Here is a 230,185-nt window from a genome sequence, read left to right as displayed (position 1 = left end):
ACGTTCTCGCCCTTGTCGTCGAGCATCGCGCGGACACGGCCGTACGCGTCACCGGCGACCATCGTGTCGCCGACGCGCAGCGTGCCTCGCTGGACCAGGACGGTCGCGACGGCACCGCGGCCGCGGTCGAGGTGAGCCTCGATCGCAATACCCTGCGCGTCCTGCTCCGGGTTGGCCCGCAGGTCGAGCGAGGCGTCCGCGGTGAGAATCACGGCCTCGAGCAGGGAGTCGATGTGCAGACCCTGCTTGGCGGAGATGTCGACGAACATCGTGTCGCCGCCGTACTCCTCGGCGACCAGACCGAACTCGGTGAGCTGACCGCGCACCTTGACCGGGTCGGCACCTTCGACGTCGATCTTGTTGACCGCGACCACGATCGGCACACCGGCCGCCTTGGCGTGGTTCAGCGCCTCGATCGTCTGCGGCATCACACCGTCGTTCGCCGCGACCACGAGGATCGCGATGTCGGTGGACTTCGCACCACGGGCACGCATGGCGGTGAACGCCTCGTGACCGGGGGTGTCGATGAAGGTGATCTTGCGCTCTTCACCGTTGACCTCGGTACCGACCTGGTACGCACCGATGTGCTGCGTAATACCGCCGGCCTCGCCCGCAACCACATTCGTCTTGCGGATCGCGTCCAGAAGCCGGGTCTTACCGTGGTCGACGTGACCCATGACGGTCACGACCGGCGGACGGGACACGAGGAACTCCTCGCCGCCCTCGTCCTCGCCGAACTCGATGTCGAAGGACTCGAGCAGCTCGCGGTCCTCCTCCTCGGGGCTGACGATCTCGAGGACGAAGTTCATCTCGTCCGCGAGCATCTTCAGCGTCTCGTCGGAGACGGACTGCGTGGCAGTGACCATCTCGCCGAGGTTCATCATCACGCCGACGAGCGACGCCGGGTTGGCGTTGATCTTCTCCGCGAAGTCGGTGAGCGAGGCACCGCGCGACAGACGGACGGACTGTCCGTTGCCACGAGGCAGCATCACACCGCCGACCGACGGGGCCTGCATGGCCTCGTACTCCTGGCGCCTCTGCCGCTTCGACTTACGGCCACGACGCGCCGGGCCGCCGGGACGACCGAAGGCGCCCTGCGTGCCACCACGGCCGCCGGGACCACCCGGACGTCCGCCGAAGCCGGGACGGCCACCGCCGCCACCGAAGCCGCCGCCGCCACCGGGGCCACCGCCACCGGGACGACCGGCGAAACCGCCGCCGCCACCGGGACGACCGCCACCGCCACCGCCACCGGGACGACCGGCGAAACCGCCGCCGCCACCGGGACGACCGGCACCGGCACCGGCGGGACGACCGCCACCGCCGCCACCGGGACCGCGACCGCCGCCACCGGGACCGCCACCAGGACGGGGACCGGCAGCAGGACGCTGCGGCATCATGCCGGGGTTCGGACGGTTACCGGCAGGGGCACCGCCGGGACGCGGAGCGCCGCCCTGCGGGCGGGGCATACCGCCCGGGCTCGGACGGGCGCCGCCCTGGCCCTGCGGACGGGGAGCGCCGCCGGGACCGCCCTGCGGACGCGGGGCGCCGGGAGCGGCACCGCCGTGGCCACCGGGACGCGGAGCGCCACCCGGACGGGGCGTCTGCGGACGCGCCATACCGGTGGAGCCACCGGACGTGAAGGGGTTGTTGCCCGGACGGGGGCCCGCCGGACGATTGCCGCCGGGGCGCGGGGCGCCCTGACCGGCGGGACGCGCCGGACGCTCGCCACCACGGCCACCGTCACGGCCGCCGTCACGCTGACCGCCGGCCGGAGCCGGACGGGCGGGACGCGGGCCGGGAGTGGCACCCGCGGGACGCGAGGGGGCCTGCGGCGCTGCGGGCTGGGCCGGAGCCGGGGCCGAGAACTCGGCCGCGGGCACCGGAGCCGCCGGAGCGGGCTTGGCCGGTGCGGGCTTGGGACCCGGACGCGGGCCCGGAGAAGCCGGGGCCGCGGAGGGGGTGCTGCTCACAGGAGCCTCGGCCACGGCCGGCTTGGGAGCCGGGACGCCGGGCTTGGGAGCAGCGGGACGGGCCGACGACGCCGGGGAGGGCGCGCCGGGCTTGGCAGGCGCGGCCTTGCGGGGCGCGCCGGGCTTGGCAGCGGACTTGCCGGCGTTGCCGCCGGGCCCCTGCAGTGCGTCAGTCAACTTGCGTACAACCGGCGCCTCGATCGTCGAGGACGCCGAACGGACGAATTCACCGAGTTCTTGGAGCTTGGCCATGACGACCTTGCTCTCGACGCCGAACTCCTTGGCGAGTTCGTATACCCGGACCTTAGCCACTTCGCTCCTTTTAGGTCCGGGTTACCGCCGGACCGTCGCTACTTCATGGGCGTACTCATCGCGTACTCATCGAGTGCTCATCGCAATCTCGACCTACTTCCAACTCGCGAGGTACCTGACCGCACGGGGTTCCGTGCCGTACTTCTTCTTACGGTGCTGCCTGCTCGACGTACCGGCGTACATCCCCGGTATCGAGCGGTCCCTTGACCCTGAAGGCCCGGGGGAACGCCCGGCGGCGGACCGCCAGGTCGAGACAGACCAAGGCGGGGTGTACATACGCACCCCGGCCGGGCAGCGTACCGCGATCATCGGGGACGCAAGCGTCTCCGGTCATCACGATGCGCAGCAGATCGCTCTTGGCCGCTCGCTCCCGGCATCCCACACAGGTTCTCTCAGGGCATACGCAGGCATGCGTCCGGCCAGACACGTTTAAGTCTACCTCCCCGTGGCGACCTCACCCCTTTGGGGCAAGAATCGAACGGTTGTTGTCTTGATCCAGGTGGCATCCCGCCGTCAGCGCGACGGGATCCCGCCCGCCCCGGGGATCCGGGGGTGTCGCGCGTCAGGACACGGCATTCCTCAGTCCCGGTGGGCGGAGTCCCGGTCGGAGTCCCGCTCGGAACCCTGGTCGTCGCTCTGCTCCGTGTCGGGGCGGATGTCGATGCGCCAGCCGGTGAGACGGGCGGCCAGACGGGCGTTCTGCCCTTCCTTGCCGATCGCCAGCGACAGCTGGTAGTCGGGGACGGTCACCCGTGCGGAGCGCGCGCCCAGGTCGACAACCTCGACCTTGCTGACGCGGGCCGGTGAGAGGGCGTTGGCCACCATCTCGGCCGGGTCGTCCGACCAGTCCACGATGTCGATCTTCTCGCCGAGCAGCTCGGCCATGACATTGCGCACACGGGCACCCATCGGGCCGATGCACGCCCCCTTGGCGTTCAGGCCCGAGCGGGTCGAGCGGACGGCGATCTTGGTGCGGTGGCCGGCCTCGCGGGCGATCGCCGCGATCTCGACCGAGCCGTCCGCGATCTCCGGGACCTCGAGCGCGAAGAGCTTCTTCACGAGGTTCGGGTGGGTGCGGGACAGGGTCACGGACGGGCCGCGCACGCCCTTGGCGACCCGGACGACGTACGTACGCAGCCGCAGACCGTGGGTGTACTCCTCGCCCGGTACCTGCTCCTGCACCGGCAGGATCGCCTCGAGCTTGTCGTCCAGCCTGACCAGGACGTTCTTCGGGTCCTTGCCCTGCTGCACCATACCGGCGACGACATCACCCTCACGGCGGGCGTACTCACCGAAGGTGACATCGTTCTCCGCGTCCCGCAGCCGCTGCTGAATGACCTGGCGGGCGGTGGTCGCGGCGATACGGCCGAAGTCGGAGGGAGTGTCGTCGAACTCCTTGGCCTCCTGCCCCTCTTCGAGGTCTGCCGCGTCTTCCTTCGCCCATACCGTCACATGGCCGGTGTCCCGGCTGAGCACGACGCGCGCGTGGCGGCGGCTGCCCTCGGTGCGGTGGTACGCGATGAGGAGGGCCGACTCGATCGCCTCGACCAGCAGGTCGAAGGGGATCTCCTTCTCTTGTGCCAAGCCCTTCAGGAGCTTTACGTCGATGTCCACGGCTACGCCTCCTCTTCCTTCTTGTCCTTGCGGTTGAACTCGATCTCCACCCGTGCCTTGGCGATTTCCGCGAAGGTGACACGGCGGGCGGTGGGCTTGCGCCCCTTCACGCCCGGCACTTCGAGGTCGAGTCCCTCGTCGTCCACGGTGAGGATGCGGGCCACCAGCTCGTCAGCCGTTCCGGCGTCGTGCAACTGGAACTTCACCAGTCGGCCGACGGCGCGTACGTAGTGGCGGTGCTTGGTCAGGGGGCGGTCGGCGCCCGGCGAGCTCACTTCGAGGACGTACTCGCCCTCGCCCATCGCGTCCGTCTCGTCCAGCTTCTCGGAGACCGCGCGGCTCAGCTCGGCACAGGCGTCCAGCTCCACGCCCTCGTCGGAGTCCACGATGATCCTCAGCATGCGGCGCCTGCCCGCCCGGGACACCTCGATCTCTTCCAGATCCAGCTCCGCGGCGCTGACGAGCGGTTCCAGCAGCCCTCGCAGCCTCTCGCTCTGGGTGGTGCTCATCCGGGTGACTCCTCGGCCGCGTGTGCTGTTGTGGGATCGTCGCGTGTCAGATCAAAGGGTATCCGGTCCCGGGGGGTGTTGCCGTCCACCTGCGCCTGACCCGCAGGTACGCTCGCCTGCGGCGATGATCACAGCAAGGCCCGAGGGAGAGACGCGTGGGGCGCACGGGGACAACACGGAGGCGTGCGCTCATCGTGACGGGGGCGGCGGCGGCCGGACTGTTGACGGGCTGTTCGACGGATGAACCCAAGGGACGAAGTACCGCGGGTTCGGCTCGCGATCCGGCGCGCGCGGAGGCGGCACTCAGGCGCAGGCTCGCCGCCACGAGCGGTGCGCTGCGTGACCAGTACGACGCCGTCATCACGCAACATCCGGCGCTGACCGGCCAGTTGACCGTTCTGCGGGCGGAGGTCGCCGAGCATGCGGCGGCGCTCGGCGGAACGACGCGGGTGGCACCACCGCTGCCGGTCCCGGCCGATGCCAAGGCCGCGGTCAAGGCGCTGGCCACTGCTGAGCGCCGTACCTCCGACGCGCACACCGCCGCCCTTGTCGACGCGGAGCCCGAGCTGGCCCGGCTGCTCGCCTCGGTCGCGGCGGCCGGCGCCGCGCATGCGTACCTGCTGACGAAGGGTGGCGCGTGATGAGCACGCCGGACACGCTGAAGGCCGTACAGGCCGCGCTCGCCGCGGAGCATGCGGCGGTGTACGGGTACGGGGTCGTCGGCGGCCGGATCGGCGACGACCGGGAGGCCGAGGCCAAGGCCGCGTACGCCGCGCACCGGGCCCGGCGGGACGCGCTGGTGCGCACCGTGCGCGACCTGGGCGGGGCGCCGGCCGCGGCAGCCCCGGCGTACGCGCTGCCCTTCCTTGTGCCGGACGCGGCTGCCGCGGTGCGCCTCGCCGCGGTGCTCGAGGACCGGGTCGCGGGCGTCTATTCCGATCTCGTACGGGCCTCGGAAGGGCCGCTGCGCCGGGAGGCCGCGGGCGCACTGAGCGAGGCGGCCGTCCGTGCGGTGCGCTGGCGCGGCAGCGGCGTAGCCTTTCCAGGGCTCGCCGAGCGGAGTGGGCGTCGAGCGCGCTGAAGCGGAAAGGGAACAACGGACGTATGGCTTTCGAACCACCGCAGCGGCTCGTCAAGGCACTTGGTGAGACTTACGGGGACACGGCCGCGGAGGACTGGCTCGGGCAGCTGCCCAAGACGGTCCAGGAGTCGGTGGACCGGTGGGAGCTGGACGTCGAGCGGGTGATGGCGCCGGGCGGCAGGAGCAGTCTGGTCGTCCTCGTACGACAGCCCGACGGTACGGCCGCCGCGCTGAAGGCCGCCCCGTCCTTCACCACCCCGGCGCTGGAGCGGGCGGCGCTGGAGCGCTGGGACGGCTGGGGCGCGGTCCGGCTGCTCGCGTCGTCCGAGGACGCGCTGCTGCTGGAGCGGCTGCATCCGGAGATGTCCCTGCGGTCGCTGCCGGAGGCGAAAGCACTGCTGGAGGCGGCGGGGACGGTGCGGCGGCTGTGGGTCGAACCGCCGGCGGACCACGGCTTCGAGACTGTGGCGGAGCGGACGGCGCGGCAGGCGGAGGCGGTGCGCGCGTTCGCGGATCCGGCGGCAACTTCACTGGTCGCCGCGGCGCTTGCCGCGCGCGACGAGCTGACCGCCCTGTCGCCCGAACTCCTGCTGCTGCACGGCAACTTCCGCCAGGGCAAGGTCCTCGCGGCCGACCGCACGCCATGGCTCGCGGTCGGGCCGGAGCCGCTGGTGGGTGAACGCGCCTACGACCTGGCGCGCCTGGTCCGCGACCGGGTCGAGGACCTGATCGCGGCATCAGCCGGTGCGTCTGCGGCCCGCCGGCGGGTGAACAAGCTCGCGGACTCGCTGGAGGTGGACCGGGAACGTCTGCGCGGCTGGACGCTGTTCCGGGCGGTGGAGTCGGGCACACGGGCGATTGCGGCGGGGCGGCGCCGGGAGGGCGAACTGGCGCTGGAGTTCGCGGGCTGGCTGTAGCCGACGGTTCCGGAGGACGGGGCGCGGGGCGCCTGCGGGGCGCTTTCCCCTACCCGCCCCTTCCCGAAACTGGGGGCGGTGCCCCCAGGCCCCCGGGGGGGAGGGACAGGTGGGTGCTGACGCCCGCACACCCTGGGGCGCCAGCTCCGCGGCGCCGAGACTCAGGCCACCCCAGGACACCCGGCCTCGGGGCGTACGAGGGCAGGGCCCCAGGGAGGTCGACTTCGCGGCACCGGCTGACGCCCCCACACTCCGGGGGACGCCGGCTCCGCGGCGTAGAGACTCAGGACGGTCCTCGCAGCGTGGGAGCTCAGGCCACCCAAGAAAACCGGCCTCGCGGCGTCGGGCCCAAACCCTCGCCCAAGAAACGCGCGGCCACGCGGTGTGGGGCCGGCGCGCCTCCACGCGCCCGGCCTCGCGCCACAGAGGCTCAAACCACCCCAGGCCCCAGGCCCCCGGCCTCGCGGCGCAGAGGCTTCAGACCGCCCCAGGACCCCCGGCCTCGCGCCGAGGACGCTCAGGCCACCCCACGAGGCCCGGCCTCGGGCCGCAAGACGCGCACACAGGGTCAGGCACTGAGGCGCGTGATCGCCTCGGCCACCGTCAGTTCTTCGCGCTCGCCCGTGCGGCGGTCCTTCAGTTCCACCACGCCCTCGGCCGAGCGACGGCCCGCCACCAGGATCTTCGGGACGCCGATCAGTTCCGCGTCCGTGAACTTCACGCCCGGCGAGACTCCGGGGCGCTCGTCGACCAGTACGCGCAGACCCACCGCGGCCAGCTTCTCCGCGACCTCGAGCGCCAGCTCCGTCTGGAGTGCCTTGCCCGCCGCCACCACGTGGACGTCCGCCGGGGCGATCTCGCGCGGCCAGCACAAGCCCTTGTCGTCGGCCGTCTGCTCGGCCAGGGCCGCCACCGCGCGGGAGACGCCGATGCCGTACGAGCCCATCGTCACCCGGACCGGCTTGCCGTTCTGGCCCAGGACGTCGAGCTGGAAGGCGTCCGCGAACTTGCGGCCCAGCTGGAAGATGTGGCCGATCTCGATCGCGCGGTCGAGCCTCAGGCCCGCGCCGCACTTCGGGCAGGGGTCGCCGTCCTCGACCACGACCACGTCGAGGTAGTCGTCCACCTCGAAGTCACGGCCGCAGACGACGTTCTTCGCGTGCGTGTCCGGCTTGTTCGCGCCGGTCACCCAGGCCGTGCCGGGCGCGATGCGCGGGTCGGCGATGTAACGGACCTTGGCGAGGCCCTGCGGGCCGACATAGCCGCGTACGAGATCGGGGCGCTCCACGAAGTCCTCCGCGGTGACCAGCTCGACCTCCGCCGGGGCCAGGTGCTCGCCGAGCTTGCCGAGGTCCACCTCGCGGTCGCCGGGGACACCGACCGCGACGATCTCGCCGTCCACCTTGACCAGCAGGTTCTTCAGGGTCGCCGAGGCCGGGACGCCCAGGTGTGCGGCGAGGGTCTCGATGGTGGGGGTGTCGGGGGTGTCCAGTTCCTCGACGGGCCCGTGGGAGGTGGCCTCCGCCGCGGTCGCGGTGAAGGTCACGGCCTCCGTGTTGGCCGCGTAGTCGCAGGCCGGACAGTCCACGAAGGTGTCCTCGCCGGCCGGGGCCGGGGCCAGGAACTCCTCGGACGCCGAGCCACCCATCGCGCCCGAGACCGCCGAGACGATGCGGTGGTCGAGGCCGAGCCGCTCGAAGATCCGGATGTAGGCGTCGCGGTGCAGCCGGTACGACTCGACGAGACCCTCGTCGGTGGTGTCGAAGGAGTACGAGTCCTTCATCTGGAACTCGCGGCCGCGCAGCACACCCGCGCGCGGACGGGCCTCGTCGCGGTACTTCGTCTGGATCTGGTAGAGGATCACCGGCAGGTCCTTGTAGGACGAGCACTGGTCCTTGACGACCTGGGTGAAGATCTCTTCGTGTGTGGGGCCGAGGAGGTAGTCGGCGCCCTTGCGGTCCTTGAGGCGGAAGAGCAGGTCGCCGTACTCCTCGTACCGCCCGCTCGCGTCGTACGACTCCTTGGGCAGCAGCGCGGGCAGCAGCACTTCCTGGCCGCCGATGGCGTCCATCTCCTCGCGGACCACGCGGGTGATGTTCTCCAGGACCTTCTTGCCGAGCGGCAGCCAGCTCCAGATGCCGGCGGACGTACGGCGCACATAGCCGGCGCGCACGAGCAGCTTGTGGTTGAGCGTCTCCGCGTCCGCCGGGTCGTCGCGCAGTGTCTTGACCATCAGACGGGACATGCGCTGGACCTGGGCCATGGTGAACTCCTGCTCGGAACGTGTGATGAGCAGGAGGTTAGCCGGGGGGCACCGGCAGGCGGAAATCAGTTCCCGCGCAGCAGCGGCAGCGGGGCGCCCATGACGGCGTACGGACTGGGTGCGCTGGGGAAGACGACCTGCCGCGCGAGGTCCTGGTAGCCAAGCGCTCGGTACAGGCCACGGGCCGGGCTCTCGGTGTCGATCGCGGAGAGGATCGAGCGCGGCTGGTCGACGCAGTCGGTGATCGTGGTGATCAGCGAGCGGCCGATGCCCCGGCCCTGGAAGCCGGGGTGGACATGGAGTTCGGTGATCACAAAGGAGTTGTCGAGCCAGCCGTCGGAGCCGTTGCCGCGCAGATACGGCTCGACGACGGTGGACCACCAGTGCGTGCGGTCGTTGGGCATGCCGTAGACGAATCCCACAAGGCGGCCCGACTCCGTCAGCGCACCGAGTGCACGGGCCCCCGGGTGCAGGAGATGCCGGTAGACGATATGACGGCGCACCTCGATCTCGTCGTCGGTGAGTCCGAAGGCGAGGGCCTGCACCGCGAGGGCCTCATCGACCCGTGCGGCGAGATCGACCGGCCCGACCGCAACGCTGGGCGTCCGGGGTCCGCCTCCTGAAAGTGCTGCCATGCGCGAAACCCTACTTCCCACTGCGGGCGGTCAGAACAGCACGCTCATGAAGGCGCCGACCTCGCGGAAGCCGACCCGCCGGTACGCCGCCCTGGCTGCGGTGTTGTAGTCGTTCACGTACAGGCTGACGACCGGTGCGACATCCTGCAGGGCATAGCGCAGCACGGCCGCCATGCCCGTCTCGGACAGCCCGCGGCCGCGGAACTCCGGTGCGACCCAGACGCCTTGGATCTGGCAGGCCTCGCTGGTGGCCGCGCCGATCTCGGCCTTGAAGACGACCTTGCCGTCGTCGATACGGGCGAACGACCTTCCCGCGCCGACGAGTTCGGCCACCCGTGCCTGGTAGAGCAGGCCACCGTCACCGGCCATCGGCGAGACGCCGACCTCCTCGGTGAACATCGCCACGCAGGCCGGCATGATCACGTCTATCTCGTCCTTGCGGATGCGGCGGACGTAAGGATCCGGCTCGATGCCGCCGGGGGGCTGCTCGGTGACCATGAGGGGCTGCTGGGCGCGCACGTCCCTGGCCGGGCCCCAGCTCGGCTCGAGCAGCCGCCACAGCTCGGCGGTGGACTCGGCCGGGCCGACGATGGAGGAGCAGCGGCGGCCTGTCCTGCGGGCCCGCTCGGCGAAGGCGCGTACGGCTTCGGGGGTGGCACAGATGGGCACGAGATTGGCGCCGGAATAGCACAGCGAGCGCAGCCGCCCGTCCGCGTACCAGCCCCACATCTCGCCGCCGAGGCGCCAGGGGTCGAGCCCGGCGACCTGGACGCGGGACGTGACGAAGGCATTCGTCACGGGCTCGCTCTCGAGGATCGCGAGCGCTGCGCCGAGGTCGCTGGGTTCGAGGACCCGGGTGGTGGTCTGCGTCAACACGAGGGGGCCTCACCATACGGTCTGCTGGTCTCCGCACTGTACCTGGCAGGTCTGCGGGGTGCCGAGCCCAGCACAAGGCCCCGCGACACGCCAGGGGACGTGCACGGGGCCGGTACGGAAATGTCAGCTGACGGAGATCTCGGGCTCGCCGGACGCGATGCCGTCCTTCTCCATCTGCTCGGCGATCTTCATCGCCTCTTCGATGAGGGTCTCGACGATCTTCGACTCGGGGACGGTCTTGATGACCTCGCCCTTCACGAAGATCTGGCCCTTGCCGTTTCCTGAGGCGACGCCGAGGTCGGCCTCGCGGGCCTCGCCGGGGCCGTTGACGACGCAGCCCATGACGGCGACGCGCAGCGGCACCTCCATGCCCTCGAGACCCGCCGTGACCTGGTCGGCGAGCTTGTAGACGTCGACCTGCGCGCGGCCGCAGGAGGGGCAGGAAACGATCTCCAGACGGCGCTGCCGCAGATTCAGCGACTCCAGGATCTGGATGCCGACCTTGACCTCTTCGGCGGGCGGGGCGGAGAGCGAGACCCGGATGGTGTCGCCGATGCCCTCGCTGAGCAGCGCGCCGAAGGCGACGGCCGACTTGATGGTGCCCTGGAAGGCGGGGCCGGCTTCGGTGACGCCGAGGTGCAGGGGGTAGTCGCACTGGGCGGCGAGCTGCCGGTAGGCGCCCACCATCACGACCGGGTCGTTGTGCTTGACCGAGATCTTGATGTCGCGGAAGCCGTGCTCCTCGAAGAGGGACGCCTCCCACAGCGCGGACTCGACGAGCGCCTCAGGCGTCGCCTTGCCGTACTTGGCGAGGAGCCGGGCATCGAGCGATCCGGCATTGACACCGATACGGATCGGGGTGCCGGTCTCGCCGGCCGCGCGGGCGATCTCCTTGACCTTGTCGTCGAACTGCTTGATGTTGCCCGGATTGACCCGGACCGCCGCGCAGCCGGCGTCGATCGCGGCGAAGACGTATTTCGGCTGGAAGTGGATGTCCGCGATCACCGGGATCTGCGACTTGCGCGCGATGGTGGCCAGCGCGTCCGCGTCGTCCTGGGTGGGACAGGCGACCCGTACGATCTGGCAGCCGGACGCGGTCAGTTCGGCGATCTGCTGCAGCGTCGCGCCGATGTCGGAGGTGCGCGTGGTCGTCATCGACTGCACCGATACGGGAGCGTCCCCGCCGACGGCCACGGTGCCGACCTGGATCTTGCGGCTGACCCTCCGGTCGGCGAGCTTGGTCGGAACGGACGGCATTCCGAGCGAAATTGCAGTCATCTGCTGTGCAACCCCAAGGTGTGGATCGAGGTCCCGAGATCGGCGGGCTCCAGACTCCGAGATTACGGCACTGAGGTTCGGCCCAGCACATCGCCGCCCGGAGTCCACTCAAAGGTGAGCGGCCGGACACAAAGGGTGTCCGGCCGCCACGAAAGGGACTCGCTCAGCTGATCTTGACCGGATTCACGATGTCGGCCACCAGCACGAGCAGCGTGAAGCAGATGAAGATTCCCGCCACGACATAGGCGACCGGCATCAGCTTGGCCACGTCGAACGGACCCGGGTCCGGACGGCGGAACACCTTCGCGATATTGCGGCGTACGGACTCCCATACCGCCCCTGCGATATGCCCGCCGTCCAGCGGCAGCAGCGGCAGCATGTTGAACAGGAACAGCGAGAGGTTGAACGTCGCGAGCAGCATCAGGAAGGTCGCGATGATGCTCTGCGTCGGGACGTCCAGGTTCAGCACCTCACCGCTGATACGCGCCGCGCCGACGACACCCACCGGGGAGTCGGCCTTGCGCTCGCCGTCACTGAAGGCCGCGTTCCACAGGTCGGGGATCTTGGACGGCAGCGCGACGATCGAATCGACGCTGTTCTCGATCATGTCGCCCATGCGGTTCACGGAATCGGTGAAGGAGAGCGGCACGATCTCGGTCTGCGCGGCGAAGCCCAGATATCCGGCGGGGACGAATTTGCCGGGGACGGCCGCTCCGTCCGCGTCCTTCTTGACCACCAGGTTCCGGGCGAGGGTGGCCTTGAGTACCTGCTCCTTGCCGTCACGCTCGACGGTGATGGTGGCGGGGCCGATCGTCTCGCGGATGTGGTTCGACAGCTCGGACCAGTCGGTGACGGGCTCCGAGTTGAAGGCGACGATCTTGTCGCCCTCCCTCAGACCCGCGGCCTGGGCGGGCGAGACCGGGTCGCCCTTCTGGCACTTGTCGCGCTCTTCGCTCTGCGAGATGACGCACTTCTGGACCCCGGCGACCTGGGTGGTCTGGGTGGCGAAGCCGAAGGACATCGACACCCCGAGGAAGATCGCGACGGCGAGGACCAGGTTCATGAACGGTCCCGCGAACATCACGATGACGCGCTTCCACGGCTTGCGCGTGTAGAAGAGCCGGTTCTCGTCGCCGGGCTTCAGCTCCTCGAAGGCAGCCGAGCGGGCGTCCTCGATCATCCCGCGCCAGGGCGAGGTGGACCGGGCCGCGATCCGGCCGTCCTCCCCCGGCGGGAACATCCCGATCATGCGGATGTAGCCACCCATCGGGATGGCCTTGATTCCGTACTCCGTCTCGCCCTTGTGCCGGGACCAGATGGTGGGGCCGAAGCCGACCATGTACTGGGGCACGCGGATGCCGAAGAGCTTGGCCGTCGACAAATGGCCCAGCTCGTGCCAGGCGATCGAGACCAGCAGTCCCACAGCAAAGAGAGCTATGCCGAGGACCGTCAACAGAATCGTCATGCGCGAGCCTCCGCTGTCGCCTTAACCGCCAGTTCCCGGGCCCTCGCCCGGGCCCAGGTCTCCGCTTCCAGGACGTCTGCCACCGTAAGTGAGGTTCCCGAGGCGGGAACGCCGTGTTCGGCGACGACTCCGGTGACCGTATCCATGATTCCGTTGAACGGCAGCCGCCCGGCGAGGAATGCGTCCACGCACTCCTCATTCGCGGCATTGAACACCGCCGGGGCCGTTCCGCCCAGCTCCCCCACCTGCCGGGCGAGTCCCACCGAGGGGAAGGCCTCGGTGTCGAGCGGGAAGAACTCCCAGCTCGAGGCCCTGGACCAGTCAAAGGCGGGGGCGGCGTCGGGCACCCGCTCGGGCCAGCCGATGCCGAGGGCGATCGGGCCTCGCATATCGGGCGGGGTCGCCTGGGCGATGGTCGAGCCGTCCGTGAACTCCACCATGGAGTGAACGTAGGACTGAGGATGTACGACGACCTCGATGCGGTCGAAGGGGATGTCGTAGAGGAGATGCGCCTCGATGACCTCCAGCCCCTTGTTGACGAGTGTGGCGCTGTTCACCGTGATCACCGGGCCCATGGCCCACGTGGGGTGGGCGAGAGCGTCCTGGGGAGCGACATGTGCCAGCTCGGCACGCGTACGGCCACGGAACGGCCCGCCGGAGGCCGTCACCACCAGCTTGCGTACGTCGGCCCTCGTCCCCGCGGCCAGCGCCTGGAAGAGGGCGGCGTGCTCGGAGTCGACCGGAATGATCTGGCCGGGCTTGGCGAGGGCCTTGACCAGCGGCCCGCCGACGATGAGCGACTCCTTGTTGGCGAGGGCGAGCGTCCGGCCGGCCTCGAGGGCGGCGAGGGTGGGCGCGAGTCCGATGGATCCGGTGATGCCGTTGAGCACGGTGTGGCAGGCGGAGGCGGCGAGCTCGGTGGCGGCACCGGGTCCTGCCAGGACCTCGGGCAGGGGCGCGGATCCGTACTGCTCCGCGAGTGCCTCGCGAAGCGCCGGCACCGTGTCCTCGCGGGCCACCGCGACCGTGTCGACGCCCAACTGCCGTGCCTGCTCGGCGAGGAGTGCGACGCGGCCGCCGGCGGCGGAGAGAGCGGTGACACGGAAGCGGTCGGGGTTGCGCAGTACCAGGTCGATGGCCTGCGTGCCGATGGACCCGGTGGAGCCGAGGACGACGATGTCCCGGCGGCCTTCGGTCGCGTCGAAGACGAGGTGCGGGTCGGCGAGGGGGGATGGGCTGTCGCTCATCCCCCCATTGTGGCCGCTACCCCTGTCCGGCCGGACAGTGCGTCCCTAGGTTCCGGTGCTCGAGCCCGCCCGGAACTTCTCCCACTGGGCCTTCATGACCTCTTCGGGCACTCCTCCGACGTCCTTGGTGCCGATGATCTCGGCGCGGAAGGAGAGCGTGGTGGAGCCCGAGCGGACGACGGTCAGGTACTCGTAGAGCTTCAGCTTCCCCTTCACATCGAGGATGGTGAAGCGGAACGCCGTCGCCTCGTCCCCGAAGGCGGGCGCCTTGGCGGGCTCCACCTTCAGGTACTTCGCCCTGGCGATGGCGCGCTCTTCGGTGAACCCGCCGGCGCACCGGGTCCCCGCGGTGCCGAGGGCCTTCATGACGGCGGCGGCCTCACCGTTCGCGTACGAGCGCAGTTGTACGGCGACGCCGAGCCCGGCCATCTCGTCGGGGATGTCGACCTGGCGGTTGACCTCGGCGGCGGGGTCGTGGCTGGTGGAGCCCTCGGCGAGGCTGACAAGGGGCTGGCAGATGACGGGATCGGCGGTGTAGTCCTCGCCGAGCGGCGCGCCGAGGGTGAACTCGGAGGCCGTGTAGGTGCCGACCTTCTCACCTTCGGTGAAGGAGACGGCCTTGAGCCGGGCCTCGGTGAGGGCCTTCGGGGCGGAGGCGGGCGGCCTGTCGTCCGTCTTGGTCCCCCCGCCGCCCTTGCCGTCCTTGTCGTCACTGCTGCCGCACGCGGCGACGGCGCTGAGCGCCACCGCCATCAGGAGGGCAGCCGCCCGCCGGCGAACGCCTTGATTCCCCGCCCCGAACATCCCTGCCCCGATTCCGTGTTGACCGTGATCGAAGGTCGATTGTCGGGCACGGGGACCGGTGCGGTCGAGAAGGTTCCGGAAGTGCCCCCGACCGTGCCGGCGACGAAGCACTCCGCGGGGCAGGCGAATGACCGGTCCGGACCGAGTGACGAGCAGGTCCGGGTCACGGTGGGGCGGGGCCGCCTGCCGAGGAGGGCGTGCCCTCCTCGGCACGGCGCGTACGGAGAGCACGTCCGCGGCGGTCATCACGCCGCGGACGTCACTCCGGGGCGTCCGCCGGACACCCCGGAGTCTCTCAGCGGATCGGGCGGTGGACGTTGTCCCGTTCGGCCGGGCCGGGGGTCGCGTCCGCGATCCAGGGGCCGTCTCCGCTCGGGTCGATGATGCCCTGTTCCAGCCACGTGTACGTACCGGACAGGACGCCCTCCACCACCTTGCGGTCGAGGTCGTCGGTGTTGGACCACAGACGAGTGAAGAGTTCCTCGACGCGGATGCGGGACTGCCGGCAGAAGGCGTCGGCCAGCTGGTACGCCTCGCGGCCGTACCCCTCGGACGTACGCAACAGCTCAGCGCGTACACACGCCGCGCTCATCGCGAACAGCTCCGCGCCGATGTCGACGATCCTGCCGAGGAAGCCCTGCTTGGTCTCCATCCGGCCCTGCCAGCGGGACATGGCGTAGAAGGTGGAGCGGGCCAGCTTGCGGGCCGAGCGTTCGACGTAGCGCAGGTGCCCGGAGAGGTCCGGATAGCCGGACGGGTGGAACTCGCCGTACGTGCCCGGGAGTTGGCCCCGCCCCGTGACCAGCTTCGGGAGCCAGCGGGCGTAGAACCCGGCGGCATTCGCGCCCGCCTTCGCCTTTGCGGACAGCGGTTTGTCGGGGTCGATGATGTCCCCGGCCACGGCGAGATGGGCGTCGACGGCCTCACGGGCGATCAGCAGATGCATGATCTCCGTCGAACCCTCGAAGATGCGGTTGATACGCAGGTCACGCAGGATCTGCTCGGCGGGGACCGCCCGTTCGCCGCGGGCCGCCAGCGATTCCGCGGTCTCGTAGCCTCGTCCGCCGCGGATCTGGACCAGTTCGTCGGCCATCAGCCAGGCCATCTCCGAGCCGTACAGCTTGGCCAGCGCAGCCTCGATACGGATGTCGTTGCGGTCCTCGTCGGCCATCTGGGAGGAGAGATCGAGCACCGCTTCCAGGGCGAAGGTGGTCGCCGCGATGAAGGAGATCTTGGCGCCGACGGCCTCGTGCCTGGCGACCGGCTTGCCCCACTGCTCGCGGGCCGCCGACCACTCGCGGGCGATTTTCAGACACCACTTGCCGGCGCCGACGCACATCGCGGGCAGCGAGAGGCGACCGGTGTTGAGGGTGGTGAGGGCGATCTTGAGGCCGGCGCCCTCGGGGCCGATGCGGTTTGCGGCGGGGACGCGCACCTGGTGGAAGCGGGTGACGCCGTTCTCGAGGCCGCGCAGGCCCATGAAGGCGTTGCGGTGCTCGACCGTGATGCCCTCGCTCGCGGCCTCGACGACGAACGCGGTGATGCCGCCCTTGTGGCCGTCCGACTTGGGGACGCGGGCCATGACCACGAGGAGATCGGCGACGACTCCGTTCGTCGTCCAGAGCTTGACGCCGTCGAGGACGTACGAGTCGCCGTCCGGGACGGCCATGGTGGCCAGGCGGGCCGGGTCGGACCCGACGTCCGGCTCGGTGAGCAGGAAGGCGGAGATGTCGGTACGGGCGAGGCGCGGCAGGAAGACGTCCTTCTGCTCCTGCGTGCCGAAAAGTTTCAGCGGCTGCGGTACGCCGATCGACTGATGCGCGGAGAGCAGCGCGCCGATCGCCGGGTTCGCCGAGCCGACCAGCGCCAGCGCCTTGTTGTAGTACACCTGGGTGAGGCCGAGGCCGCCGTACTTCGTGTCGATCTTCATGCCGAGCGCGCCGAGCTCCTTGAGCCCGTTGATCACCTCGTCCGGGATCCGCGCCTCCCGTTCGATACGGGCGCCGTCGATCTGCGTCTCGCAGAAGTCGCGCAGCTTCGCCAGGAATTCCTCGCCACGCTGGGCGTCCTCCTCGGCGGGCAGCGGATGCGGGTGGATGAGGTCGAGACGGAAGCGGCCCAGGAACAGTTCCTTGGCGAAGCTGGGCCTGCGCCAGTCCTGCTCGCGCGCGGCCTCGGCGACCTGTCGTGCTTCGCGCTCACTGACCTTCGGAGCTTGGGTCTTGTCGAGTGGTGCGGACATGAGGCTCACCTCGCCGCGAGTCGGGGATTTCCGGGGGCATGGGCCGGGGCGCACATCGCCGTACCGACCGGTGCTACCCGTCCGTAGTACCCGATTCCCGCCCTCTCCACCAGTGCGCGCACAGCGTCGTCGCCCTAACACAGAAAAACGGCCGGAGCCCCCGCACAGTGGGCTCCGGCCGTTGTCCTCGGCGTACTGCAGGCGCTACAGGGCCAGACCGGTGAGGACCAGGACCCGCTCGTACGTGTAGTCGTCCATCGCGTACCGCACGCCCTCGCGGCCGACGCCGGACTGCTTGGCACCGCCGTACGGCATCTGGTCCGCGCGGTACGAGGGCACATCGCCGATGATCACGCCGCCGACCTCGAGGGCACGGTGGGCGCGGAAGGCGGTCTGCACATCGTGCGTGAACACGCCTGCCTGCAGACCGTACTTGGAGTCGTTGACGGCGGCGAAGGCCTCCGCCTCTCCGTCGACCTTCTTCACCGTGAGGACCGGTCCGAAGACCTCCTCGCAGGCGAGGGTGGTGTCCGCCGGGACGTCGGCGAGAACGGTGGGCGCGTACGAGGCACCGTCGCGCTTGCCGCCCGCGAGCAGCTTGGCGCCCGCCTGTACGGCCTCCTCGACCCACGATTCGACGCGCTTGGCCGCGTCCTCGCTGACCAGCGGGCCGACGTCGGTGGCGGAGTCGGACGGGTCGCCGGTGACCTGGGTCCCGACGGCCGCGACGATCTTCGGCAGCAGGCGGTCGTACACCGTGGCATCGGCGATCACGCGCTGCACGGAGATGCAGGACTGGCCGCCCTGGTAGTTGGAGAAGGTGGCGATACGGGTCGCCGCCCAGTCCAGATCCTGCTCGGATCCGAAGTCGCCGAGGACCACGGCCGCGCCGTTGCCGCCCAGCTCCAGGGTGCAGTGCTTGCGCGGCACCGAGTCCATGATCGCGTAACCGACCTTGTCGGATCCGGTGAAGGAGATGACCGGCAGGCGCTCGTCCTGGACGAGGGCGGGCATCCGGTCGTTCGGGACCGGGAGCACGGACCAGGAGCCCGCGGGGAGCTCGGTCTCGGCCAGCAGCTCACCGAGGATCAGGCCGGACAGCGGCGTCGCCGGTGCGGGCTTGAGGATGATCGGCGCACCGACCGCGATCGCCGGGGCGATCTTGTGGGCGCAGAGGTTCAGCGGGAAGTTGAACGGCGCGATGCCGAGGACTGCGCCCTTGGGGAAGCGGCGGGTCAGCGCGAGCCGGCCGACGCCGCCGGCGTCGGTGTCGAGGCGCTGTGCCTCGCCGCCGTTGAAGCGGCGGGCCTCTTCGGCGGCGAAGCGGAAGACGGAGACGGCGCGGCCGACCTCGCCGCGGGCCCACTTGACGGGCTTGCCGTTCTCGGCGGAAATCAGCTGGGCGATCTCCTCGGTGCGGTCGACGAGCCGGCGCGACACATGGTCGAGGGCTGCGGCGCGTACGTGTGCCGGGGTCGCGGCGAACTCGTCGCGCACGGCGTGCGCGGCGGCGACGGCTTCCTCGATCTGGGCATCGGTCGGGACGGCGACCTGACCGACGAGGCGTCCGTCCCAGGGGGAGGTGACATCGAAGGTGGCCTCGCCGGTGGCCTGGCGGCCGGCGAGCCAGAAGGCGTGGGTGGAGGTCATGTCCCGGCCCTTCCGAGGTAGTGGGGTGTCTGCGCCCCACGGTAGGGGTGGGAGGACGGTCTGGCGTTTGTCCGGGGTGGAGTGGTGGACGCGGCGGGTCCGCCCATTTGGCGTGCGTGGCACGGGGCCTGTCCCCCACCCCGCCCGTCCCGCCGCCGGGGCTCCGCCCCGGGGGCCCGGGTCCGGACGGGGCCCCTCGAACGCCGGCGAGCCGAATTCGGCCGGGTTGTCTCAGCGGCGACGTTCCGTCGACACGATCAGGCAGACCCCCGCCACCACCACCACGCCGCCGACGGCGATCGGCCAGCTCAGCTGTTCGTTCAGGATCAGCGCGCCGAGGAGGACGGCGACGACCGGGTTGACGTAAGCGTAGGTCGCGACCAGGGACAGCGGCGCGGAGTGCAGCAGCCAGGCGTACGCCGTGAACGCGACCAGCGAGCCGAAGACGACGAGATAGCCGAGGGCGGTCCAGGAGCGGGCGGAGACCTCGCCGAGCGCGAAGCCGTGCTGCTCGCCCCGGCCGAGGCCCACCAGCAGACAGCCGATGCCGCCCGCGACCATCTCGTACGCGCTGGCCGCGAAGGGGTTCTTCGGCATCGGGATCTTCGAGGAGGAGAAGGAGCCCACGGACCACATGACGGTCGCCACGATCACGGTGAGGACGCCCCACAGGCGTACGTCGCCGCTGAGGCCGGGCAGCGTCAGCACGGCGAGGCCCGCGAGGCCGAGCAGGACGCCCAGGTACGCGCCGAGGCCGGGCCGCTCACCGAAGGCCCTGCGCAGCACGACCACCCAGGCGGGCACGACGGCGATCAGCAGAGCCGCGAGACCCGAGGGCACCGAGGTCTCGGCCAGCACGACGAGGCCGTTGCCGCCGAGCAGGAGCAGCAGACCGACCATGGCGGCCGAGGCGAGCTGGACGCGGGTGACCTTGAGCGCCGAGGTCCCCTGTCGCCAGGCCACGAGCCCGGCGAGGATCAGGCCCGCCACGATGAAGCGGGCCCCGGCGGAGAGAAAGGGCGGCATGGTCTCCACGACGATGCGGATGCCGAGATAGGTGGAGCCCCAGACGACGTACACGATGGCGAGCGCGCCCCAGACCGCTCCGGATATCCGGCGTTCGGGCGGGGACGCCGGGGCGGTGGGGACGACGGAGGCGCCGGCCTCGGGAGTGCTGGAGTTGATGGCCACGAGGCAGGACCTTAGGCACTCCAGCCGTTAATCACCAATAAATTTGCCCGACTTCGGGCACAGAAACGGAAAATCCCCGGGCTGGCTCCGCTACTCCGACGAGGCGGCCGTTGTCGTCTTCAGCGCCAGCCACAGCTCCATCCGGACGTCCGGATCGTCGAGCGAGCGGCCCAGGATCTCCTCGACCCTGCGCATCCGGTAACGGAGCGTATGGCGGTGTACGCCGAGGTCCGCGGCGGCGGCGTCCCACTGGCCGTGCCGCGAGAGCCAGGCGCGCAGCGAGGCGACGAGGTCTCCGCGGCCGGTCGCATCGTGTTCGTAGAGCGCGCGCAGCATCCCGTCCGCGAAGGCGCGTACGGCATCGTCGGCCAGCAGCGGGAGGATCGAGCCTGCCGCCAGCTCCTCCTGCTCGACCAGGGCGCGGCCGCGCCGCCGGGCGACCGAGAGCGCCTGCTCGGCCTGTTTGTAGGCGCCCGCCGCCGCTATGGGGCCGGTCGGCGCCGAGAGCCCGACGACGACCTCGGCGTCCTCGGCCTCCTTCTCGGCGTATGCGGAGGTGCAGGCTGCGACGACCGCGCCGCCGTCCGCGGCCAGCACCACCAGCCGGTGGTCGACGTCCGGTACGACGAGCAGCGCCTCGCCGGCCCGCGCCGCCGCCGACTCCAACGACTCGGCGAACGCCTGGAGCGGATGCTCGGCCGCGGGGTCGGGCTCTCCGGCAGGTTCGGCGATCAGCAGCCGGAACGGCGCGTCGAGCAGGCCGCCGTACAGATCGCCGGCGACCGCACGGGCGTGATCCTGCTGGCCGGAGAGCAGCATCCGCAGCACGGCCGCGCCGAGCCGCTGTTCCGCCGCCTGGAGCGCGCGTGAGCGCTCCGTGGAGAGGGTCAGCAGGGCGACGGCGGAATGCACGGCATACCGCTCGGCCGTGCCCAGCGGAGCGCCCGTACCGACGGCCAGCGCGCCGCGCACCCGTCGTCCGGTGCCGAGCGACTGCAGCTCCACGCGATCCTCCGTGTCGCCGACGACGGCGCTCGCGGGCGCGGACCGCTCGCGCAGCCGCTTCACGTCGCCGGTGAGCCTGGCGGCCCGGCGCGCGGACCATTCGGGCGCGGCGGCGACCACCGCGCCGGAGGCGTCGTACAGCGCCGCCCAGCCGTCGATGTGCGCGGCGAGACGGGCGACGACCGCGTCGGGGCCCTCGGCGAGTGCGGCGCGCGTCAGCTCCCGCTGCACCTCGAAACCGGCCGTCACCGCCCGGTACTGGTCGGCCGCGATCGCCGCGGAGACCGCCTTGCTGATCGCGAGGAAAGGGGTGCGGCGGGGTACGGCGAGGAGCGGGAACCCCTCCTCCTTCGCCGCCTCGACGAGCGCCTCCGGGATGTCGTCGTAGTACACGCCGACCGCGAAACCGAGTCCGACGACGCCCGCGCCCACCAGCCTGCGCACATAGCGGCGCATCGCCTCACGGTCCTCGGCGTCCAGCGTCATCGCCGTGACGAGCAGCAGCTCGCCGCCCTCCATGTACGGCACGGGGTCGGCGAGCTCACTGACGTGCGCCCAGCGCACGGGCGTCTCGAGCCGGTCCTCCCCGGCACGCACGGTGAGTTTGAGCGCCGAGTGCTGGACGAGCGAGGCGAGCGTGGGCGGCATGGGGACCGTAGGCCCTTCGAGCAGAGGTGCAGAGGCAGAAGCGCGGAGGATTTCGCCGTCCCGTATGAACGTCGTACACCGATTCTGCCAGGAAGTAGCAGTTCTGGGTTCCGGTCAGGTCCGCAGATCCACCAGCAGGGGCGGCGCGTGTTCGCCCCGTACGGTCGTCAGGGAGAGCACCGCGTGCCCGGCGGGCACGGCGTGCGCGAGATCGGACGCCGACCAGCGGGCGCGCTCGACCTCCCGCACCGTGATCGCCTCGGCGGTCGCCGCCTTGCCGGTGACCAGGCGGCGCATCATGTGCAGCGCCTTGGTGAAGGGCTCGTCGGAGATGATCTGCCGGTTGGTGACGTCCCGGGTCTGCACCCATTCCGTGCCCCAGGTCTCGGCGAACCGGCCGCCGTCCCAGGGAGCGAGGCCGGCGAACGCCATCCGGCAGCCCACCGCGCCGAGCAGCGGGCCGCGGAGCGTCTCCGGCACGTCCTCCAGGGTGCGCAGCGTCAGCACCACCCCGGCGTTGGCGGAGCGCAGCCGCTGGAGCGAGCGCACCGAGTCGGCGGTCACGGTGTACGTCGCGTCGTCCAGCACCAGACAGGCGAACAGCGACCGGTCCGAGCGGCTGAGCGCGGCCTCGGTGAACTGGGCGAGGACCAGGCGCGCGACGATCCGTGAGGCCTCGGCGTGGCCGCGCTCGGGCAGGTCGACACGGACCCGCAGCGGGTGCTCGATGGCGCGCAGCGAGAACTGCCGGCCGCCGCCGTCCGTACGGAAGAAGTGCGCGAAGGCGGGCCGGTCCAGGAAGGCGATCCGCTCGGCCAGCAGTACGCCGATGTCGTCGGCGCGGGCCGACTGCCGCTCGCGGGCGTCCAGTTCACGCAGCTGGGCGGCGGCACCGGGGTCGGTCGCGGCCTCCAGGGCGGTGCGCAGCGCGCCGACGGCGGCGGGTGCGCCGCCGAGCAGTTCGCGCAGCTCAGGTACGGCGGGGAAGTGGCCGTGGACGCACTGGTACGGGCCGATGAGCTGGGCCAGCGCGGTGGCGGCGCGCCTGCTGTCGCCACCGGGGAGGGTGGCGGCGAGATCGCCGACGAGCGCCTCGGCGAGCATCCTTGCCGCCTCGTCCGGCTCGTCGGCGCCGCCGTAGAGGTCGAGGTCGTGAGTGGAGTCGGGGCGGCCGACGGCGATGACGAGGTCGAAGGAATCGTCCGGGGCGACACCGGTGCCGTGGGCCGTGACCGCGACGACGGCGGCGCGGTTGGCCAGCGCGAGAAGGCACATCGACTCGACGACGGGTCGCACCAGGCGCACGCTCTTGCCGGATCCGGACGGCCCGACGGCGAGCAGTGAGGTGCCGAGCAGAGCGGGCTCCAGAGCGACGCCGGTGGTGCGGCGCGCGTACGGGTTGCGGTCGTCGTCGACGGCGGTGCCGATCTTGACCTGCGCGGTGGCCAGATCGTGGGTGGCGGTGCGGAGCGGCAGGTCGCGTACGCCTGAGGGGTGGGCGCAGGCGGCCGCGCCGTGTTCGCGCACCGCGTCGGTGAAAGCGGCGAGCCGTTCGGGCCTGGCGTGCACGCCCTGCCAGGCGCGCCGGATTCTGGCGTAGTCGACATCGCCCAGCGCACCGGCGCGGGTGGCTTCGGCGAGGCTCTTGGCCGCATCGGCGAGGCCCGCGGAGCGCAGGTCGGGCCAGTCGGCCGGGTCGGCCTCGGGCCTGGGTGGCGGGGGGGTGACGGGCTTGTCGGCGCGGCGCACGTACCGGTTCCAGATCTCCGGTACATGGCCGATCCTGGCGAAGAAAACCAGCAGGCCGCCGCCGACGATCGCGTAGTAGACGTAGCTGGCGGTGGCCCAGGTGGGCGGGTCGGAGCGCCAGGAGTCCGGGGTCATGACGAGGAGGGGCCAGATCCAGTAGCGGCCGAGGTAGCCGTTCCACAGGAGCGACCACAGCAGCCAGCCGCTGAGCAGCGCGATGACGGCGCCGGCGAAGAGACGGCGGGCGGGCACGAGCTCGGGCTCCTCGTCGGGGCGAGCGCGGTGGCCGAGGCGCCAGATGCCGGGGTCGGCGGCCGGGCGGGTGGTGCGCAGCCAGTCGACGACGGCGGGGCGGGTGGTGGGAGCGTGACCGGGCAGCGCGGGGATCCCGGGCGCCGCGGCGGGCGGCACGGACGGTGGCGGCCCGGCGGGACGTGGCACCGGACCGGACCGTGCGCCACGTGCGTCGAAAGTGCCATCGGAATCCATGAACTGCTGCCCCCTGACCAGCCAGGCCCGCTCTGTGCACCGGCCAATCTAGTGCCCTGCACAAGGGAGTTCACCGATCCGGGTGGTGTCGCGGTGGCGGGACCCGGCGGGTACGGGTGATCGAGCCCGGGGTGTCCTTGTCCGTACGGGACAACCGCTCGTCGTCAACACTCCCGAACGGAGCATGCCCGGCCCCCTTCCTCGCACCTAGCCTGCGGAGAAAGAGAAGTTGCGTCCGGAACACCCCCAGGAGCCCCTCATGACCGCAATCCCGCAGGAGCGCCGCGTCGTCACCGCCATCCCCGGCCCGAAGTCGATCGAGCTGCAGGCCCGCCGCGCCGCCGCGGTCGCCGGTGGTGTGGGGTCCGTGCTGCCCGTCTTCACCGCCCGCGCCGGCGGCGGTGTCATCGAGGACGTGGACGGGAACCGCCTCATCGACTTCGGTTCCGGCATCGCCGTGACCTCCGTCGGCGCCTCCGCCGAAGCCGTCGTACGCCGCGCCTCCGCGCAGCTCGCCGACTTCACCCACACCTGTTTCATGGTCACGCCCTACGAGGGTTACGTCGCGGTCGCCGAGGCTCTGGCCGAGCTGACGCCGGGTGACCACGCGAAGAAGTCGGCGCTGTTCAACTCGGGCGCCGAGGCCGTCGAGAACGCCGTCAAGATCGCGCGTGCCTACACCAAGCGCCAGGCGGTCGTGGTGTTCGACCACGGCTACCACGGCCGCACCAACCTCACGATGGCGCTGACCTCCAAGAACATGCCGTACAAGCAGGGCTTCGGTCCCTTCGCGCCCGAGGTGTACCGCGTCCCCGTCGCGTACGGCTACCGCTGGCCCACCGGTGCGGAGAACGCCGGTGCCGAGGCGTCCGCGCAGGCCATCGACATGATCAACAAGCAGATCGGCGCGGAGAACGTCGCCGCGATCATCATCGAGCCGGTCCTCGGTGAGGGTGGCTTCATCGAGCCGGCCAAGGGCTTCCTGCCCGCCATCTCGCAGTTCGCCAAGGACAACGGGATCGTGTTCGTGGCGGACGAGATCCAGTCCGGCTTCTGCCGGACCGGCCAGTGGTTCGCCTGTGAGGACGAGGGCATCGTCCCGGACCTGATCACCACCGCCAAGGGCATCGCGGGCGGTCTGCCGCTCGCCGCCGTGACGGGCCGCGCCGAGATCATGGACGCCCCGCACGCGGGCGGCCTCGGCGGGACGTACGGCGGTAACCCGGTGGCCTGCGCCGGTGCGCTCGGTGCCATCGAGACGATGAAGGAGCTCGACCTCAACGGCAAGGCCAAGCGCATCGAGGAGGTCATGAAGGTCCGCCTCACCGCGATGGCCGAGAAGTACGACATCATCGGCGACATCCGCGGCCGCGGCGCGATGATCGCGATCGAGCTGGTCAAGGACCGCGCCTCCAAGGAGCCGAACCCGGCCGTGACCGCGGCGCTCGCCAAGGCCTGCCACGCCGAGGGTCTGCTGGTGCTCACCTGCGGTACGTACGGCAATGTGCTGCGCTTCCTGCCGCCGCTGGTGATCGGCGAGGACCTGCTCAACGAGGGTCTGGACATCATCGAGCAGGCCTTCGCGGGCGTCTGACCGAGGGAACGGTCGGGGCCTTGTGAAGACTCTGTGGGGGGCCGATGGCGGGATGGGGATCCGCCTGTCGGTCCCCCGGCCCCTGCCGTACGGTTTTTGCAGATGAGAGAAACACCCCGCTCGCAGGGGACTGCGGGCGACTTCAGGGCGGAGCCTCCCCAGCCTCGCCCTGGTCGTGCCATCGCGCACACCACTGGAGCTTCCGGCTCCGGAACTCCTCACCGATCGGGTGGCCGCCCGTCCCAGACCCCCCGGGGCGCGCGGCAAACCGGTCCAGTCGGCCGCCTCGGAACCACCCCCCCTGTTCCGAGGCGGCCGACTTCTCCTTTTGCGGCCCCGCCGGTTCTGCTGGCGTTGTGTGCCGTTCTCTTCGCCGTGATCACCTGGCAGGTGGCTGCCGATGGTCCGCTGCGGTCCCTCGATGAGCGGGTGGAACTGCGGATCGTCGGCCATGTGCCCGGCGCTCTGACCGATCCGCTCGCCGACCTGGGCGAGGTGGGGGTCGCGCTCCCTGTTCTGGCCGCCGCCGTCGCGTACGCCCTGTGGCGCGGCCGGCGCCTGGCGGTGCTGTACACCGTCCTTGCCATGGTCATGGTCCCCGTGCTCGTCTCGCCGCTGAAGGCGGTGATCGACCGTCGGGGTCCGCTCACCGAGGCGGGCGGCTTCTACCCGTCCGGCCATACGGCGACCGCAATGGTGGCCTACTGCGGCGCCGCGCTGCTCCTCACCCCGTATCTGAAGCGCCGATGGGCGATGCCCGCCGCCCTGGTGCTCACACTGGCGACGGGCATCGGACTTGTCCTGCGCGGCTACCACTGGCCGCTGGACGTCGTCGGCAGCTGGTGCCTCTGCGGGATGCTGCTGCTCCCGTTCAGCCTCCGAAATACGCGTCGAAGTTCTTCGAGAACTCCCACTGGTTGAAGCGGTCCCAGTTGATCGACCAGGTCATCAGGCCGCGCAGCGCCGGCCAGGTGCCGTGGGTCTGGTACGAGCCGCAGTTGGTCTTCTTGGTGAGGCAGTCCAGCGCCTTGTTCACCTCGGCGGGCGCGGTGTGGCCGTTGCCCGCCTGGGTGGAGGCGGGCAGGCCGATGGCCACCTGGTCCGGGCGCAGGGCGGGGAAGACCCTGGTGGCGTTGCCGGCGACCGGGAAGCCGGTCAGCAGCATGTCGGTCATGGCGATGTGGAAGTCCGCGCCGCCCATGGAGTGGTACTGGTTGTCCAGGCCCATGATCGAGCCCGAGTTGTAGTCCTGGACATGCAGCAGGGTGAGGTCGTCGCGCAGAGCGTGGATGACCGGGAGGTACGCGCCGGCGCGCGGGTCTTGGCCGCCCCAGGGGCCCGAGCCGTAGTACTGGTAGCCGAGCTGCACGAAGAATGTCTCCGGGGCCATCGTGAGGACGAACTTCGAGCCGTACTTGGCCTTCAGGGTCTTGACCGCCGAGATCAGATTGACGATCACGGGCGAGGTCGGCGAGCGGAAGTCCGTGTCGCCGGTGTTCAGGGAGAGGGAGTGGCCCTCGAAGTCGATGTCCAGGCCGTCGAGCCCGTACTCGTCGATGATCTTCGAGACGGAGGAGACGAAGGTGTCACGGGCGGCCGTGGTGGAGAGCTGTACCTGGCCGTTCTGGCCGCCGATCGAGATCAGGACCTTCTTGCCCGCGGCCTGCTTGGCCTTGACGGCCGCCTTGAAGTCGGCGGCGGACTCGACGTTCGGGCACTCGGCGGCCGGGCAGAGGCTGAAGCGGATATCGCCCGAGGTGACCGAAGTCGGCTCGCCGAACGCCAGGTTGATGACATCCCAGGAGTCGGGCACATCGGCCATGCGGGTATAGCCGGAGCCGTTGGCGAAGCTGGCGTGCAGATAGCCGACAAGGGCATGGGCGGGGAGTTCGCCGCCACTGCCGCCGCCACCCGCCGTGGTGGTCGCGGTGACCGCCGACGACTTCGCGGACTCGCCGGCCTCGTTGGCCGCGGAGACCTGGAAGGTGTACGCGGTGGAGGGGGCGAGACCGGTGACGGTGGCCGAGGTCCCGCTGACATCAAGGACCTTGGCGCCGTCGCGGTAGACGTTGTACGAGGTGGCCCGCGAGGATGCGGACCAGGTCAGCGGCACGGAGGTGGAGCCGGGGGCGCCGGCGGACAGGCCGGTGGGGTCGGCCGGTATCTGTACCGGGTCGCCGCCCGGACCGAGCAGCGAGAGATCGTCGGCGTAGTAGGCGGCGGTGCCGTACCAGCCGTGGGTGTAGATCGTGACCGAGGTGGTCGACCCGCCCGTCCGGAACGTGGTCGTCAGCCGCTGCCAGCCGGGCGCCGAGGAGGTCCAGGTGGAGACGTCGGTGGTGCCGGTGCCGGATGCGCCGAGGTAGACGTAACTGCCCTGGACCCAGCCGCTGAGCGTGTAGTCGGAGTTCGGCTTGACGGTGACCGTCTGGCTGCACTTGGCGTTGTCATTGCCCGCGGGGGTGGCCTTGAGCGCGGAACTTCCGCTGTGGGCCGGTGAGTTGACGACCACACCGCTGCCCGCCGTACAGCTCCAGCCGGTGAGGCCGGTCTCGAAGCCGCCGTTGCGGGCGAGTTCGGCATCGGCCGCTCCGGCGGAGGTTGCCGTGGCGACGAGTCCGCCGAGGACGAGGACGGCCGCCGAAAGGGCAGCCATGAGTCTGGTGCGGTCCACAACTGCCTCCGGGCATGGGGGAAATAGAGGGGGAGCGCGCCACAATTTGGTCCAGACCAATGCAGTTGTCAAGACCTCTGGCGACGCTCCGGCCCCTCACCCACCGCCCTCACACGCGATCCCGGTGGCCGTTACGCGCGACCCCGGCCCGCGACCCCGGCCCGTGGCGCACAGCGCATCGCGCATGGCCAATTCGGCTCCGGAGGCGAAGGCGAAGGATCGCCCGCCGCTCGTCCCGGGCCTAGCTGTCGAAGCCGAGGCCGAGCTTGTCCATCACCCGAAGCCACATATTGCGGCGGCCCCCATTGGCATCCGCCCTGGCCAGCGCCCATTTGGTGAGTCCGATACCGGCCCAGGCGACGGGCTCGGGCGGGAACGGCAGCGGCTTGCTGCGCACCATCTGCAGCTGGGTGCGCTCGGTCCGCTCGCCGGAGAGGAGGTCGAGCATGACATCCCCGCCGAAGCGGGTGGCGCCGACGCCGAGTCCCGTGTACCCGGCGGCATAGGCGACTTTGCCCCCGTGCGCCGTGCCGAAGAATGCGGAGAAACGTGAGCAGGTGTCGATCGCGCCGCCCCAGGCATGGCTGAAGCGCAGCCCCTCCAGTTGCGGGAAGCAGCGGAAGAAGTGTTCGGCGAGCTTGAGATAGGTCTCCGGCCGGTGGTCCATCTCGGCGCTGACCCTGCCGCCGTACGGATAGATCGCGTCGTAGCCGCCCCACAGGATGCGGTGGTCGGCGGTGATCCGGAAGTAGTGGAACTGGTTCGCGCTGTCGCCGAGTCCCTGCCGCCGCTTCCAGCCGATCGCGTCGAGCTGTTCCGCGCTGAGCGGTTCGGTCATCAACGCGTAGTCGTAGACCGGGACGGTGTACGGGCGCACCCGCTTGACCAGCGACGGGAAGACGTTCGTGCCGAGGGCGACACGGCGGGCGAAGACCCGGCCGTACGGGGTGCGGACCGCCATGCCGGCGCCGGACGCGGTGAGGTCCAGGCCGCGGGTGTTCTCGTAGACACGCACGCCGAGGTCCATGCAGGCCTGCTTCAGGCCCCAGGCGAGCTTCGCGGGGTGCAGCATGGCGACGCCGCGCCGGTCCCAGAGCCCGCCGAGGAAGGTCGGGGAGTTCACCTCGGCGCGCAGCGCGCCCTGGTCGAGGAGTTCGAGGCCGGTGAAGCCCAGCCCGGCCGCCTGCTCGTACATCTCGTGGAGCTCTTCGAGCTGGTGCGGCTCGGTCGCGACGTCGATCTCGCCGGTGCGCTCGAAGTCGCAGTCGATGCCGTAGTCGGCAACCGCGGCCTCGATGGCGTCGAGATTGCGGTTGCCGAGCTCCTCGAGCCTGGCCAGTTCACCGGGCCAGCGGGCGAGTCCGTTGCCGAGGCCGTGGGTGAGGGAAGCGGCGCAGAAGCCGCCGTTGCGGCCCGAGGCGGCCCAGCCCACCTCGCGCCCTTCGATCAGTACGACATCCCGCCCGGGGTCGCGCTCCTTGGCCAGCAGCGCGGTCCACAGTCCGCTGTAGCCGCCGCCGACGACGAGGAGGTCGCAGCGCTCGTCGCCGGTGAGGGCGGGCAGTGCTCCCGGCTTTGCGGGGTGGTCCAGCCAGAACGGGACGGGCTGGGCGTCGGAGAGTGATGAGGCAAAGGTCATGGCAGCTGGGGCCATGGTTTCCACTCCTTCAGGGGCTACTTGGGCAGTGCGCTGTTCTTCCGCCGGCCGCTGATGAACTGGCCGGTGACCACGATCAGTACGGCGATGACGAACATGGCCGTGCCGATGACGTTGATCTGGACCGGGGTACCGCGCTGGGCCGAGCCCCACACGAACATGGGGAAGGTCACGGTGTTGCCCGAGTTGAAGTTGGTGATGATGAAGTCGTCGAACGAGAGAGCGAACGCGAGCATCGCACCGGCGGCGATACCGGGAGCGGCGATCGGCAGCGTGACGCGTACGAATGTCTGCACAGGTCCGGCGTAGAGGTCGCGGGCCGCCTCTTCGAGCCGTGGGTCCATCGACAGCACACGCGCCTTGACCGCCACCACCACAAAACTCAGGCAGAACATGGTGTGCGCAATGAGGATGGTCCAGAAGCCCAGCTCCGCGCCCAGGTTGAGGAAGAGCGTGAGCAGTGAGGCGGCCATGACCACCTCGGGCATCGCCATCGGAAGGAAGATCAGTGAGTTGATCGCGCCACGCGCCCTGAAGCGGTAGCGGACCAGCGCGAAGGCGATCATCGAGCCGAGGACGGTGGAGCCGATCGTCGCCCAGAGGGCGATCTGGAGGGAGAGCGAGAGCGAGCCGCACATGTCGGCGACGCCGCACGGGTCCTTCCAGGCGTCGGTGGAGAACTCCTGCCAGGCGTAGTTGAACCGGCCGGCCGGCTTGTTGAACGAGAACACCATCACGACGATGTTCGGAAGGATCATGTACGCGAGCGTGAGCAGTCCCGCGATGACCACGAGGTGGTGTCGTATCCAGCGCATCAGACGAGATCCTCCGTCCCGGCCCGGCGGATGTAGACGGTGACCATGATCAGCACGACCGCCATGAGAATGAAGGACAGCGCGGCCGCGGTCGGATAGTCGAGCACCCTCAGGAACTGCGACTGGATGACGTTGCCGACCATCTTGGTGTCCGTGGAGCCGAGCAGTTCGGCGTTGACGTAGTCGCCGCTGGCCGGGATGAAGGTCAGCAGCGTTCCGGAGACGACGCCCGGCATGGACAGCGGGAAGGTCACCTTGCGGAAGGTGGTGGACCCCTTCGCGTACAGGTCCCCGGCCGCCTCGTGGAGACGCGGGTCGATCCGCTCCAGCGAGGTGTACAGCGGGAGGATCATGAACGGCAGGAAGTTGTAGGTGAGACCGCAGACCACCGCGAGCGGGGTGGCGAGCAGCCGGTTCCCCTCGGTCATTCCGAGCCAGCTGGTGACGTCGAGGAAGCCGACGCTGTCCAGGACGTTCACCACCGGTCCGCCGTCCGCGAGGATCGTCTTCCAGGCGAGCGTACGGATCAGGAAACTGGTGAAGAACGGCGCGATGACCAGGACCAGCAGCAGATTGCGCCAGCGGCCCGCCTTGAACGCGATCAGATACGCGAGCGGGTAGCCGAGCAGCAGACACAGGATCGTGGCCGTGCCGGCGTACAGCACCGAGCGCAGGAACTGCGGGTAGTACTCGGTGAGCGCGTCCCAGTAGGTCTGGAAGTGCCAGGTGACCTTGAAGCCCTCTTCCAGCGAGCCCGTCTGTACGGAGGTCGAGGCCTGGTAGACCATCGGCAGCGCGAAGAAGACGACCAGCCACAGAATGCCGGGCAGCAGCAGCCAGTAGGGGATCAGCTTCCGGCGCGCGGGCTGTTTGTGGACGACCGGCTCGGAGGCGGGCGCGGCGGGCGGTGCCTCGGTGACGGTCATGGCGTCTCCTCCACCGTCTCCACACCGGCGTCGATGTCCTGGGCCGCGTCGAGACCGAAGGTGTGCTCGGGGTTCCAGTGCAGGACGACCTCGGCACCGGGGACCAGACGCGGGTCCCGCTCGATGTTCTGTACGTACACCTCGAGCTCCGGACAGACCGGGCTGTCGATGACGAACTGCGTGGAAACGCCGATGAAGCTCGAGTCGGCGATCTTCCCGGTGAACCGGTTGCGGCCGTCGGCTATCGTGCCCGTGTCGTCCGCGTGCGCCAGCGAGATCTTCTCCGGGCGCACGCCGACCAGCAGCTTTCCGCCGGTCCGGGGCTGGGTGGCACAGCGTTCGGAGGGCAGCCGCAGCTTGGCGCCCACGGCCGTGACGACGACTTCGCCGCCGCTGTTCTGGGCGACCTCGGCCTCGATGAGGTTGGAGGTGCCCAGGAAGTTGGCGACAAAGGTGGTCTGCGGGTTCTCGTAGAGCTCGGCAGGTGCGCCGAGCTGTTCGACCCGTCCGCCGTTCATCACCGCGACGGTGTCGGCCATGGTCATGGCCTCTTCCTGGTCGTGGGTGACATGGACGAACGTGATGCCGACCTCGGTCTGGATGCGCTTGAGCTCCAGCTGCATCTGGCGGCGCAGCTTGAGGTCGAGGGCGCCGAGCGGCTCGTCGAGGAGCAGCACCTGCGGGTGGTTGATGAGCGCGCGGGCGACGGCAACGCGCTGTTGCTGGCCACCGGAGAGCTGGTGCGGCTTGCGCTTGGCGAAGTCGCCCAGCTCAACGAGGTCGAGCATGTCGCCGACCTGCTTCTTCACCGACTTGACGCCGCGGCGGCGCAGCCCGAAGGCGACGTTCTCGTAGATGTCGAGGTGCGGGAAGAGCGCGTACGACTGGAAGACGGTGTTGACCGGGCGCTTGTACGGCGGCAGGTCGGTGACGTCCTTGCCGCCGAGGAAGACGCTCCCGGTGCTCGGGTCCTCCAGTCCGGCGATCATCCGCAGGGTGGTGGTCTTCCCGCAGCCGGAGGCGCCGAGCAGGGCGAAGAAGGAGCCCTGCGGGACGGTCAGGTCCAGCGGGTGGACGGCCGTGAAGGAGCCATAGGTCTTGCTGATCCCGGAGAGGCGGACGTCGCCGCCTTCTGTCTTTTCAGTCATGGGTCGCGGTCCCGGTGTGTCGAAGGGAACAGGGGAGGTCAGGCGCCGATGAGCTTGGCGAACTTCTCTTCGTACGCCGTCTCTTCCTTGGAGGAGAGCGAACGGAAGGAGTGGGACTTGGCCGCCATGGCCGCGTCCGGGATGATCAGCGGATTCTTGGCCAGCTCCGGGTCGATCTTCGCGAGCTCCGGGCCGACACCGGCGACCGGGGTCACATAGTTGATGTACGCGGCGAGCTGGGCCGCGACAGGCAGTTCGTAGTAGTAGTCGATCAGCCGGGTGGCGTTCTTCTGGTGCCGGGCATGCGCCGGGACCAGCAGATTGTCGGTGGCCGTCATATAGCCGGCGGCCGGAATCGCGAACTTGATGTCCGGGTTGTCGACCTGGAGCTGGATCAGGTCACCGGCCCAGGCGACACAGGCGGCGATGTCGCCCTTGTCGAGGTCCGAGGTGTAGTCGTTACCGGTGAAGCGGCGGATCTGCTTCTTGTCGACGCCCTTCTGGAGCCGGTTGATGGCGGCGTCGTAGTCGGCGTCGTTGACCTTGGCGGGGTCCTTGCCCATGTCGAGCAGGGTGAGGCCGACCGTGTCCCGCATCTCGGTGAGGAAGCTGACCCGGCCCTTGAGGGTGGGGTCGTCCAGCAGCTGGGTGACGGAGTCGACCTTGCGGCCGCCGGTCGCCTTGACGTTGTAGGCGATGACAGCCGGAATTCCGGTCCAGGGGTAGGAGTAGGCGCGCCCCGGGTCCCAGTCCGGGCTGCGGAACTGGGGCGAGAGGTTGGCGTACGCGTGCGGGAGGAGCGACGCGTCGAGCTTCTGCACCCAGCCGAGCCGGATCATCCGGGCGGCAAGCCAGTCGGTCACATTGATCAGGTCGCGGCCGGTGTCCTGCCCCGCGGCGAGCTGGGGCTGGATCTTGCCGAAGAACTCGACGTTGTCGTTGATGTCCTCGGTGTACTTGACCTTGATCCCGGTGCGCTTGGTGAACTGCGCCAGGGTGGGACGGCTCTTCTCGTCCTCGCTGATGTCGATGTACTCGGTCCAGTTGGAGAAGTTGATCAGCTTCTCCTGGTCCGAGTGGTCGTCCGAGGTTGCGGCTCCGGGCTCCCGCTTGGCGGGCGGGATTCCACAGCCGCTCAATATGCCGGCGCCGCCGACCGCAAGCGCGCCGACGCCCGACGCGCGCAACAGCGAGCGACGGGAGAGTGCGCCTCGCCCGTTCGCCAGGCTGCGCCGCATGGCGGCCAGTTGGGCCGCGGAGAGGCGGTCGGGCTCGTTGTGCTCCATGCGCTGTGCCCTTTCGGGATGGTGGCCGCTCGTCGGACGGCCGTGCGGCGGTGCCGCAAACGGATGGTGAGCTATCGGTCCCCGAAGATCGTGCGGTGCCAGTCCTTCCTGACCACCGCCGTGTTGTCGTACATCACATGCTTGACCTGCGTGTACTCCTCGAAGGAATACGCCGACATGTCCTTTCCGAAGCCGGAGGCCTTGTAGCCGCCGTGCGGCATCTCGCTGATGATCGGGATGTGGTCGTTGACCCAGACGCAGCCCGCCTTGATCTCGCGGGTGGCGCGGTTCGCGCGGAAGACGTCGCGGCTCCAGGCGGAGGCGGCGAGGCCGTAGGGGGTGTCGTTGGCCAGCGCGATGCCTTCGTCGTCGGAGTCGAAGGGCAGCACGACCAGGACCGGGCCGAAGATCTCGGACTGGACGATCTCGCTGTCCTGGGCGGCGCCCGCGACGAGCGTGGGGCGGTAGTACGCGCCGCTCTTCAGTTCGCCCTGGGGCGCTTCGCCGCCGGTGACGACGGTGGCGTACGAGCGCGCCCGGTCGACGAAGCCGGCGACCCGGTCGCGCTGGAGGTGCGAGACGAGCGGGCCGAGGTCGGTCGACGGGTCGAAGGGGTCGCCGAGGCGGACGGTCGCCATCAGATCGGCGACTCCGGCGACGAAGGCGTCGTACAGGGGCCGCTGGACGTAGGCGCGGGTGGCGGCCGTGCAGTCCTGGCCGGAGTTGATGAGCGAGCCGGCGACCGCTCCGTTGACCGCGGCCTCGAGGTCGGCGTCGTCGAATACGACGAAGGGAGCCTTGCCGCCCAGTTCGAGGTGGAGGCGCTTGACGGTGGCGGTGGCGATCTCGGCGACCCGCCTGCCGACCGGGGTGGAGCCGGTGAAGGAGGTCATGACGACGTCCGGGTGGCCCACCAGATGTTCGCCCGCTTCCCGTCCCGCGCCGTTGACGACATTGACGACGCCGTCGGGAATCCCGGCCTCCTTCGCCGCCTCGGCGAACATCAGGGAGGTGAGCGGGGTGATCTCGGCGGGCTTCAGCACAATGGTGTTGCCCGCCGCGATGGCCGGCAGGACCTTCCAGGCGGCCATCTGGAGCGGGTAGTTCCAGGGCGCGATGGAGCCGACGACGCCGATCGCTTCGCGGCGTACGTACGAGGTGTGGTCACCGCTGTACTCGCCCGCGGACTGCCCTTGGAGATGGCGGGCGGCGCCGGCGAAGAAGGCGGTGTTGTCGATGGTGCCTGGCACGTCGAACTCGGTGCTGAGCCTGATGGGCTTGCCGCACTGCAGCGACTCGGCGTGCGCGAAATCGTCCGCCTGGCCGGCGAGCACGGACGCGAAGCGGTGCAGGGCGTCGGAGCGCTCGCCCGGGGTGGCGCCGGCCCAGGCGGGGAAGGCCGCTCCGGCGGCGGCCACGGCCGCGTCGACATCGGCGGCCCCTGCCAGCTCGTAGCTGTGGACCGGCTCTCCGGTCGCCGGGTTCACGATGTCCTGCGTATGTCCTGAGGTGCCGGGCCGCAGCCGCCCGCCGATGAACTGTGCGCCGTCCGCGTAGCGGTCCTGCACCTGGAAGCGGTCGTCCATAAAACTCACTCCGTCGTTCCAGCTTCAGTTGACTGCCGATCCTGGCAGAGGGCGACCTACCCAACAAGGGATTCCGTTGTTGCCTTTTGGTTACGCGACGGAATCGGTCGACCATGTGTCGCGTCGACCCTCATATCCCCGTACGGAGTGTCAGTGGTGGCTGCCAGACTCGCGTGCATGGGGACGGATGAGCTGATCAAGCAGATCAGCGACGGGAACAGAATCAAGTATCTGCAGTTCTGGGGGCATGCGCCGCGCCGCGACGGAAGCGTCGGCGCGAGCTGCCTCAGCCAGTGGTGGCCGTCACTCTTCGTGGTCGAAGGCGTTCGGTACGCCACCGCCGAGCACTGGATGATGGCGTCCAAGGCACGGCTCTTCGGCGACGCGGACGCGGAGCAGCGGGCGCTGGAGGCGCGCACGCCTGCGGAGGCGAAGAAGGCCGGACGGCTGGTGCGCGGTTTCGACGACGCGATATGGGAGCGCGAGCGGTTCGCCATTGTGCGCTCGGGCAGTGTGCACAAGTTCGGTCAGGACGCCGAGCTGCGCGACTTTCTGCTGGCCACAGGCGACCGGGTACTCGTCGAGGCCAGCCCGGTTGACCAGGTCTGGGGCATCGGGCTGGCCGCGGACGACGAGCGGGCGCAGGATCCGGCGCGCTGGCGCGGGCTCAATCTGCTGGGGTTCGCGCTGATGGAGGCGCGCGAGGAGTTGCGGGCGGGCGCGGCCGCGGCTAGCGCCTGACGCCGTCGATCGCCGGCAGTGCGTTGTCGGTCACCAGGGAGTTGGAGTAGTCGTCGTAGACGTCTTCATTCTCCCGGTCGTTCTTGATGGCCTCGGTGAGCCCCCAGGCCAGCAGACCGATGACGATGAGGCCGATGACGATGCCGATGGAGCCGAGGATGATGCCGGCCAGGGCCATGCCGGCGTTGGTGGCTTCGCCGCGTTGGGCCCGCTTCCTGCCGAGGATGCCGAAGATCAGGGCGAGCACGCCCAGCACCACCCCGACCACGCCGTAGAGGCAGAACAGACAGACGGAGAGGATGCCGAGCACCATCGCGGTGATGCCCATGCCGTTCGCCGGGCCGCTCTGCCAGGCGTTCTGGCCGTAGGCCTGGTATCCGGGATAGCCGGGGTAGCCGCCGTACGGATCACCGACACCCGCGGTGGGCTGCGGGATGCTCGGGGCGGCGGGGTAGCCGTAGGGGCCGGCGGCAGGCTGGGCCGGTCCGCCCGGTGCTATCGGGGGCGGCGGCACGGCGCCGGCCTCGGCAGCGGGTGTGACGCCGGGCATCGAGGTGACCGTCGGCTGGTTGTGCAGCGGCGGCGCCGACGGATTCGCGGTGGCGGCGGGCTTTTCCAGCGGTACCGGGTTCTGTGCCGGGCTGCTCTGCGGCGGAGCCCACGGGTCGCGGTCGCGCGGCTCGGGCGCACCGGGCGGCTGGGCCTGGTTGTCAGACATGTTCTCCCCCATCGTGATTCGCCGTCATGCTACGGCCTTCGCACAGTCCTCGAACGGGCGGCCTACGATGATCCCTGACCCGAGCGGCCCATTGCACACGGAGGACCCCGATGACCGATCTGCACCCCTTCATCGCGGGGCTTCCCAAGGCGGAACTGCACGTTCACCATGTCGGCTCGGCCTCACCGCGCATCGTCGCCGAGCTGGCGGCCCGCCACCCGGACTCCCAAGTCCCCACCGATCCCGAGGCACTCGCCGACTACTTCACCTTCACCGACTTCGCGCACTTCATCGAGGTCTATCTCTCGGTGGTGGATCTGATCCGCACCCCTGAGGACGTACGGCTGCTCACCTTCGAGGTCGCCCGGGACATGGCCCGGCAGAACATCCGTTACGCCGAGCTGACCATCACGCCGTTCAGTTCGACCCGTCGCGGCATCGACGAGAAGGCCTTCATGGTGGCGATCGAGGACGCCCGCAAGGCTGCCGAGGCCGAGCTCGGTGTCGTACTGCGCTGGTGTTTCGACATTCCCGGCGAGGCCGGACTCGAGGCCGCGGAGGAGACGGCCCGCCTCGCGGTGGATCTGCGCCCCGAGGGCCTGGTCTCCTTCGGTCTGGGCGGCCCCGAGATCGGCGTGGAACGGCCGCAGTTCAAGCCGTACTTCGACCGGGCCATCGCCGCCGGCCTGCACTCCGTGCCGCACGCCGGTGAGACGACCGGCCCGCAGACCATCTGGGACGCGCTGAACGAGCTGGGCGCCGAGCGCATCGGCCACGGCACCAGCGCCACGCAGGATCCGGCGCTGCTGGCGTACCTCGCCGAGCACCGGATTCCGCTGGAGGTCTGCCCCACCTCGAACATCGCCACCCGCGCCGTCGCCGACCTCGACCAGCACCCGATCAAGGAGATGGTCGCGGCCGGTGTGCTGGTGACGATCAACAGCGACGACCCGCCGATGTTCGGCTGTGACCTCAACAGCGAATACGGGGTCGCCGCACGGCTGCTGGAGCTGGACGAGCGCGGCCTCGCCGGCCTCGCCAAGAACGCCGTGGAGGCGTCCTTCCTCGACGAAGCCGGCAAGGCCCGGATCCTCGCGGAGATCGACTCGTACACCGCCGCCTGGCTCGCCCGCTGACCGGCACCGACAATGGCCCCATGCGCGCTGTCAGTGTGGTGGGCCATCGCGGTGATCCCTACCGCGTCCGTGAGAACACCCTGCCCTCGCTCCGCTCGGCCATCGGGCGGGGCGCGGACGCGGTGGAGATCGATGCACGTCTCACCCGTGACGGCGTGCCCGTGCTGCTGCACGACGACTCGCTGAATCGCCTGTGGGGGCGCGACCGGCAACTTGCGGATCTCACGGCGAAGGAACTGCGCGAGCTGACCGACGGCGGAGTACCGACCCTGCGCGAGGCGCTGCTCGCGGTCGGCGACGACCACCGCGTGATGATCGACCTGCCCGGGGCCTCGGAGGAGTCGGTACGGACGGTGGTCTCCACCGTCCACGAATGCGAGGCGGACGAGCGGGTGTACTACTGCGCGGGCCCCACCACCATGCTCGCGGTCCGCGCCGCAGATCCGTCGGCCGAGATCGCGATGACCTGGACGACGCTGGCCCCGCCGCGCCCGGCGCTGCTCGACACCGTGAGACCGCGCTGGCTCAACTACCGTTTCGGCCTGATCGGCGAGGAGTTGACGGACCGTCTCCACCGGGACGGGATGCTGGTCTCCGCCTGGACGGCCGACACCCGCCGCACGATGCGCCGCCTCGTCCGGTACGGCGTGGACTCGATCACCACCAATCGCGTGGACGCGCTGCACCGCGTACTCTCCCCACGGCTCAACTCACCCGCCGGTAAAGGACCTTGATCCGTCCGGCATGATGGACCCCCCCGCAGCCGGCCGAGGAGCGACACGTGACCGACAGGATCCGCACCGACGTAGCGCACAATGCCAGAGTCTGGAACCACTGGCTGGGCGGCAAGGACAACTACGCGGTCGACCGCGCGGTGGGCGACCAGGTCACCGGGATGTACCCGAGCATCGGCGAGGTGGCACGCGCGGACCGCGCGTTCCTCGGCCGCTCCGTGCGCTACCTGGCCGGCGAGGCGGGCATACGGCAGTTCCTGGACATCGGCACCGGCCTGCCCACGGTCGAGAACACCCATGAGGTGGCGCAGCAGATCGCCCCCGACGCGCGGATCGTCTACGTCGACAACGATCCGATCGTGCTGGCGCACGCGCGCGCTCTGCTCACCAGTTCCCCGGAGGGCGCGACCGAGTACATCGACGCGGACGCCCACCACCCGGACCGGATCCTCCGCGCCGTCGAGCCGATGCTGGATCTGGGACAGCCGGTGGCAGTGATGATGCTGGGCATCCTGAACTTCGTACTGGACACCGGCAAGGCCCGGTCGATCGTGCGGCAGCTGATGGACGCCGTACCGTCCGGCAGCCATCTGGTGCTCACCCATCCGACGCTGGAGCTGGGCGGCGAGGGCAATGCCGCGGCGATGCGGTTCTGGAACGAGAACGCCACGCCGCCGATCACGGCCCGCAGCCGCGCGGAGTTCGCCTCGTTCCTCGACGGTCTGGAGGTCCTTGAGCCGGGCATCGTGTCGTGCGCCCGCTGGCGCCACGATCCGGGGACCGAGGACGAGACGCCTCAGGTGGCGCAGTTCGGCGCGGTGGGCCGCAAGCCGTAGAACCGGAGCATGAAGACGGCCAACCATGGGCGTACGCCGCAAGAGGGCTCTTCGCTCGCCCATATCCGCAGCGCACGCCCGGATTTACGCGCCTTTTACCGGCCCCCGGTGACTCTGCGGGCGATCGCGTGCGAGACGATCGTGGCGCCCGCGGCCAGCGCCAGACCGGCCGCCGCGTCGCGCGCCCGCGCGGGCCGGAGCACACCCGCGCGCCGCAGCCGGCCACGCGCCCAGAGCGTGAACGGCACCACGATCAGCGGCGAGGTCGCCGAGCCCGGGGTGTAGCCGCGTACCGCGGCGGCCTGGGCGAGATGGACAAGGCCGTGCAGCCCGAAACCGTTCAGGGCTCCCTGATAGAAGGCGGACCGGCCATGGGAGCGCCGGCCCGAGACGGCGGCAGAGGCGACAATCGCGCCCATCACCCCGACGGCGACGGCGAATTCGCGCTCGTCGACGGTCTCCATGGCACGCCATATACGCTCGGGAACGCCCGGGAAGCGTTTGCGCAGTACGGGCGCGTTCTCACGTATCCAGCGCGGACCGGCCGCCAGCTCTTCGGCGTCGTGCAGCAGCCAGGCGGCGAACAGACCGTACGTCACCGCGGAGTTCACGTGATCATCGCTCATGATCGCGAGTCTGCTACAGCCCGACGATCGCATTCCACTGCTTCGCGAAGAGCGGGCGCTCCTCGGAAGTAATGTCGCGCGCGATCGCGAGGCGCTTGCGCATCGCGTCGTCCGGAAAGATCAGAGAGTCCTCTGCGAGCGCGGCTGTCTCCTCGTCCTTCGACGAGGCCAGTACGTCGCGGGCGGCCGGCACCGGGCAGACGTAGTTGACCCAGGCCGCGAGCTCCGCGGCGACCTCCGGCTCGTAGTAGTGGTCGACGAGCGCCTCGGCGTTGCGCTTGTGCCGGGCGAGGTTGGGGATCATCAGACTTTCCGCCCACAGCTCCGCGCCCTCCTCCGGCACCACGAACTCGATGTCCGGGTTGTCCGCCTGGAGCTGGATGACATCGCCGGAGTACGCCTGACAGGCCAGTACGTCCCCGGTGGAGAGGTCCTTGATGTAGTCGTTGCCGGTGAAGCGCCTGATGTGTTTCCGCTTCACGAGCTTCTCCACCTGCTCACAGATCTCGTGGAAGTCGTCCGCGCTCCAGCGGGTGATGTCGACGCCGTTGCCCTGCATCAGCAGGGCGAAGGATTCGTCGAGCCCGGAGAGGAGCGTGACCCGGCCACTCAGATCGTCCGTCCACAGATCACTGGTGTGCCTGATCTCGCGGCCGAGCTTCTTGCGGTTGTACGCGATGCCGGTGATCCCCGACTGCCAGGGGACGCTGTGCAGCCTGCCCTGGTCGAAGGCCGGCGAACGCAGCTGCGGATCAAGGTACTTGGCGACATTGGGCTGCTTCTTCCGGTCCATCTCCTGCACCCAGCCGAGCCGTACGAACCGGGCCGCCATCCAGTCGCTGACGACGATCAGGTCGCGGCCGGTCTCCTGGTGGTTCATCAGCGCGGGGCTGACCTTGCCGAAGAACTCGTCGTTGTCGTTGATCTCCTCGGTGTAGCGGACCGAGATCCCGGTGCGCTCGGTGAAGGAGTCCAGGGTGGGCCGCTTGGAGGTGTCCTCGTCGTCGGTGTCGATGTAGAGCGGCCAGTTGGCGAAGTCGACGCTTCCGTCCCGCTGCGAGACATCGCGCCCGGCACGGTCCCCGGGCTGTACGTACGCCGCGGGCACCCCGCAGCCGGTGAGTGCGGCGCCGGCGGCGAGGCCGAGCAGCAGGGACCGCCTTGACATGGGGTTCATCCGGATCGCGGGCACGTTCGCAGGATGCCGGGCGGTGTGCGGCCGCGGCAATGGACGCTGCGTCGATCCGTACGAGCCCTGCCCGACACCCTGTCGATCTTGGACATGTGTCTATACTTACTGGACACCTGTACATAAAACTAGACCCGCGAAGTCACGAAGTCACGAAGTCACGAAGTCACGAAGTCACGGGAAGAGTCGCTCATGAACACAACCGCCCATGTCCTGGTCGGCCTGGTGGCCGCGCTCCACGCATACATCCTGGTTCTGGAGATGTTCCTGTGGCAGCGCAAGCCGGGCCGCGAACTCTCCGGATTCGACGCGGAGATGGCCCGCGCGACCGCCCCGCTCGCCGCGAACCAGGGCCTGTACAACGGCTTCCTCGCCGCCGGCCTGGTCTGGGGCCTGACAGCCGCGGACCCAACGGGATACCGGGTACAGGTCTTCTTCCTGAGCTGCGTGGTCATCGCCGGTGTCTACGGCGGCATCACCGCGAACCGCCGCATCCTGGTGGCGCAGGCACTCCCGGGCGCCCTCGCACTGGCCGCAGTCCTGGTGGCCGGATGAGCGCGGCGACCGGCGATCCGCGGGCGGAGCGCACCCGCGCCAGGCTGCGTGCGGCACTGCTCGAAGAGTGCGCCGAGCGCCCGCTCGAAGAGGTCAGCGTCGCGGCGCTGGTGCGCAGGGCGGGTCTGGGCCGGGCCACGTTCTATCTGCACTACACGGATCTGCAGGCGCTCGCGGTCGACGCGTGCGCGGAGGTCGTACGGGAGGCGGTGGAGGCCCTCCACGCCTGGCGCGGCACTCCGGACCCAGCCGCTCCGCCACCCGCGCTGACGGCTTTCTTCACCGGCCTCACGCCACACGCACCGCTCTACCGGACCCTGCTGCGCGAGGGCGGCAGCGGCCCACTGGGCGATCTGCTCCACCGTGAACTGCGCGAACGCAGCCGCAGAGAAAGGGAGTTGGCCGGCGCACCTGCGCCCGACCTGATCGCCTCCGCGGTGGCGGCCACCTTCGCGGGTGTCCTGGCTGACTGGCTCCACGGCCTGATCGACGCGACTCCCGAGGTCATGACGGCCCAGGTCTGGCGCCTGCTGCTGGCACTGCACCGCACACCGACGGCATAAGAAGGCAGCACGGGACGGCATGAGTACGGGGCGCGGGAAGTGTCCCGCGCCCCGTACTCATTGCGCCGCGGCGCTGGAGCTGCCGCCGCGCAGCAGCAGATGTCAGCCGTCGAGCGACGTCATCACGTGCTTGATGCGCGTGTAGTCGTCGAAGCCGTAGGCCGACAGGTCCTTGCCGTAGCCCGACTTCTTGAAGCCGCCGTGCGGCATCTCCGCGACCAGCGGGATGTGGGTGTTGATCCACACACAGCCGAAGTCCATCGCCTTGGACATCCGCATCGCCCGGGCATGGTCCTTGGTCCACACCGAAGAGGCCAGCGCGAACTCCACGCCGTTCGCCCACTCCAGCGCCTGCGCCTCGTCCGTGAAGGACTGGACGGTGATGACCGGGCCGAAGACCTCGTTCTGGATGATCTCGTCGTCCTGCTTCAGGCCGGAGACGACGGTCGCGGCGTAGAAGTAGCCCTTGTCGCCGACCCGGTGACCGCCCGCCTCGACCTTGGCGTGCGCCGGCAGCCGGTCGATGAAGCCGGACACCTGCGCCAGCTGGTTGGCATTGTTGAGCGGGCCGTACAGCACATCGGTGTCGTCCGCCGCGCCCGTCTTGGTGTCGGCGGCGGCCTTCGCCAGCGCCGACACGAACTCGTCGTGGATCGACTCGTGCACCAGGACACGCGTCGCGGCCGTGCAGTCCTGACCGGCGTTGAAGTAGCCCGCCACCGCGATGTCCTCGACGGCCTTGGGGATGTCGGTGTCCTCGAAGACGACGACCGGCGCCTTGCCGCCCAGCTCCAGGTGAACGCGCTTGACGTCCTTGGCCGCGGACGCGGCGACCTGCATGCCCGCCCGTACGGAACCGGTGATGGAGGCCATCGCCGGGGTCGGGTGCTCGACCATGGCGCGTCCGGTCTCCCGGTCGCCGCAGATGACGTTGAAGACGCCCTTGGGCACGATCGAGCCGATGATCTCGGCGATCAGCACGGTCGACGCGGGCGTCGTGTCGGACGGCTTGATGACGACGGCGTTGCCCGCCGCCAGTGCCGGCGCGAACTTCCAGACGGCCATCATCATCGGGTAGTTCCACGGCGCGACCTGCGCGCAGACGCCGACCGGCTCACGCCGGACGATGGAGGTGAAGCCCTCCATGTACTCGCCGGCCGAGCGACCCTCGAGCATCCGCGCCGCGCCCGCGAAGAAGCGGATCTGGTCCACCATGGGCGGGATCTCTTCGGTACGGGTCAGCTCCAGCGGCTTGCCCGTGTTCTCCGACTCGGCCGCGATCAGGTCCTCGGCCCGCTCCTCGAAGGCATCCGCGATCTTCAGCAGTACCTTCTGGCGCTCGGCCGGGGTGGTGTCGCGCCAGGCGGGGAAGGCGGCCGCGGCAGCGTCCATGGCGGCATCGACATCGGCCTGCCCGGAGAGCGGAGACGTTGCGTACACGTCACCCGTGGCCGGGTTGATGACCTCGATCGTCCGCCCGTCGGCAGCGTCCCGGAACTCCCCGTTGATGTAGTTGCGCAGACGACGCAGCTCGGTGGTCACTGTTGCCACCCCTCCTGTCAGATGTCCGATGGGTGAGACCACCAACCCTAGTCGTTCAGCCGACGCTTTCGACAGACCCGACCCTCCCCAACTTCGGATTCAGTTAGATTCGGACGCTTGAACAACGAATTTCATCGCCGAGGGCTTGCCAGACAGACGGACGCGGTGCCAAAGTGAGCCCGTGGCCAGTCGTAGCGCAGAGTCCAGGAACGGGAACGGATCGTCCCCGACGATCGACGCCGTCTCCCTCGCGATCATCGAGCAACTCCAGGAGGACGGGCGCCGCCCGTATGCCGCTATAGGGAAGGCCGTCGGCCTCTCCGAAGCGGCCGTGCGTCAGCGCGTCCAGAAGCTGCTCGACCAGGGCGTGATGCAGATCGTCGCCGTCACCGACCCGCTCACCGTGGGTCTGCGACGGCAGGCGATGGTCGGCATCACGGTCGAGGGCGACGTCGACCCGATCGCGGACGCGCTGACCGCCATGGCCGAATGCGAGTACGTGGTCATGACCGCGGGCTCCTTCGACCTGATGGTGGAGATCGTCTGCGAGGACGACGACCACCTGCTCGAAGTGATCAACAAGCGGATCCGCGCGCTCCCCGGCGTGCGCTCCACCGAGAGCTTCGTCTATCTCAAGCTGAAGAAGCAGACCTATATGTGGGGAACCCGATAGCCGTGAGCAAGGACCTCTCCAAGACCGCCTACGACCACTTGTGGATGCACTTCACCCGCATGTCGTCGTACGAGAACGCACCCGTGCCCACCATCGTGCGTGGCGAGGGCACCTACATCTACGACGACAAGGGCAAGCGCTACCTCGACGGCCTCTCCGGTCTCTTCGTGGTCAACGCCGGCCACGGCCGGCACGAGCTCGCCGAGGCCGCGTACAAGCAGGCTCAAGAGCTCGCCTTCTTCCCCGTGTGGTCGTACGCCCATCCCAAGGCGGTCGAGCTGGCCGAGCGGCTGGCACAGCACGCCCCCGGCGACCTCAACAAGGTCTTCTTCACCACCGGTGGCGGCGAGGCGGTCGAGACCGCCTGGAAGCTCGCCAAGCAGTACTTCAAGCTGCAGGGCAAGCACACCAAGTACAAGGTCATCTCGCGCGCGGTCGCCTACCACGGCACCCCGCAGGGCGCCCTCTCCATCACCGGCCTGCCGGCCCTCAAGGCCCCCTTCGAGCCGCTGGTTCCCGGCGCGCGCAAGGTGCCGAACACCAACATCTACCGTGCGCCGATCCACGGCGACGACCCCGAGGCCTTCGGCCGCTGGGCCGCCGACCAGATCGAGCAGCAGATTCTGTTCGAGGGCCCCGAGACCGTCGCGGCGGTCTTCCTCGAGCCGGTCCAGAACGCCGGCGGCTGCTTCCCGCCGCCGCCCGGGTACTTCCAGCGCGTCCGCGAGATCTGCGACGAGTACGACGTGCTGCTCGTGTCGGACGAGGTCATCTGCGCCTTCGGCCGTCTCGGCACGATGTTCGCCTGCGACAAGTTCGGCTACGTACCGGACATGATCACCTGCGCCAAGGGCATGACCTCGGGCTACTCCCCGATCGGCGCGTGCATCATCTCCGACCGCCTCGCCGAGCCTTTCTACAAGGGCGACAACACCTTCCTGCACGGCTACACCTTCGGCGGCCACCCGGTCTCCGCGGCGGTGGGCCTGGCGAACCTCGACATCTTCGAGAAGGAAGGCCTCAACCAGCACGTCCTCGACAACGAGGGCGCGTTCCTCTCCACGCTGCAGAAGCTGCACGACCTGCCGATCGTCGGCGACGTCCGCGGCAACGGCTTCTTCTACGGAATCGAGCTGGTGAAGGACAAGGTCACCAAGGAGACCTTCACCGACGAGGAGACCGAGCGGGTGCTCTACGGCTTCCTCTCGAAGGCGCTCTACGACAACGGCCTGTACTGCCGCGCCGACGACCGTGGCGACCCGGTCGTCCAGCTGGCGCCGCCGCTGATCTCCAACCAGCAGACGTTCGACGAGATCGAGGGCATTCTGCGCAGCGTCCTCACGGAGGCCTGGACGAAGCTCTAGCCTCACCGGCCCCCTCACCGGCCTCGTACGGCCCGGGGCACCCGACTCCCACTCGGCCGCCAATCATTCGGCCGTCCGAGTGAGATGGGGTGCGCCCGGGCCGCGTGCTTCCCGACACCCCGGTTCTGAATCCTTAGCGTGCCGAGTGACCGATCGGCCCTGTCTTCGTTCCCCCGTACGGGGGAAGGGAAATCTGATCAGAACCGAGGTGTACGTCATGGTGGCCCCGCCGGACAACGATGTGCTCTGGGCGCGTTCCCTGCGCCACTCCCACAGGAGCTCCCCCGCGCTCGTCGGCGTCTCGCTGGGCGTACGGGACGGCGAGATCCTCGCCGTGTGCGGCCCGCGCGGCAGCGGCAAGACCACGCTGCTGCGCTGTCTGTCCGGCCAGCTCGTCCCGCAACAGGGCGAGGTGTGGTTCAACAGCTCCCCCGTGCACACGATGAGCCCGCTCCAGCGCGAACGGCTGCGGCGCGACCGATTCGGCTGGATCGACCCCGAGGCCACGCTCGTCCCGGAGCTGAACGCCTGGGAGAACGCCGCGCTGCCGTTGCTGCTCCGCGGCTCCTCGCGCCGTGGCGCGAAGACCACCGCCATGGAGTGGCTGGACCGGCTCGACATCGGTGCGTGCGCCCGTCTGCGGCCGCATGCGCTGCTCCAGGCGCAGCGCCAGCGGGTCGCCGTCGCGCGGGCGCTGGTCGCCACGCCGTCGGTGATCTTCGCGGACGAGCCGACGGCGACGCTGCACCGCGCGGACCGGGCGCAGGTGCTGCGTACGTTGACGGCCGCGGCCCGCTCCCACCGGATCACCGTCGTACTGGCCACACACGACGAGGAGTTGGCGATGCTCGCGGACCGTTCGCTCACGCTCGTCGACGGCCGGCGCGTGAACTCGCTCGCGACCGCCGACGCGGAAGGCAGAGCCGAGTGCTCGCTTTCCGTCTAGCCCGCGGCACGCACCCGCTGGTCCTGCTGCGCCGGCTGATGGTGGCAGCGGCATCGGCGGGCGTGGGCTTCCTGCTGCTGTGCACGCTGTCATACGCGCTGGCCCACCCCACGGACTCCGGCTCAGGACTGCGCCTGCTCTGGTGCCTGATCCCACTGGCCGCGACGGTGCACTTCGCGGTGGCGGTGGCCCGTACGGACCCGAGCACGCGCCCGCGGGCCGGCCTCTCCGCGGTCGGTCTAGGTCCCGCCCGCCTCGGTGTACTGGCGGCGGTCTCCACCGCCGTCGCCGGAACGCTCGGCAGCGCCGTCGCCCTGCTGCTCTTCCTCCATCTGCGGGGCGATCTGACGGGCCTTCCGTTCGACGGCGCGGGGGCCGAGCCGCTCGCCGCGGGCCGGCCGCTGCCGCTGGCGGCCGCGCTGACGTTGCTCGCACTGGTGCCGCTGGCGTCCACGGCGGCCGCGGCGGTGGCGCTGCGGCCGCGGCGTGTCAAGCCGGGTGCCGAGCCCGAGGCGCCGGACGCCCCGTCCCCCGCGCCGACAGGTCTGCCGTGGGGCGTCGCGCTGATCGCGGCGGGCCTGGCCGTCGAGACGTACGCGAGCCGCGGCACGCCCCGCTCGCCGCTCCCTCTCCCGGGCCAGTTCGACGGCAGCTCGTCGGGCGTTCTCGTCGGCTGGGCGCTCACCGCGCTGGGCCTCGCCCTGGCGGGCCCGGGCATCACCCGCTTCTGCGGCCGCGTCCTCCAGTCCGTCCGCCCCGGTGCGACCCGTCTGCTGGCCGGCCGCGTCCTGATGGAGGAGTCCGGCCGCATCGGCCGCCCGCTGGGCGTGGTGTGCGCGGTGGCGTCGGCAGCGATCGCGGCCTCGGCCCTCCAGGACACGGGCCCGCACCCCTTCGGGCCGCTGACCGGCCTGGGCGCGGTCCTGGTGATGACGTGCACGACGGCGACGCTGATCACCGCGGCCCTGGAGGCCAAACAGGCTCGCGCCGACACGACGAAGTCACTCCGCCGCCTCGGCACTCCCACGGCAACCCTCCGCAACGCGACGGCCATCCGCGCGGCAACCCTGCTGGCGGTCTTCGCCCCACTGACGTGGGGGGTCGCGGCCCTGGCGGTGCTTCCTTTCTCGGCCTGAGGACGACGGGGCCGGCCTCGGCTTCTTCGCACTGCGGGGCGTACGGGGGCGGGGAGCCTCGCGTGTCGAAGCGGGAGCGGGGGCGGGGTGGGGGAACACCTGCCCGGCCCACCCCCGCCCCCACGGGCCCCCGGCCACAGCGCCTATCGTGTCCGCATGGCCACTGGAGACCGGCACCACAGCGACCGGGAGATCGAGTCCCTCGACGAGTTCGACGACGTCGTCACCCGCGGCTCCCTCGTCGGACACCGCGTCCAGTCCGTCGACCTCACCGACCGCACTTCGGCCCTGCTCTCCACCGCCACGACCGGCGCCATGTTCCTGGGCTGCCCCATGCGGCCCGACGCCGCCGCCAAGGTCCGTGCCGACGGCGCGCTCGTCTTCCCGCCCCTCCCGGACCTGCCCTTCGACCCGTACCGCGGGCTCCTCTACTCCCCCGGCGAACTCTTCGAAGGCCTCACCACCGGCGGTTACGCCGCCACCCCGGACGCACGTGCCTACGCCTGGTTCCAGGAGACGAAGGCCGACGGCGACATCTTCGCCTCGATGCTTCGCTCCATCCACGACGACGCGATCTCCGACGCCCTGGACGAACTCCTCGTCGACGCCCGCGTCGTGGGCATGATGGGCGGCCACGCGATGGCCCGCGGCACGGACGCCTACGCCGGTGCCGCCCGCCTCGGTCAGGCCCTGGCCCGTGCCGGGTTCACCGTCGCGACCGGCGGCGGCCCCGGTGCCATGGAGGCCGCGAACCTCGGTGCGTACGCCGCTGCGCACCCCGACGAGATGCTCGCCGAGGCGCTCGAACTCCTCGCCAAGGCCCCCTCGTTCACGCCGTCGATCTCCGACTGGGCCGCCGCCGCCTTCGAGGTGCGCGACCGCTGGCCCGGAGGCGGCGACTCGGTCGGCATCCCCACCTGGTTCTACGGCCACGAGCCGCCGAATGCCTTCGCCGAACACATCGCCAAGTACTTCGCCAACGCGACCCGCGAAGACGGCCTCCTCGCCCGCTCCAACGCGGGCGTGATCTTCCTGCCCGGCGCCGCCGGCACGGTCCAGGAGATCTTCGACAACGCGACCCCGAACTACTACGAGTCCCGCGGCGAACCCACCCCGATGGTCCTCGTCGACCGCGCGCACTGGACGGAGCGGCTGCCCACCTGGCCGCTGCTCCAGTCCCTCGCGGCGGGCCGCTCGATGGAGTCCCGTATCGCGCTTGTCGACTCCGTCGACGAGGCTCCGGCGGCGTTGAAGCTGCTGACCAGCGGCGAGTAGACCGCAAGAAGCAACTTCAGAGGCCGAAGACACGTCTGGTAATCCAGCCGGAGTTGGACTGACCCCACGTGAACGGAGCCCCTGGTGCTGATCGGCCTACTGACCGCTGTCGCGGCCTCGATCTGTTACGGCACGGGGTCGGTGCTTCAAGCCGTGGGCTCCCGCAAGTCCGCCCGGCGCGAGGCGGCCGAGGCCGGAGTCACCCAGCACGGCGGACCGAGCCTCTCCTCGACCGCCAAGGCCGCGATGACCTGGGAGTTCATCGTCGGCACCATCCTGGACTTCGTCGGGTTCGGCCTCGGCGCACTCGCCGCGCGCCTGCTTCCGCTCTTCCTCTCCCAGACCGTCATCAGCGCCAATCTGGTGATCACGGCGGTGCTGAGCGTCAGACTGCTGGGCATCCGGCTGGCCCGCGCCGAGTGGACGTCCATCGCCGTTGTCTGCTCCGCCCTGGTGCTGCTGGCCACGGCCGCGGGTCCGGAGGGAAGCGGCCACACCCCGATCGCCACCCACTGGTGGCTGCTGGCGATCTCGTTGCTGCTGATGGCCGGCGGCACCGTTGTCGTACGTCTTCTGGGCGCGCGCGCCGCGATCCTCGCGGGCCTGCTCTCGGGCCTCGGCTTCGGCGCGCTCGGCGTCGGCGTACGGGTACTGAACGGCGTCGACCCCTTCGACCTGGGCGCCCTGCTCTCGGACCCGGCGCTGTACGCGATTCTCGTGGCGGGTATCGGCGGCATGTATCTGCACACCGTCGCGCTGCAGATCGGTTCGGTGAACGGCGCCACGGCCGCGCTGGTCGTCGGCGAGACCGTACTGCCGGGCATGATCGGCGTGCTGTGGCTGGGCGACTCCTCACTTGCCGGCTTCGCCTGGATGGCGATCCTCGGCTTCGTACTGGCGGTGGCGGGCGCGGTCGCGGTGGCCTGGTTCGGCGCGCCGGAGGCGCACGGCACGAAGCCGGGGGAGGAATCGGATCCGGGGTCGCCGGAGCCACGTCCTGAGGAGCTCGCCCCTGCCCGCTAGGGGGCCGTCCATTACCCGGCGCGTATCGCGTGTACGAGGACAGCCCCGCGATCGCCGCGGCCTGCGCGAGCGACCAGGACAGCGGTCAGGACAACCGTCGGGGCAGAGCCGGTCCGGGCAGCCGGTCCGGGGCGCAGTCAGGGCGGCGGCGACCGAATCAGCCGGCCGGGGCCAGCACCACCACATCCTCGGCGGCGAAGACGACGCCCACCGTCGCACCCTCCTCCGGGGCATCCCGCAGGGAGCACTCCGCCTCCAGCGGCGGCCCCTCGTCGGGTCGCAGCTGTACGGCGACGTGGTTGCCCCGGAACGTACGCGCCTGCACCGTGCAGCGCAGCCCCTCCGCCGGCGGGACCAGTCGGACACCCGCCGGTCGCACCAGCACCTGCCGGGCGCCCTGCGGCGCGTCCTCCGGCACCGGCACCTTGCCCCACACCGTGTCCGCGGCCGCGCCGCTCACCGTCGCCGCCACGACGTTGTCGAAGCCGAGGAAGCGCGCGACGAACTCGGACGCGGGCCGCTGCCAGACGTCGAGCGGCGTGCCCGCCTGGGCGATCCTGCCGTCCCGCATGACGACGACACGGTCGGCGAGCGCGAATGCCTCGCCCTGGTCATGAGTGACGGCGAGCACCGTCGTACCCAAGCGCCCGAACAGTCCCCGCAGTTCGACGACCAGCCGTTCCCGCAGCCCCCGGTCCAGCTGCCCCAGCGGCTCGTCCAGCATCAGCAGCCGGGGCTGCGGCGCCAGCGCCCTGGCCAGCGCCACCCGCTGCTGCTCGCCGCCGGACAGCGAGGCGACGGCCCGCCGCTGCGCCGCCGGCAGCCCGACCAGCTCCAGCAACTCGCCGACGCGGCGGGCCTGTTCGTTCCGTCCTGTGCCGTGCATCCGCAGCCCGAAGGCGACATTGCCGCCGACGTCGCGCTGCGGGAAGAGCTGATGATCCTGGAACATCAGGCCCACCCCGCGTCGGTGCACCGGAACGCCGGCCTGGTCCGCACCTGACAGCAACACCCGTCCGCCGTCGGCTGCTTGCAGCCCGGCGACGATCCGCAGCAGAGTGGATTTCCCACTGCCGCTCGGCCCCAGCACACAGACGATCTCGTGCTCGGCGACCTCGAGATCCACCGCGTCGAGCGCCGCGCGTGCCCCGAACCGTACGGTCACGTCCTCCAGCCGCAGCAAAGCCATCAGAACTCCCCGGACGATCGGTCGGTACGGATTCGTTCGAGTACCAGCAGCGCCACCGCGCACACCACCATCAAGATGGTGCTCAGCGCCATCGCCTGCCCGTAGTTGAGCTCGCCGGGCCGGCCGAGAAGTCGCGCCACGGCCACCGGCAGCGTCGGATTGTCGGGCCGTGCGATGAAGACCGTCGCACCGAACTCGCCGAGCGAGATGGCGAAGGCGAATCCGGCGGCGATGAGCAGCGCCCGCCGCACCAGCGGCAAATCGACCTCCCGCCACACCCGCAGCGGCGATGCGCCCAGCACCGCCGCCGCCTCGCGCAGCCGCCCGTCCACCGCTCGCAGGACCGGCAGCATCATCCGCACGACGAAGGGGACGCCGACCAGCGCCTGGGCGAGCGGCACCAGAATCCAGGATGCCCGCAGATCCAGCGGCGGCTTGTCGAGGGTGATGAGGAAGCCGAAGCCGACGGTCACGGCGGAGACGCCGAGCGGCAGCATGAGCAGCGCGTCGAAGCCGCGCAGCAGCCGGCCGGCCTTCCGGGTCAGCGCCGCCGCCGCGAGACCGCCGACGGCCAGCGCGATGACGGTCGCGACCAGCGCGTACCGCAAGGAGTTCCACACCGCGTCGATCGGCGGTACGAGGAAGGTTCCGCCGCTCGCGTCCAGCGCGGTCAGCGCCCGGTAGTAGTCGAAGCCGTAGCCGCCGGGCCCGTCGAGGGAACGTTCGACCAGCACTCCGAGCGGCGCCAGGACCAGCAGCAGAATCGTGGCCAGCACCCCGCCGAGCAGCGCCCACTGCCCGGCGCCGCGCGGCCGCCGCGCGGTCTGTGCCGGGTCCACCAGTTTCAGCGCGGTCTCCCGCCGTCGCACCGTCCACGCGTGTACGGCGAGCACCGCGCCCACCGCGGCGAACTGCACCAGCGTCAGCACGGCCGCGGTGGAGAGATCCAGCAGCTGAGCCGTTTGTCGATAAATCTCGACCTCGACTGTGGAGAACGTCGGTCCGCCGAGGATCTGTACAACGCCGAAGGAGGTGAAGGTGAAGAGGAAGACCATGAGCGCGGCGGCGGCCACGGCGGGCCCGAGGGCCGGCAGCGTCACCCTCCGCCAGGCCGCGAACCGCCCGGCGCCCAGCACCCGGGCGGCCTCCTCCTGGCGCGGGTCGAGCTGCGACCACAGACCACCCACGGTCCGTACGACCACCGCGTAGTTGAAGAAGACGTGCGCGAGCAGAATCGCCCACACCGTGGTGTCCAGCCGCACGCCCCACAGCTCGTCGAGCAGCCCGCCGCGCCCGAGCAACGCCAGGAAGGCCGTCCCGACAACGACGGTCGGCAGCACGAACGGGACGGTGACCACCGCCCGCAGCAGCCGCTTTGCGGGAAAGTCGAAACGGGCGAAGACATACGCGCCCGGCAGGGCTATCAGCAGTGTGAGCACCGTGGAGGCGAGCGCCTGCCAAGTGGTGAACCACAGCACCCGCAGAATGTCGGGGCGACTCAGCACCTCACCGATTCGCCCGAACTGCCAGACCCCGTCGATCTCGAGGCCCCGGCCGACGATGGCGACGACCGGATAGGCGAAGAAGACCGCGAAGAACACGACGGGCCCGGCCATCAGCCCCAGCCGCGCCGCATTCCCGCGGACCGACTTCGTTACTTCAGTACGAGCGAGGACCATGACCGGACCCACTGCTCACGATTCTTGGCAATCGTGTCGGGAGCGACGGTCTCGGGCTTGTCGGCCACCGCGCCGAACTTGGTGAACACCTCGGGCAGCTTCGCGCCCTTGACAACGGGGTTGACGAACATGTTCAGCGGCATGTCCTCCTGGAACTTCTTGGAGACCAGGAAGTCCAGCAGCGCCTTGCCGCCCGCCTCGTTCTTCGCGCCCTTGAGGAGACCCGCGAACTCGGTCTGGCGGAAGCAGGTTCCGGTCGCGACCCCGGTGGGTGCCTCGGCCGGCTGCGGCTCGGAGAAGAGCACCTCGGCCGGCGGGCTGGAGGCGTACGAGACGACGAGCGGTCGGTCGGCCTTGGCCTTCTTGCCGCCGGCGGAGCCGGAGAACTCCTCGTTGTACGCCTGCTCCCAGCCGTCGACGACCTTGACGCCGTTCTCCTTGAGCTTCTTCCAGTAGTCCTGCCAGCCGTCCTCGCCGTACTTGCCGACCGAGCCGAGGAGGAAGCCGAGGCCGGGCGAGGAGGTCGCGACGTTCTCCGTCACCAGGAGGTTCTTGTACGCGGGCTTGGCCAGGTCGTCGAACGACTGCGGCGGCGCCAGCTTCTTGTCGGCGAAGTACTTCTTGTCGTAGTTGACGCAGATGTCGCCGGTGTCGACGGGTGTGACCCGGTGCTTGTCCTTGTCCAGCTGCACCTCGTCGGTCACCTGGCTCAGGCCCTTTGCCTCGTACGGCGTGAACAGACCGTTGTCGAGAGCGCGCGAGAGCAGGGTGTTGTCGACGCCGAAGAAGACATCGCCCTGCGGGGAGCCCTTGGTGAGGATCTCCTTGTTGAGCGCCGCGCCCGCGTCACCGCTCTTGAGCACCTTGACCGTGTAACCGGTCTCCTTGGTGAACGCCTTCAGCACGGAGGGGGAGGCGGCGAACGAGTCGTGGCTGACGAGCGTCACGGTCTTCGGCTTCGAAGCGCCGTCCGAGGTCGAGGAGTCCTTGGACTCGCCGCCGCAGGCCGCGAGAGTCGTGACGCCCAGCGCCGCGGCCAGCGCGGTGACCGTGATCTTCTTGGTGGTGCTCACTGAAATTCCTCCTGGGGTTGACCAGGAAGAGACGCGGCCCTGCCCGGCTCCCTCGAAAGGAATCCGGGCAGGGCGCAACAGCTTGTGAGTAATGACCGAACTTCCTACCCAGAATGACCTGGGCAAGGTTCAGAGGGTCTGCGACCACTGGGCTCGATGTACCAAGCCCGCGTCGCACTCTCAGCGCTGTGGCGCTCCCCTGTCGGAATATGTAGATGTTTCAAGCCAGGTTACACGGACGCTAACGCTCCGAAGCGGCCAGCTGCCCACACGCTCCGTCGATCTCCTGACCACGGGTGTCGCGGACGGTGACCGGCACCCCGTGCGCCGCGATGGCCTCCACGAAGGCCTTCTCGTCCTCGGGCCGCGAGGCCGTCCACTTCGATCCCGGCGTCGGGTTGAGCGGGATCAGATTCACGTGGACCCGCTTGCCCTTGAGCAGTCGGCCCAGCAGATCACCCCGCCACGCCTGGTCGTTGATATCGCGGATGAGCGCGTACTCGATGGAGATCCGGCGGCCCGACTTCTCCGCGTACTCCCAGGCGGCGTCCAGCACCTCCCGGACCTTCCAGCGCGTATTGACCGGGACCAGGGTGTCGCGCAGCTCGTCGTCCGGCGCGTGCAGCGAGACGGCGAGACGGCACTTGAAGCCCTCGTCGGCGAAGCGATGCATCGCGGGTACCAGGCCGACGGTGGAGACGGTGATCCCGCGCTGCGAGAGACCGAGGCCGTCCGGCTCGGGGTCGGTGAGGCGGCGGACGGAGCCGACGACCCGCTTGTAGTTGGCGAGCGGCTCTCCCATCCCCATGAAGACGATGTTGGAAAGCCGTGCCGGTCCGCCGGGCACCTCGCCGTCGCGCAGGGCGCGCATGCCGTCGACGATCTGGTGCACGATCTCGGCGGTCGACAGATTCCGGTCGAGACCGGCTTGACCGGTCGCGCAGAAGGGGCAGTTCATCCCGCAGCCGGCCTGCGACGAGATGCACATCGTCACCCGGTCCGGGTAGCGCATCAGCACGGACTCGACGAGCGTGCCGTCGTGCAGCCTCCACAGGGTCTTGCGGGTGGTGTCGTCGTCGCACGAGATATGCCGCACGACGGACATCAGGTCGGGCAGCAGCTCCGAGGCGAGCTTCTCGCGCGCGGCGGCGGGGATGTCGGTCCACTCGGCCGGGTCGTGGGCGTACCGCGCGAAGTAGTGCTGCGAGAGCTGCCTGGCGCGGAACGGCTTCTCGCCGATCGCGGCGACGGCGTCCTTGCGCTCGGCGGGCGTGAGGTCGGCGAGATGCCGCGGGGGCTTCTTGGCTCCGCGGGGCGCGACGAAAGTAAGTTCTCCGGGCTTGGGCATGGTCCTATCAGTGTCGCAGACCGAATCTCGTGACCTGCGGCCGTTGACGCCCGGGGTGGGCACTGACGGTCGTTGCCGGTCACTGCCGGGCACCCTCGGACGGCCCACAGACGGCCCAGCCCGGGGCGCGTTCTGGCTGGCCAGCAAGCCAAAGGGAAGCGCGAGCGATACCGCTGGAGCCGCCGACGCGGGATGGCGAACCTCTCCCCCGCTGCGGCCTCCCTGCCGAACCGGAGCTCCGGGGGCCTAGACTCGAACACGTGTCCGAAGAAGTGCCTCGCCTGGAGCGCCTGCGCAGCGTCCGCCAGTGGCTCGCATGGCAGCTGCGCCGCACTGACGAATCCATCGCGGAGCTGGAGCACCAGGAGGCAGCCGCCGCCCGTACGGCACGCACACTGCCGCCGCCCGAGCCGGAGTGGAAGCTGTCGATGCTGCGAGCAGGCGACAAACCCACCCCGGACGCGGTACACACCAGCGACTGCCGCATGGCCGGCAACCCCACGAAGCAGCTGACCCGCGAGCAGGCACTCCGCGCGCTTACAGACGGCATCACGGCGTGCCCGTACTGCCGGCCTGACACCGACCTCGGAGTGCTGTGAACGGGAAACCGTCGCAGGCTGAGGGCACGGGCACAGCACCGATCGTCGTGCACCGGGCGCGCGTCCGTCAGTGTCGCAGAGATACGAAGAGGGGCCCGCCGCCCTGTGGACAACGAACCCCTCAACAACGCCTCACATACGAACGCGCAGGTCAGCCGCTTCCTACAAAGATCACCATGAGCAGCCAGACGACCGGGGCCGTCGGCAGCAGCGAGTCCAGTCGGTCCATGATGCCGCCGTGGCCCGGCAGCAGCGTGCCCATGTCCTTGATGCCCAGGTCTCGCTTGATCATCGACTCGCCCAGGTCACCGAGCGTGGCGCTGGCCGCGACCGCGAAGCCCAGCAGCAACCCCTGCCACCAGGCGCCGTCGTCGATCACGAACTCCATGAGCAGCGCGCCCGCCGCCATGGCGAAGGCCACCGCGCCGAGCAGGCCTTCGCGGGTCTTCCCTGGGCTGATGCGCGGCGCGAGCTTGTGCTTGCCGAAGCGCCAGCCGACGGCGTACGCCCCCGTGTCGCTGACCACCGTCAGCACCAGGAAGGTGAGCACCCGCTGCGGCCCGTCGTCCGCGGCGAGCATCATCGCGACGAACGTCGCCAGGAAGGGCACGTAGAACGCGGCGAAGACGCCTGCCGTGACGTCTTTCAGATAGCCCTCGGGCGGCTCGGTCATCCGCCAGACCAGCACCGCGAGTGCCGTGAGGGCCATGGCGACCCATGCGCCCTCCGCGCCGCGCACATAGCCGGCCACGATCATGGCCGCGCCGCCGACCCCGAGGGGCACCAGCGGTGCCTTGATCTGCTTGCGCTCCTCGAGCCGCGACGTCAGTTCCCACAGTCCGACCACGACGGCGACCGCTATCACGCCGACGAACACAGCCTTGACGATGAAGAGTGACGCGACGATCACCGCGCCGAGCCCGACGCCTACTCCTATGGCCGCCCGTAGATCACGGCCGGCCCGCTTCTTCTGCGGCGGCTCGGGGGCCGCCGGCGGCGGGGTGGGCATGGGCTCCTGCGGAATCTCATCACGGGACGGGGAGCCACTCCGCCGAGCAGCCCCGAGGTCGCGGTCATTGCGGTCGTCGCCGTCTTCGGCGTCTCTACCTGCGTCGGGAAAGTCCGGCACGATGGGCATGGGCCGAGTCTGCTGTGCGTCATGCTCATCGTATGCAGGACCCGCCGGGGCAGGCCCCTGGTCGGGCGGCCCCCAGTAACCGGCTCTCGGCGGGGCCCCCCAGGAAGAGTCGTTCATCAGACCTCGAGCAGCTCGGCTTCCTTGTGCTTGAGCAGCTCGTCCACCTGCGCCACGTACTTCGCGGTGGTGTCGTCGAGCTCCTTCTCCGCGCGGCGGCCCTCGTCCTCGCCGACCTCGCCGTCCTTGATCAGCTTGTCGATCGTCTCCTTTGCCTTGCGGCGGACGGAGCGGATCGAGATCTTGGAGTCCTCGGCCTTGGTCTTGGCGACCTTGATGTACTCCTTGCGGCGGTCCTGCGTGAGCTCCGGGAACACCACCCGGATGATATTGCCGTCGTTGCTCGGGTTGACGCCGAGGTCGGAGTCGCGGATCGCCTGCTCGATATTGCGCAGCGCGGTCTTGTCGAACGGGGTCACCACGGCCATCCGCGCCTCGGGAACCGAGAACGACGCCAGCTGGTTGATCGGGGTCAGCGCACCGTAGTAGTCCGCCACGATCTTGTTGAACATCGCCGGGTGCGCACGTCCGGTGCGGATCGCGGCGAAGTCATCCTTGGCGACCAGGACGGCCTTCTCCATCTTCTCCTCGGCCTCGAGGAGGGTCTCTTCGATCACCACTTGCTCCTGCGTGTCTTGAGTAGGCCCGGCGTGCAACAGGGCCGGCGGAACCTGCGTCGCGTTCCCCTGCACGGTGTCCGACCGGCAGGGCTTTGTCCATCCCTCGAGGGACTCCCCCGAGTCAGGCGCGGGTGCCCTGGTCGCTCACGAGTGTGCCGATCTTCTCACCCTTGACGGCGCGAGCGATATTGCCTTCGGTGAGCAGTTCGAAGACGAGGATCGGGAGGTTGTTGTCGCGGCAGAGTGTGATGGCGGTGGCGTCGGCGACCTTGAGGTTGCGGGAGAGCACCTCGCCGTACTCCAGCGCGTCGAACTTCACCGCGTCGGGGTTGGTCTTGGGGTCCGAGTCGTAGACCCCGTCGACGCCGTTCTTGCCCATCAGCAGGGCCTCGGCGTCGATCTCCAGGGCTCGCTGGGCGGCAGTGGTGTCGGTGGAGAAGTACGGCATGCCCATACCGGCGCCGAAGATGACGACGCGGCCCTTCTCCAGGTGGCGCACGGCGCGCAGCGGGATGTAGGGCTCCGCGACCTGGCCCATGGTGATGGCGGTCTGGACGCGCGAGTCGATGCCCTCCTTCTCCAGGAAGTCCTGGAGAGCGAGGCAGTTCATCACCGTACCGAGCATGCCCATGTAGTCGGAACGGGCCCGGTCCATGCCCCGCTGCTGGAGCTCGGCCCCACGGAAGAAGTTACCGCCGCCGATGACGACCGCGATCTCCGCGCCGTCACGGACGACCGCCGCGATCTCGCGCGCCATGGCGTGTACGACGTCGGGGTCGACGCCGAGCGCTCCGCCGCCGGCAAATGCCTCACCGGACAGCTTCAGCATGAAGCGTCCGATCTTCTTGCCGTACAGGTCGTCGCTCTTGTCGTCGGCAGCCTGGTTGGCGTCCGAGCCCTTGTTCATGGAGATCTCCTCGTGCACATACGAAGAAGGCCATTGCCGGTGGGTGCTGGTGTCCCTGTCGGCAATGGCCTCCTCGTCAGATCTGCGGTCGTCCGGCGCCTACGCGGCCGATGACTGCGTGGGAAACCCTAGCGGGCTCCCGGGTCGATCGCGTACGGCTCAGGCGCCGACGCGGATGCGCGAGAAGCGCTTCAGCGTGACACCGGCCTCGTCCAGAACCTTCTGGACGGACTTCTTGTTGTCCTTGGCGAACGGCTGGTCGAGGAGGGTGACCTCCTTGAAGAAACCGTTGACGCGACCCTCGACGATCTTCGGAAGGGCGGCCTCGGGCTTGCCCTCCTCGCGCGAGGTGGCCTCGGCGACGCGGCGCTCGTTCTCGACGACGTCGGCCGGAACCTCGTCGCGGGTGAGGTACTTCGGCGCGAAGGCGGCGATGTGCTGCGCGACGTCCTTGGCGATCTCGGCGTTTTCCTTGTCCAGCTCGACCAGGACGCCGACCTGCGGCGGGAGGTCGGGCATGGTGCGGTGCATGTACACACCCACGTAGCCGCCGGAGAACTGCGCGAAGCGGTCGAGGACGATCTTCTCGCCAAGGTTGGCGTTGGCCTCGTCGACGTACGCCTGGACGGTCTTGCCGGCCTCGATCTCGGAGGCGAGCAGCGCCTCGAGGTCGCCCGGGGAGGTCTGCGCCACGTGCTCGGCGAGCGTGTTGGCGACGGCCTGGAACTTGTCACCCTTGGCGACGAAGTCCGTCTCGCACTTCAGCTCGAGCAGAACGCCGGAGGTCTTGTCCTCGGAGATGAGGGAGACGACGGCGCCGTTCTCGGCGTTGCGGCCCTCGCGCTTGGCGACGCCCTTCTGGCCCTTGACGCGGAGAAGCTCGACGGCCTTGTCGACGTTGCCGTCGGCCTCGTCCAGGGCCTTCTTGCAGTCCATCATGCCGGCGCCGGTGAGCTCGCGGAGCTTCTTGACGTCAGCGGCGGTGTAGTTCGCCATGTCCTTGAATCTCTCTCGAAAGTCGAAAGTCGAAGATCTACGGGTGAGCGGCGGGGGCCGGTGCGTGTGGCACCGTCCCCCGCCGTCAACTACCGAACCTGTGAGGTCAGGCCTGCTCGGCGTCCGCGGCCGGGGCCTCGGCGGCAGGGGCCTCAGCAGCAGCCTCGGCCTCGGCGGCGGCCGGAGCCTCAGCAGCGGCCTCGGCGGCAGGGGCCTCAGCAGCGGCCTCGGCCTCGGCAGCCGCCGGAGCCTCGGCAGCCTCGTCGGAGTCCGCCTTCTTCTCGCCCTCGAGAAGGTCGCGCTCCCACTCGGCGAGGGGCTCGCCGGCGGCCTTCTCGCCCGGCTTGGAGTCACCGGTGGCGACGCCGGAACGGGCGATGAGGCCCTCAGCGACGGCGTCGGCGATCACGCGGGTGAGCAGGGTGACGGAGCGGATCGCGTCGTCGTTGCCCGGGATCTTGTAGTCGACCTCGTCGGGGTCGCAGTTGGTGTCGAGGATCGCGACGACCGGAATCTTGAGCTTGCGCGCCTCACCGACGGCGATGTGCTCCTTCTTGGTGTCCACGATCCAGACGGCGCTGGGCACCTTGGACATCTCGCGGATACCACCGAGGGTCTTCTCCAGCTTGGCCTTCTCGCGGGAGAGGACCAGGAGCTCCTTCTTGGTGAGGCCGGACGCGGCCACATCCTCGAAGTCGATCTGCTCGAGCTCCTTCAGACGCTGAAGGCGCTTGTAGACGGTGGAGAAGTTGGTGAGCATGCCGCCCAGCCAACGCTGGTTGACGTACGGCATACCAACGCGCGTCGCCTGCTCGGCGATGGCCTCCTGGGCCTGCTTCTTGGTGCCGACGAACATGATGGAGCCGCCGTGGGCGACGGTCTCCTTGACGAACTCGTAGGCGCGGTCGATGTACGACAGCGACTGGAGCAGGTCGATGATGTAGATGCCGTTGCGCTCCGTGAAGATGAATCGCTTCATCTTCGGGTTCCAACGACGGGTCTGGTGACCGAAGTGGACGCCGCTTTCCAGCAGCTCCCGCATCGTGACGACGGCCATGGCCGTATCTCCTTGGATTCTCGGTTATGTCCTGACGCCCCGACGCGCCGTGCCACAAGGGACCGAGGAGCGCGGCCACCGACCTGAAGAAGGTGTGGTGGCGGGGCGTGCGAAGTCGACCCGGTGACCCGGATCGCCATGAGAAGTGTACGGGACCCGCGCGGTGCCGGGTGACGGCGCTGTCCACAACCCGTCAGTACTCCACAGATTCGGACCATGATCAGCGCGGTGGCGGTGTTCCGCGGGACGGTCTGTGCCATGTACCGCGTCAAGGACCGCGTCATGGACCACTTCATTCACCGCCTCATGGACCGCCTCATCCACCGCCTCATGAATCGCAGACCGCTCGTCGCGGTGCTCGCCTCGGCCCTGCTCATCGCGGGCGCGGGCGCGGCCCCGGCCGCCGACCGCGACCGCGGCTGGCCGGTGGGACCGCCTCGCCCCTCGGTCGTACGGAGCTGGGAGCCGCCGGCATCCGCGTACGGGCCGGGGCACCGCGGAGTTGATCTGGCCGCTCCGCCGGGCACCCCGGTACGGGCCGCGGCACCAGGCCGGGTCTCGTTCGCGGGCCTGGTCGCGGGCCGCGGAGTGCTCTCCATCGTCCTCACCGGTACGGGTGGGCCGCCGCTGCGCACGACGTACGAGCCGGTCCGTCCGCTCCTGCCGGAAGGCACGGCGGTGAGCGCCGGACAGGTGGTCGCCACGGTCGCCGCGGGACCTTCGCACTGTGCCGCGGGCTGTCTGCACTGGGGTCTGCTGCGCGGCACGGAGTATCTGGATCCGCTGTCGCTGCTGCCGCCCTGGCTACTGCGCCGCGGCCCGTCCCGGCTGCTCCCGGTCTTCGGCATCCCGGCGGTGGAAGCGGCCCCGCCGGCAGCGCTTGCCGCGCCTGCGGTCGTGGGGACTCCTGCGGTCGCGGGGGCTGGGGTCGCGGGGACCGGGCTCGCGCTCCATGAGGTGCTGCTCCTGCTCACCGCCGCCGTGTCACATCGGGGGCTGTGGAGTGGGCGCCCGCACGGGGTCAGCCCCGTACGCCCCGCAGCGCCATGGACACCGCCGCGTCGGCGATCTCCGCCGGGTCCTCCGCCGAGCCGAGCTCGATACGGCGGACCGCGGCGTCCACGACGCCCTGCAGCAGCATCGCCGCCAGCCGGGGCCGGTCTTGGCCCAGCTCTCCCAGCGCCTCGACGATCATGGCGATCAGCCCGCCGTGCGCGGCACGGATCTTCTCCCGTGCCCCGGCGTCCAGTTCGCCGGCGGAGATCGCGACGACAGCCCGGTGGCGGCGGTCCCCGACGAGCTCCAGCTGCTGGCGTACATACGCCTCGACCTTGCCCGCGGCCGTGTCCGCCCGCTCCATCGCGGCCTCGACCTCCGCCGCCCAGACGGGGAAGTCGACCGCGCAGAGCTCTTCGACGACCGCGGCGCGCGAGCGGAAGTACTCGTAGACGGAGGACCTGGCCAAGCCCGTGCGCTCGGCGAGGGCGGGGAAGGTCAATGCCTCCGTACCGCCTTCGGACAGAAGGGAGCGCGCGGCATCCAGCAGGGCGCCTCGCTGCATCGTCCGGTGCTCGGCCACGGAGGCCGCTCGAATCCTGGGCACGTCTCCACTCTACGGATGTCCGGGGACGCGGCAGGAGGATTCGGCGTCAGCGCCCGACGTCGGCCAGCTTCGCGCGGAGTTGCAGAACCGACTTTGTGTGGATCTGGCTGACCCTGCTCTCCGTGACGCCGAGGACATTGCCGATCTCGGCGAGGGTGAGGCCCTCGTAGTAGTAGAGAGTGACGACGGTCTTTTCGCGCTCCGGCAGGGTGTTGATGGCGCGGGCGAGCAGCCGCCGCAGTTCCCGGTCCTCGGCCACCTCCACCGGGTTGTCGGCGGCGGTGTCCTCAAGGGTGTCCATCAGGCTGAGCCGGTCGCCGCCTTCACCGCCGACATGCAGCAGCTCCTCCAGCGCGACCACGTTCGCCAGCGACAACTGGCTGAAAACCGCATGCAGTTCCTCGACGGCGATGCCCATCTCGGTGGCGACCTCACACTCGGAGGGCGTACGCCTCAGCTGCGCCTCGAGCGTGGCATAAGCGCGCTCCACGGCCCGGGCCTTCTGCCGGACGGAGCGCGGGATCCAGTCCAGGGCACGGAGTTCGTCGATCATCGCGCCGCGGATGCGGGTGATCGCGTACGTCTCGAACTTGATCGACCGGTCGATATCGAACTTCTCGATGGCGTCGATGAGTCCGAATACTCCGGAGGAGACGAAGTCCGCTTGTTCAACATTGGACGGCAGCCCCACGCTCACCCGGCCCGCGACGTACTTCACCAGTGGCGAGTAGTGCAGGATCAACTGCTCCCGCAGCCGCTCGTCACCCGTGGCCTTGTACGACCGCCACAGCTCCTCGAGCGACGAGGGAGCGGGGGGCCGCACGGTGCCTCGGGCAGCGGGTGGCACTGCCGCGCGGTCAGACCCGGAGGTGTGCTGGGGCATGCGTTGCCTTGAGCCGTTCTGCTGTGATGGGGAGGGACGAGCGTCTGGGCCGGAATTCTGGTGAGCGTAGCGTGACTGCGGTGTCGCGGTGGGCGAAGGACGGGGGAACGAACCTGTGCGGGTATCTGCCGTCGGCCACACCTTCGAACCGGGGCCGACACCGCGCGCGTCGGTCCCTCAGGTGCCATCGACGGGGCTCCAAAGGTCATCGGCAACACCTTTTCACCCGAATGCTCCAGGTCAAGTACCGCCTCGCCGCGCGTTCGAGCCGCGGATCGCGCTCTGCGTCAACTGCCAGCTGTCGCCGTGCCGTTCGACAAAACCCAGTGAGTGCAGTTCGTACAGCCTGCCGAGCGCCTCGTCCACCGTCGTCCCCGCACCACGGGCCACCTGCGCTCCGGCGACCGCGCCACGGGCAGGCAGCGCTTCAAGAACCCGTGCACTCAGGGGATCCAGAAGATCCCTGGGAAGCACGGGTCCCCGGCGGTCGGGAGCGAGGTCTCCGATGTCGCCCACCAGCTCCGCCACTTCGGCGGCATCGGTGACCAGCACGCCCTCGCCGCGCAGCAGCGCATGCACGCCGGCCGAGAGCCCGCTGGTGGCGGGTCCCGGGACCCCCATCGTGAAGCGGCCCAGCTTCTGCGCGCTTCGCGCGGTGGCCAGCGAACCGCTGCGGTACTCGGCCTCGACGACGACGGTGCCCCTGGTGAGCGCGGCGATCACCCGGTTCCGGAGGATGAACCTGCTGGGTGTGGGGTGATCGCCCGGCGCCAACTCCCCAATGACCAGACCCTGTTCCGCGATGCGCCCGATCAACTCGGCATGGCCGCGCGGATAGACGACATCGACCCCGCAGGCGAGCACGGCGACGGTGGCCCCGCCCGCGGCCAGTGCGCCGCGGTGCGCCGAGCCGTCGATCCCGAAGGCAGCACCCGACACCACGACCCAGCCGCGCTCGGCGAGCCCGGCGCCGAGGCATGCCGCCATGTGCGCGCCGTACGGCGTGCAGGCCCTGGCCCCGACGACAGCGACCGAGCGCAGCGCCCATTTCCGCAGGTCGGACCGGCCTCGCACCCAGAGCCCGATGGGTCTGGCGTCGCCGAGGTCGTCGAGCTGGGTGGGCCACTCCCGGTCGCCGGGACAGACGAAGCGGCCACCGACCGCGGCGACCGCCGCCAGATCACGGTCGGGCTCGACCCCCGTCGCCCGTATCCGGTAGCCCGCCAGCCGCCGTGCCGAAGCTCCGGTCAGTGCCGGTTCCCGGTGTTCCGGCGAGGTGAGCCTGGCCATGAGCTCCCCGGCCCCCAGCTCGCGCAGCCACCGGCCGCCGTGCTCGTCGCCCGGCTCGATCACCCGGGTCAGCGCTGCTCGCGCCATCCGCTCCTCGTCCCCCGCTCCCGAGCCCGGCATCACCGCACTCCCCCGTCGGCCGCCATGGGTACGCCTCGCGAGATGCCCGTACGCAGCTCCAGGGCCAGGTCCACGTCGCACGCCTGCGGCCGGTCCCGCCCGGCGAGGTCCGCGATCGTCCACGCCACCCGGAGCACCCTGTCCAGGCCACGGGCCGTGAGCAGGCCGCGCTCCATGTCCCGCTCGGCCGCGGCCAGCGCCCCGGACGCGACCGGCCAGCGCGTACGCAGCTCATGGCCCGGTACCTCGCAGTTGACGCTCCACGGGGTGCCCTGCAATCGGGCCGCGGCACGCTCCCTCGCGGCCCGTACCCGTGCCGCGACGGCTGCCGTCGGCTCGCCTCGGCCGCCTTGGCCCAGCAGGTCGACGCGGTCGACCGGCTCGACTCCGACGCGCAGATCGACGCGGTCGAGCAGCGGTCCGGACAGCCGCGCCTGGTAGCGGCGGATCGCCGACGGTGGGCATTCGCATCCGGCGCCGTGCAGGCTGTGCCGTCCGCAGGGGCATGGATTGGCCGCGAGGACCATCAGGAACCTGGCGGGCAGCCGCACCACTCCCGCGCTCCGTGCCACCACCACATGCCCGGATTCGAGCGGCTGCCGAAGGGCGTCCAGCGCCTTGCCCGAAAATTCGGGAGTCTCGTCAAGGAACAGCACGCCCCGGTGCGCCAGCGACACCGCGCCGGGCCGCGGCAGTCCGTTACCGCCACCGACGAGCGACTGCATCGTCGCCGAATGGTGCGGCGCGCAGTAGGGCGGCGTACGTACCAGGGGCTCGCCCGGAGGCAGAATGCCCGCCACCGAGTGCACCGCGGTGACTTCCAGGGATTCCCGCCGGGTCAGCGGTGGCAGCACCCCGGGCAGCCGCTCCGCCAGCATGGTCTTGCCGGCGCCCGGAGGTCCGTGCAGCAGCAGATGGTGACCGCCCGCCGCGGCCACCTCCAACGCCGTGCGTGCCTTGCGCTGCCCGGCGACATCGGCCAGGTCGGGGCCGTCAACCGACTCCATCGCCAGCCCGGTTCCCACCCCCGCGCCAGGTACCATCAGCCCGGCCAGCATGGCGTCCGGACTGCCTTCCGGAGCGGGCTCCTCATCCGGCACCGGCTCATTGGTCAGTACGGCGATGAGCTGCCGCAGGCTCCGTACACCGAGCACGGACACCCCCGGCACCAGTGAGGCCTCCCCCGCGGTCTGCTCCGGGACGACCACCTGCCGGTAGCCGGCCTCGGCCGCGGCGAGGACGGCCGGCAGCACTCCACGCACCGGCCGCACACGACCGTCCAGGCCCAGCTCCCCGATCAGCAGCAGATCGGCGATGTCCTTGGGGTCGATGCGCTCCGCCGCCCCCAGTACGGCGCACGCCACGGCGAGATCAAAACCGCTGCCGCTCTTGGGCACGGATGCCGGGCTGAGCCCGACCGTGAGCTTCTTCTGCGGCCACTCCGCACCGGAGTTCACGATCGCCGCCCTGACCCGGTCCCGGCTCTCCACCAGGCTCTTGTCCGGCAGTCCCACCAGCGTGAACGCAGCCACGCCCGGCTCCAGGTCCGCCTGGACCTCGACCACCACACCCTCGACTCCGACCAGCGCCACGGAACACGCCCGCGCGAACCCCATCTCAGGCCACTCCCCGCGCATGCTCGACGAGCGGCGCACCGCGCCTGGGCAGCACCACTCCCACGAGATCGATACGCACGCCATCGGGCGGCGGCCCGCCGTGCCGCTCCAGCCAGCACTCGGCCAGCCGTCTCAGCCGCTCCGCCTTCCTCGGCGTGACCGCGGCCATCGGATGCTCGAAAGCGCCCACCCTGCGGGTCTTGACCTCGCAGACAACCACCACATCGCCGTCCCTGGCGACGATATCGATCTCACCGGCACGCCCGCAGCGCCAGTTCCGCGCCAGCACCGTCATGCCGGCGTCTGCCAGCAGCCTCGCCGCCAGCTCCTCGCCGTACCGCCCCAGTGCCCCCGTCGCGTTCATATCGGCACCACCTCCGGCACCGACTGTGACGCGTCAGATCCTCACGAGTGAATCTTGGTGGACAACCCGCCCGTTGTGGATAACCCCGTCACCCGGATCAGCCGCCCGGGGATCAGCCGCCCGGGGATCAGCTGCCCGGAAGTTCGAGATCGCTCTTGTTGAGCTCCTCGATATTCACGTCCTTGAACGTGAGCACCCGCACCTGCTTGACGAACCTGGCCGGTCGGTACATGTCCCAGACCCAGGCATCCGCCATCGAGACTTCGAAGAAGACCTCACCCTGTACCGAGTGCACCTGCATCTCGTAGTCATTGGTGAGGTAGAAGCGACGCTCGGTCTCGATCACATATTTGAACAGCCCGACGACATCTCGGTACTCCCGGTAGAGCTTCAGCTCCATCTCGGTCTCGTACTTCTCGAGATCCTCGGCGCTCATGGCATGTTCCCCTTCAGCCTTGCGTCCCCCCATTGTGCGCCCGCCCCCTGCGCCCCTAGACGATTTCGGGGGCCAGGACCACCGGCACGCTCGGAGGACCCTCGTCGAGCAGCGTGCGCAGCAGCTCGGCGAGCTTGGTCGGATACACCGTCTCACGCGCCGCCGACAGTTCGGCGGAGGTCCACCACCTCAGCCCCGCGATACTGCGCCGCTCAAGCTCCGTCAGCCCTGCCGGGGCGGTCGCCGTCTGCGCCGTACGCGCCAGGAAGTACCACTCGTCCTGGTCCCAGCGGCGTCCGTCGAACGGAAACGAGCAGGTCCGGCGCCACAGCACCGGCCCCAGCTGCACCTCTGTGCCCCCGGTCTCCTCAGCCAGCTCGCGCAGCGCGGCCTCCTCCCGGGTCTCGTCGCCCTCCAGGCCGCCGCCCGGGGTGAACCACCAGCTGTCGGCAGGGTCCCCGGGCTCGAATCCGTGCATCAGCAGAATGCGGTCCTGCGGGTCGAGCAGAACGACCCGTGCGACCTTCCGCGGCTCATCCGACACCGGCAGTCGCTTTCCCCCGCCCGCTGCCCCCGGCGCCCGAGGCCCCCCGCCGCGGCTTCGACAGCCGCCGGGTGACCGGACCGTACGCCGCCCCGCCCACGATCAGCAGGGCGCCGATCGCCACCGAACCGACCACCAGCTTCACCGGTCCCAGCTGCGAGACCCCGCCCGGCAGCGCGGCGAAACCCTGGGGCCGCTCCAGCAGGCCGCCGTCCAGCGGCCAGGCAATGGCGTCCAGTCGGGCCGTGACGGCCGAGCGCGGTACCGACCCGTGTCCGGGGTCCTGGAGGTGTACGCGCGAGTCCAGCGAGCCCATACGCTCGTCGCCGAGCAGGAACAGCTGCCCCTTGGGCACCGTCGCCGTGAAGCTGTTCGAGGCCGGACCCTTGGCGTGCAAATACGGTTCTTCGATTACCTTGCCGTTGACGGTCAGCCGGCCACCGTCGCCGCAGCAGGCGATCGCATCGCCACCCACGCCGACGACACGCTTCACCATCGGCATATCGCCCCACTGCTTGTCGCGGAAGACCACGATGTCCCCGCGCCGCACCTGGTCGCCGTCTATCCGCTGCGCCAGGACGCGGTCGCCCGGCGCGACGGTCGGGGACATCGAGTCGGTCGGCACGGTGTACGGCTGGTACACCACGGCTCCCCAGATGAATCCTCCGAGGAAGAGCACACAGCCGACGGCCACGGCCAGGCCCGACAGCGCATTGCCGAGCCGGCCGCGGCCGTCTTCCGTACGTCCTGAACTGCTCATCCCAGCGCTCCCCTACTTCGGAGATTCGGCCCCCGAGAATCCATCGAGTCGATCCTCGGAGATCGGCGATCTGGGACGGCACCCTACCCGGCGGTACGCCCGCCGGTCAGCCTCCCCCTGCGCCGGATCACGATCGGCAGCGCGCCCGCGAGGCCCATCGCCGCGGGAGCCGCGGGCAGCACGGCCGCAGCCGCGTTGATTCCGGACTGGTCGAAGGTGTCCGGCACCGACAGCACGGCCCAGCGGTTGACCGGCCAGGCGACCACGACAGCGCGCCCGACGACCTTGTCGACCGGGACGAAGCCGCCGTTCGCATCCTCCATGTGGTACCGGGAGTCCTGGGAGTTCTGGCGGTGGTCGCCCATCACCCAGATCCGGTCCTTCGGCACCTTGAACGGGCCGAAGGGCTGGTCGTTACAGGGGGTGTCACCGGGAAAGATGTACGGCTCGTCCAGCGCCTTCCCGTTGACCTTGACCGGGCCGCCCTTCTTGCACTCCACCGTGTCGCCGGCGACCGCGATCGTCCGCTTGATCAGGTCCTTCTCCTCGGCCGACGGCATCAGGCCGATGAAGCTCAGGAACTTCTGCACGGGGTTCGGGGTGGGGGTGGGCTCACCGTCCAGCCAGCCGCCCGGATCGTGGAAGACCACGACCTCGCCGCGCTCGGGCTCCGAGCCGAACCACGGGGTGAGCTTGTCCACGAGTACCCGGTCGCCCCGCTGCAGCGTGTTCTGCATCGAGTCCGAGGGGATCGAGAACGCCTGCACCAGGAATGTCTTGATCAGGAGCGCGAGAAGCAGCGCGATACCGATCAGGAGCGGCAGTTCCTTCCAGAAGGATCGCTGCTTCTTCTGTCCCGTACCACTGCCGTCGGAAGGTCCGCTCTCGACCCTCTCGGCGCCATCCAGACCGCTCGCCCCGGCCGTCCCTTGCGTCCCAGCCGAATCGTCCGTCCCGGCCGGGGGTGACTCGCCGAGTTTCCCGGGCCTGTCCTCGGGCTCGTCGTGTCCGGATCGTGCGCCGACCGCCACGTCCCCCACATCCACTCCTCACTCCGTGCGAACCGCCTGCCCCGAAGACGGAACAGGCCCACCACTCCCATAACGAGCGGGAGTTCCGCAGGGCTCGGGAGCGGGATCATTCCGTTCAGATCCCGAGGGGACACACTATTCGACCCATGGAGTGCCGAAGTCGCCCCGGCGCGCGCGTTCGGCACGGATGCGTACGTTTCCGGTTCTTCCAGCTTCCGCCAGTGGCCGATGGGCCAGCCGATGACGACCGCGCGGCCGACGACCTCGTCCTCCGAAACCGTGCCGTGGTCCCTCTCGTCGAGGTGGAAGCGCGAGTCGGCCGAATTGGACCGGTGGTCACCCATCACGAAGATCCGCCCGGCCGGAACCTTGACCTCGAACCTGATCGTCGAGGGAACGTTTCCGGGGTTCAGATACGGCTCGATGAGCGGTACGCCGTTGACGGTGATCCGACCGTCCTTGTCGCAGCACTTCACGGTGTCGCCGCCGACCGCGACCACCCGCTTGATCAGGTCCTGCTCGTCGTCCGACGGCAGCAGCCCGATGAAGGTCAGCCCCTGCTTGGCCTGTTTGACGCCGATCGGGTCGTCCTTCTGCTGCTCGTTCGGCGGCAGCCAGCCGCCGGGGTCCTTGAAGACGACGACATCGCCGCGCTGCGGCCTGGAGCCGAACCACGGGGTGAGCTTGTCCACCAGCACGCGGTCCTGGATCCGGATCGTCTGCTCCATCGAGCCCGACGGGATCACGAAGGCCTGCACCAGGAATGTCTTCAGGACCAGGGCGATCATCAGCGCCACCGTGATCAGGAGAGGTATCTCCTTCACGGCCGACCGGCGGCGCTTGCGCTTGACCTTCTGTGCCAGCCTGCGCCGGTCCGCACGGCCCGGCAGCGTCCTGGCGCCGTCCGTGGGCCGTGTCCCCGTGGGCAGCCGGGTGTCCGCCCGGTGGCTCGCACTACGCCCGCGCTTACCCATGTGCTCCGCCCGGCATTCGACCCGGATCGGGTACGCCGGAGAAGGTGTCGGTCGGCTCCAGCGAGGTCCAGCGGCCCACGGGCCAGCCGATCCAGTCCGCCCGCCCGATCACCTTGTCGACGGGCACCATGCCACCGCCGGGCTCGCCGAGATGGTCGCGGGAGTCGCGGGAGTTGCTCCGGTGGTCTCCCATGACCCACAGAGTGCCCTCGGGCACGACGATGTCGAAGGGCACCTCCGAAGGCACGTCGTCGGGGTGCAGATATCTCTCGTCGACCGGTACGCCGTTCACCTCGACCCTGCCCCCTTTGTCGCAGCAGACCACACGGTCACCGCCGACACCCACCACGCGCTTCACGAAGTCGGTCTCGGACGGCTCGGCCAGCCCCAGCGCCGCGAACGCCCCGCGCGTCAGCCTGCTGACCGGATTTTCCTGCACGCCCTCTTGTACGAACGATCCCGTGCCGTCGAAGACGACGACGTCCCCCCGCTCGGGCTCGGAACCGAAACGGTACGCCAGCTTGTTCACCAGCACCCGGTCACCGACCTGCAGGGTGGACTCCATGGAACGGCTCGGGATCTGGAAGGGCTGCAGCACGAAATGACTGAACAGCAGCACGAGCACCGTGCACGCGACACCGAGCAGCCCCGCCGTACGCCAGGACAGCCCGGAGAGACGTTTGTGCAACCGTGCCAAGGGCCGACGGGAACGCCGATCGGAGAGGCGTGTCGAACGCGCGAAGCGCGACCCCTCTCCCTCTTCCCCGGCTTCGGGGACGGAAGAGCGGTCGCGCTCCGTGTGCTTCGCTTCGGTGTCCATCGGCCCAGAGCCTATCCGGCCGCCCTGTGACGCGGTTGCTCCAAAGCTGAGCGCGAGGTGTGAGCCGGGGCTCAGTTGTCGCGCTTCTCCTTGATCTTGGCAGCCTTGCCGCGCAGGTCGCGCAGGTAGTAGAGCTTGGCGCGACGGACGTCACCGCGGGTGACGAGCTCGATCTTCTCGAAGATCGGGCTGTGCACCGGGAAGGTGCGCTCGACGCCGACGGAGAAGGAGACCTTGCGGACCGTGAAGGTCTCGCTGACGCCCGAGCCCTGGCGGCGGATCACAACACCCTTGAACTGCTGGATACGCGAGCGGTTGCCCTCGATGACGCGCACGTGGACGTTCACGGTGTCGCCGGGACGGAAGGCGGGGACGTCGCTGCGCAGCGAAGCGGCGTTGACGTTGTCGAGCAGGTGAGCCATGTTGGTCTGCTTCCTCGCCGATGCCACAGGTCATCAGCGGAATGATCGAGATGAGAGTCGGGGTGCTGTTCGCGTCGGGCGGGCGTCGTTCCCCCTGTGGCAGGGGCGCCGACCGGACGTACAGCAGCGGCCTATTCTTCCACGGCCTCGGGCCTGCGCCAAAATCCACCGCCGGGCTCCGGCGACCAGCCCAGGATGGAGAGGATCTCCCGGTCCTTCTTGTCGAAGGCGGCCGGGTCGCAACGCTCAATCAGGTCGGGCCTGTTGAGGGCTGTCCGGCGGAACGCCTCGTCCCGCCGCCACCGGGCGATTCTGCCGTGGTGCCCGCTGACCAGCACGTCCGGAATCGCGCGACCGCGCCACTCGGGCGGCTTGGTGTAGACGGGCCCCTCCAGCAGATTGGCCATCGCGCCGGGTGCGAAGGAGTCGTCCCGGTGCGACTCGGCGTTGCCGAGGACACCGGGCAGCAGCCGGGCCACTGCCTCCGTGATCACCAGTACGGCCGCCTCGCCGCCGGCCAGGACGTAGTCGCCGATGGACACCTCATGGACCGGCATCCGGGTCGCGTACTCGTCGATGACCCGGCGGTCGATGCCTTCGTAGCGGGCGGGGGTGAAAATCAGCCATGGCCGCTCGGCGAGCTCGACGGCGAGCTCCTGGGTGAAGGGACGGCCGCTGGGGGTGGGGACGACGAGGACGGGGCCGTGCGCGCCGGCCTCGTAACCGCTCGCCAGCGCGTCGTCGAGGGAGTCGCCCCAGGGCTCGGTCTTCATGACCATGCCGGGGCCGCCGCCGTAGGGGGTGTCGTCGACGGTGTTGTGCCGGTCGTACGTCCACTCCCGCAGATCGTGCACATGGACATCGAGTTGCCCACGCGCGCGTGCCTTGCCCACCAGCGACAGGTTCAGCGGTTCCAGGTACTCGGGGAAGATCGTGACGACGTCGAGCCGCATCAGGCGTCGTCCTTGGACGCGTCCCTCGACGAAGCGACCTCGGCCTCGCTCTCGTCGATGAGCCCCGGCGGCGGGCTGATGACGGCGCGCTGCTTCTCGAGGTCGATCTCGGTCACGATCGCCTCGACGAAGGGGATCATCAGCTCACTGCCGTCCGGCCGTTCGACGATGAACAGGTCCTGCGAGGGCAGATGGGTGATCTCGGTGATCCGGCCGATCCCGGTGCCGTCGGCGAGGACCACGTCAAGGTCCATCAGCTGGTGGTCGTAGAACTCCTCGGGGTCCTCCGGGACCTCCTGAGGGTTAACCTCGGCGATGAGCAGGGTGTTGCGCAGGGCTTCGGCGGCATTGCGGTCCCGTACTCCCTCGAAGCGCAACAGCAGCCTGCCGCTGTGCACCCGGCCGGTCTCGATTGTCAGCGGTCCGGCGGAGGCCGGGTCGGTGGCCAGGACGGCTCCGGGCCCGAGCCGCAGCTCCGGCTCGTCCGTACGCACCTCGACGGTGACCTCGCCCTTGATCCCGTGGGCGCGGCCGATCCGCGCGACTACCAGCTGCACTGCACTCCTTCGCGGCTGAACCGCCGCCGCTCTCGCGGCCCGGGTTCCCACCGTCGTGGTTCCTCGATTGATGATTGCGGTCGTGGACTCATGGTCGCAAACAGCCACGGGCCGGGAAGGACCGAAGGCCCTCCCCGGCCCGTGCCGGTGTTGCGTATGTCAGCGAACCTGGTCCACGTCGACAAGGTCGACACGGATGCCACGGCCGCCGATGGCGCCCACGACGGTGCGCAGGGCGCGTGCGGTGCGGCCGTTACGGCCGATCACCTTACCGAGATCGTCGGGGTGTACCCGGACCTCGAGCACGCGACCACGGCGCAGATCGCGCGAGGCCACTTGCACATCGTCCGGGTTGTCGACGATGCCCTTCACGAGGTGCTCGAGAGCCTCCTCGAGCATGCTCAGGCCTCGGTCGACTCGGTGGACGCAGCCTCGGCCGCGTCTGCCTTCTTGTCAGCCTTCTTCGCCTTCGGGGTGATCGCCTCACCCTTCGGCTCGTCGCCCTCGAGGGCCTTGCTGAAGGCCTCGAACGCGGCGCGCTTGTTCTTCGGCTCCGCGACCAGCAGCGGCGCCGGGGCCGGCAGGCCCTTGTGCTTCTGCCAGTCACCGGTGAGCTTCAGGATCGCGAGGACCGGCTCGGTCGGCTGGGCGCCGACGGACAGCCAGTACTGGGCACGCTCCGAGTTGACCTCGATGCGCGAGGGGTTCTGCACCGGGTGGTACAGGCCGATCTCCTCGATGGCCCGGCCGTCACGGCGGGTACGGGAGTCGGCGACGACGATGCGGTAGTGAGGCGAACGGATCTTGCCCAGACGCTTCAGCTTGATCTTGACTGCCACTGGAGTGGTGTCTCCTGGTCTTGACGTGATTGGGCACAACGAGATGCCACGTGGGGTTGCGGTACTCGGGGTGCCCGATGGACGCGTCAGCCGGAGGCGAGAGGGTTCCTGTGCGGCTGTCGAGTACAGCTAGCCATTGTGCCACACACCTGCGGCGCACTCTCGCCCGGCCTGCGTCGCCCCGCCCCCGTCGGCGGCGCGATAACGGCGGGCGGACGCGGTCAGCTCGCCGCGCCCACTACCTCCGGGATCCGGAAGGGCTTCCCACAGCCGCCGCAGACGATCGGCGCCTGGGCGAGAACCGAGGGTACGACCCGGACATTGCGGCCGCAGTCGCAGACGGCCTTGACGCGCACCCCGCCGCCCGAGGAGCCGTGGCGGGCGGCAGGCCCGCGGAAACTGCGCTTGGTGTCGGCGGCCGTGGCCACCGTGTGCGCCTTGAGGGCGCGCTGAAGTCTCTCGATGGTGGGGCGGTACCGCCGCTTCGCCTCGGGATTGAGTACGACCAGCGAGAAGCCGCTGCTGGGATGCGGCTCATCCACATGGTCCAGGCCCATCTCCTCGGCGATCGCCAGGAATCGGCGGTTGTGGTAGCGGCCGGCGCGGGAGGTGTCGCGGACACCTCTGGCGGCGGCGATGCCGTGGACTGCCTCGTGAAGCAGTCGCTCGAAGGAGAGCTCGGCGCCGCAGGCGGACGAGGACTCTCCGATCAGGGACTCGGGCGCGGCAAGATCCGGCAGCTCGGGGTGGTGCCGCTGAATATCGGCCCACGCCTGTGCCAGCTCTGCGGCGAGAACAGGTGGTGTCGTGCTCACGTCGTGATAACGAGCCGAAGCGCTCGCGGGTTCCATTCCGGGGCATCCCAAATATTTTGCACGTACCCGTCAGTTGCCGTTGATGCGTCCTGACGAGGGCGGGTGCGCTGATCTGCGGAGAAGCTTCGCAGCTCACACCAAGGTGGTACGTAGCGGCGCGTACGCCCCAGCGCGTAGACGAAGTCCGCGCGCCGGGGCGTCAGTTGCTTGGCGAGGCGCGTGGGCGTCAGTAGGCGCGGGCCACGATCGCGACAGTACCCGGGGCGTCGTCGGCATCCGGAACCGACCCGTCCTCGGCGACCAGACACCGTACGGACACCGCCTGCTCGGCCAGCTCGGCCTCGCCCTCCTGGCCCAGCGTCGACCACGGGATACGGGCCCAGCCGCCGGCGACCGCGGCCTCGGCGGCCTCTTCGATCGTCGTCACATCAGTCGTACGGGACTCACGGCGGTCGCGCGATTCCTTCAGCAACTGCGCCTGGCCCTCCTCGAGAACCCGGGGCAGCAGCCCGGCCAGTTCCTCGATCCGCACCGGCTCCTTGCCGCCCGCAATGCGACGGGCCAGCATCGCGGTGCCCGCCTGAAGATCACGCGGGCCGATCTCGATCCGCACCGGAACGCCCTTGAGCTCCCAGTCGACCGCGCGGCGACCGAAGGGGGTGTCGGTGCGGTCGTCGACCTGGACGCGCAGACCCGCGGCCTTCAGCAGGCCGCCGATCTCGCGGACCTTGGCGACCGCTTCCTCACCCTTGATGGCCATGACGACGACCTGGACGGCCGCCAGACGCGGCGGGACGCGCAATCCGTTGTCGTCGCCGTGCGACATGATCAGGCCGCCGACCATGCGGGTGGAAGTGCCCCAGGAGGTCTGCCAGGCCAGCTCCTGCTTGCCGTCCTTCGACAGATACGTGGTGTTGAACGCCGTGGAGAAGTTGGTGCCGAGCTCATGGCTCGTACCCAGCTGCAGGGCCTTGCCGTCGCCCATCATGCCTTCGAGCGTGAGGGTGTTGATGGCTCCGGCGAAGCGCTCCTTGGGCGTCTTGCGGCCGAGCACCACATCGATGCCGAGGACGTTGACCATGAAGTCCGCGTACACCTTCTTGTGGATGTAGGCGGCGTAGTCGCGGGCGTCCTCGTAGGTGGCGTGGGCGGTGTGGCCCTCCTGCCAGAGGAATTCCGTCGTACGAAGGAAGACGCGCGGACGCATTTCCCAACGCACCACATTGGCCCACTGGTTGATCAGCAGCGGCAGATCGCGGTAGCTCTGGATCCACTTCGAGAAGTAGTCGTTGATGATCGTCTCGGAGGTGGGGCGTACGACGACGGGCTCGTCGAGCTCCTTTCCGCCACCGTGCGTGACGACCGCGAGCTCGGGCGCGAAGCCCTCGACATGCTCGGCTTCCCTTGTCAGGTAAGACTGGGGGATGAAGAGCGGGAAGTAGGCGTTCTGGGCACCCGCGTCCTTGATGCGGGCGTCCATCTCCTGCTGCATCCGCTCCCACAGGCCGTATCCGTACGGCCGGATGACCATGGTGCCGCGCACCGGGCCGTTGTCCGCCAGTTCGGCCTTGTTGATCAGGTCCTGGTACCAGCGCGGGAAATCTTCCGCCTGGGGCGTGAGAACGGGTGCCTTTGCCATGGCGCGCATCGTACGGCGACACGCGTGCGAGACGTGAATCGGCCGGTTCCCGGGGGCGCACGCGCGGGGCACACAACCATTGCCATACGCCCCCTGGACTTGAGGGCGCATGCGCAGTTCTCTGGCATACGAGGGGAGCGCAGGCGTACGCACACGGGGGGCTGTCCTTCAGGGCTCGGCTGACCTCTTGGCGGATTGGGGCGCTTCGATGACACCAACGCTCGTTCAGCACCGACCCCACGCGGCATCGGCGTCTCCGACTCCGGCGGAGGCGTGTGCGCGTGCTCGGGACTGGGCCGAGATCCAGGAACGGATGCTCGTGCCGCTCTACGAGGCGGTGTACGAGCGCCTGGAGGTCGGCTCCTGGACGCGGCTGCTCGGCCTCGGCTGCGGCTCAGGCCTCGCCCTCCTGATCGCCGCGTCGCGCGGTGCGAGCGTGACGGGGGTCGACAAGGATCGCGAGCGGCTCGCGCTGGCACGGGAACGGATGGCTCCGGAGACCAGAGAGGCCCGGGAAGGTGTCGGCCATGCGGGGGACGCCGAGCTGCTGGACGACCTCGCGTCGGCCGCGGCCGACGTGGGCAGGCCGCCGTACAACATGATCACCGCGTTTCAGCCGATCGGCTGTGCGGCGGGCGATTCCGAGGGGCTCGGGCCGGCGCTGGAGGCGGCGGTCGAGCGGTCGGAGCACGGCAGCGCGGTCGTACTCACCGGCTGGGGCCCGCCGGAGCGCTGCGCCACGTCGGGGGTGCTGCGAGTGGCCGGCCGGCTGACCGACCGGCTGCGGTCGGCCGGCGGCTGGCGTCCGGCGCTGCGGGACGACCTGGAGGACGTGGCGTCGCGGGCGCGCCTGAAGCCGGATGGCTCGGGGCGGGTGGCCTGCCCGTTCGGCTATGCGGACATGGAGAGCGCGGTGCGGGGACTGCTGTCGACCGGGCTGTACGCGGCGGCGGTACGGGCGACGGACCAGGCGCAGGTGGAGAAGGAGATGGCGGAGGCGCTGCATCCGTACCGGCGGTGGGACGGGACGGTCTGGATGCCGAATGTGTTCCGGTATCTGATCGCGCGTACGCCCTGAGGTCGAGGTGGGTGCGCTGGGGCCTTTCCCCGCCTGCCCCCTCCCACAGCCGGGGCAAGCCCCGGAGGCGGCGGCTTCGCACGCCACCCGTCCACCGCGCGTGGCAGGGAACCGGCCCGGGTCCGCCGGAGGCTTTATGTCTCCTTGCCGGGGGGTGGGATTGCCGCCGCGCGGTACGCCTCGTCCTCGTCCAGGGTTTCGGCCTCCAGGAGCGCCTGTGCCAGTGCGTCCAGTTTGCCGCGGTGTTCGCGGAGTTGACGGCACGCGCTCTCGTAGCACTCGTCCACTATCCGGCGCATCTCGTGGTCCACCACGTCCAGCGTCGCGGGTGCCGCGGCGAGCCCGTACGGCTGCTGGACGTCGGGCGGGATCGCGGTGAGTCTGCCCACCCGCTCGCTCATTCCCCAGCGGCCGACCATGCCCCGGGCCAGCCGGGTGACCTGCTCCAGGTCGCTCTCCGAGCCCGTCGTGATCACGTCGAAGACCACGTGCTCGGCCGCCATGCCGCCCAGCGCACCCACAATGCGGCCGCGCAGGTACTCCTCGGTGTACGCGTATCTGTCCGCGTCGGAGGTGGACAGCGCGACGCCCAGGGCCCGGCCGCGCGGCACGATGGTGACCTTGCGTACGGGGTCCGCGCCCGGCTGGAGCATGCCCAGCAACGCGTGCCCGCTCTCGTGGTAGGCGGTACGTCTGCGCTCCTCCGCCGGCATGACCAGCGGCCGTTCCGTCCCGAGCTGGACCTTCTCCAGGGCGGTCCAGAGGTCGGCCTGGGTGACCTCCGGCTGCTTGCGTCTGACCGCGATGAGCGCCGCTTCGTTCACCATGCTGGCCAGATCCGCGCCCGTCATCCCTGGTGTCGCACCCGCGATCCGGCCCAGGTCCACGTCCTTGGCCCGTGGCATCCTCCGGGTGTGGATCTTCAGGATGGCGGCGCGACCGGCCCGGTCGGGCGGCGAGACCTGGACGATCCGGTCGAAGCGGCCGGGCCGGGTCAGCGCGGGGTCGAGGACGTCTGCGCGGTTGGTGGCGGCGAGTACGACCACGCCCTCCGAGCCGCTGAGGCCGTCCATCTCGGTGAGGATCTGGTTGAGCGTCTGCTCGCGCTCGTCGTGGCCGCCGAGACCCGCGCCCGTGCCATGCGCTCGCCCGATCGTGTCGATCTCGTCGATGAAGACGATCGCGGGGGCCACCTTGCCCGCCTCGGCGAAGAGTTCGCGGACCCGGCTCGCGCCGACGCCGACGATCATCTCGATGAACTCCGAGGCGGACGCAGAGAAGAACGGCACCCCGGCCTCGCCCGCCACCGCCCGCGCGAGCAGCGTCTTCCCGGTCCCGGGCGGCCCTGCAAGCAGCACCCCGCCCGGCATCCTCGCGCCCATCCTCCGGTACACCTGCGGGTTCTTGAGGAAGTCGACGATGCCACTGAGCTCGCCCTTGACCTCATCGATCCCGGCGACGTCGTCGAAGGCCGTGCGCTTTCCCGGCTCGACCTCGACCGGCTCGGGCGGAGCGCTGCGCCCGAACGCGCCGCCGCCCGCCGGCGCGCCCAACCGCCGGGCGGCGAGCACCCACAGCAGGATCAGCAGCGCCATCGGCACGAGTGAGAGCAGCAGATTGGCCAGGAAGCTGCGCTGCACGATGACCGGCTCCGCCGTCACGGTGACGTTGTGCTTGCTCAGCTCGTCCCAGAGGTTGTCGTCGGCGAAGGCCGGCCGCTGGGTTCTGAACTCCGAGTACTCGCCCTTGCCGTCGCCGAGCGGCGACTTCTTCCTGAGCTGCCCCTGGATCGAGTCGCCCTTGGCGTAGATCTTCGAGACGTTCCCGGCCGCGACCTGCTTGGTGAACTCCGTGTACGAGATGGCCGGCTCGCCGCCCCTGCCGAAGAAGGACAGCAGCACGTTGGCGATCAGATAGACGGCGAGCGCGGCGAGAATCAGTCCGCCCCAGCCGCCGGGCATCTTCTTCCCGGGCGGAGGGGACAGTGGCGCCCCCTCGGAGCGCCACGGCTTGTCCGGGCTCCGACGCGGCGGCACGGCGTTGCTCATATCCGGACGTTAAGCCAGAAAAGCGGTGTGGGCACCCGCTCTGGCGAGTGCCCACACCGACGTACCGACCAAAGGAAATCTCAGCCCATGAACTTCTTGAACTCGTCCGGCAGCTCGAAGTCATTGCCCGGCTCGCCGGCCGGAAGCCCGAGCGCCCCACCCTGCGCCGCCTGCTCGCGGCGCGCCGCTGCCGCCTGCTCCTCGGCCTTGCGCTTCATGGGGTTACCGCTCTTGCGCTTGCCCTTGGCCTGCTTGATCTGCTTCTTCTGACGACCGGGACCGCCACCCATGCCCGGCATCCCGGGCATACCCGGCATTCCGCCACCCTGGGCCATCTTCGACATCATCTTGCGGGCCTCGAAGAAGCGCTCCACCAGGCCCTTCACGGCGCTGACCTCGACACCGGAACCCTTGGCGACACGGGCCCGGCGCGAACCGTTGATGATCGTCGGGTCATGGCGCTCGGCCGGGGTCATCGACTTGATGATCGCGGAGATACGGTCCACGTCCCGGTCGTCGATGTTGTTGATCTGGTCCTTGATCTGACCCATGCCGGGCAGCATCCCGAGCAGCTTGGAGATGGAGCCCATCTTCCTGACCTGCTCCATCTGCGCCAGGAAGTCGTCGAGCGTGAAGTCCTTGCCCTTGCTGCTCGCCAGCTTGGAGGCCATTTTGGCGGCCTCTTCCTGGCTGAAGGTCTGCTCGGCCTTCTCGATCAGGCTGAGCATGTCGCCCATGCCGAGGATGCGGGACGCCATGCGGTCCGGGTGGAACGCGTCGAAGTCGTCCAGCTTCTCGCCGTTGGAGGCGAACATGACCTGGCGGCCGGTGACATGCGCGACGGAGAGCGCGGCACCACCGCGGGCGTCACCGTCGAGCTTGGACAGCACCACGCCGTCGAAGCCGACGCCGTCGCGGAAGGCCTCCGCGGTGTTGACCGCGTCCTGACCGATCATCGCGTCGACGACGAAGAGAACCTCGTCGGGGCTGACGGCGTCGCGGATGTCCGCGGCCTGCTGCATCAGCTCCTGGTCGATACCGAGGCGGCCCGCGGTGTCGACGATGACCACGTCGTACTGCTTGGCCTTGGCGTGCTCGATGGAGTCCTTGGCGACCTTGACCGGGTCGCCGACGCCGTTGCCGGGCTCCGGCGCGTACACCGAAACGCCCGCTCGCTCGGCGACGACGGCGAGCTGGTTGACGGCATTGGGACGCTGCAGGTCACAGGCGACGAGGAGCGGCGAGTGCCCCTGGCCCTTGAGCCAGAGACCCAGCTTTCCGGCCAGCGTCGTCTTACCCGCACCCTGCAGACCCGCGAGCATGATCACGGTCGGCGGCTGCTTGGCGAAACGGAGGCGGCGGGTCTCGCCACCGAGGATGCCGATGAGCTCCTCGTTGACGATCTTGATGACCTGCTGGGCGGGGTTCAGCGCCTGCGAGACCTCGGAGCCGGCGGCACGCTCCTTGACCTGCTTGATGAAGGCCCGGACGACGGGCAGCGCCACGTCCGCTTCGAGCAGCGCGATACGGATCTCGCGCGCCGTGGCGTCGATGTCCGCCTCGGACAGGCGGCCCTTGCCCCGGAGATTCTTGAATGTCGCGGCAAGGCGGTCGGAGAGGGTGTCGAACACGGTGGTCGCGGATCCTCGGGTCGGGAGCGGGCGGACAGTGTCCCCCAGGGTATCCGGCCGCGCGCGGTGAGGTCTGCTCCGTGGCCGGTCTCACCTCAGGCGCGCAGCATCGCCTCGAGCGCACGGGCGGTCTCGGAGGCCTGTTCCGGGGGCAGCGGCGCCCCTTCCAGGCCCGTTACATAGAAGGCGTCGACGGCGTTCGCGCCCAGTGTGGAGACATGGGCGCTGCGGACGCGTACCGCCGCCTCGTCCAGCGCGCGGCCGATCCGGTGCAGCAGTCCGGGTGCGTCCTGGGCACGGACCTCGATCACCGTCGCGAGCCGGGAGCCCGCGGCGGCCACGGTCACCCGCGGCGGCGGGGCCTTGACCCCGCGCCGGCGCGGGTACGCGGCCTCGCGTTCGGCGAGTCTTGCCGGAATGTCCAGCGTCCCGTCCAGCGCCCGTACGAGATCGGCACGGAGCCGGGCGGCCTGCGGCAGCGAGCCGTACTCGGCCGCCACCCGCCAGCTCAGCAGCAGTACTCCGGAGAGCTCGCCGAGTTCGGTGGGCAGGTCGATGGAGCGCAGATCGGCGGCGCGGACCGTCAGCCGGTGCAGAGCGAGCACACCGGCCGCGGCGGGCAGCACACCCGGCTGGTCGGGCAGGGCGATCAGCAGTTCCACGCCGACGGCTTCGGGCTGGTCCGGGTCCTGGGGCTGCTCGGGGCGCTCGGTCTGAGCATGCAGCGCGAGCACCGGCTCACCGGTGCGCAGCGCCTCGATGGCGAGCCGTTCCTGCTCGGCGCTGGGCGCGGCGGGCTCCGGCTCGGGCGGGGCGTCGCCGGCCAGAACCGCGGCGACCCGTGTCACCAGGTCCGCGACCAGCGAACCGCGCCAGGACGACCAGGCCGCGGGTCCGGTGGCGAGGGCATCGGCCTCGGTGAGGGCGTGCAGCAGCTCGAGGGTGGCCGCCGAGCCCACGACGGAGGCGACCGAGGCGACGGTCGCCGGGTCGTCCAGATCGCGCCGGGTCGCCGTTTCGATGAGCAGCAGGTGGTGGCGTACGAGCGTGGCGATGACGGCCACGTCGGCACGGTCGAATCCGATCCGGGCCGCGAGGTCCTTGGCGATGGTCTCGCCGGCCACCGAGTGGTCGCCGGGCCAGCCCTTCCCGATGTCGTGCAGCAGGGCCGCGACCAGCAGCAGGTCGGGACGGCCGACGCGGCGGGTGAGGGACGAGGCCTTGACCGCCGCCTCGACGAGGTGGCGGTCAACGGTCCAGGTGTGCACGGGGTTGCGCTGCGGCCGGCACCGTACGCGCTCCCAGTCGGGAAGCAGCTGGGTGATCAGGCCCTCGGCCTCCAGCGCCTCCCAGACCGCGACCGTCGACTCCCCCGCGCCGAGCAGGGTGACGAGCTCCTCGCGGGCCTCGGCGGGCCACGGCACCGGCAGTGGCCGCGCGGTGGCGGCGAGCCGGCGTACGGCGTGCAGGGAGATCGGCAGCCCGGACTGGGCAGCGGCGGCAGCGGCCCGCAGCGGGAGCACCGCGTCGCGTTCCGGGCGTGCGGCGCGGGCAAGCACCACCTCGCCGTCCTGTTCGACGACACCCTCGGCGAGCGGGCTGCGCTCGGGCTGCGGACCGCGCCCGCCGCTCAGCATCGCCCGCAGCCGCGGCCGCAGGGACCGTGCCCTGAGCACCCGGTTCACTTCCCGCCAGGTGACATCCGCGGCGTACGAGATGGTGCGCGCCGCCTCGTAGACCTGCCGCAGCAGTGCGTCGGCGTCCAGCAGACCGAGCTCGGTGGCCACCTGGTCCTGCTCCTGGAGCGCGAGCCGGTCGGTGGCCCGGCCGGTGGCCAGATGCAGCGCGTCCCGCGCGTCCAGCAGCCGCCTGCGGGCCTCGGCGAGGCCCTCGCGCGGCGCGTCGGCGAGCCAGGAAGCGGCGACGGCGCGCAGCGCGGTGGCGTCCCGCAGCCCGCCCCGCGCCTCCTTGAGGTCGGGTTCGAGGAGGAACTGCAGCTCGCCCTGGCGCTCGGCCCGTTCACGGCACAGTTCGTCCAGCTCGGGCAGCCGCTTGGGCGCCTGGTTGCGCCAGTCGGCCAGTACGGCGGTACGCAGCCCGGTCACCAGCCCCAGATCGCCCACGACCGGCCGCGCGTCCAGCAGCCCGAGCTGGACCTTGAGGTCCTCGCCCGCCGTCTTGCGGGCCTCGGCCGGAGTGCGTACGGAGTGGTCGAGGGCCAGCCCCAGATCCCACACCGGGTACCAGATCCGGTCGGCGAGAGTGGCGATCGCGCCTGCGTCCGCGCTCCCGTCGTGCAGCAGGAGCAGATCGAGGTCGCTGCGCGGCGACAGTTCGCCGCGCCCGTAGCCGCCGACGGCGACGAGTGCCGCGCCCCGTACCCCGGCCTCCAGAGCGGCGGTGGTGAACAGCGCGGACAGCCAGTCGTCGGTCAGCTTGGCCAGGGCGGCACGGCGCGGCGGCCCGGACCGCTCCTTCTCACTGAGAAGGCGCAGCCGGGCCGCCGCATAGCCGCTGGGTCCCGAGTCTTCCGCTTCGGTGGTCACTTCGAGGCTCGTCACCCAGCAGCTCCTGTTTCTGTCGAGCGGTTACAGTGCGTCAGGTCCGCGTTCGCCGGTCCGCACCCGTACCGCCGTGTCGACCGGCACGCTCCACACCTTGCCGTCACCGATCTTGCCGGTGCGGGCCGCCTTGACGACGACGTCGATGAGCTGTTCGGCCTCGTCGTCCTCGACCAGCACCTCGATGCGGATCTTCGGGACCAGGTCGACGGTGTACTCCGCGCCGCGGTAGACCTCGGTGTGGCCGCGCTGGCGGCCGTATCCGCTGGCCTCCGTGACCGTGAGCCCCTGGACGCCGAAGGCCTGCAGGGCCTCCTTGATCTCGTCCAGCCGGTGTGGCTTCACGACTGCGGTGATGAGCTTCATGCGTCCACCTTCTTGGTCGGTCCTGCGGCTGCCACGGCATCACTCGGCGTGGGTACGGCCTTGCGGGAGCCTGCACCGCCGCCCGCGCCGCTGAAGTCGTACGCCGTCTCGGCGTGCTCATCCTGGTCGATACCGGAGACCTCTACGTCCTCGTCGACCCGCATGCCGATCGTCTTGTCGAGGAGGAAGGCGAGGATCGCCGAGACAACCAGAGAGTAGGCCAGTACCGCGAAGACACCGACGGCCTGCTTGCCGAGTTGGTCGAAGCCGCCGCCGTAGAGGAGGCCCTTGGCGTCGGACTGGACGCCACCGGTGGCGAAGAGACCGACGAGCAGCGAGCCGGCGACACCGCCGACGAGGTGGACGCCGACGACATCGAGGGAGTCGTCGTAGCCGAACTTGAACTTCAGACCGACGGCCATGGCGCAGAGCACACCGGCGATGGCGCCGATCCCGATCGCGCCGAGCGGCGAGCAGGAGCCACCGGACGGGGTGATGGCGACCAGGCCGGCGACGGCGCCGGAGGCGGCACCCAGCGTGGTGAAGGCGCCGTGGCGGATCTTCTCGTACGCCAGCCAGGCGAGCATCGCGGCGGCGGTGGCGACCTGGGTGTTGACGAACATCACCGCGCCGACGCCGTCGTCGTTGCCGAGCCACGAGCCGGCGTTGAAGCCGAACCAGCCGAACCACAGGAGCCCGGCACCGAGCATCACCAGCGGCAGGCTGTGCGGCCGCATCGGGTCCTTCTTGAAGCCGACGCGCTTGCCGATGACGAGGATCACACCGAGGGCCGCGGCACCCGCGTTGATGTGGACGGCCGTACCGCCGGCGAAGTCGATGACGCCGAGTTCGAAGAGCCAGCCGCCGGCGCCCCATACCCAGTGCGCGACCGGGAAGTAGACGACGGTGACCCACAGCGCCACGAACAGCGCCCAGGCGGTGAACTTCACGCGGTCCGCGAGCGCACCACTTATCAGTGCGGGCGTGATGATCGCGAACATCAGCTGGAAGACGGCGAAGACATACACCGGGATGGTGTAGCCGTCCCACAGCTGGGTGATCCCGATGCCGCTCAGTCCGACATAGTCCGAGGTCCAGCCGATGAAGCCGCCCTTGTCCGTGCCGAAGGCGGCGCTGAAGCCGTACAGCACCCACAGGATCGTGACGATGCCGAGGCTGATGAAGCTCATCATCAGCATGTTGAGGGTGCTCTTGACCCGGACCATGCCTCCGTAGAAGAAGGCCAGGCCCGGAGTCATGATCATCACCAGGGCGGAGCAGATGAGCATAAAGCCGGTGTTGGCGGCGGACAGCGTCGGAGTGTCTGCTGCAAGCGTCGAGATGCCTGGAGGCATCGGCGTCTCCTCGTCGTTGGTGCGGCCGCGTGCGGGCGAAGCCTGTGCGGATACGGGCGGGCCGGTTATGCGCCCTGAGGTTGGCGCAGCGCCGTTTCCGCCAATGCCGCTCGATGTTTCGCCGCAGTGACGAAGGGGTCCCCCGTGTTACGCCCTCATGAACAGGCGGATCGGGTGAACGGGCCCGGAGTATCCTCTGCGCACATCACGACCGGCCGCGACGATCACCCGGCTGACCTGGCACGGGGGAGCCGAGTCGGGCTGTTGGGGTGACCGTCGCGGCCGGGGCCTGGTGAGCGCCTCCCCCTCAGACCGCTTCCGCGGTTTCGGGGAGCCGGGCTGTGAGCTCGTCGGTGAAGTGCGCCACTTCGGCTACGTCTCCGAAGTCCCTGGCCGCCGTGTCGACGGTCTTGCGCAACCGGGTGTTGGCCCGCTCGGAGCGGACCTTCCTGGCGACGGTGAGCGCCCGTCCGGCCAGGACCATGGACTGCTCGGGCTCCCTCTTCAGCAGATGGACCGTGGCCATGCCGATCAGGTTGAGTGCGTACGACCGCTGGTGCTCCTCGTCCTTGCCGAAGAGATCGACGGCGCGCTCCATCACCGGCTCGGCGAGCGAGGCGTACGTGGGGCTTCGGCCTGCCACATAGGCGAGGTCGCGGTACGAGTGGGCGTTCTCGCCGTTGAGCTCGGCCTCGGAGAAGAAGCGGATCCAGTCGGGCTCGGGCTCGCCGTCGAGACCGACGTCGGCGAAGGTGTCCTCGGCCATCCGGACGGCTCGCTTGCACTTGCTGGGCTGGCCCATATTGGCGTAGGCGCGGGCCTCCATCGCATACAGCATCGCCTGGGTGCGCGGGGTCGCGCAGTCGCGGCTGCCGTACTGCGCGAGATGGATGAGTTCCAGGGCGTCCTCGGGCCGGCCGAGGTGGATCATCTGGCGGCTCATGGAGGACAGGATGTACGAGCCGAGCGGCTTGTCGGCCGCTTCCTTGGCGGCGTGCAGGGCCAGTACGAAGTACTTCTGCGCGGTGGGCTGCAGGCCGACGTCGTAACTCATCCAGCCGGCCAGCTCCGCGAGCTCGGCGGCGCATTTGAACAGCCGCTGGGCCGTTTCCCCGGGCTGCGGCTCCTGCAGCAGATCGGTGACCTCGTGGAGTTGGCCCACGACCGCCTTGCGGCGCAGTCCGCCGCCGCACTGCGCGTCCCACTGGCGGAACATCGCGGTGGTGCACTCCAGCAGGTCGAGCTCGGGCTTGGAGAGCCGGGAGGCCCTGCGCATGGCGCCCGGCGCCGGCTGTCCCGGCTCGCCGACCGGCGACGGCACCAGCCAGCGCTGCATCGGCTCGACGAGGGCGGGGCCAGCGGCCAGTGCGAGCGAGGTCCCGAGGAAGCCGCGCCGCGCCAGCATCAGGTCGCTGCGCGAGAACTCGCTGAGCAGCGCGACGGTCTGCGGCCCCGCCCAGGGCAGATCCACTCCGGACACCGAGGGCGACTGGTGCGCCGAGCGCAGTCCGAGGTCCTCGATGGCGACGACGCTGCCGAAACGCTCGGAGAACAGCTCGGAGAGGATGCGCGGGATCGGCTCACGCGGCTGCTCGCCGTCGAGCCAGCGGCGCACGCGTGAGGTGTCCGTGCTGATGTGGTGCGCGCCCATCTGGCGTGCCCGGCGGTTCACTTGGCGTGCCAGCTCACCCTTCGACCAACCACTGCGCACGAACCACGAACTCAACTGCTCGTTCGGGCGCTTGTCGGTATTCGTACCGCCTGCGCCGGTGCCGCCCACGGGAACGCCCCCATCCACCACTGACTGCTCTGTTACTCGAACCCCTACCAGAATGCCGTGAGTTGAGACTGTCTGTACGGAGGTTGCGCCCCATCGAACAGGAAACCGGGTTGCCTCCGGCATACCCACGGGTGCACGGAACTTCAGGGTTCGAGTACTGAAAGTAGTCCCACGATCACCCCTCCAGCGAGGGCGATTCCAGAAACGCCACCATTCGCCACCCCTTCGAATGAACTCGCTTACTGCCGGGCGCGATTCACTTGACATACGACGATCAGGAGGCAGCGGAGCGGTGCACGCACAGGCGCGCGACACGGCCCGCACCACCCCTCGCGCAACCGCACGCCGCCGGAGCTTCACCGACTGCGACGCAGTGTTACGGGGAGACTTCAGGTCGTAACCACCGGCGATGACGACCCGTTGGAGGGGGCATGGGCTTCACGATCGGCGGCAGCCGGGGGACCAGGGAGATCAGGCCCGGCTCACGTCGCCGCGGCCGCACGACCGAGTGCACCGTGGTGGCCGAGTACACGGGGCTGTGGGGCTGGGCGGTGGTCCCCGGCGCGCGAGCCGCGTCCGGCCGGTGCTCCTGCGACGCCCCGGACTGTACGTCCCCGGGCGCCCACCCCCTCGGCTTCGCCGACGAGGTCCCCGCCGGCGCCACCCTGGACGAGGTCACCGAGGCGTGGGCGGAAGTGCCGGGCGCGTCCCTGCTGCTGCCCGTCGGCCGCACCTTCGACATCCTCGACGTCGCCGCCCCGGCCGGCCGCCGCGCACTGCTGCGCCTGGAGCGGATGGGGCTCCCGCTCGGCCCGGTCTCGGCGACGCCGGACGGCCGCTGCCAGTTCTTCGTCGCCACCGGCGCGGCGGCCGAGCTGCCGGAGCTGCTCTACCGGATGGGCTGGGACGACGCGGACCTGGACCTGCACTGCCTGGGCCCGGGCGACCACATCACGGCTCCGCCGTCCGACCAGGCGGGCCTGGGGCCCGTGAGCTGGCTCCGCCACCCGTCCCTGGACACGGCGGCGGCACCGCCGGAGGCGCGCCTGCTGCTGGGCACGCTGGCGTACGTCTGCCACCGCACCTTTCCCTGACGCGGGGTCCCCGAATCCCTTACTCCCCCCACGCCCAGCGGGCGTGGGGGGAGTGCCCTGTCGCCGGACGGCCCGAATCGCAGGCACGCCGGCGTTCGAGGCGCGGGGTCCGGGGCGGAGCACCGGCTGAGGGAAGGGACCCACCCGGCGACAGCTACTCGCCGATCAGCGCGTCGACGAACGCCTCCGGCTCGAACGGCGCCAGATCGTCCGGCCCCTCGCCCAGGCCCACCAGCTTCACCGGTACGCCCAGTTCGCGCTGGACCGCGATGACGATGCCGCCCTTGGCCGTACCGTCCAGCTTGGTCAGCACGATGCCGGTGATGTCCACGACCTCCGCGAACACCCGCGCCTGCACCAGTCCGTTCTGACCGGTCGTGGCGTCCAGGACCAGCAGGATCTCGTCCAGCGGGCCGTGCTTCTCGACCACGCGCTTGACCTTGCCGAGCTCGTCCATCAGGCCCGTCTTGGTGTGCAGCCGGCCCGCCGTGTCGATGAGTACGACGTCAGCGCCCTCGGCGATGCCCTCCTTGACCGCGTCGAACGCGATCGAGGCCGGGTCACCGCCCTCGGGGCCGCGCACCGTGCGCGCGCCGACCCGTTCGCCCCAGGTCTGGAGCTGGTCCGCGGCCGCCGCACGGAACGTGTCCGCCGCGCCGAGCACCACGGAGCGGCCGTCCGCGACCAGGACCCGCGCGAGCTTGCCGGTCGTCGTGGTCTTTCCGGTGCCGTTGACGCCGACGACCATGACGACGCCCGGGGTGTCCAGACCGCTCTCGGTCTTCACCGCGCGGTCGAAGTCGGTGCCGAGGAGGTGCAGCAGCTCCTCGCGCAGCAGGGAGCGCAGCTCCTGGGGGGTCCGCGTGCCGAGCACCCGTACGCGCTCGCGCAGCCGCTCGACCAGCTCCTGGGTCGGCGCGACGCCGACATCCGCGGTGAGCAGGGTGTCCTCGATCTCCTCCCAGGTCTCCTCGTCGAGGTTGTCGCGCGACAGGAGCGTGAGCAGCCCCTTGCCGAGGGAGTTCTGGGAGCGGGCGAGGCGGGCGCGCAGGCGGACCAGCCGGCCTGCGGTCGGTTCGGGGATCTCGATCTCGGGGACGGGGGGCGCCGCGACGACCGGATCCTCGACGGCGGCCGGGGTACCGACCGCCTCGGCGGTGTCGGGGAGGTCGACCTCCTCGATCGTGCGGCGCGGTTCCTCGACCGTCGGTGCGGCGTCCTCGCCGACCTGAGGCTCGGCGGGCGGGGCAGTGATGGTCGGCGTACTCGGCGGTGCCGAGGGCGGCAGCTGCTTCTTCTTGCGGCTGCTGACCACGAGCCCGCTGATCGCGCCGACCGCGACCAGGGCGATGACTACAGCAAGGATGACGATTTCCATAACCCACCCAGTATCGACCACGACCGCTCACGCAGAACTGCCTCGGAGGATCACACAAGGGCAAGGGACTCCATTTGGACCTTTTGGGGGTACGTACGATGCTGGTGGTTCTGGCTTTACCCAGCCGACCCTCCTCCCGGAGACCCGGAAACCCCGGAGCCCGCCACTCCCGTACGGAGCTTTTTCATGCCGCACGCCTCCGAATCCGAAGGCGCGATGGAGACCCGTGGCCTCGAACCCGTCCCCGACGACGAGCGCACCGGCCACGTCCGCGAACTCTTCCCCACCTGGGTCGCGGCCAACATCAGCGTGCTGTTGCTCACGATGGGCGCGGGGATGATCGTCTTCAACGGCCTGAACTTCTGGCAGGTGCTGGTCGTCGCGACCGCGGCGCCCGTCCTCTCGTACGGAATCGTGGGCCTGATCTCCATCGCGGGCAAGCGCGGCGGCTCCCCCGGCATGGCCCTGTCCCGGGCGGTCTTCGGCCAGCGCGGAAACCTCTTTCCCGGCTCGCTCATCTGGGTCGCCCGCTGGGGCTGGGAGACGATCAACGCGGTCACCGGCGCCTACGCCGTACTGACCGTGCTGGATCTGCTCTTCGGCATCAAGCGCAACATCGCGCTGGTCGTCGTCACTCTGCTGCTCTTCGTCGCCTGCACCTTCCTCGTCTCAGGCCTCGGCATCAACGCCCTGCGTGTCTGCAGTACATGGTCCACGTATCTCTTCGGCGCGTTCAGCGTCCTGGTGCTGGTCCACCTGATCGCCAACACCCAATGGTCCGCGGTCTTCGACAAGCCGGCCGGGTCGACGGCGATGATGGTCGCGGGCATCGGGACCATCGCGGCGGGTGGTATCAGCTGGGTCCCCTCGGGCCCCGACTTCACCCGCTATCTCCCCCGCACCGCCTCCGGCAGGGCGATGGTCGGCTCAACGGTGGGCGGAGCCGGGATCGTCGTGCTGCCGATGGTGCTGATGGGCGCGGTGATGGCGGTCTCCACACCGGACCTGGCCGGCACGAGCGACCCGGTCGCGTTCATCGGCGAGATCCTGCCGCTGTGGATCGCCGTTCCGTATCTGATGATCGCGCTGATCGGCATGCTGCTGATCAACTCCATGTCGATGTACTCCGCCGGCTTCACCGCGCAGACCCTGGGCATCAAGGTCCCGCGTGCCTGGGCGGTCAGCATCAACGCCGTCATCAGCCTGGTCTTCGGCTTCCTGCTGATGGTCGTGGCAACCAGCTTCATCGGTTCGTTCGTCTCCTTCCTGACGCTGCTGGCCGTGGCGTTCTCGGCGTGGATCGGCGTCTTCGGCGTGGACATGCTGCGCCGGAGCACGTACGACGGCGAGGCGCTGATGGACACCACGCGCACCAGCGCCTACTGGTACCGGGGTGGCTTCGCCTGGCAGGCGATGGTGTCGTGGGCCGTAGCGCTGCTGACCGGCCTGCTGTTCACCAGGGTCGACTGGTTCGCCGGTCCGCTCGCCTCGTCATGGATCGGGAAGAACGGGCTGGGCTGGGCGGCCACGATCGTCGTCGCGGCGGTGCTGTACGCGGTGCTGCCGCGGACGAGGGAGCAGGTTCGGGCCACGCCGGCCGCGGAACCGAAGCCCGCACCCCTGTCCATCTGACACTCAGTCAGCTAACGTCCCTCTGCGCTGCCCGTTCAGCCCCGCCCACCTGCATTCCGGCCGGGGGTCCGGGGGTTGTCACCCGGGAAGACACAGGACACCCGGCGGAGGGGACCGTTCCCATGGCCTTCACAGTGGCCCGCTTCAATCTCGTCGATCCCGACGCGACGCCCGAAACTCTCGCGGCCCGCTATCGGGCCGCGCTCGAGATGGCCGCATACGCCGACGACCGCGGCATCGACAGCATCCAGACCGAGGAGCACCACGGCGCCGCCAACAACTGGCTGCCCTCCCCCTTCGTCTTCGCCGGCTCGGTCCTCGGCTCCACACGCCGTATCGCGGTCACCGTCTCCGCGATCATCGGCCCGCTCTACGACCCGCTTCGGCTGGCCGAGGACATCGCCGTACTCGATCTGATCGGCGGGGGCCGGCTGGTGACGGTCGCCGGCATCGGCTACCGGCCCGCGGAGTACGAGCAGTTGGGCGTCGAGTGGAGCCGGCGCGGCAAGCTCCAGGACGAGCTCCTCGAGACGCTGCTGAAGGCATGGACCGGCGAGCCCTTCGAGTACCGCGGCCGCACGGTCCGGGTCACTCCGCGCCCGTACACACAGCCGCATCCGCTGCTGCTGGTGGGCGGCTCCTCACAGGCCGCGGCCCGTCGCGCCGCCCGGTTCGGACTGCCCTTCTTCCCGAGCGCGCATCTGCCTGAGCTGGAGGCGTACTACCACGAGCGGCGCACGGAGTACGGGACGGAGGGCTGGACGATGATGCCGGCGGCGAAGACCCAGCTGCTGCACATTGCGCAGGACCCGGACCGCACCTGGGCCGAGTACGGCGAGCATTTCCTGCACGAGGCCCGGATGTACGCCTCCTGGCAGTCCAAGGACATCCGTTCGGCGGTGCGGTCGCGGGCCACCACGGTCGAAGAGCTGCGGCGCGAGGGTGTGTACCGGATCGTCACGCCGGACGAGTGCGCGAAGACCGGCGGGGAGAGTCTGGTGCTGCATCCGCTGTGCGGCGGGATGCCGCTGGACGAGGGCTGGCGCAGCCTGCACCTCTTCGCGGAGAGCGTCCTCCCTCGGCTCAAGGGCTGAGCCGAGGGCCGTCACCGCCCGTCAACCGTGACCTCGAGGCCGTCCGGCGCGGCGAATCGGTACTGCCCCGGCTCATGTGATGAGCCGGGGCAGTTCCGTGGTGAGGAGCGGGGCAGCGGGGATTAGCCCATCTCCTCCAACGCCTTGCCCTTGGTCTCCTTGACGAACAGAAGTACGAAGGGGATCGAGAGCGCGGCGAAGAATGTGTAGATGATGTATGTGCCGGAGAGGTTCCAGTCCGCCAGGCTCGGGAAGCTCACGGTGATGACCCAGTTGGCGATCCACTGCGCGGAGGCGGCGACGCCGAGCGCGGCGGCACGGATTCTGTTCGGGAACATCTCGCCGAGGAGGACCCAGACCACGACGCCCCAGGAGAGGGCGAAGAAGAGCACGAAGACATGCGCGGAGACCAGGGCCACGGCGCCCTGGGTGCTGGGCAGCTTGCCGTCGACGAGGTCGGCGGAGAAGGCCCAGGCCTCGAAGGCCAGGGCGATCGCCATGCCGGCCGAGCCGACGAGGGCGAGCGGACGCCGGCCGACCCGGTCGACCAGGATCATCGCGATCACGGTGCCGATGATGTTGATGATCGACGTGGTGAACGAGTAGAAGAACGAGCTGGCCGGGTCGATACCGACCGACTGCCACAGCGCCGCGGAGTAGTAGAAGACGACGTTGATGCCGACGAACTGCTGGAAGAGGGAGAGTCCGATGCCCACCCAGACGATGGGCAGGAAGTTGAAGCGGCCGCCCAGCAGGTCCTTGAAGGTCGACTTGTGCTCGCGGCGCATCGCGAGTTCGATCTCGGCGACGCGGGCGTCCAGGTCGATCTTGTGGCCCTCGACCTCGCCGAGGACCTCCTTCGCCTTGTCGATCTTTCCGACGGAGATCAGGAAGCGGGGCGACTCGGGGATCGCGAAGGAGAGCAGTCCGTAGAGCACCGCCGGGACGACCATGACGCCGAGCATCCACTGCCAGGCCTCGATACCGAGCATCTCGCCGCGCTGCTTGCCGTCGGCGAGCTGCAGGATGGCGTAGTTCACCAGCTGGGAGATGGCGATGCCGATGACGATCGCGGCCTGCTGGAAGGAGCCGAGCCGGCCGCGGTAGGCGGCCGGTGACACCTCGGCGATATAGGCCGGGCCGATGACCGAGGCCATGCCGATGGCGAAGCCGCCGATGATGCGCCAGAAGGCAAGGTCCCAAAGGGCGAACGGGAGAGCGGAGCCGATGGCACTGACGGTGAAGAGCACGGCCGCGATCTGCATACAGCGGATACGGCCGATACGGTCGGCGATCCGGCCGGCGGTCGCGGCGCCGACGGCGCAGCCGATCAGTGCGATGGCGATGACCTGGGCGAGCGTTCCCGAGCCGATGTCGTAGCGGTCCCGGATGGCTTCGACGGCGCCGTTGATCACCGAGCTGTCGTAGCCGAAGAGGAAGCCGCCCATCGCGGCGGCGGCCGTGATGAAGACGACATGCCCGATATGTTCGGGGTGGGCCTGCCGGCCTCGCGATGCCGGCGGTGGCTGCTCAGTGCTGGTCACGTGTACTCCTGGGTCCGGCAGCGTCGCCGGGCGTGGGGGGCGAGCCCTTCAAGTGGCGCACAACTTCCCGCCGCTCACCACTTGAAGGTAAAAGCAACGCTGCAGAGACTATTCGTTCATGTTTCGAAGTCAATACTTCTTGCTTAGCAACCCCGAGCAGCAATGTGAGGGAGTTGTGTTCAAGAGTTGAAGAGTCGTCAGCGAAGGCGCTGGCTGATGACCTTGGAGACGCCGTCGCCCTGCATGGAGACGCCGTACAGCGCGTCCGCGACCTCCATCGTCCGCTTCTGGTGCGTGATCACGATCAGCTGCGAGGACTCCTGGAGCTCCTGCATGATCCGAATCAGGCGCTGAAGGTTGGTGTCGTCGAGCGCCGCCTCGACCTCGTCCATCACATAGAACGGACTCGGCCGGGCCTTGAAGATCGACACCAGCAGCGCGACGGCCGTCAGTGACCGCTCACCGCCCGACAGCAGCGACAGCCGCTTGACCTTCTTGCCAGGGGGTCTGGCCTCGACGTCCACGCCCGTGGTGAGCATGTTGTCGGGATCGGTCAGGATCAACCGGCCCTCTCCGCCGGGAAAGAGCCGCGAGAAGACACCCTCGAACTCGCGGGCGGTGTCCCGGTACGCCTCCGTGAAGACCTGCTCGACGCGCTCGTCGACCTCCTTGATCACCTGCAACAGGTCGGCCCTGGTCTTCTTCAGGTCTTCAAGCTGCTCGGAGAGGAACTTGTGCCGCTCCTCCAGCGCCGAGAACTCCTCCAGGGCGAGCGGATTCACCTTTCCGAGTTGCTGGTACGCCCGTTCGGCGGACTTGAGACGCTTCTCCTGCTCTCCGCGTACGAACGGTCTCGGCTGGTTGCGCGGGTGCTCCGGGTCATCAGGCAGTTCCTCTCCCTCGGCGGGCAGGGACGGCGGCACCAGCTGGTCGGGGCCGTACTCGGCGAGCAGCCCGGCCGGTTCCACACCCAGTTCCTCCAGGGCCTTTGTCTCCAGCTGCTCGATCCGCAGCCGCTTCTCGGCCCCGAGTACCTCGCCTCGGTGAACTGAATCAGTGAGTTTGTCGAGTTCGCCCTTGAGGTCGCGTCCCTGATTGCGGGCGGCGCTCAGATCCTGCTCGCGCTCGGCCTTGGCCGCCTCGGCGGCGACCCGCTCCGCCTCGGCCCGCACCAGCGACACCTCGACATGCGCGAGGAGCTGGCGGGCCCCGCTCGCCACCGCGGCGGCGACCTCCGCCTCGTGCCGCAGCCGGGCGCGCCGCTGTTCGGCGCGTGCCCGTGCCTCGCGCTCGGCGCGCGCTCCCCGGTCCAGCGAGTCGGCACGCCCCGCGAGCCCCTTCACGCGCTCCTCGTGCGTACGGACCTGGAGGCGGGCCTCCATCTCGGTCTGGCGTGCGTTGGCGCCGTCGGCGGCGAGCCGGTCCCGAACATGGGTATCCGGCTCCTCCTCCGCCGGCGCCTCCTCGGCGACGAGCAGCCGCTCGGCCAGCTCCTCGGCCTCCTCTCGCGCCCGCTCCAGCGCCTCCTGGGCCCTGGCGGCGGCCGCGGTCGTCCGCTCGGCCTCGCCCGCAGCACCACGCGCCTGTCCGGACAGCCGCCCCAGCTGCCCGGACACCGCGGACTTCTCACGGTCGGCGGCCCTGCGGCGCTCTCCCAGTTCCTCGACGAGGCCCGCACATTCACTGCGTCGTCCAACGGCCTGCTGCTGAGCCGCCGACAGCTCCTCGCACCGTACGGCCAGTTCCTCCAGCTCGGCCGCGGCCTCGTCGACGGAGGCCTGCACCTCGAGCAGACTCGGGGCCCCGGCGGAACCGCCCTGCGCGAAGTGCGCGCCGAGGACGTCTCCTTCCGCGGTCACGGCGGTGAGCTCGGGCCGCGAGTAGACCAGGTCCTCGGCATCCTCCAGCGTCCCGACCACGACCATGCCGTGCAGCAGCCGGCGCACGGCTGGCATCAGTTCCATGGGCCCCCGCACCAGGTCGGCGGCGTACGGAGGACCGTCGGAGCGCTGCGTCTGCTGTACGGAATCGGGCGCGCCGCCTAGCAGTATGGCGGCGCGCCCGGCGTCGGTCTTACGCAGCAGCCGCAGAGCCTCGGCGGCGGTCGCGGGGTTGGACACGGCGATGGCGTCCGCAGCCGCGCCGAGCGCCGCTGCGACCGGAACCTCGAAGCCCGGGGTCACGCCGAGCAGTTCCGCGGCCGGCCCGAGCAGCCCCGCGAGGCGGTCCTTCGCGTCGAGCAGCGCCCCCGTGCCGTCCTTGCGGCGCAGCCCCAGGGCGAGCGCCTCCCGGCGGGCGGCGACGGCGGCGCGCTTGCGCTCAGCGCCGGTGAGCTCCTCACGCGCCGCGCTCAGCGCCGCCTCAGCATCGGCCAGCTCACGCTTGGCCGCGTCGTGCCGCTCCCCCAGCTCGGCATCGCCGGCGTCAAGACCGTCGACCTCGGCCTTGAGCTGCTCGTACTCCTCCTGAGCCGCCACGGCCCGCTCCTGGGCCTCGTCGCGCGCCGCGGCCAGCCGGTCGATCTCGGCCTGGGCGGAGGCCGCCCGCGAACGGGCCGCGTTGACCTGGCCGTTGAGCCGGGCCAGCCCCTCGCGCCGGTCGGCGATCGCCCGCGCGACGTCCTTGAGCCGGCGCTCCTCGACCGTCAGCTCCCGCTCCAGCTCGGCGCGGTGCGCGACGGTGTCCTCCAGCGCGTGCTCCGCCGCCTCCAGCGCGGCCTCCAGCTCCGCCTCCTGCTCACGGATCCGGGCGGCCTCGCGCTCCATGTCCTCGGGGTCGCGGCCGCGCCGCTCCTCCGCCGGGGCCGCGGTCGCGCTCTTCACCCGTGCGTCGGCCAGTGAGATCGTGCCCCGCACCCGCTCGGCCAGCTGGGAGAGTTCGTACCAGCTCTGCTGGGCCCGCTGCAGCCGCGGCGCCAGCCGCCGTACCTCGTCCTCGAGTTCCGCCTCACGCGTCAGCGCGGCCCTGAGCTCCGCCTCGGCACTGTCCTTGCGTTCCTTGAGCGCGGCCTCGTCGGCGATCTCGCCGCGCAGCGCCTCACGGAGCCGTACGAGATCGTCCGCAAGCAGCCGCAGCCGGGCATCGCGCAGATCGGCCTGGATGACGGCGGCCCGCCTGGCCACCGCGGCCTGCCGTCCCAGCGGCTTGAGCTGGCGGCGCAGTTCGTCGGTCAGATCCTGTACGCGGGCGAGGTTGGCCTGCATCGAGTCCAGCTTCCGCAGCGCCTTCTCCTTGCGCTTGCGGTGCTTGAGCACACCGGCGGCCTCCTCGATGAAGGCCCGTCGCCCCATCGGATCCGCATGCAGTACGGAGTCGAGCTGTCCCTGTCCGACGATGACGTGCATCTCGCGGCCGATGCCGGAGTCGGAGAGGAGTTCCTGGATATCGAGAAGCCGGCACGTGTCGCCATTCAGCTGGTATTCACTGCCGCCGTTGCGGAACATGATCCGCGTGATGGTGACTTCGGCGTAGTCGATGGGGAGCGCGCCGTCGGAGTTGTCGATGGTGAGGGAGACCTCGGCGCGGCCGAGCGGAGGCCGCCCGGTCGTGCCGGCGAAGATGACGTCCTCCATCTTGCCGCCGCGCAGCGACTTGGCCCCCTGCTCTCCCATGACCCAGGACAGCGCGTCCACCACATTGGACTTGCCGGAGCCGTTGGGGCCCACGACGCAGGTGATGCCCGGCTCGAAGCGCAGCGTCGTGGCGGAGGCGAAGGATTTGAACCCGCGCAGGGTCATGGCCTTGAGGTGCACGCCGCCGGACTCTACCTTTCGCTTCGCTCGGACCGCCGGAGCTGGTCGACTCCGGCCTGCCACGTGGGATTTTTCGACCGCGGGTGGGGGGTGTCCCCCCGGGAAGACAGAGCGCTCCCGGTTTCACCTATGAAGGTGCAGGGCACATCAGACGGTAAGGGAAGGACTCTAAGGGGCGAGGCAGGGCGGGAAAAGAAAGAAGGGACGCCGAAGCGTCCCTTGCATATCTTGCGCGATGAACTCCAGCAGAAAGCCCCTGCTCAGGTGAGCGCGGGCTCCGGCTGGTGCACGTCGATGTCGATGCCGTTGAGCAGCGACTCTTCAGGGTGCTGAGCAACGGCAGCGTTGAGCGCGTCATTCTCGGACTGGATCCGTACAAGCTCGGATTCGAGGTCCTGGACGCGCTGCTGCAGCCGTCGCATCTCGGCGAGGAGTCGCGGGTCGGAACCGCCGACGTAACCGAGAAGCGCCTTTGCCATGATGGATGGTCCTCCACACTGAGTGACCGACCGAATGCGGTGTGGGTCGTGAGGGATTCGCACCCGCGGTGCTCGACAGTGATTGTTACTTGCTATCGCTGCGGTTTGTACTGCCAAACAGCTAAGGTGCGCGGGGCTTCCAGAGTCTCACCAAAAAGTTTGACGGTCAACACGATCACGCCCCGTATCAACGGGCAAACCCGGGGCTCACGGCCGCGAATGAAGCGGCGGAGCCACTCTGCGGGGCCCTGGGGGCGTAGAGATCATCCTTACTGCCGCAGCCTGGCACGACAAGCCGTTCTTGGCAACCACCAGGCCATTTCCACCCCGGGCAGGTGCCGTCGGCATACGCGGCGATCTTCGCGGTGATGAATTACGGGGTGATCGTCACCTGATCGCGAAGTCCTCGTATCCACCGCGGGGCGTGTCCCAGATCTCGGTGACTCCGTCGACCTGGCCGGGTGTGTCGTCGGAGCGAAGCCATTCCAGCAAACGGTGGCAATTATCACGTGGCCCCTCTGCCACAACCTGCACCCTGCCATCGTCAAGATTGAGCGCGAAGCCCGTGAGGCCGCCGATCTCCAATGCATTTGCCCTGGTGAACCAGCGGAAGCCCACTCCCTGTACCCGGCCGCGTACCCAGGCGGTGAGCCGCGCAACATCGTTCATGGGTGCACCGTAACTGGACAATACATTTCGGATCACTTCACCCCCTCGCCACATGGGCTACAGTCCCCTCGCAATGAGCCTCACTCGTATGGGTGAGTCATGTTGACGATTGACTGTCGAGTACCAGGAAGGCACAGCAGATGGGACGCCATCGACGCTCCGCCGACGCACCCGTCGCAAATGACTATGCGGACGGTTCGGCAGGCCGGCACCGGGGTGGTGCACGCCGGAAGAAGCGGGGCCTTGTCCCCGTACGCACCGGGCTGCTCGGCGCCTCCGCAGCCATGGCCGTAGGGGCCGTGGCCGTCACGACCGGCCTGCTCCCGGGCGGCGACAAGTTCAACGTCGGCCACGGCAACGACTCCGCCAAGCAGGTACGCACCGAGGACTCCGCGAAGCTCCAGACACAGGGCGACGCGAGCGCGGAACCGACGCACGGGGCCTCGGCCCCCGTGCGCCAGGGCGCCCAGCGCCCGCAGGCGCCGTCGAAGGCTCCCTCGCCGAAGACTCCCCCGCCCGCGCCGGCCAAGCCGGCGGCGACGCCTTCGAAGAAGGCGAAGGTCCCTGAGGCGCGCAAGGAGTCGAAGAGCGACGCCCCGGCCCGCAAGGCGACGCGTGCGCCCAGCCGGCCGGCCGCGCCGGCCAAGCCCGCCGTGCCCGCCGTGCCCTCGGACGCGAAGGCCGCCGAGGCCGAGGTGCTCAGCCTGGTCAACGCAGAGCGCGCGAAGGTGGGGTGCAGCCCCGTGCAGGCCAGCGAATCACTTGCGGCGCTGGCCGGGGACTTCAGCGACGACATGGCCACGCGTGGCTTCTTCGGTCACACCGACCCTGACGGGGCGACGCCCTGGGACCGTGCCGCGCAGGTGGGCGTGCAGGGGCTCGGCGGCGAGAACATCGCTCGCGGTCAGGCCGACCCGGCCGCTGTGATGACCTCCTGGATGAACAGCGACGGTCACCGCGCGAACATCCTGAACTGCGACTACAAGACGATGGGCGTCGGTGTGCACCTGGGCGCCGGCGGCCCCTGGTGGACGCAGGACTTCGGCTTCTAGCCGGTCGTACGTACGCGAGAAGGCCCCCGTCACCTCGGTGACGGGGGCCTTCCTCATGGTCAGGCGGCGACGGCCGCCCGGCCCGCGATGAAGGTGCGGGCGGTCTCCGCCACCCGGCGGCCGAGGTGCTCCGCGGTCGCGATGTCGGCCTTGTGCACACCCTCCGGGCCCTCGTCGGAGTTGGTCTGGGCGGCGGCGCCGGAGAAGAAGCCCAGACGGTTGAGGTCGTGCTCGGAGCCCTCGGTGGAGTTCCAGCCGGGCTTGAGCCCGAGGTTCACCCAGTGCATACCGTGCTGGGCGGCGAGCGTCGCGAAGAACTGCAGGGTGTGCAGCTTGTCGCCGCTCTTGGAGCCGGAGTTGGAGAAGCCGGCCGCCAGCTTGTCCTTCCAGGCGTCGGTGAACCAGCGCCGGGAGGTGTCCTCCGCGAACCGGTGGAAGGCACCGGACGCGGTCCCCATATAGGTGGGCGACCCGAAGACGATGGCGTCGGAGCCGTCGAGCAGCTCCCACTGGGCCTCGTCGATCTCGTCGACCTTGATCAGGTGAACAGTGGCGCCGGCGGCGGCCGCTCCTTCGCGGACGGCCGCCGCGATGACGGCGGTGTGGCCGTACCCGGAGTGGTAGGCGATCGAGACAACAGGCGTGGTCACGGTAAGGGACTCCTCGAAAGCGGGGTGCTCGTCGGTGGTGCCACCAGAGAAGCACTAACTTCTGGTTAGCGCAACCCATGAGTTAGCGCTGCATCGGAGTATGGTGGCGAAATGGAGACCAGTGCGCAGGAAGAGAGGACCGGAGTCTGTCCGGACGGCGACCTCGCCTTTGACGTGTTTTCCCGCCTGTGCCCGTCGCGCGACACCCTCGAGGACGTCACCGGCCGCTGGGGCGGCCTCACGCTGGGAGCGCTCCACGAAGGCACCTTCCGCTTCAACGAGCTGCGGCGGCGGATCGACGGCGTGAGCGAGAAGATGCTGTCCCAGACCCTGCAAGCGCTGGAGCGCGACGGGCTCGTACGACGGGACGCGCAGCCGACCAATCCGCCACGGGTCGACTACGAACTCACCCCGCTGGGACGCCAGATCGCGGAGCGGCTGCTCACACTCATCCGCTTCGTGGAGGGGCGGATGCCCGAGGTCCTGGCGGCGCGCGAGACTTACGACGAGGTGCGCGGCGGCCGCTGACAGCGCGGGCAGAAGTAGCTGGACCGGTTCATCCAGGGGCGGCGGCGTATCGGCGTGCCACAGCGACGGCACGGCTCGCCCTCGCGCCCGTAGGCGTCCAACGACCGGTCGAAATAGCCTGATTCACCGTTCACGTTCACATACAGGCTGTCAAAGCTGGTGCCCCCGACGGCGAGGGCGGCGACCATCACCCCCCGTACATGGCCGAGGAGTTCGACCGAGCGCGGGCGTGTGAGGGTCGCGGTGGGGCGCTCGTAGTGGAGCTTCGCTCGCCAGAGTGCCTCGTCCGCGTAGATGTTGCCGACACCGCTGATCAGGGACTGGTCGAGCAGCGCGCGCTTGACGGTGGTACGGCGCAGACGCAGCGCGGTGTGGAAAGCCGCGTCGTCGAAGGCCGGGTCGATCGGATCGCGTGCGATGTGCGCGATGACGTCGGGCAGTCCCTCAGGGGTGTTGTCGTGCAACGAAAGCCCGCCGAAGGTGCGCTGGTCGACAAAGCGCAGCTCGGTGCCGAGGGTGTCGGCGAAGCGGATGCGGATGCGGAGATGCTTCTCGTCCGGCGCGGTTTCCGGCTGTACGAGGAGCTGGCCGCTCATGCCGAGGTGACCGAGGATCGAGGCGTCCGTGTCCGCCAGCGGCAGCCAGAGGTACTTACCGCGGCGGCGGGCCACGCCGACGCTGTGCCCCTTGAGCCGGGCCGCGAAGTCCTCGCCGCCGGCGATATGCCGGCGGACCGCACGCGGGTGCAGCACCTGCACCTCGGCGATGGTGCGCCCGCTGACCCAGCGCTGGAGTCCGCGACGTACGACTTCGACCTCGGGCAGCTCGGGCACGGGGCTCCTTCAGAACTTTCGCGGTGACGCCCGCAGCGTACCGCTCCGCCCACCGCCGAAATCCGTGAGGCCCCTCGCTCCCTGGGAGCGAGGGGCCTCACGGCGGAAAGCGGAAGCGTGGACTCAGGCCGAGGCCCGGTCCGCGGACTCCGTGGACGAAGAGGTGTCGGCGGCCTCTTCGCCTGCCACCTCGGTCGCCGCATCAGCCGCGCCCTCAGCGGAGGCCGCCACCTCGGCGGCGGCCTTCTCGGCAGCCACGCGCTCGTCCGCGGCGGCACTGATCTCCCGCCACGCGGACTCCGCCGCCTGCTGCTCCGCTTCCTTCTTGCTGCGGCCGGTGCCGGTGCCGTACGAGACACCACCGACGCGGGCGGCAGCAGTGAAGGTCTTCTCGTGGTCCGGGCCGGTCTCGGTGACGAGATACTCCGGGACTCCGAGCCCCTCGGCAGCGGTGAGCTCCTGGAGACTGGTCTTCCAGTCCAGGCCGGCGCCGAGGTTCGAGGACTTCTCGATCAGCGGGTCGAAGAGCCGGTGCACCAGCTCCGAGGCCGCGTCGAGGCCCTGGTCGAGATAGACAGCGCCGATCACCGCTTCAAGGGTGTCGGCGAGGATGGACGCCTTGTCCCTGCCGCCCGTGCCTTCTTCACCCCGGCCGAGCCGGATGAAGAGGCCGAGTTCGAGGCCACGGCCGACCTCCGCCAGCGCACGCGAATTGACCACCGCGGCCCGCAACTTGGCCAGCTGGCCTTCGGGCAGGTCGGGGTGGGTGCGGTACAGCGTGTCGGTGACCACCAGGCCGAGCACCGAATCCCCGAGGAATTCGAGCCGCTCGTTGGTGGGCAGACCGCCGTTCTCGTACGCGTACGAACGGTGGGTCAGCGCACGCACCAGAAGGGCGGACTCGAGGTGGTACCCGAGCCGCCCTTCCAGAAGCGTGTGGGACGAGGCTGCGTTGACGTTGTCTGCCTGCTTCTTGGCGTTGGACAACTCAGACATCGTGCCTCTCACCAGCCGCTCAGACCTCGAGGACCTGGCGCTTGTTGTAGGTGCCGCAGCTCGGGCACGCGATGTGCTGCTGCTTCGGCTCCTGGCAACGCTCACACGAAACCAAGGTGGGGACCGCAGCCTTCCACTGCGACCGGCGGTGGCGCGTGTTGCTGCGCGACATCTTCCGCTTCGGAACAGCCACGGCTACTTCTCCTGCTTCTCGTCGACGCCCGCTTCGGCGCCGCCCATGTTGTCCTTCTCGCCGTCCTTGACGGTTTCGACGAGTCCCTGCAACGCCGCCCAACGATTGTCGACGGCGTCATGATGATGGCCCGGGTTCTCGTCCAGCCTGATCCCGCATTCGGGACACAGGCCGGCACAGGTCTCCCGGCACACCGGCTGCATCGGCAGTGCGAGCACCACCGCATCACGCAGCACGGACTCGAGGTCGAACAGGCCGTCCTCGAGAAAGAGCCTGTCCTCGTCCTCGGCGTCGTCGACGGGTTCCGCGATGCGGCCCCGGTCGTCGGCGTCGGGGTACGTGAACAGCTCCTGGAAGTCCGTCGCAACCTCTTGGTGCAACGGCTCCAGACACCTTACGCACTCCCCCTCGACCGGTGCACGGGAGGTGCCTGTGACAAGCACACCCTCCATGACCGACTCGAGGCGGAGATCGAGCTCGATCGGTGCGCCCAAGGGCACGCCGATGACCCCTTCGATACCGAAGTCCTTGGGGGTCGCGACCGTGCGGGTCAGCCGCTGAAGCGCACCAGGACGCCGCCCCAGCTCGCGTGTGTCGAACACGAGGGGGTTGCGGTGGTCAAGATGCGCGTTCAGGGCTCTTCCTGCTTTCGGATCGTGGGGAGGGGCTGTCCCGATTCGGAGTGGAAGCGGACAGCCGGGATCGCGAAGCTACGCGCGACCGAAGAGCCAGGATACTGGACAGGCCGCCGTAGACCCAATCCGGTCGTCGGCGGCCTGAAACTCAGCGGCCCTGCTCGTACCGGCGCAGCTGCTCGAGGTCGATCATGCTCGTGTCGAAGAGGCTGGTCTCGTCGAGAGCGGCCCCCTGCTGCTGCGCCTGCTGGGGCTGTTGCTGGGGCTGGACCTGCTGCTGATAGGCGTACGGGTCCTGCTGTGCGTACTGCTGCTGGTCGTAGCTCTGCTGCTGGTACGCGGCGTACGGATCCTGCTGATAGGCCGCGTACGCCTCCTGCGGCTGCTGCGGCTGGTAGGCGTACGGGTCCTGCTGAGCCGGGATCTGGGGCTGCGGCTCGGCCTGCGGCTGGTACAGGGGCTGCGGCTCGGCCTGCGGCTGGTACAGGGGCTGGGGCTGGACCTGTTGCGGGACATGCGGCTGCGGCTCGGCCAGCTCCGCGAGACCGGCCAGATAGTCGGTGTCGCTGGCGTGCTGCTGCGTGCCCGCCGCGTCCTGGGCGGCCATGTGCTCGCCGAGCGCGTCACTGGTGGTCCGGCCGTGCAGCTTCTGCCGGCCGCGGCCGACCGCGTCGAGGGTCTTGGAGAGCACGGCCTCGAAGGCGCCGAGCTTGGCGTCGACGTACTCGTCCGCGCGCTGGATCAGGGTCTGCGGGTCCGCGCTGTACTCGGGGGCGTCCTCGTCGGCGTACCCCTGCTCGTCCAGCCCCGGTCCACGGCCGAGCAGCTTCTCGCGGCCGCGGTCGACGGACCCGATGGTCTTGGTGAGGACGACCTCGAAGTTGGCGAGCTTGGAGTCGACGTAGTCGTCGGCCTCGGCGCGGATCTCCTCGGCGTCACGGCGGGCCTCGGCGAGGATCCGGTCGGCCTCGTCCTGGGACTGGCGGGCGACCTGGGTGTCCGAGATCAGCGAGCCGCGTTCGGCGTGGGCGGTCTCGATGATCCGCTCCGCCTCCTGGCGGGCCTGCTCGACCAGCTGCTCACGGCCGCCGATCAGCTCCTGGGCCTGGGCCAGCGAGCCCGGCAGGGCCTGGCGGACCTCTTCGAGCATGGCGAGCAGGTCAGCGCGGTTGACCACGCAGGAGGCCGACATGGGCATGGACCGGGCGTTGCCGACCGCCTCGACGATCTCGTCGAGCTTCTTCTGGACGTCCACCGTGTGTTCGCCACTCTCTACAGCTGATGGGAGACGGACGTGGACGACTGTACGGGCAGTCGGTACCCGTACGACACCGGGTGACGGGCTGTCAGCTCGCCACCCGGTTCGTCACTCGGCGCGTCACCGAGTCGTCACCGATTCCTCACTGAGTTCGTGACCTCTCGGCGAGGCGCTTGGTGAGCGCCTGGTGCACCACCGGAGGCAGCAGGTGGGAGACGTCGCCGCCCCAGGCGGCGACCTCCTTGACCAGACTGGAGGAGAGGAAGCTGTAGGTGGGGTTGGTCGGGACGAACAACGTCTCCACACCCGAGAGGCCATTGTTCATCTGGGCCATCTGCAGCTCGTAGTCGAAGTCGCTGACGGCGCGCAGACCCTTGACGATGGCCGGGATGTCGCGCTGCTTGCAGAAGTCGACGAGGAGGCCGTGGTGGGACTCCACCTCGACGTTTCCGTACTCGCTGGTCACCTGGCGGATCATCTCGATCCGCTCCTCGACCGTGAACAGTCCCTGCTTGGACTGATTGATCATCACCGCGACGTATACGACGTCGTACAGCTTGGAGGCGCGGGCAATGATGTCGAGGTGTCCATTGGTGATGGGGTCGAATGACCCCGGACAGACTGCGCGGCGCAACTGAAGTCCCTCGCTCTCCGGTCCGATCATCGTGCGTCTTCGCACGTAGAGGCGGCGCGACCGTACCAAAGCGTGCCTTCGCCGTAACGACGGGCCCGCAGTGGCTCGAAACCCTGCGGCCAAACGAACTCGCCGCCCCTGGTGCTCCGCTCCACGGTGACGAGCGCATCGTCCGCGAGCCAGCCCTGAGTGCGGAGTGTGAGCAGAATCTCGCGAAGATCGTCGTCGGTGACGGCGTACGGAGGGTCGAGGAAAACCACGTCATAGGGGACTTCGGGGGCAAGCCCCGTCACGATTTGTTCCGCTTTGCCGGTACGGACCTCGGCCCCGGGCAGTCCGAGGGCGCGGACGTTCTCGCGGACGGTGCGGACCGCGCGGGAATCGGCCTCGACGAGGAGTGCGTGGGACGCGCCGCGGGAGAGCGCCTCCAGGCCGACGGCGCCCGAGCCGGCGTACAGATCGGCGACGCGGATGCCACTGAGCGTGCCGAGGAGCGACTCCCAGCTGGAGAAGAGCCCCTCACGAGCGCGGTCGGAGGTGGGGCGGGTGCCGTTGCCGGGCGGGACGGCGAGGCGGCGTCCGCCGGCCGCGCCGGCGATCACGCGGGTCATCTCAGTCCTTCTGGTGAGCTCGATGAGGGATCTCTTCCCGCCAGTCTCTCAGCCCTTGTCGAGGTACTGCTCGCGCTCCGTGTCGAGCAGTACGTCCAGGGCCGTACGCAGCTCGGGCAGCCGCTCCAGCTCCGGGTCCTCGCTGACGATCGCGACGGCCTCCTCGCGGGCAGCGGCGATCACCTCCTCGTCCTCGATGACCGTGAGCATCCGCAGCGAGGAGCGCACGCCGGACTGTGCCTGGCCGAGCACATCGCCCTCGCGGCGCTGTTCGAGGTCGATACGGGAGAGCTCGAAGCCGTCGAGCGTGGCGGCGACCGCAGCCAGCCGGGACCGGGCGGGACTCGCCTCGGGCATCTCGCTGACCAGCAGACAGAGTCCGGGGGCCGAGCCACGGCCCACCCGGCCGCGCAGCTGGTGCAGCTGGGAGACACCGAACCGGTCCGCGTCCATGATCACCATGGCGGTGGCGTTGGGGACGTTGACACCGACCTCGATGACGGTGGTGGCGACCAGGACGTCCACATCACCCGCGGCGAAGCGGCGCATGACGTCGTCCTTGTCGTCGGGCTGCATCCGGCCGTGCAGCACTTCGACGCGCAGACCGCTCAAGGGGCCCTTGGCGAGCTGTTCGGCGATCTCGATCACGGCCAGAGGCGGGCGCTTCTCGGCGTCGTCCTCGGCGGACTTCTTCTTCGGCTCGTCCTCGCCGTCGCCGATACGGGGACAGACGACATACGCCTGATGTCCGTTCTCCACCTCCTCGCGCACGCGCTCCCACGCGCGCGCGAGGAAATGCGGTTTGTCCTGGGCGGGGACCACATGGGTGGCGATCGGCGACCGGCCGGCCGGCAGCTGGTCCAGAACGGAGGTCTCCAGATCGCCGAAGACGGTCATCGCGACCGTACGGGGAATGGGTGTGGCGGTCATGACCAGCAGATGCGGCGGCTGTTTGCCCTTCGAGCGCAGGGCGTCACGCTGTTCCACGCCGAAGCGGTGCTGCTCGTCGACGACGACCAGCCCCAGATCGTGGAACTGCACCTTGTCCTCGATCAGCGCGTGCGTACCGATGACGATCCCGGCCTCGCCCGTCACCAGATCGAGCAGCGCCTGCCGGCGCGCGGCCGCCCCCATGGAGCCGGTCAGCAGCACCACTTTGGTGGCGTGCTCGGCGCCGCCGAGCATCCCGCCCTCAGCGAGCTCGCCCATCATCTCGGTGACCGAGCGGTGGTGCTGCTGGGCGAGGACCTCGGTGGGCGCGAGCATCGCGGACTGGCCGCCCGCGTCGACGACGGTGAGCATCGCCCGCAGCGCGACGATGGTCTTGCCCGAACCGACCTCGCCCTGGAGCAGGCGGTGCATGGGGTGCTCGGTCGCCAGGTCGTCGAAGATCTCCTTGGTGACCTTCTGCTGGCCTTCTGTGAAGGTGAAGGGCAGCTTCCCGTCGAAGGCGTCGAGCAGAGCGCCCGGCCTGGGTTTCCGTGCCACCGCGGGCAGTTGGGTGTCGGCGTGCCGCCGCCGGGCGAGCGCCACCTGAAGGACGAATGCCTCGTCCCATTTGAGCCGGTCCCTGGCCTCGGCGATGTCCGCCTTCGTCCGCGGCCGGTGGATCTTGCGCAGGGCATCGGGGAGCGCGGCGAATCCACGGCCTTCACGCAGCGAGGGCGGCAGCGGGTCGGCGGCCTCCGCGGCGCGCGGCAGGACCGCGTCCACCGCCTTGGCGATCTTCCAGGACTCCAGCTGCTTGCAGGCCGGATAGATCGGGATCAGCTGGTTCGCGAAGGCGTCCACCGCGTCCTCGGCACTGGCGGCGGCGCCCAGCGGCTCGTACGCGGGATGGGCGAGCTGAAGCTTGCGGTTGAACATCGACACCTTGCCGGCGAACATCGCGCGGCTGCCCGGCAGCAGGTCCTTGTGCGGCTTGTGAACGCCCTTGCCGAAGAAGACCAGCTGCAGCCGACCGCTGCCGTCGGTGATGGTGACTTCGAGCCGTCGGCCGCGGCCCTGGTTGAACGTGAGCACTCGGGCGTCCGCGACCTGGGCGACGACCGTGACGTGCTCGTCCAGAGGCAGCTCGGAGAGGGGCGTGAGCTCGCCCCGCTCGGCGTAGCGCCGCGGGTAGTGGTGGAGCAGATCACCGACGGTGTGCAGGTCGAGGTGCTCGGCCATCACCTTCGCGGTGGCGGCACCGAGCGTCTTCTTCAGGGGTTCGTCGAGCGCGGACACGCGGTCCATTGCACACCAAACCACTGACAGCCGTCGGACACCTGTGGATAACCCCTGGTCACAGCCGTGGCTACTCCACACCGATCAACAGTGGCGCCGACTGGCGACCGCCGCGGTAGACCACCGTGTCGACCGCCAGGTGACCGTCCCGTACGTACGTCTCCAGCCGGTCCGCCATGGCCTCCGGTACGTCCTCGCCCAGCACCAGCGTCACCATCTCGCCGCCCGCCGCCAGCATGCGGTCCAGCACCGTCTCCGCCGTGACCGCCAGGTCCGTGCCGATCACCGCCACGTCGCCGTCGACCAGACCCAGCACGTCGCCGGCCTGGCAGACGCCGGCCGTCGTCCACGACTGCCGTTCCGCGACGGCCAGTTCGGCGTAGCGGGTCGCGCCCGCCGCCGCGGTCATCGCGACCACGTCCTCGTCGAAGCGCCGGTCCGGCTCGTGGACGGCGAGCGCCGCGATGCCCTGGACCGCGGCACGGGTCGGGATGAGAGCGACCCGCACGCCTTCCGTACGGGCCTGCTCGGCGGCCGCGGCAGCCGTGTGCCGCAGCTCCGCGGAGTTCGGCAGCAGGACCACCTCGCGCGCATGGGCGCGCCGGATCGCCTCGACCAGCTCGCCGCTGGCCAGGGGTTCACCGGGGCGGGCGAGAACCGTGGTCGCTCCGGCCTCGGAGCACAGGCCCGCCAGTCCCTCCCCGGGAACGACCACGACGACGGCCCGCTGCACCTGTTCACGCAGCACCGCCGCCGCGGTGTCGAAGTGGGTGATACGGATCCGGTACGGCCGCCCCGCCTCGACGCCCGCCTCCACCGCCGCGCCCGCGTCGTCGACGTGCACATGGACGTTCCACAGGCCGTCGCCGCCGACGACGACGAGCGAGTCGCCGAGCCTGTCGAGCCGGGCCCGCAGCCGGGCCACGGCCGCGTCGTCCGCCTCCAGCAGATAGATGACCTCGAAGGCCGGGCCCCCGGCAGCACACGGCTCCCCTGTCCCGGCCGCCGGCTCCGGCCGCACATGCGCCAGCGCCGGGAGCACCGGGGCCTCGCCCGACACGGCCTCGACCAGCGCCCCGAGCACGGCGAGCAGCCCCCGTCCGCCCGCGTCGACAACGCCAGCCCGCCCCAGTACCTCGAGCTGGTCCGGCGTACGGTCCAGCGCGGCCAGCGCCCCCGCGTACGCCGCGCGCACGGCATCGTCCGGGGCGGCCTCCGCCGCGTCCGCCGCCGCCCCGGCCACGCTCAGGATCGTGCCCTCGACCGGATGCGCGACCGCCGCACGCGCCAGCACGGCCGCCCGCCGCAGCGCGGCCGCCGGATGGTCACCTTCACCGATCCGCTCGGCCATGCCCCGCAGCAGCTGCGCCAGGATCGTCCCCGAGTTCCCGCGTGCCCCGATCAGCGCACCGTGGGCCATCGCCCGCAGCACATCGGCCGACGCGGGCAGGGAGGACTTGGTCTCGTGAGCGGCGAAGACGGCCTCCACGGCCTGGGCCGCGGACTCCACGGTCAGGTACAGATTGGTGCCGGTGTCCCCGTCCGCGACCGGGTAGACATTGATCGCGTCGATCTCCTCGCGCTCCCGGCCCAGGGCCTCCAGCGCCAGTGAGCACCAGGCGCGCACCGCTGCGGCTTCGAGGGTCTGCGGCACCTGGTGATCCTCCTTGAGCGGCCGGAGTGGGCCGTGGGCTGCGGGTTGAACCGCAGGGTAGACCCCGGTCGGGGCCAAGGGCCGGGGCGGGGGCGGGAGAAGCCATGGTAGTTTCGTATCTCGGACGCAGTCGTTGTATGCTGCTCCGGTTGCCCGATGAAAGTCGGGCCATTCCCCCGGCAAAGCCACCAATCAGATCACTGATCCGGCGCGCCGGAATTCACTGTAAGTGCATCTGAAGTCTTTGGAGTGACCCGTGGCTGCCAACTGCGACGTCTGCGGCAAGGGGCCGGGCTTCGGCAACAACATTTCGCACTCGCACCGCCGTACGTCCCGTCGCTGGAACCCGAACATCCAGCGCGTGCGTGCCGTGGTCGGTCGGACGCCGAAGCGGCTCAACGTCTGCACCTCGTGCATCAAGGCCGGCAAGGTCTCGCGCTAATTGGTTGCGCCCCGCCCAGCGGGGATGTTCCCGCCGACGTTTCGTCGTAGCGCAGCCCCTGCGGTTGCCTTGAAAGCCGGTCCACCTCGGTGGACCGGCTTTTTGCCGTACCCGGACAGTCACCGGAAGCAGCCGCAGTAGCAGTCACCCGCCGACAGCGTCACCGAAGCGTTCGGCGAAAGCGCCAGGCGTGATCCACCGGACCGATGCCCGCGCCCAGCGGGAAGCCCGCCGCGATCGCCCCCGTGACGTACTCCTTGGCCGCCCGGACGGCCTCCGGAACGTCCATCCCTCTCGCCAGCCCCGACGCGACCGCGGACGCCAGCGTGCAGCCCGTCCCGTGGGTATGCCTGTTGTCGTACCTGGGCGCGCGCAGCCAGTGTTCCTCGGTGCCGTCCGTCAGCAGGTCCACTGCCTGGTTCCCACCCGCCCGCCCGGAGTCCCCCGCGAGATGCCCGCCCTTGATCAGCGCCCAGCGTGGCCCGAAGCCGAGCACGGCGTCCGCGGCCCGGCGCATCCCGCTCTCGTCCTCGACCACCACGCCCGTCAGCTGGGTCACCTCGTCGAGGTTGGGCGTGGCCACCGTGGCGGTCGGCAGCAGCTTTGTGCGTACGGAGTCGAGCGCGGATGCCGCCAGCAACGAATCCCCGTGCTTGGAGATGCCCACCGGGTCGACGACCACCGGCGCGTCCGTGCCCGCCAGCAGCTCCGCGACCGCCTCGACCAACGGCGCGGACGCCAGCATTCCGGTCTTCACGGCCTGTACGCCGATGTCGTCGACGACGCTGCGGTACTGAGCTCGTACCGCCTCGACAGGCAGCTCCCACGCGCCCTGCACGCCCAGCGAGTTCTGCGCGGTGACCGCGGTGAGCACGCTCATCCCGTGTACGCCGAGCGCCAGCATGGTCTTCAGATCGGCCTGAATACCGGCACCGCCGCCGGAGTCGGATCCGGCGACGGTGAGGACGCGGGGGGCCGGGAAAGGAAAAGAGAGGGACTGCATACCGCCGAATCTACTTGCTGTCCTCGATGTCCCCGAAGTGGTCCCAGCCGCCCTTGCTGGTCCACGGAGCTCCGTCGACGGTCACCTGAGGCAGCGCCGAGGGGTTGAGCACCTCGCCGATCACCTTCCAGCGGGCCGGCAGCTTCGCGTCCGCGGGGAAGGTCGCGACGATCGCATGGTCCTCTCCCCCGGTCAACACCCACTGCAGCGGATCGACGCCGACCGCCTGGCCGATGTCGTTCATCTGGCTGGGGATGTCGATGAGACCGGACCGCAGGTCGATACGGACCTTGCTGGCGTCCGCGATGTGCCCGAGGTCGGCGACGAGTCCGTCGCTGACATCGGTCATGGCGGTGGCGCCGAGGCCGGCCGCCGCCGGGCCCGCGTGGTACGGCGGCTCGGGCCGCCGGTGCGCCTCGACGAAGGCGCGCGGCGAGCGGAAGCCGCGCGAGAGCACCGCGTGCCCGGCCGCCGACCACCCCAACCAGCCGGTGTACGCGACGACATCGCCGGGCTGGGCGCCGGCCCGGGTGACCGGCTCGTGATTGCGCAGATCGCCGAGAGCGGTGATCGCGAGGGTGATGAGGTCGCCTCGTACGACATCGCCGCCGACCACCGCCGCTCCCGCGACCTGACACTCGTCCCGGATGCCGTCCATCAGCTCGGTGGCCCAGGTGACCGGGAGTTCGGCCGGGACGACCAGGCCGAGCAGCAGCGCGGTCGGGACCGCGCCCATCGCGGCGATGTCGGCCAGGTTCTGGGCGGCGGCCTTGCGGCCCACGTCGTACGCCGTCGACCAGTCGCGGCGGAAGTGCCGCCCCTCGAGCAGGATGTCCGTGCTCGCCACAACCCTGCGGTCGGGTGCGGCCACGACCGCGGCGTCGTCGCCGGGTCCCAGCCGTACCGCGGGGGTGGAGGTGAGCCGGGAGGTGAGCTCCCTGATGAGCCCGAACTCCCCCAACTCGCCCACAGTGCCCTTCACCGAGTCTCACCTCTCCGTCGTTCTGCCGGAACGCCCGGCAGTGCTGCTTGCTTGCGGTCGCGAGCCTTCTTCGCGGTGGGTACCGTCAAGAGATACGCCAACTTCTGCTTTCCGTACGCCACGCTGCGGGCATCGCCCGGCGCGCGGGTCTCCCCGCAGCCGCGACGACGCGATACCGTGGCGTCTCTTCTCTCCCCACATGATCCTCGTGGCCGCCCTGGAGGTTCCGTGGTACAGGCGTACATCCTCATTCAGACCGAGGTGGGCAAGGCGTCGACCGTCGCCGAGACCATCGGCAAGATTCCGGGAGTGATTCAGGCCGAGGACGTAACCGGTCCCTATGACGTGATCGTGCGCGCACAGGCCGAGACGGTCGATGATCTCGGTCGCATGGTGGTCGCCAAGGTCCAGCAAGTGGACGGCATCACCCGCACCCTGACCTGCCCGGTCGTGCACCTGTAGCCCCCGTCTACGCTTGGCCGGTGACTTCATATCGCCGCCGGCCCTTCTGCCTGTCCGCAGCCGCCATTGCGCTGTTGGCTGCGGCGGGCTGCTCCTCCACGGACGCAGAGGCGTCGATCACGGTTCCCAGCCCCCCGCCGGCGGAAGCCTCCTTGTGCCGTGCGCTGCACGAGGAGCTGCCCGAGTCCGTCGCCGGACAGGACCGCAACGACCCCGGACCGGCTTCCGAACTCACCGCCGGCTGGGGCGATGCCGCGATCGTACTGCGCTGCGGCGTCCCCCGGCCGGAGAAGATGAGCGACCCCCAGTCGAAGGGGGTGGACGTGAACGGGGTCAACTGGCTGCTGGAACAGCGCGAGGCCGGCCCCCGGTTCACCACCACCTACCGCAAGACCTATGTCGAGATCACGCTGGGGAAGCAGTACGCCCATGACATCGGGCCGCTCACGGATCTGGCCGGGCCCGTCAAGAAGACGGTCCCGGCCAGGCTTTGACCTCTAGCGCAGGCCGGTCGGGCGGCGCAGCGCCGCCTGGATCAGCCTGTCCACCAGCTCCGAGTAGCTGATGCCGCTCTCCTGCCACATCCGCGGGTACATCGAGATGGGAGTGAAGCCCGGCATGGTGTTGATCTCGTTGATCACGAACTCGCCGTTCTCCTGCAGGAAGAAGTCGGCGCGGACCAGTCCCTCGCACGACGCGGCGTCGAAGGCCTCGACCGCGAGCCGCTGCACCTCGGCGGTCTGCTCCGGGGTCAGCGGCGCGGGCACGAGACCCGCCGCCGAGTCGATGTACTTGGCCTCGAAGTCGTAGAACTCGTGCGCCGTGACCGGCGGGATCTCGGCCGGCACACTGGCGCGCGGACCGTCCTCGAAGTCGAGCACTCCGCACTCGATCTCGCGGCCGCGCAGCAGCGACTCCACCAGGATCTTGGGGTCGTGGCGCTGCGCCTCGGCGATCGCGTCGTCAAGGCCGGAGAGGTCGTCGACCTTGGTGATGCCGATCGAGGAACCGGCGCGCGCGGGCTTCACGAAGAGCGGCCAGCCGTGCTCACCGGCGAAGTCGACGATCTTCTTGCGGGCGGCGGACGGGTCCTGCTCCCACTCGCGGGGGCGGATGACCTCGAACGGGCCGACCGGCAGCCCGAAGGAGATGAACACCCGCTTCATGTACTCCTTGTCCTGGCCGACGGCCGAGGCGAGGACACCGGAGCCGACGTACGGGACGCCGGAGAGCTCCAGCAGGCCCTGGAGGGTGCCGTCCTCGCCGTACGGGCCGTGCAGCATCGGGAAGACGACGTCGACCTCGCCGAGCACCTTGGGCACGGAGCCGGGTTCGCTGTAGACGACCTCGCGGTTGGCCGGATCGACGGAGAGGACCACACCACCGTCGGCGGACTCGGCCAGCTGCTCGACGCTGGGCGTCCTGCGGTCGGTGATGGCCATCCGGTCCGGTTCGTCGGCGGTGAGCGCCCACCGGCCGTCCGTCGTGATGCCGATCGGCAGTACGTCGTATTTCGTACGGTCGATGGACCGCAGCACGGCACCGGCGGTGACCACGGAGATTCCGTGTTCGGAGCTGCGACCGCCGAAGACGACGGCTACGCGCGGCTTGCGGAGCTGCTGCTCAGGGCTCTGGGGGAGGTTCTCGCTGCTCATATCGCGATGAGACTACCCGCTTGGTGGGGGGTGAGGGGATTCCCCCCACGGGGCACAGAGGGCCACGTCAGCGGCGCTCCGGCTTGGCACTGCGTGACATCAGCTCCTTGAGCGCGACCACCGGCGGCTTGCCGTCGTGGACGATGCCGACGACCGTCTCGGTGATCGGCATGTCGACACCGTGCCGGCGCGCCAGATCGAGCACCGACTCACAGGACTTGACGCCTTCAGCGGTCTGCTTGGTGACCGCGATGGTCTCCTGGAGGGTCATACCGCGCCCGAGGTTGGTGCCGAAGGTGTGGTTGCGGGAGAGCGGCGACGAGCAGGTGGCGACCAGGTCGCCGAGTCCGGCGAGGCCGGAGAAGGTCATCGGGTCGGCGCCCATCACGAGGCCCAGGCGGGTGGTCTCGGCGAGGCCGCGGGTGATGAGCGAGCCCTTGGCGTTGTCGCCGAGGCCCATGCCGTCGGCAATGCCGACGGCGAGACCGATGACGTTCTTGACGGCGCCGCCGAGTTCGCAGCCGACGACGTCGGTGTTGGTGTAGGGGCGGAAGTACGGGGTGTGGCAGGCGGACTGGAGACGCTGGGCGACGGCCTCGTCGCGGCAGGCGACCACGGCCGCGGCGGGCCGGCGCTGGGCGATCTCCTTGGCGAGGTTGGGGCCTGTGACCACGGCGACCCGGTCCGCGGAGACCTTGGCGACCTCCTCGATGACCTCGCTCATCCGCTTGGCGGTGCCGAGTTCGACGCCCTTCATGAGAGAGACGAGCACGGTGTCGGGGGCCAGCAGGGACGCCCAGCCGGCGAGGTTGCCGCGCAGGGTCTGCGAGGGGACGGTGAGGACCGTGAAGTCGGCTCCGGCCGCGGCCTCGGCGGGGTCGGTGGTGGCCCGTACCGACTCCGGAAGCTCAATTCCCGGCAGATACTCGGGGTTGGTGCGGGTGTTGTTGACGGCGTCGGCGACTTCGGGACGGCGGGCCCAGAGGGTCACCTCGCAGCCCGCGTCGGCGAGGACCATGGCGAACGCCGTGCCCCACGAGCCGGTTCCGAATACTGCTGCCCTGGTGGCTGCGCGCGTCACTTGGTGCCCTCCTCGGCGGCCTTGCGGCGCTCCTGCGCGCGGATTTCGCGCAGATCGTACGGCTTCTCGGGTGCCTGCTCGCCGCGCAGCTCCTCCAGCAGGTCGGTGATGGCGGACATGATGACCTCGGTCGCCGCCTTCAGCACCTCCGGCGTCGGCTCTCTGTCGTAGTAGGCAGTGAGGTCGACCGGCGGCCCCGCCTTCACCTGGAGAGTCTTGCGGGGAAAGAAGCTGACCTTGTTCCCCTTGGCGTACGGCGGCATCGCCAAGTTGGCGCCCCACTGGGCGACGGGCACAACCGGCGCCTTGGTCAGGAGTGCCGCGCGCGCCACTCCGGTCTTCCCGGTCATCGGCCACTGTCCGGGATCGCGGGTGAGAGTGCCCTCGGGGTAGAAGGCGACGCATTCACCGCGCTCCACGGCTTCCACGGCGGCGCGGAAGGCGCCGAAGGCGTTGGAGGACTCGCGGTAGACGGGAATCTGGCCCGTACCTCGCAGCAGGATCCCCACACCGGGCGCTTTGAAGAGCGCGGCCTTGGCCAGGAATCGGGGCACACGTCCGGTGTTGTACTGGAAGTGGCCGTACGAGAACATGTCGAGATACGAGTTGTGATTGATGGCGGTGATAAATCCGCCGTCAGCCGGAATGTGTTCCATTCCCCGCCAGTCCCGCTTGAACAGAACCAACAGCGGCGGTTTAGCGATGACCGCCGCCAGGCGGTACCAGAAGCCGATTGTACGGCGGGACACTCGGACACCTTCCTCTATCACCGGGCATGCTGCCTGGCTGCTGGGGGTCAAGTGTCGCCCCAGGCCCCTGGTCTGTCGAGAACACCGTACGCCCCGGCCACAGGCCCAGCCCTCCGTGCCTTCACGCGCTCAGGCGACAATGGGCACCCGATGCGCACGGAACGGAGAGCTCGCCACGAACACCGACCCGACGGCCCCCTGGTCCCTGGTCGTCCCGCTCAAGCCCCTCGTACTGGCCAAGAGCAGGCTCGCGGAGGCGGCGGACGACATTCTGCGGCCGCATCTGGCACTCGCCTTCGCTCAGGACACCGTGGCCGCGGCGCTCGCGTGTCCGGAGGTGCGGGATGTGGCGGTCGTCACGGACGATCCGGCGGCCGCCGCGGAGCTGGCCGCACTGGGTGCGCGGATCGTTCCGGACACTCCCGCGGCGGGACTCAACGCGGCACTGACGCACGGGGCGGAGGCGGTAAGGGCGGTGCGGCCCGCCGCAGCGGTCGGCGCGCTCAACGCCGATCTGCCCGCATTGCGGCCCACGGAATTGGCGCGGGTGCTTGCGAGAGCTTCGGCATTTCCCCGGGCATTTCTGACGGATACGGCCGGAATCGGCACGACATTTCTCTCTGCAGCGCCCGGCGTGGAATTGCGTCCTGCTTTCGGCGGTCGCTCGCGGCGCCGGCACAGGGCTTCGGGGGCTGCGGAAATCCTGCTCGACGGGGTCGATTCGGTACGACAGGACGTGGACACCGGGGACGACCTGGAGGCCGCGCTCGTGCTCGGCGTGGGGCCGCGCACCGCGGAGCGCTGGCAGTCCGGCGCCCACGCCATGGACGGCTGAGGCGACGGATAGGCTGGCACGCATGCAGGCGACCTCGTACACATACGACTCCGAAACCCGCAGCGGGAGCGTGCTGCTCGACGACGGCACGCCGGTGGAGTTCGATGCCGCGGCCTTCGACGCGGGCGGGCTGCGTCTGCTCCGGCCGGGCCAGCGGGTCCGGATCGAGACCGAGGGCGCGGGCACGTCCCTCCGCATCACGCTGGTGACACTGCAGACGCTCTGAACCACCGCGAACCTGCGCAAACGCCGCGGGCCGGGCTCCCCTGGGGGAGTCCGGCCCGGCGCGTGAGTGGCCCTGTGACCTTTTGCCGCTTACTTCTTCCTGGCGGTGGTCTTCTTGGCGGTCGTCTTGCGCGACGTCGCCCTCTTGGCGGGCGCCTTCTTGGCCGTGGCCTTCTTGGCGGGGGCGGTCTTCTTCGCCGTCGCCTTCTTGGCCGCGGTCTTCTTGGCCGGAGCCGCCTTCTTCGCGGTGGCCTTCTTGGCCGTGGTCTTCTTCGCCGTGGCCTTCTTGGCGGTGGTCTTCTTCGCCGCCGCCGTGGTCTTCCTGACGGTCGCCTTCTTCGCCGCGACCTTCTTCGCCGCGACCTTCTTGGCGGCGGCCTTCTTCACTGTCGTACGGGTGGAAGCACCGCCCGAGAGGCTGCCCTTGGGAGCCTTCTTGACGGCGACCTCGCCACCCCTGGGCAGCTTCTTCGAGCCGCTCACCAGATCCTTGAAGCCCTGTCCCGCACGGAAGCGCGGAACGGAGGTCTTCTTGACCCGTACGCGCTCACCCGTCTGCGGGTTGCGGGCGTAGCGGGCCGGACGGTCGACCTTCTCGAACGAGCCGAAGCCGGTGACCGAAACCCGGTCTCCGCCGACAACTGCGCGGACGATCGCGTCAAGCACCGCGTCGACAGCCTCGGCGGCCTGCTGACGGCCTCCGACCTTGTCGGCAATCGCTTCTACGAGCTGCGCCTTGTTCACGTCTTCCCCTTCGGAGACATTGCCGGAACGAATGCGTCCAGGCTTTTTCGCACGTTAGGCAGATATATACCGCAAATCAAACACGAAACGGGCTAATCACCCTAGTGCCGCAACGAAGTCGGCCGTCGCGGAACTTTGGGTGTCAGTCGCCTTCAGGGAATCGGCCCTCGTCGAGGTCCTTCATCAAGCGGTCCAGACGCCTTGCCGCATCCGGGAGATCGTGCTTCGCCGCGGCCGTGACGACCAGCAGCTTCCGGGACAGCGCCATCCTTACGCCCTCCGGGACTTGCAGTTCACGCACCCTTGTGTGCGCTTCCTTCAATCGGGCGGCGACTGCCTCGTAGAGCTCGAGTTGGCTGTCGCGTTCCATGCACCGATTGTGCCATCTGGGGCGAGTTGTCGCCCGACAGGGTCTCAACGAGCGACTGCGCCCCCCACCGGACGGTGGGGGGCGCAGTAGGGGAAAACCGCTGCTCAGACGTCAATTGTTCGGGGTTTGAAGGCCGGTCGGGAGGCCTCGTAAGCCACGATGTCTGCTTCGTTCTGAAGGGTGAGGCTGATGTCGTCGAGACCGTTCAGCAGCCTCCACCGGGCGTTCTCGTCAAGCTCGAAGTCGGCCGTGATACCCGTGGCGAGAACCTGGCGCTTCTCCAAGTCGACGGTGATTTCGGCAGTGGGGTCGGCCTCGGTCAGCTCCCAGAGCGCGTCCACGACCCTCTGCTCGAGAACCACCGTCAGCAGGCCGTTCTTGAGCGAGTTGCCGCGGAAGATATCGGCGAACCGGGAGGAGATGACGGTCTTGAAGCCGTAGTTCTGCAGGGCCCAGACGGCGTGCTCACGGGAGGAGCCGGTGCCGAAGTCGGGGCCGGCCACCAGGACCGTGGCACCCTTGCGCTCGGGCTGGTTGAGGATGAAGGACGAGTCCTTGCGCCAGGCCTCGAAAAGGCCGTCCTCGAAGCCGTCGCGGGTGACCTTCTTGAGCCAGTGGGCCGGGATGATCTGGTCGGTGTCGACGTTGCTGCGGCGCAGCGGTACGGCCCGGCCGGTGTGTGCGGTGAAAGCTTCCATGGTTATCGGGCTCCAGCGGGCGTACGGGCGTCGGCGTCGGACAGATCGGCGGGCGAGGCCAGATGGCCCAGTACCGCTGTGGCCGCGGCGACCTGGGGCGAGACCAGATGGGTGCGTCCGCCCTTGCCCTGCCTGCCCTCGAAGTTGCGGTTGGAGGTGGACGCGGAGCGCTCGCCGGGGGCCAGTTGGTCGGGGTTCATACCCAGGCACATCGAGCAGCCCGCGTGCCGCCATTCGGCGCCCGCGGCGGTGAAGACCTTGTCCAGGCCCTCCTCGACGGCCTGCAGCGCGACCCGTACGGAGCCGGGGACCACCAGCATCCGTACGCCGTCGGCGACTTTGCGGCCCTCGATGATCGAGGCCACGTTGCGCAGGTCCTCGATACGGCCGTTGGTGCAGGAGCCTACGAAGACGGTGTCGACCTTGATGTCACGCAGCGGCTGGCCGGCGGTCAACCCCATGTATTCCAGGGCCTTTTCGGCGGCGTGCCGCTCCGAAGCATCCTCGTACGAAGCCGGGTCGGGGACGTTCGACGACAGGGGCGCACCCTGGCCGGGGTTGGTGCCCCAGGTGACGAACGGCGCCAGCTCGGCGGCGTCGATGAACACCTCGGCGTCGAAAACGGCGTCGTCGTCGGTGCGCAGGGTCTCCCAGTACGCGACGGCGGCATCCCACTCCGCGCCCTCGGGGGCGTGGTCGCGGCCCTGCAGATAGTCGAAAGTTGTCCGGTCCGGGGCGATCATTCCGGCCCTGGCGCCCGCCTCGATCGACATATTGCAGATGGTCATCCGGGCCTCCATCGAGAGCTTCTCGATGGCGGAGCCGCGGTATTCCAGGATGTAGCCCTGGCCGCCGCCGGTACCGATCTTCGCGATGATCGCCAGGATCAGGTCCTTGGCGGTGACGCTGTCCGGCAGTTCGCCCTCGACCGTGATGGCCATGGTCTTGGGGCGGTCCAGCGTCAGTGTCTGGGTGGCCAGCACATGCTCCACCTGGGAGGTGCCGATACCGAATGCCAGCGCGCCGAAAGCACCGTGGGTGGAGGTGTGCGAGTCGCCGCAGACCACGGTGGTACCGGGCTGGGTCAGGCCCAGCTGGGGGCCCACCACGTGGACAACGCCCTGCTCGACGTCGCCCAGCGGGTGCAGACGCACGCCGAAGTCGGCACAGTTCTTACGGAGCGTTTCCAACTGGGCACGCGAGACCGGGTCCGCGATGGGCTTGTCGATGTCCAGCGTCGGGGTGTTGTGGTCCTCGGTCGCGATGGTGAGGTCGAGGCGCCGGACCTGGCGGGCGTTCTGCCGGAGCCCGTCGAAGGCCTGGGGGCTGGTCACCTCGTGCAGCAGATGCAGATCGATGAAGAGCAGGTCGGGCTCGCCCTCCGCGCGCCGGACGACATGGTCGTCCCAGACCTTCTCCGCGAGTGTCCTACCCATCGCTTTCCCTCCGGCCGACCGTTCCGCCGACACAACTAGAGATCTTGTGCGGAGCCCGTTGGTCCGCGGGCCGCAACTACAGCGTCGCAAGTTCCCGGGAAAATTGAACTTGCGTTTCACAGTGTGAGACGCGAATATCGTTGCATGGACAACTCTAGCGGCGTCGGCGTTCTCGACAAGGCAGCTCTGGTATTGAGCGCCCTGGAGTCCGGTCCGGCCACCCTCGCCGGGCTGGTCGCGGCGACAGGACTCGCACGACCCACGGCACATCGCCTTGCCGTGGCACTGGAACACCACCGGATGGTGGCGAGGGACATGCAGGGCCGGTTCATTCTCGGCCCACGGCTGGCGGAGCTCGCCGCCGCGGCGGGCGAGGACCGGCTGCTGGCCACGGCCGGCCCCGTCCTCACGCATCTGCGCGATGTGACGGGCGAGAGCGCGCAGCTCTACCGCCGGCAGGGAGACATGCGGATCTGTGTGGCGGCGGCCGAGCGGCTGTCCGGACTGCGGGACACCGTGCCGGTCGGCTCCACGCTGACCATGAAGGCCGGCTCCTCGGCGCAGATCCTGATGGCCTGGGAGGAGCCGGAGCGTCTGCACCGCGGACTGCAGGGCGCGCGTTTCACCGCGACGGCGCTGTCCGGCGTACGGCGCCGGGGCTGGGCCCAGTCGATCGGCGAGCGCGAGCCGGGCGTCGCGTCGGTCTCCGCGCCCGTACGCGGCCCCTCCAACCGCGTGGTCGCCGCCGTCTCGGTCTCCGGACCGATCGAGCGCCTGACCCGCCACCCGGGCCGCATGCACGCCCAGGCGGTCATCGACGCCGCGGCGCGCCTGAGTGAAGCGCTGCGCCGGACCAGCTGAAGCGTCACACGCCCTTCGGGCGTCGCCTCAGTCGCCGGAGGTGCCGGCCTCTCCGGCCTCGCCGGCGACTGAGGCGCCGGGGGGGAGCAGCCTCAGGCCTCGCCGGCCATTGAGGTGCAGGCGGGCCCGGGCTCGCCGCCCTCACTCCTGGGGTGAGCCCCTGCAGGCCCGCGTGCGGACGCAGGCCCCCTCAAGGCTCCACGCGCACGTCCAGAGCCTGAGACACCGTCCGCAGCAGCCACAGCGCGGCGTCCGCGGACGGTTCCGGTCCCGGTGGGCGAAGCCCGCGAAGCGGCCCGGAGGGGCTGCTTCCGCCCCCCGTGGCCGGCACCTCCCGCACCACCGCGCCCGGCACCTCCCCGACCCGTACCTCCGCACAGGTCGCACCCCGCGCCACCGGCCACGTCAGCGCCTCGTTCGCCGGCGGGCCCGGCCGGCGCCACCCGCTCCCCCGTCAGACCCGCCGCCCCGGCCCGCAGCCGCGCGAAGCGCCGTACCGCCGCCGGGCCCGCCGGCAGTTCCAGGAGCCCCGGCCGGCACCGGCTCCCCCGCGCCTCGCCGGCGAGGCTGGAGAAGCCAGCCCCTCGGCGAACGGCACTGCCGTCGCCGGGAATTCCTCGTCGTCGTGGTACGGACAGGCATGGTGCACAAAGCAACTGCGCCCGCCGTCAGTTGACACGATGGGCTCCCAGCCGAAGGCCGGGTGTCTCGTCCCAGCCGACCAGCGCGATCACATTCCGCAGATGCGGGGCGAGGCCGGTCAGCTCCACATGGTGGCCCTCATCTCGCGTCCTGGCGAAGGCAATCAGCATGCGAAGTCCACCGAGATCGAGGAACTCCAGCCCGGACAGCTCGAGTTGGAGATCGCCGTCGGTCGAGGCGATCGCTTCGAGGGCGGTACGCAGATGGCGGTGACTGCGGACATCGATCACACCCTGGATGCTCAGACCCGGCGGCCGGAGGATGCGGGTGATGCGTAACTCCGCGGTGCGTACGAGGGGTTCCGCGCCGGAAGCATCCATACGCGGAGTATCGCGCCGCCGCCGCCACAGGAGGAAGGCAGCGGAAGGCAACAGACGCGAAGAGGCCCTCCGCTCTACGCGGAGGGCCTCTTCGATGCGTACCCCCGACCGGATTCGAACCGGCGCTACCGCCTTGAGAGGGCGGCGTGCTAGGCCGCTACACAACGGGGGCTAGCTGTTGCAGGTCGATCACTCGACCGCGCTGGGCTACCAGGACTCGAACCTAGAACAACGGAACCAGAAACCGTCGTGTTGCCAATTACACCATAGCCCATGGTTTAGACCAGTACCCCCGACCGGATTCGAACCGGCGCTACCGCCTTGAGAGGGCGGCGTGCTAGGCCGCTACACAACGGGGGCTCTAGCGATCCCACCCGGCAGAGCCGGGTGATGTCACCGCACGATCATCGGGTGCAACCCTGATGATCAACGGGATGGATCTGTACCCCCGACCGGATTCGAACCGGCGCTACTGCCTTGAGAGGGCAGCGTGCTAGGCCGCTACACAACGGGGGCTTGTTACAGACGAGATCTGCGCTGGGCTACCAGGACTCGAACCTAGACTAACGGAACCAGAAACCGTCGTGCTGCCAATTACACCATAGCCCACCAAAACTCAACCCCCATGAGGGGGTTTGTTTGGTTCGCGCTTCCCGGCCGAACCTCTCGGCCCTCCCGGGCGGCGCAGGAAGAACATTACCCGAAGGTGTCCGGCGCTCCAAAACGGGTATCGCCGCGCAGCAGGCCAGGGAGCTGGTCGAGACCGGTAATACGAGTGAGCTCGGGGCGCCCGCCGAGGCCCGTGCGGTCGAGCCAGATGCCGGTGAGCCCCGCGGCGACGGCGCCGTGAGCGTCGATATCGGGATGATCCCCTACATACGCCACCTCGTGCGGCTTGAGGCCGATCGCGTCACAGGCGGCGTGGAAGGCACCGGCGGCGGGCTTGGAGATCCCGAGTTCGACGGCGCACACAACAGCCTCGAACCGGTCCCTCACACCGAGAACGCGCAGCTTGCGGTCCTGGTTGTGGATGCTGGAATTCGACAGGACGGCGTGGCGGTACGCGCCGGCGAGCATGTCCAGAACGGGCACGGTGTCGGGGAAGAGCGACCAGGCGGCCTCGTAGTGGGCGACATGCCCTTCGAACCAGGCGTCCGCGTCCGCGTCGCTCAGCTCCGTACGGAGAAAGGACCGGACGCGGTCGCGGCGCTGCCCCTGGAAGTCGGTCTCACCGTCGGCGAACCGGGCCCACTGCAGCTCGGTGATCTCGCGCCACGAGTCGAGGGCCTGCCCCACGGAGTCGTATCCGTCGGGCAGGCCCTCGGCCTTCAGATGCCTTCGCATGCCGACGCGGTCGGCACTGGCGTAGTCGAAGATCGTGTCGTCAACGTCCCAGAGAACCGCGCGGATCGGCATGACACGAGCTTAGGCGGCGAGCTTCGCCAGTGCCGCGTCAATGCGGGACAGGGTCTTCTCCCTGCCCAGGATCTCCAGGGACTCGAAGAGCGGCAGGCCCACCGTGCGGCCGGTGACCGCGACGCGGACCGGGGCCTGGGCCTTGCCCAGCTTCAGGCCGTGCTCCTCGCCCGCCGCCAGCACCGCGTTCTTCAGGGACTCCGCGCTGGACCAGTCCGCGGACTCCAGCTTCTCGCGGGCCGTACGGAGCAGGGCGTCGGAGCCCTCCTTCATCGCCTTCGCCCAGGACGCCTCGTCCTCGACCGGCGCGTCCCGGAAGAGGAAGTCGACGTTGGCCGTGATGTCCGACAGGACGGTCACCCGGGTCTGGGCGTACGGGGCGATCTTCTCCCAGGCCTCCTGGTCGAACTGCTCCGGCGCCCAGTTCGCGTGCGGGGCCCGCAGCCAGGGGCCGCACGCCTCGGTGAAGGCCTTCACATCCAGCCGGCGGATGTGGTCGGCGTTGATCGCCTCCGCCTTCTTCAGGTCGAAGCGGGCCGGGTTGGCGTTGACGTCCGCGATGTCGAACTTCTCGACCAGCTCGGCGACCGAGAAGATGTCCTCGTCGGCGGAGAAGGACCAGCCGAGCAGCGAGAGGTAGTTGATCAGGCCCTCGGGCAGGAAGCCGCGCTCGCGGTACAGGTTCAGGGATGCCTGCGGGTCGCGCTTGGAGAGCTTCTTGTTGCCCTCGCCCATCACGTACGGCAGGTGCCCGAAGGCCGGGATCTCCTTGGCGAAGCCCAGCTCGATCAGCGCCTTGTAGAGCGCGATCTGGCGCGGAGTGGAGGACAGCAGGTCCTCGCCGCGCAGCACGTGGGTGATCTCCATCAGCGCATCGTCGACCGGGTTGACCAGCGTGTAGAGCGGGGCGCCGTTGGCACGGACGATGCCGTAGTCCGGAACGTTGTCCGGAGTGAAGGTGAGCTCGCCGCGGACCAGGTCCGTGAAGGTGATCGGCTCGTCGGGCATCCGGAAGCGGACGATGGAGGTGCGGCCCTCGGCCTCGTACGCCGCCTTCTGCTCGGCGGTCAGGTCGCGGCACTTGCCGTCGTAACCGGAGGGCTTGCCGGCCGCGCGGGCGGCGTCGCGGCGGGCCTCGAGCTCAAGGGCCGTGCAGTAGCAGTGGTACGCGTAACCGCCGGCAAGGAGCTTCTCGGCGACGTCCTGGTAGATGTCCATCCGCTGCGACTGGCGGTACGGCGGGTGCGGGCCGCCGATCTCGGGGCCCTCGTCCCAGTCCAGACCGAGCCAGCGCATCGAGTCGAGCAGCTGGTTGTACGACTCCTCGGAGTCGCGGGCCGCGTCGGTGTCCTCGATGCGGAAGACCATGGTGCCGCCGTGGTGCCGGGCGAACGCCCAGTTGAACAGGGCTGTGCGGACCAGACCCACATGGGGGTTGCCGGTCGGGGAGGGACAGAAACGTACGCGGACGGGTCCGTTAGCCACGCTTGATCACCTTGTTGGTGAGAGTGCCGATGCCTTGAATGGTGACGGCGACCTCGTCGCCGACGTTGAGCGGGCCGACCCCTGCCGGGGTGCCCGTGAGGACGACGTCGCCGGGGAGCAGCGTCATCGCCTCGGAGATGTTGACGATCAGATCCTCGATGGAGTGGATCATCTGGCTCGTACGGCCGAGCTGGCGCTGCTCCCCGTTGACCGTGCACTGGATCGCCAGGTCGCTCGGGTCGAGGTCGGTCTCCACCCAGGGGCCGAGCGGGCAGGCGCTGTCGAAGCCCTTGGCCCTGGCCCACTGCTTCTCGCGCCGCTGGACGTCGCGCGCGGTGACGTCATTGGCGCACGTGTAGCCGAGGATCACGTCCTTGACGCGTTCGCGCGGGACTTCGCGGCACATCCGGCCGATGACCACGGCCAGTTCGGCCTCGTGGTGCAGTTCCTGCGAGAAGGAGGGGTACGCGATCGGGTCGCCGGAACCGATCACCGAGGTGGACGGCTTGAAGAAGGCGAACGGCGAGTCGGGGACCTCGTTGCCGAGCTCCGCCGCGTGCTCCGCGTAGTTGCGGCCGAAGGCCACGACCTTGCTGGGGAGCACGGGCGGCAGCAGCCGGACCCTGTCCTTTGACTGCGGAGTCAGCGGGACCTTCGTACCGGAGAGCTCGAAGTCGGCGAACGGGATGCCCTTGATGATGTCGAGGACGAGGTCACCTTGGTTGATGGTTCCTTCGCCCTCGACCGCGCCGAAGGCGACATTGCCGTCGATGGAGAACCTGGCGATGCGCACGGGATGCGGGTGCCCCTCTGCTGATTGCGCTGGCTGGAGTCTGACGCTCCAGGCTAACGCGGGTGCGGGCACCGCCTCGCGTATTACTGGGCGGGGGCGTCCATCAGGATCGTGCGGCGCGGGTTGGCCGTCTGCGTGGGAAGATCCAGCGTGTGCTCCGGCTGCTCCGGCGTCTGCAGTGCGTCGGCGTCCTCGAGGTGCGCCAGCGTGGTACGCCGGGGGTTGGCTATGTTGCGGAACATCATCGTCTTCATCTGTTGTTTCAGACCTTGTCCGGGTGCGGGGCGCCTCGGTGAGCGCCGGTTGACGGAATGCCCATCCCTGTAAAGCGCCAGGCTAAACATCCAGTTCCCCGTGAAAGCCCCGAAGACTCAGCGATCTACGTGTGAGTTTGCTCACGAATTGACGGGCAATTCGGTCATTCCAGACGGTCAATCACTTTCAAGGAAACGGACATTGCACCATTGAAGCAATCATTCCGCTCCTGATCATGGCGACTGGGACACCCTCGACCCCCAGTGACTCGTAAGGAAAAGTCCGTTTCCTCCGCGAACTCCTTCTACGTCTTGTGACGTAACGCTTACACCGTGTCACGCAGGTCACAGCCCGGTACGCGGCCCTTGTTGGAGATCCCGCTCTGTGCTGGAATTCCACGCACCGCCGCGGTTTCAGGCCGGCGCGCAAAGGGCGCAACGCAGCGCCGAGTGGCGGCGGAGAAGGGGGAGCAGCGCCGGTCACTGACGACCACCACTGGGGCGCGTTCTTCGCCCCACGACGCCGACACCGTCCCGCCGTTCACCCGGAGGGACGCCTGGTCCAGAGGTTGCGACGCTAGTGCAGGGACGTTTCAAGAGGGATGGCAGCGCTGCGGCGGAACAGGAGCCGCGTGGCGGGACCGACCGCGGTTCCTCGCCCCAGCACACCCAAAACCAGGGATCGGCAGCGCCCGGCGACAGCGGTGGCCGTGCCGCGCGTCCCGGCGTGGCCGCACCGGGCGGCGACGGGCCCAAGCCCCCGCTGAAATCCAAGGGCCCCACGGACACCGGTTCGCGAATAGCTCTGCGCAACTGGCGCATCAGCACGCGTCTGGTGTCCCTGCTCACCCTGCCGGTCGTCGCAGCGACCACTCTGGGCGGACTCCGTATCAACGAGTCCATGGACGATATGAAGCAGCTGGAGCACATGCAGCTGCTCACGGACATGACCAAGCAGGCGACCGCGCTGGCGGAGAAGCTCCAGGCGGAGCGGGACCTGTCGGCGGGCCCGCTGGCCAACGGCGCGAGCGTCGCCGACTTCAAGGTCTCGGAACCGCGAGCGGCGACCGACCGGGCCAGGAACTCCTTCCTCGAGACCACCCGGGACATCCCCAACACGGACAACGACGAGGCGCTGGAGAGCATCCGCGCCAACGCGAACCAGATAGCCGTCCAGGTCCACGGGCTCACCAAGATCCGCGAGACCGCCTACTCGGCGAACGCCCCGCACTCCCAGACCGTCGAGGCCTACAGCCGGCTGATCCAGTCGCTGCTGAGCCTCTCCCAGGACATGGCCCAGGCCACCAGCAACCCGGAGATGATCAAGAGGACGCGTGCCCTGGCGGCCTTCTCCTCCGCCAAGGAGTACGCCTCCATCCAGCGCGCGATCATCGCCGCGGCTCTCCCGGGCGGTGACGACGCGAAGGCGCCGGGCCTGAGCGAGCCCGACCGGCTCTACGGCCAGGCCAACCTGGAGAACGGCAATACGGAGCTCAAGGCCTTCAGGGCGATCTACGAGTCCACCGGCGGCAACGCCGATGAACTGACCGACCCGCTGGAGAACGGCAACCCCACGATCAAGGCGTCCGAGCTCTACGCCAAGCGCGTGCTCGACACCAAGGGCGGTCTGGCCACCCAGCCCAAGCGCTCCCACCTGGACTGGACCGACGACTACTCGGTCCGCATCAGGGCGATGAGCACCATCGAGGCCACGCTGCTCGGCCAGATGGAGGCCAAGGCGCGCGAGCTGCGCCAGGAGTCGCAGCGCGACGCGATCATCAACGGTGCGCTCATCCTCGTCGTCCTCGGCGTCTCACTCGTCGGCGCCTTCGTCGTGGCCCGCTCCATGATCCGCTCACTGCGCAGGCTCCAGGACACCGCAACCAAGGTCGCCCAGGACCGGCTGCCCGAGCTGGTCAAGCAGCTCTCCGAGGCCGACCCGCAGGACGTCGACACCTCGGTGGAATCCGTCGGTGTGCACTCCAGGGACGAGATCGGCCAGGTGGCCGCGGCCTTCGACGACGTGCACCGCGAGGCGGTCCGTCTCGCCGCCGAGCAGGCGCTGCTGCGAGGCAACGTCAACGCGATGTTCACCAACCTCTCGCGCCGCAGCCAGGGTCTTATCCAGCGTCAGCTCTCGCTCATCTCCGAGCTGGAGTCCCGCGAGGCCGACCCGGACCAGCTCTCCTCGCTCTTCAAGCTGGACCACCTCGCGACCCGTATGCGCCGGAACGGCGAAAACCTCCTCGTCCTCGCGGGCGAGGAGCCGGGCCGCCGGTGGACCCGGCCGGTTCCGCTGGTCGACGTGCTCCGTGCCGCCGCCTCCGAGGTGGAGCAGTACGAGCGCATCGAACTCGCCTCGGTCCCCACGACCGAGGTCGCGGGACGTGTCGTCAACGACCTTGTGCACCTCCTCGCCGAGCTGCTCGAGAACGCGACCTCCTTCTCCTCGCCGCAGACCAAGGTCCGCGTCACCGGTCACGCGCTGCCCGACGGGCGTGTACTCGTCGAGATCCACGACACCGGTATCGGCCTCTCCCCCGAGGACCTCGCGGCGATCAACGAGCGACTCGCCTCGCCGCCCACCGTGGACGTCTCGGTGTCGCGACGGATGGGTCTGTTCGTGGTCGGCCGGCTGTCCCTGCGGCACGGCATCCGTATCCAGCTGCGTCCCTCCGACTCCGGCGGTACGACCGCGCTGGTCATGCTGCCCGTCGATGTCGCCCACGGCGGCAAGAAGGCGCCGAACATGCCCGGTGCGGGCGGCCAGGCTTCCGGCGCCGCGGGACTCGGCGGCCGTCCGGCCGGCGGTTCCGGTGCGAACGGCGGCGGCAGCCGTCCCGGTCTCGGCGGTGCTCCGGCCGGCGGTGCTCCGGCCGGCGGCCGGCTCGGCACCGGTGCGCCGCGCGGCCAGGTCGGTGCGGGCGGGACTCCGCGTGCCGCGCTGCCGCCCCGCCAGGGCAACGGCCCGCAGGGCGGTCAGAGCCAGGGTCAGGGCGGCGGTCTCGCCGGCGCCTTCGGCTCGGGCGGGGGCCGCGCTGCGCAGAACCCTCCGGTGCGCAACGAGACACGCCAGAACGGCTTCCAGCAGGGTACTCCGGGCGCGGGCGACCGCGGCCGTCAGCTGCCGCCCTCCGGCGGCCCGCGCGCCGAACTGCCCGGTGGCAGCCCCTCGCACCGCCGGGAAGAACCGCAGCGGCCGCAGCGGCCGCAGACCACCAGCTGGGGCAACGAGCAGCAGGCCGCCCCGCAGCAGCGTCCGTCCGTGGACGCGCCGCGCGGCCACGAGGACAACGAATCCACCCGCGGTGCCGGCTCCACGGCCGAGTTCCCGCGGCCCGACTTCAACGGGCCGCCGCCGCGCGGCGGTGACCGGGGCGCAGGCTCCGGTGCCGGTTCCACCGGGCAGTTCGTACGTCCCGATGTGTTCGGTGCCCAGGACTCCTCGTCCACGGGCCAGTACGCCCGTCCGGACATGGGCGCCCCGCAGCCGCCGGCTCCCTCCCCCGCCCCGCGTCGGCGCGGCGGACGGGACACCGCCGACTACGGAACACCGCGTCCGGCGCACAACGCACTGCCGCCGCAGCCCCAGCCGGAGGCACTGCCGCCGGCCGGTCCCGGCGACGGCCGTACGCCGCTCTACGACACCCTCGAGACGAACTGGTTCCACGGCCCGCAGAGCGGTCAGCCCGCCGAGCAGCCGCAGGCTCCGGCCGTCCCGCCGCAGCCGACGGAGCGACCCGTTCCGCCGATGCCGCAGCGCACCCCGGCGCCGACCCCGGTGACCCCGGGCAACGCGCCCAACACGAGTGGTGCCGCCTGGCGCACCTCACCCAATGACGAGTTGGTACGCCAGGCCGAGCGGGTCAGAAAGCCCGCGGCGGGCGGCGTCACCACCTCCGGTCTGCCCCGTCGGGTCCCGCGCGCCAACCTGGTGCCCGGGACCGCGCAGGAGCAGAGCCACCAGGCCGGTCCGCAGGTTTCGCGTGCTCCCGATGACGTACGCGGCCGGCTGACCAATCTCCGACGGGGCATTCAGCAGGGTCGCCAGCAGAACAGCTCGGCGACCGGCAGCTTCAACCTCGGCCCCACTCACCAGCAGGAGCGTTAGTTGAGTCCGATGAGCCAGGCGGCGCAGAATCTGAACTGGTTGATCACCAACTTCGTGGACAACACCCCTGGGGTGTCTCACACGGTGGTGGTCTCCGCCGACGGTCTTCTGCTGGCAATGTCCGAAGGATTCCCCCGCGACCGCGCCGACCAGCTGGCGGCCGTGGCGTCGGGACTCACCTCGCTGACCGCGGGGGCGTCCCGGATCTTCGAAGGCGGTCCGGTCAGCCAGACCGTCGTCGAGATGGAGCGCGGTTTCCTCTTCCTCATGTCCGTCTCCGACGGTTCCTCACTGGCCGTACTCGCACACCCCGATTGCGACATCGGCCTCGTCGGTTACGAGATGGCGCTTCTGGTCGACCGGGCCGGCAGCGTCCTCACTCCGGACCTGCGCGCCGAGCTTCAGGGAAGTCTCTTGCACTGAACCGCCTCCCCCCACAGGTATTCAGGTACGCGCCACCGCACCGCCACTGTCAGGTCGCCCACCGGCCCCCCACCGGCCCAGTCAGACGGCACGCAGACCACTTGCTGTCACGCCCGGAGGATTCATGACCCCGCCACCCGCCTCTCACGATCCGTACGGCGCCTCAGTCGACGCGTCGTACGGATTTGAGGGCGACCAGCCGTTGGTGCGCCCGTACGCCATGACCGGGGGCCGGACCCGGCCGCGCTACCAGCTCGCCATCGAGGCGCTGGTCAGCACCACGGCCGACCCGGCGCACCTCGCCGGGCTGCTCCCCGAGCACCAGCGGATCTGCCACCTGTGCCGTGAGGTCAAGTCGGTGGCCGAGGTCTCGGCGCTGCTGTCGATGCCACTCGGTGTCGCGCGGATCCTCGTGGCCGACCTGGCGGAGGCCGGCATGGTGGCGATCCATCAGCCGGGCAACGGAGAGGCCGGCGGCACGCCGGACGTGACACTGCTCGAAAGGGTGCTCAGTGGACTTCGCAAGCTCTAGCGGCGGTGCGGCCCGCTCAACCACCAGCGCGAAGATCGTGGTGGCGGGCGGCTTCGGCGTGGGCAAGACCACGTTCGTCGGCGCCGTCTCGGAGATCAACCCGCTGCGTACCGAAGCCGTCATGACGTCCGCGTCCGCGGGCATCGACGACCTGACCCACACCGGGGGCAAGACCACCACCACGGTGGCCATGGACTTCGGCCGTATCACCCTGGACCAGGACCTGATCCTGTATCTGTTCGGCACGCCCGGACAGGACCGCTTCTGGTTCATGTGGGACGACCTGGTCCGCGGCGCCATCGGCGCGGTGGTCCTGGTGGACACCCGCCGCCTCGCCGACTGCTTCCCCGCCGTCGACTACTTCGAGAACAGCGGTCTGCCGTTCGTCGTCGCCCTCAACGGCTTCGAGGGACACCAGCCGTACAACCCCGAAGAGGTCCGTGAGGCGCTGCAGATCGGCCCGGACACTCCGATCATCACCACCGACGCCCGCCACCGCGCGGACGCCAAGAGCGCGCTCATCACCCTGGTCGAGCACGCCCTGATGGCCCGGCTCAAGTAGACGGCGACATACGGCAGTTGTCGTAGTTGTGCAGGGGTGGGCGGTGTCCTTTGACACCGTCCGCCCTTGTGTTCATAACATTTCGAGAGAGAATTAACGGGCCTCGGACACCCGCCGCGTACGACTGGTACCGCTGTGCTCACATTGACCCCGTCATTTGGCGGGGATTGTTCTTTATGCCCGGTTTATCTGAGGCGTACGCCACACGGAATGGCTGATTCCATCTGTTTGGAACGGACCCGCTCCACGTGCTGGAATTCGGCGAACTCCCGAGTAGTAGAGCTCTGAACGAAACACACGGCACAGCGTAGGTGCCGACGCCGAGAGGTTGTTGGTCGAGTGAGGCGAAGCATGACGAGCTCCGCAGAGCAGCAGGCGCGGGGCAACTTCACCCCGCCGCCGCGCATAGCGGCGTCGCCTGCGGTTGAGCCCGGTCCGCCGGCCCCGGCCGCCGGCAGCTCAAGCCGGCTGTCCCCGCGCAACTGGCGAGTGCCCACCCGCCTGAACGCGATCCTCCTCATCCCCGTGCTCGTCGGGCTGGTGATGGGTGGATTCCAGGTCAAATCCTCCATCGACACCTGGAGCGAGGCGCAGGACGCCGAGAAGACGGCGCTGATCGTGCGCGCCGCCTCGGAGTACGGTCAGGCCCTGCTCAACGAGCGTGACCTCACGGCGGGGCCGCTCCTGAAGGCCACCACCGAGCAGCAGCGGCAGAGCGACGACGTCACCAGGGCGTACGGCACCACCGACGCCGCGAAGAGGAAGTTCGACCAGGCCGTTTCGGGCATGCCCGAGAAGCAGGGCCTGGAGCGCCGTCTGAGCCTCTTCCGCGCCGAGGAGCCGACGCTCGCCATCCTCCGCAAGGGCGCGTACACCAAGTCCCTGGACCCGGTCACCACCGAAGAGGGCTACGTCAAGGTCCAGCACTCGCTGATGGAGTTCTCCAACGAGCTCGGCCTCGGCACCGGCAACATCACCAGCTACGGCCGTACGGTCTACGCCATCCAGCTCGCCAAGGCCGCCGAGTCGCTGCAGCGTTCCATCGGCATGCATCTGCTGGTCCGCCCCAGCGAGGACGAGACCACGTTCGCCAAGCAGACCGTGGCCTTCAACTCGTACAACTACCTCGAGCAGATCGCCCTCGGCGAGTACGTGTCCGGCGGTACGCAGGCCGACACGGACAAGCTGAAGCAGATCATGGCGGGCAAGGCCGCCGACGGTGAGAAGAAGCTGCAGGCCCTCGGCCTCAACCCGCCGAAGGGCAAGAAGGACGGCTCGGTCTTCACCGGCATGGCCGAGCTGATCGGCCAGGGTCAGAGCCCCAGGCAGCTCAAGAAGAACAGCATCACGCCCGAGACGTGGATGGGCGCGGCCACCGCCAAGTTCGACGGCTACACCGAGATCGAGACCGGTCTCGTCGACAAGGCCGTGACCGAGGCCGCCCAGATCTCCGACGACGCCAAGCGCGACGCCATCCTCAACGGCGCCATCGTCGTGATCGCCCTGCTCACCGCGTTCATCCTGGCCGGCCTGATGGCCCGCCAGATGAGCCGCTCGATGCGTCAGCTGCGTACCGCCGCCTTCAACATCGCCGAGCAGCGTCTGCCGATGCTGGTCGACCAGCTCTCGCGTACGGAGCCGGGCCGCGTCGACACCCGTGTGCAGCCGATCCCGATCGACACCCAGGACGAGATCGGCGAAGTCGCCCGCGCCTTCGACCAGGTCCACCGCGAGGCCGTCCGGCTCGCCGCCGAGCAGGCCATGCTCCGTGGCAACGTCAACGCGATCTTCACCAACCTCTCGCGCCGTAACCAGTCGCTGATCGAGGGCCAGCTGACCCTGATCACCGACCTGGAGAACAACGAGGCCGACCCGGACCAGCTGGAGAACCTCTTCAAGCTGGACCACCTGGCGACCCGTATGCGCCGCAACGGCGAGAACCTCCTGGTCCTCGCCGGCGAGGAGCCGGGCCGCCGCTGGAACCAGCCGGTGCCACTGGTCGACGTGCTCCGCGCCGCCTCCTCGGAGGTGGAGTCCTACGAGCGCATCGAGCTGACGGGCGTCCCGGAGACGGACATCCACGGCCAGGCCGTGACCGACCTTGTGCACCTGCTGGCCGAGCTGCTGGAGAACGCCACGACGTTCTCCTCGCCGCAGACCAAGGTCCGCGTGACGGCCACCCGGCTGCCCGACGGCCGAGTCATGATCGAGATCCACGACAAGGGCATCGGCCTGACCGCCGAGGACTTCGCCGACATCAACCACAAGCTGGCCAACCCGCCGACGGTGGACGCCGCTGTCTCGCAGCGCATGGGCCTGTTCGTGGTCGGCCGCCTCGCCGACCGGCACGGTGTCCGGGTCCAGCTGCGCCCCTCGGGCGAGCAGGCCGGCACCACCTCGCTGGTCATGCTTCCCGACGCCATCACCCACGGTGGCGGTGGCGAGGCGCTGCCCGAGGACGACTTCACGGTCTCGCAGATCATTCCGGAGCAGCATTCGTTCGAGCCCGCCCCGGTCCAGGCCGCGCCGATGCGCACCGCCGCGGAACTCGGCTTCGACGACTCCCGGTACGAGGATGCCTCGGAGGCCTCCGGCCAGCTCGACCCGGTGGGCCGCTCGCTGATGCGTGAGGAGCGCCGTGCCGCGCTGGAGGCGCAGGCACAGGGCGGCGAGCAGCCGCTCTACCGCGACGAGGTGGACTACTCGCAGGGGCAGCAGCAGTACGCCCCCGAGTACGGCCAGGACTACTCGCAGGAGTACGTCCAGCAGCAGCCGCAGGCGTACGACGGCTACCAGCAGCCCAACGGTTACCCCGAGCCCCAGGAGCACCACGAGTCGGCATATGCGGAAGCCAATTACCAGGCTCCGCAGACTCCGGAGTCTCAGTACGACGACCAGTTCGACACCCAGTCCCACCAGGAAGAGTGGTCGAATCAGGTTACGTACCAGGGTGGGTTCGAGCCGGAGTACCGGAGCGAACCGGAATCTGCACCCGGCGCTCCCACGAACGCCCCCGAGCGCGTAGGCTTCGACCGTCCCGGACCCTCTCCGAGCAGCAGCCAGGCGACAACCAACGCCGGTCTGCCGCGACGCGGCGGTACCCAGCAGCCGCAGCCCCAGCAGCAGTGGCAGCAGCCCGCCGAGCAGGCCCAACAGGCTCCGCAGAGCGCTCAGGCCGAGGCGAACGGCAGCGGCAACGGTGCCGGCCCCGAGGACTGGCGCTCGACCAACGACGAGCGCTGGCACCGGGCGGAGAAACTCCGCGATCCGAAGGCGGGCGGGGTCACCCCCTCCGGTCTTCCGCGGCGGGTACCCAAGGCGAACCTCGTCGAGGGCACGGCTGAGCAGACCCCGCAGGGCGGACCTCAGGTCTCCCGCGCCCCGGAGGACGTGCGCGGCAGGTTGAGCAACCTGCGGCGCGGTGTCCAGCAGGGACGCAACGCGGGGACGGACACGAACGGATCGGGCTTCGGCCCGGGCAGTAGTACCTACAACCAGGAGCGTTAGTGTGAGCCCGATGAGCCAGGCGGCGCAGAATCTGAACTGGTTGATCACCAACTTCGTGGACAACACCCCTGGGGTGTCCCACACCGTGGTGGTCTCCGCCGACGGACTCCTGCTGGCGATGTCCGAAGGTTTCCCCCGTGACCGCGCCGATCAGCTGGCGGCCGTAGCCTCCGGGCTGACCTCGCTGACCGCAGGGGCGTCCCGGATTTTCGAAGGCGGCGCGGTCAACCAGACGGTGGTGGAGATGGAACGGGGCTTCCTCTTCATCATGTCCGTCTCCGACGGTTCCTCGCTGGCCGTACTCGCACACCCCGAGGCCGATATCGGTCTGGTGGGTTACGAGATGGCTCTGCTCGTGGACCGGGCGGGCAGTGTGCTCACCCCGGACCTGCGTGCAGAGCTCCAGGGAAGTCTTCTCAACTAACAAGCAGACAGTGCGTTTCACGCCACCGCACCATAGGGTGCGGTGGCGCGGCTCCACAGGGACATGGACCGGCGACCGGCAGTCGGAGGAGGAAACGTGGCAACACCCCCAGGCGGACGCCCTTATGACGGTGCTCACCAGACGCCGGGTGATCACTCTCAGAACCGCTTCAACTTTCCCTCCACGCCGAGCAGACAGGGTGCCCAACAGCCTTACCAGCAGCCGCAGCAGCAGCCGTACGACCCGTCGTACGACCAGCCGCAGCAGCCGCGCATCCAGCCGGTGCAGCCGCGACGGGCGCCGGAGCCCGCTCCCGCGGCGCACAACCCGCTGGTGCGCCCCTACGCCATGACCGGCGGCCGGACCCGGCCGCGCTACCAGCTCGCCATCGAGGCGCTGGTCAGCACCACGGCGGAGCCCGCCCGGCTGCAAGGGCAGTTGCCCGAGCACCAGCGGATCTGCCGACTGTGCTTCGAGATCAAGTCGGTCGCCGAGATCTCGGCACTTCTCACCATCCCCCTCGGCGTTGCCCGGATCCTCGTCGCCGACCTGGCGGAGGCCGGACTTGTTGCCATTCACCAGCCCGGCGGCGACGAGTCCGCCGGCGGCCAGCCAGCCGTGACACTGCTCGAAAGGGTGCTCAGTGGACTTCGCAAGCTCTAGCGGCGGTGCAGCCCGCTCAACCACCAGCGCGAAGATCGTGGTGGCGGGCGGCTTCGGCGTGGGCAAGACCACGTTCGTCGGCGCCGTCTCGGAGATCAACCCGCTGCGTACCGAAGCCGTCATGACGTCTGCCTCCGCGGGCATCGACGACCTGACCCACACCGGGGACAAGACCACCACCACGGTGGCCATGGACTTCGGCCGTATCACCCTGGACCAGGACCTGATCCTGTACCTGTTCGGCACGCCCGGACAGGACCGCTTCTGGTTCATGTGGGACGACCTGGTCCGCGGCGCCATCGGCGCGGTGGTCCTGGTGGACACCCGCCGCCTCGCCGACTGCTTCCCCGCCGTCGACTACTTCGAGAACAGCGGCCTGCCGTTCGTCATCGCCCTCAACGGCTTCGACGGACACCAGCCGTACAACCCCGAAGAGGTCCGTGAGGCGCTGCAGATCGGCCCGGACACTCCGATCATCACCACCGACGCCCGCCACCGCGCGGACGCCAAGAGCGCGCTCATCACCCTGGTCGAGCACGCCCTGATGGCCCGCCTGCGGTAGCCGGTACCGCGGTCGCGGTCGCCTGTCCGGTCCCCGAGAAAGCCCTCGCCCTCCTGATGGAGAGCGAGGGCTTTCTCGTACGGTTCTTCGGCCCGGATCCCGACCCACCGGGGTCGGGGGTCGGGGTCGGGATCCGGGGCAGAGCCCCGGGAGACGCAAGAGAGGGCCACGCACTCCCGAAGGAATGCGGGGCCCTCTCAAGCTGCGTCAGGCCGTGGGCGTCAGCCCTGCCAGCTGTGAGCCGTGCGGAAGCCGGACTGGCGCTCCAGGCGGCGCCAGCCGGCCGTGGTGCGGCCGCGGCGGGTCGGGACAGCGTCGGGCTGGGCCGCCGCGCGGGCGAGCAGCACCGCGGTGATCGCGGCCAGCTCCTCGGGGGCGGCGTGCCCCTTCTCGACGCGCAGCAGGGAGGAGGACGCGGAGGACTCAGCAGAAGTGCTCATAGCTGTTCGGGCTCCAGACTCTTCGCAGGGTTACTGCGGGGGGTTGCCGTGCTTGCGGGACGGCAGGTCGGCGTGTTTGGTGCGGAGCATGGCGAGGGATGCGATCAGCACCTCGCGCGTCTCGGACGGGTCGATGACGTCGTCGACCAGGCCGCGCTCCGCGGCGTAGTACGGGTGCATCAGCTCGGCCTTGTACTCCTTGACCATGCGCACCCGCATGGCCTCGGGGTCCTCGGCGTCGGCGATCTGCCTGCGGAAGATGACATTGGCGGCACCTTCGGCGCCCATCACCGCGATCTCGTTGGTCGGCCAGGCGTAGGTGAGGTCGGCTCCGATGGACTGGGAGTCCATGACGATGTAGGCACCGCCGTACGCCTTGCGCAGGATCAGCGAGATCCTCGGCACCGTCGCGTTGCAGTACGCGTACAGCAGCTTCGCGCCGTGCCGGATGATTCCACCGTGCTCCTGGTCGACCCCGGGCAGGAAGCCGGGGACGTCCAGCAGGGTGATGATCGGGATATTGAAAGCATCGCACATCTGCACGAAGCGGGCGGCCTTCTCCGAGGCCTCGATGTCCAGGACACCGGCCAGGGACTGCGGCTGGTTGGCCACGATGCCGACCACCTGGCCGTTGAGACGGGCCAGGGCACAGATGATGTTGCGGGCCCAGCGTTCGTGGATCTCGAGGTAGTCGCCGTCGTCGACGAGCTCCTCGATCACCTTGTGCATGTCGTAGGGGCGGTTTCCGTCCGCCGGGACCAGGTCCAGCAGGACGTCGGACCGGCGGTCGGCGGGGTCCTCGGCGTGGGCGGTGGGCGGGTTCTCGCGGTTGTTGGAGGGGAGCATCGCCAGCAGGTAGCGGACCTCGGCGATGCAGGTCTCCTCGTCGTCGTACGCGAAGTGCGCGACGCCGGAGGTCTCGGCGTGCACGTCCGCGCCGCCGAGCCCGTTCTGGGTGATCTCCTCGCCGGTCACGGCCTTGACGACGTCGGGGCCGGTGATGAACATCTGTGAGGTCTCACGGACCATGAACACGAAGTCCGTCAGGGCGGGGCTGTAGGCCGCGCCGCCCGCGCACGGGCCGAGCATCACGCTGATCTGCGGGATGACACCGGAGGCGCGGGTGTTGCGCTGGAAGATGCCGCCGTAGCCGGCCAGCGCCGAGACGCCCTCCTGGATACGGGCGCCAGCGCCGTCGTTCAGCGACACCAGCGGCGCGCCCGCCGAGATCGCCATGTCCATGATCTTGTGGATCTTCGTGGCGTGAGCCTCGCCCAGCGCCCCGCCGAAGATCCGGAAGTCGTGCGCGTAGACAAACACCGTCCGGCCCTCCACCGTGCCCCACCCGGTGATGACACCGTCGGTGTACGGCTTCTTCGCCTCCAGGCCGAAACCACTCGCCCGGTGCCGGCGCAGCTGCTCGACCTCCCTGAACGAACCCTCGTCCAGCAACAACGCGATCCGCTCACGAGCGGTCAGCTTGCCCTTGGCATGCTGCGCCTGGGTCGCACGCTCACTCGGCCCGCGCCGGGCCTGCTCGCGGAGATCGTGCAGCTCCGCCACACGCCCACGCGCGTCGCTGGGCTCGCTGGAGGTCTCGTCCAAAACGGTCATGCATCGACCCTACGGATCCGACCAAGAAAACCCTGCCGTCGACTCCGCACAGTCTCCGGAGCCATCTCCTGTTGGGCTTGAACAGAACCATTCCGTGCTGTAGCCCAACTACCAGCTCAGGACCCCCAAGCTTTGTGGAGGTTCAACAAGCCGTTCATCTGAGAGCCACCTCACAGTGCTGACTGGCTCCAGCGGTGCCACCGGCGACTCGCAGCCGCAGCGACCGGCCGGTGGCGAGCACCTCGACAGACGCGTCCTTGCTGGTCACCTTACGCACCGGATGGTGCCAGGTGATCTCCACGGGCTCTCCGGTACGCGGCGGCTCGCTGATGTGGAGGGTCGCGGTGCGACGATTACTCCGTACGAGGGCACTCGCCTGGGCCGTTGAGGTGAGCGGGCCCACCGTACCGGGCTGCCAGAAGTTCGCGGCGGTCAGTCCCAGACACCGGACGGACACGGCCTGGCAGGCCCTGGTGTTGGCGAGGACTTCCAGCCAGTGCTCGTCCCGGGCGCGGACCGCGAGGGTGCGGCGGCTCGCTCCGGGCATCAGCAGATACACGTACGACGCATCCGCCGGGTCGGTGCCGTGGTCGAGCCAGAGGGTCTGGTAGCGGCGGGTGACCCGCTCGGTGGAGCTGGTGGTGTTGATGTCGCTCCAGGCGCCGGTCCGGTCCTCGCGCAGGGTGCGCAGCGGCTCCGTACCGTCCGGGAAGATCCAGCCGCCGTGGCCTTCGAGGTGCGCCCAGCCGCGCCCGGCCGTGAAGTCGTTCGTCCCCCCGGCGCCGAGGTTGCGATTGTCGACGACCGTCTCGACGGGCACGCCGTCGGTGCTCGAAATGCCCGCGCCGAGGCAGACGACCGCGTCGGCGACGCAGAACCAGGACTTACGGGCCTGCAGGGTGGAGCCGAGGCCGAGCAGATGCTGGCCGACAGCCGCGAACTCGCCGTCGCTCGCGCCGCCCACCCAGGTCGCGGCGGGCTTGGGCTCGCCCCATTCGCCGCCCGCCAGGTCGGCAAGTCGCTTGGTCGACACAGTCGTCCCGGGCAGCCGGTAGGGGTCGACGGTGGGCCAGAACCAGTCCGTGTACTGATCGGACCTGCCTCCTTGGCCCTCGCCCGGCCACCAGTAGAGCATTCCGGCGCCGGTGTGCCAGCCGCGCGGATTCTCGCCGTTGCCGCACTCGTAGTACGCGATCCGCTGCGAGGCCATGGAGATGTTCGCGGCCCAGCCGGGCCGGCGGTGCACGGCCCGGTCCATCGAGGCGAAGAGCTGGTGGCCGACCGGCTCGGGCGCGGCGGGCACGGGTGCGGCGGCGACCGCGTGGAGCCTGGAGAGGTCGGCGACACCGAACTGCCGGCCGGTGAGGATCGGCGTGGTGGTGTCCCGTTCGATCCAGCCCTTGATCCGGGCGTGCCAGCGGTCCCGCTCGGCGGCGGAGGCCCCGCCCGCGAGGAGCGCGATGGCGGCGATCAGCCCCTGCCCGTGGAAGTGGTCGCTGCGCATGATCTTGCGCTCGTCGCTCCTGAGGTAACCCCGGCTGATGGCACGGCCGTTGACGCTGTCCATCATCAGCCCGTTGTAGATCAGCGGCGCGTACGCGTGCTCGACACTGTCCAGGATGATCTGCCGGTTCGGGTCGGTGACATCCCAGGCAGAGCCCGCGAGCAGCGCGAAGAGGCGGCCGAGTCCGTCGAGCATGACCTGTCCGTACGTCCCGGAGTAGGCGACCCAGGTGTGCTGGACGAACGAGCCGTCGGCGTAGAGCCCGTCGCCCTTGGTGACGTACGGGAAGACGGGCGCGAGGGCGTCGCGGGCCGGCGTGATCCTCCCGGAGTCCCTGCCGAGGACGCCGCGCAGGATGACGGAGCGGCAGAGGTCGACGCGGTTGGCGCCGGTGGATGTGCCGCTGTAGTCGCCGAGCACGGCGTCGGGGATGAAGTGGTCGACGGCGGCGAAGGCCTGCGCCCGCCGGGTCTCGGTGAGTCTGTCGTGAAGGACGGCGACGATGTCCATGAGGAGGCGGGGGCTGCCTATCTGCCACTCCCACCAGTTGCCGTAGCGGGTGGTGGAGGGGTTGTAGATCTTGGCGGCGAGATGGTCGAGCCCGCGGATGATGTCGGCGAGGAGCCCGGCGTCGCCGGTGAGACCGGTGCCCTGCTGTGCGTAGGCCTGGGTCATGGTCCACAGGCGGCTGTAGCTCTGGGTGATGCCGGAGGGCGGGTCGAAGCGGTAGCCGGGCCACAGCGAGGTGTCGGTGGGCGCCATGGAGGCGCGGAACCCGGCGGCAAGCCCTCCCGTCTCGGCGAGGCGGGAGGCGTACGGCTCGGCGGTCGGGTCGTAGCCGGTGCCGAGGCTGATCTCCAGCCAGCGCAGCCGCAGGGTCTCGTACTCGTCGTCGGCCGTCGCACGTCCCGGGGAGAGGAGGCCAAGAGCGCTTGCTACGGCGGTGGTGAGAAACCATCGGCGGGACCATGCGGACGGCAGCGGCACGGGAGCCTCCGGAACGGAAGTGACGTAGACCGGTTGCGCGTTGGTCTAGCACGCACTTCTTCCTGCTTTCAATGGGCATGACGCGAACATGCGGAAAGCGCTTGCCGCCGGGTCCCCGATGAGCGTCCCGCACGCCGCCTGCTCGGCGGCCGGACCGAGGTCGGTCACGGTGAAGCCGTCGAGGACGAAGTCCGCACCGTCCGGGGCGTCGTCGCGCTTGCGCAGACCGGTCCAGGTGTCGCCACAGCCCGCCGTGACGGTCTCGGTGAAGTGGCCGGTGGTACTCCCCGGGCCACCGCCGGGAGGTGCCCCCTGCTGTCCGATCGGCGTGCGGCGGGTCTCGACGGAGGCCGGGACCCCGTCCGCACCGATCCGGTCGTAGCCGGTGACCCACTCGTACGCGGCCGCGTGACTCGACTGGTAGTCGTACTCCACCCGGTAGCTGTGCCCGTTCTCCATCGGCACGGTCCAGGGCGCGGTGCGGTAGACGAGACCGGCGTTCTCCTCGTGGGACTTGAGGGACTCTTCGCCGCTCAGCACATCGTCGACGAGCTTTCCGTTCCAGCCCGCCTGGGTGTACGGGGCGTGCTTCTGCGCGATGTGGGTGCGCGGGTCGGTGACCCCGCCCGCGTCGCCCTTGAGGAAGGGGCCCCAGCCCTGGTCGACGGCCTCGAAATCCTCGTACACGACCGTGGCCGGTCTGACCGCCGGAGCGTTCCTGACCACACGTACGTCGTCGACGCCGACGGTGGCCGTACTGCCGCCCGCCGCTTCGATCGTGAGTGTGGCGGTGGATCCGCGCGGCGCGGTGAAGTTCACCTTGGCGCGCTGGAAGTAGGTGCCGTGCCGGTCGGAGGCGGCGACCTGGTCCTTCGCGGTCGAGCGTTCGACCACGACGGACGCGCCACCGGCGGACAGGGTCGTACGGCGTACCTTGCCCGGCTGGACCTCGATCCAGGCCGACGCGGTGTAGCGGGCGCCCGGCGTGAGTCCGGTCAGCCGCTGGGAGACGGAGGCCGTGCCGCTGCCGCTCAGCAGGCCGCTGTTGCGGCCCTGGCCGTCGGTGTGGCGGGCGACCGTACCCCGCTTGGTCCAGGCGGCCGTCCGGGCGTCGTTGAAACCGGGGTCGGCGACCGGGCCGCCCTGGCCCCACAGCGGATCCCGCGGGGCGGGCGCGCGGCCCGGGTAGAGGACGTACGGCTGTCCGGCAGCCGCGGCCAGCGTGATCCGGCCGTCCACGGGCCGTACGGTGCCGGTCTTCACGCGCCCGTTGTCGGTCAGCTTGTACACGGTGTACGACGACGCGCCGGTCACGGTCCAACTACTGCTGCCACCGGCCTTGTTGTAGTGGTACAGCTTCTTGCCGCCGTCCCACGGCAGCAGATAGCGGTCGCCGTCCAGGACTTTGCGGCCGTGGTCGTAGAACGTGCGGCGGCCGTCCTCGACAGTGCCGCGCACGCCGCCCGTGAAGACCAGGTCATTGCCGTTCCAGCGGGTGATCTGCTCCTGCTGGAGGTACTTGGCCGGCAGATCGCGCTGCCAGACATTGCCGTAGAAGGCGTTCCAATCGGTCTCGCCGGTCCAGCCCTCGAAGTCCTCGAGGGCCGTCTGGCCCAGGACCGGATGGTTGTTCCAGACGTCCTTCTCACCGTTGCGGATGAACCGGATGATCCGCGAGTTGAGGCCCTTGTTGGTGGCCCCGCCGTAGTCCAGGTCATTGGCCCAGTGCGACCAGAGCGAGGCCCGCTCGAACTTGTCGGCCCACTCGGTGCCGACCGTCCAGCCCTGCGCCTGCACGGCCTGCATCGTCCTGTCGGCGATCCAGCCGTGCGTGTAGTAGACGTCGATGTAGAGGAAGGAGAGATTGCGGTCGGTCTCGTCCCTCAATTGCCGGAATCGGCGCGCCAGATCACCGCTGTTGATGTCACGGCGCTGGTCGATGTAGTAGCTCTGGTTCAGCCAGTTCCAGCCGGGCCTGGTCTTGTCGACGAGGTTCTCGGTGAAGTGGTGCGCCTCGGGGTACGACTCGGTGGCGTTCACATGCACGCCGAAGGACGCGCCCCACTTCTTTCCTCCCCTCAGCAGTGTATTGAGGTCCGTGAGGCCGCCGGCGCGCTTGTTGTAGTTGCCGCCGTAGTCCGGGTGCGCCGAGTCGTGGCCCTCGGAGCCGTACCCCTTGAGCACCGCCAGCTGCCCCAGCCCGTCCGTGGCGAGCGAGATCCGTTTGACGTCGTCGAGGGTCCGCAGGAAGGGGTGCGTGGCCTGGCTGGCGAAGTTGAACGGGATATGCGTGATCACTCGGTCGGGCGTCTGTCCGCTGCCCGGCGCCTTGACCCCGATCATGCGGAAGGCGACCGCGCCGTCCTGCCAGTCGACCTTGTTGTCGCCGTTGGCATCGGGTGTGACGACGACCTTCGCCCAGGGGAGGTTCCCGCCGCTCTCCGGGCGCGCAGCGCCACTCCCCCGGTAGGTCCACTGTCCGGACCAGACGCCGACGCGGGTGCTGCCGTCCGCGGCCTTGCGGGCCTGGTGCCAGAAGCGGGCGTCGTCGCCGCCGGTGGCACCGCTCGGCTTGTCGTAGCTGGAGTTGGACTCGACGGCCGCGGCCAGCGCTCCCGTGTTGACCAGCGCGTACGAGGCTCCGACCGGTGCGGTGTCCGCCGCCGTCCCGGCCGTCACCCTGTCGAAGACGTCGGCGGTCTTCGTCGAGTCCGGGTCGAGCCGGGTGAAGGCGGTCTCGGCGCCGGTGTCCGAGCTGCCGACCGAGACCAGGTCATGGCCGGGGATGTCGATGGTGCCGACACGGAAGGCCTCGGTGTCACGGACCGCGGTGACCTCGAAGGCAGTGGCCCGGCCGGAGACGGAGAGCGTCGCGTCGATCTCGACACCGGGCAGGTCGGCGAAGGTGAGGGTGTACGCGGCGCTCGACGCCGTGACGGTGGGCTCGCCCTTCGACCGCACTCCGTACGCCTTGCCGTTGAGGGTGACCGCGGTCACCGGGGCCGTACTCCCGAGAAGCCCGGCCCCACTGGCACGGTCGGTGTACGAGAGAACCCTCGGGAAGTCCTCGGCGACGGCGACCGAGAGCTGGGCGGAGCCTATGACGACGGGAGCTTCGCGCTCGGCTGCGGCAGTCGCCGCAGCGGGGACGGCGGCGGCCGGGACTGCGGGCCCGGCCAGGGCGAACACGGCGGATGAGACGGCGACGAACGCGCACGCCGCACGGAGTCTTCGTGGCATGGGGACTGCGTAGTCCTTCGCTCTCACCACCGTCAACGACGTCGTGCGCCGAGGCCGCCAGTAGTCCAACAACCCCGGTGCGTTAGTCCAAGTCGCCTACGGAGCCATCAACTTGTGAATCAACCAAGATCGTGAGAGCGCTCTCAGTCACAACTATTGACGCCCGCCCCAGCCGTGGCAAGAGTGGTGGACACCCCCCACGATCCCAGGAGTTCATGCCGTGATATCCCGCAGAACGTTCCTTTCCGGCACCGCAGCTGCCGCGACAGCACTCACCTACCCCGCCTGGGGAAGCGCTCTCAGCACGCACGCCAAGGCCGCCGCCCCCACCTGCGAACTGGCCCTGGAGAACAAGTCGTTGCCCGGCACGGTCAACGCGTACGTCACCGGCCATGAGCAGGGCACCGGACGCTGGGTGCTGCTCCGTCCGGGCGGCGGCGTCTACTACCCCGAGTCCCCGTCCGCGCCGCAGACCCCGCTTCCCGTCGACTGTGCCATCCCGCTGCGCCCGGCCGGCGCGGGCCCGGTGGTGCTGACGCTGCCGCAGATGTTCGGCGCCCGCGTCTACTTCGTACGCGACAACAAGCTCAACTTCTTCGTCAACCCCGGCCCCGCCTTGGTCGAGCCGGCCTTCGCGACCCCCGCCGACGCCAACTACGGCCGCACCTGGTCCTTCGCGGAGTTCACCTTCAACCCGTCGCAGCTGTACGCGAACATCAGCTATGTCGACCTGGTGACCGCACTCCCGATCGGTCTCACACTGACCGGCGACGCCACCCACAGGGTCGCGGCTCTCCCGAACGGCGCGCTGCAGAAGATCGCCGACGGACTTGTCGCCCAGGCGGGCCGTGACGGCCAGCCCTGGGACAAGCTGGTCATCCGCGGCTCCGGCGGCCAGGTGCTGCGGGTGATCTCACCGCAGAATCTGATGGCCCCGTACTTCGACCGCCCCGCGGAGATGCCCTTCCGGAACGTCTTCGACAACTACATCAATCAGGTCTGGCAGAAATACCGCTCCACCGATCTGCGGATCGACCTGCAGGGCGGGCGGGGCATCCGCACCGGGCGCGTCAACGGCGACGTCATGACCTTCGCCGGCGGCCACACCTTCGCCAGGCCGACCTCGAAGGACATCTTCACCTGCAACCACGGCCCGTTCGCCAACAACCCCGGCGACCCGGACGACAAGAAGGGCCTGCTCGCCAGGTTCGCCGCCGGCTTCAACCGGACGACCCTGCTGACCCACCCCGACCAGCCGAACGGCGCGACCTCGGCCGACTACTACCGGGCCCCGGCCACCAACCACTGGTCACGCGTGCTGCACGCCAACACCCCGATCGGCTACGCCTTCCCGTACGACGACGTCCGCCCCGACGGCCAGCCGGATGTCTCCGGTGCGGCGTACGACGGCAACCCGCGGCGCTTCACGCTGACCGTCGGGTCCTGACACGCACGGGTGTCCGGCCGGCATGGGGGAAACGGCCGGACACCCGCCCGCACCGGCTCAGCAGCCGCCGCAGTTGTAATAGATGACGTCCCAGTGGCTGCCCTCGTCCGCGTAGACGTTCCCGGAGCCGGACTTCCACTGCGGGGCGCCGTCACCGGGACGCGCGCCGATGTAGCTGAAGGTGTTCTTGATGTAGTTGGTGACGCATGTGGACTTGGCGTAGTCGAGCTTGTAGCCGTTCCAGTGCGAGTACGTGCCACCCGCGTGCCCGGTCTCGGTGCCGCCGGTGATGTTGAGCGCACAGCCGGTGGCGCTCTTGAGGGTCTGCGCCCCCTTGGCGGTGTCGAGGTTGAGCTGCTCGAACGACGTACAGGTCGGATTGTTGCGGTCGGAGCAGCCGCCCGACGAGGACCAGGTGATCCCGGACGAGCGGAACATCGAGGTCGCCGTGGCATGACTGATCTTGGTGGCGGCGCTCGCGTCGGTAGCGCCGCTGATGACACCGAATCCGGGCGCGAAGAGCGCACCTGAGACGAGCGCGAGCGTGCTCAGAGCAGAGCGGACTTTCATGGCGGGGGATCCCTCCTGCTGGTGACCGTTGAGGACCGTGTTTTCCGGTGGGACGGCTGTGCAGGTGGCGCAGGGAAATGGTGCCCGAGTTCTACGCGCGTCCGCCAGAGGGCGTCCGCGTCCTTTGAATGAACCCCTTGAGAGGATGCCAAAGATGTTGAACTTTGAACGGAATGGGTTTACAGTCAGTTCTGTTGAACCTTAAACAACACGCCACCACGTCCCCCAAGGAGTGCGTCATGGGTCTCTTCAACCGCAAGACCGACACCACCACCGCGACCGCCACCGCGACCGCCACCGCGACCGCCACGGTGGACCCGGCCCTCGCCGCCCTGACCGGCGAGTACAGCATCGACCCCGCCCACAGCAGCATCGGCTTCACGGTGCGCCACGCCATGGTCACCAATGTCCGCGGCTCATTCGGCGACTTCTCCGGCAGCCTGCAGCTGAACGGCACCGACCCCCACCACTCCACCGCCGAGATCGACGTCAAGATCACCAGCATCGACACCGGGATCGCCGACCGTGACGGCCACCTGCGCAGCGGCGACTTCTTCGATGCCGATAAGTACCCGCTGATGACGTTCCGATCGACGCACGCGGAGCAGCTCGGCGGCGACTCGTACCGCATCACCGGTGACCTGACGATCAAGGACGTCACGCGCCCGCTCGCCATCGACCTGGAGTTCAACGGCTCCGCCACCGATGTGTACGGCAATGAGCGCGTCGGCTTCGAGGGCAGCGCCGAGATCCTCCGCTCCGACTGGGGCCTGACCTGGAACGCGGCGCTGGAGACCGGTGGCGTGATGGTCAGCGACAAGGTCAGGCTGAGCTTCGACATCTCCGCGATCAAGGCCGCGCCGCAGGCCTGATCCCGTAGGCCCGACCGGCCTGCCCCACGAGCGCGCCCGCCCCGCCGTCACCACGGCCGGGCGGGCGCTCGGTCATGTCCGCTACGCCTCAGACGCCGTTGGTGTACAGAAGCCGATTGGGCGAGCCTTGGCTGACGTTGACGAGAACGTCCTTGGTGGCCCCGTCCTCGAGCCAGATGGCTACTTCCTGCGGGAGCGCCGTCGGGTGCTGCGCCGCGTAGAGCGCTGCGACACCGGCGACATGAGGAGAGGCCATGGACGTGCCGCTCTTGGTCGAACTGCCGCCGAAGAACCTCGCCGAGACGATGCTGACACCGGGCGCGTAGAGCGACAGGCACTCGCCGAAGTTGGAGAAGTCGGCCTCTTCGTCATTGCGGTCGGTCGCACCGACGGTCACCACACGGTCCGCGGACGCGGGTGAGGCGTCACAGGCGTCCGCCGAATCGTTGCCGGCGGCGACGACCGGAAGGACGCCGCTGTCCGACAGGGCGGTGATGGCGTTGTTCACCGCGACCGACTTCTCGCCGCCGAGGGAGGCATTGAGGACGGCCGGATGCTTGGCGTTGGCCGCCACCCAGTCCAGTCCTGCGATCACAGCCGACCAGCTGCCCATGCCCAGGCAGTTGAGGACCCGGACGCCGACGAGGGAGGCCTGGCGTGCCACGCCGTACGTCTTGCCCGCTACCGTGCCCGCGACATGGGTCCCGTGGCCATGGCAGTCGCGCCCCTTCCACCCGTCCCCGACGGCGTCGTAGCCGAATACGGCGCGCCCGCCGAACTCGGTGTGGGTGTAGTCGATGCCGGTGTCGAGGATGTACGCGGTGGCACCCTGTCCGCCGGTTTTCACGGTGAAACTCTTGTCGAGCGGCAGGTTGTGCTGATCGATACGGTCCAGCCCCCAGGACGCGGCCGGAGCCAACGATGCCGGTGCCAACGAGGCCCGTGCCAACGAGTCCGCTGCCCGGGTGTCGCCGTCCCCGGATTCCAGCACCGAGACCGTGGCATCCTCCTCGACAGCCATGACCCCGGGGGTCGCCCGCACCCACTCGAGCTGCTGCGGGCTGAGCGCGGCGGCGAATCCCCGCATCGCCGACTTGTAGGTGAAGGTCGGCGTCACGCCGACCTGCCCCATCACCGACTCCGTGTCGACGGCCTTGCTGAGGGTCACGATGTAACGACCGGGCACGGCTTTCGCCGAGCGGTACAGCGGGGCGGGGGCGGCACGCTCGTCGGACGCCCGGGCGGACCGGGCGGAAGCGTACATGGGTCCGGCCATCACCATGGCAGCGGTGAGGGCGGCGGCCGCGAAGGCTCTGAGCCTCGTTCTGTTGCGCATGGGCATGAAGCAAACACAGAAAGACGATCATGTTCAATTACCCAGTGTAGCGATTCGCGACTTTCCGTAATGAATTCGACACGGGCCCGCCCTCAGGGCCAACCCGGACGCCGTCCGCATGCGGGAACAGGTACAGCCGGAAGCCGCGACCGGGCGGCACACCGTGCAGCGCGAGCAGATCCGGCACCTCCCGTGCTGCGCCGAACTCCCTTTCCGGGGCTGCACATCATGCCGGCGGAGCGGTAGGTGCACGCCGGACCGGGCGGCCCCGTGGTTCTGGTGGGCCGCCTTCGTCGCCGAGCGCTGACTAGGGAGACAGGGCGGTGCCGAGGGAGTCGGCGCCCATGGGCTTCGGTGCGCCCTTCTCGTAGAAGACATCGAGGTCGGTGATCGTGAATCCCGCGGTCGCCAGCATGTCGAGGGTCGGCCGGGTGAGATGGCACCCGCCGAAGATCCGCTTGTTCAGTGGCTCGAGCCGCCTTTGCCAGCGGCGCACGTTTTCGTCCTCTGCCGGGGCCAGCCCGTGCTCGAGGAAATGCAGCGTCCCTCCGGGCTTGAGGACGCGCCGCACCTCACGCAGCGCCGCCGCTGCATCCGGGATGGTACAGAGCGTCCAGGTGGAGAGAGCGGCGTCAAAAGTGTCGTTCTCGAAGGGCAGGGCCTGGCCGTCCAGACCGGCGCGCTGCACCGGGACGGTGGCCGCCCTGACGCGGTCGCCGGCAAGTTGCCAGCCGACATCGGAAGGCTCGACCGCGGTCACGCCGGTGACGGCCGCCGGGTAGAAGGGGACGTTGTGCCCCGAACCGAATCCGATCTCGATCACTTCGCCCGTCAGGCCCTCGCAGACCCGGCGCCGCAGCGGCTGGACCGTCTTCGTGCCGCAGGCGACATCGACGATCCGCGGCACGATTCGCTCGGCGTAGAACCCCATCGCGACCTCCGTGGCTCGCTTCCAGCATGGCACCGGCGCTTGGCCTGCGGCACCGCTGCCGCTGAGCCGCTAGAAGCCGCCGCCCCCGTCGAACCCGCCACCACCGTCGAAGCCGCCCCCGCCGCCCCAGTCGCCGCCGCCGAAGTCGGAGGAGTTGAAGTCGGCACCCGAGTAGTCGCCGCCGCTGAAGTCTCCGCCGCCGTAGTCGGCCGCGTAGGCCGGCGTGGAGAGCATGCTGCCGAGCAGCGTGCCCACCAGCAGGCCGGGCAGCAGGCCGCCGCCGAAGTAGCCGCCGGCCCAGGGGCCGTACGCCGGTCCCGCCTCCCAGTACGGACGGCGGCCGGAACCCGTCTCGACCGTGCGGGCCATCGGGTCCTCGCCGTCCTCGAGACGGGCGGCGTCGGCGGCACACACCGGGACCTCACGGGTTGCTGCGCCGGCCGGCGACCAGGAGACGTCGGCGACCGAAGGGCCGTGGCGCGGGTCGAAGAAGCACGGCGGCCGGCGCTCCGGCACGGCAACACCCTGGCGGCGTGCGTCCAGGACCGCCAGCGAGTAGCGGCCGTCCTCCAGAGACTGGGTGACTTCGCGTACGTCACGGGGATGCCCGGCGGCTCCCATCAGCGACTTCGACTTGTCGTACGAGTCGAGTGCGCGCTCGTAGTCGGCGCGCATGGCATCGGTCGCGCCCTTCTCCGAAGGGTGGAAGTCGAGCCGGTCCAGCTCCTCGCCGAAGGCCGTGATGTCCTCGTCGACGACCACGCGGAGCTTGTCGAGGGCGGCCCGCTCCTCCTCGGCCTTCTTCCGGCGGTTGCGGTGGATGATCGTGTAGGCGCCCGCGCCGCCGGCGGCCAGGACCACGCCGAGCGTGACCAGGGAGCCGATGTTCGAGCCCTGGTCAGGGCCTGCGCCCCAGGAGGAGGGGGCGCTGCCGCGAGTCTGGGGCAGGGCCTGGTCGACGAAGTTGTTCAGCTGCGTGGCGGCGTCGGCGCCCGGGGGCGTCTTGACCGCCGTGACCAGGTTCTGGACGGCCTGGTGGGACAGGACACTGCGGTCCGCGCCGGCGTTGAAGCCGTTGCCGAGGCGGATCGCGTACAGGCCGGTGATGCCGGTCTCGGTACGGATGTTCCGCAGGACCGAGTCCGGCGGGAACTCCGCGTTGTTCGGCAGGACCGCCACGAAGACCGGCTTGTCCGCGTCCTTGATTTTCTTGGCGAGGGCGTTCGCGTCGGCCTTGGACAGCTGGCCGGTGGCGCGCGGGTCCACGTACACCGGGCTTTTCTTCAGCGCCGCGGCCACGGTTTCGGGGCCGGTGGCCGCCTGCGCTGCCGGGGCCGCCACGAGGGCGGTCGCCGAGAACGCGAGCAACAGACCGGACACTGCGGTGAACAGCCTGGTCTTCATACTTCCGACGCTACCTGAACAGGTGCGAATCCGGACGAGCGCCGAGGCGCGGGGAACTGGGGGTCCGCCCCCGGGCCCCTGCGCGCTCAGTCGCCGGCGAGGCCGACTATGGGCCCGCCCTGCCCTGGGGCTCCGCCCCGGACCCCGCGCCTCGATCGCCGGCGAGGCTTGAATTTTTCGCCGGTCGGCCTGAAGATTCAGGCCGACCGGCGAAAATCAAGCCCGTCCGGCGATTGAGGGCACGCCCGAAGGCCGTACGCGGGGCTGGGGGACTAACTCAGCCTGTACGCCAGCGTCAGCTTCGCCACCGCCTCCGTCAGGTCGCCCGTCAGCAGGAGGTGGTCCGCCTCCGCGAACGGCTTCGCGACCGCCGCCGTCACCTGCTGACCGATCTTCTGCTGGGCGATCAGCCGGGCCTGCGAGACGAGCGCCCTGGCCTCCGGCGAGTCCGCCCGGCCCGCCGCCTGAAGGATTCTCGCCGCGACGGCGAGGGCCTTGAGGGTGACTTCACCACCCGTCGGCGGCTTCCTGAGCGTGGTCAGACCCCAGCCGTACGGGTACTGGGGGTCGTACGCCTTGTCCCCGACATTGATCGGCAGCTGCGCCTGGGACTTCGGCCAGGTGACCGGGAGCTGCCCGGTGAAGGGCTTCCTCCCGTAGAGGACGTCGGCGACGCCGTCGCCCTCCGTTCCCGGCAGCCAGGAGGCGACGAGGGCATCGACGTCACCGAGGCGGTCGCCGATGAGCTGGGGGCGGCCGGAGACGATCAGCACCGCACACTTCATCGCGGCACAGACCTTGTCGACGGCGGCCTTGTCGGCGGCGCTCAGCTCCAGGTCGTGGCCGTTGCCGACATCGCCGATGCCCTCGGCGTACGGGGTCTCGCCGACCACGACCACGCCGACGTCATGGCCGCCGGTGGGCGCGGAGGCGTCCTTGGAGTAGGTGACCGCGTCGGGGGCGGCCTCCCTCATGCCCTCCAGGATGGTCGTACCCGTGGTGATCTTTCCGGAGGAGCCCTGCCAGGTGATGGTCCAACCGCCGGCCTGGTTGCCGAGATCGTCGGCGTTGGACCCGGCGACGTACACCTTCTGGGTCGGCTTCAGCGGCAGCACCGCGCCGTCGTTCTTCAGCAGGACCTGGGACTTGGCGGCGGCCTCGCGCGCCACGGCGCGGTGCTGTGCCGAGCCGATCTCCGACAGGTTGGAGGTGTCCGCGTACGGCTTTTCGAAGAGGCCCAGTGTGAACTTCTGGGTCAGGATCCGGGACACGGCGTCATTGATCCGGGCCTCGGAGATACGGCCCGCGTTGACCTCGTCCTGCAGGGTCCTGTGGAAGTCCGGGTAGTTCGTCGGCACCATGATCATGTCGAGTCCGGCATTGATGGACGTACGGACGTCGCTCGGGTAGTCGCCCGGAATCTGGTCGATCGCCTGCCAGTCGCTGATGACAAAGCCCTTGAAGCCCATGCGGTTCTTCAGGACACCGTTGATCATTTCCGCACTGGCGTGCATCTTCACCGGGCCCCGGTCGTCGCCGAGGATGTCCAGTGAGGAGTACGAGGGCATGACCGTGCCGGTGCCGCGCTTCACCGCCTCCGCGAACGGCGCGAGGTGTACTGCTTCCAGCTCCTGCCGGGTGACCTTGGTGATGCCCTGGTCGATCGTGTACGAGCCGGTGGAGGACGAGCCGAATTCCGTACCGCCGTCGCCGACGAAGTGCTTGGCGGTGGCCAGCACCTTGTCATTGCGGTCGAGGTCCTTGCCGGACGGTGCGCCCTGCATCCCCCTGATCACCGTCTCCATGGCGGTGACCAGAGCGGGGTCCTCGCCGAAGGCCTCGTAGGAACGGCCCCAGCGCTCGTCGCGGGTGACGCAGAGGCAGGGCGCGAAGTCCCACGGAATGCCGGTGGCGCGTACTTCCTCTGCTGTCACCGCGCCGGTCTTCTCGGCGACGGACGGGTCACGGCCGGCCCCGATGCCGATGTTGTGCGGCATGATCGTCGACCCGATGACGTTGTTGTGGCCGTGCACCGCGTCCACGCCGTAGATCAGCGGTATCTGGAACCGCGTCGCCTGGGCGCGCAGTTGGTACGCGTCGACCATCTTCGCCCATGCCCCCGGTGCGTTGGGGGTGGGCACCGAGCCGCCGCCGGAGAGCAGCGAGCCGAGACCGTAACCGGCGATGTCGCCCTGCGACTTGAGGGCGTTGCGCTCGGCCTGGGTCATCTGGCCGGCCTTCTCCGCGAGGGACATCCGGGAGAGGAGGTCGGCGACGCGCTTCTTCACGGGGAGGCGCTTGTCGAGATACGGCAGGCCGTGGGCGTCCACGACGACCTGCGGGGTCTCGGCCGGTGGCTTGGCACCGGTGACGGTGAGCTTCAGCGGGATCGTCTCGGCGGACTCGGCCGTGCGGTCCTTCTTCGTGGTGACGGCGACAGTCCGGGACGTGCCGGAGGCAGAACCGGCCGGGAAGGTGACGGTGCCGGAGACCGGTGTGTAGTCCGTGCCGGCTTCGGCGGTGCCGCCCTCGGTCGTGTACGCCACGGTCACGGGCTCGTCGACCGGGCCCGATCCGGTGGTGGCGACGGAGATCTTCACCTGTGCGGTGCCGCCTTCGTCGACCGGGTACACGGGGGCGTCGGTGACGACGTTCGCCTTCAGCGCCGGGTCGGCCTTGCCGTACAGCTCCACGCCGTCCATGGCGAACGTGCCGGGCGCGCCGGTGGGCAGGGTGAGCGCGTATCCCCACATGGCGTTGAGGCCGAGAATGTGGTCGATGCCGCCGACCGGCTGGTAGTCGGCGCGGTAGACGAAGTCGGCGAAGGGGATCTCGACGAGATGCCAGCCCTCCCAGTCGTCGGTGAAGGACGTGGTCCACAGCTCGGAGGCCTCGCCGTTGGCGCCGCCGTCCTTCAGCTCGAAGTTGATGCGCTTGCCGGAGCCGGGCGGCAGCGGGGCGGTGTTCTGTCCGTACCACCAGAAGCGGATGCCCTTGTGCGCGGTCCAGTCGTGGGCGGGCTCGTCGAAGGCGAAGTCGTGGGTGAGTCCGCCCCAGCCGCTGATGTCGTAGCTTCCTTCGAGCACCTTGGCGCCTTCGGGGGCGTCGGCACGCTCCTTGAACTCCACCTTGGGCTGGTCGTCGGCGTCGCTGCCCCAGGTGAAGATCCCTTCGGCCGGGGGGCCCGCGAAGGGGATCTCCCCCTCGAAGGCGTCGACGGTGACCGGGGCCGGGTCGTCGGCGGCGGCGCTCGGAACGGCTGCGGCGAGGAGGCCGGTGAGTACGGCGGTCGCGGCGAGCACCGCGATTCCGGTTCCGGCGCTGCTTCTGAGGCGTGGTCGGGTGCGGTGGGGTGACATGACGGCTCCTTCAGTGCGGGGGGTCACGTATGTACGGCCTCCGGCCGAGTCCTCAATCGCCGGACGGGCTCCTTCGGAGCCCCGCCGGCGACATCGGCGCGGATCGGCGGATGACCAATTCCGTTGGGAGGACGACCGGTTCGTCGGGCGCCGGGGTGCCGCCGAGATGAGCCAGCAGCATCCGCGCCGCCGTCTCGCCCATCTCCCGCATGGGCTGGCGGACGGTGGTCAGCGGGGGCTCGGTGTGCTGGGCCATGGGGATGTCGTCGAAGCCGACGACAGCGATGTCGTCCGGCACGCTCCGGCCCGCGGCACGCAGCGCCCGCAGCGCACCCGCGGCGCTGAGGTCGTTGTGCGCGAAGACCGAGTCGAAGTGCCTGCCGGTGGCGAGTTGCCGCTCGACCGCGAGCCGCCCCGACAGCTCGGTGAAGTCCCCCTCCGCGATCAGCTCGGTCGGCAGGACCTCGAGGAATCCCTTGAGCCGGTCCTGTACGCAGCCGAAGTGCCGGCGGCCGGTGACGATCAGGGGACGGCCGCGGCCCGCCGCCAGCAGATGACCGGCGGCCGACGCACCGCCTTCCCGGTTGGTGGTGGCGACGGACGGGAACTCGGGGTGGTGGCCGCGGTCGTCGATGAGGACGACCGGGAGTCCCTTGCGGTGCATCTCGGTGATGGTGTCGAGGGTGTTCTCGGGTTCGACGACGAGGAGGCCGTCGAAGGCGCGGGCGGAGACTCGACTGGTGAAGTGCCCGACGGACTCGGCGCCCCGATTGCAGGTGAAGAGCAGCAGTCCGTACCCGGCGGCCTCGACGGTGTCCACGACTCCCTGGAGGACTTCGCCCATCCAGGGCCAGGTGAGCGGGGGCGTCAGCATGCCGACCGTACGGCTGCTGCCGCGGGCCAGGCCGACAGCGCCCGAGCTGGGCACATAGCCGAGGCTTGCGATCACTTCACGAACGCGGGCGGCCGTGCCGGCGTCGACTTCGCCCCTGGTGTTCAGGACGCGGGACACGGTCGTCTTGCTGACACCCGCCTCACGTGCGACGTCGGCGATCGTGACGGGCATTCCGGGGCCTCCGCCTCGAGGTCTGGAACCGGTGCCGGAACCGGTACCGGTGATGCGCGGCGAGTCAACTCGTACCGGGTCCTGTCGTCAAGACTTCACACCGAGATCGGCCGGATCCCAAGTTCCGTGCAGGTGTGGGGCGTTGTGTGTTCAGGGCCTGAATGCGCAAACTCTTGACGGCTGTACGCGGCGGCAGTTCACTCACGCCTCGTCCCCCACACCACTGCCGGAGAGGGCCCAGCCCATGGCACGACGTACCAGAACGATCAGGATCCTGCTCGCATCGGCCCTGGCCGCCGCCGGTCTCACCGGTCTGACGACCGGATCCGCGCAGGCCGCCGGCGAGCAGGTGAACATCTGGCTGACCACGACGGACGACGCCGGCGGCCGTCATGTCACCCGCGGCCTCGAGCAGCAGTCACCCGTCAACTTCCAGGCGGGCAGCGGCGGCAGCGGCACCGGCATCACCGTCGACGAGAACACCCGCTACCAGAGCTTCACCGGCGGTGGCGCCTCGTTCACGGACACCGCGGCCTGGCTGATGAAGAGCAGCGGAGCGCTGTCCCAGGCGACCCGTGACGCGACGATGAAGAAGCTCTTCTCGCCGACCGAGGGGATCGGGCTCTCCTTCGTCCGTAATCCGATGGGCGGCTCGGACCTGGCCCGCTTCGGCTACACGTACGACGACCTACCGGCCGGCCAGACCGACCCGTCGCTGTCGAAGTTCTCGATCGCGCACGATCTGGCCGACGTACTGCCGCTGACGAAACAGGCCAAGCAGCTCAATCCGGCGCTCACCACGATGGCCTCGCCGTGGACGGCGCCCGCCTGGATGAAGGACAGCGGGCAGCTGAACGGCGGATGGCTGAAGGCCGAGCACTACGGCGCCTACGCCGGCTACTTCGTGAAGTATCTCCAGGCCTACCGCGACCAGGGCATCCCGGTCGACTACGTCACCGCGCAGAACGAGCCGACCTGCTGCGACAGTTACCCTTCGATGAGCTGGAACGGCTCGGGTCTCGCGTACTTCACCAAGAGCGAGCTGCTGCCGAAGCTCCAGGCGGCGGGCCTGCCGACCAAGGTCCTGGCGCACGACTGGAACTGGGACACCTACGACGCGTACGCCGCCCCGACAGTGAAGGACGCGGCGGTCCGCAGCCACCCGAACTTCGGCGGGATCGCCTGGCACGGCTACGGCGGGAACGTCTCCAGGCAGACCGAGGTGCACAACCAGTATCCGCAGCTGGACGCCTTCCAGACCGAGCACTCCGGCGGCACCTGGATCGCCGACCAGCAGCGCGAGGACATGACCAACATCATCGACTACACCCGTAACTGGGCCCGGTCGGTGACGAAGTGGTCCCTTGCCGTCGACCAGAACCGGGGCCCGCACAACGGCGGCTGCGGAGTCTGCGACGGACTGATCACCGTGCACAACGGCGACGGCCGGCACGGCCAGGTCGACTACATGATCGAGTACTACACGATGGGCCACCTCACGAAGTTCGTGCGGCCGGGCGCCCAACGGATCGCCTCGACGGCGAGCTCGGCGGTGCCGAACGTGGCCTGGCGCAACCCCGACGGCTCGAAGGCACTGATCGCGTACAACGACGGGGCGGCGGCGCAGACGATCACCATCGACTGGGGTGGCCGGCACGCCACGTACTCACTGCCCGGCAGGACATCCGCGACCTTCACCTGGTCCGGCACACAGGCCGGCGGCCCGGACGCGGCGGGCAGCCTGACCGGCCTGGCGGGCAAATGCCTCGATGTGGCGGGCGGCTCCAGCGCGGACGGCACGGCAGTCCAGCTCTGGGAGTGCAACGGCTCCGCGGCGCAGCACTGGACGGTCCGCGCGGACGGCACCGTCCAGGCGCTCGGCAAGTGTCTGGACGTGACCGCAGGCTCGACCGCGAACGGCGCGAAGGTCCAGCTGTACGGGTGCAACGGCTCCGGCGCACAGCAGTGGCGCTACGAACCGTCGAGCGGTGATCTGGTGAACGTCCCGGCGGACAAGTGCCTCGACATCTCTGACAACTCCTCGGCGAACGGCGCCCGCGCGCAGATCTGGGCGTGCACCGGAGCCGCCAACCAGAAGTGGCGGCTCCGGTCCTGACCGGCGGGTGCTACTCGGCCGGTTCGACGCCGGCGCGCAGCAGACCGTAGGTGTACGCGTCCTCCAGGGCCTGCCAGGAAGCGGCGATGACGTTCTCGGCGACGCCGACCGTCGCCCACTCGCCGCTTCCGTCGCCCGTCGTGATCAGTACGCGGGTGGTGGACTCGGTGCCGTGGCGGCCTTCGAGGATGCGGACCTTGTAGTCGACCAGCTCCATCTTGGCGAGCTGCGGGTAGATCTTCTCCAGGCCGACGCGCAGCGCCCGGTCGAGTGCGTTGACCGGGCCGTTGCCCTCCGCGGTGGCGACGATGCGCTCGCCCTTGGCCCACAGCTTCACGGTGGCTTCGTTGGCGTGAGTGCCGTCGGGGCGGTCCTCGACGATGGCCCGCCAGGACTCCGTACGGAAGTATCGGCGGGCCCGGCCCTCCGCCTCCGTACGCAGCAGCAGCTCGAAGGAGGCGTCCGCCGCCTCGTATGTGTAGCCCCTGAGCTCGCGCTCCTTGACCCGCTCGACGACCCGGCCGACGAGCTCACGGTCACCTCCGAGGTCGATGCCGAGCTCCTTGCCCTTGAGCTCGATGGAGGCACGGCCCGCCATGTCGGAGACGAGCATCCGCATGGTGTTGCCGACCTGCTCGGGGTCGATGTGCTGGTACAGATCGGGGTCGACCTTGATGGCGGAGGCATGCAGTCCGGCCTTGTGGGCGAAGGCCGAGACGCCGACGTACGGCTGGTGCGTGGAGGGAGTGAGGTTGACTACCTCGGCGATCGCGTGCGAGATCCGGGTCATGTCGGCCAGCGCGCCCTCGGGCAGCACCTTCTTGGCGTACTTGAGCTCCAGGGCGGCGACGACCGGGAAGAGGTTGGCGTTGCCGACACGCTCGCCATAGCCGTTGGCGGTGCACTGGACGTGGGTGGCGCCGGCGTCGACGGCGGCCAGGGTGTTGGCGACGGCGCAGCCGGTGTCGTCCTGGGCGTGGATGCCCAACCGGGCGCCGGTGTCGGCGAGGACGGTGGCGACGACGGCCTGGATCTGGGCGGGCAGCATGCCGCCGTTGGTGTCGCAGAGCACGACGACGTCGGCGCCGGCCTCGGCCGCCGAACGGACGACGGACTTGGCGTACTCCGGATTGGCGCGGTAGCCGTCGAAGAAGTGCTCACAGTCCACGAACACCCGGCGGCCCTGCTCGCACAGGTAGGAGACGGTGTCGCGGACCATCTCCAGGTTCTCCTCGAGGGTGGTCCGCAGCGCCAGCTCCACATGCCGGTCGTGCGATTTGGCGACCAGTGTGATCACCGGCGCGCCGGACTCGAGAAGCGCTCTGACCTGCGGGTCCTCGGACGCCTTGGCGCCCGGCCTGCGGGTGGCGCCGAAGGCGACGAGCTGTGCGTGCCGGAAGGTGATCTCCTGCTGGGCACGGGAGAAGAACTCCGTGTCCCGCGGATTGGCGCCGGGCCAGCCGCCCTCGATGAACCCCACGCCGAAGTCGTCCAGGTGCCGTGCGATGGTCAGCTTGTCCGCAACGGTGAGGTTGATGCCTTCGCGCTGCGCGCCGTCACGCAGCGTCGTGTCGAAGACATGGAAGCTGTCGTCGGTCTCCGTGTCCGTGGCCTGTGTGGTCATGGCTGTGTTGACTCCTGTCGGATGAGTGGCTCCCGGAATTACTGGCTCCACTTGCCCCCATCTTCGCGCGCTGCCCGCTTCCGGCCGAGGTGGGGCCGGAAAACGAAAAAACCCCTCGCGGGTGCGAGAGGTCTGCGCGCGGGTCTGGGGCACGGTGGTCGCGTCGTAGTGGTTGGTACGAGGCGATCACTGAGGACCGGCGCGCCTGCTGCCCATAATCATGGCGAACGAAAGCACGGTCGCAGTCTGCCATACGCCGTGCGGCGGGCGGTCGGGGGTCTCAGCATGCGGGCGCCCGTGCCTGCCCGCCCTGGGGCGCGGCCCCGGGGCTCCGCCCCCTGGCCCCCCACGCCCGCCAGGGCGTGGGGGGGGACGTCCTCAATCGCCGGACGGGCTGGGTTTCTCCGGGCGGGGAGCCCAGCCTCGTCGGCGGGACGTCTCAGCCCCTCCGGCGTTTGAGGAGCGGGGCTTGGGGCGGAGCCCCAACAGGAGCCCCGCCGGCGATTGAGGCGCGGGGCCCGGGGCCGAAATTCAGCCCCGCCGGCGATTGAGGCGCGGGGTCCGGGGCGAGCCCCGGGGAAAGGGGCCCGCTCACTCCACCCGGGCCGGGGCCGGGGCGACCGCGTCCTCGTGCGGCGCGGGGGACGGCGCCGTCACCCGGTTCAGGTCGATGTCACGCGTCTCGCGCATCGACAGATAGACCACCAGCGACACCGCCGCGCAGCCCGCCACGTACCAGTAGAAGCCCGACTCACGGCCGGCGTCCTTGAACCAGAGGGCCACATACTCCGCCGTGCCGCCGAACAGCGCGTTCGCGATGGCGTACGGCAGCGCGACGCCCAGCGCGCGGATGCCCGTCGGGAACAGCTCGGCCTTCACACACGCGTTGATCGATGTGTAGCCGGTGATCACCACAAGGGCCAGCAGCGCAAGCCCCAGCGCCGGCCAGAACGAGCCCGCGTGCTTGAGCATCGTCATGATCGGCACGGTCAGGAAGGTCGAGCCGACCGCGAATGTGATCAGCAGCGGACGGCGGCCGATCCGGTCGGAGAGCTTGCCGGCGAGCGGCTGCAGACAGGCAAAGACGAGCAGCGCGCAGAAGGACACCAGCGTCGCGGTCTGTTTGGGCAGCCCGGCCGAGTTGGAGAGGTACTTGGTGAGGTAGGTCGTGTACGTGTAGTACGCGACGGTGCCGCCCATGGTCAGGGCGATGACCAGGAACGCCTCGCGCTTGTGCGCCCACAGGGCCTTGATGGTGCCCTTGTCCCCGGCGGGGGTGTCGTCGCCGGACTCCTCGTACACATCGGTCTCGAGCATGTTGCGGCGCAGATAGAAGACGATCGCCGCGCCCAGTGCGCCGATGATGAACGGGATGCGCCAGCCCCAGCTGTGCAGGGCGTCGTCGGACATGGTGCGCTGCAGGATGATCTGCAGACCGAGGCCGACGATCTGGCCCGCGGTCATCGAGACGTACTGGAAGCTGGAGGCGAAGCCGCGGTGCTCGGGGGCGGAGGCCTCGGTGAGGTAGGTCGCGCTGGCCGCGTACTCTCCGCCGACGGAGAGGCCCTGGAGGAGGCGGGCGATCAGCAGCACCACGGCGCCGCCGTAGCCCGCGACGCCGTAGGTGGGCGCGACCGCGATGAGGATCGCGGATGCGGACATCAGGCTGACGGTCAGGGTCAGCGCCGCCTTGCGGCCCTTGCGGTCACCGACCCGGCCGAGCAGCCAGCCGCCGACCGGTCGCATGAAGAAGCCGACGGCGAAGATGCCGGCGGTGTTCATGAGCTTGGCGGTGTCGTTCCCTTCGGGGAAGAACGCCCCCGCGAAATAGGTCGCGAAGCTCGCGTACACGAACCAGTCGAACCACTCGACCATGTTGCCGGCGGAACCGACCCAGATCTTCTTCCAGTGCTCTCGTCCCATGAGGTGAAACCGTGCCGGAGGGGCACTACCTCAACAAGACGGCGGGCGGCAACGATCGGGAGTACTTGCGTGCGTTGCGTTCCCGAGACGTCGGTCAGCGGGCGGGCCCGAGCAGCGTCTCGTCGAGGAATTCCCGTACGTGGGCGAGGACTTGGGGGCGTCCTGTGCCCGGTATTCCGACGGCGACATGGACGCTGAAACCGTCGAGGAGGGCGCGCAGCCGGGCGGCGAACCGGTCGGGGTCGACGGCATGGAACTCGCCGCGCGAGATGCCTTCGGCGATCAGCGCGACGAGGTCCCTGTGCCAGGCGCCCTCGATGGCCGCCTGCCGGGCACGGGCGTCGGCCTCGGCGTTCTGCGAGCGGTTCCAGACCTCGAGCCAGAGCGTCCAGTGCGGGTCGCGGGGCCCGTCGGGGACGTAGAGATCGACGTATGCGTCGAGACGTTCGGCGGCGGTGGCCTGTTGGGAGAGCAGGGCACTGCGCTCGGTACCGAGGCGGCCCTCGCTCCACTCGAGGGTCTGCAGGAGCAGCTCGTCCTTGGTACGGAAGTAGTAGAGGAGATGCCCGCTGCTCATCCCCACCTCACGGCCGAGCCCGGCCATGGTGAGCCCGTCGAGGCCGCGCTCGGCGATGGTGGCCATGGCGGCGACGAGGACGGACTCTCGTGGCGGCGCGATGTTGCGGCGGCGCGGGGCGGGGGTCATTCGGCGGCCACCGGCGCGCTCGGAGCGCGGCCGCATCTCGCGCTGAGGAACACATTCACCCGTATGTTCTACCTGATCTCACCCGTCGTCCATGGCGATCCAGCCGTCCTCGTCCCGGCGCGAGCGCAGGGGCGGGGGACATCAGACCCTGGGCTGCTGCTGTGTGATGCAGTGGATGCCGCCGCCGGCGGCGAAGATCGTGCGGGCGTCGACCAGCGTGACCCTGCGGCCGGGGTAGAGGCGGCGGAAGATGCCCGCCGCGATCTCGTCGCGCGGGTCGTCGAAGGCGCACAACACCACTCCGCCGTTGCAGACGTAGTGGTTGATGTACGAGTAGTCGACCCATCCCCCGTCCTCCTCCCGTACGACGGTCGGCGCCGGGACCTCGACGACCTCGATACGGCGGCCCCGTGCGTCCTTCTGGGACTTCAGCATCTCCACGTTCTCCTTGCAGAGCTCGTGGTCGGGGTGGGCCGGGTCCGGCTGGCCGTGGGCGACTATCACCCCCGGGCCGGCGAATGCGGCGACGATGTCGACATGCCCGAGCGTGCCGTAGCCGTGCGGCGGATAGTCCGCGGTCAGGCCGCGCTTCAGCCAGATCGCCTTGGTCGTGCCGAGCTTGGCATGGATCTCGGCCTCGACCTCCTCCTTCGTCCAGCCCGGGTTGCGCTCGGGGCCGAGCTGCACGGTCTCGGTGAGCAGTACCGTGCCCTCGCCGTCGACATGGATGCCGCCGCCCTCGTTGACCAGCGGTGAGCTGTGCGAGGGCACGCCGACGAGGTCCGCGACCAGCCGGGCGATCTTCGCGTCGTGCTCCCAGCTGGCCCACTCCTGCGCGCCCCAGCCGTTGAACACCCAGTCCACGGCTGCCAGTCGAGCCCCGTCGGTGACGAAGGTCGGGCCGATGTCGCGCATCCACGCGTCGTCCAGCTCGCGCTCGACGAGGTCGATGTCCGGGCCGAGCAGGGCGCGGGCGCCCTCCCCCTGCCCCGGGCCCACGACCACGGTGACCGGCTCGAAGCGGCGTACCGCCCGGGCGACGGACGCCCACGCTCGGCGGGACTCGGCGAGACCGTCCCCGGTGAAGGTGGCATTGGGGCCCGGCCAGGCCATCCAGGTGCGCTCGTGCGGGGCCCACTCGGGCGGCATACGGAAAGTCATGTCGTCGGACTCCTAGAGGAAGTAGAGGCGGTTGAGGGAGATCGATTCGACGGGCCCGGACCGCACCGGGTCGCCGTCGAGCGTGACCAGGCCACTGCCGCCGTCCACCCCGACCTCGCCGATCCGGGAGTTGAGCCGCAGATCGGCCGGGCCGATACCGCGTGTGCCGCGCACCGCGACCCGGCGGCGGCGCGTCGGCATCAGGTCGGAGCCCAGTTCGGTCGCGGCCTTCGCCACAAAGGCGACCGAGACGTCAGCCGCGGTCGCTCCGTACGCCCCGAACTGCGGTCCGAGGACGAGCGGTTCGCACGTGTCGGTCGCCGCATTGGGATCGCCCGTCACCCCGTACGCCGGGAAGCCCGACTTCAGCACCAGCTGCGGCTTCGCCCCGAAGTACTGCGGCTTCCACAGCACGATGTCCGCGAGCTTGCCCACCTCGATCGAGCCGATCTCGTGCGCGAGGCCGTGTGCGATCGCCGGGTTGACGGTCAGCTTCGCCATGTAGCGCAGCACACGCGCGTTGTCGTCGTACGCCCCGTCGCCCTCCATCGGGCCGAGTTCGGCCTTCATCTTCCCGGCCATGGCGAAGGTGCGGCGTACGGTCTCACCGGCGCGCCCCATCCCCTGTGCGTCCGACGAGGTGATCCCGATCGCGCCGAGGTCGTGCAGCACGTCCTCCGCGCCCATCGTCCCGGCCCTGATCCGGTCCCGTGCCATGGCGGCGTCGCCGGGCAGATCGGTCTTGAGGTCGTGTACGGAGACGATCATCCCGTAGTGCTCGGCGACCGCGTCCCGGCCGAATGGCAGGGTCGGGTTGGTCGACGAGCCGATGACGTTCGGTACGCCCGCCATCTTGAGCACGTTCGGTACGTGCCCGCCGCCGCAGCCCTCGATGTGGAAGGCGTGGATCGTACGGCCGTCCAGGACGCGCAGCGTGTCCTCGACCGACAGGCATTCGTTCAGACCGTCGCTGTGCAGCGCGACCTGGACGTCGTACTCCTCGGCGACGCGCAGCGCGGTGTCCAGGGCCCGCGTGTGCGCGCCCATGTCCTCGTGGACCTTGAAACCGGAGGCGCCGCCCTCGGCGAGCGCCTCCACCAGAGGGGCGTCGCGGGACGACGAACCGCGCGCCAGGAAGCCGATGTTGACCGGCCAGGCGTCGAAGGCGTTGAAGGCGTGGCGCAGTGCCCAGGGCGAGTTGACGCCGACGCCCCACACCGGGCCGAACTCCTGGCCGATGACGGTGGTGACACCTGATGCGAGCGAGGCCTCCATGATGCGCGGCGAGAGCAGATGGACGTGGGTGTCGACGGCTCCGGCGGTGGCGATCATGCCCTCGCCCGGCACGATGCTCGTACCCGTACCGACGACGACGTCGACACCGTCGAGGGTGTCCGGATTCCCGGCCCGCCCGATGGCGTGGATCCGGCCTTCGCGGATGCCGATCGACGCCTTGCGGATGCCCTGCACGGCGTCGATGACAAGCGCGTTGCTGATGACGACGTCGCAGGTCTCGCGTACGGCGGCGGCTTTCAGGTGCAGCCCGTCGCGCGCGGTCTTGCCGAAGCCGGCCAGGAACTCGTCGCCCGGCTTCTGCGTGTCCGACTCGACGCGGACCACGAGCCCGGAGTCGCCGAGCACGACCCGGTCCCCGGCGCGGGGGCCGTGCACGGCCGCGTACTCGTGCGGATCGATTCCGGTCGTGCCGGTACCGGTACTGGTGCCGCTGCCGGTCATGAGCGGACCTCCAACTCGTGGTGGGCGTACGGCGCGAGGCGCGGGGCGCCGCCCGATTCGCTGCGCGGGGTATGGCGCGGGGCGGCGCTCAACGGTCCGCTCCCAGGTAGCCGCAGGCCGCCGCACGCCGCAGGGCCTCCTCCTTCGCGCCGGGCGCGTCCAGCGGGCCGTCGACCAGGCCCGCGAAACCGATCGCGATCCGGCCGCCGCCGATGGGCAGCAGGCCGACCTCGGCCTCGCCGCCCGGGCCGAAGCGGACGGAGGACCCGGCGGGGACGCAGAGCCGCATGCCGTACGCCGCAGCGCGATCGAAGTCGAGTCGGGGATTCGCCTCGAAGAAATGGAAGTGCGAGGTGACGCTGACCGGCACGGCCGCCGTGTTGCGCACGGTGAGGCTGAGTGCGGGCTCCGGCTCGGTATGCGGCGGCGCGGGCAGTACGGCGCCGGGCGCGCCGTCGCCGAGCCCGCCGCCGATGGGCGCGGAGACCACGGCCAGCCGTGAACCGTCGTCGAAGACGGCCTCCACATGCACCTCGGTGACCACATCCGCCACACCTGGCAGGACATCGTCGGGACCCAGCACGGCGCGGGCCGCCTCGATCGCCTCCGCGAGCCGCCGGCCGTCGCGCGCCGCCTCGCAGACGGTGTCCGCGATGAGCGCGGTCGCCTCGGGGACATTGAGCCTCAGGCCACGGGCCCGGCGCGCCCGCGCCAGTTCGGCGGCGCCGAAGAGCAGCAGCCGGTCGCGCTCGGTCGGGGTCAGTCGCACGTCACCACACCTCCTTGTTTGAGTGTCACTCTAACCGTGAGTTTCTTTTCACGGAAGCATTGACGGAGGACCAATGCCTGCGTCAGATTGAGCGCCACTCAAACAGCCGAGTCTCAGGGGCAGCCTTATGCCGATAGAACAGCGCGGCGTCGACACCATCCCGGACGTGGAACGCACCAGCACCCCACGCGATCTCATCTCCATCCTGCTGGGCTCGAACCTCTGCCTGGGCGTGATCGTCTTCGGCTGGCTGCCGCCGTCCTTCGGGCTCGGTCTGTGGCCCTCAGTGACCTCGATCGTCATCGGCACGCTGGCCGGCATCCTGGTCACGGCCCCGCTCGCGCTGATTTCCCTGCGCACGGCGACCAACCTCTCCACGTCCAGTGGCGCCCAGTTCGGCGTACGCGGCCGACTCGTCGGCTCGGTCGTCGGCCTGCTGCTCTCGCTCGGGTACACCGCCCTCACGCTGTGGATCGGTGGCGACGTGATGGTCGGCGCCCTGTCCCGGCTGGTCGGGCTGCCCCACGGCGGGGCCACCCGCGCCCTGATGTACACGCTGCTCGCGGGCTGTACGGTCGTCGGCGCGATCTACGGCTACCGGCTGCTGCTCCGGCTCAGCAAGGTGCTGTCCATCGGCATGGTGATCCTGTTGCTGATCGGGGTCTTCGCCTACGCGGGCGACTTCACGACGGCCGCGCCCCCCGACACCCCGTACCTGCTCGGCTCCTTCTGGCCCACCTGGCTGCTCGCGGCCGTCGCCGCCGGGCTGAGCGGACCGGTCGCCTTCATCACCCTGCTCGGTGACTACACGCGCTACATCTCGCCGCGGCGCCACAGCACCCGCAAGGTGTACTGGGCGAGCTGTCTGGGTCTCCTCCTGGGCCTGCTGGTGCCGCAGCTGTTCGGCACGTATACGGCGCTCGCCGCCCGGGCGGGGCTGGAGTACGCGGGACCGCTCGTCGACACCGCGCCCTTCTGGTACCTGCCACTACTGCTCCTCGCGGCCTCGGCGGGTTCCATCGGCAACTCCGGCCTGATGCTGTACTCGATGGGCCTCGACCTGGACGCGATCCTGCCGAAGGCCACCCGCACCAAGGCCACCGTGATGGCTGCCGTCGTCGCGACCACGTTTGTGTTCATCGGCTCTTTCGCATGGGACGCGCAGTCGGCCATGACGTCCTTCGTTCTGCTGCTGACAGCCATCGGCACCCCCTGGGCGGTGATCACGCTGATCGGATACGTGCGCTGCGGCGGCCAGTACGACCCGGACGCGCTGCAGGTCTTCAACCGCCGGGCCCGGGGTGGCATCTACTGGTACCGGGCGGGCTGGAACGTCAGGGCCACGGCATCCTGGGCCCTGGGCGCGGCGGTCGGCCTGACGGCGGTGTCCACGACGGTCTACGAAGGCCCGCTGCTCGCCCTCACGGGCGGAGTGGACTGCAGCTTCATCCTCTCCGGCATCGTGGGTGGCCTGACGTACACGCTGCTGACTTCGCGGGCTCCGGTCCCGGCCGCGGCCGGCGCGGCCCAGCGGTCCTCGGTCGACGTCACCACCTGACGGACGGCGCGGAAACGACGGGGCCCGCCACCGGTGTGATCCGGGGCGGGCCCTTCGTTCGTACAGCTGCGGCCGGCGTCAGCCCAGCTGGTGGGTCCAGCCGTGGACGTCATCCGCCTTGCCCGTCTGGATGTCCAGCAGCGCCTCGCGCAGGCGCAGCGTGACCTCGCCCGGCTGGCCGCCGGACTGCTTCCATTCGCCGCTCGCGGACTTGACCATGCCGACCGGGGTGATGACCGCGGCCGTACCGCAGGCGAAGACTTCGGTGAGCGTGCCGTTCTCGGTGTCGCGCTTCCACTGGTCGATGGAGACGCGTCCCTCCTCGGACTTGTAGCCGAGGTCATTGGCGAGCTGGAGGAGCGAGTCACGGGTGATGCCTGCGAGCAGCGAGCCGGTGAGCTCGGGCGTGACGATCCTGTCTCCGTAGACGAAGAACAGGTTCATGCCGCCCAGTTCCTCGACCCACTTGTGCTCGACGGCGTCGAGGTAGGCGACCTGGTCGCAGCCCTTCCCGGCGGCCTCGGCCTGGGCGAGCAGGGACGCGGCGTAGTTGCCGCCCGTCTTGGCATCGCCCATGCCTCCGGGAACGGCGCGCACGCGGTCCTCGGAAAGCCAGATGGAGACCGGCTTGACGCCGCCGGGGAAATAGGCGCCCGCGGGCGAGGCGATGACGATGAAGAGGTACTCGTTGGCGGGCCGCACGCCCAGGCCGACCTCGGTAGCGATCATGAAGGGGCGCAGATACAGCGAGGACTCGCCGCCGTGCGTCGGGACCCACGCCTTGTCGTGCTGGACCAGCGCGTCGCACGCCGCGATGAAGGTCTGGACCGGCAGCTCCGGCATCGCCAGCCGGGCCGCGGACCGCTGGAAGCGCTCGGCGTTCGCCTCGGGGCGGAAGGTGACGACCGAGCCGTCGGGACGGCGGTAGGCCTTCAGGCCCTCGAAGATCTCCTGCGCGTAGTGCAGCGTCATATTGGCCGGGTCGATCGACAGCGGCGCGTACGGGACGAGCTGAGCGTCGTGCCACCCCCGCCCCTCCGTCCACTTGATCGTCACCATGTGATCGGTGAAGTGGCGGCCGAATCCGGGGTTGGCCAGGATCGCCTCGCGCTCCGCGTCGGACAGCGAGTACGAGGAAGGCTTGAGCTCGATCGTGGGCGTCGTCATGAGTGCAGATTCCTTCACCGGTTGTTTGTGACGGACCGCGCTCACGCCGCTGCGACTGCTAGGACGTCCGAGCTCTCCCGCATGCCGCGGCCCACGGTCGATTATCGCCCGAGCGGAGCTGTGCAAGAAACAGGGTGAACGCGGTCCAGGGTTGATGGTGACACCCGGAGGCCGCACAGGAGAAGCCGCCGAGTGCTGACGCGACCCGGCGGCTTCGGTGGAACCGTCAGGTCAGCCGGCTACTCGTACCGCGAGCGCGTCGCCGATCTCGTCCGTCGTACGGACCGTGGCACCGTCACGCTCCGCGAGATCTACGGAGACGGCCTCCTCGATGCGTGCCGCCTCGGCCTCGAAGCCGAGGTGACGCAGCAGGAGGGCGACGGAGAGGATCGTGGCCGTCGGGTCGGCCTTGCCCGTGCCCGCGATATCGGGCGCGGAGCCGTGCACGGGCTCGAACATCGACGGGAAGGTGCCCGTCGGGTTGATGTTGCCGGACGCGGCCAGGCCGATACCGCCGGTCACGGCAGCGGCGAGGTCGGTGAGAATGTCACCGAAAAGGTTGTCGGTGACGATGACGTCGAAGCGCTCCGGCTGGGTGACGAAGAAGATCGTCGCGGCGTCGACGTGCAGGTAGTCGGTGGTGACCTCGGGGTACTCCTGGCCGACCTTGTCGAAGATGTTCTTCCACAGGTGACCGGCGTAGACGAGCACGTTGTTCTTGTGAACCAGCGTCAGCTTCTTGCGCGGGCGGGAGTCGGCACGCTCGTACGCGTCACGGACGACGCGCTCGACGCCGTACGCCGTGTTGAGGCTGACCTCGGTGGCGACCTCGGCGGGCGTACCGGTGCGCAGGGAGCCGCCGTTGCCGGTGTACGGCCCCTCGGTGCCCTCGCGGACGACCACGAAGTCGATGTCAGGGCGGCCGGCCAGCGGGGTCGCGGTGTTCGGGAACAGCTTCGACGGACGCAGGTTGACGTAGTGGTCGAAGGCGAACCGCAGCTTGAGCAGCAGCCCGCGCTCCAGCACGCCGGACGGCACGGACGGATCGCCGATCGCGCCGAGCAGGATCGCGTCGTGGTTCTTGAGGGAGTCGAGCTCCGCGTCCGGGAGGGTCTCTCCGGTGCGGTGCCAGCGCTGGGCGCCGAGGTCGTACTCCTTGGTCTCCAGCTTCACGTCCTGCGGGAGGACGGCGGAGAGGACCTTCAGGCCCTGCGCCACGACTTCCTGGCCGATGCCGTCACCGGGGATCACTGCGAGATTGATGCTGCGAGACATATCGGCACCCTACTCCGCGTCCCATCCAATGACACGTGATGTCCACCATATGGACGTCCACAGATAGGCCGGCACGGCGTGCAGGGGTCGTGTGTGCGCCGCACCGGCTTCCCCCTCCTCACGGTCGAGGCGGAGTCCGGCACGACCCCGAAGCAGAAGGTCTCCGCGCCCGCCGTGAGCGGCAGGCGCGTCGACCGCTTCGAGGTCGGGCGCGGTCAGCGAAACGGGCGGTGAGGACGGCGGGTCAGTGACCCGTGGAGCCGCCGTTGTCCCTGCGGTCGAGGGCACGCTGCAGGGCGGCGGCGGCGTTCTTGCGGTCGGACTCGCTCGTACGGGACGAGTGGCGGACGCGGCGGGCGGTCTCAGCGGGCATGATGATCGACTCCTTCAGATCAGAAAGCCACACGGCAAAGCCGGTGATGTATCTGTGAGGCGCCGGAAGGGGCGGTGAGCGGTGCCACAGGGGTTGCCTGCGGGGGCACTGGCTCAGGGCCGCCATTCGCTGGATCGAGCGAGACGTTCGGCTTCTACAAAGCTAGGACAGGTACGCGCTTCTGTCTCCACAATTACTCGGACTTCCTACTATCTGAGACGGCGATCACCGGACGCGCACCGCGCGCTCACCGGGAGAGGGCCCTGAGCTCCCGGATCAGAGCCCGGACGGCGACCGTGCGGCCCAGTTCAGGGGTGGTGACATAGCCCACGGAGCGCGTCAGGCGCTCCGGTCCGAGATCGGTGATCTCAACGCCGGCCGGGGCTCCGGTCAGGGAGAGCTCCGGCATGACCGCCATCCCGAAACCACTGCTCACCATCGAAAGCACTGCTCCGTCATCCTCCGCCTGGACGGTCGCCCTCGGGAGCCACTGCTGGTCCGCCCACCATTCGCGGGTGTACGCGGTGCAGTTCTCGGCCCAGTCGACCAGCGGAAGCGAGCGCGGCGACGGATGCCCGACCGGGTGGACCAGGGAGTACCCCTCCTCCACCAGCACTCCCCCGACCAGCTCCGGCGGTACGGGCGAGGTCGTCCCGATCGTCGCGATCCCCAGATCGGCGTGCCCGTCGGCGACCTCTCCCGCCGTGCCGCGCCCGAGCTCCCGCACCACTCGCACCTCCGGCTCGATCCCGGGATGACGTGCGACAAGCCGTTCGAGCGCGGGCGGCAGCAGATGCAGTGCCGCGCTGCGGAAAGCCGCGATACGCAGCGGTCCGGCCACCGTGTCCTGTTCCGCGCCGCGAGCCTCGGCGCCCATCGCCTCGAGCAGCCGCAGAATGCGGCGGGCATGCGCCACCGTCCGTGTCCCGGCGGCGGTGGGCGTCGCGCCCTGCCGCCCGCGGTCGAAGAGCACCGCCCCGCGACCATTTGGAGGGTGCGATCGCGTCGTGGCGCGACCACGGACGGATCGCCTGGGTCGGGGCGGTCGGCCAGTACAACGCCGCCGAGCCGCCGGCCGCGCCGCGCAATCTTTTCGACGTGGTCGGCAAGTCGCTGCGCCTGGAGGGCGTGCTGGTGCGCAACCACACCGATGTGCAGAGCGAGTTCGAGGAGTTCCTCGTCCCGCATCTGCGGAGCGGGCATCTCTCGCCGGACGTCACGGTGATCGACGGCTTCGGGCGGATCGTGGACGCCTTCATCGGCATGCTGCGGGGCGAGAACCTCGGAAAGATGCTCGTCAGGGCATAGCCGCCGCGTCCCCTTCATCCGTATCGGGGCGCAGCTCGAATGTGCGGTTCAGCAGGTGTTCACGGATCTCTTCCCGCACGGCTGTGGACCCTTGAGGCCTTTGCCTGGACCCTTGCGCTCGATGTGCCACAGGGGCACTCGAGTGACCGGGGCGGGCGAATGACACCGATCAGTCGTAGGGGTTTCGTGACGTTGGGCGCGGGGGCGGCCGCCGCGGCCGCCCTTCCGTCGACAGCAGGGGCGGCCACCGGGACGATCCGCGCCACGGAGGCGACCGGGACCATCACGGATGTGAAGCACGTGGTCGTTCTGATGCAGGAGAACCGTAGCTTCGACCACTACTTCGGCAGGCTCAGGGGCGTACGCGGCTTCGCCGACCGCAGCGGCATCACCCTCGCCGGCGGGAACAGCGTCTTCAACCAGCCGAACGGCTTCGGCCGCCAGTACCCGTGGAAGCTGAGCGCCACGCCCGACGCCGGCGGCGTGGACGGCGAGACCCTCGCCCAGTGCAACGGCGACCTGCCGCACAGCTGGACCTCTCAGCACTCCGCCTGGAACAAGGGCAGGCTGGACAACTGGGTCTGGGGCGTCGGCAATGTACGGACGCTGGGCTATCTGGACCGCGGCGACATACCGTTCCACTACGGGCTGGCCGACAACTACACGATCTGCGACGCGTACTTCTGCTCCACGCTGAGCGCCACCGGCCCCAACCGCACGTACCTCTGGAGCGGCAAGGTCGACGCCTCCAGCTCGGACGGCGGCGACGAGTCGGGGCTCACCTGGGAGACGTACGCGGAGGCGCTGCAGCGCGCCGGAGTGACCTGGAAGGTCTATCAGAACGCCAAGGACAACTACGGCGACAACGGGCTCGCGTACTTCAAGCAGTTCGAGACTGCCAAGCCCGGCAGCGCCCTGTACGACCGCGGTATGGCCTCGGTGCCCGCCGTCACCGGATCGACCCCGGACGACATCGCCGCCGCGATCAGGGCCGACGCGCTGGCCGGGACCCTGCCGCAGGTCTCCTGGGTGGTGGCGAACGAGGCCTTCTCCGAGCACCCGTACGCCCCGCCCGGCGACGGCGCGCACTTCGTCGACCTCGTGTACCGGGCGCTCGCCGCCGGCCCCGAGGTCTTCGACTCGACCGTTCTCTTCCTCAACTACGACGAGAACGACGGCTTCTTCGACCACGTCCCGCCTCCGGCGCCGCCCGCCGGAACAGCGGGCGAGTTCCTGAACGGCGTCCCGTACGGACTGGGATTCCGCGTGCCCATGCTGGTGATGTCACCCTGGACCCGCGGCGGCTGGGTCAGCTCCGAGGTCTTCGACCACACTTCGGTACTGCGCTTCCTGGAGACGTGGACCTCCGCCATCGGCAAGCCGGCCGCCTGCCCCAACATCAGCGCCTGGCGCCGCAAGGTGACCGGCGACCTCACCGGCGTATTCGACTTCGCCCATCCGGTGTACGGAGTGCCGCCCCTGCCCGGCACGGCGAAAGTCATCGGCCAGAGCACCTGCGGACCACTGCCCAACCCGGTCCCGACGAACAACGCCCTGCCCACGCAGGAGGCCGGTACGCGTCCGGCCCGCGCCCTGCCCTATCAGCCGAACGGCAATCTCGACCGGCTGGAGTTCGGGAGCGGCGGCAAGATCCTGGCCTGGTTCTCCATGGCCAACCAGGGCACCGCGGCGAAGAGTGCCGCGCACCTCTCCATCCACCCCAACGCATACCGCTCGACCGAGCCGTGGCAGTACACCGTCGACGCGGGCGGGACGGCGTCCGACTACTTCAACATCGGCACGGGGTACGGGGCCGGGAAGTACGACATCAGCATGGCCGGGCCGAACCGCTTCCTGCGGCGATTCACCGGCGACGCCACCAAGGCGGGCAAGTCCGTCGAGGCGGCGGCGCGCTACGCCGTGGAGAGCGGTACCGGCAAGCAAGCGATCTGGTTCAAGCTGACCAACTCGGCCTCGTCGGCGGTGAAGTTCACCATCACCTCGAACAACTACCGGTTCGACGGCCCCTGGACCTACACCGTGCCGGCGGGCGGCTCCACCGAGGACTACTTCAACGCGGTGGCGTACCAGAACGGCTGGTACGACTTCACCATCACGGCGGACGTGGACCCGGCCTGGTCGCGGCGGTACACCGGGCACATCGAGACCGGCTCGCCCAGCGTCAGCGGCTGACCGGCAGGTCCTTGAGGCCCACGACGCGGAGCAGCCGCTCGTGGGCCTCGGTGTCCCGTCCTGCCGGGTGCACGACCGGGATCCGGGTTACAGCACGTCGCCCTCGCGCCAGTCGAAGAGCAGCGCCGCGGACGGTTCCGGCAGCGGCCGGGCTGCGGCCGGGCGCAGATAGGTGGAGTCCTCCTCGTCCGGGAGGTGCACCACGCCGTCGGGGCCGAGCGCCTCGATCCGGCCGCGCCACAGCTGCCAGCCGCGCGCCCGGTACAGCGCGGCGCCGTCGTCGGAGGCGGAGAGCGCCCCGAACTCGTACGCCCCGTCGATCACCCGCTCCAGGGTGTCCATCACCAGGCCGCCGAGCCCGCGCCGCCGCCGGTCGGCGCGCACGCCCATCGCCTCGACGTATCCGATACGCAGCGAGCGGCGGGCGTGGATCACCCGGCGCTGGATCACGCTGCCGTGCGCGACGAGCTCGCCGCCCTCGTAGTACAGCGCGTGGACGCCACCCAGCGCGTGGTCCCAGTCCGCGTCGGCGAAGTCGCCGTCGAACGCGTCCGTCAGGAGGCCGCGGATGTCGAGGAGCTCGGCGGGGCTGAGTTCGAAGGTGTGGGCGGTGCGCGGCGACTCACTCATGCACCGCATCCTCCTCCGGTACGCGGCGCGGACGGGACGGGACCCGGCCTCCGACCCGTAGCGCAACCGACGGGTTGCATTAATCACCCGGGAAGTGCAACCATTGGGTAGCACGTCATAGTCGAACAGGAGGCTCATCCCATGAGCGAGGACCGGATCGAACGCGAGATCACCATTGCCGCACCTGTGGAGCGCGTGTGGGCGGTGCTCACCGAGCCCGAGCACGTCGGCTCCTGGTTCGGACAGGGCAGGCCGACCCCGGTCGACCTGCGCCCGGGCGGCACCATGCAGCTGGATCACGGCGAGTACGGGCAGTTCCCGACCACGATCGTGAAGGTCGACCCGCCGCACCACTTCTCGTACCGCTGGGCCAGTGCCCACCCGGGCGAGCAGGCCGTCGAAGGCAACTCCACCCTGGTGGAGTTCACCCTCACCCCGGACGGCGACGGCACCCGTCTGCGCGTGGTGGAGACCGGCTTCGCCGACCTCGTCATCCCCGAGGACAAGGCCGCCACCGCGGGGTACGAGAGCCACGCGAGCGGCTGGACCGGCCAGATGGACAACATCAAGCAGTACACGGAGCGACTGGCGGCATGACGGAGGACGCTGACCGGGACACCGTGGCGGAGGTCCTGTCCGCACTGGCGGACCCGACCCGGCGCCGGATACTCGACATCCTCGCCGCGCACGGGGAGGCGACCGCCACGGTCCTGGCGACAGAGCTGCCGGTCAGCCGGCAGGCGATCGTGAAGCACCTCGCGATCCTCGACCGGGCCGGCCTCGTCGCCGGCCGACGGGAGGGCCGGGAGGCGCGGTACACGGTCCTGCCGGCGCGGCTGGGCGCCACCGCCCGGTGGATGGACCGGGTCGCCGGCGAGTGGGACACCCGTCTCTCGGCCATCAAGCGCCTGGCCGAGGCCGACCAGGGCGCGGAGGCAGACCCGGAAGCGGATCCGGCAACGGGCGCGGACTCCGCGGCCGGGTGACGTTTTCCCGGCCGGGTGACGGCTTCCCGGACCGCAGCGTTACGACGACACCTTCCGGGTCAGGTCCTGCGCAAGCCGCTCGACCCACTCACCGAATTCGTGCCGGTGATGCACCAGTCCCCCGCACAAGACGCTGACCTGCGCATCAGTGAGCCGGTTCGGCCCGTCCATCGACAGTAGCGCGCTCAACTCCCGCATCACGGAGGCCACCCGCACGGCGTCGGTGTGCTCAATCCAGTCGATCCCGTGCCCGGGGCCGAGAGTAGTGGAACCTGGCATCTCACTCTCCTTCCGGCGCCCCCTCACAGCAGCCTAAACCCGACGAACGTGGACCGCCCCCGGCCGGCGTGGGGGCCGGAGCGGGGGCGGGGTCACGAGGGGGCGTCGGCCCGGTGGGGGCGTCGGCCGGGTGGGCGGAGATCAGCCCATGTGCGGGTAGGTGTAGTCCGTCGGCGGGACCAGCGTCTCCTTGATCGCGCGGGTCAGCGTCCAGCGCATCAGGTTCTGCGGGGCGCCGGCCTTGTCGTTCGTGCCGGACGCGCGGCCGCCGCCGAAGGGCTGCTGGCCGACGACGGCGCCGGTCGACTTGTCGTTGATGTAGAAGTTGCCCGCGGCGTACCGCAGCTTCTCCATCGTGTGCGCCGCCGCCGCACGGTCGTTGGCGATGACCGCGCCGGTCAGGGCGTAGTCCGACGCCGACTCCATCTGCTCGAGCATGGCGTCGTACTGGTCGTCCTCGTAGACGTGGACGGCCAGGAACGGGCCGAAGTACTCGGTCGTGAAGACCTCGTTGCCCGGGTCCGTGCACTCGACGACGGTCGGGCGGACGAAGTAGCCCACCGAGTCGTCGTACGTGCCACCGGCGACGATCGTGCAGGTCGGGTCGGCGGCAGCACGGTCGATCGCGGCCTTGTTCTTCGCGAAGGCACGCTCGTCGATCACGGCACCGATGAAGTTCGTCAGGTCCGTGACGTCACCCATCCTGATGCCGTCGACCTCGGCCGCGAACTCCTCCTTGAAGCCGGAGTTCCAGATCGAGGCGGGGATGTACGCACGCGAGGACGCCGAGCACTTCTGGCCCTGGAACTCGAAGGAGCCACGGGTCAGCGCGGTCTTCAGCACCGCGCGGTCGGCGCTCGGGTGGGCGACGACGAAGTCCTTGCCGCCCGTCTCGCCGACGATGCGCGGGTAGGAACGGTACTTCTCGATGTTGTTGCCGACCGTCTTCCACAGGTGCTGGAAGGTCTTGGTCGAGCCGGTGAAGTGGATACCGGCCAGCTCGGGGTGGTTCAGCGCCACCTCGGAGACGGCGATACCGTCGCCCGTCACCAGGTTGATGACGCCCTTCGGCAGACCGGCCTCCTCCAGAATCTGCATCAGCAGCACGGCGGCGTGGGTCTGGGTCGGGGACGGCTTCCAGACGACGACGTTGCCCATGAGGGCGGGGGCCGTCGGCAGGTTGCCCGCGATCGCAGTGAAGTTGAAGGGCGTGATCGCGTAGACGAAGCCCTCGAGCGGGCGGTGGTCCATACGGTTCCACACGCCCGGCGAGTTGGCCGGCGGCTGCTCGGCGAGCAGGTCACGGGCGTACTTGACGTTGAAGCGCCAGAAGTCGACGAGCTCGCAGGGGGTGTCGATCTCGGCCTGCTGAGCGGTCTTCGACTGGCCCAGCATGGTGGAGGCGGCGAGCGTCTCGCGCCACGGACCGGCCAGCAGTTCGGCCGCGCGCAGGATGATCGCGGCGCGGTCGTCGAAGGACATCGCACGCCACGCGGGCGCGGCGGCGAGCGCGGCGTCGACCGCGTCCTGCGCGTCCTGCTGCGTGGCAGCGGCGAACGTACCGATGACGGCCTTGTGGTTGTGCGGCTGCACGACGTCGACGCGCTCGCCGCCGCCCATCCGCCGGACGCCGCCGATCGTCATCGGCAGCTCCATCGGGTTCTCGGACAGCTCCTTGAGCTTTGCCTCGAGACGGGCGCGCTCGGGGCTCCCGGGCGCGTAGGAGTGAACCGGCTCGTTGACCGGCGCGGGGACCTGGGTCACAGCGTCCATGAGTGCCGAATCTCCTTAATCAGTAGGTCAGTTGGGGGGTTCAGCCGCGGCTGACCAGCGAACGCAGGAAGAACGCGAGGTTGGCGGGGCGCTCCGCGAGGCGGCGCATGAAGTATCCGTACCAGTCGGTGCCGTACGCGATGTAGACACGCATCCGGTGGCCCTCGGCGGCGAGCCGGTGCTGCTCGGCCTCCCGGATGCCGTACAGCATCTGGAACTCGTACTCGTCGAGCTTGCGGCCCGCCCGGCGGGCGAGCTCCTGGCCGATGGAGATGATGCGGGGGTCGTGCGACCCGACCATCGGGTAGCCCTCACCCTCCATCAGGATCTTCAGGCAGCGGATGTAGGCCTTGTCGACCTCGGTCTTGTCCTGGTAGGCGACGGTCGCGGGCTCCTTGTAGGCGCCCTTGACCAGACGTACGCGTGAGCCTGCCGCGGCCAGCGCGCGGCAGTCGTCCTCGGTGCGGAAGAGGTACGACTGGACGACGGCACCGGTCTGCGGGAAGCGCTCACGCAGTTCGGAGTGGATCGCGAGCGTCGAGTCGATGGTGGTGTGGTCCTCCATGTCGAGGGTGACCGTGGTGCCGATCCCGGCGGCGGCCTCGACGACCGTCGTGATGTTCTTCAGCGCGAGGTCGTGCCCTCCGGGCAGCGCCTGGCCGAAGGAGGAGAGTTTCACCGACATCTCGGCGCGGACCCCGAGCTCCAGCGGCTCGAGGGCCTCGATGAGCTCCAGGTAGGCGTCGCGGGCGCACAGCGCTTCCGCCGGGTCGGTGATGTCCTCGCCGAGGACGTCGAGCGTGACCTCGAGACCCCGGTCGGCCGTGTTCCGGACGACGGGGACCGTCTCCTGGACCGTCTCACCGGCGATGAAGCGGTTCACCACGGGCTTGGTGACCGGGGCTGCCGAGACGATACGGCGCATCTTGTCGCTGCGCGACGCGGCGAGGATGACGGGACCCAGCACGGGGACCTCCACGAGAGTACGGACAGGGCCGGGGCGGAGACGCAGCGGAACGTCAGACAACGCATCCGGAACGGCACGAAGAACCACCGTGAAACCTAAGGATCGCTCCGATCCACTGCCATCGACACCTGTCACGCATTCGTGGTCCGGATCTCAGACATATGTCTGAAGGGGTGCGAGAATGTCGGCGTGAAGGGCGATTACCAAGAGCTGGTCGACGAGATCTCGGCACTGCTGGCCGTCCCCGCGACGCTGGAGAACCGCGACTTCGGCCTGATCGCCTTCGGCGCGCACGACAGCGACGACGACATCGCGATGGACCCGGTCAGGACCCGTTCGATCCTGACCCGGAAGTCCACGCCGGCGGTCCGTGCCTGGTTCGAGGACTTCGGCATCGCACGTGCGACGGACCCGGTCCGGATCCCGGCGGCCCCGGAAGCGGGGGTCTTCCGCGACCGGATCTGCCTTCCGGTACGCCACGGGGGCATCGTGCTCGGATACGTATGGCTGCTCGACGCGGCCCCGGGACCCACGCAGGCTCAGCTCGCCGCGGCGATGGAGGTCACGGCCAGGATCGGCACGCTGCTCGCCGACGAGGAGCGGGCGGGCACGGATCTGTCCCGTGAGTTCCGCGCGGTCCTGACGGCGGAGGGCGGCTGGCAGTACGACATGGCGGTGGCGGCGCTCCGCGCGGCGCTGGGCGGCGCGAGCGCGGACGGCCTGCACGCGGTGGTGTGCGTGACGCCGTGGACCGCGGCCGATGCCCCGTCGTCGCGCTCGCTGCCGGGTGCGGCGGCGCTGTGCACGGTGCCGTGGGAGGCGGGAGCCGGCGACGACGGCCGGTCCGGGCAACTCGAAACCGGGCCACCGGATACGGCCCCGGACGGGGCCGGGGACCCCGGCAGCGGCGCGAGCACCGGCACCTCCGCGAGGCGCGCCGCGACCCGCGCGCCTCGCGGCAGAGGCGACGCCTCTTCGTCCGGCGCCCCGCACCCGCACGACGGCCGGTCCCCCCACGGCCACGCACTCGCCGCCCTTGTACGGCTCCGCTCCGCAGACACCCTCTCACCCGCCCTCACCGCGGCGGACCGGCTCCGCGCCGCCGCGGGCGGGGACGCGGCGACCGCCGGGGTCGCGACGCCCCGGCGTGGCCTCGCCGGGCTCAACACCGCCTGGCTGGAGGCGGCTTCCGCGGCCCGCGCGGCCCGGGCCGAGCCCCGGTTCGGGCCGGTCGCCGAGTGGTCGGCCGTCGGCCCGTACCGCATGCTGACCGCGCTCCCCGCGAACACGGCGCACGACCCCGCCGTACGCGAGCTGCTCGACCGCTCGCACAGCGAACTGGCCCGCACTGCCGAGGTGTTCCTCGACTGCGCGGGCCAGGCGGGACGCACCGCGGCGGCGCTCGGCATCCACCGCCAGACGCTCTACTACCGCCTCTCGCGCGTCGAGCAGCTCACGGGCCTGGACCTGGACGACGGCGAGGACCGGCTGCTGCTGCACATGGCTCTGAAGGCGGCACGGCTCTAGATCTGTTCCAGGATCCGCGACTTCATCAGCAATCAAGACAGTTCGTTGGCAGTGGATTGGCAAATCCGCAGCTTCCTCAGCAATGACTACGAGCAGTAGCGGTCGGTTGTACGGCACTTCCGTCAGCCTGCGGGTCGCCGGTTCGACACGATGGTTCGGCGGTGGCGGCGAGCAGGGCGGTGTCGTCGTCGACCCGGTCGGGGGTGTTCAGCAGCTCCAGGGCCCGTTCGGTGATCTGCTGGGGGTCGGTGCGGGCGGCGGCGGGCAGCGCGCCGCAGGTCTGGCGCAGGGCCGCCAGGCAGTCGTCCAGGGACAGCGCCCGGTTTTCCACCAGGCCGTCGGTGTACAGCAGCAGGCTGGTGCCGGGCGGGAACGCCACCTCGCGGTCGACCGGGGTGCTGCCCAGTCCCAGCGGCAGCGCCGGGGGCAGCTCCAGGTAGGCGGTGTCGGCGGCTACCAGCAGGGGCGGCAGGTGCCCGCTGGCGGCGTAGCGCAGGCGGTGGCGGTGGGGGTCGTAGACCGCGTACAGGCAGGTGGCGAAGCGTTCGGTGGCGAGCGACTGCAGGTAGGCGTCCAGCCTGGCCAGCACCCGGGCCGGGCCCGCGCCCTCCATCGCGAGGCTGTGCAGGGCGGAGCGGAGTTGGCCCATCACGATGGCGGCTTCCACGTCGTGGCCCATGACGTCGCCGATGGCCAGCCCCACGGCACCGTCGGGCAGGGCGAGCACGTCGTACCAGTCGCCGCCGACCTCGGCGCCGCGGTTGCTGGCCCGGTAGTGGGTGGCCAGGCGCACCCCGGGCACCTGGGGCAGGCGGTGGGGCAGCAGGGCGCGCTGCAGGGTCAGGGCGAGGCGGCGCTCGTTGTGGTACCGGGTGGCGTTGTCGTAGGCCAGAGCCAGGCGGTGGGCGAGGTTCTCCAGATACTTGTGTTCGACCGCGGAGTAGTCGGTGTGCCGGACCAGTACCAGGGCCCCCAGCGTCTGGTCGTGGGCGTGCAGCGGCAGGGCCAGCACGGCGGCGGGCGCCGGGTGCGGTCCGGCTGGGGCTGGGGCTGGGGCTGGGGCGGTGCCGTTGATCGCGTGGGTGGCGGCGGTGGCCAGGGCCTCGCGGGCAAGAAGGGGGGTGCCGGCGATGTATGCCGGGGGCGACTGCGCCGGGGCGGGTGCCGCGGCGGTGAGGTGGATGCTGATCTGGTCGGCGAGGTCGGGCAGCAGGATCTGGCCGGCAGTCTGCAGTATCCGGTCCGGGTCGAGGGTGGCGGACAGCCGCAGGCCCGCGTCGGCCAGGGAGGCCAGCACGGCCAGCTGGTTGCGGGTCTCGGTCAGGACCTGTTCGCGCAGCCGGGACAGTTCCAACCCGGTGCGGACGCGCGCCAGCAGCTGGCGCGCGGAGAAGGGTTTGGCCAGGTAGTCGTCGGCGCCGGCGTGCCGGCCCTGCGCGGATTCCTCCTCGCCGGCGCGGGCGGTGAGCAAGACGATGGGCAGGCGGGCGGTGCGCGGGTCGGCGCGCAGCGCCCGGACCAGCTCGAAGCCGTCCATGCGGGGCATCATCACGTCGCTGAGCACCATCTCCACCGGCTGCGCCAGGGCCATCTCCAGGGCGGCCCGGCCGTCGGCGGCGAGCAGCACGTCGTAGTCGGGCTGCAGGAGCTGGGTGAGGTAGGCGCGCATGTCGGCGTTGTCGTCGACGACCAGGAGGCGGGCCCGGTGGGGGCGTTCGGTTTCGTGCGGGCCGGGGCCGTGGGGGGCATCGTGGGTCGCGGGGGCCTGCGGGGTGCGTGCCGCGGGAGTGGCCGCGGCGGGGACGGGGTCGGCCGCCAGCCAGCCGAGCGCCTCGTCCACATAGGCCGCGGCGCTGCCGGGCCGGCCGCCTCCGCCGTCCCTGGGGGTTTCCCCGGGGGATCCGGCGCCGGCTGCGGGCGGGTCCGGGCGGGGCCGGTGGGCGGCGGCGATGGGGAGGTCCACGGTGACGGTGGTGCCCTGGCCGAGCCGGCTGTCCACGCCGACAGTGCCGCCGTGCGCTTCCACCAGGTCCTTCACCAGCACCAGGCCGAGGCCGCTGCCCTCGTGGGAGCGGGAGCGGGCGCCGCGGACCCGGTGGAAGCGCTCGAACAGGCGCGGCAGTTCGTCCGCGGGGATGCCGGTGCCGGTGTCGGTCACGGTCAGCCGGGCCCGGCCGCCGGCCGCGGCCACCTGCACCCGGGCGCCGCCGGTGAAGGTGAACTTCAGGGCGTTGCTGAGCAGGTTGAGGATGATCTTCTCCCACATCTCCCGGTCCAGGGACACCGGCTGGGGCAGCGGCGGGCAGTCCACCTCCAGCGTCAGCCCGGCCGCCTCGAACGCGGAGCGGAACACCCCGGCCAGCTCGGCCGTGGCACCGGCGAGGTCGACCGGCTCGAGGGCCGGGCGCATCTGCCCGGCCTCGGCCCTGGCGACGTCCAGGAGGGTGTTGACCTGCTTCAGCAGGCGCAGGGCGCCGCGCTCGGCCAGCTCCAGCTGCTCGCGCCGCTCGGGCCGGTCCTCGTCGGCCAGGGCCTGCTGGAGCGGGCCCATGAGCAGGGTGAGCGGGGTGCGGAACTCGTGGCTGACGTTGGCGAAGAAGGTGGTCTTGGCCCGGTCCAGCTCGGCCAGCGCCTCCGCCCGCCGGCGCTGCTCGTCGTGGGCGAGCGCGGCCGTCAGCGCCCCGGCCACGGCGGCGGCGAGCACCTCCAAAAAGTCCCGGTAGGCCCCGGCCGGCGGGAAGCAGGGGTTGACGCCCACCACCAGGACGCCCTCCACCTGGCCCGCGCAGTGCAGCGGCAGGGCCAGCGCCTGCTCGACCGGGAGCCGGGGGGCCGCGGCGTGCTGCCCGGCCGTGTTGCCGCCGGTGAGCGCGGCGGCCGGCAGCGTGGCAGGGGCACCTTCGGCGACCACCTGCGCCAGCCGGGCCGCGACCTCCGACCCGTCGGCCGCACTCAGCGAGACGGCCTCGGGCGCCGGCCGGAGCCCGGCGGAGGCCGCCGGCCGCAGCATCCCCGGCTCCGAGGCCAGGTACAGGCCCAGGAACGGGATCTCCTCGGGATAGGAGCCCAGCACCTCCGCGACGACGCGGGCGACCTCGCCCGGGGTGGGCAGCCCGGCGGTGCGGGCGCCGGTCTCGCTCAGCAGGCGCAGCCGGCGCTCGCCCAGTACCCGGCCGGTGGTCTCGGTGATGATCTGCAGCACGCCGCCGGCGGTGCCGTCGTCCAGCAGCACGGGCTGGAAGGCGGAGTCGAAGTAGCACTGTTCCGGAAAGCCGTGGCGCTCCATGATGAGCGGCTCATCGGGGATCAGCAGGGGCTTGCGGGTGTCGGTCACATAGTGGAAGTGGGAGCTCACGGGGTGGACCCAGACCTCGGGGAACACATCCTTGTAGGGCCTGCCGAGCGCCCAGGGGTGTTTGGCGCCGACAATGGGTGTGGAGCCCAGGTTGTACAGCGTGGCGAATTCGGCGCCCCAGTACAGAGCCATCCCGTGCTCAGAGGTGAGCATGAGGCGCAGGGTGTCCACCAGGGGCCCCGGCCAGGACTCGGGGGGCCCGAGCGGCGTCGCCGCCCAGTCGATCCCGGCCAGAAGCTCGCCGAACGCGCCGGCCTCGGCGAACATCCGGGCCGCCGCGGTGCGCGGGTCATCGGGCCGGGTCATCGAGAAACTTCCTCCTGGCGCCTATGTGATCCGCCCGCTCCCTCCCAAGGCTGCCGACGGCCACTCTCTGCGGACCTTCCGGGCAGATCGGACGCCGGGTCCGACGGTTCTGGCTACGCCCCTGCCAGAATTGCAAGGTTAAAATAGTTAAAAGGGTGATTTGCCCAGCAGTTTACGCCTGCAGCCACACGCCGACGGCCGCGATCGTCGACTCACAGTCCCTGTGGGCGGCTGGCACCGTCCGCGCCGACGGTGCCGGCCGGGACGGCGGGGGGTTCGTCGTCCTGCCTCGCCGCCTCGCCTGCGAAGCCACCCCAACCTGGCGCGCCCCGCCCCGTGAGACCAAACAACATCCGCGGGACGAAACAGCGGAGAAACGACCTCTGACGACGGCGCGGTCTTCGGCCGCGTCGATCCAGACGCATGAGGGAACTCGTCGAGCACGGAAAGGTCACCCCGGTCATTGACCGGACCTACCCGTTGAGCGAGGTACCCGAGGCGATCCGGTACCTCGAAGTGGAGCACGCACACGCGAAGGTCGTCATCACCGCGTGAAGGTCGTCCTCACCGTGTGACGGACCGCTGCGGGCACCGGAAAATGATCAACCCTGTTACGCGTTTCTCAGCAGACGCCGGGAACCTGGCAGCAGCTCAGGGACTCCCGGGGTGCCGGCGCCGGCACCCCCGGGTCAGGGTCCGCGATGGCTCACGAATCCGCGGACCCGCACGGGCACCTCAGCCCTTCTTCTCCAGGATCGCCCGCAGCCCGTCCGTCAGGTCCTTCGCCGACGGCGCCGTCTCCGGGTCCGCCATCCACTGGATCATCACGCCTGCCACCAGCGCCTGGTAGAAGATGCCCGCCACCCTGGCCTTCTCCGGATCGGCCTTCGGGTCCATACCGAGGAAGGCCTCTGCCATCCCCAACCGGCCCTCCGACTGCGGCTCCTTGATGGCCTCGCGCAGCTTCTCGTCGTCGTCGAGCCGTGATACGACCTCCAGTTGGAGCTTCCAGACCTGGCGGCTGGCATCGGCCGCGGCGATGACCTGCTCCCAGGTCTTCTCGAATCGCTCGAAGGGATCCGCTGCCATGTCGGGCGCCTGCCTGTTGGCCGGGCCGACCGCGTCGCCCCACTCCTCGGTCACCGCCAGGAAGGCCTGGTTGAGCAGTGCCTCCTTGGAGCCGTAGTGGTAGCCGATGGAGGCCAGGTTGGTGCCGGAGGCCGCGACGATGTCGCGCGCGGTCGTCCGGGCGTAGCCCTTCTCCAGCAGGCAGCGCTTGGCGCCTTCGAGCAGATCCTCACGGTGTCCCATGCCGGCAGCGTACCGCGCGGACATACAACTGTCCTATACCTACGTTTTACACAGACGTACTAGACGGGCGTTTAATACGGCCGTACATTTCTCGGCATGCCGAACTCCACCGCACGTCGCGCCGGCCGCCGGGAATGGACTTCCTTCGTCGTCCTCCTGCTGCCGCTCCTCCTCGTCTCGATGGACGTCTCCGTCCTCTACTTCGCCATCCCTCAAGTCACCCGCGAGCTGGACCCGAGCAGCACCCAGCAGCTATGGATCTTCGACATCTATGCCTTCGCCCTCGCGGGGCTCCTCATCACGATGGGCTCGCTCGGCGACCGCATCGGACGCCGCAGGCTCCTGCTGGTCGGCGCCACCGCCTTCGGCGTCGCCTCCGTCGGTGCGGCCTACGCACAGAACGCCGAAATGCTCATCGCCGCACGGGCGTTGCTCGGCATCGGCGGCGCCACCCTGATGCCGTCGACGTTGGCGCTGGTCCGCAACATGTTCCAGGACGACAAGCAGCGCAGCCAGGCGATCGGCATCTGGTCGGGGGCCATGGCCGGCGGAATCGCGCTCGGTTCGGTGATGAGCGGCGTCATGCTGAACCACTTCTGGTGGGGCTCGGTCTTTCTGATCAACGTGCCCGCGATGCTGCTTCTGCTGGTTCTGGTGCCCGTACTGGTACCGGAGTTCAAGGCCCCCGCCCCCGGCCGCTTCGACCTGCTGAGCGTGCCGCTGTCGATGGGCGCCGTCCTGCCGGTCGTGTACGGACTCAAGGAGATCGCGGCCGAGGGCTTCAGCCCGGCCATGGCACTGTGCATCGCGGCCGGCCTGATCGTCGGCGCGCTGTTCGTACGCCGCCAGCGCACCCGCCCCGACGCGATGATCAGCCGTGACCTCTTCCAGGGCCGCGTCTTCGGCTCCGGGATCGCGCTCAACACCATCGCCGCCTTCGCGATCATGGGCTCGGCCTACTTCACCACCCAGTACCTGCAGTCCGTGCTCGGCATGGGCACCATGGAGGCCGCGCTGTGGAGCCTGGCCCCGTCCCTCGCGGTGGGCGCCGCCGCCCCGGTCGGCACCGCGCTCGCCCGGAGGACCGACCGGGCGTATGTCATCGCCGGCGGTTTCGTCGCCGCCGCGGCCGGCTACGCACTGCTCAGCCTGACCGGTACGGACTCCCTGTGGATCCTGCTGGCCGGCGCGGCCGTCATCGGCTGCGGCATCGTCACCGTGATGGCACTGGTCTCGGACATGGCTCTGGCCGGCGCCCCCGCCGAGAAGGCCGGTTCCGCCGCCGCACTGCTGGAGACCGGGCAAGAGTTCGGCGGAGCGCTCGGGATGGCGGTCCTGGGCAGCCTCGGCACCGCTGTCTACCGCCACGACATCGCCGGCTCCGCCCCCACGGGGCTGCCGGCCGACTCCCTCGACTCGGTCCGCGAGACGCTCGGCGGCGCGGCCGTGGTCGCCGGACGACTCCCCGGCCGGCCCGGGGAAGCATTGCTGGACGCCGCGCGCGAGGCCTTCGTCCACGGTATGCAGTTCGCCGCCGTGGGCGGTGCGGTGCTGCTGGTCGCAGCCGCTGTTCTCGCCGCCGCCCTGCTGCGCAGGACATCCACGGACGAGGAGCCGGCGCCCGCCGGGGAGCCGGCGCCGGAACCGGTCACGGCGAGCTGACCGTACACACACAAAGGGCCCGGCCCGCCGCGTGATCGCGGCGGGCCGGGCCCTCTGACGTATTCCGCCGGTCTCAGCTGTTGAGGTTCACCGTGCGGGCCGACGCCGCGCCGATCTCGTCCGCGATCTCCGACAGCACCGACTGCGGCACCGTGTCGTCAACGGTCAGCACGACGAGCGCCTCGCCGCCCTCCTCCGCGCGCGAGACCTGCATGCCCGCGATGTTCAGTCCGGCCTCGCCGAGGATCCGGCCGACCGTGCCGACGACACCGGGACGGTCGTCGTACCGCAGGACGACCATGTGGTCGGCGAGCGCCAGGTCGATGTCGTGGTCGCCGATCGCGACGATCTTCTGGAGGTGCTTGGGGCCGGCCAGTGTGCCGGAGACCGCGACCTCCTCGCCGCCCGAGAGCGTGCCGCGGACGGTGACGACATTGCGGTGGTCCGGGGACTCCGAGCTCGTCGTCAGCCGGACCTCGACACCGCGCTCCTGCGCGAACAGCGGGGCGTTGACATACGACACGGTCTCGTCGACGACATCCTCGAACACGCCCTTGAGCGCGGACAGCTCGAGCACCTTCACATCGTGCTGGGTGATCTCGCCGTACACCTCGACGTCGAGGCGGACCGCGACCTCGCCCGCCAGCGCGGTGAAGATCCGGCCGAGCTTCTCGGCGAGCGGCAGACCCGGGCGCACGTCCTCGGCGATGACTCCGCCCTGGACGTTGACCGCGTCGGGTACCAGCTCACCGGCGAGCGCGAGGCGTACGGAACGGGCGACCGAGATGCCCGCCTTCTCCTGCGCCTCGTCCGTCGACGCGCCGAGGTGCGGGGTGCAGACGACCTGGTCGAACTGGAAGAGCGGGGAGTCCGTGCAGGGCTCCTTCGCGTACACGTCGAGGCCCGCTCCGGCGACCCGGCCCTCCTTGAGCGCGGAGGCCAGCGCATCCTCGTCGACGATCCCGCCGCGCGCGGCGTTGACGATACGGACGTGCGGCTGGACCTTGTGCAGCGCCTCGTCGCCGATCAGCCCCAGCGTCTCCGGGGTCTTCGGCAGATGCACGGTGATGAAGTCCGAGACCTCGAGCAGCTCGTCGAGCGAGAGCAGCCTGACGCCCATCTGCGCGGCGCGCGCAGGCTGCACATAGGGGTCGTAGGCGACGATCTTCATGCCGAAGGCCGACATCCGCTGCGCGACCAGGACGCCGATCCGGCCGAGACCGACGACGCCGAGGATCTTCTCGCTCAGCTCCACGCCGGTGTACTTGGACCGCTTCCACTCGCCGTTCTTGAGAGCGGTGTTGGCCTGCGGGATATTACGCGCGGTGGCGACCAGCAGACCGCAGGCGAGCTCGGCGGCGGTGACGATGTTGGAGGTCGGCGCGTTGACGACCATCACGCCGGCCTTGGTGGCGGCGGAGACATCGACATTGTCGAGGCCGACGCCGGCGCGGGCGACGACCCGCAGCTTCTTCGCGAGGGCGATGGCTTCCGCGTCGACCTTGGTGGCGCTGCGGACCAGGATCGCGTCGACATCGGCGATGGCCGGGAGCAGCTCTGCACGGTCGGCGCCGTTGCAGTGCCGGATCTCGAAGTCCGGGCCCAGCGCGTCGACGGTGGCGGGCGACAGCTCTTCAGCGATGAGTACGACAGGTTTCGAGCTCACGTGAGTCCTCACTAGTCCATTGCGGACGGCCGTCCCGACGGCCGCAGGCGGTGGAGGGGGCTAGCCGCGTGGAAGACGCACGACACTGTGGGCCTGACGCGTATGTCTTGAGAAGTGTAGTGGTGCCACAAGGTGCGTCTTGCGCCTTGAAGGCAGGATCACCCGTCCGTGGCTGGACAGAGTGGAGAAGCGCAGGAGCGCGGCCGGACACAGTGGCAGAGGGCCGGGACTCGCTCGTCCCGGCCCCGCCGTCAGGCCTACGCCTCGTCGTTGTCGACCCAGCTCATGAGCTTGCGGAGCTCCTTGCCCGTGGTCTCCAGCAGGTGGTTCTCGTCCTGCTTCTTGTACTCGTTGTACTTCTTCAGACCGCCGTGGTACTCGTCCATCCAGTTCTTGGCGAAGGTGCCGTCCTGGATCTCCGCGAGAACCTTCTTCATCTCGGCCTTGGTCTGGTCCGTGATGATGCGGGGACCGGTGATGTAGTCGCCCCACTCGGCGGTCTCGGAGACCGACCAGCGCATCTTCTCCAGGCCGCCCTCGTACATCAGGTCCACGATCAGCTTCAGCTCGTGGAGGCACTCGAAATAGGCGATCTCCGGCTGGTAGCCGGCTTCGGTCAGGGTCTCGAAGCCCGCCTTGACCAGCGCGGACGCACCACCGCAGAGGACCGCCTGCTCACCGAACAGGTCGGTCTCGGTCTCCTCGGTGAAGGTCGTCTTGATGACGCCGGCGCGGGTGCCGCCGATGCCCTTGGCGTACGAGAGCGCCAGCTCGAAGCCCTTGCCGGTGGCGTCCTGCTCGACGGCGGCGATACACGGAACGCCGCGGCCCTCCTCGTACTGGCGGCGGACCAGGTGGCCCGGGCCCTTCGGGGCGACCATGGCGACGTCGACGCCGGCCGGCGGCTTGATGAAGCCGTAGCGGATGTTGAGTCCGTGGCCGAAGAACAGCGCGTCGCCGTCCTTCAGGTTGTCCTTGATGGACTCCTCGTAGACCTGGGCCTGGATCGGGTCCGGCACCAGGATCATGATGACATCGGCCTCGGCGGCGGCCTCGGCGGGAGTCACCACACGCAGGCCCTGCTCCTCGGCCTTCGCCTTGGACTTGGAGCCCTCGTGCAGACCGACCCGGACGTCGACACCCGAGTCACGGAGCGACAGCGCGTGGGCGTGACCCTGGCTGCCGTAACCGATGACCGCGACCTTGCGGTTCTGGATGATGGACAGGTCGGCGTCGTCGTCGTAGAACAGCTCGGCCACTGGGATATCTCCTTGGTGTGCACGTCTTGGAATGACGCTGTTTGCTTCCCACCGTACGGCGGGACGGGGTGCGGAAGCCTTCAAGTCTCGCTATGCGAGCACGGCCCTGGCCGGTTCCGGTCAGGCGCTGCGGTCGAGGGCGCGCAGGGACCGGTCCGTGATGGACCGGGCGCCGCGCCCTATGGCGATCGTCCCGGACTGGACGAGCTCCTTGATGCCGAACTGCTCGAGCATCTTGAGCATCGCCTCGAGCTTGTCACTCGAACCGGTGGCCTCGATCGTGACCGCCTCGGGCGAGACGTCCACGGTCTTGGCGCGGAACAGCTGGACGATCTCGACGATCTGGGAGCGGGTCTCGTTGTCGGCGCGGACCTTCACCAGGACGAGCTCGCGCTGGATCGCGGCGCCCGGCTCGAGCTCGACGATCTTCAGAACGTTGACCAGCTTGTTGAGCTGCTTGGTCACCTGTTCCAGCGGCAGGTCCTCGACATTGACCACGATGGTGATGCGGGAGATGTCGGGGTGCTCGGTGACACCGACGGCGAGCGAGTCGATGTTGAAGCCGCGGCGGGAGAACAGCGCGGCGATCCTGGCGAGGATGCCTGGGGTGTTCTCGACCAGGACGGAGAGCGTGTGCTTGGACATGTGTCGGTCTCTCTCGGTCTTCTCTCTCGGACTCTCGGCTCAGTCGTCTTCGTTGTCGCCGAAGTCGGGGCGGACGCCACGCGCGGCCATGACCTCGTCGTTGGAGGTGCCCGCGGCGACCATCGGCCAGACCTGGGCGTCCTCGTGGACGATGAAATCGATCACGACGGGGCGGTCGTTGACGGCGTTCGCCTCGGCGATGACCTTGTCAAGGTCGTCCGGGGACTCGCAGCGCAGTGCGTAGCAGCCCATCGCCTCGGACAGCTTGACGAAGTCGGGAACGCGGGTGCCGCCGCTGGACTTGCCCTCCACCGCGATGCCGTCCTCGGGACCCGAGTGCAGCACTGTGTTGGAGTAGCGCTGGTTGTAGAAGAGGGTCTGCCACTGGCGGACCATCCCGAGCGCGCCGTTGTTGATGATCGCGACCTTGATCGGGATGTTGTTCAGCGCGCAGGTGGTGAGCTCCTGATTGGTCATCTGGAAGCAGCCGTCGCCGTCGATCGCCCAGACCATCCGGTCCGGCTGACCGGCCTTGGCGCCCATCGCGGCCGGGACCGCGTACCCCATCGTCCCGGCGCCGCCGGAGTTCAGCCAGGTGGCCGGCCGCTCGTAGTTGATGAAGTGGGCGGCCCACATCTGGTGCTGGCCGACGCCCGCCGCGTAGATGGTGTCGGGGTCGGCGAGCTCGCCGATGCGCTGGATGACCTGCTGCGGGGAGAGACTGCCGTCGTTCGGCTGCTCATAGCCGAGCGGGTAGGTCTCGCGCCAGCGGTTGAGATCGCTCCACCAGGCGGTGTAGTCGCCGGTGTGGCCCTCGCTGTACTCGGCCTGGACGGCCTGGACCAGGTCGGCGATGACCTCGCGGGCGTCGCCGACGATCGGGACGTCCGCGGTGCGGTTCTTGCCGATCTCGGCCGGGTCGATATCGGCGTGGACGATCTTGGCGTACGGGGCGAAACTGTCCAGCTTGCCGGTGACGCGGTCGTCGAAGCGGGCTCCGAGGGCGACGATCAGGTCGGCCTTCTGCAGCGCGGTGACGGCGGTGACCGCACCGTGCATGCCCGGCATTCCCACGTGCAGCGGGTGGCTGTCGGGGAACGCGCCCAGCGCCATCAGGGTGGTGGTGACGGGGGCGCCGGTGAGCTCTGCGAGGACCTTCAGCTCGGCGGTGGCGCGGGACTTGAGGACGCCGCCGCCGACGTACAGCACGGGGCGCCTGGCCTGGGTGATCAGCTTGGCGGCCTCGCGGATCTGCTTGGCGTGCGGCTTGGTCACCGGCCGGTAGCCGGGCAGGTCCTGCTGCGGCGGCCAGCTGAAGGTGGTCCGCGCCTGGAGGGCGTCCTTGGCGATGTCGACCAGGACCGGGCCGGGGCGTCCCGTCGAGGCGATGTGGAAGGCCTCGGCGATGGTCCGCGGGATGTCCTCGGCCTTGGTGACCAGGAAGTTGTGCTTGGTGATCGGCATGGTGATGCCGACGATGTCCGCCTCCTGGAAGGCGTCGGTGCCGATCGCCTTGGAGGAGACCTGGCCGGTGATCGCGACCAGCGGGACCGAGTCCATATGCGCGTCGGCGATCGGGGTGACCAGGTTGGTGGCGCCGGGGCCCGACGTGGCCATACACACGCCGACCTTGCCGGTGGCCTGCGCGTATCCGGTCGCGGCGTGGCCGGCGCCCTGCTCGTGGCGGACCAGGATGTGACGGACCTTGCTGGAGTCCATCATCGGGTCGTACGCGGGGAGGATGGCGCCGCCGGGGATGCCGAATACCGTGTCGGCCCCCACTTCCTCGAGAGAACGGATGAGGGACTGCGCGCCCGTGACGTGCTCAACGGTGGCGGATGTCGGTCCGCCGCTTCGGGCCCGCGGCTGCGGATGGTGGGCCCCGGTGGCCTGCTCGGTCATCGGCATTCTCTTCTCGAAGCTGAGGGTTTTTGCGAGGGTTTGAGATGTTCCGGTGCAACAAAAAACCCCTCGTGCCGTGAGGCAAGCGAGGGGAGCGCGTCGGGAGGGGTCTGCAGGGCCTTCATGGCTCTGCTCAGCCGACGCGCTTTTCAAGTACGAGAATTCGGGTGCGCATGGCAATGACCCTCCCCCCGGCGCGCTGTCACTGTCAAGTGGGTGGGACGCGCGTCTCATTATTTGAGCCATTACGGGCGGTGAACGCGCCGCCCGTGAGCACCGGCAGAGCGATCCCACCGGGCACCGGGAACTCGTCGCGCACCAGCGCACGGCGCAGCCGGTACTCGTCCAGCGGCCCGGAGAAAGCCATGCCCTGGCCGTGCGTACAGCCCATCGCGCGCAGGGCCAGCACCTGCTCCGGCACATCGACACCGTCGGCCACGGACTGCATACCGAGGTCACAGGCGATCCGCAGCAGCCCGGCGGTGATCTTGTGCAGCCGGGCGGACTCGACGACGCCCTCCACCAGACCTCTGTCCAGTTTCAGTACGTCCACGGGGAGGCGGCGCAGTGCGTTGATGGCCGCGTACCCACTGCCGAAGCCGTCCAGCGCGATCCGTACGCCGAGTCTGCGCAGCGAGACGAGCCGCAGCTCAAGATCGTCGAAGGAGATCCGCGGATCGCTGTCGGCGAGCTCGATGACCAGCGCGCCCGAGGGCAGCCCATGCCGGATGAGGAGAGCCTCGATGGAGCCGAGCGGCAGGGACTTGTCCAGCAGGCGGCGGGCCGACATACGGACCGATACGGGAACCCGATGGCCGAGGTTGCCGCGCTCCGCGGCCTGCTCCACGGCCTCCTCGAGCAGCCAGCGGCCGAGCTCGGCCGTGCGGTCCGTGTCCTCGGCGACCCGCAGGAACTCGGCGGGGGTGAAAAGGATGCCCTGGGCGGAGCGCCAGCGGGCCTGCGCCGCGACGGCGTCGATCCGGCCGGTGGTCAGGCTCACCACGGGCTGGTGGAGCAGCGCGAATTCGCCTTCGTGCAAGGCGCTGCGGAGCCGGGCGTCCAGTTCCGTACGGCGCACCACCTCGGCCTGCATCTGTGGCGCGTACAGCTCGACGCGGTCCTTGCCGGCGGCCTTGGCGCGGTACATGGCGAGGTCGGCGTTGCGCATCAGGTCGGTGGGGGTGGTGGCGGGCTCCGCGAAGGCCACCCCGATGGAGGCGGCCACGCGTACGTCGTTGCCGTCGAGGCGGTACGGCTGGGAGAGGGTGAGCCGAAGCCGGTCGGCGATCTCACGGACCTGGAACTCGCGGGCGGACTGGTCGCGGGTGCCGTCGCCGACGATGAGAGCGGCGAACTCGTCGCCGCCGAGGCGGGCCGCGGTGTCCCCGGCCCGTACCGAATCCTGGAGGCGGCGGGCAGCCTGGATCAGCAGCTCGTCGCCGGCCTGGTGGCCGAGGCGGTCGTTGACTCCCTTGAAGCCGTCGAGGTCGATGAAGAGCACGGCCGTGCCCTGATCTCCGGCACGGCGGCCGGTGAGGGCCTGGCGGACCCGCTTGGTGAACAGGGCGCGGTTGGGCAGGTCCGTGAGCGGGTCGTGCTCGGCGTTGTGCTGCAACTGTGCCTGGAGGCGGACGCGTTCGGTGACGTCGCGGCTGTTGAAGATCAGGCCGCCCTGGTGGCGGTTGACCGTGGACTCCACGTTGAGCCAGTCGCCGGTGCCCGATTTGAAGCGGCACTCGATCCGGGTGGTGGGCTCCTCGGCCGGCTTGGCGGCCAGAAACCGGCGCACCTCGAGAACCACACGGCCGAGGTCTTCGGGGTGGATGAGCGATGCCAGCTCGGAACCGATGAGATCCTCGGCCTCGCGGCCGTAGACACCGGAGGCGGCGGGGCTGACATAGCGCAGAATCCCGGTCGGGGCGGCGATCATGATGACGTCGCTCGAGCCCTGCACCAGCGAACGGAAGTGGTTCTCCTTCTGCGCCAGTTCATGGGTCAGGGCGATGTTGTCGAGGAGCATGATGCCCTGCCGGACAACGAGCGCGAGCACGACGGTGCAGCCGGTGAGGACGACGACCCGGTCGACGCGGCGGCCCTCGATCACGTTGTAGAGGATGCCGAGGGTGCAGACGGCGGCGGCGAGATACGGCGTGAGGGCGGCGAGCGAGCCCGCGACGGGGCGGCTCGGGTGGCGCGGCCCACGCTGGGGCCGCGCGGTCTCGGCCGTGCGGCGCGCGCCCCAGGGGGCGTATGCGAGCAGCAGCGAACCGGCGAACCAGCCGGCGTCGAGGAGCTGGCCCGAGCGGTAGCTCTCCCGCAGCAGCGGTGAGGTGAACAGGGCATCGCACAGGACGGTCAGCGCGAGGGCGGCGATGGCGGTGTTGATGGCGGAGCGGTTGGTGGCCGAGCGCCGGAAGTGCAGCGCGAGAACCATGCTGACCAGCACGATGTCCAGCAGCGGATAGGCGAGTGCGAGCGCGGCCGGGGCCACGCTCTCGCCCTGGACGTGCGCGGTGTGGGCGAGCGCGAGGCTCCAGGAGAGAGTCAGCAGTGAGCCGCCGATCAGCCAGGCGTCCAGGGCGAGACAGACCCAGCCGGCCCTGGTGACCGGACGCTTGGCGAGGACGAGCAGGCCGACGATGGCGGGCGGCGCGAAGCAGAGGAAGAACAGGTCGGCGATGCAGGGGCTCGGCACCTCGCGGTCCAGCACGACCTCGTACCACCCCCAGATCGCGTTGCCACCGGCGGCCATGGCGGAGGAGAGCGCGAACAGCAGCCAGGCGGGCCGGAAACGGCTGTGCCTCGCACGGGCGTAGAGGAGGCAGGAGACGGCCGCGATCAGGGCGGCGGCGCTCAGGCCGAAGTCGCCCATGACCAGGGCCAGTTCGTGCGAGCCCCAGCCGAAGGCGGCACCGACGCCGTAGCCGGCGCAGATGGCTGCCAGGACAAGCTTGGAGGCCAGCCTGGTGCTGTCTCCGCCGCCCGCGACCGACTGCCGGGCCATGAGCGCGCTCAGGGCGCTCACCGGGCCGCTCCGCGAAGCGGCGTCGTCCCGCGGGGCGCCGCGTCCGGTGCGACCGTCATCGGACCGGGCCTGCGCTTCGAAATGCACGAGGGTTGTCTGCGGCGGCCCCGCCGCGTCGGATGGTTCGCCCGTTGGCCGTACATCGCCCGTCGCCCCCCTCGAAGTCTGATCGACAGTCAGGTCGCGTTGCTGCACCGCCCCTTGCCCGGTGTAGCCCCCCGGTCGGGACGATACACCAGTCTCGTCACTCAGGGACATAGTCCCTCTACTCTCCGTGACGACCAGAAGGGCTATCGGCACGCGGCGCATCCGAGTGACTTCATAGAGTGCACGCGGCGCGCGGGCGGGAGGTTCATTACCCGGTCGTGAGCACCACGTTCCGCACCTGCTCCCCGGCGGCGAACCGGGTGAGCTGAGCGGCGAGCAGCCGCTTGGCACGCGGCATGAACGCCGAGGTGGAGCCGCCCACATGGGGGCTGATGAGGACACCGGGGATGTGCCAGAGCGGGTGGCCCGCGGGCAGCGGCTCCGGGTCGGTGACGTCGAGGGCTGCGGTGATGCGCCCGCTGTCGACCTCGGCGAGCAGCGCCTTCGTGTCGACGACTTGGCCTCGGGCGACGTTCACCAGCAGCGATCCGTCCTTCATGCGGGCCAGGAACTCGGCATTCACCAGGCCGCGCGTCTGCTCGGTGAGCGGAGTGGAGAGGATCACGACGTCCGCCTCGGGGAGCAGGGCGGGCAGCTCGGTGAGTGCGCGCACTTCCCCGCGCTCCGTGGCGCGGGCAGAGCGCGCGACGCGCGCCACCCGCGCGCATTCGAAGGGTGCGAGCCGGTCCTCGATGGCGGCGCCGATCGATCCGTAGCCGACGATGAGCACCGACTTGTCGGCGAGCGCCGGATAGAAACCGGACCGCCATTCCTCCTTGTCCTGGCCCCGTACGAATCCGGGGACGCCGCGCAGGGAGGCGAGGATCAGGGTGAGGGTGAGCTCGGCGGTGGAGGCTTCGTGCACGCCCTTGGCATTGCACAGGCGTACGCCGGCGGGCAGCGAGCCGAGTCCGGGCTCCACATGGTCGATTCCGGCGGAGAGGGTCTGGACGACGCGTACTGACGTCATCGCGGCCAGCGGACGGACCGCGACCTCCGTGCCCTTCATGTAGGGGACGGCGTAGAAGACACAGTCGGCGGGATCGGCGGGAAAGTCCGGACCACCGTCCCAGAAGCGGTAGTTCAGGCCCGAGTCCGAGGGGGCGGGCAGTCCTTCGATCTCGTCGGCCGGAATCGGGAGCCACACGTCTGCAGTCATGGTCAGGAGGCTATGCGAAGTGCGGCGCTCCGCATTCGTTAGTTTGGTCAGCGGCAAGGGAGGGGTACGGGCAGTTGGAGCGCAGGACAATCGGTGCGACGGCCCTCGTAGCGGGCGCTATCGGGCTCGGCTGCATGCCGATGAGCTGGGCGTACAGCGGCTCTCAGCAGCGTGGGGACCGGTCGCTGCGCACGGTGCACGCCGCGCTCGACGCCGGCTCGAGCCTGCTGGACACGGCCGACATGTACGGGCCCTTCACCAATGAGCTGCTGCTCGGCAGGGTGCTGAAGGAGCGGCGCGCGGAGGTGTTCGTTTCGACGAAGGTCGGACTGCTCGTCGGCGACCAGCATGTGGTCGCCAATGGACGGCCCGGGTATGTGAAGCGGGCCTGCGACGCCTCGCTGCGCCGGCTGCAGACCGATGTGATCGACCTCTATCAGCTGCACCGGGCGGATCCGGAAGTACCGGTCGAGGAGACCTGGGGCGCGATGGCGGAGCTGGTGAGAGCCGGGAAGGTGCGGGCACTGGGGATGTGCGCGGTGGGGGCGCGCGCCTCGCGTCGCTCCGGAGCGCATCTGCACGAGGGAACAATCCGACAGCTGGAACGGGTGCAGCAGGTGTTCCCGGTGAGCGCCGTGCAGGCAGAGCTGTCCGTGTGGTCGCCGGAGGCGCTGGAGCGGCTGCTGCCGTGGTGCGAGGCGCGCGGAGTGGGGTTCCTGGCGGCGATGCCGCTGGGGAACGGGTTCCTCACGGGGACGCTGACGCCGGGGCAGGGCTTCGAGCCGGACGATGTGCGGGCGCGGCATCCGCGGTTCACGGCAGAGATGATGGCGGCGAACCAGCCGGTGGTGGCGGGGCTGCGGCGGATCGCGGAGCGGCACGGTCCGGGGACGACTCCGGCGCAGGTGGCGCTGGCGTGGGTGCTGGGGCGGGGGCGAAGTGTGGTGGCGGTGCCGGGGGCGAAGCACGCGGAGTGGGCGGTGGAGAACGCGCGCGCGGCGGAGCTGGAGCTGACGGCTTACGACCTGGCGGAGATAGCGGGGCTGCCGTCGGCGCTGGGTTCCTGGGAGTGAGGGCGCGCACCTCGCTTCTCCTCGGAAGATCGTGCCGCGATTCCTTCTCCGGATTTCTTCTCGGAAGATCGGGAACCTGAACGGTCGCCGCGGTGTAAGAACAGTAGTCAGGCAGTCGGCCGGACAGCTCGGGCAGCCGTCGATCAGGCAGCCGTCGATCAGACAGCTCGAGCAGCCGTGGAAAGGATCAGAACTGTGCAACGTCCTGCTGTGACGGCCGTACTGGCCGCTGCCGTGCTTCTCCTCTCGGCCGGGTGCTCGTCCGGTGAGGACACGACGCCGGCCGGCCGGAAGGGGACGACGCCCGCCACCGGGGCACCCTCCGGCTCCGCCTCGGGCGGCTCACCAAGTCCCCAAGGGCCTCCCGCGAAGGGCTCGGTGAAGGTGTTGTCCACGCTTACCGAGGGGCTGAAGTCGCCGTGGGGTGTGGCCGCGCTTCCGGACGGCGATCTGCTGGTCGCGTCGCGGGACGAGGGGACGATCACCCGGGTCGACGCGGAGAGCGGCAAGCAGACCGTGATCGGCTCGGTGCCGGGGGTCGCGCCGGGAGGCGAGGGCGGTCTGCTGGGCCTGGCCATCTCGCCGTCGTTCGCCTCGGACCGTCAGGTGTACGCGTACTTCACCACCGAGTCGGACAACCGCATCGCCCGCATGCTGTACGACGAGAGGAAGCCGGCCGGGCAGCAACTGGGCGCGCCGGACACGGTGTTGCGGGGCATCCCGAAGGGCGTCGTGCACAACGGCGGGCGGATCGCTTTCGGTCCGGACAAGATGCTCTACGCGGGCACGGGCGAGACGGGTGACACCGGACTCGCACAGGACAAGAAGTCGCTGGGCGGCAAGATCCTGCGGATGACACCGGACGGCCGGCCGGTGCACGGCAATCCGGAGGCCGACTCCATCGTCTACTCCTACGGTCACCGCAATGTGCAGGGGCTTGCCTGGGACGCCGACAAGCGTCTGTGGGCGGCGGAGTTCGGGCAGAACACCTGGGACGAGCTGAATCTGATCGAGCCCGGCAAGAACTACGGCTGGCCCGAGGCGGAGGGCAAAGCCGGCAAGCCCGGGTTCGTCGACCCGGTGGCTCAGTGGAAGACGGCCGACGCCTCGCCGAGCGGCATCGCCTACGCCGAGGGATCGATCTGGATGGCGGCCCTGAAGGGCGAGCGGCTCTGGCGGATCCCCCTGGCGGGCGCGGAACCCTCGGCCGAGCCCCAGTCGTTCCTCATAGGGAAGTACGGCCGCCTGCGCACGGTCCTGTCGGCGGGCGGCGACAAGGTCTGGCTCGTCACCAGCGAGACGGACACCCGGGGCACACCCGAGCCGGGGGACGACAAGATCCTCCGGCTGGAGGTGAAGTAAGGGGTGAACAGTTTGTGTTCAACGTCTTCGAGGAGTTCTTCGCGCCGGGCCGCAAGCACACCGAGGAGGAACACAACCGGCTCGCACTGACCAGGACCGACGTGGGCGACAACGATCCGAGCCGCGGCCCGATAGACCTGGCCTCGGGAAAGGTCACCGTCCGCCCGCCGGAGAAGACGCCGCCGGCCTGACCGCGCGGGGCCACACCCGGGGACCGGGTACCTTCCGGCCGCGCCATCGGGCCGCGCAGCCGCTGTGCTTGCGGAGGCGCGGCCCGGGCCGGGAGCTCAGACGTCGGTGGCCTGGAAGGCGCAGCTGACGTGTGCCTTGTTGTCGTACGAGATCACGTCGGCGCGATCGGCGGGCAGGGCCCGGAGGAAGGATCCGGCGTACTGCCGCCCGAGAAGGAAGGCGCCCCAGTTGACGACCCAGGGGGAGAGCTCCCCGGTGTCTGTGGCGGGGAACAACTCGGGTTGCGGAGTGACGAGTTCCTGGACGATGTACCGGTCGCCCGCCCGGGACAGGGCGTCGGCCCACTCCCCCTCGGACACGCTTCGGCCGAGAACGGTGCCGGCGCCGCCGAGGCCGTGCGAGGGCTTCAGCACGAGGTCACGACGGTTTCGTAGACAGTACGAGGCAAGATCCGTCTCCTCGCCGCGTATCAGGGCGGTACCGGGCCGCAACGCGTGTGTCCAGGGCAGGAATCGCTCCACCAGGTCCCTCTCGGCAGCGTCGTACGTCTGCTGACACCGGTCCTCCCAGAGCATGGACAGCGCCCGCTTGTTGCCGTGCATGGAAGTGCGCAGGGGTGACAGCACTGGCGTACCGCACCGAGCGAAAGCATCCAGCAGTTCCTCGGCCCGCGTGATGGACGCGGTGTCGGCGGTCAGCTCGCCGAGCGTGAAGAAGCGGTAGACGATCTCGACGGGGCGGCCGTCGCCGTCGATCGTGATCCGGCCACCGGTCTCCCGGACCTGGCCGGTGTGGCAGGGGATGGCCTCGATGCCGTACCGCTCCAGCAGCCCGGCCAGGACGCGGATCTCCGGTTCCGTCTTGAGATACCCGCTCGGCCAGTCCATGAGTGCGACGCGGGGGGCGGCACCACGGTGTCCGGCGTTCTGGGCCGCCTCGAGGATGACTCCGGCGACCGCGGCAAGGGTGTCGGGGAACGTCAGGCCTTCCGCCGCCGCGAAGTCGGCCAGATTCTCGTCCTCCAGCAGGAGCCGGTTGAGTTCGGGAATCTGCGTGCCGCCAAGAGCGCTGCTGAGGTTGAACTCCAGCAGCCGGAAGTTCGTGCCGTCGTGGTAGAGATCCGCGCGACCGATCCGGGCCGGCTCCTGAAGCGGGGTACGCAGAGCGATCCGTGCCTGCTCGGGCCGCAGCCCCACAGCGGCGGCGAAAGCATGGACGTCGTCGCCGAAGAGCCGGGCGGGCAGAGAGAACAGCAGATCCATCATGCCGTTCAGATCCCTTTCGAGGCGCGCCACCTCGGCGGCCTCCAAAAAGCCCGGGCGAGTCAGGAACCGGTCCTCCAGCGCTTCGCGCACCAGGTTGAGACGGGCCTGGTCGGGAGCGTCGGGCCAGACCGCGGAGATACCGGCGGACGAGCCGAGATAGCGCTCGGTCAGGGAGTTGCGGACGCCGACGGGGGCGGTGCGGGCGGCAGTGGTCATCGGCTTTCTCGGCTCTCAGGGTTCTGCTGGTCCCGAAGGACAGCGTCGGTACGGATGGTGACCAGGGCGAGTGCGCCGCGGGCGCGGTCGAGAGCCTCGTCGGGCGTCCCGGCCACCGCGGTCACCGAGCCGCACCGGTCACCGGACCCGCGCAGCGGGGTCACGGTGTCTCCCGCCCGGGTGCCGGGCGACACGGCCACGACTCCCGGCCGGCCGGCAGCCGCTTCCCAGCCGGACACCTCGGTGGCGATGCCCGGGGCGGCGGTCAGGAACCAGGTCGCGGCGGCGCCGGCCGGTTCGCTCGCCGCGGGGAGCGCGACGCCCGCTGTCTGGGCTGCGAGGAGATCCCGGATGTCGACGCCGTGGACGTGTCGGACAAGGTCGACGATGCCGTCGCCACCTGGCCGATTGTGCGATTCGACGACGCGGGGACCGGACGCGGTGAGGATGATCTCGGTGTGGGCAGGGCCTTCGGTGAGACCCACCGCGTCGAGGAAGCGGCAGGTCGTCTCCTCGAGTGCGGTGCGATCGTCCGCGCTGATTCGTGCGGGTATGACATGGCCGATCTCGACGGCGTTGTCGCCCGTGAACTTCTCGGTGACGGCGAGGAGCTGGTGGCGGCCCCCGTGCGTGAACGTCTCGATGCTGAACTCCGGCCCGCTCAGGAACTCCTCGGCGAGCAGCGCCTCCGGCCGGGCGCGGACTCGCTGCCGCGCGGCTCGGATGCCGTCCGTGTCGCGGACAACGGCGATGTCCTCACTGCCGGATCCATCACGCGGCTTGAGCACGACGGGCAGACCGACCCGGGCCACGAACGCGTCCACATCTCCAGGGGTGTGCATCAGCCGTGCTTGTACCGCGCCCCCGTCCACCAGGCCGTCGAAGCTCTGCCGCATCAGGAATTTGTCCTTCAGCGTCAGTACGGTGTCGAGCGGGTTCCCTCCGAGACCGAGTGCATCGCCGATCCGGGCTGCGGCGGTCAGGAACCGCTCCCGCACGGTGACCACGCGCCGGAACGGGGCCACCTGGTGCAGAGCCACCGCCCTGCGAACCCAGTTGTCCTCGGAGCCGTCGGCGAGGAGCCACGCCTCGTCGCAGGCCTCGTGGTGCGCGGAGGTGAACTCGTCGGGAGTACCGCCGTAGACGACGTACATGCCGTGTCCGCGCAGAGCCCTCGGCAGCCGGGTGCCGCCGCCCAGGACCAGGACCGCCGGACCACGGGGGTCCGGAGCGTCCGGGGGCTGCCGCGCTCCGGTCGGCGCGGGCGTGGGCGCGGGCGGAGAGGACACGAACGTGGTCATGCTGACTCCTGCACGGGAAGGCGGACGGAGGTACGGTCCGGGGCGTCGGCGTGTCGGTCGGTGTCGGCGTGCTCCGCCCAGCGGGTGGCTGAAGGTACGGCGGCGGCCGCCGCCGCGACGACGAGACCGAGCAGCAGCCAGCCGGTGACGGGCCGCCAGTCCGGGCCTTCGGCAAGGCAGACGGTGGTGACCACCAAGGGGGCCAGCGCCGCGGTGGCCCCGCGGCCGAGCGAGAAGAAGCCCTGGTACTCGCCGTGCGAGCCGGCCGGGGCGAGTTCGTAACTGAGCCCATAGCTGCCAGCCGAGTGCCACAGCTCGCCGGCGGTGTGCAGCACCATGCCCGCGACGAGCAGCGCGAACGCCAGGGCCGGGGAGCCGGCGAAGGCGGCACAGGCGATCACTGCCCAGCCTGCCCACAGCACCCAGCCCGAGCGGCGCACCGCCGCGGCGGCGGCCGCCCTGTCGCCCGTGCCCCGGGAGAACGGGACCTGGAGCAGGACCACCAGGACGGTGTTGGCCATGATGACGGCGGAGATGCTCCATTTCGGGGCGTTGCTGTGCCCGGCGATCCACAGCGGCAGAGCGAGGGACAGCACGTCGTAATGGATGCTGGTGATCCCGCACAGTGCGGTCACCAGGGTGTACGGGCGGTTGCGCAGCACCGCGCGGCGCCCGGGCGCGGTCGGGCCGCTGCCTGCGGCTTCGACCGGCGGCACCCACAGCAGGGGCACCGCGGCGCATACATAGGTCGCGGCGTTGACGAAGACGACCGTCAGATAGGCGGAGCGCGAATCGGCGGCCAGGGCGAGTGCGGCAAGTGCGGCGCCGATACTGAGGCCGGCGTTGGTCACCGACTTGAGCAGGGCCCGCAGTCTCACCCGCGCCTCGCCGGTCCCCACACCCCCGATGACAGCCCCGCGGGCGGCGCTGCCTCCGCGTTCCGCGAGGGCCGCGACCGTACTGACCACGACGAACGCCCACAAGGAGTGCACCAGGGTGAAAGAAGCGGTGGCCACGGCCTGGCCGAGCAGGGTGACCGCGTACGTGCCTCTGGGGCCGAACCGGTCCGCGATCCGTCCCATCGGTACGGCGGCGCTCAGCCCGATCAGTCCGGCGATCGCGAGACCCAGCCCGACCTGGGACGGTGCCAGCCCCACGGAGCGGGTGAAGAACAGCGCACTGACCGGGAGGAAGAGGCCGCTGCCGGTCTGGCCGACGAAGGTGGACAGGGCGAGTGCGCGGGGTGCGCCGGGAGCCGGCAGCCAGGCCCGGATACGCCCGCCCCGCGCGGCCGTCTTGTCAGGCACGGCCGGCCTCGTCGGCTTCGAGCTGCGCCACCGTCTCCAGGACGAGCGCCGCGTGGCGCTCGGGCTCCGGCACCGGGTGCAGCACGGCCCGTACGACGCCCGTCCGGTCGAGGACGACCGCGGCCCGGCTGAACAAGGTGCGGTCGCCCGCCTTCACCTCGGGCACACCCACGGCCCGGCCCAGTGTGAGCTCCCCGTCGCCCACGAGCGGATAGCCCAGGTCACGGGATTTCGCGAACTCGGCCAGGTGGCCCGGCGCATGCGCGCTGACTCCCAGCACCCGGACATCCGCGCGTGCGAACCGTGCGGCATCGTCGCGTACGGAACACAGACCGGTCGTGCAGCCGGCCAGTTCGGGGAGTACCTCGCCGATGCCCGGCTCGGTGATGAAGAACAGTGCGGTCCACCGGTGGTCGGGGGAGGGAACCCTGACGGGACCTTCGGTGCTCTCGGCAGTGACGTGCATGGTGGTTCCTCGGAGGTGAGTGTGCGGGTGACTGGTCGCGGTCATACGGTCTCTGCGTACCGCTCCGTCTCCCAGGGGGTGATGAGGCTGTGCCACGAGGCCCAGTCCGCCCGGGAGTTGAGGGTGACGGCGTGGGCGACGAGGTCGCCCAGGGCGCTGCGGACCGTGGCGTCCTCCTCCAGGGCCCTCAGGGCAGAGGGGAGGTCCGTCGGCAGCGAGGTGATGCCGCGGGCCGCGAGGGCCTCCGGGGCCAGCGTGTCGGCCGGCTCCTCGCATGCGTCGGGCAGCTTCAGGCCCCGGTCCTGGCCGTCGGCGAACGCGGCAAGCACCCCCGCGAAGAGCAGGTGGGGATTGGCCGCGGGGTCGGGGCTGCGCAGCTCCAGCCGCAGCGAGCGGGGCACCGCGGTGTCGCCCGCGACCTTGAATGCGGTGGACCGGTTGCGCCTGGCCCAGCTGGCGTGGACCGGAGTCCCCGAGGCGGGGACGAGCCGCTTGTAGGAGTTGACGGTCGGGTTGCCCAGGGCCGTCAGCGCCGGCGCGTGTTCCAGCACGCCGGCGAGCGAGTCGTGGAAGAGCGCGGACATGCCGTTCGGGTCGGCGGCGTCGTGGAACAGGGGTCCGCTCTCCGCTCCGGTGCCGTCCAGCGAGACGTGAACGTGCAGGGCGTTGCCGTACAGGTGGGCGAGCGGCTTGGGCATGAAGACCGCGGACATGTCGCGGCGGCGGGCCATGACGCGGGCGGTGTGCTTGAGCAGCAGCAGCCGGTCCGCCGTGGTCAGCGCGTCGCCGTGCCGGAAGACGAGTTCGCGCTGCCCGGGGCACACCTCGTGGTGGTGTCCGTCGACGGTGAAGCCCATCAGTCCCAGCGCTTCACTGATGTCCCGGCAGACCTCGTCGGCCTGTTCGTCGACGCTCAGATCCCAGTAGCCGGCGCTGTCGGCCGGGTCCCCCGCGGTGCCGGGGGCGCCCCGGCGCAGCAGGTAGAACTCGGCCTCGACGCCGAAGACGGGACGCTGCCCGCGGGCCTCGGACGCCTCGACCGCCCGCCGTAGCACCGCGCGGGGATCGGCCGCGAACGGCCGGCCCGAGGTATCCAGGATGTCGCAGAAGACCATTCCCACGGTGCGCCCGGAGGGGGTGGTCCAGGGCCGGTGCACAAAGGTCGACGGGTCGGGGACCAGGCGCAGATCACTGTGCTCGGGGTCTCCGTGGCCGAGCAGTACGGCCCCGTCGAGCGTCCAGCCGCTGTCGCGTACCTCGGCCCAGCGGGCGGACGGGACCTCCAGGGTCTTGAGACGTCCGGCCACATCGGTGAAGAGCAACTGGACGAAGTCGACGTCCAGCGCGGGGTCGCTCGTCGGTGCGTGTCGGGTCATCGGTGCGCTGCTCCTTGGTTCACGGCGGGGACGGCGGTGTGGTCGGGCAGGCCTGCGCCTGTCCGCGCCGCGCCCGCCGTGCCGGCTTCGGGGCGGATGTGGGGGACATAGGCAGCCAGCACTCGGTCCGAGAGGAGCCCGAGAGAACTCAGGTTGGGGAACCCGGGGCCCTGCGCGAGGGCTGCGAGGTTCGGCAGATGGAGCGGTGCGGGCAGGCCAGTGACCGCGAGTGAGGTACCGATGGCCCGCTCGAGACGCTCGCGGGTCACGGACCCGCCGAGTCCGGCACGCAGAGCGGCCTCGGCGCGGGGTCCGAGCACCCTGGTGAACCACAGCGGGTCGCCGCCGGTGGCGTCGATGACCAGGTCGGCGTGGCGGATACGCTGCTGCCCGCCGTACGCGATCTCCACCGCGATGTCGTTGTCGGCGCGACGCGTACCGACGACGCGGCCGGGCTCCCAGGAGACCTTGGTCGTCAGCGCGAGGTCACTCTGCACCTGCTGTGAGAAGACGGCACGGTCGGTACGCCGGATGAACTCCTGCCGGTCCGCCTCGGAGAGCCGGGTCCAGCCGGTGGGGTCGCTGTAGTAGCGGTTCTCGAAGGGGCTCTCGCCGCGGCTGTAGAGCGTGGCCCGGGGAGCGACGACGGTGACCTCGCGGTCCATGCCGATGGCGAGCTCCCGCACGATGGTGCCGGCGGTCTCGCCGGCGCCGATGACGACCACGGTCTGTGCCCAGTCCGGCAGCCCCGCCACGGCGAGCTTCCAGAAGCCCGCGGTGTCCAGCACCCGGGTGCCGTCGGCGGGCACGGTACCCGCGCTCGGGCCGGGTCCGGAGACCAGCAGGCCACAGCCGTGAACGGCGGTGCGGGCCGTGCCGTCGACGACGGTGAGCTTCCAGCCGCCGTCCGCCAGTTCGGCGCGCCGCACCTCCCCGGTGACGGACCTCAGATTCGCCCGGGCCGCCGCCCACTCCAGATAGTCGGCCCACTCACGGTGGCTCGGCTGAGGCCGACCGCGGTCTATCCAGCGCGCGTACACGCCCCGGGCGAGCAGATGACCCGCCCAGCTGAAGCCGGCCATCCGGCGGGCTATCTCGCCCGTGACCGGATCCTGGCTGTCCCCCCAGGTGGCGCAGTCGTACGGAAAGCCGAGGTCCTTCTCGGGCAGGGTGCCGAGCAGCTGTCGGCCGTTGGTCCAGCCGCGCCCCTCGCGCCAGTTGGCGGCCGTACAGTCCCGTTCGACCGCGACGACCTCGGGGACGTCGAACCCGGCGGCGCGGAGCACACTCGACTTCACGGCAAGGGCAATGGCCTTGGGGCCCGCGCCGATCACCAGAAGAGGGGCGCCACTGTGTCGGGCGGGGTCCCAGGACCCGGCCTCGGTGGCCGGGGAAAGAGCTGTTGGCTGTGACATGGTTGCTCCAGCTCAGAGGAAGCGGGCGGGATCGAACGCGGCGGGGATGCCGTCGCCCCGGCCACCGCGGATCCGCTCCGCCAATTGTTCCGGCATGACCTGCGAATACGGCATTCCATGGCCGTTGAACGCGGCCATCACCCAGAGGCCGTCGGCGCCCGGCCAGGCACCGACCAGCGGGCAGCGGTCCGGGGTGAAGGCCATGACTCCGCTCCACGCCCTGACCACCGGTACGCCCGTGGCCTCGGGCAGCAGCGAGGGAAGTGCCTCGGCCAACCGGCCGGCCAATTCGGGCGAGAAAGCGGGCGTATTGCTGCCTTCCGGCAGTTCGACGCCCTCGTCGCGGCCCGGGACGGTGTTACGCAGACCGCCGAGGAGCAGCGAGCCGTCCGGGGCCTGCCCGCCGTACACGAGACCGCGGTCGAGTCCCCACTGCGGGATACGGAAGGGCACCGGCGCGGTCTGGACGAGCTGCCCTCGCACGGGGGTGATGACCGGGGCGAGCTCCGGCAGCAGCCGGGGCGTCCAGGCGTTGAGGGCGACGACCACGTGGTCCGCGAGCACATGGCCCGCGTCGGTGGTGACAAGCCAGCCGCTTCCGGTGGCGGGCTCCACGGATGTCACGGTGACGCCGCACGCAAACTCCGCGCCGCCGCGCTCCGCGGCCGCCGCCATTCCGCGTACATACGCGACCGAATGAACCGCGTCCTGGTCCGGCCGGTAGAGCCCGCCGATGATGGTGTCCGGGAGGTCGGTGCCGAACACCTCGCGCGAGGCGGGAAGGTCCAGCCACTCGGCCGCGATGCCGTCCGCCCGCAGGGCCTCGGCGGTGCGCTTGAGTTCGAGGGCCTCGTCCTCGCTGACGGCGAGGTCGAGCTTGGCCGTCGGGAAACGGGTGGCCTCCAGCCCCTCACGCGCGATGACTTCGCGCACCAGGTCCCGGTTGACGAGGGTGGCACGGTAGACGGCGAGCGCCTCGGCGTGGCCGAACTTCTCGATCGCGAGGGCATGCTGGGCATTGCCGCCCTGGATCAGCCGGCCGGCGTTGCGGCCCGAAGAGCCCATCGCCGGGCCGGGGTTGCGCTCCAGCACAAGCGGCCGCAGCCCGGCCCTGGAGAGCCAGTAGGCAAGGGTCGAGCCCATCACGCCGGCACCGAGCACACAGACGCCGGTGCGTTTGGGCAGTGCCGCGCCGTTTCCGGTCCAGTCCGGGCCGGTGGCGATCCAGTAGGAATCGGGGGATTGCATGGAAGTCCTTGTCGGGATGCTGCCGGCCATCAGGTCCAGCACTCTGAACTGGGCAGGCGGCGGGCGGGCTGTTCGTCGGAGGCGGCCGGGGACGTCTCGATGGAGATCAACGCGGCGATGCTGTCGGCCCGATCGACCGCGGCCGCCGTGTCTTCGCCCACCGTGATGACATAGCCGAGACGGTGCAGATTGGTGGTGACCGGTTCGACGACATCGCCGGTCCTGGTCAGCAACACCAGCCGCTCGCGGGCGGGGTCGAGCAGGGCGGCTGCCTCGGCGACGCCGTCGATACGGCGTACGACGCCGGGCTCACCCGTCAGGAAGCGGATCGCCGCGCCGCCCGTGAAGGCGGTCCGGTCGAGTGCGTCGAGGTCGACCGGCCGGCCGAGGGCGAGATCCGCGGCGATGCCGTAGACGTCCACCGCGCTGGTGAGCCGGACGAGGTCCAGGATGCAGTCACCGGCGGGCCGGGGGTTGACCTCGATGATCCGGGGGCCGTCGGTGGTCAGGATCATCTCCGTGTGCGCGATGCCGTGGTCGTAGCCGACGGCTTTCAGCGCGGCGGCCGCGGTTTCGCGTACCTCGGCATCCAGCGCTCCGCCGAGTCGGGCCGGCATCGCCTGGCCGAGCTCGACGAACGCGTCACCTCGGGTGCTGAGCTTCTCCGTGCAGGCCAGGACCACCGTGCGGCCGTCGACGGTGACCGTCTCGACACTGATCTCCTCGCCGATCAGCTCCTCCTCGGCGAGGAGACTGCCGGTCTTGGTGAACGGCGCCGCGGCATCCCAGGCCGCGTCCAGTTCCTGCGCGTTCCCGGCTCGTACCACTCCCCGCCCCGCTGAGGAATCGGCGGGCTTGATGATGAGCGGATAGGTGAGACCGTCGACCGCCATCCGCCGGTCCGGGGCGGCCGCCGCCGCGTCGAGTACCCGGAACCGCGGGCCCGGCACCCCGGATTCGGCGAAGCGCTCACGTGCCCAGGTCTTGTCGGTGAGTGCCTGGAGGGTCTGTGGTGAGCAGCCCGGCAGGCCGAACTCCTCGGCGAGCCGCGCCACAAGGGGCAGGGTCGAGTCGAGGAAGCCGATCACGCCTTTCTTCCCCGGCGCGGCGGCCAGAGCGGCGCGGCAGGCTTCGTACACCTCGTCCTCAGGGCGTTCCAGGGAGAGCGGGATCTGCTGGTCCGCCAGCCTGAGGTAGGCGGCGGTGGCGCTCTCCGCCACCGCCAGTCCGAAATCCGTCCGGGCTGTCCAGGAGGTCAGGGCCTGCTCGCGCAGACAGCCCACACGGACCAGCAGCAGGAGGGCTTTCGCGTCCATTGCTACAACTTTCGTTCGGGAGAGGTCATCGGTGGCACGGGGCACGGTGAGTGCCCGGCCGACTCATCCCCAGCCGGTGTCCTGGGCCGCCGCGCTGATGCCGACCCCCCGGCCGCTGTCCACCCCGGCTCCGCCGGACCGGTGCGCCGCAACCGACTGCGAGCCGGCGGTCACCGCGACCGCGGCGGTGCACAGGAGTATCCAGCGCGTGATCTTGTCCATGTCGTTTTCCGCCCCGTTTGTCTGCACTGCATGGTCGAGGCCGGTCCTTGGTGCGTCTTCCCCGTCGCCCGGCCTGGTTTCGATCATTGCGCCGACCTGGAGCGGACACCACAGCCGTGATGGATCATGAACAGGAAATGACGGAATATGAGGGCAAGACAAATGACTGACAAACATCAGGTAAATGGCGATAGCGAACCTCGTTCGCTCACCCCTGGCATGCAGCGGATGTACGAAGCGGCGCTGCGTCAGAATGGTGCGACACCACACGAGTTGGGCGGGCTCCTCGGGTTGCCCCCCGCCGCCGCCGACACCGTCTTCGAGCGGCTGCGGGCGCTCAATCTGCTGCAGCCGGCAGAAGGCCGGCCCGGCGCCTACGACTGGTGCACCCCCCAGGTGGCGGAGGCCCGCACGCTCGGCCCGCTTCGCCACCAACTGCAAGCGGTGCAGGACCATATCGACGCGGCGACCGTCGAGTTCGCCGCCCTGCGCGAGGTGTACGACGCGGCGGCCGCGGATGAACAGGGCGGGGACCCGGACTTCCTGTTGCTCGACGCCGCGGACGTCAACGTGATGCTGGACAAGGCGGCCACGGACTGCGAATCGGACCTGCTGACTGCCCAGCCCGGCGGCCCCCGCCCCGTCGAGGTTCTCAACGAGGCACTGGCCAGGGACTCCGAGCTACTGGCCCGGGGTGTGCGGATGCGCACGATCTACCAGCACAGCGCCCGGTTCAGCCCGGCGACCGAGTCCTACGCGGAACGCCTCACCCAGGCGGGCGCCGAGATCCGCACCCTCAACACCCTCTTCCCGCGTCTCATCGTCTTCGACCACCGCACAGCCTTCATCCAGGCCGGCGACGGCTCGGCCGCCCTGCTGGTCCGCCACCCGGAGGTGGTCGCCTTCATGGTGAGCACGTTCGAGGCCGCCTGGCGCACCGCGATCCCCTATGCCTCGGCGTACGAGTCCCGTCGGCAAAAGCTCATCGTCTCGGACATGCAGCGTGCCATCGCCCGCCTCTTGCTGCGTGAGGACAAAGACGCCGCCATCGCCCGTCACTTGGGCATCAGCGAACGGACGTGTCGCCAGCACATCGCCAAACTCATGGCACAGCTGGGCGCCCGCAATCGCACACACCTCGGCTTCCTGCTGGCGACCGAGATGAGCCTTCCCCGCGAACCTGTCGGGTGAGCTGCGGAGATCGGCTGAAGGCGGTTGTGCCGGGGCGGGGGCATGCACGACCGGCGAAGATGGCGCTTGAGCTGCGGCCGACAGCGCCTCGATGAGGTCCTCGGCCGGGGGGCGGGGTGCTTGGGCGAGACCGGACGGCGTACGCATACGGTCCACGGTCCCCGCGCCCCGGCGGCCCGTGGCCGGCGCCCCGGCGGCCTGTGGCCTGTGGCCTGTGGCCTAGAGCTGGTACACGTACGGAGTGGTGGTGCTCAGCGGGGCGAATCCCAGCCGCCGCAGGATCGGCCGGCTCTGGCTCGAGGCGTCGACCTGTAGGTAGCGGTAGCCGCTCGCGGCGGCGATACGGGCCCGGTGGGCGATCAGGGCCCGGTAGATGCCCCGGCCGCGCCAGGCGGCCAGGGTGCCGCCGCCCCAGAGGCTGGCGAACTCGGTGCCCGGGTGCAGTTCCATCCGCGCCGAGCACACGGGCAGGTCACCGGCGATCGCGACGGTCATGCTGACTCTGTCCGGGGACTGTGCCAGTTGCGCGAGGAGCTGCTCGCGCAGGCGGGCGCTGCTCATGCCGAACGCCTGCTCGTGCACATCTGCGATGAGATCCACGCCGGCCGGATCGGTGACCGGTTGCAGCCTGACGCCCTCAGGGAGGTCGACGGCGGTGGGCAGGTCGCCGATCTCGGCGACCATCACCGTCTCCTCGGGCTCGGGCGTGAAGCCGGCTGCCCGCAGCCGTGCGCCGAGGTCGTCGGGCCGGTCGTAGGCGTACAGCTTCCACTCGAAGTCGCGTCCCAGGGAGGCGAAGTACCGCACCTGCTCGGCGATCGCCGCGTGGGCCGTGGCCGGGTGGAGTCCGGACCACACGATGCCGTTCCAGTCTCCGTCGGCGCCGACCTGCCGCACGACGTCGCCGACCCGTTCGACGCGCGCGCCGGGATCATCGGCGCGGGTGCGCTGCCGCATCTGGTGGTCGAACAGGGTGAGCACCGCGTCGTGATCCATCCGCACATTGCAGCAGTGGGCGGACGTGGGCACCAATGAGTTTCAGGACCTCGGAGGCTACCGAGAACCGGCGCTGGGCAGGCTCAGGAACACGTCGAAGTACATGCCGGCGGAGACGATCAGCCCCAGGACGCCGAGTGCGGCTCCGGCCACGGCGAAGGCGCGTACCCAGCCGGCCTTCTGCGGCCGGGCGAGTACGGCCCCGCCGACGATCAACGCGAACAGCGCGAAGACGCCGTTGACCAGAGCGGTGGTGTGCCAGGCGTCGCCGTAGAGGGCGGAGATCTGCTGAGCAGGAGTGCCGCCCTGGGCGGTCTTGATCTGTCCGATCAGCGTCTGCCGCTCGGCGGCGATCTTCCCGACCCAGCTGCCGCTGAGCGCCACGACGCCGAGACCGGCCGCGACGACGGCACCGGCGGCGGCTCCGATGCCGGAGGGGTCGCGAGGCGTCTCCTTGGCGTCGTCGTCCGTCTCGTGGTCCGTCTCGTTCTTCTCCGCGGCGGGGGTCCCGGCCGGCTCGGCAGCCTCGGCGGCAGGCTTCTCCGTCGCCTCGGCGGCAGGCTTCTCCGTCGCCTCGGCGGCAGGCTTCTCCGTCGCCTCGGGCGCCTCGGTCGCGGCGGTGGTCTTTTCGGTCTCTTCGGTCTCGGTGGGGTTCATGCGCCGCACGCTAGGTGGCCTGTCTGAGAGTCCCCTTAACGACCGGCCCGCCACTCGGGAGCGAGCACCGACCAGACCTCCATGTCGTGACGTACACCCTTGTACGGGTAGCTCTCCCGCAGCACTCCGTCCCGCGTCATCCCCAGCCGTCCGGCGACGTTGATGCTCGCCGTGTTCGCGGAGGACACGATCCACTCCACGCGGTGCATCCCGCGCTCCTCGACTGCCCAGTCGATCAGCACCCGGGCGGCCCGCGTGATCAGACCACGCCCCGCGGCGGACGGCTCCAGCCAGCAGCCGGCCTCGCAGTTGCCCGACTCGGTGTCGAAGATCCGGAACATCACGCCGCCGACGAGCGTCCCGTCGAGCCAGATTCCGTACAGCCGGCCCGTGTCCGCGGCCTGCTTCCCGGCGTACGACTGAAGAAAGGCGCGCGCCGATGCGCCGTCCGTGACGAGCGTGGGAAGCCCGACGTACTGGCCGATGAAGTCCCGTCCGCGGTCCATGTGGGCGAAGAACTCCTCGGCCCGCCACGGTTCCAGGGGACGCAGTTCCGCTCCGTCGTCACCCAGCGATATCGCGAACATCCTTCATCCTCCGGCCCGGTTACGGCACGAGCTGTGCGTCTTCGCTCGCGCGCTGCACAGGGATCTTCGCATGGGCCAGGTACTCGGGCGGTTCAATGCTGATCCGCGGCAGCCACCGGTCCGGCGTCGCGGCAGCCAATGGTGAGGGCGGCGCGCATCCTCCCCTTGGGCGCACCGTTCTGGCCCCGGATCCGCCGGATTTCGGCCACCACCCCGATCCCCGGGTCCTCATGTCCCCAAGACCACATCAGTGTTGTCGGCGACGGCTGGCACGATGGCGACATGGAATACACGGGGACCAACCAGCCGACCCTGTCACCCGGCGGTGCCGCAGAGCTCGCCCTGATGCTCCATGACGCGCCCGATCCGCACTTCGACCAGCGCCCCGTCCCGGTGCTCGCGTACGACCCCGGCGCGACGCTGCGGGACCGGCGGGAGGCCTTCCGGGAGGTGTACGCCGCGATCGTGGCCCGGATCGGGGAGCCCACGCTCTACGGCGGGTCGGCGGAGGGTCCCAACGTCCGCTGGCGGGACAGCAGAAGGCTGGTGCTGCTGGCCGGGGACCGTCAGCGGGCGCAGCTTTCGGTCCACAACACCGACTCCCTGGAGAACGAGGAGCGCAGGACCTTCGAGTGGGGCGGCGCCTGGTCGAAGGACGAGCCGCACGACTTCGACTTCCTGCCGTTCATCTGGCAGTTGGACCGCAGCGGTCCGGGCGAGCGCCCGATGGAGCGGCCGGGCGGCCGGATGGCCTCCAGCCTCGAACACTTCGAGAGCGCGCTGGGACTGCTGCTCGCGGCCTGGGTGGAGCAGCTCGCGGTGCAGGTCGGCGAAGACTGGGCGAGCTTCAGCGTGACCAGCGCAGCGGACCGCGGCCGCCAGCTGCTCATCTCGTACGCACTGGAGGACGGGCTGCATATCTCGGTCGACGACCGGGACGGCGAGGACAGCCCGGAGCGCGACCGGTCGATGCGCTCGCGCGGCTGGCACTCCCGCGACCGCGGCTGGTGGCAGGCGGACTTCGCGGAACCGGAGCGCGGAGATGTGGCCGCGGTGGCTCGCCTGGCGATCACGGAACTGCTGGCACGCGGCACGAAGGAGCCGGAAGAACTGCGGGCCCGGGATGTGAGCTGCAAGGACCGCGGCGAACTGTGGCTGCCGGGCCTGGGCATACGTCACTGACGGGGCCGGGCGGGGACACGGGAGGCTCTGCGGCACGGGCGGGCCTCGCGCCGGACGTGGACAAGCGCACCGGTACACGGGTACGGGCAGGAACGCATGCCCGAACCGGCGTCACTCGCCCCCCGGACGAGGGCACACTCCCACCGGACGGGGGCACGAGCAGGTCGCCGCAAGGGCAGACCTCGCGCCGGGACGGGCAGAAGCGCGGGCACGCGCGAGCCTCCCGCCGCACTCGGACACCCCCTCAACGCAAGGCGCGGCCCGCACCGCGTGGTGCGGGCCGCGCCTCCAGGCCGCGAAAGCCGGCCGTCAGCCCTCGACGCCGAGCTTCTGCAGGATCAGCTCCTTGACGCGCGCCGCGTCCGCCTGGCCGCGGGTGGTCTTCATGACCGCGCCCACCAGCGCGCCGACCGCCGCGACCTTGCCGCCGCGGATCTTGTCGGCGATCGCCGCGTTGCCCGCGATCGCCTCGTCGACGGCCGCGCCGAGCGCGCCCTCGTCCGAGACGACCTTGAGGCCGCGCTTGTCGACGACCTCGTCCGGGCCGCCCTCGCCGGCGAGCACACCCTCGATGACCTGGCGGGCCAGTTTGTCGTTCAGGTCGCCGGCTACGACGAGCTGCGCGACCCGGGCGACCTGCTCCGGCGTGATCGCCAGCGACGCCAGGTCAGCGCCTTCCTCGTTGGCGCGGCGGGCCAGCTCGCCCATCCACCACTTGCGCGCAGCAGCCGCATCCGCGCCCGCGTCGATCGTGGCGACGATCAGGTCGACCGCGCCGGCGTTGAGGATCGACTGCATATCGTGCTCGGAGATGCCCCAGTCCTCACGCAGCCGGTTACGGCGTACGCGCGGCAGCTCGGGCAGCGTCCCCCGCAGCTCCTCGACCCACTCACGGGACGGGGCGACAGGTACCAGGTCGGGCTCCGGGAAGTACCGGTAGTCCTCGGCCTCTTCCTTCACACGGCCGGACGTGGTGGAGCCGTCCTCCTCGTGGAAGTGACGGGTCTCCTGGATGATCGTGCCGCCGCTGTTCAGGACCGCGGCATGCCGCTGGATCTCGAAGCGGGCCGCACGCTCGACGCTGCGCAGCGAGTTGACGTTCTTCGTCTCGGAGCGCGTGCCGAACTTCTCCCGGCCGTGCGGACGCAGCGACAGGTTCACGTCGCACCGCATCTGGCCCATCTCCATCCGGGCCTCGGAGACGCCGAGCGCCTTGATGAGCTCGCGCAGCTCGGTGACGTACGCCTTGGCGACCTCCGGCGCACGCTCGCCCGCGCCCTCGATCGGCTTGGTGACGATCTCGATCAGCGGGATACCGGCGCGGTTGTAGTCCAGCAGGGAGTGGGACGCGCCCTGGATACGGCCGGTGGCGCCGCCGACGTGCGTCGACTTGCCGGTGTCCTCCTCCATGTGGGCGCGCTCGATCTGCACACGGAAGACCTCGCCGTCCTCCAGCTGGACGTCCAGATAGCCGTTGTAGGCGATCGGCTCGTCGTACTGGGAGGTCTGGAAGTTCTTCGGCATGTCCGGATAGAAGTAGTTCTTCCGGGCGAAGCGGCACCACTCGGCGATCTCACAGTTGAGCGCGAGGCCGATCTTGATGGCCGACTCGACACCGATCGCGTTGACGACCGGGAGCGATCCGGGCATACCCAGACAGGTCGGGCAGGTCTGCGAGTTGGGCTCGGCGCCCAGCTCGGTCGAACAGCCGCAGAACATCTTGGTCTTGGTGCCGAGTTCGACATGGACCTCGAGGCCCATGACGGGGTCGTAGGCAGCGAGGGCGTCCTCGTACGACACCAGTTCAGTGACGGTCACGGTGAAACTTTCCCTCTCAGCCCAGCAGGACGTCGTCGTCGCCCAGGCGCTTCAGCTCGCGGTAGAGCAGGGCCAGGCCGGTGACGATGGCGGCGGCGGATACGGCGGCGTCGATCAGCCGCAGCGTGTCGCCCTCGAAGCGGGCCTTCTTGGCCTGCTTGACGACGCTGATCGCGCCGAAGGCGGTGGTGCCGATGGACAGGTACGTACCGGTCTTGGACTTCTTGAAGCCCTTGGCCTTGGCAAGTGTGCTCACAGCGACGGTGCCTCCTCGAGCAGCGGGTGGCCCCACTTTTCCACGAAGGCGGCCTCGACGGCGGCGCCGACCTTGTAAAGACGGTCGTCCTTCATGGCGGGGGCGATGATCTGCAGACCGACCGGCAGGCCGTCCTCCGGCGCGAGACCGCAGGGCAGCGACATTGCCGCGTTTCCGGCGAGGTTGGTCGGGATGGTGCACAGGTCGGCGAGGTACATGGCCATCGGGTCGTCCGCACGCTCGCCGATCGGGAAGGCGGTGGTGGGCGTGGTCGGCGAAACGATCACGTCGACCTGCTCGAAGGCCTTCTCGAAGTCCCGGGTGATCAGTGTCCGCACCTTCTGGGCGGAGCCGTAGTACGCGTCGTAGTAGCCGGAGCTGAGCGCGTATGTGCCGAGCATGATGCGGCGCTTGACCTCGTCGCCGAAACCGGCCTCACGGGTCAGCGCGGTGACTTCCTCGGCGGACTTCGTGCCGTCGTCACCGACCCGCAGGCCGTAGCGCATGGCGTCGAAGCGCGCGAGGTTGGAGGAGCACTCGGACGGCGCGATCAGGTAGTACGCCGACAGGGCCAGGTCGAAGGACGGGCAGTCCAGCTCGACGATCTCGGCCCCGAGCGACTTCAGCAGCTCGACCGACTCGTTGAAGCGCTGGACGACGCCGGCCTGATAGCCCTCGCCGGAGAACTGCCTGACGACACCGACGCGCATACCGGCCACGGAGCCGTTGCGGGCGGCCTCGACGACCGGCGGGACCGGGGCGTCGATGGACGTCGAGTCGAGCTCGTCGTGACCGGCGATGACCTCGTGCAGGAGCGCCGCGTCCAGGACCGTACGGGCGCAGGGGCCGCCCTGGTCGAGGGAGGACGAGAAGGCGACCATGCCGTAGCGGGAGACCGCGCCGTAGGTGGGCTTGACGCCGACGGTGCCGGTGACGGCGGCGGGCTGGCGGATGGAGCCGCCGGTGTCCGTGCCGATGGCGAGCGGGGCCTGGTAGGAGGCGAGGGCGGCGCTGGAGCCGCCACCCGAACCGCCGGGGATACGGGTCAGGTCCCACGGGTTGCCCGTCGGGCCGTACGCGCTGTTCTCGGTCGAGGACCCCATGGCGAACTCGTCCATGTTGGTCTTGCCGAGGATGACAACGTCGGCTGCCTTGAGCCTCTTGGTCAGCGTCGCGTCGTACGGCGGGATCCAGCCCTCGAGAATCTTGGAGCCGACCGTGGTCGGGATGCCCTCGGTGGTGAAGATGTCCTTCAGCGCGAGCGGCACACCGGCCAGCGGGCCGAGCTTCTCGCCGGCCGCCCGCTTGGCGTCGACGGCGCGGGCCTGCGCGAGCGCGCCCTCACGGTCGATGTGCAGGAAGGCGTGCACCTTCTCGTCGACGGCCTCGATCCTGGCCAGGTGAGCCTCGGTGACCTCGACGGCCGTGAGCTCGCCTGCGGCGATCTTCGCGGCGATCTCGGCGGCGGTGAGCCTGATACAGCTCTCGTTCTTGTTGATGGCCGACATGGTGATTAGTCCTCCCCCAGAATCTGCGGCACCTTGAAACGCTGCTGCTCCTGGGCGGGGGCGCCGGAGAGCGCCTGCTCGGGGGTGAGCGACGGAGAGACCTGGTCCGCGCGCATGACGTTGGTCAGCGGCAGTGGGTGGGAGGTCGGGGGTACGTCTTGGTCGGCGACCTCGGAGACGCGGGCAACCGCGCCGATGATGTCGTCGAGCTGTCCGGCGAAGTGGTCGAGCTCTTCGGCCTTCAGCTCCAGACGCGCCAGCCGGGCGAGGTGGGCGACCTCCTCGCGCGTAATGCCAGGCATGCAGCGATCCTCAGGGGTGAGTGTGTGTGGTTCGAGCCGTGTGGTTTGAGCCCAATCCTATGGGGCGCGGGCCGCTGCCCACTAAACGGTTTGTCCAGGGGACCGGGCCCCGGCGATCGGACCGGGGCGGAGTCCCGCCGCTCGGCCCGGCATCGGCCCGGCATCAGGGCGGCATCACACAGCTTCGGCTCGGCATCGGCCCGGCCTCACACGGCTTCGGGCCGGCCCCGAGCCGGGCCATCCTGACATCTGTCAGGTGTGCGTTCCGTCGGCTCCCCGTGGCCCGGCGGCCGGCCGGCCACGGGGGCGCCGGCCGGTTACGCCGTGCGCGGTGAGTTCAGCCGGGCGCCGTCAGGGGACGACCTGGCTGGACGGCTCGTCCGCATCCGATGCGGCGGGCAGCTCCGCCTGGCGGTGCCAGCCGCGCTCGCCCCTGGCCCGCAGCCATGCGGTGGTCTCCTGCGGCGGCATCGCGGCCGCCACCAGCCAGCCCTGTACGGCGTCGCAGCCAAGATCGCGCAGCCGCTCCCAGGTCTCGTCGTCCTCCACGCCTTCCGCGACCACCAGCAGGCCCAGCGAGTGGGCGAGGTCGACGGTGCAGCGGACGATCTCCGCGTCCTCGTTGTCGACGGCGAGCCGGGCGACGAAGGACCGGTCGATCTTCAGCTCGCTCACCGGCAGGCGGCGCAGGTGGACGAGCGAGGAGTAGCCGGTGCCGAAGTCGTCCAGGGACATCTTCACCCCGTGGTCGGTCAGCCCGGCGAGGGTGTCGGCGGCGCGCTGCGGGTCCTCGAGGAGTACGTGCTCCGTGATCTCCAACTGGAGCGAGCCCGGCGGGACGCCGTGCCGGGCGAGGCGGGCGGCGACCAGACCGGCGAAGCCCGGGGTGTGGACATCGCGCGGCGAGACATTGACCGCCACCGGGACGTCCAGACCCTGCGCGCGCCATCTGGCGACCTGGGCGAGGGCGGTGTCGAGGACGTACTCCGTCAGGTACGGCATCAGGCCCGAGGACTCGGCGATGGCGATGAACTCGTCCGGAGGCACTCGGCCTCGCTCCGGGTGGACCCAGCGGACCAGCGCCTCAAGGCCCGCTACATGCCCGTCGAAGCCGACCTTGGGCTGGTAGTGGAGTTCCACGTCCCCGGCGTCCAGCGCCCGGCGCAGATCGCCGAGCAGACCGAGCCGGTCGGGTGTGTTGCAGTCGCGCTTGGACTCGTAGACCTCGACGCCCGTGCGGTCCCGCTTCGCCTGGTACATCGCCACGTCCGCGCGGCGCAGCAGCCCCTCCGCGTCCAGCGCGTGGTCGGGGAAGACGGCTACGCCGGCGCTCGCCTCCAGGACGAGCGTGAGTCCGTCCAGGTCGAGTGGCGATGACAGCTCGGCCACCAGATGGCGGGCGATGCGCGTGGCGCTGGTGGTGGAGTCGGCCGCCGGGAGCAGTACGGCGAACTCGTCGCCGCCGAGCCGGGCCGCCTCGGCCCCTCGCGGCAAAGCCAGTCGTAGCCGATCGGCTATCTGGAGGAGTAGCCGGTCGCCGGCGAGATGGCCGAGTGTGTCATTGACCGACCGGAAACGGTCGAGGTCGATCAGTACGAGAGCGGATCGCGCGCCGCTGCCCTCGGCATGCTCCAGGGCCGCCCAGGTCCGTTCCAGCAGCCACTGACGATTGGGCAGCCCGGTCAGCGGGTCGCGCAGCTGCTCCTCGGCTCTGGCCCGCGCGATCCAGAGCGTGGAGTCCAGAGCGATCAACGGCACGGCGAACAGGGGCAACAGGAGCGGCAGGGCGGTGGCGACCACACAGATCAACGGCGCGATGCCGAGGAGAGCGACTGCGACAAGCCCCTGCCTGAGCAGGGCCGTACGGGCGACGGTGGGCAGCCCGCCGCCCTGCGGGGTCAGCGCGTACCAGAGGAGCAGTCGAGTGACCGCGAGATAGGCGGTGGCCGCCAGGATCACTTCGGGCACGGCCTCGACGCCCCAGTCCAGGGGCAGCCAGGGCCGCTCCACGCTGGGCTCCACGCCGAAGGCCGTGAGGACGAGCGCGGCCGCGCCGACTCCCAGGATGTCCACGGAGCCGTGCAGTACGCCCTGGCGCCAGCGGTGCCTGCGGGCTGCGCCGACCAGTGCGACCACGGCGAGACTGACCAGACCGGCGGGCACCCAGCCGAAGAGCAGCAGGACGGCGAGGGTGAGGGCGGCACCGGAGCCGGTGCCGCCCCACCAGCGGTCGCGGCCGAGCGCGACCAGATGGCCGACGATGAACCCGGTGAGGACGGCGAGCGACCAGCCCACCGTGGATGCGGGGAAGAGCGCATGGCCCTCCTGCACGGTCCGTACGATCCCGGTGACGAGTACGGCGGCGGCGATCACCATGACGGCGACCGGCAGCCCGGACGTCATACCCACAAGGGCCGCGGCTCCACGCGGCCGTGAGACCGGGGCGGCGCTCTCGGTCGGTTTCATTCCCGTCCCTCTCACAGCCGGCGGTGCCGATGCCTCGCGATGGCTCCCGTAGTCATGCCACCACGACTGAAATCCCACCACGCAGCCGTGCACGACAGGCGCACGTCTCAACAGTAGGCCGCAGGAGGCTCGGACGGGCAGCGCTCTACAGCTCTTGCCCGAATGCGACCCGGCCACCCTTAACCATCTGGTATGCGCTGAACGGGTGACCTGTACCTGCTGCTCCGGGTCCCGTTTCCGCGTCCGAATCCAGCCCCGCGCGCCCCCAAAGGACCTCCGAGTGAGCCCCTCCCAAGCCCCGCGCACGCCCCCTCCGTTACGCCTCTTCAGGCACAGCGGCCTCACGAGCTGCATCGGGCCCCTGTTCGAGCAGAACGGCGAAGCCCTCCTCGTCCAGCACCGGCACCTTCAACTGCATTGCCTTGTCGTACTTCGAACCCGGGTTGTCGCCGACGACCACGAACGCCGTTTTCTTGGAAACGGAACCAGCCACTTTCGCTCCGAGGCTCTGGAGGGCCTCTTTTGCGCCATCCCTTGTGTGGTTCTGCAGCGTGCCGGTGACGACAACGGTGAGTCCCTCGAGCGGACGCGGCCCTACGTCCTCCCCCGCACCCTCTTCCTCCATGCGGACGCCCGCCTCCCGCCACTTGCGCAGGATCTCGCGGTGCCAGTCCTCCTCGAACCACTGCTTGAGGGAGGCGGCGATGGTCCCGCCGACGCCGTCGACCGCCGCCAGCTCCTCCTCCGTGGCCTGCTCGATCCGGTCGATCGATCGGAATTCACGGGCCAGCGCCTCGGCCGCCACCGGGCCGACATGACGGATCGACAGGCCGGTGATGATCCGGGCCAGCGGGCGCTCCTTGGCCGCGGCGATGTTCTCCAGCATCGCCACGGCGTTCTTCTTGGGCTCGCCCTGCTGGTTGGCGAAGACCGTGACGACCTTCTCCTCGCCCGTCTTCGGGTCGCGCTTGGGCAGTCCGCTGTCCTGGTCGAGAACGTACGCCTTGATCGGCAGCAGCTGCTCGATGGTGAGGTTGAACAGATCTCCCTCGTCGGTGAGCGGCGGTGTGGGCGGCTCCAGCGGCTTGGTGAGCGCGGCCGCGGCCACATAGCCGAAGTGCTCGATGTCCAGTGCCTTGCGGCCGGCGAGATAGAAGAGCCGTTCACGCAACTGGGCGGGGCAGGAACGGGCATTGGGGCAACGCAGATCGACGTCGCCCTCCTTCATGGGCCGCAGCGCGGTCCCGCACTCGGGGCACTCGCCCGGCATCACGAACTCCCGCTCGCTGCCGTCCCGCAGATCCACGACCGGACCGAGGATCTCCGGAATGACGTCACCGGCCTTGCGCAGCACCACCGTGTCGCCGATCAGGACGCCCTTGGCCTTCACCACGTCCTGATTGTGCAGGGTGGCGAACTCGACCTCGGAGCCCGCGACCGTGACCGGCTCCACCTGGGCGTACGGCGTGACGCGGCCGGTGCGGCCGACGCCGACCCGGATGTTGACCAGCTTGGTGTTGACCTCCTCCGGGGCGTACTTCCACGCGATCGCCCAGCGCGGCGCCCGCGAGGTGGAGCCGAGACGCCCCTGGAGCGGGATCTCGTCGAGCTTGACGACCACGCCGTCGATCTCGTGCTCCACGGAGTGCCGGTTCTCGCCGAAGTAGGCGATGAACTCCCGTACGCCGTCCATCGAGTCCACGACCTTGTAATGCCCGGCGGTCGGCAGGCCCCATTCGCGCAGCAGCTCGTAGGCCTGCGACAGACGGTCGATGTCAAAGCCCTCACGCGCGCCGATGCCGTGCACCACCATGTGCAGCGGGAGGGTCGCCGTGACCTTCGGGTCCTTCTGGCGCAGCGAACCGGACGCGGAGTTCCGCGGGTTGGCGTACGGCTGCTCCCCCGCCGCCACGCGCCGGGCGTTGAGTTCCTGGAACTGCTCCATCGGGAAGTAGACCTCGCCGCGGATCTCGACGAGATCCGGGACGCGGTCGCCCCGCAGCCGGTCCGGGATGTCCGCGATGGTCCGGACATTCGGTGTGATGTCCTCGCCGACGCGGCCGTCGCCACGGGTCGCCGCGCGGGTCAGCCGGCCCTTCTCGTACGTCAGGTTCACGGCGAGGCCGTCGACCTTGAGCTCGCACAGGAAGCGGTACTCCGAGGTGCCGACCTCGCGCGCGACGCGCTCGGCCCAGCCGGCCAGCTCCTCGTCGTCGAAGGCGTTGTCCAGGGAGAGCATCCGCTCGCGGTGCTCGACCTTGGCGAGCTCCGTCTCGTACTGCCCGGCGACCTTCTGCGTCGGCGAGTCGGGCGTACGCAGTTCGGGGTACTGCTCTTCGAGCGCCTCCAGCGCCCGCAGCAGCTTGTCGAACTCCGCGTCGCTGATGACCGGGCTGTCCTTCACGTAGTACCGGAAGCGGTGCTCCTCGACCTGCTCGGCGAGTTGGGCGTGCTGCTCCCGTACATCTGCGGGCAGTGCCGTCTGCTGTTCGCCAGCCACCGTTTCGTCCTTCCGTTTCCCCAGCACCCGTTACTCAGGGTTGTCTGCGAGCGATCTCGCGGCCCGGACGCAGTGGGCGAGCGCCGTGCGGGCGTACGCCGGTGAGGCACCCGCGAGACCGCATGACGGGGTGATCACCACGGACTCGCTGAGAGTCCCCGGATTCAGCCCCAGCCTGCGCCACAACGTCCTGACACCCATGACGATATCGGTGGGCACTGACAATGCAGCCGGAGCGGCGTCGGTGGACGGCACGACTCCCGCGAAGAGCTTCGTACCGCCCTCCACCGCCTCGCCGATCTGTTCCTCGTCACGCTCGGTGAGCAGCCCGAAATCGAACGAGACGCCCGCGAATCCGGCCCGGCGCAGCAGCGCGAACGGCACGTCCGGAGCGCAGGAATGGACGGTGACGGGATCCTCGCTCACCGCGATCACGTCCCGCAGCGCGCTCTCGACGATCTGGCGGTCGACCGCCCGGTGTGTGCGATACCCGCTGGCGGTCCTGATCTCTCCGCGCAGTACGGCGGTGAGCGAGGGCTCGTCGAGCTGCAGCACCACGCGAGCGCCCGGCACCCGGCGGCGTACCTCCGCAAGATGGCCGCGCAGGCCCTCGATGAGCGAGCCCGTCAGATCACGTACGGCGCCGGGATCGCCGAGCGCGGACTCTCCGCCCCGCAGCTCCAGCGCGGCGGCGAGCGTCCACGGCCCCACCGCCTGCACCTTCAGCGGACCCTGGTACCCCTGGGTGAACTCTTCCAGCGCGTCGAGGTCCTCGCCGAGCCAGGAGCGGGCCCGGCGGGTGTCGCGTCCAGGCCGGTCGCTGATCCGCCAGCCGCTGGGCTCGACGTGCGCGTACATCTCGACGAGCAGCCCGATGGTCCGCCCGGTCATGTCGGCGCCGGGCCCGCGGGCGGGCAGCTCGGGCAGATACGGAAAATTCTCGAAGGAACCCACGACGGTCTTCGCGGCCTCGCGGGGATCGCCGCCGGGCATGGATCCGATGCCGGTGGCGGGGCCCCAGCGGAAGTTGCTCTTGTCGCTCACTCGGGAAGGGTACGCGCCGCCCGCGCCCAAGAGCCCTGGCCCGAGTGTCGTCAGAGCCCGGGTCGCACCGTCAGATCGTTGATCTCCGCGTCGCGCGGCAGGTCGATCGCGGTGAGGATGGCCGTCGCCACCGACTCCGGGTCGATCCAGCGGGACGCGTCGTACTCCTTGCCCTCCTGCGAGTGCACCTTGGCCTGCATCGGGCTGGCGGTACGCCCCGGATAGACGGAGGTCACACGTACGCCATTGCCGTGCTCCTCGTGGCGCAGTGAGTCGGCGAGGGCCTTCAGACCGTGCTTGGAAGCGGCGTAGGCGCCCCATTCCGCATGGGCGTTGAGGCCCGCGCCCGAGTTGACGAAGAGCACATGGCCCTTGGCGACCCTGAGTTGGGGCAGAAACAGCCGGGTCAGCTCGGCAGGGGAGATCAGATTGGCGTTGAGCTGCTGGTGCCAGGTCTTGGGGCGGAGTTCCGCGATCGGGCCGAGGTCGACGACGCCCGCGATGTGCAGCAGCGAGTTGATCCGGTCCGGCATGGGCTGCTGACCGAGCGCCCAGGAGATACGGTCCGGGTCGGCCAGATCGGCGACGAGCGTACGGGACCCGGGATAACGGCCCGCGAGCTCTTTGGCACGGCCGGCGTCGCGCGCCAGGAGTACGAGGTCGTCGCCGCGCCCGTGCAGCCGGCGCGCGACCGCCGCGCCGATGCCGGAGCCTGCCCCGGTGATCAGATGTGTGCCCATGGGGGACATGCTCGCACTACTGCACGCCCGCCGACTCCTCCAGGTAGGCGAGCGCCGCGACCCCGTCCTCCGCGAAGAACACCAGGTCGGTCAGCGGCAGCGGCAGAAAGCCCTCCTCCTCCATCCGCCGGAACTGCTGCTTCAGCCCGTCGTAGAAGCCCGCCGTGTTCAGCAGCACCACCGGCTTGGCGTGCTTGCCGTGCTTCTTCAGCTCCAGGATCTCGGTGGCCTCGTCCAGCGTCCCCGTACCGCCGACCATGATCACGATCGCGTCGGCCTTGTCGAGCATCAGCGCCTTGCGCTCCGCGAGGTCCTTGGCGATCACCATCTCGTCGGCGTTCGTACGGGCCTTCGCCCCCAGGAAGTCGACCGAGACGCCGAACAGCCGCCCGCCCGCCTGCTGGACACCGTCCGCGACGACCTTCATCAGTCCGCACTCGGACCCGCCCCACACCAGGGTGTGGTTTCCCGTGCCGACCAGCTCGGCGAATTCGCGGGCGGGCCGGGTGTAGCGGTCGTCGAGGTCGGCGGCGGAGAGGAAGACGCAGATATTCATAGGATCACGGTACGGGGAAGAACTTGGGTCCCAACGACGCTGTGCCAGGTATGGCTGAAGGACACAAGATCACCATCGAGCAGGGCACGGTTCACGTACGCGTGGCACGCGGCGACGAGGTTCTCGGGGAGAGCAGCCGCCCGCTCATCCTGCGTGAGACGGGTTGCCCCGTGCGCTATTACCTCCCCCCGGAGGACGTACGCACCGACCTGCTGGAGCCCTCCCGGACGCACACGTACTGCCCGTTCAAGGGAACGGCCTCCTACTGGTCGCTGCCAAACGCGCAGGACCTGGTCTGGGCCTATCCCGAGCCCAAGAACGAAGTGGCGCGGATCAAGGACCATTTCTGCTTCTACGACACCGAGTTCGTCGAGGCCTGACGGAAGAATCTTGTGCGCGAGCGATGAGTTCCGCCGGGCGGCGCGGTCAGGACTCCCATGGACAACTCGAGCAGAACGCCGAACAAGGCCAAGTCGGGTGACGGCACGCTCATCGCGTACGAGCAGTGGGGCGCCGGGCCGCCGGTGGTTCTGGTCGGCGGAGCCCTGTGTACGGGGGCGACGGACGCTCCGCCGGCCGCGCTGCTCGCCCCGCAGTTCAGTGTCTTCACCTACGACCGGCGCGGCCGGGGCGCGAGCGGTGACACCGCTCCTTACGGGGTGGAGCGCGAGATCGAGGATCTCGCCGCCGTCCTCGCCGCGGCGGGAGGCAGCGCCTCGGTGCACGCCATCTCCTCGGGCGCCGCGCTTGCACTGAGGGCCGCCGCCGCCGGTCTGCCGATCACTCAACTCTCGGTGTACGAGCCGCCGTTCACAACGAATCCGGCGAGCCGCGAGGAGCCCGCCGCCTATGTCGCCAGGCTGCGTGAGCTGGTGGAGCAGGGGCAGCCCGGCGATGCTCTCGCGCTCTTCCTGACGGAGACCGGGATGCCTTCGGCGGCGGTCGAAGGGATGCGGCGGACGCCGACGTGGGCCGAGATGGAGGCGGTGGCGCACACCCTCCCCTACGACCACGAGATCATGGGCAACGGTCATGTGCCGGTCGAGCAGCTGCGTTCGATCGCGCAGCAGGTGTTGGTCGTCGGCGGCGGCGCGAGTCCCGACTGGCTGCGGGATGCGGCACGCGTGGTGTCCGAGTGCCTGCCGCGGGGCCGGCACCGCACGCTGACCGGGCAGACGCACGAGGTGACGCCCCAGGTGTGGCCCCGCTGCTGGCAGAGTTCTTCGCCGGTGAGTGCCGGAGCGGGGACTGACGGCTCCGGTACCGAACAGCCGGCTCCGGCACTGACCGGCCGCCGCCGGGTTCAGGCGACCGGCGCGGCCGTCCGCCCGGTCGTCGCGATGGTCGCCGAGCCGACCACGCGCGTGCCGTCGTACAGCACAATCGCCTGGCCGGGCGCCACGCCACGCACCGGTTCGGCGAACCGCACATTCAGCGTGCCGTCGACGAGCTCGGCGGTCACCGATGTCTCGCCGCCGTGCGCGCGCAGCTGAGCGGTGTACGTCCCCGGGCCCTTGGGCGCCGTGCCGCACCAGCGGGGCTTGATCGCCGTCAGGGCCGTGACGTCCAGTGCCTCGGCCGGGCCGACCGTCACCGTGTTGTTCACCGGGGAGATGTCCAGGACGTAGCGCGGCTTGCCGTCGGGGGCCGGGTGGCCGATGCGCAGGCCCTTGCGCTGGCCGATCGTGAAGCCGAAGGCCCCGTCGTGGCTGCCCAGCCTCGTGCCGGACTCGTCGACGATGTCGCCTTCCGCCGTGCCGAGGCGCGAGGCGAGGAAGCCCTGGGTGTCACCGTCCGCGATGAAGCAGATGTCGTGGCTGTCGGGCTTCTTGGCGACCGCGAGTCCCCTGCGCTCGGCCTCCGCGCGGATCTCGTTCTTGGTGGTGAGGGTGTCGCCGAGCGGGAACATGGCGTGCGCCAGCTGCCGCTCGTCGAGGACCCCGAGGACGTACGACTGGTCCTTGGCCATGTCGCTGGCGCGGTGCAGTTCGCGGCTGCCGTCCTCGCCCGTCACGACCGTGGCGTAATGACCGGTACAGACGGCGTCGAAGCCGAGCGCGAGCGCCTTGTCGAGCAGCGCGGCGAACTTGATCTTCTCGTTGCAGCGCAGACAGGGGTTGGGAGTGCGGCCGGCCTCGTACTCCGCGATGAAGTCCTCCACCACGTCCTCACGGAAGCGCTCGGCGAGATCCCACACGTAGAAGGGGATGCCGATGACATCCGCGGCGCGGCGGGCGTCGCGCGAGTCCTCGATGGTGCAGCAGCCGCGCGCGCCCGTGCGGAAGGACTGCGGGTTCGCGGAGAGCGCCAGGTGCACGCCGGTGACATCGTGTCCGGCCTCGGCGGCGCGGGCGGCGGCGACGGCGGAGTCCACGCCGCCGGACATTGCGGCGAGGACTCGGAGGGGGCGCTGGGAAGTCTGAGGAGTCATAGCCCTACCAGGGTAAGGGGCCCGGGGAACCGAAAGCTCGCGAGTATGCGTTGGTGATCACATGGGGAGTGATTCGAAGCGCGATGGCGGGGGCGGCAGGCAGGCCGTGAGCAGGCGGGCCGTGCTGATCGGCGGCGGGGCCGCGGTGGTGGGCGCCGGCGTGCTGGCCAGGGACGAGCTGAAGCGCCTCTGGTGGCGGGTGCCGGGGATCACGAAGGCACGCAAGGCGGGTGAGATCGACCACGCGGGCGCGGAATGGACTGCCGCGTCACGGGCGAACCGGCGACTCGCGGACCGGCCCGACGACTACCCCATCGACCGCGTGGTCATCCATGTCGTCCAGGGCAGCTATCCGTCGGCGCTCAAGTCCTTCAAGGATCCTGGGCACGGGGCCGCGACGCACTATGTCGTACGCAAGGACGGGCATGTGGCTCAGATGATCCGTGAGCTGGATGTGGCCTTCCACTCCGGGAACCGCTCGTACAACGAACGCAGCATCGGCATAGAGCACGAGGGTTTCGTGGACCGGCCGGCCGGTTTCACGGACGCGATGTACCGGTCGTCGGCGAAACTGACGGCGGACATCTGCGGGCGGTACGGGATACCGGTGGACCGCGAGCACATCATCGGGCATGTGGAGGTGCCGGGGACGGACCACACCGATCCCGGGCCACACTGGGACTGGGACCGCTACATGAGGCTGGTGGGGGACGCTCGGGCGGCGGCCCGGTAGAACCGGCGATTCGACGGCATTCCGCGTGCGCGGGGGCATTCCGCTTGCGCGAGCCCGGTCAGCGGCCTTGCGCGAGCCCGGTCAGCGGCCTTGCGCGAGCCCGGTCAGCGGCCTTGCGCGGGCCCGGTCAGCGGCAAAGCGGCCGGGATCAGACCAGACCGGCCGTACGGGCCCTTTCCACTGCCGGGCCGATGGCTTCCGCGACCGCGTCCACATCCGCCTTGGTGGAGGTGTGGCCGAGGCTGAAGCGCAGGGTGCCGCGGGCCAGGTCCGGGTCGGTACCGGTGGCGAGGAGTACATGGCTGGGCTGGGCGACGCCGGCCGTACACGCGGAGCCCGTGGAGCACTCGATGCCCTGTGCGTCCAGCAGCAGAAGCAGGGAGTCGCCCTCACAGCCGGGGAAGGAGAAGTGGGCGTTGGCGGGGAGGCGGTCGTCCGGGTCGCCGCCGAGGATCGCGTCCGGGACCGCCGTACGGACGGCGCGGACCAGGTCGTCGCGCAGCGAGCCGATCTCGTGGGCGAAGTCCTCACGCCGCTCGGCGGCGAGGCGGCCGGCCACGGCGAAGGACGCGATGGCGGGGGCGTCGAGGGTGCCGGAACGCACGTGGCGCTCCTGGCCGCCACCGTGCAAAACGGGCACCGGGCTGTACTCACGGCCGAGCAGCAGCGCACCGATGCCGTACGGGCCGCCGACCTTGTGTCCGGAGACGGTCATGGCGGCCAGACCCGATGCGGCGAAGTCCACTTCGAGCTGGCCGAAGGCCTGGACCGCGTCGGCGTGCAGCGGGACGCCGAACTCCTTCGCGACGGCGGAGAGTTCGGCCACCGGCATGACGGTGCCGATCTCGTTGTTGGCCCACATGACCGTGGCGAGCGCGACATCGTCGGGATTGCGCGCGATGGCCTGGCGCAGCGCCTCGGGCTGCACCCGCCCGTACGCGTCGACCGGCAGGAACTCGACCGTCGCCCCCTCGTGCTCGCCGAGCCAGTCGACGGCGTCGAGGACAGCGTGGTGCTCGACGGGGCTGGCCAGTACGCGAGTCCTGGCCGGGTCGGCGTCGCGCCTCGACCAGTACAGGCCCTTCACGGCGAGGTTGTCGGCCTCCGTGCCGCCGGAGGTGAAGACCACCTC

The 230,185-nt window shown here is 69.9% G+C and carries 198 protein-coding genes, 5 tRNA genes and 6 pseudogenes (2 of these 209 only partly in view); 59 read left to right on the top strand and 150 right to left on the bottom strand.

Annotation, left to right across the window (positions count from 1 at the left end):
- From infB to rimP, 4 genes are all read right to left on the bottom strand, one after another.
- On the bottom strand, window positions 1-2,285 hold the 5' portion of the coding sequence (gene infB, locus OG966_RS29495; protein WP_326652960.1) for a translation initiation factor IF-2. The gene continues 826 nt to the left of window position 1, outside the view; the window shows 2,285 of its 3,111 coding nt (coding positions 1-2,285); it begins with the start codon at window positions 2,283-2,285; the stop codon falls past the left edge of the window.
- A gap of 148 nt (window positions 2,286-2,433) precedes the next feature.
- Window positions 2,434-2,712 carry a YlxR family protein gene (locus OG966_RS29490; RefSeq protein WP_326652959.1) on the bottom strand — a complete coding sequence of 93 codons (279 nt, stop codon included), beginning with the start codon at window positions 2,710-2,712 and terminating at the stop codon, window positions 2,434-2,436.
- A 152-nt stretch (window positions 2,713-2,864) separates the two neighbouring features.
- Window positions 2,865-3,899 (bottom strand): transcription termination factor NusA, encoded by a 1,035-nt coding sequence (nusA, locus tag OG966_RS29485; protein WP_326652958.1) that lies wholly within the window; start codon window positions 3,897-3,899, stop codon window positions 2,865-2,867.
- 2 nt (window positions 3,900-3,901) lie between these two features.
- The gene (gene rimP, locus OG966_RS29480; RefSeq protein WP_326652957.1) at window positions 3,902-4,408 is read right to left on the bottom strand and encodes a ribosome maturation factor RimP; all 507 of its coding nucleotides are present in this window, start codon (window positions 4,406-4,408) and stop codon (window positions 3,902-3,904) included.
- A 155-nt stretch (window positions 4,409-4,563) separates the two neighbouring features.
- Here rimP and OG966_RS29475 point away from each other — a divergent pair, with 155 nt between their 5' ends.
- From OG966_RS29475 to OG966_RS29465, 3 genes are read left to right on the top strand one after another with little or no spacing between them, the layout of a single operon-like run.
- On the top strand, window positions 4,564-5,049 hold the full coding sequence (locus tag OG966_RS29475; protein WP_326652955.1) for a hypothetical protein: 486 nt from the start codon (window positions 4,564-4,566) through the stop codon (window positions 5,047-5,049).
- Complete coding sequence (locus OG966_RS29470) at window positions 5,049-5,489, top strand: ferritin-like domain-containing protein (RefSeq protein ID WP_326652953.1); 441 nt, start codon at window positions 5,049-5,051, stop codon at window positions 5,487-5,489. Before OG966_RS29475 ends, OG966_RS29470 begins: the two co-directional genes overlap by 1 nt.
- A 23-nt stretch (window positions 5,490-5,512) precedes the next feature.
- Window positions 5,513-6,406: an aminoglycoside phosphotransferase family protein gene (locus tag OG966_RS29465; protein WP_326652952.1), complete on the top strand. Its 894-nt coding sequence runs from the start codon at window positions 5,513-5,515 to the stop codon at window positions 6,404-6,406.
- Window positions 6,407-6,974: 568 nt separating this feature from the next.
- On the opposite strand, the gene OG966_RS29460 is transcribed toward OG966_RS29465, so the two are convergent.
- The 12 genes from OG966_RS29460 to OG966_RS29405 form a co-directional block, all read right to left on the bottom strand.
- Window positions 6,975-8,669 (bottom strand): proline--tRNA ligase, encoded by a 1,695-nt coding sequence (locus tag OG966_RS29460; RefSeq protein WP_326652951.1) that lies wholly within the window; start codon window positions 8,667-8,669, stop codon window positions 6,975-6,977.
- 65 nt (window positions 8,670-8,734) lie between these two features.
- Window positions 8,735-9,304, bottom strand: coding sequence for a GNAT family N-acetyltransferase (locus OG966_RS29455; protein WP_326652950.1), 570 nt, complete (start codon window positions 9,302-9,304; stop codon window positions 8,735-8,737).
- Window positions 9,305-9,334: 30 nt separating this feature from the next.
- Window positions 9,335-10,177 (bottom strand): GNAT family N-acetyltransferase, encoded by an 843-nt coding sequence (locus OG966_RS29450; RefSeq protein WP_326655420.1) that lies wholly within the window; start codon window positions 10,175-10,177, stop codon window positions 9,335-9,337.
- Between the two features lie 126 nt (window positions 10,178-10,303).
- Window positions 10,304-11,458 carry a flavodoxin-dependent (E)-4-hydroxy-3-methylbut-2-enyl-diphosphate synthase gene (ispG, locus tag OG966_RS29445; RefSeq protein ID WP_326652949.1) on the bottom strand — a complete coding sequence of 385 codons (1,155 nt, stop codon included), beginning with the start codon at window positions 11,456-11,458 and terminating at the stop codon, window positions 10,304-10,306.
- A 163-nt stretch (window positions 11,459-11,621) separates the two neighbouring features.
- On the bottom strand, window positions 11,622-12,923 hold the full coding sequence (locus tag OG966_RS29440) for a M50 family metallopeptidase (protein ID WP_326652948.1): 1,302 nt from the start codon (window positions 12,921-12,923) through the stop codon (window positions 11,622-11,624).
- Window positions 12,920-14,170, bottom strand: a complete 1,251-nt coding sequence (dxr, locus tag OG966_RS29435) for a 1-deoxy-D-xylulose-5-phosphate reductoisomerase (RefSeq protein ID WP_326652947.1) — start codon at window positions 14,168-14,170, stop codon at window positions 12,920-12,922. Before dxr ends, OG966_RS29440 begins: the two co-directional genes overlap by 4 nt.
- Window positions 14,171-14,215: 45 nt before the next feature.
- Window positions 14,216-14,917, bottom strand: a complete 702-nt coding sequence (locus OG966_RS29430) for a hypothetical protein (protein WP_326652946.1) — start codon at window positions 14,915-14,917, stop codon at window positions 14,216-14,218.
- A gap of 352 nt (window positions 14,918-15,269) precedes the next feature.
- Window positions 15,270-17,216 (bottom strand): acyl-CoA dehydrogenase family protein, encoded by a 1,947-nt coding sequence (locus OG966_RS29425; protein ID WP_326652945.1) that lies wholly within the window; start codon window positions 17,214-17,216, stop codon window positions 15,270-15,272.
- 204 nt (window positions 17,217-17,420) lie between these two features.
- A complete protein-coding gene (locus OG966_RS29420) occupies window positions 17,421-18,866 on the bottom strand; it encodes an aldehyde dehydrogenase family protein (protein ID WP_326652944.1) in 1,446 nt (481 codons plus the stop codon).
- Window positions 18,867-19,097: 231 nt separating this feature from the next.
- Window positions 19,098-20,051 carry an EamA family transporter gene (locus tag OG966_RS29415; RefSeq protein ID WP_442806817.1) on the bottom strand — a complete coding sequence of 318 codons (954 nt, stop codon included), beginning with the start codon at window positions 20,049-20,051 and terminating at the stop codon, window positions 19,098-19,100.
- A gap of 96 nt (window positions 20,052-20,147) precedes the next feature.
- Window positions 20,148-21,710, bottom strand: coding sequence for a PucR family transcriptional regulator (locus OG966_RS29410; protein ID WP_326652942.1), 1,563 nt, complete (start codon window positions 21,708-21,710; stop codon window positions 20,148-20,150).
- A 114-nt stretch (window positions 21,711-21,824) separates the two neighbouring features.
- Complete coding sequence (locus tag OG966_RS29405) at window positions 21,825-23,948, bottom strand: ATP-binding protein (RefSeq protein WP_326652941.1); 2,124 nt, start codon at window positions 23,946-23,948, stop codon at window positions 21,825-21,827.
- 259 nt (window positions 23,949-24,207) lie between these two features.
- Between OG966_RS29405 and gabT the strand changes: the two genes are divergently transcribed.
- The gene (gabT, locus tag OG966_RS29400; RefSeq protein ID WP_326652939.1) at window positions 24,208-25,542 is read left to right on the top strand and encodes a 4-aminobutyrate--2-oxoglutarate transaminase; all 1,335 of its coding nucleotides are present in this window, start codon (window positions 24,208-24,210) and stop codon (window positions 25,540-25,542) included.
- 375 nt (window positions 25,543-25,917) lie between these two features.
- Window positions 25,918-26,463, top strand: coding sequence for a phosphatase PAP2 family protein (locus tag OG966_RS29395; RefSeq protein WP_326652937.1), 546 nt, complete (start codon window positions 25,918-25,920; stop codon window positions 26,461-26,463).
- On the opposite strand, the gene OG966_RS29390 is transcribed toward OG966_RS29395, so the two are convergent.
- From OG966_RS29390 to OG966_RS29360, 7 genes are all read right to left on the bottom strand, one after another.
- Complete coding sequence (locus OG966_RS29390) at window positions 26,414-28,198, bottom strand: chitinase (protein ID WP_326655417.1); 1,785 nt, start codon at window positions 28,196-28,198, stop codon at window positions 26,414-26,416. The two genes, OG966_RS29395 and OG966_RS29390, sit on opposite strands and share 50 nt — an antisense overlap.
- Before the next feature lie 259 nt (window positions 28,199-28,457).
- A complete protein-coding gene (locus OG966_RS29385) occupies window positions 28,458-29,870 on the bottom strand; it encodes an NAD(P)/FAD-dependent oxidoreductase (RefSeq protein WP_326652936.1) in 1,413 nt (470 codons plus the stop codon).
- A gap of 20 nt (window positions 29,871-29,890) precedes the next feature.
- Window positions 29,891-30,688 carry an ABC transporter permease gene (locus OG966_RS29380; protein ID WP_326652935.1) on the bottom strand — a complete coding sequence of 266 codons (798 nt, stop codon included), beginning with the start codon at window positions 30,686-30,688 and terminating at the stop codon, window positions 29,891-29,893.
- Entirely contained in the window at window positions 30,688-31,614 is a 927-nt protein-coding gene (locus tag OG966_RS29375; protein ID WP_326652934.1) for an ABC transporter permease, read from the bottom strand. The genes OG966_RS29380 and OG966_RS29375 overlap by 1 nt, the downstream gene beginning before the upstream one ends.
- Entirely contained in the window at window positions 31,611-32,762 is a 1,152-nt protein-coding gene (locus tag OG966_RS29370) for an ABC transporter ATP-binding protein (RefSeq protein ID WP_326652933.1), read from the bottom strand. The genes OG966_RS29375 and OG966_RS29370 overlap by 4 nt, the downstream gene beginning before the upstream one ends.
- 38 nt (window positions 32,763-32,800) lie before the next feature.
- Window positions 32,801-34,048 carry an ABC transporter substrate-binding protein gene (locus OG966_RS29365; protein ID WP_326652932.1) on the bottom strand — a complete coding sequence of 416 codons (1,248 nt, stop codon included), beginning with the start codon at window positions 34,046-34,048 and terminating at the stop codon, window positions 32,801-32,803.
- Window positions 34,049-34,119: 71 nt separating this feature from the next.
- Window positions 34,120-35,634 carry a gamma-aminobutyraldehyde dehydrogenase gene (locus OG966_RS29360; RefSeq protein WP_326652931.1) on the bottom strand — a complete coding sequence of 505 codons (1,515 nt, stop codon included), beginning with the start codon at window positions 35,632-35,634 and terminating at the stop codon, window positions 34,120-34,122.
- 177 nt (window positions 35,635-35,811) lie between these two features.
- On the opposite strand from OG966_RS29360, the gene OG966_RS29355 reads away from it, so the two are divergent.
- Window positions 35,812-36,375 (top strand): NADAR family protein, encoded by a 564-nt coding sequence (locus OG966_RS29355; RefSeq protein ID WP_326652930.1) that lies wholly within the window; start codon window positions 35,812-35,814, stop codon window positions 36,373-36,375.
- On the opposite strand, the gene OG966_RS29350 is transcribed toward OG966_RS29355, so the two are convergent.
- Complete coding sequence (locus OG966_RS29350; protein WP_326652929.1) at window positions 36,365-37,093, bottom strand: DUF4190 domain-containing protein; 729 nt, start codon at window positions 37,091-37,093, stop codon at window positions 36,365-36,367. The two genes, OG966_RS29355 and OG966_RS29350, sit on opposite strands and share 11 nt — an antisense overlap.
- A gap of 110 nt (window positions 37,094-37,203) precedes the next feature.
- On the opposite strand from OG966_RS29350, the gene OG966_RS29345 reads away from it, so the two are divergent.
- The 3 genes from OG966_RS29345 to OG966_RS29335 are packed head-to-tail and all read left to right on the top strand — an operon-like array spanning window position 37,204 to window position 39,799.
- Window positions 37,204-38,229, top strand: a complete 1,026-nt coding sequence (locus OG966_RS29345; protein WP_326652928.1) for an adenosine deaminase — start codon at window positions 37,204-37,206, stop codon at window positions 38,227-38,229.
- Window positions 38,230-38,249: 20 nt separating this feature from the next.
- Window positions 38,250-38,963, top strand: coding sequence for a glycerophosphodiester phosphodiesterase (locus OG966_RS29340; protein ID WP_326652927.1), 714 nt, complete (start codon window positions 38,250-38,252; stop codon window positions 38,961-38,963).
- Window positions 38,964-39,010: 47 nt separating this feature from the next.
- Window positions 39,011-39,799, top strand: coding sequence for an SAM-dependent methyltransferase (locus OG966_RS29335; RefSeq protein WP_326652926.1), 789 nt, complete (start codon window positions 39,011-39,013; stop codon window positions 39,797-39,799).
- Between the two features lie 95 nt (window positions 39,800-39,894).
- On the opposite strand, the gene OG966_RS29330 is transcribed toward OG966_RS29335, so the two are convergent.
- Both OG966_RS29330 and OG966_RS29325 read right to left on the bottom strand, forming a co-directional pair.
- A complete protein-coding gene (locus OG966_RS29330; RefSeq protein WP_326652925.1) occupies window positions 39,895-40,425 on the bottom strand; it encodes an HXXEE domain-containing protein in 531 nt (176 codons plus the stop codon).
- 13 nt (window positions 40,426-40,438) lie between these two features.
- Complete coding sequence (locus OG966_RS29325) at window positions 40,439-41,593, bottom strand: polyamine ABC transporter substrate-binding protein (RefSeq protein ID WP_326652924.1); 1,155 nt, start codon at window positions 41,591-41,593, stop codon at window positions 40,439-40,441.
- Between the two features lie 213 nt (window positions 41,594-41,806).
- On the opposite strand from OG966_RS29325, the gene OG966_RS29320 reads away from it, so the two are divergent.
- Complete coding sequence (locus tag OG966_RS29320) at window positions 41,807-42,169, top strand: DUF1304 domain-containing protein (RefSeq protein WP_326652923.1); 363 nt, start codon at window positions 41,807-41,809, stop codon at window positions 42,167-42,169.
- Window positions 42,166-42,732 carry a TetR/AcrR family transcriptional regulator gene (locus OG966_RS29315; RefSeq protein WP_326652922.1) on the top strand — a complete coding sequence of 189 codons (567 nt, stop codon included), beginning with the start codon at window positions 42,166-42,168 and terminating at the stop codon, window positions 42,730-42,732. The genes OG966_RS29320 and OG966_RS29315 overlap by 4 nt, the downstream gene beginning before the upstream one ends.
- Before the next feature lie 102 nt (window positions 42,733-42,834).
- Here OG966_RS29315 and OG966_RS29310 read toward each other — a convergent pair whose 3' ends face one another.
- The gene (locus tag OG966_RS29310; protein ID WP_326655416.1) at window positions 42,835-44,274 is read right to left on the bottom strand and encodes a gamma-aminobutyraldehyde dehydrogenase; all 1,440 of its coding nucleotides are present in this window, start codon (window positions 44,272-44,274) and stop codon (window positions 42,835-42,837) included.
- A 181-nt stretch (window positions 44,275-44,455) separates the two neighbouring features.
- Here OG966_RS29310 and OG966_RS29305 point away from each other — a divergent pair, with 181 nt between their 5' ends.
- The 6 genes from OG966_RS29305 to OG966_RS29280 all read left to right on the top strand — a co-directional run bounded on the left by OG966_RS29305 (window position 44,456) and on the right by OG966_RS29280 (window position 50,691).
- Window positions 44,456-44,947 (top strand): Lrp/AsnC family transcriptional regulator, encoded by a 492-nt coding sequence (locus tag OG966_RS29305; RefSeq protein ID WP_326652921.1) that lies wholly within the window; start codon window positions 44,456-44,458, stop codon window positions 44,945-44,947.
- Window positions 44,932-46,311, top strand: coding sequence for an aspartate aminotransferase family protein (locus OG966_RS29300; RefSeq protein ID WP_326652919.1), 1,380 nt, complete (start codon window positions 44,932-44,934; stop codon window positions 46,309-46,311). The genes OG966_RS29305 and OG966_RS29300 overlap by 16 nt, the downstream gene beginning before the upstream one ends.
- Before the next feature lie 217 nt (window positions 46,312-46,528).
- Window positions 46,529-47,257 carry an ABC transporter ATP-binding protein gene (locus OG966_RS29295; protein WP_326652918.1) on the top strand — a complete coding sequence of 243 codons (729 nt, stop codon included), beginning with the start codon at window positions 46,529-46,531 and terminating at the stop codon, window positions 47,255-47,257.
- Entirely contained in the window at window positions 47,239-48,393 is a 1,155-nt protein-coding gene (locus OG966_RS29290) for a hypothetical protein (protein WP_326652917.1), read from the top strand. The genes OG966_RS29295 and OG966_RS29290 overlap by 19 nt, the downstream gene beginning before the upstream one ends.
- 156 nt (window positions 48,394-48,549) lie before the next feature.
- Complete coding sequence (locus OG966_RS29285) at window positions 48,550-49,668, top strand: LOG family protein (RefSeq protein ID WP_326652915.1); 1,119 nt, start codon at window positions 48,550-48,552, stop codon at window positions 49,666-49,668.
- 84 nt (window positions 49,669-49,752) lie between these two features.
- Window positions 49,753-50,691 (top strand): hypothetical protein, encoded by a 939-nt coding sequence (locus OG966_RS29280; RefSeq protein WP_326652914.1) that lies wholly within the window; start codon window positions 49,753-49,755, stop codon window positions 50,689-50,691.
- 157 nt (window positions 50,692-50,848) lie between these two features.
- Here OG966_RS29280 and OG966_RS29275 read toward each other — a convergent pair whose 3' ends face one another.
- The 4 genes from OG966_RS29275 to rlmN form a co-directional block, all read right to left on the bottom strand.
- Complete coding sequence (locus tag OG966_RS29275) at window positions 50,849-51,880, bottom strand: ABC transporter ATP-binding protein (RefSeq protein ID WP_442806767.1); 1,032 nt, start codon at window positions 51,878-51,880, stop codon at window positions 50,849-50,851.
- On the bottom strand, window positions 51,880-53,496 hold the full coding sequence (locus OG966_RS29270; protein WP_326652913.1) for an ABC transporter permease: 1,617 nt from the start codon (window positions 53,494-53,496) through the stop codon (window positions 51,880-51,882). Before OG966_RS29270 ends, OG966_RS29275 begins: the two co-directional genes overlap by 1 nt.
- A gap of 38 nt (window positions 53,497-53,534) precedes the next feature.
- Entirely contained in the window at window positions 53,535-54,632 is a 1,098-nt protein-coding gene (locus OG966_RS29265; protein WP_326652912.1) for a thiamine ABC transporter substrate-binding protein, read from the bottom strand.
- Window positions 54,633-54,873: 241 nt separating this feature from the next.
- On the bottom strand, window positions 54,874-55,980 hold the full coding sequence (gene rlmN / locus OG966_RS29260) for a 23S rRNA (adenine(2503)-C(2))-methyltransferase RlmN (RefSeq protein WP_326652911.1): 1,107 nt from the start codon (window positions 55,978-55,980) through the stop codon (window positions 54,874-54,876).
- Between the two features lie 260 nt (window positions 55,981-56,240).
- Between rlmN and OG966_RS29255 the strand changes: the two genes are divergently transcribed.
- Window positions 56,241-56,579, top strand: coding sequence for a DUF6233 domain-containing protein (locus tag OG966_RS29255; RefSeq protein ID WP_326652910.1), 339 nt, complete (start codon window positions 56,241-56,243; stop codon window positions 56,577-56,579).
- A gap of 151 nt (window positions 56,580-56,730) precedes the next feature.
- Here the strand turns inward: OG966_RS29255 and OG966_RS29250 are convergent, their stop codons facing one another.
- The 5 genes from OG966_RS29250 to rpsB all read right to left on the bottom strand — a co-directional run bounded on the left by OG966_RS29250 (window position 56,731) and on the right by rpsB (window position 61,354).
- A complete protein-coding gene (locus tag OG966_RS29250) occupies window positions 56,731-57,834 on the bottom strand; it encodes a phosphatidate cytidylyltransferase (RefSeq protein ID WP_326652909.1) in 1,104 nt (367 codons plus the stop codon).
- Window positions 57,834-58,391, bottom strand: a complete 558-nt coding sequence (frr, locus tag OG966_RS29245) for a ribosome recycling factor (RefSeq protein ID WP_326652908.1) — start codon at window positions 58,389-58,391, stop codon at window positions 57,834-57,836. Before frr ends, OG966_RS29250 begins: the two co-directional genes overlap by 1 nt.
- A gap of 124 nt (window positions 58,392-58,515) precedes the next feature.
- Window positions 58,516-59,301 carry a UMP kinase gene (gene pyrH / locus OG966_RS29240; RefSeq protein WP_326652906.1) on the bottom strand — a complete coding sequence of 262 codons (786 nt, stop codon included), beginning with the start codon at window positions 59,299-59,301 and terminating at the stop codon, window positions 58,516-58,518.
- Window positions 59,302-59,460: 159 nt separating this feature from the next.
- Entirely contained in the window at window positions 59,461-60,297 is an 837-nt protein-coding gene (tsf, locus tag OG966_RS29235) for a translation elongation factor Ts (RefSeq protein ID WP_326652904.1), read from the bottom strand.
- A 106-nt stretch (window positions 60,298-60,403) separates the two neighbouring features.
- On the bottom strand, window positions 60,404-61,354 hold the full coding sequence (gene rpsB, locus OG966_RS29230; RefSeq protein WP_326652903.1) for a 30S ribosomal protein S2: 951 nt from the start codon (window positions 61,352-61,354) through the stop codon (window positions 60,404-60,406).
- 216 nt (window positions 61,355-61,570) lie between these two features.
- Here rpsB and OG966_RS40935 point away from each other — a divergent pair.
- Window positions 61,571-62,125, top strand: a pseudogene (locus tag OG966_RS40935) (M23 family metallopeptidase); the annotation flags it as partial.
- Between the two features lie 33 nt (window positions 62,126-62,158).
- Here OG966_RS40935 and OG966_RS29220 read toward each other — a convergent pair.
- From OG966_RS29220 to proS, 19 genes and pseudogenes are all read right to left on the bottom strand, one after another.
- The gene (locus OG966_RS29220) at window positions 62,159-62,308 is read right to left on the bottom strand and encodes a hypothetical protein (RefSeq protein WP_326652902.1); all 150 of its coding nucleotides are present in this window, start codon (window positions 62,306-62,308) and stop codon (window positions 62,159-62,161) included.
- Window positions 62,309-62,375: 67 nt separating this feature from the next.
- Entirely contained in the window at window positions 62,376-62,933 is a 558-nt protein-coding gene (locus OG966_RS29215) for a TetR/AcrR family transcriptional regulator (RefSeq protein ID WP_326655414.1), read from the bottom strand.
- A gap of 70 nt (window positions 62,934-63,003) precedes the next feature.
- Window positions 63,004-63,840 carry an RNA polymerase sigma factor WhiG gene (gene whiG / locus OG966_RS29210; RefSeq protein WP_326652901.1) on the bottom strand — a complete coding sequence of 279 codons (837 nt, stop codon included), beginning with the start codon at window positions 63,838-63,840 and terminating at the stop codon, window positions 63,004-63,006.
- Window positions 63,841-64,080: 240 nt separating this feature from the next.
- Complete coding sequence (dprA, locus tag OG966_RS29205; protein ID WP_326652900.1) at window positions 64,081-65,250, bottom strand: DNA-processing protein DprA; 1,170 nt, start codon at window positions 65,248-65,250, stop codon at window positions 64,081-64,083.
- Window positions 65,250-66,866: a YifB family Mg chelatase-like AAA ATPase gene (locus tag OG966_RS29200; protein WP_326652899.1), complete on the bottom strand. Its 1,617-nt coding sequence runs from the start codon at window positions 66,864-66,866 to the stop codon at window positions 65,250-65,252. The genes dprA and OG966_RS29200 overlap by 1 nt, the downstream gene beginning before the upstream one ends.
- Window position 66,867: 1 nt before the next feature.
- Window positions 66,868-67,230 carry a YraN family protein gene (locus OG966_RS29195; RefSeq protein ID WP_326652898.1) on the bottom strand — a complete coding sequence of 121 codons (363 nt, stop codon included), beginning with the start codon at window positions 67,228-67,230 and terminating at the stop codon, window positions 66,868-66,870.
- A 127-nt stretch (window positions 67,231-67,357) separates the two neighbouring features.
- Window positions 67,358-67,666: a DUF2469 domain-containing protein gene (locus OG966_RS29190; protein ID WP_005311352.1), complete on the bottom strand. Its 309-nt coding sequence runs from the start codon at window positions 67,664-67,666 to the stop codon at window positions 67,358-67,360.
- Between the two features lie 55 nt (window positions 67,667-67,721).
- A complete protein-coding gene (locus tag OG966_RS29185; RefSeq protein ID WP_326652897.1) occupies window positions 67,722-68,210 on the bottom strand; it encodes an NUDIX hydrolase in 489 nt (162 codons plus the stop codon).
- Window positions 68,200-68,970, bottom strand: coding sequence for a signal peptidase I (gene lepB / locus OG966_RS29180; RefSeq protein WP_326652896.1), 771 nt, complete (start codon window positions 68,968-68,970; stop codon window positions 68,200-68,202). The genes OG966_RS29185 and lepB (OG966_RS29180) overlap by 11 nt, the downstream gene beginning before the upstream one ends.
- 83 nt (window positions 68,971-69,053) lie before the next feature.
- Window positions 69,054-70,010 carry a signal peptidase I gene (lepB, locus tag OG966_RS29175; RefSeq protein ID WP_406730974.1) on the bottom strand — a complete coding sequence of 319 codons (957 nt, stop codon included), beginning with the start codon at window positions 70,008-70,010 and terminating at the stop codon, window positions 69,054-69,056.
- Window positions 69,919-70,975 (bottom strand): annotated as a pseudogene (lepB, locus tag OG966_RS29170) (signal peptidase I); the annotation flags it as partial. The gene lepB (OG966_RS29175) and the pseudogene lepB (OG966_RS29170), both read right to left, overlap by 92 nt.
- A complete protein-coding gene (gene lepB / locus OG966_RS29165; protein ID WP_326652895.1) occupies window positions 70,968-71,795 on the bottom strand; it encodes a signal peptidase I in 828 nt (275 codons plus the stop codon). The pseudogene lepB (OG966_RS29170) and the gene lepB (OG966_RS29165), both read right to left, overlap by 8 nt.
- Window positions 71,796-71,866: 71 nt before the next feature.
- A complete protein-coding gene (rplS, locus tag OG966_RS29160) occupies window positions 71,867-72,217 on the bottom strand; it encodes a 50S ribosomal protein L19 (protein ID WP_266488825.1) in 351 nt (116 codons plus the stop codon).
- Between the two features lie 131 nt (window positions 72,218-72,348).
- The gene (gene trmD, locus OG966_RS29155) at window positions 72,349-73,170 is read right to left on the bottom strand and encodes a tRNA (guanosine(37)-N1)-methyltransferase TrmD (protein WP_326652893.1); all 822 of its coding nucleotides are present in this window, start codon (window positions 73,168-73,170) and stop codon (window positions 72,349-72,351) included.
- On the bottom strand, window positions 73,170-73,727 hold the full coding sequence (rimM, locus tag OG966_RS29150) for a ribosome maturation factor RimM (RefSeq protein ID WP_326652892.1): 558 nt from the start codon (window positions 73,725-73,727) through the stop codon (window positions 73,170-73,172). Before rimM ends, trmD begins: the two co-directional genes overlap by 1 nt.
- A 159-nt stretch (window positions 73,728-73,886) precedes the next feature.
- Complete coding sequence (locus OG966_RS29145) at window positions 73,887-74,126, bottom strand: RNA-binding protein (protein WP_014153811.1); 240 nt, start codon at window positions 74,124-74,126, stop codon at window positions 73,887-73,889.
- A 2-nt stretch (window positions 74,127-74,128) separates the two neighbouring features.
- On the bottom strand, window positions 74,129-74,566 hold the full coding sequence (gene rpsP / locus OG966_RS29140; protein WP_326652890.1) for a 30S ribosomal protein S16: 438 nt from the start codon (window positions 74,564-74,566) through the stop codon (window positions 74,129-74,131).
- A 221-nt stretch (window positions 74,567-74,787) separates the two neighbouring features.
- On the bottom strand, window positions 74,788-75,381 hold the full coding sequence (locus OG966_RS29135) for a hypothetical protein (RefSeq protein WP_326652889.1): 594 nt from the start codon (window positions 75,379-75,381) through the stop codon (window positions 74,788-74,790).
- Window positions 75,382-75,607: 226 nt separating this feature from the next.
- Window positions 75,608-77,020 (bottom strand): proline--tRNA ligase, encoded by a 1,413-nt coding sequence (gene proS, locus OG966_RS29130; RefSeq protein WP_326652888.1) that lies wholly within the window; start codon window positions 77,018-77,020, stop codon window positions 75,608-75,610.
- A gap of 208 nt (window positions 77,021-77,228) precedes the next feature.
- Here proS and OG966_RS29125 point away from each other — a divergent pair, with 208 nt between their 5' ends.
- Window positions 77,229-78,098: a methyltransferase domain-containing protein gene (locus tag OG966_RS29125; protein ID WP_326652887.1), complete on the top strand. Its 870-nt coding sequence runs from the start codon at window positions 77,229-77,231 to the stop codon at window positions 78,096-78,098.
- 134 nt (window positions 78,099-78,232) lie between these two features.
- Here the strand turns inward: OG966_RS29125 and ftsH are convergent, their stop codons facing one another.
- From ftsH to nsdA, 6 genes are all read right to left on the bottom strand, one after another.
- Window positions 78,233-80,146: an ATP-dependent zinc metalloprotease FtsH gene (gene ftsH, locus OG966_RS29120; RefSeq protein ID WP_326652886.1), complete on the bottom strand. Its 1,914-nt coding sequence runs from the start codon at window positions 80,144-80,146 to the stop codon at window positions 78,233-78,235.
- Between the two features lie 80 nt (window positions 80,147-80,226).
- Complete coding sequence (gene ffh / locus OG966_RS29115; RefSeq protein WP_326652885.1) at window positions 80,227-81,777, bottom strand: signal recognition particle protein; 1,551 nt, start codon at window positions 81,775-81,777, stop codon at window positions 80,227-80,229.
- Between the two features lie 95 nt (window positions 81,778-81,872).
- Window positions 81,873-84,338 carry a [protein-PII] uridylyltransferase gene (locus OG966_RS29110; protein WP_326652884.1) on the bottom strand — a complete coding sequence of 822 codons (2,466 nt, stop codon included), beginning with the start codon at window positions 84,336-84,338 and terminating at the stop codon, window positions 81,873-81,875.
- A gap of 27 nt (window positions 84,339-84,365) precedes the next feature.
- Window positions 84,366-84,704 (bottom strand): P-II family nitrogen regulator, encoded by a 339-nt coding sequence (locus OG966_RS29105; protein WP_326652882.1) that lies wholly within the window; start codon window positions 84,702-84,704, stop codon window positions 84,366-84,368.
- Window positions 84,701-86,059 (bottom strand): ammonium transporter, encoded by a 1,359-nt coding sequence (locus OG966_RS29100; RefSeq protein WP_326652881.1) that lies wholly within the window; start codon window positions 86,057-86,059, stop codon window positions 84,701-84,703. Before OG966_RS29100 ends, OG966_RS29105 begins: the two co-directional genes overlap by 4 nt.
- Before the next feature lie 307 nt (window positions 86,060-86,366).
- Complete coding sequence (nsdA, locus tag OG966_RS29095; RefSeq protein ID WP_326652880.1) at window positions 86,367-87,839, bottom strand: transcriptional repressor NsdA; 1,473 nt, start codon at window positions 87,837-87,839, stop codon at window positions 86,367-86,369.
- A gap of 431 nt (window positions 87,840-88,270) precedes the next feature.
- Between nsdA and OG966_RS29090 the strand changes: the two genes are divergently transcribed.
- Window positions 88,271-88,933, top strand: a complete 663-nt coding sequence (locus tag OG966_RS29090; RefSeq protein WP_326652879.1) for a bifunctional DNA primase/polymerase — start codon at window positions 88,271-88,273, stop codon at window positions 88,931-88,933.
- Between the two features lie 154 nt (window positions 88,934-89,087).
- Here the strand turns inward: OG966_RS29090 and ftsY are convergent, their stop codons facing one another.
- The gene (gene ftsY, locus OG966_RS29085; protein WP_326652878.1) at window positions 89,088-90,311 is read right to left on the bottom strand and encodes a signal recognition particle-docking protein FtsY; all 1,224 of its coding nucleotides are present in this window, start codon (window positions 90,309-90,311) and stop codon (window positions 89,088-89,090) included.
- Between the two features lie 186 nt (window positions 90,312-90,497).
- Here ftsY and OG966_RS29080 point away from each other — a divergent pair, with 186 nt between their 5' ends.
- On the top strand, window positions 90,498-91,943 hold the full coding sequence (locus OG966_RS29080; RefSeq protein WP_326652877.1) for a cytosine permease: 1,446 nt from the start codon (window positions 90,498-90,500) through the stop codon (window positions 91,941-91,943).
- Between the two features lie 122 nt (window positions 91,944-92,065).
- The gene (locus OG966_RS29075) at window positions 92,066-93,037 is read left to right on the top strand and encodes an LLM class flavin-dependent oxidoreductase (protein WP_326652876.1); all 972 of its coding nucleotides are present in this window, start codon (window positions 92,066-92,068) and stop codon (window positions 93,035-93,037) included.
- A 122-nt stretch (window positions 93,038-93,159) separates the two neighbouring features.
- Here the strand turns inward: OG966_RS29075 and OG966_RS29070 are convergent, their stop codons facing one another.
- The 4 genes from OG966_RS29070 to OG966_RS29055 all read right to left on the bottom strand — a co-directional run bounded on the left by OG966_RS29070 (window position 93,160) and on the right by OG966_RS29055 (window position 99,481).
- The gene (locus OG966_RS29070; protein WP_326652875.1) at window positions 93,160-94,581 is read right to left on the bottom strand and encodes a sugar porter family MFS transporter; all 1,422 of its coding nucleotides are present in this window, start codon (window positions 94,579-94,581) and stop codon (window positions 93,160-93,162) included.
- 197 nt (window positions 94,582-94,778) lie between these two features.
- Window positions 94,779-98,333, bottom strand: a complete 3,555-nt coding sequence (gene smc, locus OG966_RS29065) for a chromosome segregation protein SMC (RefSeq protein ID WP_326652874.1) — start codon at window positions 98,331-98,333, stop codon at window positions 94,779-94,781.
- A gap of 260 nt (window positions 98,334-98,593) precedes the next feature.
- Window positions 98,594-98,812, bottom strand: coding sequence for a hypothetical protein (locus OG966_RS29060; protein ID WP_326652873.1), 219 nt, complete (start codon window positions 98,810-98,812; stop codon window positions 98,594-98,596).
- A gap of 387 nt (window positions 98,813-99,199) precedes the next feature.
- Entirely contained in the window at window positions 99,200-99,481 is a 282-nt protein-coding gene (locus tag OG966_RS29055; protein WP_326652872.1) for an acylphosphatase, read from the bottom strand.
- A gap of 140 nt (window positions 99,482-99,621) precedes the next feature.
- Between OG966_RS29055 and OG966_RS29050 the strand changes: the two genes are divergently transcribed.
- Complete coding sequence (locus OG966_RS29050; RefSeq protein ID WP_326652871.1) at window positions 99,622-100,533, top strand: CAP domain-containing protein; 912 nt, start codon at window positions 99,622-99,624, stop codon at window positions 100,531-100,533.
- A 59-nt stretch (window positions 100,534-100,592) separates the two neighbouring features.
- On the opposite strand, the gene OG966_RS29045 is transcribed toward OG966_RS29050, so the two are convergent.
- Window positions 100,593-101,183: a flavodoxin family protein gene (locus OG966_RS29045; protein ID WP_326652870.1), complete on the bottom strand. Its 591-nt coding sequence runs from the start codon at window positions 101,181-101,183 to the stop codon at window positions 100,593-100,595.
- Window positions 101,184-101,294: 111 nt separating this feature from the next.
- On the opposite strand from OG966_RS29045, the gene OG966_RS29040 reads away from it, so the two are divergent.
- A complete protein-coding gene (locus OG966_RS29040) occupies window positions 101,295-101,711 on the top strand; it encodes a winged helix-turn-helix transcriptional regulator (protein ID WP_326652869.1) in 417 nt (138 codons plus the stop codon).
- Here OG966_RS29040 and mutM read toward each other — a convergent pair.
- From mutM to OG966_RS28995, 9 genes are all read right to left on the bottom strand, one after another.
- Window positions 101,684-102,544: a bifunctional DNA-formamidopyrimidine glycosylase/DNA-(apurinic or apyrimidinic site) lyase gene (gene mutM, locus OG966_RS29035; RefSeq protein ID WP_326652868.1), complete on the bottom strand. Its 861-nt coding sequence runs from the start codon at window positions 102,542-102,544 to the stop codon at window positions 101,684-101,686. The two genes, OG966_RS29040 and mutM, sit on opposite strands and share 28 nt — an antisense overlap.
- 123 nt (window positions 102,545-102,667) lie before the next feature.
- The gene (gene rnc / locus OG966_RS29030; RefSeq protein WP_326652866.1) at window positions 102,668-103,540 is read right to left on the bottom strand and encodes a ribonuclease III; all 873 of its coding nucleotides are present in this window, start codon (window positions 103,538-103,540) and stop codon (window positions 102,668-102,670) included.
- Between the two features lie 19 nt (window positions 103,541-103,559).
- Window positions 103,560-103,733 (bottom strand): 50S ribosomal protein L32, encoded by a 174-nt coding sequence (gene rpmF / locus OG966_RS29025; protein WP_026165248.1) that lies wholly within the window; start codon window positions 103,731-103,733, stop codon window positions 103,560-103,562.
- Window positions 103,734-103,735: 2 nt separating this feature from the next.
- Window positions 103,736-104,368 carry a YceD family protein gene (locus OG966_RS29020; RefSeq protein WP_326655412.1) on the bottom strand — a complete coding sequence of 211 codons (633 nt, stop codon included), beginning with the start codon at window positions 104,366-104,368 and terminating at the stop codon, window positions 103,736-103,738.
- Between the two features lie 148 nt (window positions 104,369-104,516).
- Entirely contained in the window at window positions 104,517-105,623 is a 1,107-nt protein-coding gene (locus tag OG966_RS29015) for an ATP synthase F0 subunit B (RefSeq protein WP_326652863.1), read from the bottom strand.
- Between the two features lie 145 nt (window positions 105,624-105,768).
- Window positions 105,769-106,260, bottom strand: coding sequence for a pantetheine-phosphate adenylyltransferase (coaD, locus tag OG966_RS29010; protein ID WP_326655411.1), 492 nt, complete (start codon window positions 106,258-106,260; stop codon window positions 105,769-105,771).
- A 26-nt stretch (window positions 106,261-106,286) separates the two neighbouring features.
- A complete protein-coding gene (gene rsmD, locus OG966_RS29005) occupies window positions 106,287-106,871 on the bottom strand; it encodes a 16S rRNA (guanine(966)-N(2))-methyltransferase RsmD (protein ID WP_326652862.1) in 585 nt (194 codons plus the stop codon).
- 48 nt (window positions 106,872-106,919) lie between these two features.
- Window positions 106,920-109,106, bottom strand: coding sequence for an ATP-dependent DNA helicase RecG (gene recG / locus OG966_RS29000; protein WP_326652861.1), 2,187 nt, complete (start codon window positions 109,104-109,106; stop codon window positions 106,920-106,922).
- Window positions 109,107-109,167: 61 nt separating this feature from the next.
- Window positions 109,168-110,751 (bottom strand): DAK2 domain-containing protein, encoded by a 1,584-nt coding sequence (locus OG966_RS28995; RefSeq protein ID WP_326652860.1) that lies wholly within the window; start codon window positions 110,749-110,751, stop codon window positions 109,168-109,170.
- A 256-nt stretch (window positions 110,752-111,007) separates the two neighbouring features.
- On the opposite strand from OG966_RS28995, the gene rpmB reads away from it, so the two are divergent.
- Window positions 111,008-111,193, top strand: a complete 186-nt coding sequence (gene rpmB / locus OG966_RS28990) for a 50S ribosomal protein L28 (RefSeq protein WP_003957616.1) — start codon at window positions 111,008-111,010, stop codon at window positions 111,191-111,193.
- 160 nt (window positions 111,194-111,353) lie between these two features.
- Here the strand turns inward: rpmB and thiD are convergent, their stop codons facing one another.
- A complete protein-coding gene (gene thiD, locus OG966_RS28985) occupies window positions 111,354-112,196 on the bottom strand; it encodes a bifunctional hydroxymethylpyrimidine kinase/phosphomethylpyrimidine kinase (RefSeq protein WP_326652859.1) in 843 nt (280 codons plus the stop codon).
- A gap of 10 nt (window positions 112,197-112,206) precedes the next feature.
- Entirely contained in the window at window positions 112,207-113,178 is a 972-nt protein-coding gene (locus OG966_RS28980) for a thiamine-phosphate kinase (protein ID WP_326652858.1), read from the bottom strand.
- A 228-nt stretch (window positions 113,179-113,406) separates the two neighbouring features.
- Between OG966_RS28980 and OG966_RS28975 the strand changes: the two genes are divergently transcribed.
- Entirely contained in the window at window positions 113,407-113,640 is a 234-nt protein-coding gene (locus tag OG966_RS28975) for an Lrp/AsnC family transcriptional regulator (protein WP_108152814.1), read from the top strand.
- 20 nt (window positions 113,641-113,660) lie between these two features.
- Window positions 113,661-114,134 carry a DUF3515 domain-containing protein gene (locus tag OG966_RS28970; RefSeq protein ID WP_326652857.1) on the top strand — a complete coding sequence of 158 codons (474 nt, stop codon included), beginning with the start codon at window positions 113,661-113,663 and terminating at the stop codon, window positions 114,132-114,134.
- Between the two features lie 3 nt (window positions 114,135-114,137).
- Here OG966_RS28970 and OG966_RS28965 read toward each other — a convergent pair whose 3' ends face one another.
- The 3 genes from OG966_RS28965 to OG966_RS28955 form a co-directional block, all read right to left on the bottom strand.
- Window positions 114,138-115,295: a D-alanine--D-alanine ligase family protein gene (locus OG966_RS28965; protein ID WP_326652856.1), complete on the bottom strand. Its 1,158-nt coding sequence runs from the start codon at window positions 115,293-115,295 to the stop codon at window positions 114,138-114,140.
- Between the two features lie 67 nt (window positions 115,296-115,362).
- Window positions 115,363-116,376, bottom strand: coding sequence for an NAD(P)H-dependent glycerol-3-phosphate dehydrogenase (locus OG966_RS28960; protein ID WP_326652855.1), 1,014 nt, complete (start codon window positions 116,374-116,376; stop codon window positions 115,363-115,365).
- Complete coding sequence (locus tag OG966_RS28955; protein WP_326652854.1) at window positions 116,373-117,125, bottom strand: lysophospholipid acyltransferase family protein; 753 nt, start codon at window positions 117,123-117,125, stop codon at window positions 116,373-116,375. Before OG966_RS28955 ends, OG966_RS28960 begins: the two co-directional genes overlap by 4 nt.
- A 139-nt stretch (window positions 117,126-117,264) precedes the next feature.
- Between OG966_RS28955 and cofC the strand changes: the two genes are divergently transcribed.
- On the top strand, window positions 117,265-117,960 hold the full coding sequence (gene cofC, locus OG966_RS28950) for a 2-phospho-L-lactate guanylyltransferase (RefSeq protein WP_326652853.1): 696 nt from the start codon (window positions 117,265-117,267) through the stop codon (window positions 117,958-117,960).
- Window positions 117,961-117,982: 22 nt separating this feature from the next.
- Window positions 117,983-118,186: a hypothetical protein gene (locus tag OG966_RS28945; RefSeq protein ID WP_326652852.1), complete on the top strand. Its 204-nt coding sequence runs from the start codon at window positions 117,983-117,985 to the stop codon at window positions 118,184-118,186.
- A gap of 89 nt (window positions 118,187-118,275) precedes the next feature.
- On the opposite strand, the gene OG966_RS28940 is transcribed toward OG966_RS28945, so the two are convergent.
- The 4 genes from OG966_RS28940 to leuC form a co-directional block, all read right to left on the bottom strand.
- Entirely contained in the window at window positions 118,276-118,929 is a 654-nt protein-coding gene (locus OG966_RS28940) for an HU family DNA-binding protein (protein WP_326652851.1), read from the bottom strand.
- 142 nt (window positions 118,930-119,071) lie between these two features.
- Window positions 119,072-119,299 carry a hypothetical protein gene (locus OG966_RS28935; protein ID WP_215177549.1) on the bottom strand — a complete coding sequence of 76 codons (228 nt, stop codon included), beginning with the start codon at window positions 119,297-119,299 and terminating at the stop codon, window positions 119,072-119,074.
- 104 nt (window positions 119,300-119,403) lie between these two features.
- Complete coding sequence (leuD, locus tag OG966_RS28930) at window positions 119,404-119,997, bottom strand: 3-isopropylmalate dehydratase small subunit (protein WP_326652849.1); 594 nt, start codon at window positions 119,995-119,997, stop codon at window positions 119,404-119,406.
- A gap of 2 nt (window positions 119,998-119,999) precedes the next feature.
- Window positions 120,000-121,433, bottom strand: coding sequence for a 3-isopropylmalate dehydratase large subunit (gene leuC / locus OG966_RS28925; protein ID WP_326652848.1), 1,434 nt, complete (start codon window positions 121,431-121,433; stop codon window positions 120,000-120,002).
- Between the two features lie 144 nt (window positions 121,434-121,577).
- Between leuC and ndgR the strand changes: the two genes are divergently transcribed.
- Entirely contained in the window at window positions 121,578-122,294 is a 717-nt protein-coding gene (gene ndgR, locus OG966_RS28920) for an IclR family transcriptional regulator NdgR (protein WP_326652847.1), read from the top strand.
- Between the two features lie 668 nt (window positions 122,295-122,962).
- Here ndgR and OG966_RS28915 read toward each other — a convergent pair.
- The 10 genes from OG966_RS28915 to OG966_RS28870 form a co-directional block, all read right to left on the bottom strand.
- Window positions 122,963-123,316 (bottom strand): STAS domain-containing protein, encoded by a 354-nt coding sequence (locus OG966_RS28915; protein WP_326652846.1) that lies wholly within the window; start codon window positions 123,314-123,316, stop codon window positions 122,963-122,965.
- A 99-nt stretch (window positions 123,317-123,415) separates the two neighbouring features.
- Window positions 123,416-123,488 (bottom strand) — tRNA-Glu (locus OG966_RS28910).
- A 30-nt stretch (window positions 123,489-123,518) separates the two neighbouring features.
- A tRNA-Gln gene (locus tag OG966_RS28905) sits at window positions 123,519-123,590 on the bottom strand.
- A 13-nt stretch (window positions 123,591-123,603) separates the two neighbouring features.
- Window positions 123,604-123,676 (bottom strand) — tRNA-Glu (locus tag OG966_RS28900).
- 83 nt (window positions 123,677-123,759) lie between these two features.
- Window positions 123,760-123,832, bottom strand: a tRNA-Glu gene (locus OG966_RS28895).
- A 21-nt stretch (window positions 123,833-123,853) separates the two neighbouring features.
- A tRNA-Gln gene (locus OG966_RS28890) sits at window positions 123,854-123,925 on the bottom strand.
- Window positions 123,926-124,012: 87 nt separating this feature from the next.
- Window positions 124,013-124,732, bottom strand: coding sequence for an HAD family hydrolase (locus OG966_RS28885; protein WP_326652845.1), 720 nt, complete (start codon window positions 124,730-124,732; stop codon window positions 124,013-124,015).
- Between the two features lie 9 nt (window positions 124,733-124,741).
- Window positions 124,742-126,217, bottom strand: coding sequence for a glutamate--tRNA ligase (gltX, locus tag OG966_RS28880; RefSeq protein WP_326652844.1), 1,476 nt, complete (start codon window positions 126,215-126,217; stop codon window positions 124,742-124,744).
- Window positions 126,210-127,010 (bottom strand): fumarylacetoacetate hydrolase family protein, encoded by an 801-nt coding sequence (locus tag OG966_RS28875; protein WP_326652843.1) that lies wholly within the window; start codon window positions 127,008-127,010, stop codon window positions 126,210-126,212. The genes gltX and OG966_RS28875 overlap by 8 nt, the downstream gene beginning before the upstream one ends.
- An 83-nt stretch (window positions 127,011-127,093) precedes the next feature.
- Window positions 127,094-127,264, bottom strand: a complete 171-nt coding sequence (locus tag OG966_RS28870; RefSeq protein WP_326652842.1) for a hypothetical protein — start codon at window positions 127,262-127,264, stop codon at window positions 127,094-127,096.
- A gap of 580 nt (window positions 127,265-127,844) precedes the next feature.
- On the opposite strand from OG966_RS28870, the gene OG966_RS28865 reads away from it, so the two are divergent.
- From OG966_RS28865 to OG966_RS28830, 8 genes are all read left to right on the top strand, one after another.
- Window positions 127,845-131,375, top strand: coding sequence for a sensor histidine kinase (locus tag OG966_RS28865; RefSeq protein WP_326652840.1), 3,531 nt, complete (start codon window positions 127,845-127,847; stop codon window positions 131,373-131,375).
- A gap of 9 nt (window positions 131,376-131,384) precedes the next feature.
- Window positions 131,385-131,798 (top strand): roadblock/LC7 domain-containing protein, encoded by a 414-nt coding sequence (locus tag OG966_RS28860; protein ID WP_005311457.1) that lies wholly within the window; start codon window positions 131,385-131,387, stop codon window positions 131,796-131,798.
- A gap of 124 nt (window positions 131,799-131,922) precedes the next feature.
- Window positions 131,923-132,330 carry a DUF742 domain-containing protein gene (locus OG966_RS28855; protein WP_326652838.1) on the top strand — a complete coding sequence of 136 codons (408 nt, stop codon included), beginning with the start codon at window positions 131,923-131,925 and terminating at the stop codon, window positions 132,328-132,330.
- Window positions 132,311-132,892, top strand: a complete 582-nt coding sequence (locus OG966_RS28850; protein WP_326652837.1) for a GTP-binding protein — start codon at window positions 132,311-132,313, stop codon at window positions 132,890-132,892. The genes OG966_RS28855 and OG966_RS28850 overlap by 20 nt, the downstream gene beginning before the upstream one ends.
- 339 nt (window positions 132,893-133,231) lie before the next feature.
- The gene (locus OG966_RS28845; RefSeq protein ID WP_406730982.1) at window positions 133,232-136,399 is read left to right on the top strand and encodes a nitrate- and nitrite sensing domain-containing protein; all 3,168 of its coding nucleotides are present in this window, start codon (window positions 133,232-133,234) and stop codon (window positions 136,397-136,399) included.
- A gap of 10 nt (window positions 136,400-136,409) precedes the next feature.
- On the top strand, window positions 136,410-136,823 hold the full coding sequence (locus OG966_RS28840; RefSeq protein WP_053725133.1) for a roadblock/LC7 domain-containing protein: 414 nt from the start codon (window positions 136,410-136,412) through the stop codon (window positions 136,821-136,823).
- A gap of 96 nt (window positions 136,824-136,919) precedes the next feature.
- A complete protein-coding gene (locus tag OG966_RS28835; RefSeq protein WP_326652835.1) occupies window positions 136,920-137,486 on the top strand; it encodes a DUF742 domain-containing protein in 567 nt (188 codons plus the stop codon).
- On the top strand, window positions 137,467-138,048 hold the full coding sequence (locus OG966_RS28830; protein ID WP_050791473.1) for a GTP-binding protein: 582 nt from the start codon (window positions 137,467-137,469) through the stop codon (window positions 138,046-138,048). The genes OG966_RS28835 and OG966_RS28830 overlap by 20 nt, the downstream gene beginning before the upstream one ends.
- Window positions 138,049-138,269: 221 nt before the next feature.
- Here the strand turns inward: OG966_RS28830 and OG966_RS28825 are convergent, their stop codons facing one another.
- The 4 genes and pseudogenes from OG966_RS28825 to OG966_RS28810 all read right to left on the bottom strand — a co-directional run.
- A complete protein-coding gene (locus OG966_RS28825) occupies window positions 138,270-138,488 on the bottom strand; it encodes an acyl-CoA carboxylase subunit epsilon (protein ID WP_326652834.1) in 219 nt (72 codons plus the stop codon).
- A gap of 30 nt (window positions 138,489-138,518) precedes the next feature.
- A complete protein-coding gene (locus tag OG966_RS28820; RefSeq protein ID WP_326652833.1) occupies window positions 138,519-140,102 on the bottom strand; it encodes an acyl-CoA carboxylase subunit beta in 1,584 nt (527 codons plus the stop codon).
- Between the two features lie 154 nt (window positions 140,103-140,256).
- The gene (locus OG966_RS28815; RefSeq protein WP_406730983.1) at window positions 140,257-142,593 is read right to left on the bottom strand and encodes a polysaccharide lyase 8 family protein; all 2,337 of its coding nucleotides are present in this window, start codon (window positions 142,591-142,593) and stop codon (window positions 140,257-140,259) included.
- 63 nt (window positions 142,594-142,656) lie between these two features.
- Window positions 142,657-145,833: pseudogene (locus OG966_RS28810) on the bottom strand (endo-alpha-N-acetylgalactosaminidase family protein); the annotation flags it as partial.
- Window positions 145,834-146,053: 220 nt separating this feature from the next.
- On the opposite strand from OG966_RS28810, the gene OG966_RS28805 reads away from it, so the two are divergent.
- Window positions 146,054-147,280, top strand: coding sequence for a glycoside hydrolase family 64 protein (locus OG966_RS28805; RefSeq protein ID WP_326652832.1), 1,227 nt, complete (start codon window positions 146,054-146,056; stop codon window positions 147,278-147,280).
- Between the two features lie 57 nt (window positions 147,281-147,337).
- Here the strand turns inward: OG966_RS28805 and OG966_RS28800 are convergent, their stop codons facing one another.
- A complete protein-coding gene (locus OG966_RS28800) occupies window positions 147,338-147,850 on the bottom strand; it encodes a hypothetical protein (RefSeq protein WP_326652830.1) in 513 nt (170 codons plus the stop codon).
- 239 nt (window positions 147,851-148,089) lie between these two features.
- Between OG966_RS28800 and OG966_RS28795 the strand changes: the two genes are divergently transcribed.
- Window positions 148,090-148,722 (top strand): YceI family protein, encoded by a 633-nt coding sequence (locus OG966_RS28795; RefSeq protein WP_326652829.1) that lies wholly within the window; start codon window positions 148,090-148,092, stop codon window positions 148,720-148,722.
- A gap of 88 nt (window positions 148,723-148,810) precedes the next feature.
- Here OG966_RS28795 and OG966_RS28790 read toward each other — a convergent pair whose 3' ends face one another.
- From OG966_RS28790 to OG966_RS28770, 5 genes are all read right to left on the bottom strand, one after another.
- Complete coding sequence (locus OG966_RS28790; protein ID WP_326652828.1) at window positions 148,811-150,058, bottom strand: S8 family peptidase; 1,248 nt, start codon at window positions 150,056-150,058, stop codon at window positions 148,811-148,813.
- 307 nt (window positions 150,059-150,365) lie between these two features.
- Window positions 150,366-151,022: a class I SAM-dependent methyltransferase gene (locus OG966_RS28785; protein WP_326652827.1), complete on the bottom strand. Its 657-nt coding sequence runs from the start codon at window positions 151,020-151,022 to the stop codon at window positions 150,366-150,368.
- Window positions 151,023-151,058: 36 nt separating this feature from the next.
- The gene (locus OG966_RS28780; protein ID WP_326652826.1) at window positions 151,059-152,393 is read right to left on the bottom strand and encodes a hypothetical protein; all 1,335 of its coding nucleotides are present in this window, start codon (window positions 152,391-152,393) and stop codon (window positions 151,059-151,061) included.
- 272 nt (window positions 152,394-152,665) lie between these two features.
- Window positions 152,666-155,752, bottom strand: a complete 3,087-nt coding sequence (locus OG966_RS28775; protein WP_326652825.1) for a glycoside hydrolase family 3 protein — start codon at window positions 155,750-155,752, stop codon at window positions 152,666-152,668.
- Window positions 155,753-155,804: 52 nt separating this feature from the next.
- Window positions 155,805-156,818: a LacI family DNA-binding transcriptional regulator gene (locus OG966_RS28770; RefSeq protein ID WP_326652824.1), complete on the bottom strand. Its 1,014-nt coding sequence runs from the start codon at window positions 156,816-156,818 to the stop codon at window positions 155,805-155,807.
- A 244-nt stretch (window positions 156,819-157,062) separates the two neighbouring features.
- Between OG966_RS28770 and OG966_RS28765 the strand changes: the two genes are divergently transcribed.
- Window positions 157,063-158,934 carry a ricin-type beta-trefoil lectin domain protein gene (locus OG966_RS28765; RefSeq protein ID WP_326652823.1) on the top strand — a complete coding sequence of 624 codons (1,872 nt, stop codon included), beginning with the start codon at window positions 157,063-157,065 and terminating at the stop codon, window positions 158,932-158,934.
- Between the two features lie 10 nt (window positions 158,935-158,944).
- On the opposite strand, the gene cimA is transcribed toward OG966_RS28765, so the two are convergent.
- From cimA to ureA, 6 genes are all read right to left on the bottom strand, one after another.
- A complete protein-coding gene (cimA, locus tag OG966_RS28760) occupies window positions 158,945-160,558 on the bottom strand; it encodes a citramalate synthase (protein WP_326652821.1) in 1,614 nt (537 codons plus the stop codon).
- A 591-nt stretch (window positions 160,559-161,149) separates the two neighbouring features.
- Window positions 161,150-162,481: an MFS transporter gene (locus tag OG966_RS28755; protein ID WP_326652819.1), complete on the bottom strand. Its 1,332-nt coding sequence runs from the start codon at window positions 162,479-162,481 to the stop codon at window positions 161,150-161,152.
- A gap of 94 nt (window positions 162,482-162,575) precedes the next feature.
- Window positions 162,576-163,187, bottom strand: a complete 612-nt coding sequence (locus tag OG966_RS28750) for a TetR/AcrR family transcriptional regulator (protein ID WP_326652818.1) — start codon at window positions 163,185-163,187, stop codon at window positions 162,576-162,578.
- A 141-nt stretch (window positions 163,188-163,328) separates the two neighbouring features.
- Window positions 163,329-164,348, bottom strand: a complete 1,020-nt coding sequence (locus OG966_RS28745; RefSeq protein WP_326652817.1) for an agmatine deiminase family protein — start codon at window positions 164,346-164,348, stop codon at window positions 163,329-163,331.
- Between the two features lie 12 nt (window positions 164,349-164,360).
- Window positions 164,361-166,085 carry an urease subunit alpha gene (locus OG966_RS28740; RefSeq protein WP_326652816.1) on the bottom strand — a complete coding sequence of 575 codons (1,725 nt, stop codon included), beginning with the start codon at window positions 166,083-166,085 and terminating at the stop codon, window positions 164,361-164,363.
- 88 nt (window positions 166,086-166,173) lie between these two features.
- Entirely contained in the window at window positions 166,174-166,854 is a 681-nt protein-coding gene (ureA, locus tag OG966_RS28735) for an urease subunit gamma (RefSeq protein WP_326652815.1), read from the bottom strand.
- A gap of 127 nt (window positions 166,855-166,981) precedes the next feature.
- On the opposite strand from ureA, the gene OG966_RS28730 reads away from it, so the two are divergent.
- A complete protein-coding gene (locus OG966_RS28730; protein WP_326652813.1) occupies window positions 166,982-168,412 on the top strand; it encodes a cytosine permease in 1,431 nt (476 codons plus the stop codon).
- 78 nt (window positions 168,413-168,490) lie between these two features.
- On the opposite strand, the gene OG966_RS28725 is transcribed toward OG966_RS28730, so the two are convergent.
- Complete coding sequence (locus OG966_RS28725) at window positions 168,491-169,579, bottom strand: branched-chain amino acid aminotransferase (protein ID WP_326652812.1); 1,089 nt, start codon at window positions 169,577-169,579, stop codon at window positions 168,491-168,493.
- A gap of 231 nt (window positions 169,580-169,810) precedes the next feature.
- Window positions 169,811-170,854 carry a 3-isopropylmalate dehydrogenase gene (locus OG966_RS28720; protein ID WP_326652811.1) on the bottom strand — a complete coding sequence of 348 codons (1,044 nt, stop codon included), beginning with the start codon at window positions 170,852-170,854 and terminating at the stop codon, window positions 169,811-169,813.
- A gap of 93 nt (window positions 170,855-170,947) precedes the next feature.
- On the opposite strand from OG966_RS28720, the gene OG966_RS28715 reads away from it, so the two are divergent.
- Complete coding sequence (locus OG966_RS28715) at window positions 170,948-171,088, top strand: hypothetical protein (RefSeq protein ID WP_326652809.1); 141 nt, start codon at window positions 170,948-170,950, stop codon at window positions 171,086-171,088.
- A 10-nt stretch (window positions 171,089-171,098) separates the two neighbouring features.
- Here the strand turns inward: OG966_RS28715 and OG966_RS28710 are convergent, their stop codons facing one another.
- Window positions 171,099-171,227, bottom strand: coding sequence for a hypothetical protein (locus OG966_RS28710; protein WP_326652808.1), 129 nt, complete (start codon window positions 171,225-171,227; stop codon window positions 171,099-171,101).
- A 247-nt stretch (window positions 171,228-171,474) separates the two neighbouring features.
- A pseudogene (locus tag OG966_RS28705) lies at window positions 171,475-172,206 on the bottom strand (LysR family transcriptional regulator); the annotation flags it as partial.
- Between the two features lie 2 nt (window positions 172,207-172,208).
- On the opposite strand from OG966_RS28705, the pseudogene OG966_RS28700 reads away from it, so the two are divergent.
- Window positions 172,209-172,535, top strand: a pseudogene (locus OG966_RS28700) (NADP-dependent oxidoreductase); the annotation flags it as partial.
- Window positions 172,536-172,694: 159 nt separating this feature from the next.
- Window positions 172,695-174,728, top strand: coding sequence for a phosphocholine-specific phospholipase C (locus OG966_RS28695; protein ID WP_326652807.1), 2,034 nt, complete (start codon window positions 172,695-172,697; stop codon window positions 174,726-174,728).
- An 87-nt stretch (window positions 174,729-174,815) separates the two neighbouring features.
- Here OG966_RS28695 and OG966_RS28690 read toward each other — a convergent pair whose 3' ends face one another.
- On the bottom strand, window positions 174,816-175,358 hold the full coding sequence (locus OG966_RS28690; protein WP_326652806.1) for a GNAT family N-acetyltransferase: 543 nt from the start codon (window positions 175,356-175,358) through the stop codon (window positions 174,816-174,818).
- A 141-nt stretch (window positions 175,359-175,499) separates the two neighbouring features.
- Here OG966_RS28690 and OG966_RS28685 point away from each other — a divergent pair, with 141 nt between their 5' ends.
- Together OG966_RS28685 and OG966_RS28680 are read left to right on the top strand one after the other, a co-directional pair.
- Window positions 175,500-175,955, top strand: coding sequence for an SRPBCC family protein (locus OG966_RS28685; protein WP_326652805.1), 456 nt, complete (start codon window positions 175,500-175,502; stop codon window positions 175,953-175,955).
- Window positions 175,952-176,344, top strand: coding sequence for an ArsR/SmtB family transcription factor (locus tag OG966_RS28680; protein WP_326652804.1), 393 nt, complete (start codon window positions 175,952-175,954; stop codon window positions 176,342-176,344). Before OG966_RS28685 ends, OG966_RS28680 begins: the two co-directional genes overlap by 4 nt.
- Window positions 176,345-176,383: 39 nt before the next feature.
- On the opposite strand, the gene OG966_RS28675 is transcribed toward OG966_RS28680, so the two are convergent.
- The 3 genes from OG966_RS28675 to OG966_RS28665 all read right to left on the bottom strand — a co-directional run bounded on the left by OG966_RS28675 (window position 176,384) and on the right by OG966_RS28665 (window position 179,363).
- Entirely contained in the window at window positions 176,384-176,623 is a 240-nt protein-coding gene (locus OG966_RS28675) for a hypothetical protein (protein WP_326652803.1), read from the bottom strand.
- 141 nt (window positions 176,624-176,764) lie between these two features.
- On the bottom strand, window positions 176,765-178,396 hold the full coding sequence (gene pruA / locus OG966_RS28670) for an L-glutamate gamma-semialdehyde dehydrogenase (RefSeq protein WP_326652802.1): 1,632 nt from the start codon (window positions 178,394-178,396) through the stop codon (window positions 176,765-176,767).
- A gap of 40 nt (window positions 178,397-178,436) precedes the next feature.
- The gene (locus OG966_RS28665; RefSeq protein ID WP_326652801.1) at window positions 178,437-179,363 is read right to left on the bottom strand and encodes a proline dehydrogenase family protein; all 927 of its coding nucleotides are present in this window, start codon (window positions 179,361-179,363) and stop codon (window positions 178,437-178,439) included.
- Between the two features lie 189 nt (window positions 179,364-179,552).
- Between OG966_RS28665 and OG966_RS28660 the strand changes: the two genes are divergently transcribed.
- A complete protein-coding gene (locus tag OG966_RS28660; RefSeq protein ID WP_326652800.1) occupies window positions 179,553-180,890 on the top strand; it encodes a PucR family transcriptional regulator in 1,338 nt (445 codons plus the stop codon).
- A gap of 76 nt (window positions 180,891-180,966) precedes the next feature.
- On the opposite strand, the gene OG966_RS28655 is transcribed toward OG966_RS28660, so the two are convergent.
- Window positions 180,967-184,551: a SpoIIE family protein phosphatase gene (locus OG966_RS28655; RefSeq protein ID WP_326652799.1), complete on the bottom strand. Its 3,585-nt coding sequence runs from the start codon at window positions 184,549-184,551 to the stop codon at window positions 180,967-180,969.
- A gap of 423 nt (window positions 184,552-184,974) precedes the next feature.
- Here OG966_RS28655 and OG966_RS28650 point away from each other — a divergent pair, with 423 nt between their 5' ends.
- Window positions 184,975-185,106, top strand: coding sequence for a zinc-binding dehydrogenase (locus tag OG966_RS28650; protein WP_326652797.1), 132 nt, complete (start codon window positions 184,975-184,977; stop codon window positions 185,104-185,106).
- 180 nt (window positions 185,107-185,286) lie between these two features.
- On the opposite strand, the gene OG966_RS28645 is transcribed toward OG966_RS28650, so the two are convergent.
- A complete protein-coding gene (locus tag OG966_RS28645; protein ID WP_326652796.1) occupies window positions 185,287-185,862 on the bottom strand; it encodes a TetR/AcrR family transcriptional regulator in 576 nt (191 codons plus the stop codon).
- Between the two features lie 96 nt (window positions 185,863-185,958).
- On the opposite strand from OG966_RS28645, the gene OG966_RS28640 reads away from it, so the two are divergent.
- Window positions 185,959-187,524, top strand: coding sequence for an MFS transporter (locus OG966_RS28640; protein WP_326652795.1), 1,566 nt, complete (start codon window positions 185,959-185,961; stop codon window positions 187,522-187,524).
- Between the two features lie 73 nt (window positions 187,525-187,597).
- Here the strand turns inward: OG966_RS28640 and serA are convergent, their stop codons facing one another.
- The 6 genes from serA to OG966_RS28610 all read right to left on the bottom strand — a co-directional run bounded on the left by serA (window position 187,598) and on the right by OG966_RS28610 (window position 197,327).
- Window positions 187,598-189,190, bottom strand: coding sequence for a phosphoglycerate dehydrogenase (gene serA / locus OG966_RS28635; protein ID WP_326652794.1), 1,593 nt, complete (start codon window positions 189,188-189,190; stop codon window positions 187,598-187,600).
- A gap of 257 nt (window positions 189,191-189,447) precedes the next feature.
- Entirely contained in the window at window positions 189,448-190,449 is a 1,002-nt protein-coding gene (ilvC, locus tag OG966_RS28630; RefSeq protein ID WP_326652793.1) for a ketol-acid reductoisomerase, read from the bottom strand.
- A 120-nt stretch (window positions 190,450-190,569) separates the two neighbouring features.
- On the bottom strand, window positions 190,570-191,094 hold the full coding sequence (ilvN, locus tag OG966_RS28625; protein WP_071263920.1) for an acetolactate synthase small subunit: 525 nt from the start codon (window positions 191,092-191,094) through the stop codon (window positions 190,570-190,572).
- Between the two features lie 39 nt (window positions 191,095-191,133).
- Window positions 191,134-193,002 carry an acetolactate synthase large subunit gene (locus OG966_RS28620; protein ID WP_326652792.1) on the bottom strand — a complete coding sequence of 623 codons (1,869 nt, stop codon included), beginning with the start codon at window positions 193,000-193,002 and terminating at the stop codon, window positions 191,134-191,136.
- 202 nt (window positions 193,003-193,204) lie between these two features.
- Window positions 193,205-196,021, bottom strand: a complete 2,817-nt coding sequence (locus OG966_RS28615) for a putative bifunctional diguanylate cyclase/phosphodiesterase (protein WP_326652791.1) — start codon at window positions 196,019-196,021, stop codon at window positions 193,205-193,207.
- Window positions 196,022-196,376: 355 nt separating this feature from the next.
- Entirely contained in the window at window positions 196,377-197,327 is a 951-nt protein-coding gene (locus tag OG966_RS28610; protein ID WP_326652790.1) for a 2-hydroxyacid dehydrogenase, read from the bottom strand.
- A 74-nt stretch (window positions 197,328-197,401) separates the two neighbouring features.
- Here OG966_RS28610 and OG966_RS28605 point away from each other — a divergent pair, with 74 nt between their 5' ends.
- The 3 genes from OG966_RS28605 (at window position 197,402) to OG966_RS28595 (ending at window position 199,953) form a co-directional block, all read left to right on the top strand.
- Window positions 197,402-198,400: an aldo/keto reductase gene (locus tag OG966_RS28605; protein WP_326652789.1), complete on the top strand. Its 999-nt coding sequence runs from the start codon at window positions 197,402-197,404 to the stop codon at window positions 198,398-198,400.
- A 195-nt stretch (window positions 198,401-198,595) separates the two neighbouring features.
- A complete protein-coding gene (locus OG966_RS28600; protein WP_406730995.1) occupies window positions 198,596-199,762 on the top strand; it encodes a PQQ-dependent sugar dehydrogenase in 1,167 nt (388 codons plus the stop codon).
- Between the two features lie 14 nt (window positions 199,763-199,776).
- Complete coding sequence (locus tag OG966_RS28595) at window positions 199,777-199,953, top strand: DUF6191 domain-containing protein (RefSeq protein WP_326652788.1); 177 nt, start codon at window positions 199,777-199,779, stop codon at window positions 199,951-199,953.
- A 96-nt stretch (window positions 199,954-200,049) separates the two neighbouring features.
- On the opposite strand, the gene OG966_RS28590 is transcribed toward OG966_RS28595, so the two are convergent.
- The 9 genes from OG966_RS28590 to OG966_RS28550 all read right to left on the bottom strand — a co-directional run bounded on the left by OG966_RS28590 (window position 200,050) and on the right by OG966_RS28550 (window position 210,086).
- Window positions 200,050-201,435, bottom strand: a complete 1,386-nt coding sequence (locus OG966_RS28590) for a hypothetical protein (protein WP_326652787.1) — start codon at window positions 201,433-201,435, stop codon at window positions 200,050-200,052.
- Entirely contained in the window at window positions 201,432-202,736 is a 1,305-nt protein-coding gene (locus OG966_RS28585; protein ID WP_326652786.1) for an ATP-grasp domain-containing protein, read from the bottom strand. The genes OG966_RS28590 and OG966_RS28585 overlap by 4 nt, the downstream gene beginning before the upstream one ends.
- On the bottom strand, window positions 202,733-204,043 hold the full coding sequence (locus OG966_RS28580) for an MFS transporter (protein ID WP_326652785.1): 1,311 nt from the start codon (window positions 204,041-204,043) through the stop codon (window positions 202,733-202,735). The genes OG966_RS28585 and OG966_RS28580 overlap by 4 nt, the downstream gene beginning before the upstream one ends.
- The gene (locus OG966_RS28575; protein ID WP_326652784.1) at window positions 204,036-204,509 is read right to left on the bottom strand and encodes a redoxin domain-containing protein; all 474 of its coding nucleotides are present in this window, start codon (window positions 204,507-204,509) and stop codon (window positions 204,036-204,038) included. Before OG966_RS28575 ends, OG966_RS28580 begins: the two co-directional genes overlap by 8 nt.
- Window positions 204,510-204,550: 41 nt before the next feature.
- Complete coding sequence (locus OG966_RS28570) at window positions 204,551-205,885, bottom strand: glutamine synthetase family protein (protein WP_326652783.1); 1,335 nt, start codon at window positions 205,883-205,885, stop codon at window positions 204,551-204,553.
- Window positions 205,882-207,300 (bottom strand): SidA/IucD/PvdA family monooxygenase, encoded by a 1,419-nt coding sequence (locus tag OG966_RS28565; RefSeq protein WP_326652782.1) that lies wholly within the window; start codon window positions 207,298-207,300, stop codon window positions 205,882-205,884. Before OG966_RS28565 ends, OG966_RS28570 begins: the two co-directional genes overlap by 4 nt.
- Before the next feature lie 12 nt (window positions 207,301-207,312).
- Window positions 207,313-208,548, bottom strand: coding sequence for an NAD(P)/FAD-dependent oxidoreductase (locus OG966_RS28560; protein WP_326652781.1), 1,236 nt, complete (start codon window positions 208,546-208,548; stop codon window positions 207,313-207,315).
- 29 nt (window positions 208,549-208,577) lie between these two features.
- The gene (locus tag OG966_RS28555; RefSeq protein WP_326652780.1) at window positions 208,578-209,864 is read right to left on the bottom strand and encodes an ATP-grasp domain-containing protein; all 1,287 of its coding nucleotides are present in this window, start codon (window positions 209,862-209,864) and stop codon (window positions 208,578-208,580) included.
- 63 nt (window positions 209,865-209,927) lie between these two features.
- Window positions 209,928-210,086, bottom strand: a complete 159-nt coding sequence (locus OG966_RS28550) for a hypothetical protein (RefSeq protein ID WP_326652779.1) — start codon at window positions 210,084-210,086, stop codon at window positions 209,928-209,930.
- A 219-nt stretch (window positions 210,087-210,305) separates the two neighbouring features.
- On the opposite strand from OG966_RS28550, the gene OG966_RS28545 reads away from it, so the two are divergent.
- Entirely contained in the window at window positions 210,306-211,277 is a 972-nt protein-coding gene (locus tag OG966_RS28545) for a LuxR C-terminal-related transcriptional regulator (protein WP_326652778.1), read from the top strand.
- Window positions 211,278-211,496: 219 nt separating this feature from the next.
- Here OG966_RS28545 and OG966_RS28540 read toward each other — a convergent pair whose 3' ends face one another.
- Genes OG966_RS28540 through OG966_RS28530 form a run of 3 tightly spaced genes read right to left on the bottom strand, consistent with a single transcriptional unit; the run spans window position 211,497 to window position 213,517 of the window.
- Window positions 211,497-212,273: a GNAT family N-acetyltransferase gene (locus tag OG966_RS28540; protein ID WP_326652777.1), complete on the bottom strand. Its 777-nt coding sequence runs from the start codon at window positions 212,271-212,273 to the stop codon at window positions 211,497-211,499.
- A 57-nt stretch (window positions 212,274-212,330) separates the two neighbouring features.
- Entirely contained in the window at window positions 212,331-212,930 is a 600-nt protein-coding gene (locus OG966_RS28535; RefSeq protein ID WP_326652776.1) for a hypothetical protein, read from the bottom strand.
- A gap of 35 nt (window positions 212,931-212,965) precedes the next feature.
- On the bottom strand, window positions 212,966-213,517 hold the full coding sequence (locus OG966_RS28530) for a GNAT family N-acetyltransferase (protein WP_326652775.1): 552 nt from the start codon (window positions 213,515-213,517) through the stop codon (window positions 212,966-212,968).
- A 282-nt stretch (window positions 213,518-213,799) separates the two neighbouring features.
- Here OG966_RS28530 and OG966_RS28525 point away from each other — a divergent pair, with 282 nt between their 5' ends.
- Window positions 213,800-214,699 carry a hypothetical protein gene (locus OG966_RS28525; RefSeq protein ID WP_326652774.1) on the top strand — a complete coding sequence of 300 codons (900 nt, stop codon included), beginning with the start codon at window positions 213,800-213,802 and terminating at the stop codon, window positions 214,697-214,699.
- A 309-nt stretch (window positions 214,700-215,008) separates the two neighbouring features.
- Here the strand turns inward: OG966_RS28525 and gatB are convergent, their stop codons facing one another.
- From gatB to OG966_RS28480, 9 genes are all read right to left on the bottom strand, one after another.
- Entirely contained in the window at window positions 215,009-216,517 is a 1,509-nt protein-coding gene (gatB, locus tag OG966_RS28520) for an Asp-tRNA(Asn)/Glu-tRNA(Gln) amidotransferase subunit GatB (protein WP_326652773.1), read from the bottom strand.
- A gap of 16 nt (window positions 216,518-216,533) precedes the next feature.
- Window positions 216,534-216,773 carry a hypothetical protein gene (locus OG966_RS28515; protein WP_175256968.1) on the bottom strand — a complete coding sequence of 80 codons (240 nt, stop codon included), beginning with the start codon at window positions 216,771-216,773 and terminating at the stop codon, window positions 216,534-216,536.
- On the bottom strand, window positions 216,770-218,281 hold the full coding sequence (gatA, locus tag OG966_RS28510; protein ID WP_326652772.1) for an Asp-tRNA(Asn)/Glu-tRNA(Gln) amidotransferase subunit GatA: 1,512 nt from the start codon (window positions 218,279-218,281) through the stop codon (window positions 216,770-216,772). Before gatA ends, OG966_RS28515 begins: the two co-directional genes overlap by 4 nt.
- Before the next feature lie 5 nt (window positions 218,282-218,286).
- Window positions 218,287-218,583 carry an Asp-tRNA(Asn)/Glu-tRNA(Gln) amidotransferase subunit GatC gene (gatC, locus tag OG966_RS28505; protein ID WP_326652771.1) on the bottom strand — a complete coding sequence of 99 codons (297 nt, stop codon included), beginning with the start codon at window positions 218,581-218,583 and terminating at the stop codon, window positions 218,287-218,289.
- A gap of 351 nt (window positions 218,584-218,934) precedes the next feature.
- On the bottom strand, window positions 218,935-221,049 hold the full coding sequence (locus tag OG966_RS28500; protein WP_326652770.1) for a putative bifunctional diguanylate cyclase/phosphodiesterase: 2,115 nt from the start codon (window positions 221,047-221,049) through the stop codon (window positions 218,935-218,937).
- A gap of 316 nt (window positions 221,050-221,365) precedes the next feature.
- Complete coding sequence (ligA, locus tag OG966_RS28495; RefSeq protein WP_326652769.1) at window positions 221,366-223,549, bottom strand: NAD-dependent DNA ligase LigA; 2,184 nt, start codon at window positions 223,547-223,549, stop codon at window positions 221,366-221,368.
- Window positions 223,550-223,579: 30 nt separating this feature from the next.
- Complete coding sequence (locus OG966_RS28490; protein ID WP_326652768.1) at window positions 223,580-224,593, bottom strand: methionine synthase; 1,014 nt, start codon at window positions 224,591-224,593, stop codon at window positions 223,580-223,582.
- Between the two features lie 50 nt (window positions 224,594-224,643).
- Window positions 224,644-225,333: an SDR family oxidoreductase gene (locus tag OG966_RS28485; RefSeq protein WP_326652767.1), complete on the bottom strand. Its 690-nt coding sequence runs from the start codon at window positions 225,331-225,333 to the stop codon at window positions 224,644-224,646.
- A gap of 16 nt (window positions 225,334-225,349) precedes the next feature.
- Window positions 225,350-225,889 (bottom strand): TIGR00730 family Rossman fold protein, encoded by a 540-nt coding sequence (locus OG966_RS28480; protein WP_326652766.1) that lies wholly within the window; start codon window positions 225,887-225,889, stop codon window positions 225,350-225,352.
- A gap of 50 nt (window positions 225,890-225,939) precedes the next feature.
- Here OG966_RS28480 and OG966_RS28475 point away from each other — a divergent pair, with 50 nt between their 5' ends.
- Window positions 225,940-226,269 (top strand): DUF427 domain-containing protein, encoded by a 330-nt coding sequence (locus OG966_RS28475; RefSeq protein ID WP_326652765.1) that lies wholly within the window; start codon window positions 225,940-225,942, stop codon window positions 226,267-226,269.
- A 57-nt stretch (window positions 226,270-226,326) separates the two neighbouring features.
- A pseudogene (locus OG966_RS28470) lies at window positions 226,327-226,959 on the top strand (alpha/beta fold hydrolase); the annotation flags it as partial.
- 233 nt (window positions 226,960-227,192) lie between these two features.
- Here the strand turns inward: OG966_RS28470 and mnmA are convergent.
- The gene (gene mnmA / locus OG966_RS28465; protein WP_326652764.1) at window positions 227,193-228,320 is read right to left on the bottom strand and encodes a tRNA 2-thiouridine(34) synthase MnmA; all 1,128 of its coding nucleotides are present in this window, start codon (window positions 228,318-228,320) and stop codon (window positions 227,193-227,195) included.
- Window positions 228,321-228,381: 61 nt separating this feature from the next.
- Here mnmA and OG966_RS28460 point away from each other — a divergent pair, with 61 nt between their 5' ends.
- The gene (locus tag OG966_RS28460) at window positions 228,382-229,053 is read left to right on the top strand and encodes an N-acetylmuramoyl-L-alanine amidase (protein ID WP_326652763.1); all 672 of its coding nucleotides are present in this window, start codon (window positions 228,382-228,384) and stop codon (window positions 229,051-229,053) included.
- A 148-nt stretch (window positions 229,054-229,201) separates the two neighbouring features.
- Here the strand turns inward: OG966_RS28460 and OG966_RS28455 are convergent, their stop codons facing one another.
- Window positions 229,202-230,185: the 3' portion of a cysteine desulfurase family protein gene (locus tag OG966_RS28455; protein ID WP_326652762.1), read on the bottom strand. It continues 180 nt past the right edge of the window; the window shows 984 of its 1,164 coding nt (coding positions 181-1,164); its start codon lies off the right edge, out of view; its stop codon occupies window positions 229,202-229,204.

The sequence above is a fragment of the Streptomyces sp. NBC_01750 genome (genome assembly GCF_035918095.1).
GTDB lineage: Bacteria > Actinomycetota > Actinomycetes > Streptomycetales > Streptomycetaceae > Streptomyces.
This window is presented reverse-complemented; position numbering and strand designations above follow the sequence as displayed.

Excerpts from the sequence above, each read along its gene's own strand:
- pruA (WP_326652802.1), bottom strand. The coding sequence starts at position 178,396 with ATGGACGCTGTGACCCAGGTCCCCGCGCCGGTCAACGAGCCGGTTCAC.
- gabT (WP_326652939.1), top strand. The coding sequence starts at position 24,208 with ATGACCGCAATCCCGCAGGAGCGCCGCGTCGTCACCGCCATCCCCGGC.
- rsmD (WP_326652862.1), bottom strand. The coding sequence starts at position 106,871 with ATGACCCGCGTGATCGCCGGCGCGGCCGGCGGACGCCGCCTCGCCGTC.
- OG966_RS28770 (WP_326652824.1), bottom strand. The coding sequence starts at position 156,818 with ATGCCCGTCACGATCGCCGACGTCGCACGTGAGGCGGGTGTCAGCAAG.
- rimP (WP_326652957.1), bottom strand. The coding sequence starts at position 4,408 with ATGAGCACCACCCAGAGCGAGAGGCTGCGAGGGCTGCTGGAACCGCTC.
- OG966_RS28530 (WP_326652775.1), bottom strand. The coding sequence starts at position 213,517 with ATGTTCGCGATATCGCTGGGTGACGACGGAGCGGAACTGCGTCCCCTG.
- OG966_RS29315 (WP_326652922.1), top strand. The coding sequence starts at position 42,166 with ATGAGCGCGGCGACCGGCGATCCGCGGGCGGAGCGCACCCGCGCCAGG.
- OG966_RS28915 (WP_326652846.1), bottom strand. The coding sequence starts at position 123,316 with ATGGATGCTTCCGGCGCGGAACCCCTCGTACGCACCGCGGAGTTACGC.
- OG966_RS28860 (WP_005311457.1), top strand. The coding sequence starts at position 131,385 with ATGAGCCAGGCGGCGCAGAATCTGAACTGGTTGATCACCAACTTCGTG.
- OG966_RS28795 (WP_326652829.1), top strand. The coding sequence starts at position 148,090 with ATGGGTCTCTTCAACCGCAAGACCGACACCACCACCGCGACCGCCACC.
- whiG (WP_326652901.1), bottom strand. The coding sequence starts at position 63,840 with ATGCCCCAGCACACCTCCGGGTCTGACCGCGCGGCAGTGCCACCCGCT.
- OG966_RS29405 (WP_326652941.1), bottom strand. The coding sequence starts at position 23,948 with ATGGATTCCGATGGCACTTTCGACGCACGTGGCGCACGGTCCGGTCCG.
- OG966_RS29250 (WP_326652909.1), bottom strand. The coding sequence starts at position 57,834 with ATGAACGACTCTTCCTGGGGGGCCCCGCCGAGAGCCGGTTACTGGGGG.
- OG966_RS28790 (WP_326652828.1), bottom strand. The coding sequence starts at position 150,058 with ATGCGCAACAGAACGAGGCTCAGAGCCTTCGCGGCCGCCGCCCTCACC.
- rplS (WP_266488825.1), bottom strand. The coding sequence starts at position 72,217 with ATGGCTCACCTGCTCGACAACGTCAACGCCGCTTCGCTGCGCAGCGAC.
- OG966_RS29370 (WP_326652933.1), bottom strand. The coding sequence starts at position 32,762 with ATGACTGAAAAGACAGAAGGCGGCGACGTCCGCCTCTCCGGGATCAGC.
- OG966_RS28565 (WP_326652782.1), bottom strand. The coding sequence starts at position 207,300 with ATGTCACAGCCAACAGCTCTTTCCCCGGCCACCGAGGCCGGGTCCTGG.
- OG966_RS28935 (WP_215177549.1), bottom strand. The coding sequence starts at position 119,299 with ATGGAACGCGACAGCCAACTCGAGCTCTACGAGGCAGTCGCCGCCCGA.
- OG966_RS29345 (WP_326652928.1), top strand. The coding sequence starts at position 37,204 with ATGACCGATCTGCACCCCTTCATCGCGGGGCTTCCCAAGGCGGAACTG.
- pyrH (WP_326652906.1), bottom strand. The coding sequence starts at position 59,301 with ATGAACAAGGGCTCGGACGCCAACCAGGCTGCCGACGACAAGAGCGAC.
- OG966_RS28710 (WP_326652808.1), bottom strand. The coding sequence starts at position 171,227 with ATGCCCGCTGAGACCGCCCGCCGCGTCCGCCACTCGTCCCGTACGAGC.
- OG966_RS28870 (WP_326652842.1), bottom strand. The coding sequence starts at position 127,264 with ATGAAGACGATGATGTTCCGCAACATAGCCAACCCCCGGCGTACCACG.
- OG966_RS28620 (WP_326652792.1), bottom strand. The coding sequence starts at position 193,002 with ATGCCGATGACCGAGCAGGCCACCGGGGCCCACCATCCGCAGCCGCGG.
- OG966_RS29060 (WP_326652873.1), bottom strand. The coding sequence starts at position 98,812 with ATGGCAAAGGCGCTTCTCGGTTACGTCGGCGGTTCCGACCCGCGACTC.
- OG966_RS29455 (WP_326652950.1), bottom strand. The coding sequence starts at position 9,304 with ATGGCAGCACTTTCAGGAGGCGGACCCCGGACGCCCAGCGTTGCGGTC.
- OG966_RS28675 (WP_326652803.1), bottom strand. The coding sequence starts at position 176,623 with ATGCCAGGTTCCACTACTCTCGGCCCCGGGCACGGGATCGACTGGATT.
- OG966_RS29090 (WP_326652879.1), top strand. The coding sequence starts at position 88,271 with ATGGGCTTCACGATCGGCGGCAGCCGGGGGACCAGGGAGATCAGGCCC.
- OG966_RS29075 (WP_326652876.1), top strand. The coding sequence starts at position 92,066 with ATGGCCTTCACAGTGGCCCGCTTCAATCTCGTCGATCCCGACGCGACG.
- OG966_RS28655 (WP_326652799.1), bottom strand. The coding sequence starts at position 184,551 with ATGACCCGGCCCGATGACCCGCGCACCGCGGCGGCCCGGATGTTCGCC.
- OG966_RS29125 (WP_326652887.1), top strand. The coding sequence starts at position 77,229 with ATGACACCAACGCTCGTTCAGCACCGACCCCACGCGGCATCGGCGTCT.
- OG966_RS28645 (WP_326652796.1), bottom strand. The coding sequence starts at position 185,862 with ATGGGACACCGTGAGGATCTGCTCGAAGGCGCCAAGCGCTGCCTGCTG.
- cimA (WP_326652821.1), bottom strand. The coding sequence starts at position 160,558 with ATGACCACACAGGCCACGGACACGGAGACCGACGACAGCTTCCATGTC.
- OG966_RS29055 (WP_326652872.1), bottom strand. The coding sequence starts at position 99,481 with ATGAACGATGTTGCGCGGCTCACCGCCTGGGTACGCGGCCGGGTACAG.
- OG966_RS28885 (WP_326652845.1), bottom strand. The coding sequence starts at position 124,732 with ATGCCGATCCGCGCGGTTCTCTGGGACGTTGACGACACGATCTTCGAC.
- OG966_RS29420 (WP_326652944.1), bottom strand. The coding sequence starts at position 18,866 with ATGACCTCCACCCACGCCTTCTGGCTCGCCGGCCGCCAGGCCACCGGC.
- OG966_RS28740 (WP_326652816.1), bottom strand. The coding sequence starts at position 166,085 with ATGACCGGCAGCGGCACCAGTACCGGTACCGGCACGACCGGAATCGAT.
- OG966_RS28610 (WP_326652790.1), bottom strand. The coding sequence starts at position 197,327 with ATGACTGCAGACGTGTGGCTCCCGATTCCGGCCGACGAGATCGAAGGA.
- recG (WP_326652861.1), bottom strand. The coding sequence starts at position 109,106 with ATGGACCGCGTGTCCGCGCTCGACGAACCCCTGAAGAAGACGCTCGGT.
- OG966_RS29325 (WP_326652924.1), bottom strand. The coding sequence starts at position 41,593 with ATGTCAAGGCGGTCCCTGCTGCTCGGCCTCGCCGCCGGCGCCGCACTC.
- OG966_RS29410 (WP_326652942.1), bottom strand. The coding sequence starts at position 21,710 with ATGCCGCCCACGCTCGCCTCGCTCGTCCAGCACTCGGCGCTCAAACTC.
- OG966_RS28855 (WP_326652838.1), top strand. The coding sequence starts at position 131,923 with ATGACCCCGCCACCCGCCTCTCACGATCCGTACGGCGCCTCAGTCGAC.
- trmD (WP_326652893.1), bottom strand. The coding sequence starts at position 73,170 with ATGCGGCTCGACGTCGTCACGATCTTCCCCGAGTACCTGGAACCGCTG.
- OG966_RS28585 (WP_326652786.1), bottom strand. The coding sequence starts at position 202,736 with ATGACCACGTTCGTGTCCTCTCCGCCCGCGCCCACGCCCGCGCCGACC.
- OG966_RS28965 (WP_326652856.1), bottom strand. The coding sequence starts at position 115,295 with ATGAGCAGCGAGAACCTCCCCCAGAGCCCTGAGCAGCAGCTCCGCAAG.
- OG966_RS28695 (WP_326652807.1), top strand. The coding sequence starts at position 172,695 with ATGACACCGATCAGTCGTAGGGGTTTCGTGACGTTGGGCGCGGGGGCG.
- OG966_RS28690 (WP_326652806.1), bottom strand. The coding sequence starts at position 175,358 with ATGAGTGAGTCGCCGCGCACCGCCCACACCTTCGAACTCAGCCCCGCC.
- cofC (WP_326652853.1), top strand. The coding sequence starts at position 117,265 with ATGGGCACCCGATGCGCACGGAACGGAGAGCTCGCCACGAACACCGAC.
- rnc (WP_326652866.1), bottom strand. The coding sequence starts at position 103,540 with ATGTCTGAGTTGTCCAACGCCAAGAAGCAGGCAGACAACGTCAACGCA.
- tsf (WP_326652904.1), bottom strand. The coding sequence starts at position 60,297 with ATGGCGAACTACACCGCCGCTGACGTCAAGAAGCTCCGCGAGCTCACC.
- gatC (WP_326652771.1), bottom strand. The coding sequence starts at position 218,583 with ATGCCTGGCATTACGCGCGAGGAGGTCGCCCACCTCGCCCGGCTGGCG.
- OG966_RS28640 (WP_326652795.1), top strand. The coding sequence starts at position 185,959 with ATGCCGAACTCCACCGCACGTCGCGCCGGCCGCCGGGAATGGACTTCC.
- ftsH (WP_326652886.1), bottom strand. The coding sequence starts at position 80,146 with ATGAGCAACGCCGTGCCGCCGCGTCGGAGCCCGGACAAGCCGTGGCGC.
- ftsY (WP_326652878.1), bottom strand. The coding sequence starts at position 90,311 with ATGGAAATCGTCATCCTTGCTGTAGTCATCGCCCTGGTCGCGGTCGGC.
- leuC (WP_326652848.1), bottom strand. The coding sequence starts at position 121,433 with ATGGGTAGGACACTCGCGGAGAAGGTCTGGGACGACCATGTCGTCCGG.
- OG966_RS29340 (WP_326652927.1), top strand. The coding sequence starts at position 38,250 with ATGCGCGCTGTCAGTGTGGTGGGCCATCGCGGTGATCCCTACCGCGTC.
- OG966_RS28680 (WP_326652804.1), top strand. The coding sequence starts at position 175,952 with ATGACGGAGGACGCTGACCGGGACACCGTGGCGGAGGTCCTGTCCGCA.
- OG966_RS29360 (WP_326652931.1), bottom strand. The coding sequence starts at position 35,634 with ATGGACGACCGCTTCCAGGTGCAGGACCGCTACGCGGACGGCGCACAG.
- OG966_RS28525 (WP_326652774.1), top strand. The coding sequence starts at position 213,800 with ATGGAATACACGGGGACCAACCAGCCGACCCTGTCACCCGGCGGTGCC.
- OG966_RS28840 (WP_053725133.1), top strand. The coding sequence starts at position 136,410 with ATGAGCCAGGCGGCGCAGAATCTGAACTGGTTGATCACCAACTTCGTG.
- OG966_RS28780 (WP_326652826.1), bottom strand. The coding sequence starts at position 152,393 with ATGAAGACCAGGCTGTTCACCGCAGTGTCCGGTCTGTTGCTCGCGTTC.
- OG966_RS29200 (WP_326652899.1), bottom strand. The coding sequence starts at position 66,866 with ATGGGGTTCGCGCGGGCGTGTTCCGTGGCGCTGGTCGGAGTCGAGGGT.
- OG966_RS28725 (WP_326652812.1), bottom strand. The coding sequence starts at position 169,579 with ATGACGACGCCCACGATCGAGCTCAAGCCTTCCTCGTACTCGCTGTCC.
- OG966_RS28500 (WP_326652770.1), bottom strand. The coding sequence starts at position 221,049 with ATGAAACCGACCGAGAGCGCCGCCCCGGTCTCACGGCCGCGTGGAGCC.
- OG966_RS28545 (WP_326652778.1), top strand. The coding sequence starts at position 210,306 with ATGCAGCGGATGTACGAAGCGGCGCTGCGTCAGAATGGTGCGACACCA.
- OG966_RS28550 (WP_326652779.1), bottom strand. The coding sequence starts at position 210,086 with ATGGACAAGATCACGCGCTGGATACTCCTGTGCACCGCCGCGGTCGCG.
- OG966_RS29040 (WP_326652869.1), top strand. The coding sequence starts at position 101,295 with ATGGAGACCAGTGCGCAGGAAGAGAGGACCGGAGTCTGTCCGGACGGC.
- OG966_RS28570 (WP_326652783.1), bottom strand. The coding sequence starts at position 205,885 with ATGACCCGACACGCACCGACGAGCGACCCCGCGCTGGACGTCGACTTC.
- OG966_RS28480 (WP_326652766.1), bottom strand. The coding sequence starts at position 225,889 with ATGAATATCTGCGTCTTCCTCTCCGCCGCCGACCTCGACGACCGCTAC.
- OG966_RS29295 (WP_326652918.1), top strand. The coding sequence starts at position 46,529 with ATGGTGGCCCCGCCGGACAACGATGTGCTCTGGGCGCGTTCCCTGCGC.
- OG966_RS28800 (WP_326652830.1), bottom strand. The coding sequence starts at position 147,850 with ATGAAAGTCCGCTCTGCTCTGAGCACGCTCGCGCTCGTCTCAGGTGCG.
- OG966_RS29320 (WP_326652923.1), top strand. The coding sequence starts at position 41,807 with ATGAACACAACCGCCCATGTCCTGGTCGGCCTGGTGGCCGCGCTCCAC.
- OG966_RS28825 (WP_326652834.1), bottom strand. The coding sequence starts at position 138,488 with ATGAGCACTTCTGCTGAGTCCTCCGCGTCCTCCTCCCTGCTGCGCGTC.
- OG966_RS28685 (WP_326652805.1), top strand. The coding sequence starts at position 175,500 with ATGAGCGAGGACCGGATCGAACGCGAGATCACCATTGCCGCACCTGTG.
- OG966_RS28765 (WP_326652823.1), top strand. The coding sequence starts at position 157,063 with ATGGCACGACGTACCAGAACGATCAGGATCCTGCTCGCATCGGCCCTG.
- lepB (WP_326652895.1), bottom strand. The coding sequence starts at position 71,795 with ATGGACACCGAAGCGAAGCACACGGAGCGCGACCGCTCTTCCGTCCCC.
- dxr (WP_326652947.1), bottom strand. The coding sequence starts at position 14,170 with ATGAGCGACAGCCCATCCCCCCTCGCCGACCCGCACCTCGTCTTCGAC.
- OG966_RS29050 (WP_326652871.1), top strand. The coding sequence starts at position 99,622 with ATGGGACGCCATCGACGCTCCGCCGACGCACCCGTCGCAAATGACTAT.
- OG966_RS29350 (WP_326652929.1), bottom strand. The coding sequence starts at position 37,093 with ATGTCTGACAACCAGGCCCAGCCGCCCGGTGCGCCCGAGCCGCGCGAC.
- OG966_RS29270 (WP_326652913.1), bottom strand. The coding sequence starts at position 53,496 with ATGGCCGGGCCCGTCGTGTTCTTCGCGGTCTTCTTCGCCTATCCGGTC.
- ndgR (WP_326652847.1), top strand. The coding sequence starts at position 121,578 with ATGGACAACTCTAGCGGCGTCGGCGTTCTCGACAAGGCAGCTCTGGTA.
- OG966_RS28555 (WP_326652780.1), bottom strand. The coding sequence starts at position 209,864 with ATGGACGCGAAAGCCCTCCTGCTGCTGGTCCGTGTGGGCTGTCTGCGC.
- OG966_RS29080 (WP_326652877.1), top strand. The coding sequence starts at position 90,498 with ATGCCGCACGCCTCCGAATCCGAAGGCGCGATGGAGACCCGTGGCCTC.
- OG966_RS29380 (WP_326652935.1), bottom strand. The coding sequence starts at position 30,688 with ATGCGCTGGATACGACACCACCTCGTGGTCATCGCGGGACTGCTCACG.
- rlmN (WP_326652911.1), bottom strand. The coding sequence starts at position 55,980 with ATGCCCAAGCCCGGAGAACTTACTTTCGTCGCGCCCCGCGGAGCCAAG.
- OG966_RS29365 (WP_326652932.1), bottom strand. The coding sequence starts at position 34,048 with ATGGAGCACAACGAGCCCGACCGCCTCTCCGCGGCCCAACTGGCCGCC.
- OG966_RS29190 (WP_005311352.1), bottom strand. The coding sequence starts at position 67,666 with ATGAGCGCCGAGGATCTCGAGAAGTACGAGACCGAGATGGAGCTGAAG.
- OG966_RS28540 (WP_326652777.1), bottom strand. The coding sequence starts at position 212,273 with ATGGATCACGACGCGGTGCTCACCCTGTTCGACCACCAGATGCGGCAG.
- OG966_RS28475 (WP_326652765.1), top strand. The coding sequence starts at position 225,940 with ATGGCTGAAGGACACAAGATCACCATCGAGCAGGGCACGGTTCACGTA.
- OG966_RS29330 (WP_326652925.1), bottom strand. The coding sequence starts at position 40,425 with ATGAGCGATGATCACGTGAACTCCGCGGTGACGTACGGTCTGTTCGCC.
- OG966_RS29440 (WP_326652948.1), bottom strand. The coding sequence starts at position 12,923 with ATGACGATTCTGTTGACGGTCCTCGGCATAGCTCTCTTTGCTGTGGGA.
- mnmA (WP_326652764.1), bottom strand. The coding sequence starts at position 228,320 with ATGACTCCTCAGACTTCCCAGCGCCCCCTCCGAGTCCTCGCCGCAATG.
- OG966_RS29100 (WP_326652881.1), bottom strand. The coding sequence starts at position 86,059 with ATGCCTCCAGGCATCTCGACGCTTGCAGCAGACACTCCGACGCTGTCC.
- leuD (WP_326652849.1), bottom strand. The coding sequence starts at position 119,997 with ATGGAAGCTTTCACCGCACACACCGGCCGGGCCGTACCGCTGCGCCGC.
- OG966_RS29105 (WP_326652882.1), bottom strand. The coding sequence starts at position 84,704 with ATGAAGCTCATCACCGCAGTCGTGAAGCCACACCGGCTGGACGAGATC.
- ilvN (WP_071263920.1), bottom strand. The coding sequence starts at position 191,094 with ATGTCCAAGCACACGCTCTCCGTCCTGGTCGAGAACACCCCAGGCATC.
- OG966_RS28590 (WP_326652787.1), bottom strand. The coding sequence starts at position 201,435 with ATGACCACTGCCGCCCGCACCGCCCCCGTCGGCGTCCGCAACTCCCTG.
- OG966_RS29355 (WP_326652930.1), top strand. The coding sequence starts at position 35,812 with ATGGGGACGGATGAGCTGATCAAGCAGATCAGCGACGGGAACAGAATC.
- dprA (WP_326652900.1), bottom strand. The coding sequence starts at position 65,250 with ATGCCGGGCTCGGGAGCGGGGGACGAGGAGCGGATGGCGCGAGCAGCG.
- OG966_RS28750 (WP_326652818.1), bottom strand. The coding sequence starts at position 163,187 with ATGACCCCCGCCCCGCGCCGCCGCAACATCGCGCCGCCACGAGAGTCC.
- OG966_RS28755 (WP_326652819.1), bottom strand. The coding sequence starts at position 162,481 with ATGGGACGAGAGCACTGGAAGAAGATCTGGGTCGGTTCCGCCGGCAAC.
- OG966_RS28745 (WP_326652817.1), bottom strand. The coding sequence starts at position 164,348 with ATGACTTTCCGTATGCCGCCCGAGTGGGCCCCGCACGAGCGCACCTGG.
- OG966_RS28650 (WP_326652797.1), top strand. The coding sequence starts at position 184,975 with ATGAGGGAACTCGTCGAGCACGGAAAGGTCACCCCGGTCATTGACCGG.
- thiD (WP_326652859.1), bottom strand. The coding sequence starts at position 112,196 with ATGCAGTCCCTCTCTTTTCCTTTCCCGGCCCCCCGCGTCCTCACCGTC.
- OG966_RS28575 (WP_326652784.1), bottom strand. The coding sequence starts at position 204,509 with ATGCACGTCACTGCCGAGAGCACCGAAGGTCCCGTCAGGGTTCCCTCC.
- OG966_RS29220 (WP_326652902.1), bottom strand. The coding sequence starts at position 62,308 with ATGGAGCGCGAGCCCGGTCCCCGCGACCCCAGCCCCCGCGACCGCAGG.
- OG966_RS28820 (WP_326652833.1), bottom strand. The coding sequence starts at position 140,102 with ATGACCGTTTTGGACGAGACCTCCAGCGAGCCCAGCGACGCGCGTGGG.
- rpsB (WP_326652903.1), bottom strand. The coding sequence starts at position 61,354 with ATGGCCGTCGTCACGATGCGGGAGCTGCTGGAAAGCGGCGTCCACTTC.
- OG966_RS28730 (WP_326652813.1), top strand. The coding sequence starts at position 166,982 with ATGCCGATAGAACAGCGCGGCGTCGACACCATCCCGGACGTGGAACGC.
- OG966_RS29460 (WP_326652951.1), bottom strand. The coding sequence starts at position 8,669 with ATGGCCCAGGTCCAGCGCATGTCCCGTCTGATGGTCAAGACACTGCGC.
- OG966_RS28560 (WP_326652781.1), bottom strand. The coding sequence starts at position 208,548 with ATGCAATCCCCCGATTCCTACTGGATCGCCACCGGCCCGGACTGGACC.
- ispG (WP_326652949.1), bottom strand. The coding sequence starts at position 11,458 with ATGACTGCAATTTCGCTCGGAATGCCGTCCGTTCCGACCAAGCTCGCC.
- OG966_RS28535 (WP_326652776.1), bottom strand. The coding sequence starts at position 212,930 with ATGAACCCCACCGAGACCGAAGAGACCGAAAAGACCACCGCCGCGACC.
- OG966_RS29275 (WP_442806767.1), bottom strand. The coding sequence starts at position 51,880 with ATGGCTTTGCTGCGGCTGGAGGACGTGACCGTACGGTTCGGGGCACGC.
- OG966_RS29470 (WP_326652953.1), top strand. The coding sequence starts at position 5,049 with ATGAGCACGCCGGACACGCTGAAGGCCGTACAGGCCGCGCTCGCCGCG.
- OG966_RS29195 (WP_326652898.1), bottom strand. The coding sequence starts at position 67,230 with ATGAACGCGACGGGGGCACTGGGGCGGTACGGCGAGGAGCTGGCGGCG.
- OG966_RS29375 (WP_326652934.1), bottom strand. The coding sequence starts at position 31,614 with ATGACCGTCACCGAGGCACCGCCCGCCGCGCCCGCCTCCGAGCCGGTC.
- OG966_RS28720 (WP_326652811.1), bottom strand. The coding sequence starts at position 170,854 with ATGTCTCGCAGCATCAATCTCGCAGTGATCCCCGGTGACGGCATCGGC.
- OG966_RS29425 (WP_326652945.1), bottom strand. The coding sequence starts at position 17,216 with ATGTCCGCACCACTCGACAAGACCCAAGCTCCGAAGGTCAGTGAGCGC.
- OG966_RS29390 (WP_326655417.1), bottom strand. The coding sequence starts at position 28,198 with ATGGCTGCCCTTTCGGCGGCCGTCCTCGTCCTCGGCGGACTCGTCGCC.
- proS (WP_326652888.1), bottom strand. The coding sequence starts at position 77,020 with ATGGCAAAGGCACCCGTTCTCACGCCCCAGGCGGAAGATTTCCCGCGC.
- OG966_RS28945 (WP_326652852.1), top strand. The coding sequence starts at position 117,983 with ATGCAGGCGACCTCGTACACATACGACTCCGAAACCCGCAGCGGGAGC.
- OG966_RS28485 (WP_326652767.1), bottom strand. The coding sequence starts at position 225,333 with ATGGGCACACATCTGATCACCGGGGCAGGCTCCGGCATCGGCGCGGCG.
- gatA (WP_326652772.1), bottom strand. The coding sequence starts at position 218,281 with ATGTCGGCCATCAACAAGAACGAGAGCTGTATCAGGCTCACCGCCGCC.
- OG966_RS29285 (WP_326652915.1), top strand. The coding sequence starts at position 48,550 with ATGGCCACTGGAGACCGGCACCACAGCGACCGGGAGATCGAGTCCCTC.
- lepB (WP_326652896.1), bottom strand. The coding sequence starts at position 68,970 with ATGAGCAGTTCAGGACGTACGGAAGACGGCCGCGGCCGGCTCGGCAAT.
- OG966_RS29465 (WP_326652952.1), top strand. The coding sequence starts at position 5,513 with ATGGCTTTCGAACCACCGCAGCGGCTCGTCAAGGCACTTGGTGAGACT.
- OG966_RS29145 (WP_014153811.1), bottom strand. The coding sequence starts at position 74,126 with ATGCTCGAGGAGGCTCTCGAGCACCTCGTGAAGGGCATCGTCGACAAC.
- OG966_RS28775 (WP_326652825.1), bottom strand. The coding sequence starts at position 155,752 with ATGTCACCCCACCGCACCCGACCACGCCTCAGAAGCAGCGCCGGAACC.
- OG966_RS28460 (WP_326652763.1), top strand. The coding sequence starts at position 228,382 with ATGGGGAGTGATTCGAAGCGCGATGGCGGGGGCGGCAGGCAGGCCGTG.
- OG966_RS29385 (WP_326652936.1), bottom strand. The coding sequence starts at position 29,870 with ATGGCCCCAGCTGCCATGACCTTTGCCTCATCACTCTCCGACGCCCAG.